The 228,420-nt window shown below is 64.4% G+C and carries 210 protein-coding genes, 3 tRNA genes and 4 pseudogenes (2 of these 217 only partly in view); 105 read left to right on the top strand and 112 right to left on the bottom strand.

Features of this window, described 5'->3' with window-relative positions; translation table 11 throughout:
* A protein-coding gene (locus AB3X86_RS14995) for a transglycosylase SLT domain-containing protein (protein ID WP_368596547.1) crosses the window boundary here: on the bottom strand, positions 1-1,016 show its 5' portion. It extends 202 nt beyond the left edge of the window; the window shows 1,016 of its 1,218 coding nt (coding positions 1-1,016); the start codon lies at positions 1,014-1,016; the stop codon falls past the left edge of the window.
* 617 nt (positions 1,017-1,633) lie between these two features.
* On the opposite strand from AB3X86_RS14995, the gene AB3X86_RS14990 reads away from it, so the two are divergent.
* Positions 1,634-3,208, top strand: coding sequence for a UbiD family decarboxylase (locus AB3X86_RS14990; protein ID WP_368596546.1), 1,575 nt, complete (start codon positions 1,634-1,636; stop codon positions 3,206-3,208).
* A 46-nt stretch (positions 3,209-3,254) separates the two neighbouring features.
* Positions 3,255-3,932: a LysE family translocator gene (locus AB3X86_RS14985; RefSeq protein ID WP_176105296.1), complete on the top strand. Its 678-nt coding sequence runs from the start codon at positions 3,255-3,257 to the stop codon at positions 3,930-3,932.
* Between the two features lie 69 nt (positions 3,933-4,001).
* Here the strand turns inward: AB3X86_RS14985 and AB3X86_RS14980 are convergent, their stop codons facing one another.
* From AB3X86_RS14980 to AB3X86_RS14970, 3 genes are all read right to left on the bottom strand, one after another.
* Positions 4,002-4,967, bottom strand: a complete 966-nt coding sequence (locus tag AB3X86_RS14980) for a threo-3-hydroxy-L-aspartate ammonia-lyase (RefSeq protein ID WP_368596545.1) — start codon at positions 4,965-4,967, stop codon at positions 4,002-4,004.
* A 209-nt stretch (positions 4,968-5,176) separates the two neighbouring features.
* Positions 5,177-5,491 carry a hypothetical protein gene (locus tag AB3X86_RS14975; protein ID WP_176105294.1) on the bottom strand — a complete coding sequence of 105 codons (315 nt, stop codon included), beginning with the start codon at positions 5,489-5,491 and terminating at the stop codon, positions 5,177-5,179.
* A 387-nt stretch (positions 5,492-5,878) separates the two neighbouring features.
* Positions 5,879-6,040, bottom strand: coding sequence for a hypothetical protein (locus AB3X86_RS14970; protein ID WP_013090236.1), 162 nt, complete (start codon positions 6,038-6,040; stop codon positions 5,879-5,881).
* Between the two features lie 274 nt (positions 6,041-6,314).
* Between AB3X86_RS14970 and AB3X86_RS14965 the strand changes: the two genes are divergently transcribed.
* From AB3X86_RS14965 to AB3X86_RS14955, 3 genes are all read left to right on the top strand, one after another.
* Entirely contained in the window at positions 6,315-7,250 is a 936-nt protein-coding gene (locus AB3X86_RS14965; RefSeq protein ID WP_368596544.1) for a Rossmann-like and DUF2520 domain-containing protein, read from the top strand.
* A gap of 96 nt (positions 7,251-7,346) precedes the next feature.
* Positions 7,347-7,667, top strand: coding sequence for an EthD family reductase (locus tag AB3X86_RS14960; RefSeq protein ID WP_368596543.1), 321 nt, complete (start codon positions 7,347-7,349; stop codon positions 7,665-7,667).
* 156 nt (positions 7,668-7,823) lie between these two features.
* The gene (locus AB3X86_RS14955) at positions 7,824-8,387 is read left to right on the top strand and encodes a YggT family protein (protein ID WP_176105291.1); all 564 of its coding nucleotides are present in this window, start codon (positions 7,824-7,826) and stop codon (positions 8,385-8,387) included.
* A gap of 134 nt (positions 8,388-8,521) precedes the next feature.
* Here the strand turns inward: AB3X86_RS14955 and AB3X86_RS14950 are convergent, their stop codons facing one another.
* Positions 8,522-10,246 (bottom strand): methyl-accepting chemotaxis protein, encoded by a 1,725-nt coding sequence (locus AB3X86_RS14950; protein ID WP_368596542.1) that lies wholly within the window; start codon positions 10,244-10,246, stop codon positions 8,522-8,524.
* Between the two features lie 224 nt (positions 10,247-10,470).
* Between AB3X86_RS14950 and AB3X86_RS14945 the strand changes: the two genes are divergently transcribed.
* Both AB3X86_RS14945 and trmB read left to right on the top strand, forming a co-directional pair.
* Positions 10,471-10,544: transfer RNA gene (locus tag AB3X86_RS14945), tRNA-Gly, on the top strand.
* Positions 10,545-10,670: 126 nt separating this feature from the next.
* Positions 10,671-11,477, top strand: a complete 807-nt coding sequence (trmB, locus tag AB3X86_RS14940; protein WP_368596541.1) for a tRNA (guanosine(46)-N7)-methyltransferase TrmB — start codon at positions 10,671-10,673, stop codon at positions 11,475-11,477.
* A 68-nt stretch (positions 11,478-11,545) separates the two neighbouring features.
* Here trmB and AB3X86_RS14935 read toward each other — a convergent pair whose 3' ends face one another.
* From AB3X86_RS14935 to AB3X86_RS14925, 3 genes are all read right to left on the bottom strand, one after another.
* Positions 11,546-12,382 (bottom strand): undecaprenyl-diphosphate phosphatase, encoded by an 837-nt coding sequence (locus AB3X86_RS14935; RefSeq protein WP_368596540.1) that lies wholly within the window; start codon positions 12,380-12,382, stop codon positions 11,546-11,548.
* A gap of 90 nt (positions 12,383-12,472) precedes the next feature.
* Positions 12,473-13,066: a DUF1439 domain-containing protein gene (locus tag AB3X86_RS14930; RefSeq protein ID WP_176105287.1), complete on the bottom strand. Its 594-nt coding sequence runs from the start codon at positions 13,064-13,066 to the stop codon at positions 12,473-12,475.
* A gap of 83 nt (positions 13,067-13,149) precedes the next feature.
* A complete protein-coding gene (locus AB3X86_RS14925) occupies positions 13,150-13,452 on the bottom strand; it encodes a YkgJ family cysteine cluster protein (protein WP_176105286.1) in 303 nt (100 codons plus the stop codon).
* Between the two features lie 179 nt (positions 13,453-13,631).
* Here AB3X86_RS14925 and hemN point away from each other — a divergent pair, with 179 nt between their 5' ends.
* The 3 genes and pseudogenes from hemN to AB3X86_RS14910 form a co-directional block, all read left to right on the top strand.
* A complete protein-coding gene (gene hemN, locus AB3X86_RS14920; RefSeq protein WP_368596539.1) occupies positions 13,632-15,017 on the top strand; it encodes an oxygen-independent coproporphyrinogen III oxidase in 1,386 nt (461 codons plus the stop codon).
* Between the two features lie 121 nt (positions 15,018-15,138).
* A tRNA-Leu gene (locus tag AB3X86_RS14915) sits at positions 15,139-15,223 on the top strand.
* A 256-nt stretch (positions 15,224-15,479) separates the two neighbouring features.
* A pseudogene (locus AB3X86_RS14910) lies at positions 15,480-15,635 on the top strand (integrase); the annotation flags it as partial.
* A 17-nt stretch (positions 15,636-15,652) separates the two neighbouring features.
* On the opposite strand, the gene AB3X86_RS14905 reads toward AB3X86_RS14910, so the two are convergent.
* From AB3X86_RS14905 to AB3X86_RS14890, 4 genes are all read right to left on the bottom strand, one after another.
* Positions 15,653-17,308: an ankyrin repeat domain-containing protein gene (locus AB3X86_RS14905; RefSeq protein WP_368596538.1), complete on the bottom strand. Its 1,656-nt coding sequence runs from the start codon at positions 17,306-17,308 to the stop codon at positions 15,653-15,655.
* A gap of 14 nt (positions 17,309-17,322) precedes the next feature.
* On the bottom strand, positions 17,323-18,639 hold the full coding sequence (locus AB3X86_RS14900; RefSeq protein ID WP_368596537.1) for a hypothetical protein: 1,317 nt from the start codon (positions 18,637-18,639) through the stop codon (positions 17,323-17,325).
* A 258-nt stretch (positions 18,640-18,897) separates the two neighbouring features.
* Positions 18,898-20,163 (bottom strand): glycosyltransferase family 87 protein, encoded by a 1,266-nt coding sequence (locus tag AB3X86_RS14895; protein ID WP_368596536.1) that lies wholly within the window; start codon positions 20,161-20,163, stop codon positions 18,898-18,900.
* 121 nt (positions 20,164-20,284) lie between these two features.
* Positions 20,285-21,667, bottom strand: coding sequence for an amino acid permease (locus tag AB3X86_RS14890; protein ID WP_368596535.1), 1,383 nt, complete (start codon positions 21,665-21,667; stop codon positions 20,285-20,287).
* Positions 21,668-21,929: 262 nt separating this feature from the next.
* On the opposite strand from AB3X86_RS14890, the gene AB3X86_RS14885 reads away from it, so the two are divergent.
* Positions 21,930-22,760 carry an alpha/beta fold hydrolase gene (locus tag AB3X86_RS14885; protein ID WP_368596534.1) on the top strand — a complete coding sequence of 277 codons (831 nt, stop codon included), beginning with the start codon at positions 21,930-21,932 and terminating at the stop codon, positions 22,758-22,760.
* A 40-nt stretch (positions 22,761-22,800) separates the two neighbouring features.
* On the opposite strand, the gene AB3X86_RS14880 is transcribed toward AB3X86_RS14885, so the two are convergent.
* From AB3X86_RS14880 to AB3X86_RS14840, 9 genes are all read right to left on the bottom strand, one after another.
* Positions 22,801-23,634 (bottom strand): M55 family metallopeptidase, encoded by an 834-nt coding sequence (locus AB3X86_RS14880; protein WP_368596533.1) that lies wholly within the window; start codon positions 23,632-23,634, stop codon positions 22,801-22,803.
* A complete protein-coding gene (locus tag AB3X86_RS14875; protein ID WP_368596532.1) occupies positions 23,631-24,773 on the bottom strand; it encodes a P1 family peptidase in 1,143 nt (380 codons plus the stop codon). Before AB3X86_RS14875 ends, AB3X86_RS14880 begins: the two co-directional genes overlap by 4 nt.
* Positions 24,770-25,675, bottom strand: coding sequence for a glutathione ABC transporter permease GsiD (gene gsiD, locus AB3X86_RS14870; RefSeq protein ID WP_176381187.1), 906 nt, complete (start codon positions 25,673-25,675; stop codon positions 24,770-24,772). Before gsiD ends, AB3X86_RS14875 begins: the two co-directional genes overlap by 4 nt.
* 7 nt (positions 25,676-25,682) lie before the next feature.
* Positions 25,683-26,603, bottom strand: a complete 921-nt coding sequence (gene gsiC, locus AB3X86_RS14865; RefSeq protein ID WP_368596531.1) for a glutathione ABC transporter permease GsiC — start codon at positions 26,601-26,603, stop codon at positions 25,683-25,685.
* Positions 26,604-26,684: 81 nt separating this feature from the next.
* Complete coding sequence (gene gsiB, locus AB3X86_RS14860; protein ID WP_368596530.1) at positions 26,685-28,247, bottom strand: glutathione ABC transporter substrate-binding protein GsiB; 1,563 nt, start codon at positions 28,245-28,247, stop codon at positions 26,685-26,687.
* 138 nt (positions 28,248-28,385) lie between these two features.
* Positions 28,386-30,308: a dipeptide ABC transporter ATP-binding protein gene (locus AB3X86_RS14855; RefSeq protein WP_368596529.1), complete on the bottom strand. Its 1,923-nt coding sequence runs from the start codon at positions 30,306-30,308 to the stop codon at positions 28,386-28,388.
* A gap of 32 nt (positions 30,309-30,340) precedes the next feature.
* Positions 30,341-31,330, bottom strand: coding sequence for an isoaspartyl peptidase/L-asparaginase family protein (locus AB3X86_RS14850; protein ID WP_368596528.1), 990 nt, complete (start codon positions 31,328-31,330; stop codon positions 30,341-30,343).
* Positions 31,327-32,385, bottom strand: a complete 1,059-nt coding sequence (locus tag AB3X86_RS14845; RefSeq protein ID WP_368596527.1) for a MurR/RpiR family transcriptional regulator — start codon at positions 32,383-32,385, stop codon at positions 31,327-31,329. The genes AB3X86_RS14850 and AB3X86_RS14845 overlap by 4 nt, the downstream gene beginning before the upstream one ends.
* Before the next feature lie 215 nt (positions 32,386-32,600).
* On the bottom strand, positions 32,601-33,866 hold the full coding sequence (locus tag AB3X86_RS14840; protein WP_368596526.1) for an MFS transporter: 1,266 nt from the start codon (positions 33,864-33,866) through the stop codon (positions 32,601-32,603).
* Positions 33,867-33,960: 94 nt separating this feature from the next.
* Here AB3X86_RS14840 and AB3X86_RS14835 point away from each other — a divergent pair, with 94 nt between their 5' ends.
* Positions 33,961-34,671: a pseudouridine synthase gene (locus tag AB3X86_RS14835; RefSeq protein WP_368596525.1), complete on the top strand. Its 711-nt coding sequence runs from the start codon at positions 33,961-33,963 to the stop codon at positions 34,669-34,671.
* Positions 34,672-34,838: 167 nt separating this feature from the next.
* Positions 34,839-35,027: a hypothetical protein gene (locus tag AB3X86_RS14830; protein WP_176381179.1), complete on the top strand. Its 189-nt coding sequence runs from the start codon at positions 34,839-34,841 to the stop codon at positions 35,025-35,027.
* A 113-nt stretch (positions 35,028-35,140) separates the two neighbouring features.
* Here the strand turns inward: AB3X86_RS14830 and AB3X86_RS14825 are convergent, their stop codons facing one another.
* Positions 35,141-36,172, bottom strand: coding sequence for an NAD-dependent epimerase/dehydratase family protein (locus AB3X86_RS14825; RefSeq protein WP_368596524.1), 1,032 nt, complete (start codon positions 36,170-36,172; stop codon positions 35,141-35,143).
* A gap of 94 nt (positions 36,173-36,266) precedes the next feature.
* Here AB3X86_RS14825 and AB3X86_RS14820 point away from each other — a divergent pair, with 94 nt between their 5' ends.
* The 4 genes from AB3X86_RS14820 (at position 36,267) to AB3X86_RS14805 (ending at position 39,839) form a co-directional block, all read left to right on the top strand.
* Entirely contained in the window at positions 36,267-37,298 is a 1,032-nt protein-coding gene (locus AB3X86_RS14820; RefSeq protein WP_176124446.1) for a CDP-6-deoxy-delta-3,4-glucoseen reductase, read from the top strand.
* A 313-nt stretch (positions 37,299-37,611) separates the two neighbouring features.
* A complete protein-coding gene (locus AB3X86_RS14815; protein ID WP_368596523.1) occupies positions 37,612-38,796 on the top strand; it encodes an acetylornithine transaminase in 1,185 nt (394 codons plus the stop codon).
* A gap of 19 nt (positions 38,797-38,815) precedes the next feature.
* The gene (locus AB3X86_RS14810; RefSeq protein WP_368596522.1) at positions 38,816-39,289 is read left to right on the top strand and encodes a GNAT family acetyltransferase; all 474 of its coding nucleotides are present in this window, start codon (positions 38,816-38,818) and stop codon (positions 39,287-39,289) included.
* Between the two features lie 256 nt (positions 39,290-39,545).
* The gene (locus tag AB3X86_RS14805; RefSeq protein ID WP_176105256.1) at positions 39,546-39,839 is read left to right on the top strand and encodes a GYD domain-containing protein; all 294 of its coding nucleotides are present in this window, start codon (positions 39,546-39,548) and stop codon (positions 39,837-39,839) included.
* A gap of 133 nt (positions 39,840-39,972) precedes the next feature.
* Here the strand turns inward: AB3X86_RS14805 and AB3X86_RS14800 are convergent, their stop codons facing one another.
* From AB3X86_RS14800 to AB3X86_RS14770, 7 genes are all read right to left on the bottom strand, one after another.
* Entirely contained in the window at positions 39,973-40,695 is a 723-nt protein-coding gene (locus tag AB3X86_RS14800; protein ID WP_176105255.1) for an ABC transporter ATP-binding protein, read from the bottom strand.
* A complete protein-coding gene (locus AB3X86_RS14795; RefSeq protein WP_027198609.1) occupies positions 40,695-41,486 on the bottom strand; it encodes an ABC transporter ATP-binding protein in 792 nt (263 codons plus the stop codon). The genes AB3X86_RS14800 and AB3X86_RS14795 overlap by 1 nt, the downstream gene beginning before the upstream one ends.
* Before the next feature lie 20 nt (positions 41,487-41,506).
* Entirely contained in the window at positions 41,507-42,676 is a 1,170-nt protein-coding gene (locus AB3X86_RS14790; RefSeq protein WP_368596521.1) for an ABC transporter ATP-binding protein, read from the bottom strand.
* Positions 42,677-42,702: 26 nt separating this feature from the next.
* Entirely contained in the window at positions 42,703-43,653 is a 951-nt protein-coding gene (locus AB3X86_RS14785) for a branched-chain amino acid ABC transporter permease (protein ID WP_176105253.1), read from the bottom strand.
* Between the two features lie 228 nt (positions 43,654-43,881).
* Positions 43,882-45,084: a branched-chain amino acid ABC transporter substrate-binding protein gene (locus tag AB3X86_RS14780; RefSeq protein WP_368596520.1), complete on the bottom strand. Its 1,203-nt coding sequence runs from the start codon at positions 45,082-45,084 to the stop codon at positions 43,882-43,884.
* Positions 45,085-45,627: 543 nt separating this feature from the next.
* On the bottom strand, positions 45,628-46,587 hold the full coding sequence (gene ispH, locus AB3X86_RS14775) for a 4-hydroxy-3-methylbut-2-enyl diphosphate reductase (RefSeq protein WP_176385394.1): 960 nt from the start codon (positions 46,585-46,587) through the stop codon (positions 45,628-45,630).
* 2 nt (positions 46,588-46,589) lie between these two features.
* Complete coding sequence (locus tag AB3X86_RS14770) at positions 46,590-47,045, bottom strand: peptidylprolyl isomerase (RefSeq protein ID WP_062128641.1); 456 nt, start codon at positions 47,043-47,045, stop codon at positions 46,590-46,592.
* A gap of 209 nt (positions 47,046-47,254) precedes the next feature.
* On the opposite strand from AB3X86_RS14770, the gene radC reads away from it, so the two are divergent.
* The 4 genes from radC to nadB all read left to right on the top strand — a co-directional run bounded on the left by radC (position 47,255) and on the right by nadB (position 50,604).
* Positions 47,255-48,157 (top strand): DNA repair protein RadC, encoded by a 903-nt coding sequence (gene radC, locus AB3X86_RS14765; RefSeq protein WP_368596519.1) that lies wholly within the window; start codon positions 47,255-47,257, stop codon positions 48,155-48,157.
* Positions 48,158-48,367: 210 nt separating this feature from the next.
* Positions 48,368-48,601 (top strand): 50S ribosomal protein L28, encoded by a 234-nt coding sequence (rpmB, locus tag AB3X86_RS14760; RefSeq protein WP_006050117.1) that lies wholly within the window; start codon positions 48,368-48,370, stop codon positions 48,599-48,601.
* Positions 48,602-48,611: 10 nt separating this feature from the next.
* Positions 48,612-48,779: a 50S ribosomal protein L33 gene (gene rpmG, locus AB3X86_RS14755; RefSeq protein WP_008919555.1), complete on the top strand. Its 168-nt coding sequence runs from the start codon at positions 48,612-48,614 to the stop codon at positions 48,777-48,779.
* A 226-nt stretch (positions 48,780-49,005) separates the two neighbouring features.
* Positions 49,006-50,604 carry an L-aspartate oxidase gene (nadB, locus tag AB3X86_RS14750; protein ID WP_368596518.1) on the top strand — a complete coding sequence of 533 codons (1,599 nt, stop codon included), beginning with the start codon at positions 49,006-49,008 and terminating at the stop codon, positions 50,602-50,604.
* Positions 50,605-50,730: 126 nt separating this feature from the next.
* Here nadB and nadC read toward each other — a convergent pair whose 3' ends face one another.
* The 6 genes from nadC to purN form a co-directional block, all read right to left on the bottom strand.
* The gene (nadC, locus tag AB3X86_RS14745; protein ID WP_368596517.1) at positions 50,731-51,654 is read right to left on the bottom strand and encodes a carboxylating nicotinate-nucleotide diphosphorylase; all 924 of its coding nucleotides are present in this window, start codon (positions 51,652-51,654) and stop codon (positions 50,731-50,733) included.
* Entirely contained in the window at positions 51,654-52,793 is a 1,140-nt protein-coding gene (gene nadA, locus AB3X86_RS14740; RefSeq protein ID WP_368596676.1) for a quinolinate synthase NadA, read from the bottom strand. The genes nadC and nadA overlap by 1 nt, the downstream gene beginning before the upstream one ends.
* Positions 52,794-52,923: 130 nt before the next feature.
* A complete protein-coding gene (locus AB3X86_RS14735) occupies positions 52,924-54,120 on the bottom strand; it encodes a fatty acid desaturase (protein ID WP_368596516.1) in 1,197 nt (398 codons plus the stop codon).
* A gap of 200 nt (positions 54,121-54,320) precedes the next feature.
* On the bottom strand, positions 54,321-55,709 hold the full coding sequence (locus AB3X86_RS14730; protein WP_368596515.1) for a mechanosensitive ion channel family protein: 1,389 nt from the start codon (positions 55,707-55,709) through the stop codon (positions 54,321-54,323).
* Between the two features lie 72 nt (positions 55,710-55,781).
* A complete protein-coding gene (locus tag AB3X86_RS14725; protein ID WP_368596514.1) occupies positions 55,782-57,041 on the bottom strand; it encodes an RsmB/NOP family class I SAM-dependent RNA methyltransferase in 1,260 nt (419 codons plus the stop codon).
* Complete coding sequence (purN, locus tag AB3X86_RS14720) at positions 57,038-57,691, bottom strand: phosphoribosylglycinamide formyltransferase (protein ID WP_176121674.1); 654 nt, start codon at positions 57,689-57,691, stop codon at positions 57,038-57,040. Before purN ends, AB3X86_RS14725 begins: the two co-directional genes overlap by 4 nt.
* Positions 57,692-57,829: 138 nt before the next feature.
* On the opposite strand from purN, the gene AB3X86_RS14715 reads away from it, so the two are divergent.
* The 6 genes from AB3X86_RS14715 to dut all read left to right on the top strand — a co-directional run bounded on the left by AB3X86_RS14715 (position 57,830) and on the right by dut (position 65,289).
* On the top strand, positions 57,830-58,825 hold the full coding sequence (locus tag AB3X86_RS14715; protein WP_368596513.1) for a bifunctional riboflavin kinase/FAD synthetase: 996 nt from the start codon (positions 57,830-57,832) through the stop codon (positions 58,823-58,825).
* 164 nt (positions 58,826-58,989) lie between these two features.
* Positions 58,990-61,827: an isoleucine--tRNA ligase gene (gene ileS / locus AB3X86_RS14710; protein WP_368596512.1), complete on the top strand. Its 2,838-nt coding sequence runs from the start codon at positions 58,990-58,992 to the stop codon at positions 61,825-61,827.
* Positions 61,827-62,333: a signal peptidase II gene (gene lspA / locus AB3X86_RS14705; protein ID WP_013090301.1), complete on the top strand. Its 507-nt coding sequence runs from the start codon at positions 61,827-61,829 to the stop codon at positions 62,331-62,333. Before ileS ends, lspA begins: the two co-directional genes overlap by 1 nt.
* Positions 62,334-62,460: 127 nt before the next feature.
* Entirely contained in the window at positions 62,461-63,678 is a 1,218-nt protein-coding gene (gene coaBC, locus AB3X86_RS14700; RefSeq protein WP_368596511.1) for a bifunctional phosphopantothenoylcysteine decarboxylase/phosphopantothenate--cysteine ligase CoaBC, read from the top strand.
* An 81-nt stretch (positions 63,679-63,759) separates the two neighbouring features.
* Positions 63,760-64,776: an LLM class flavin-dependent oxidoreductase gene (locus tag AB3X86_RS14695; RefSeq protein WP_368596510.1), complete on the top strand. Its 1,017-nt coding sequence runs from the start codon at positions 63,760-63,762 to the stop codon at positions 64,774-64,776.
* 66 nt (positions 64,777-64,842) lie between these two features.
* A complete protein-coding gene (gene dut / locus AB3X86_RS14690) occupies positions 64,843-65,289 on the top strand; it encodes a dUTP diphosphatase (RefSeq protein ID WP_176385376.1) in 447 nt (148 codons plus the stop codon).
* 141 nt (positions 65,290-65,430) lie between these two features.
* Here the strand turns inward: dut and clpA are convergent, their stop codons facing one another.
* Both clpA and clpS read right to left on the bottom strand, forming a co-directional pair.
* Positions 65,431-67,728 (bottom strand): ATP-dependent Clp protease ATP-binding subunit ClpA, encoded by a 2,298-nt coding sequence (gene clpA / locus AB3X86_RS14685; protein WP_176105239.1) that lies wholly within the window; start codon positions 67,726-67,728, stop codon positions 65,431-65,433.
* The gene (gene clpS / locus AB3X86_RS14680; RefSeq protein WP_008919570.1) at positions 67,725-68,039 is read right to left on the bottom strand and encodes an ATP-dependent Clp protease adapter ClpS; all 315 of its coding nucleotides are present in this window, start codon (positions 68,037-68,039) and stop codon (positions 67,725-67,727) included. Before clpS ends, clpA begins: the two co-directional genes overlap by 4 nt.
* Positions 68,040-68,595: 556 nt before the next feature.
* Between clpS and cspD the strand changes: the two genes are divergently transcribed.
* Entirely contained in the window at positions 68,596-68,802 is a 207-nt protein-coding gene (gene cspD / locus AB3X86_RS14675) for a cold shock domain-containing protein CspD (protein ID WP_176105238.1), read from the top strand.
* A 192-nt stretch (positions 68,803-68,994) separates the two neighbouring features.
* On the opposite strand, the gene icd is transcribed toward cspD, so the two are convergent.
* Entirely contained in the window at positions 68,995-70,251 is a 1,257-nt protein-coding gene (gene icd / locus AB3X86_RS14670) for an NADP-dependent isocitrate dehydrogenase (protein ID WP_368596509.1), read from the bottom strand.
* 261 nt (positions 70,252-70,512) lie between these two features.
* On the opposite strand from icd, the gene AB3X86_RS14665 reads away from it, so the two are divergent.
* The 11 genes from AB3X86_RS14665 to AB3X86_RS14615 all read left to right on the top strand — a co-directional run bounded on the left by AB3X86_RS14665 (position 70,513) and on the right by AB3X86_RS14615 (position 84,196).
* Positions 70,513-71,082: a pseudouridine synthase gene (locus AB3X86_RS14665; RefSeq protein ID WP_368596508.1), complete on the top strand. Its 570-nt coding sequence runs from the start codon at positions 70,513-70,515 to the stop codon at positions 71,080-71,082.
* Positions 71,083-71,522: 440 nt separating this feature from the next.
* A complete protein-coding gene (locus AB3X86_RS14660) occupies positions 71,523-71,711 on the top strand; it encodes a hypothetical protein (RefSeq protein ID WP_018421598.1) in 189 nt (62 codons plus the stop codon).
* A 144-nt stretch (positions 71,712-71,855) separates the two neighbouring features.
* Complete coding sequence (locus AB3X86_RS14655) at positions 71,856-72,371, top strand: DUF192 domain-containing protein (protein ID WP_176105234.1); 516 nt, start codon at positions 71,856-71,858, stop codon at positions 72,369-72,371.
* Positions 72,372-72,705: 334 nt separating this feature from the next.
* On the top strand, positions 72,706-74,814 hold the full coding sequence (fusA, locus tag AB3X86_RS14650) for an elongation factor G (RefSeq protein WP_368596507.1): 2,109 nt from the start codon (positions 72,706-72,708) through the stop codon (positions 74,812-74,814).
* A gap of 159 nt (positions 74,815-74,973) precedes the next feature.
* The gene (locus tag AB3X86_RS14645) at positions 74,974-75,501 is read left to right on the top strand and encodes a cupin domain-containing protein (protein ID WP_368584775.1); all 528 of its coding nucleotides are present in this window, start codon (positions 74,974-74,976) and stop codon (positions 75,499-75,501) included.
* Positions 75,502-75,551: 50 nt separating this feature from the next.
* Positions 75,552-76,595 carry a HoxN/HupN/NixA family nickel/cobalt transporter gene (locus AB3X86_RS14640; RefSeq protein ID WP_368596506.1) on the top strand — a complete coding sequence of 348 codons (1,044 nt, stop codon included), beginning with the start codon at positions 75,552-75,554 and terminating at the stop codon, positions 76,593-76,595.
* A gap of 235 nt (positions 76,596-76,830) precedes the next feature.
* Complete coding sequence (locus tag AB3X86_RS14635; protein ID WP_368596505.1) at positions 76,831-78,504, top strand: ABC transporter substrate-binding protein; 1,674 nt, start codon at positions 76,831-76,833, stop codon at positions 78,502-78,504.
* Positions 78,505-78,545: 41 nt separating this feature from the next.
* Positions 78,546-79,574, top strand: coding sequence for an ABC transporter permease (locus AB3X86_RS14630; protein WP_368596504.1), 1,029 nt, complete (start codon positions 78,546-78,548; stop codon positions 79,572-79,574).
* Positions 79,571-80,485 (top strand): ABC transporter permease, encoded by a 915-nt coding sequence (locus AB3X86_RS14625; protein ID WP_368596503.1) that lies wholly within the window; start codon positions 79,571-79,573, stop codon positions 80,483-80,485. Before AB3X86_RS14630 ends, AB3X86_RS14625 begins: the two co-directional genes overlap by 4 nt.
* Positions 80,482-82,671 (top strand): ABC transporter ATP-binding protein, encoded by a 2,190-nt coding sequence (locus tag AB3X86_RS14620; protein ID WP_368596502.1) that lies wholly within the window; start codon positions 80,482-80,484, stop codon positions 82,669-82,671. Before AB3X86_RS14625 ends, AB3X86_RS14620 begins: the two co-directional genes overlap by 4 nt.
* Before the next feature lie 1,063 nt (positions 82,672-83,734).
* A complete protein-coding gene (locus tag AB3X86_RS14615) occupies positions 83,735-84,196 on the top strand; it encodes a Rap1a/Tai family immunity protein (protein WP_368596501.1) in 462 nt (153 codons plus the stop codon).
* Positions 84,197-84,289: 93 nt separating this feature from the next.
* On the opposite strand, the gene AB3X86_RS14610 is transcribed toward AB3X86_RS14615, so the two are convergent.
* Positions 84,290-85,135, bottom strand: a complete 846-nt coding sequence (locus AB3X86_RS14610) for an aldo/keto reductase (protein ID WP_368596500.1) — start codon at positions 85,133-85,135, stop codon at positions 84,290-84,292.
* Between the two features lie 196 nt (positions 85,136-85,331).
* Here AB3X86_RS14610 and AB3X86_RS14605 point away from each other — a divergent pair, with 196 nt between their 5' ends.
* The gene (locus tag AB3X86_RS14605; protein ID WP_013090333.1) at positions 85,332-86,078 is read left to right on the top strand and encodes a GntR family transcriptional regulator; all 747 of its coding nucleotides are present in this window, start codon (positions 85,332-85,334) and stop codon (positions 86,076-86,078) included.
* Between the two features lie 73 nt (positions 86,079-86,151).
* Here AB3X86_RS14605 and AB3X86_RS14600 read toward each other — a convergent pair whose 3' ends face one another.
* Positions 86,152-87,561 (bottom strand): CoA transferase, encoded by a 1,410-nt coding sequence (locus AB3X86_RS14600; RefSeq protein WP_368596499.1) that lies wholly within the window; start codon positions 87,559-87,561, stop codon positions 86,152-86,154.
* Positions 87,562-87,687: 126 nt separating this feature from the next.
* On the opposite strand from AB3X86_RS14600, the gene AB3X86_RS14595 reads away from it, so the two are divergent.
* Entirely contained in the window at positions 87,688-88,929 is a 1,242-nt protein-coding gene (locus tag AB3X86_RS14595) for a citrate/2-methylcitrate synthase (protein WP_368596498.1), read from the top strand.
* A 69-nt stretch (positions 88,930-88,998) separates the two neighbouring features.
* On the opposite strand, the gene AB3X86_RS14590 is transcribed toward AB3X86_RS14595, so the two are convergent.
* Positions 88,999-89,304 carry a DUF2917 domain-containing protein gene (locus tag AB3X86_RS14590; RefSeq protein WP_368596497.1) on the bottom strand — a complete coding sequence of 102 codons (306 nt, stop codon included), beginning with the start codon at positions 89,302-89,304 and terminating at the stop codon, positions 88,999-89,001.
* A gap of 183 nt (positions 89,305-89,487) precedes the next feature.
* Here AB3X86_RS14590 and AB3X86_RS14585 point away from each other — a divergent pair, with 183 nt between their 5' ends.
* The 3 genes from AB3X86_RS14585 to AB3X86_RS14575 all read left to right on the top strand — a co-directional run bounded on the left by AB3X86_RS14585 (position 89,488) and on the right by AB3X86_RS14575 (position 94,091).
* Positions 89,488-90,906, top strand: a complete 1,419-nt coding sequence (locus AB3X86_RS14585) for a PLP-dependent aminotransferase family protein (RefSeq protein ID WP_018437836.1) — start codon at positions 89,488-89,490, stop codon at positions 90,904-90,906.
* Positions 90,907-91,110: 204 nt separating this feature from the next.
* Positions 91,111-92,496 carry a multidrug transporter subunit MdtD gene (gene mdtD / locus AB3X86_RS14580; protein WP_176121934.1) on the top strand — a complete coding sequence of 462 codons (1,386 nt, stop codon included), beginning with the start codon at positions 91,111-91,113 and terminating at the stop codon, positions 92,494-92,496.
* A gap of 320 nt (positions 92,497-92,816) precedes the next feature.
* A complete protein-coding gene (locus tag AB3X86_RS14575; RefSeq protein ID WP_176121692.1) occupies positions 92,817-94,091 on the top strand; it encodes an EAL domain-containing protein in 1,275 nt (424 codons plus the stop codon).
* On the opposite strand, the gene AB3X86_RS14570 is transcribed toward AB3X86_RS14575, so the two are convergent.
* Positions 94,047-95,102 carry a sigma-70 family RNA polymerase sigma factor gene (locus tag AB3X86_RS14570; protein WP_368596496.1) on the bottom strand — a complete coding sequence of 352 codons (1,056 nt, stop codon included), beginning with the start codon at positions 95,100-95,102 and terminating at the stop codon, positions 94,047-94,049. The genes AB3X86_RS14575 and AB3X86_RS14570 overlap by 45 nt on opposite strands.
* 260 nt (positions 95,103-95,362) lie before the next feature.
* Here AB3X86_RS14570 and clpP point away from each other — a divergent pair, with 260 nt between their 5' ends.
* Both clpP and AB3X86_RS14560 read left to right on the top strand, forming a co-directional pair.
* Entirely contained in the window at positions 95,363-96,019 is a 657-nt protein-coding gene (clpP, locus tag AB3X86_RS14565) for an ATP-dependent Clp endopeptidase proteolytic subunit ClpP (protein WP_368596675.1), read from the top strand.
* A 155-nt stretch (positions 96,020-96,174) separates the two neighbouring features.
* A complete protein-coding gene (locus AB3X86_RS14560; RefSeq protein ID WP_368596495.1) occupies positions 96,175-97,722 on the top strand; it encodes an NYN domain-containing protein in 1,548 nt (515 codons plus the stop codon).
* Positions 97,723-97,840: 118 nt separating this feature from the next.
* Here AB3X86_RS14560 and AB3X86_RS14555 read toward each other — a convergent pair whose 3' ends face one another.
* The 3 genes from AB3X86_RS14555 to xseA form a co-directional block, all read right to left on the bottom strand.
* Complete coding sequence (locus AB3X86_RS14555) at positions 97,841-98,395, bottom strand: glycine zipper family protein (protein ID WP_176365682.1); 555 nt, start codon at positions 98,393-98,395, stop codon at positions 97,841-97,843.
* A gap of 536 nt (positions 98,396-98,931) precedes the next feature.
* Positions 98,932-99,510, bottom strand: coding sequence for a superoxide dismutase [Fe] (gene sodB, locus AB3X86_RS14550; RefSeq protein ID WP_013090345.1), 579 nt, complete (start codon positions 99,508-99,510; stop codon positions 98,932-98,934).
* A 225-nt stretch (positions 99,511-99,735) separates the two neighbouring features.
* Positions 99,736-101,115, bottom strand: coding sequence for an exodeoxyribonuclease VII large subunit (gene xseA, locus AB3X86_RS14545; RefSeq protein WP_368596494.1), 1,380 nt, complete (start codon positions 101,113-101,115; stop codon positions 99,736-99,738).
* Between the two features lie 547 nt (positions 101,116-101,662).
* Here xseA and lpxK point away from each other — a divergent pair.
* The 5 genes from lpxK to AB3X86_RS14520 all read left to right on the top strand — a co-directional run bounded on the left by lpxK (position 101,663) and on the right by AB3X86_RS14520 (position 105,762).
* Positions 101,663-102,679: a tetraacyldisaccharide 4'-kinase gene (gene lpxK / locus AB3X86_RS14540; protein ID WP_176121697.1), complete on the top strand. Its 1,017-nt coding sequence runs from the start codon at positions 101,663-101,665 to the stop codon at positions 102,677-102,679.
* Positions 102,660-102,863 (top strand): Trm112 family protein, encoded by a 204-nt coding sequence (locus tag AB3X86_RS14535; protein WP_007180583.1) that lies wholly within the window; start codon positions 102,660-102,662, stop codon positions 102,861-102,863. The genes lpxK and AB3X86_RS14535 overlap by 20 nt, the downstream gene beginning before the upstream one ends.
* A 208-nt stretch (positions 102,864-103,071) precedes the next feature.
* The gene (gene kdsB / locus AB3X86_RS14530) at positions 103,072-103,866 is read left to right on the top strand and encodes a 3-deoxy-manno-octulosonate cytidylyltransferase (protein WP_368596493.1); all 795 of its coding nucleotides are present in this window, start codon (positions 103,072-103,074) and stop codon (positions 103,864-103,866) included.
* 210 nt (positions 103,867-104,076) lie between these two features.
* Entirely contained in the window at positions 104,077-104,742 is a 666-nt protein-coding gene (adk, locus tag AB3X86_RS14525; RefSeq protein ID WP_176121699.1) for an adenylate kinase, read from the top strand.
* Positions 104,743-105,003: 261 nt separating this feature from the next.
* Positions 105,004-105,762: a 3-hydroxyacyl-CoA dehydrogenase gene (locus AB3X86_RS14520; protein ID WP_176121700.1), complete on the top strand. Its 759-nt coding sequence runs from the start codon at positions 105,004-105,006 to the stop codon at positions 105,760-105,762.
* Between the two features lie 84 nt (positions 105,763-105,846).
* Here AB3X86_RS14520 and AB3X86_RS14515 read toward each other — a convergent pair whose 3' ends face one another.
* Both AB3X86_RS14515 and murJ read right to left on the bottom strand, forming a co-directional pair.
* Entirely contained in the window at positions 105,847-106,689 is an 843-nt protein-coding gene (locus AB3X86_RS14515) for a SirB1 family protein (RefSeq protein ID WP_176110260.1), read from the bottom strand.
* Between the two features lie 5 nt (positions 106,690-106,694).
* Positions 106,695-108,245 carry a murein biosynthesis integral membrane protein MurJ gene (gene murJ / locus AB3X86_RS14510; RefSeq protein WP_176121701.1) on the bottom strand — a complete coding sequence of 517 codons (1,551 nt, stop codon included), beginning with the start codon at positions 108,243-108,245 and terminating at the stop codon, positions 106,695-106,697.
* Between the two features lie 473 nt (positions 108,246-108,718).
* On the opposite strand from murJ, the gene rpsT reads away from it, so the two are divergent.
* A complete protein-coding gene (rpsT, locus tag AB3X86_RS14505) occupies positions 108,719-108,997 on the top strand; it encodes a 30S ribosomal protein S20 (RefSeq protein ID WP_013090353.1) in 279 nt (92 codons plus the stop codon).
* A 156-nt stretch (positions 108,998-109,153) separates the two neighbouring features.
* On the opposite strand, the gene AB3X86_RS14500 is transcribed toward rpsT, so the two are convergent.
* On the bottom strand, positions 109,154-109,501 hold the full coding sequence (locus AB3X86_RS14500) for a DUF3579 domain-containing protein (RefSeq protein ID WP_368596492.1): 348 nt from the start codon (positions 109,499-109,501) through the stop codon (positions 109,154-109,156).
* A gap of 523 nt (positions 109,502-110,024) precedes the next feature.
* Here AB3X86_RS14500 and argF point away from each other — a divergent pair.
* Positions 110,025-110,954 (top strand): ornithine carbamoyltransferase, encoded by a 930-nt coding sequence (gene argF, locus AB3X86_RS14495; protein WP_176105207.1) that lies wholly within the window; start codon positions 110,025-110,027, stop codon positions 110,952-110,954.
* A 133-nt stretch (positions 110,955-111,087) separates the two neighbouring features.
* Here argF and murB read toward each other — a convergent pair whose 3' ends face one another.
* Positions 111,088-112,170 (bottom strand): UDP-N-acetylmuramate dehydrogenase, encoded by a 1,083-nt coding sequence (murB, locus tag AB3X86_RS14490; protein ID WP_368596491.1) that lies wholly within the window; start codon positions 112,168-112,170, stop codon positions 111,088-111,090.
* Between the two features lie 209 nt (positions 112,171-112,379).
* Here murB and AB3X86_RS14485 point away from each other — a divergent pair, with 209 nt between their 5' ends.
* On the top strand, positions 112,380-112,865 hold the full coding sequence (locus AB3X86_RS14485; protein ID WP_018421633.1) for a YajQ family cyclic di-GMP-binding protein: 486 nt from the start codon (positions 112,380-112,382) through the stop codon (positions 112,863-112,865).
* A 68-nt stretch (positions 112,866-112,933) separates the two neighbouring features.
* Here the strand turns inward: AB3X86_RS14485 and plsY are convergent, their stop codons facing one another.
* The gene (gene plsY, locus AB3X86_RS14480) at positions 112,934-113,569 is read right to left on the bottom strand and encodes a glycerol-3-phosphate 1-O-acyltransferase PlsY (RefSeq protein ID WP_368596490.1); all 636 of its coding nucleotides are present in this window, start codon (positions 113,567-113,569) and stop codon (positions 112,934-112,936) included.
* Positions 113,570-113,711: 142 nt separating this feature from the next.
* Positions 113,712-114,203: a Cys-tRNA(Pro) deacylase gene (gene ybaK, locus AB3X86_RS14475; RefSeq protein WP_184226397.1), complete on the bottom strand. Its 492-nt coding sequence runs from the start codon at positions 114,201-114,203 to the stop codon at positions 113,712-113,714.
* 137 nt (positions 114,204-114,340) lie between these two features.
* Here ybaK and AB3X86_RS14470 point away from each other — a divergent pair, with 137 nt between their 5' ends.
* Positions 114,341-115,903, top strand: coding sequence for a class I adenylate-forming enzyme family protein (locus AB3X86_RS14470; protein WP_368596489.1), 1,563 nt, complete (start codon positions 114,341-114,343; stop codon positions 115,901-115,903).
* A 33-nt stretch (positions 115,904-115,936) separates the two neighbouring features.
* Here the strand turns inward: AB3X86_RS14470 and xerD are convergent, their stop codons facing one another.
* Genes xerD through queG form a run of 3 tightly spaced genes read right to left on the bottom strand, consistent with a single transcriptional unit; the run spans position 115,937 to position 118,681 of the window.
* On the bottom strand, positions 115,937-116,887 hold the full coding sequence (xerD, locus tag AB3X86_RS14465; RefSeq protein ID WP_368596488.1) for a site-specific tyrosine recombinase XerD: 951 nt from the start codon (positions 116,885-116,887) through the stop codon (positions 115,937-115,939).
* Positions 116,884-117,354 carry a methylated-DNA--[protein]-cysteine S-methyltransferase gene (locus AB3X86_RS14460; protein ID WP_176105201.1) on the bottom strand — a complete coding sequence of 157 codons (471 nt, stop codon included), beginning with the start codon at positions 117,352-117,354 and terminating at the stop codon, positions 116,884-116,886. The genes xerD and AB3X86_RS14460 overlap by 4 nt, the downstream gene beginning before the upstream one ends.
* A 52-nt stretch (positions 117,355-117,406) precedes the next feature.
* Complete coding sequence (gene queG / locus AB3X86_RS14455; protein ID WP_368596487.1) at positions 117,407-118,681, bottom strand: tRNA epoxyqueuosine(34) reductase QueG; 1,275 nt, start codon at positions 118,679-118,681, stop codon at positions 117,407-117,409.
* A gap of 17 nt (positions 118,682-118,698) precedes the next feature.
* Here queG and tsaE point away from each other — a divergent pair, with 17 nt between their 5' ends.
* On the top strand, positions 118,699-119,295 hold the full coding sequence (gene tsaE / locus AB3X86_RS14450) for a tRNA (adenosine(37)-N6)-threonylcarbamoyltransferase complex ATPase subunit type 1 TsaE (protein WP_368596486.1): 597 nt from the start codon (positions 118,699-118,701) through the stop codon (positions 119,293-119,295).
* Positions 119,277-120,896, top strand: a complete 1,620-nt coding sequence (locus AB3X86_RS14445; protein WP_368596485.1) for an N-acetylmuramoyl-L-alanine amidase — start codon at positions 119,277-119,279, stop codon at positions 120,894-120,896. Before tsaE ends, AB3X86_RS14445 begins: the two co-directional genes overlap by 19 nt.
* 173 nt (positions 120,897-121,069) lie before the next feature.
* On the opposite strand, the gene AB3X86_RS14440 is transcribed toward AB3X86_RS14445, so the two are convergent.
* The 4 genes and pseudogenes from AB3X86_RS14440 to AB3X86_RS14425 all read right to left on the bottom strand — a co-directional run bounded on the left by AB3X86_RS14440 (position 121,070) and on the right by AB3X86_RS14425 (position 124,005).
* Positions 121,070-121,804: an immunity 52 family protein gene (locus AB3X86_RS14440; RefSeq protein WP_176105197.1), complete on the bottom strand. Its 735-nt coding sequence runs from the start codon at positions 121,802-121,804 to the stop codon at positions 121,070-121,072.
* A 7-nt stretch (positions 121,805-121,811) separates the two neighbouring features.
* Complete coding sequence (locus tag AB3X86_RS14435) at positions 121,812-122,435, bottom strand: restriction endonuclease fold toxin 5 domain-containing protein (RefSeq protein WP_176105196.1); 624 nt, start codon at positions 122,433-122,435, stop codon at positions 121,812-121,814.
* A 313-nt stretch (positions 122,436-122,748) separates the two neighbouring features.
* Positions 122,749-122,982 (bottom strand): annotated as a pseudogene (locus tag AB3X86_RS14430) (DDE transposase); the annotation flags it as partial.
* A gap of 141 nt (positions 122,983-123,123) precedes the next feature.
* Entirely contained in the window at positions 123,124-124,005 is an 882-nt protein-coding gene (locus AB3X86_RS14425) for an EamA family transporter (RefSeq protein ID WP_176365668.1), read from the bottom strand.
* A gap of 169 nt (positions 124,006-124,174) precedes the next feature.
* Here AB3X86_RS14425 and AB3X86_RS14420 point away from each other — a divergent pair, with 169 nt between their 5' ends.
* Positions 124,175-125,050, top strand: coding sequence for a pirin family protein (locus AB3X86_RS14420; RefSeq protein ID WP_368592307.1), 876 nt, complete (start codon positions 124,175-124,177; stop codon positions 125,048-125,050).
* A gap of 89 nt (positions 125,051-125,139) precedes the next feature.
* On the top strand, positions 125,140-125,988 hold the full coding sequence (gene trxA, locus AB3X86_RS14415; protein ID WP_368596484.1) for a thioredoxin: 849 nt from the start codon (positions 125,140-125,142) through the stop codon (positions 125,986-125,988).
* 74 nt (positions 125,989-126,062) lie between these two features.
* Here the strand turns inward: trxA and tcdA are convergent, their stop codons facing one another.
* Positions 126,063-126,920, bottom strand: coding sequence for a tRNA cyclic N6-threonylcarbamoyladenosine(37) synthase TcdA (gene tcdA / locus AB3X86_RS14410; protein ID WP_368596483.1), 858 nt, complete (start codon positions 126,918-126,920; stop codon positions 126,063-126,065).
* A 249-nt stretch (positions 126,921-127,169) separates the two neighbouring features.
* Between tcdA and pdxH the strand changes: the two genes are divergently transcribed.
* The 3 genes from pdxH (at position 127,170) to AB3X86_RS14395 (ending at position 130,617) form a co-directional block, all read left to right on the top strand.
* Positions 127,170-127,811, top strand: coding sequence for a pyridoxamine 5'-phosphate oxidase (gene pdxH, locus AB3X86_RS14405; protein ID WP_368596482.1), 642 nt, complete (start codon positions 127,170-127,172; stop codon positions 127,809-127,811).
* A gap of 149 nt (positions 127,812-127,960) precedes the next feature.
* A complete protein-coding gene (locus AB3X86_RS14400) occupies positions 127,961-129,175 on the top strand; it encodes a cyclopropane-fatty-acyl-phospholipid synthase family protein (RefSeq protein ID WP_184226406.1) in 1,215 nt (404 codons plus the stop codon).
* A 95-nt stretch (positions 129,176-129,270) separates the two neighbouring features.
* Positions 129,271-130,617: a DUF72 domain-containing protein gene (locus AB3X86_RS14395; RefSeq protein ID WP_368596481.1), complete on the top strand. Its 1,347-nt coding sequence runs from the start codon at positions 129,271-129,273 to the stop codon at positions 130,615-130,617.
* Between the two features lie 63 nt (positions 130,618-130,680).
* On the opposite strand, the gene msrA is transcribed toward AB3X86_RS14395, so the two are convergent.
* Positions 130,681-131,220, bottom strand: a complete 540-nt coding sequence (msrA, locus tag AB3X86_RS14390) for a peptide-methionine (S)-S-oxide reductase MsrA (RefSeq protein ID WP_368596480.1) — start codon at positions 131,218-131,220, stop codon at positions 130,681-130,683.
* Positions 131,221-131,444: 224 nt separating this feature from the next.
* Here msrA and AB3X86_RS14385 point away from each other — a divergent pair, with 224 nt between their 5' ends.
* A complete protein-coding gene (locus AB3X86_RS14385; protein ID WP_368596479.1) occupies positions 131,445-131,729 on the top strand; it encodes a hypothetical protein in 285 nt (94 codons plus the stop codon).
* 51 nt (positions 131,730-131,780) lie between these two features.
* Entirely contained in the window at positions 131,781-132,290 is a 510-nt protein-coding gene (locus tag AB3X86_RS14380) for a flavin reductase family protein (protein ID WP_176105187.1), read from the top strand.
* Positions 132,291-132,366: 76 nt separating this feature from the next.
* Here AB3X86_RS14380 and AB3X86_RS14375 read toward each other — a convergent pair whose 3' ends face one another.
* Entirely contained in the window at positions 132,367-132,882 is a 516-nt protein-coding gene (locus AB3X86_RS14375) for an Lrp/AsnC family transcriptional regulator (RefSeq protein WP_176105186.1), read from the bottom strand.
* A gap of 130 nt (positions 132,883-133,012) precedes the next feature.
* Between AB3X86_RS14375 and kynB the strand changes: the two genes are divergently transcribed.
* From kynB to AB3X86_RS14345, 6 genes are all read left to right on the top strand, one after another.
* Positions 133,013-133,651, top strand: a complete 639-nt coding sequence (kynB, locus tag AB3X86_RS14370) for an arylformamidase (protein ID WP_368596478.1) — start codon at positions 133,013-133,015, stop codon at positions 133,649-133,651.
* 51 nt (positions 133,652-133,702) lie between these two features.
* A complete protein-coding gene (kynU, locus tag AB3X86_RS14365) occupies positions 133,703-134,953 on the top strand; it encodes a kynureninase (protein ID WP_368596477.1) in 1,251 nt (416 codons plus the stop codon).
* Between the two features lie 10 nt (positions 134,954-134,963).
* Entirely contained in the window at positions 134,964-135,890 is a 927-nt protein-coding gene (gene kynA / locus AB3X86_RS14360) for a tryptophan 2,3-dioxygenase (RefSeq protein WP_368596476.1), read from the top strand.
* Between the two features lie 186 nt (positions 135,891-136,076).
* Positions 136,077-136,907, top strand: coding sequence for an RNase A-like domain-containing protein (locus AB3X86_RS14355; protein WP_368596475.1), 831 nt, complete (start codon positions 136,077-136,079; stop codon positions 136,905-136,907).
* A gap of 17 nt (positions 136,908-136,924) precedes the next feature.
* Positions 136,925-137,209, top strand: a complete 285-nt coding sequence (locus AB3X86_RS14350; protein WP_176121724.1) for a contact-dependent growth inhibition system immunity protein — start codon at positions 136,925-136,927, stop codon at positions 137,207-137,209.
* A gap of 94 nt (positions 137,210-137,303) precedes the next feature.
* On the top strand, positions 137,304-137,537 hold the full coding sequence (locus AB3X86_RS14345) for a contact-dependent growth inhibition system immunity protein (protein WP_368596474.1): 234 nt from the start codon (positions 137,304-137,306) through the stop codon (positions 137,535-137,537).
* Between the two features lie 118 nt (positions 137,538-137,655).
* On the opposite strand, the gene AB3X86_RS14340 is transcribed toward AB3X86_RS14345, so the two are convergent.
* The 7 genes from AB3X86_RS14340 to AB3X86_RS14310 all read right to left on the bottom strand — a co-directional run bounded on the left by AB3X86_RS14340 (position 137,656) and on the right by AB3X86_RS14310 (position 145,711).
* Positions 137,656-138,393 carry an SDR family oxidoreductase gene (locus AB3X86_RS14340; RefSeq protein WP_368596473.1) on the bottom strand — a complete coding sequence of 246 codons (738 nt, stop codon included), beginning with the start codon at positions 138,391-138,393 and terminating at the stop codon, positions 137,656-137,658.
* A complete protein-coding gene (locus tag AB3X86_RS14335) occupies positions 138,390-139,934 on the bottom strand; it encodes an FGGY-family carbohydrate kinase (RefSeq protein WP_368596472.1) in 1,545 nt (514 codons plus the stop codon). The genes AB3X86_RS14340 and AB3X86_RS14335 overlap by 4 nt, the downstream gene beginning before the upstream one ends.
* 31 nt (positions 139,935-139,965) lie before the next feature.
* Positions 139,966-141,054 carry an alcohol dehydrogenase catalytic domain-containing protein gene (locus tag AB3X86_RS14330; RefSeq protein ID WP_368596471.1) on the bottom strand — a complete coding sequence of 363 codons (1,089 nt, stop codon included), beginning with the start codon at positions 141,052-141,054 and terminating at the stop codon, positions 139,966-139,968.
* Between the two features lie 37 nt (positions 141,055-141,091).
* Entirely contained in the window at positions 141,092-142,099 is a 1,008-nt protein-coding gene (locus AB3X86_RS14325; RefSeq protein ID WP_368596470.1) for an ABC transporter permease, read from the bottom strand.
* Entirely contained in the window at positions 142,086-143,606 is a 1,521-nt protein-coding gene (locus tag AB3X86_RS14320; protein WP_368596469.1) for a sugar ABC transporter ATP-binding protein, read from the bottom strand. Before AB3X86_RS14320 ends, AB3X86_RS14325 begins: the two co-directional genes overlap by 14 nt.
* A 62-nt stretch (positions 143,607-143,668) precedes the next feature.
* Complete coding sequence (locus AB3X86_RS14315) at positions 143,669-144,622, bottom strand: substrate-binding domain-containing protein (protein ID WP_368596468.1); 954 nt, start codon at positions 144,620-144,622, stop codon at positions 143,669-143,671.
* A 111-nt stretch (positions 144,623-144,733) separates the two neighbouring features.
* Positions 144,734-145,711, bottom strand: coding sequence for an AraC family transcriptional regulator (locus AB3X86_RS14310; RefSeq protein ID WP_176121731.1), 978 nt, complete (start codon positions 145,709-145,711; stop codon positions 144,734-144,736).
* Positions 145,712-146,083: 372 nt separating this feature from the next.
* On the opposite strand from AB3X86_RS14310, the gene dalD reads away from it, so the two are divergent.
* From dalD to AB3X86_RS14295, 3 genes are all read left to right on the top strand, one after another.
* On the top strand, positions 146,084-147,496 hold the full coding sequence (gene dalD, locus AB3X86_RS14305; protein ID WP_368596467.1) for a D-arabinitol 4-dehydrogenase: 1,413 nt from the start codon (positions 146,084-146,086) through the stop codon (positions 147,494-147,496).
* Positions 147,497-147,577: 81 nt separating this feature from the next.
* Positions 147,578-149,059, top strand: a complete 1,482-nt coding sequence (gene xylB / locus AB3X86_RS14300) for a xylulokinase (RefSeq protein WP_368596466.1) — start codon at positions 147,578-147,580, stop codon at positions 149,057-149,059.
* A gap of 77 nt (positions 149,060-149,136) precedes the next feature.
* Positions 149,137-150,084 carry a sugar-binding transcriptional regulator gene (locus AB3X86_RS14295; RefSeq protein WP_176105172.1) on the top strand — a complete coding sequence of 316 codons (948 nt, stop codon included), beginning with the start codon at positions 149,137-149,139 and terminating at the stop codon, positions 150,082-150,084.
* A gap of 94 nt (positions 150,085-150,178) precedes the next feature.
* Here AB3X86_RS14295 and AB3X86_RS14290 read toward each other — a convergent pair whose 3' ends face one another.
* Together AB3X86_RS14290 and AB3X86_RS14285 are read right to left on the bottom strand one after the other, a co-directional pair.
* Positions 150,179-150,505, bottom strand: coding sequence for a contact-dependent growth inhibition system immunity protein (locus AB3X86_RS14290; protein WP_368596465.1), 327 nt, complete (start codon positions 150,503-150,505; stop codon positions 150,179-150,181).
* A 156-nt stretch (positions 150,506-150,661) separates the two neighbouring features.
* Complete coding sequence (locus AB3X86_RS14285; RefSeq protein WP_368596464.1) at positions 150,662-150,877, bottom strand: hypothetical protein; 216 nt, start codon at positions 150,875-150,877, stop codon at positions 150,662-150,664.
* Between the two features lie 264 nt (positions 150,878-151,141).
* On the opposite strand from AB3X86_RS14285, the pseudogene AB3X86_RS14280 reads away from it, so the two are divergent.
* A pseudogene (locus AB3X86_RS14280) lies at positions 151,142-151,688 on the top strand (RNase A-like domain-containing protein).
* Between the two features lie 11 nt (positions 151,689-151,699).
* Positions 151,700-151,987: a contact-dependent growth inhibition system immunity protein gene (locus tag AB3X86_RS14275; RefSeq protein WP_368596463.1), complete on the top strand. Its 288-nt coding sequence runs from the start codon at positions 151,700-151,702 to the stop codon at positions 151,985-151,987.
* Between the two features lie 144 nt (positions 151,988-152,131).
* Here the strand turns inward: AB3X86_RS14275 and AB3X86_RS14270 are convergent, their stop codons facing one another.
* From AB3X86_RS14270 to AB3X86_RS14245, 6 genes are all read right to left on the bottom strand, one after another.
* Complete coding sequence (locus tag AB3X86_RS14270) at positions 152,132-153,241, bottom strand: ABC transporter ATP-binding protein (protein WP_368596462.1); 1,110 nt, start codon at positions 153,239-153,241, stop codon at positions 152,132-152,134.
* 87 nt (positions 153,242-153,328) lie between these two features.
* Entirely contained in the window at positions 153,329-154,039 is a 711-nt protein-coding gene (locus AB3X86_RS14265) for an HAD family hydrolase (protein WP_368596461.1), read from the bottom strand.
* On the bottom strand, positions 154,039-154,914 hold the full coding sequence (locus tag AB3X86_RS14260; protein ID WP_368596460.1) for a carbohydrate ABC transporter permease: 876 nt from the start codon (positions 154,912-154,914) through the stop codon (positions 154,039-154,041). The genes AB3X86_RS14265 and AB3X86_RS14260 overlap by 1 nt, the downstream gene beginning before the upstream one ends.
* Positions 154,911-155,846 (bottom strand): carbohydrate ABC transporter permease, encoded by a 936-nt coding sequence (locus tag AB3X86_RS14255; RefSeq protein WP_026229139.1) that lies wholly within the window; start codon positions 155,844-155,846, stop codon positions 154,911-154,913. Before AB3X86_RS14255 ends, AB3X86_RS14260 begins: the two co-directional genes overlap by 4 nt.
* Positions 155,847-156,055: 209 nt before the next feature.
* Positions 156,056-157,378 carry a sugar ABC transporter substrate-binding protein gene (locus tag AB3X86_RS14250; protein WP_368596459.1) on the bottom strand — a complete coding sequence of 441 codons (1,323 nt, stop codon included), beginning with the start codon at positions 157,376-157,378 and terminating at the stop codon, positions 156,056-156,058.
* A gap of 98 nt (positions 157,379-157,476) precedes the next feature.
* Positions 157,477-158,256 (bottom strand): L-iditol 2-dehydrogenase, encoded by a 780-nt coding sequence (locus AB3X86_RS14245; protein ID WP_176105164.1) that lies wholly within the window; start codon positions 158,254-158,256, stop codon positions 157,477-157,479.
* Between the two features lie 254 nt (positions 158,257-158,510).
* Here AB3X86_RS14245 and AB3X86_RS14240 point away from each other — a divergent pair, with 254 nt between their 5' ends.
* The 4 genes from AB3X86_RS14240 (at position 158,511) to AB3X86_RS14225 (ending at position 161,824) form a co-directional block, all read left to right on the top strand.
* Positions 158,511-159,002: a Fur family transcriptional regulator gene (locus AB3X86_RS14240; RefSeq protein ID WP_176384408.1), complete on the top strand. Its 492-nt coding sequence runs from the start codon at positions 158,511-158,513 to the stop codon at positions 159,000-159,002.
* Between the two features lie 80 nt (positions 159,003-159,082).
* Positions 159,083-160,066: a metal ABC transporter solute-binding protein gene (locus AB3X86_RS14235; protein WP_368596458.1), complete on the top strand. Its 984-nt coding sequence runs from the start codon at positions 159,083-159,085 to the stop codon at positions 160,064-160,066.
* Positions 160,063-161,049, top strand: coding sequence for an ABC transporter ATP-binding protein (locus tag AB3X86_RS14230; RefSeq protein ID WP_368596457.1), 987 nt, complete (start codon positions 160,063-160,065; stop codon positions 161,047-161,049). Before AB3X86_RS14235 ends, AB3X86_RS14230 begins: the two co-directional genes overlap by 4 nt.
* On the top strand, positions 161,042-161,824 hold the full coding sequence (locus AB3X86_RS14225; RefSeq protein ID WP_368596456.1) for a metal ABC transporter permease: 783 nt from the start codon (positions 161,042-161,044) through the stop codon (positions 161,822-161,824). The genes AB3X86_RS14230 and AB3X86_RS14225 overlap by 8 nt, the downstream gene beginning before the upstream one ends.
* 84 nt (positions 161,825-161,908) lie before the next feature.
* On the opposite strand, the gene fghA is transcribed toward AB3X86_RS14225, so the two are convergent.
* The 3 genes and pseudogenes from fghA to AB3X86_RS14210 form a co-directional block, all read right to left on the bottom strand.
* Complete coding sequence (fghA, locus tag AB3X86_RS14220) at positions 161,909-162,763, bottom strand: S-formylglutathione hydrolase (RefSeq protein WP_368596455.1); 855 nt, start codon at positions 162,761-162,763, stop codon at positions 161,909-161,911.
* Positions 162,764-162,871: 108 nt separating this feature from the next.
* Positions 162,872-163,003: pseudogene (locus AB3X86_RS14215) on the bottom strand (S-(hydroxymethyl)glutathione dehydrogenase); the annotation flags it as partial.
* A 131-nt stretch (positions 163,004-163,134) separates the two neighbouring features.
* A complete protein-coding gene (locus tag AB3X86_RS14210) occupies positions 163,135-164,601 on the bottom strand; it encodes a xylulokinase (RefSeq protein ID WP_368596454.1) in 1,467 nt (488 codons plus the stop codon).
* A gap of 469 nt (positions 164,602-165,070) precedes the next feature.
* Between AB3X86_RS14210 and AB3X86_RS14205 the strand changes: the two genes are divergently transcribed.
* Positions 165,071-166,480: a nucleobase:cation symporter-2 family protein gene (locus AB3X86_RS14205; RefSeq protein ID WP_368596453.1), complete on the top strand. Its 1,410-nt coding sequence runs from the start codon at positions 165,071-165,073 to the stop codon at positions 166,478-166,480.
* Positions 166,481-166,595: 115 nt separating this feature from the next.
* Here AB3X86_RS14205 and AB3X86_RS14200 read toward each other — a convergent pair whose 3' ends face one another.
* From AB3X86_RS14200 to AB3X86_RS14190, 3 genes are read right to left on the bottom strand one after another with little or no spacing between them, the layout of a single operon-like run.
* Positions 166,596-168,110 carry an efflux transporter outer membrane subunit gene (locus AB3X86_RS14200; protein ID WP_368596452.1) on the bottom strand — a complete coding sequence of 505 codons (1,515 nt, stop codon included), beginning with the start codon at positions 168,108-168,110 and terminating at the stop codon, positions 166,596-166,598.
* A 1-nt stretch (position 168,111) separates the two neighbouring features.
* Positions 168,112-171,342, bottom strand: a complete 3,231-nt coding sequence (locus tag AB3X86_RS14195; protein WP_176105155.1) for an efflux RND transporter permease subunit — start codon at positions 171,340-171,342, stop codon at positions 168,112-168,114.
* Positions 171,343-171,360: 18 nt separating this feature from the next.
* Entirely contained in the window at positions 171,361-172,584 is a 1,224-nt protein-coding gene (locus AB3X86_RS14190; protein ID WP_176384388.1) for an efflux RND transporter periplasmic adaptor subunit, read from the bottom strand.
* Between the two features lie 426 nt (positions 172,585-173,010).
* Here AB3X86_RS14190 and AB3X86_RS14185 point away from each other — a divergent pair, with 426 nt between their 5' ends.
* Entirely contained in the window at positions 173,011-173,652 is a 642-nt protein-coding gene (locus AB3X86_RS14185) for a TetR family transcriptional regulator (RefSeq protein WP_368596451.1), read from the top strand.
* A gap of 95 nt (positions 173,653-173,747) precedes the next feature.
* Here the strand turns inward: AB3X86_RS14185 and AB3X86_RS14180 are convergent, their stop codons facing one another.
* On the bottom strand, positions 173,748-174,386 hold the full coding sequence (locus AB3X86_RS14180) for an isochorismatase family protein (RefSeq protein ID WP_176365644.1): 639 nt from the start codon (positions 174,384-174,386) through the stop codon (positions 173,748-173,750).
* A 173-nt stretch (positions 174,387-174,559) separates the two neighbouring features.
* On the opposite strand from AB3X86_RS14180, the gene AB3X86_RS14175 reads away from it, so the two are divergent.
* A complete protein-coding gene (locus tag AB3X86_RS14175) occupies positions 174,560-175,555 on the top strand; it encodes a helix-turn-helix domain-containing protein (protein ID WP_368596450.1) in 996 nt (331 codons plus the stop codon).
* Positions 175,556-175,663: 108 nt separating this feature from the next.
* Here AB3X86_RS14175 and AB3X86_RS14170 read toward each other — a convergent pair whose 3' ends face one another.
* From AB3X86_RS14170 to AB3X86_RS14145, 6 genes are all read right to left on the bottom strand, one after another.
* Complete coding sequence (locus AB3X86_RS14170) at positions 175,664-176,398, bottom strand: CoxG family protein (RefSeq protein ID WP_368596449.1); 735 nt, start codon at positions 176,396-176,398, stop codon at positions 175,664-175,666.
* Positions 176,399-176,433: 35 nt separating this feature from the next.
* The gene (locus AB3X86_RS14165; RefSeq protein ID WP_013090413.1) at positions 176,434-176,814 is read right to left on the bottom strand and encodes a DUF427 domain-containing protein; all 381 of its coding nucleotides are present in this window, start codon (positions 176,812-176,814) and stop codon (positions 176,434-176,436) included.
* Positions 176,815-176,960: 146 nt separating this feature from the next.
* On the bottom strand, positions 176,961-177,455 hold the full coding sequence (locus AB3X86_RS14160; protein ID WP_368596448.1) for a carboxypeptidase regulatory-like domain-containing protein: 495 nt from the start codon (positions 177,453-177,455) through the stop codon (positions 176,961-176,963).
* Positions 177,456-177,723: 268 nt separating this feature from the next.
* On the bottom strand, positions 177,724-179,250 hold the full coding sequence (locus AB3X86_RS14155; RefSeq protein WP_368596674.1) for a DegQ family serine endoprotease: 1,527 nt from the start codon (positions 179,248-179,250) through the stop codon (positions 177,724-177,726).
* 168 nt (positions 179,251-179,418) lie between these two features.
* Positions 179,419-180,717 (bottom strand): ATP-binding protein, encoded by a 1,299-nt coding sequence (locus AB3X86_RS14150; RefSeq protein WP_368596447.1) that lies wholly within the window; start codon positions 180,715-180,717, stop codon positions 179,419-179,421.
* Positions 180,718-180,721: 4 nt separating this feature from the next.
* The gene (locus AB3X86_RS14145; RefSeq protein ID WP_013090417.1) at positions 180,722-181,384 is read right to left on the bottom strand and encodes a response regulator; all 663 of its coding nucleotides are present in this window, start codon (positions 181,382-181,384) and stop codon (positions 180,722-180,724) included.
* A 258-nt stretch (positions 181,385-181,642) separates the two neighbouring features.
* On the opposite strand from AB3X86_RS14145, the gene dacB reads away from it, so the two are divergent.
* The 3 genes from dacB (at position 181,643) to AB3X86_RS14130 (ending at position 185,795) form a co-directional block, all read left to right on the top strand.
* Positions 181,643-183,283: a D-alanyl-D-alanine carboxypeptidase/D-alanyl-D-alanine-endopeptidase gene (dacB, locus tag AB3X86_RS14140; protein WP_368596446.1), complete on the top strand. Its 1,641-nt coding sequence runs from the start codon at positions 181,643-181,645 to the stop codon at positions 183,281-183,283.
* Positions 183,284-183,471: 188 nt separating this feature from the next.
* Positions 183,472-184,479 carry a sterol desaturase family protein gene (locus AB3X86_RS14135; protein ID WP_368596445.1) on the top strand — a complete coding sequence of 336 codons (1,008 nt, stop codon included), beginning with the start codon at positions 183,472-183,474 and terminating at the stop codon, positions 184,477-184,479.
* Between the two features lie 95 nt (positions 184,480-184,574).
* Positions 184,575-185,795: an SGNH/GDSL hydrolase family protein gene (locus AB3X86_RS14130; RefSeq protein ID WP_368596444.1), complete on the top strand. Its 1,221-nt coding sequence runs from the start codon at positions 184,575-184,577 to the stop codon at positions 185,793-185,795.
* 105 nt (positions 185,796-185,900) lie between these two features.
* Here AB3X86_RS14130 and AB3X86_RS14125 read toward each other — a convergent pair whose 3' ends face one another.
* From AB3X86_RS14125 to AB3X86_RS14085, 9 genes are all read right to left on the bottom strand, one after another.
* Complete coding sequence (locus AB3X86_RS14125; protein WP_368596443.1) at positions 185,901-186,950, bottom strand: L-threonylcarbamoyladenylate synthase; 1,050 nt, start codon at positions 186,948-186,950, stop codon at positions 185,901-185,903.
* Positions 186,951-186,960: 10 nt separating this feature from the next.
* Positions 186,961-188,157, bottom strand: a complete 1,197-nt coding sequence (locus AB3X86_RS14120; RefSeq protein ID WP_176105145.1) for a 5-(carboxyamino)imidazole ribonucleotide synthase — start codon at positions 188,155-188,157, stop codon at positions 186,961-186,963.
* 104 nt (positions 188,158-188,261) lie between these two features.
* Positions 188,262-188,780 (bottom strand): 5-(carboxyamino)imidazole ribonucleotide mutase, encoded by a 519-nt coding sequence (gene purE / locus AB3X86_RS14115; RefSeq protein ID WP_013090423.1) that lies wholly within the window; start codon positions 188,778-188,780, stop codon positions 188,262-188,264.
* Between the two features lie 57 nt (positions 188,781-188,837).
* Positions 188,838-189,728 carry a phosphoribosylaminoimidazolesuccinocarboxamide synthase gene (locus AB3X86_RS14110; RefSeq protein ID WP_368596442.1) on the bottom strand — a complete coding sequence of 297 codons (891 nt, stop codon included), beginning with the start codon at positions 189,726-189,728 and terminating at the stop codon, positions 188,838-188,840.
* Between the two features lie 145 nt (positions 189,729-189,873).
* The gene (gene fba, locus AB3X86_RS14105) at positions 189,874-190,938 is read right to left on the bottom strand and encodes a class II fructose-bisphosphate aldolase (RefSeq protein ID WP_184226434.1); all 1,065 of its coding nucleotides are present in this window, start codon (positions 190,936-190,938) and stop codon (positions 189,874-189,876) included.
* 187 nt (positions 190,939-191,125) lie between these two features.
* Positions 191,126-192,562, bottom strand: coding sequence for a pyruvate kinase (gene pyk, locus AB3X86_RS14100; protein WP_013090425.1), 1,437 nt, complete (start codon positions 192,560-192,562; stop codon positions 191,126-191,128).
* A gap of 445 nt (positions 192,563-193,007) precedes the next feature.
* Positions 193,008-194,201 (bottom strand): phosphoglycerate kinase, encoded by a 1,194-nt coding sequence (locus tag AB3X86_RS14095; RefSeq protein WP_368596441.1) that lies wholly within the window; start codon positions 194,199-194,201, stop codon positions 193,008-193,010.
* Between the two features lie 279 nt (positions 194,202-194,480).
* Entirely contained in the window at positions 194,481-194,804 is a 324-nt protein-coding gene (locus AB3X86_RS14090) for an AzlD domain-containing protein (RefSeq protein ID WP_176105140.1), read from the bottom strand.
* The gene (locus AB3X86_RS14085) at positions 194,801-195,556 is read right to left on the bottom strand and encodes an AzlC family ABC transporter permease (RefSeq protein WP_176121766.1); all 756 of its coding nucleotides are present in this window, start codon (positions 195,554-195,556) and stop codon (positions 194,801-194,803) included. The genes AB3X86_RS14090 and AB3X86_RS14085 overlap by 4 nt, the downstream gene beginning before the upstream one ends.
* Before the next feature lie 226 nt (positions 195,557-195,782).
* Between AB3X86_RS14085 and AB3X86_RS14080 the strand changes: the two genes are divergently transcribed.
* From AB3X86_RS14080 to AB3X86_RS14055, 6 genes are all read left to right on the top strand, one after another.
* Positions 195,783-196,706 carry a branched-chain amino acid transaminase gene (locus AB3X86_RS14080; RefSeq protein ID WP_176105138.1) on the top strand — a complete coding sequence of 308 codons (924 nt, stop codon included), beginning with the start codon at positions 195,783-195,785 and terminating at the stop codon, positions 196,704-196,706.
* Between the two features lie 74 nt (positions 196,707-196,780).
* Positions 196,781-196,975: a zinc-finger domain-containing protein gene (locus AB3X86_RS14075; RefSeq protein ID WP_368596440.1), complete on the top strand. Its 195-nt coding sequence runs from the start codon at positions 196,781-196,783 to the stop codon at positions 196,973-196,975.
* A gap of 200 nt (positions 196,976-197,175) precedes the next feature.
* Complete coding sequence (gene waaF, locus AB3X86_RS14070; RefSeq protein ID WP_368596439.1) at positions 197,176-198,201, top strand: lipopolysaccharide heptosyltransferase II; 1,026 nt, start codon at positions 197,176-197,178, stop codon at positions 198,199-198,201.
* Between the two features lie 166 nt (positions 198,202-198,367).
* A complete protein-coding gene (locus tag AB3X86_RS14065; RefSeq protein ID WP_368596438.1) occupies positions 198,368-198,814 on the top strand; it encodes a nuclear transport factor 2 family protein in 447 nt (148 codons plus the stop codon).
* 52 nt (positions 198,815-198,866) lie between these two features.
* Entirely contained in the window at positions 198,867-199,919 is a 1,053-nt protein-coding gene (locus tag AB3X86_RS14060) for a hydrolase (RefSeq protein WP_368596437.1), read from the top strand.
* Complete coding sequence (locus AB3X86_RS14055; protein ID WP_368596436.1) at positions 199,912-200,490, top strand: DUF2946 family protein; 579 nt, start codon at positions 199,912-199,914, stop codon at positions 200,488-200,490. Before AB3X86_RS14060 ends, AB3X86_RS14055 begins: the two co-directional genes overlap by 8 nt.
* Before the next feature lie 30 nt (positions 200,491-200,520).
* Here the strand turns inward: AB3X86_RS14055 and AB3X86_RS14050 are convergent, their stop codons facing one another.
* Positions 200,521-202,254 carry a M48 family metalloprotease gene (locus AB3X86_RS14050; protein WP_368596435.1) on the bottom strand — a complete coding sequence of 578 codons (1,734 nt, stop codon included), beginning with the start codon at positions 202,252-202,254 and terminating at the stop codon, positions 200,521-200,523.
* A 187-nt stretch (positions 202,255-202,441) separates the two neighbouring features.
* On the opposite strand from AB3X86_RS14050, the gene moaC reads away from it, so the two are divergent.
* Complete coding sequence (gene moaC / locus AB3X86_RS14045) at positions 202,442-202,921, top strand: cyclic pyranopterin monophosphate synthase MoaC (protein WP_176121772.1); 480 nt, start codon at positions 202,442-202,444, stop codon at positions 202,919-202,921.
* A complete protein-coding gene (locus AB3X86_RS14040; RefSeq protein WP_368596434.1) occupies positions 202,884-203,303 on the top strand; it encodes a nucleotide pyrophosphohydrolase in 420 nt (139 codons plus the stop codon). The genes moaC and AB3X86_RS14040 overlap by 38 nt, the downstream gene beginning before the upstream one ends.
* A 57-nt stretch (positions 203,304-203,360) precedes the next feature.
* Here AB3X86_RS14040 and AB3X86_RS14035 read toward each other — a convergent pair whose 3' ends face one another.
* From AB3X86_RS14035 to recA, 8 genes are all read right to left on the bottom strand, one after another.
* Complete coding sequence (locus tag AB3X86_RS14035; protein ID WP_368596433.1) at positions 203,361-205,145, bottom strand: PglL family O-oligosaccharyltransferase; 1,785 nt, start codon at positions 205,143-205,145, stop codon at positions 203,361-203,363.
* A 162-nt stretch (positions 205,146-205,307) separates the two neighbouring features.
* Positions 205,308-205,931, bottom strand: coding sequence for a pilin (locus tag AB3X86_RS14030; RefSeq protein ID WP_368596432.1), 624 nt, complete (start codon positions 205,929-205,931; stop codon positions 205,308-205,310).
* A gap of 157 nt (positions 205,932-206,088) precedes the next feature.
* Entirely contained in the window at positions 206,089-206,793 is a 705-nt protein-coding gene (locus tag AB3X86_RS14025) for a TerC family protein (protein ID WP_368596431.1), read from the bottom strand.
* 164 nt (positions 206,794-206,957) lie between these two features.
* Entirely contained in the window at positions 206,958-207,839 is an 882-nt protein-coding gene (gene sucD / locus AB3X86_RS14020) for a succinate--CoA ligase subunit alpha (protein WP_008920420.1), read from the bottom strand.
* 130 nt (positions 207,840-207,969) lie between these two features.
* The gene (sucC, locus tag AB3X86_RS14015) at positions 207,970-209,139 is read right to left on the bottom strand and encodes an ADP-forming succinate--CoA ligase subunit beta (RefSeq protein WP_013090442.1); all 1,170 of its coding nucleotides are present in this window, start codon (positions 209,137-209,139) and stop codon (positions 207,970-207,972) included.
* A 57-nt stretch (positions 209,140-209,196) separates the two neighbouring features.
* Positions 209,197-209,871: a DUF2889 domain-containing protein gene (locus tag AB3X86_RS14010; RefSeq protein ID WP_368596430.1), complete on the bottom strand. Its 675-nt coding sequence runs from the start codon at positions 209,869-209,871 to the stop codon at positions 209,197-209,199.
* A gap of 128 nt (positions 209,872-209,999) precedes the next feature.
* A complete protein-coding gene (gene recX / locus AB3X86_RS14005) occupies positions 210,000-210,767 on the bottom strand; it encodes a recombination regulator RecX (protein ID WP_368596429.1) in 768 nt (255 codons plus the stop codon).
* 7 nt (positions 210,768-210,774) lie between these two features.
* Positions 210,775-211,851 (bottom strand): recombinase RecA, encoded by a 1,077-nt coding sequence (gene recA / locus AB3X86_RS14000; protein WP_013090445.1) that lies wholly within the window; start codon positions 211,849-211,851, stop codon positions 210,775-210,777.
* A 254-nt stretch (positions 211,852-212,105) separates the two neighbouring features.
* Here recA and AB3X86_RS13995 point away from each other — a divergent pair, with 254 nt between their 5' ends.
* From AB3X86_RS13995 to AB3X86_RS13980, 4 genes are all read left to right on the top strand, one after another.
* Complete coding sequence (locus AB3X86_RS13995; RefSeq protein ID WP_368596428.1) at positions 212,106-212,912, top strand: response regulator; 807 nt, start codon at positions 212,106-212,108, stop codon at positions 212,910-212,912.
* A 9-nt stretch (positions 212,913-212,921) separates the two neighbouring features.
* Complete coding sequence (locus AB3X86_RS13990) at positions 212,922-214,460, top strand: sensor histidine kinase (protein WP_176105123.1); 1,539 nt, start codon at positions 212,922-212,924, stop codon at positions 214,458-214,460.
* A gap of 229 nt (positions 214,461-214,689) precedes the next feature.
* The gene (locus tag AB3X86_RS13985) at positions 214,690-216,348 is read left to right on the top strand and encodes an MFS transporter (protein WP_368596427.1); all 1,659 of its coding nucleotides are present in this window, start codon (positions 214,690-214,692) and stop codon (positions 216,346-216,348) included.
* An 86-nt stretch (positions 216,349-216,434) separates the two neighbouring features.
* A tRNA-Met gene (locus AB3X86_RS13980) sits at positions 216,435-216,511 on the top strand.
* Positions 216,512-216,574: 63 nt separating this feature from the next.
* Here the strand turns inward: AB3X86_RS13980 and AB3X86_RS13975 are convergent.
* Positions 216,575-217,786 carry an MFS transporter gene (locus AB3X86_RS13975; protein WP_368596426.1) on the bottom strand — a complete coding sequence of 404 codons (1,212 nt, stop codon included), beginning with the start codon at positions 217,784-217,786 and terminating at the stop codon, positions 216,575-216,577.
* 400 nt (positions 217,787-218,186) lie between these two features.
* Here AB3X86_RS13975 and AB3X86_RS13970 point away from each other — a divergent pair, with 400 nt between their 5' ends.
* Complete coding sequence (locus AB3X86_RS13970) at positions 218,187-218,522, top strand: hypothetical protein (protein WP_176121782.1); 336 nt, start codon at positions 218,187-218,189, stop codon at positions 218,520-218,522.
* A 76-nt stretch (positions 218,523-218,598) separates the two neighbouring features.
* On the opposite strand, the gene AB3X86_RS13965 is transcribed toward AB3X86_RS13970, so the two are convergent.
* The gene (locus AB3X86_RS13965) at positions 218,599-219,042 is read right to left on the bottom strand and encodes a MarR family winged helix-turn-helix transcriptional regulator (RefSeq protein ID WP_026229127.1); all 444 of its coding nucleotides are present in this window, start codon (positions 219,040-219,042) and stop codon (positions 218,599-218,601) included.
* A 142-nt stretch (positions 219,043-219,184) separates the two neighbouring features.
* Between AB3X86_RS13965 and AB3X86_RS13960 the strand changes: the two genes are divergently transcribed.
* Positions 219,185-220,723 (top strand): DHA2 family efflux MFS transporter permease subunit, encoded by a 1,539-nt coding sequence (locus tag AB3X86_RS13960; RefSeq protein WP_176121783.1) that lies wholly within the window; start codon positions 219,185-219,187, stop codon positions 220,721-220,723.
* A 23-nt stretch (positions 220,724-220,746) separates the two neighbouring features.
* Here the strand turns inward: AB3X86_RS13960 and AB3X86_RS13955 are convergent, their stop codons facing one another.
* The gene (locus AB3X86_RS13955) at positions 220,747-221,460 is read right to left on the bottom strand and encodes a FadR/GntR family transcriptional regulator (protein WP_368596673.1); all 714 of its coding nucleotides are present in this window, start codon (positions 221,458-221,460) and stop codon (positions 220,747-220,749) included.
* Positions 221,461-221,595: 135 nt separating this feature from the next.
* Between AB3X86_RS13955 and dgoD the strand changes: the two genes are divergently transcribed.
* Together dgoD and AB3X86_RS13945 are read left to right on the top strand one after the other, a co-directional pair.
* Positions 221,596-222,744 (top strand): galactonate dehydratase, encoded by a 1,149-nt coding sequence (gene dgoD, locus AB3X86_RS13950; protein ID WP_368596425.1) that lies wholly within the window; start codon positions 221,596-221,598, stop codon positions 222,742-222,744.
* Between the two features lie 176 nt (positions 222,745-222,920).
* Positions 222,921-223,223, top strand: coding sequence for a hypothetical protein (locus tag AB3X86_RS13945; protein ID WP_013090463.1), 303 nt, complete (start codon positions 222,921-222,923; stop codon positions 223,221-223,223).
* Positions 223,224-223,403: 180 nt separating this feature from the next.
* Here the strand turns inward: AB3X86_RS13945 and AB3X86_RS13940 are convergent, their stop codons facing one another.
* Together AB3X86_RS13940 and copC are read right to left on the bottom strand one after the other, a co-directional pair.
* Positions 223,404-224,333 carry a CopD family protein gene (locus AB3X86_RS13940; RefSeq protein ID WP_368596424.1) on the bottom strand — a complete coding sequence of 310 codons (930 nt, stop codon included), beginning with the start codon at positions 224,331-224,333 and terminating at the stop codon, positions 223,404-223,406.
* Positions 224,330-224,707 carry a copper homeostasis periplasmic binding protein CopC gene (gene copC / locus AB3X86_RS13935; protein WP_176105114.1) on the bottom strand — a complete coding sequence of 126 codons (378 nt, stop codon included), beginning with the start codon at positions 224,705-224,707 and terminating at the stop codon, positions 224,330-224,332. The genes AB3X86_RS13940 and copC overlap by 4 nt, the downstream gene beginning before the upstream one ends.
* Before the next feature lie 341 nt (positions 224,708-225,048).
* Between copC and AB3X86_RS13930 the strand changes: the two genes are divergently transcribed.
* The 4 genes from AB3X86_RS13930 to AB3X86_RS13915 form a co-directional block, all read left to right on the top strand.
* Entirely contained in the window at positions 225,049-225,780 is a 732-nt protein-coding gene (locus AB3X86_RS13930; RefSeq protein WP_176380868.1) for a c-type cytochrome, read from the top strand.
* 21 nt (positions 225,781-225,801) lie between these two features.
* The gene (locus AB3X86_RS13925) at positions 225,802-227,103 is read left to right on the top strand and encodes a cytochrome c (protein ID WP_176380869.1); all 1,302 of its coding nucleotides are present in this window, start codon (positions 225,802-225,804) and stop codon (positions 227,101-227,103) included.
* Positions 227,104-227,235: 132 nt separating this feature from the next.
* Positions 227,236-227,856, top strand: coding sequence for a hemolysin III family protein (locus tag AB3X86_RS13920; RefSeq protein ID WP_368596423.1), 621 nt, complete (start codon positions 227,236-227,238; stop codon positions 227,854-227,856).
* 225 nt (positions 227,857-228,081) lie between these two features.
* Positions 228,082-228,420: the 5' end (the start) of a DEAD/DEAH box helicase gene (locus AB3X86_RS13915; protein WP_368596422.1), read on the top strand. It continues 1,218 nt past the right edge of the window; only the first 339 of its 1,557 coding nucleotides appear in the window; it begins with the start codon at positions 228,082-228,084; its stop codon lies off the right edge, out of view.

The raw sequence follows: 228,420 nt of genomic DNA, 5'->3' as shown, positions 1-228,420 counted from the left end.
ACCGGAGCTTGCGGCGCATTGATCGGCACCTTGCGGCCGCGTGCGACATCGCGCAGACGACCGCGCTCGGCCATCACCTTCGCGCCGTAGCCACCGTCGTCCGACGTGCTCGAGCCGACGTACAGACGCAAGCCACCCGGCAGCGAGCCGCCGCGCGCGATGCAATCCTTCAGCACCAGCGCACCGACCTTGATGTTCGCGAGCGGTTCGAGCGCAGCGCTCTGGCCGCCGAAATACTGAAATTTGTCCGAATGCACCTTCGACATAACCTGCATCAGGCCCTGTGCGCCGACGCCGCTCTCGGCGTACGGATTGAAGCCCGATTCGATCGCCATCACTGAGAGCAGCAGCAGCGGATCGAGGCCGACTTCGCGGCCGGTGTCGAACGCGGCCCTCACGAGCTCGCTGACGGGTTCCTGCGCGACGCGATAGCGCCGCGCAAGGTACGACGCGACCAGGTCCTGCTCGTGGCTCGACACGAGCACGCGGTCGTCGCGCGCATCGGCGGACACGCGTTGCTGTGGAATCAGACGCGCGAGCGCGCTGACGCCCTGCATCGTGCGTGGATCGAGGCCGTTGAGCGCGACAGTGCTGGTGCCCGGCGTGGCAGCGTTGTCGAAGGCGCCGTCGAAGCTGGTGGTCGCCGAGGTCAGGGTCATGCTGCCGTCGCTCGACCCATCGGCGGGGCTCGGCGTGTTCGGTGCGGTCGGTGAATTGGCCGACAGCGATTCGTCGGAGGATGCACCGGCGTTTCTGATCGGTCCGATGGCCGGCAGCGGGTTGCCTTGCAGCAGGCGGGCGGGACCCGCTTGCACGGCGGCGGAAATGACCGGCATCAGACGCGCAGCCAGCGCGCCGCGCCAGGTCGGCATCAGCCACAGTGCGAGAGCCAGCACCACAGCGACCCCGCCGACAATGCTGAACAGGTGATGACTCAGTCGCGTCCCGCGGCGCAGCGCACCGCGCACAGCCTGCGCAATACGCTCATCAGGACGCCACGATAACCAGGCGTTCATTCAGATCTCCCATCTTGCATGATCCGCGAACTCCGCCGGGTCAAGTCAGGCGGTACAGCGCGCTCGCAGAGTCAAGACATCGCGTGCTCTCTGGTTGGGCAGCAGCGACGTCGGGAAAACGGCAACAAATACCGTTTCGGGGAGCCATCTCAAAAACAGCCCACACATACTCAATGTGTACGGGCATGGCTCCCACGCGAAAAACCAGCGTTGGTGGACGCTGGTGAGGGACTTCAATAATGCCGTTCTACCCTGCAGGGAAGTAAAACGGTGACGCGTTGCGTCTGAGGACCGGGGGCGACGGTAAAAAGGTTAACGCCCTGCAACCAATGTGGACGGATTCTATGCACGGTTTTATAGATCGTCAACACTATAGAATGCAATATCTATAACTATTTGTAATTATAAACAGTGTTCAGTCCGCCGGAAGCCCTGTTCTATGTGCCTTTTAGGCGATCCGACCCTGGCTGTTCGGGATAGACCATTTGGTTGATCTACGTGCGCTGGCTAACGCAGGTAAAATCGACAATCGTTTTTTGCGCCACGCAGATACCACCGTCGGTCCTGCTGCGCCCTCAGTCCTATGCGCCGTGCATGCGGCCTTGAACCCGTCACAGATGAAATACAAAGACTTGCGCGATTTCATCGGCCGCCTCGAGGCGATCGGTGAAATGCGCCGAATTTCGCAAAAGGTGTCGCCGAACCTCGAAATGACCGAACTGTGCGACCGTGTACTGCGCGCGGGCGGTCCGGCTCTGCTGTTCGAGAACACCGAGCGCCATGCGTTGCCGGTGCTCGGCAATCTGTTCGGCACGCCGCGCCGCGTCGCGCTCGGCATGGGCATCGATGCCGAAGCGGGCGCGGGCGACCAGGCGGCGCTCGAATCGCTTCGCGACGTCGGCCGGCTACTCTCCGCGCTGAAGGAACCGGAACCGCCCAAAGGTTTCAAGGACGCCGGCAAGCTGCTGTCGCTAGCGAAGGCCGTGTGGGACATGGCGCCGAAGACGGTCAGCGCGCCGCCCTGCCAGGAAATCGTCTGGGAAGGCAACGACGTCGACCTCGGCAAATTGCCCATCCAGACATGCTGGCCCGGTGACGCCGGGCCGCTGATCACCTGGGGTCTGACGGTCACGAAAGGGCCGAACAAGAGCCGACAAAACCTGGGTATCTATCGCCAGCAACTGATTGGGCGCAACAAACTGATCATGCGCTGGCTCGCCCATCGCGGCGGCGCGCTCGATTTCCGCGAGTTCGCGCTGAAAAATCCCGGCAAGCCGTATCCGGTGGCCGTCGTGCTCGGCGCGGACCCGGCGACGACCCTCGGCGCGGTCACGCCGGTGCCCGACACGCTGTCCGAATACCAGTTCGCCGGCCTGCTGCGCGGCGGGCGCACCGAGCTCGCGAGATGCATCACGCCGGGCGTCGACGGTCTGCAAGTGCCCGCGCGCGCCGAGATCGTGCTCGAAGGCTTCATCTATCCGCAGGAAGGCGCGCCCTCGTCCGCTCCGGCCGGCGCGCCGCCGCGTCCGTCGAAGGGTGCGTCGGCCATGTACGAACACGCGCTCGAAGGCCCGTATGGCGATCACACCGGCTACTACAACGAACAGGAGTGGTTCCCGGTCTTCACGGTCGAGCGGATCACGATGCGCCGCGACGCGATCTATCACTCCACCTACACCGGCAAACCGCCCGACGAGCCCGCGGTGCTCGGCGTCGCGCTGAACGAAGTGTTCGTGCCGCTGCTGCAGAAGCAGTTCACCGAGATCACCGACTTTTATTTGCCGCCCGAAGGCTGCAGCTACCGCATGGCGATCGTGCAGATGAAGAAGAGCTACCCCGGCCATGCGAAGCGCGTGATGTTCGGGGTGTGGAGCTTCCTGCGGCAGTTCATGTATACGAAGTTCATCGTCGTCGTCGATGAGGACGTCAATATCCGCGACTGGAACGAAGTGATCTGGGCGATCACCACGCGAGTGGACCCGACGCGCGACACGGTGCTCGTCGACCGCACGCCAATCGACTATCTCGATTTCGCGTCACCGGTAGCCGGCCTCGGCTCGAAGATGGGGCTCGACGCGACCAACAAGTGGCCGGGCGAAACCGACCGCGAATGGGGCCGCCCGATCGTGATGGACGAGGCGGTCAAGCAGCGGATCGACAGCTTGTGGAACGAGTTGGGCCTCGGTCTGTAAACGCGCGCCAAACAACACAACCAATACGGATGGAGCGCTCGCGCGGATGCACGCTTTTTCAATGATGTCGGACGGCTTTTTTCTGTCCTTGTCGCTATGCCTCGATATCGGTCTCGTCAACGTCGCGATCATTTCGCTGACGCTGTCGCACGGCTTCCGGCCGGGCTTCTGGCTCGGCCTCGGCTCGTGCGTCGGCGATCTCATCTACGCGGCGCTCGCGCTCGCGGGCATGGCTGCGCTGCTGCAGTTCGAATCGGTGCGCTGGGTCGTGTGGATCGGCGGCGCGGCGATCCTGCTGTTTCTCACCTGGAAGATGGCGCGTGAAGCGATGTTCCCGGCCACGGCACCCGCTGTTGCCGGCGAAGGCGACGCTACTGCGCATCAGTCGCCATGGCGCGGCTTCCTGCGCGGCGTGCTGCTGGCGGTGTCGTCGCCTTCGGCGATCCTGTGGTTCGCGGCGGTCGGCGGCGCGCTGATCGCGAAAGCCGGCGCAACGAGCCCGACGACCGCACTGATCTTCCTCGGCGGCTTCTTTCTCGGCGGCCTGTGCTGGACGCTTTTTATCTGCGGGCTCGGCAGCCACGGACGCAAGCGCGCGGGCGCCGGTCTGCTGCGGGCGTGTCACGTTCTGTCGGCGCTGCTGTTCGCCTATTTCTCGTACAGCGTGATCGTCAACGGGTATCGCGACCTGATCGTACAAAGCACTGCACAAGTAGCAAGCTGAAGCGGTTCACGCATAAGAAAGCGGCTCGCATCGGCGAGCCGTTTCTTCATGCGGCTCGACGTGAGTCGCTCATGCGAGGTACTGCGCGAGCTTCGGCAAATCGACGTTGCCGCCGCTCACCACCACGCCGACGCGCTTGCCCTTCACCGGCACGATGTCATTCAGCACCGCCGCCGCCGCGAGGCAACCGGTCGGTTCGACGACGATCTTCATGCGCTGCGCGAAAAAGCGCATCGTCTCGATCAGTTGCGCATCGCTGACCGTTTCAATTCGCGCGACCAGCCGACGGATGACCGCGAACGTGTAATGGCCCAGATGCGTCGAGGCCGCGCCATCGGCGATCGTGCGCGGAGTATCGATATGCACGATCTCGCCGCGCGCGAGCGACTGCTGGCCGTCGTTGCCCGCTTCGGGCTCGATGCCGATCACCGTGCAAGCAGGGCTCAGCGCGGCCGCCGACAACGCGCTGCCGCTGATCAACCCACCGCCTCCAAGGCACACGAACAAGATGTCGAGGGGGCCGGTGTCGTCGATCAGCTCCTTGACCGCGGTACCCTGCCCGGCAATCACGTGCGGATGATCGTACGGCGGAATCAGCGTCATGCCACGCTCCTCGGCCAGGCGCCGGCCGATCTCCTCGCGATTTTCCTTGTAGCGATCGTACGTGATCACTTCGCCGCCGTAGCCTTTGGTCGCGGCGACCTTGGCCTCGGGTGCGTCGTGCGGCATCACGATCGTCGCGTGAATGCCGGCGAGACGCGCCGACAACGCGATGGCCTGCGCGTGATTGCCCGACGAATAGGTCAGCACTCCGGCCTTGCGCTGCTCCGCGTCGAAATGCGAAATCGCGTTGTACGCGCCGCGGAACTTGAACGCGCCCATGCGCTGGAAGTTTTCGCACTTGAAGAACACCGACGCGCCGGTGCGCTCGTCGAACGTGCTCGACGTCAGAACGGGGGTACGGTGCGCGACGCCTTCGAGACGCGTGGCGGCGTCGAGGACGTCATCGAAGGTGGGAGCGGGAAGCGCTTGCATCGGCGGAACTCTCCTGGAGCGATGGCGAAGCAGCCATTCTCCCAGCTTCATCCATGCTTTGGAACGGTGCTCGCGCGAGCGCGCGACACCTGCGAGGAAACACGGCGGAAAGCAAAACCAGCGATACAAATAGAAGCGGCGTAACCCGGCACAAGCCGGTGTTACGCCGTCGAGGTTCCCGCGCGCGTCATGCGCGCCCGCGCTTCTTCTTAATGACGATAGTACGGGTGCCCGTACCAGCCGCGATAGTAGCCACGGTAGCCGTGGTAGTAGCCACGATAATAAGGATGGCCATAGCCGTAATAGCCTCCGACCACCACTGGAGCCGGGGCGACGACAACCGGCGGCGCATACACCGGCGGAGGCGGCGGCGCGTAATAGACGGGCGGCGGCGCCGCGTACACCGGATAGGCCGGCGCGATCGGCACCCCAAGGCCGATACCAACGGAAACACCTGCCTCAGCAGCCCCGGCAAGTCCCAAGCCGAGTGCGGCTGCAACGACGAATGGAACGATCTTTTTCACTTCTATTCTCCTAGGGCGGCCTGCCAAGGTCGCCGACTGCGCATGCCTCGCATGCTGTGAAACCAATGTATCTAAAAAGCCCCGCCCGGACTGTTCGCATTTGTTGCAAATTGCAAGGGCAAGCCGAAGCGTTTTGCCGGGCGCCGCACGTGCGCGCCCACGCGCCGCCGCGGCGACAGCCAAAGGAGCCGTGAATCAAGGGCTTGCACGCGAGCGACGGGCCGCGGGTCATAGGTCTGATCGAACGCGAGGGGCTAGAGTTCGCGCATCGGTAAACTTTAATTACAAATTCGCTTCAATCCTGACAGGCGGGAGAAATTTCCCAATAAAAAATGCCCGGCTCAATGGCTCGAGCCGGGCACTTTCTCACCTGCGAAGACCGCGCGACTAGCCGACCTTCACGTACACGAATTCGCGGGACACATTGGGCGGCACGTATGCGCCGCTGATCCGCACGCGCGGCGTCAGGCGCTTTTTCTGATCCCACCAGCGACGGCGCTGGGCGTGCGTCAGGAACCGCAAGTGTTTTCGGTAAGAAAAAATACTCATCGCTACCCTCCCGATTTTCTGCCTACGAACGAAGTACGAAAATACGACCGTCAAAACCGGCTCATCGACCACTGTTCCTGTCACTACGATTGTGAGCAGTTTTCACACCCGTGGGCGTCGCGCCGCCCGATGACCGACCGGTGGCGCCATATCGCCCGCAAACTCATCCGACGACAGCTGTCGAGCCGCGCAAGGGGCCGGCTCGCGCCCGCGCATTGCGGATGCGAGATACTGCTGCTTTCCCGTTCACACGATCCGTCTGGAGCAGGTGACCATGTCCCAGTCTTCCTTGCCGCGCGTCGGCTTCATCGGCGCGGGGCGGCTTGCGCGCTGTCTCGCTCTCGCGTTCGCGCGCGCCGGCTACCCGGTCACCGCGGTGGCGAGCCGCTCCGCCGATTCCGCGCGCCGGCTCGCCGCCCAGTTCGCGCACTGCATGGCCTCTGACGACCCGCAACAAGTCGTCGACGCCGCCGATATCGTTTTTTTAGCCGTTCCCGACGACAGCATCGGTACGACAGCGCACACACTCCGCTTTGGCGGCGATGCGGCAAGCCACCCCGGCAAGGCGCTCGTGCACTGCAGCGGCGCGTCGCCGGTCGAATTGCTGGCGCCGGCGCGCGATCAGGGCGCGGCGATCGGCGGCTTTCATCCGCTGTATCTATTTAGCGGCGAGCTTGCCGATCTCGAACGGATCGCCGGCTGTTCGGTGACGATCGAAGCCGACGGCGAACTGAAGCAGACACTGACCGCGCTCGCGCTCGCGCTGCGCTGCCATCCGCTGTCGATTCCGCCGGGCGGCCGCGTGCTGTATCACGCCGCCGCGCACTACGCGGCGAGCTTTGCGCTTTGCAGCCTCGCCGAATGCGTCGCGTTGTGGCGCACGCTCGGCTTCGCCGAGGACGATGCGCTGCGCGCGCTTCTGCCGATGCTCGCCGGCACGATCGAAACGGCGCGCGACAAGGGCCTGCCGAACGCGCTCGCGGGGCCGGTATCGCGCGGCGACACGGGTGTCGTCGAGAAGCAGCTGGCGCTGCTCGAAAGCTTCGACGGCGACCATGCCGCGCTCTACGGTCTGCTGACGCGCCGCGCGGTCAACCTCGCCCGACGGCGTACCGCGCCGCCCGCGACGATTGAAGCGATCTCCGAAGCTGTGGAAGAATCGCTGGGCCGCTCGCTGAATCAGGCGGCAGCAGGTGCAAGCGTCAAGTAAGCCGTGATAATGTGACGTCCGGCGCGCCGGGCGAAGCAGATGCGAACCACGCGACGACCCGCGCCGCGCCTCGGGATCAACAGACGAGAACGCACAATGATCAAGGTCAGCATCCTCTACCCGTACCGGGAAAATGGCCGCTTCGACATGGACTACTACTGCGCGACCCATATGCCGCTCGCGGCGAAGCTGTTCGGGCCGGCGCTGAAAGGCTGGTCGGTCGACGCGGGCCTGAACGCCGGGCCGCCCGGCACGCCGCCTCCTTACGTGGCGGCGGGTCACTTCCTGTTCGACAGCGCGGACGATTCCTATGAAGTGTTCAAGCCCGCGTCCGAGCAACTATTGGCGGATATCCCGAACTACACGGACGGCGGCAATGGCACGATCCTGATCAGCGAGGTCCGGACTTCCGTGTGATGCCGGACAGACAACCACCGGCAGGCGGTGCGCAATGGCGCGAACCTCCGGTTGGCTAACCAGGTAAATCCAGAAAACCGCCGGCGCGCACCGATCTTGCGACGCCGGCAGCCCGCGGCCCGCCGGTGGCCGTTATCAGAAGCATAAGGACCCGAGATGTTTGGCGATATCGCCCGTTTTCTGCTCAATACCATTTTCACGCTGTTCGGCGCCGCGCTGCTGTTACGCGCGTGGCTGCAGGTCGTGCGCCTGCCGCCGTACAACCCGGTCTCCAACGCCGTGCTGCAGGCGACCAACTGGATCGTGCTGCCGCTGCGGCACATTCTGCCGAGCACGCGCAGGATCGACTGGGCGAGCGTGGCCGCGACGCTGATCGCCGCGATTATCTACGTCGTCCTGATGATCGTGATGACCGGCGCCGATCCGCTGACGCTCGTGCCGACGCTGCTGATCGTCGCGGTGCTGACCGCGATCAAGTGGGCGCTCAATCTGGTCATCTGGATGACGATCCTGATGGCGCTGCTGTCATGGCTCAATCCGCGCTCGCCGGCGATGCCGATTCTGTATCAGCTGACGGCGCCGTTTCTGAATCCGCTGCGCCGCGTGCTGCCGAAATTCGGCGGTATCGACCTGTCGCCGATCCTGCTGTTCGTGATCGTGCAGGTGCTGCAGATGGTCGTCACGCGCGCGGCGGTTCAGCTGACTTATTTTGTGATCTGAGCTGATCGCGCTCGAGACGCCGCCGCTTGCGACTGCATGCGGCGGCGTTTTCGTGTCTGCTGATCGTAGTGGCGGCTTCGACCGCCCTCAGGCGGTCAATTTCCGGATCGCCAGGCTCGGTCGCGAGCCGTGGATCAGAACGTATTCCAGTCACTCTGTGCTGCCGCGGCCGCTGCCACGCGCTCGCGCGCAGGCACGGCCGCCGCGGCCTGAGGCAACGCCGGCTGGTCGACACGCACGCGCGCCGACGCTTGAGTGGGCGCCGGCGCCGGCTTTGGCAAGGCCGCCGCAAAGGCACGGCTCTCCGCCGTCCGGAACACCGACACCGTCTGCTTCATCTTGCGCGCCTGCGCTTCGAGCGATTGCGCAGCCGCCGCGGCCTGTTCGACGAGGGCCGCGTTCTGCTGCGTGGTCTCGTCCATCTGCGTGACGGCTTGGCCGACCTGGTGAATGCTGCGGTTCTGCTCTTCGGAGGCCGTCGCGATCTCGTCGACGATATTCGACACGCGATGAATCGCGTCCTTGATATCGGCCATCGTCGTGCTGACTTCGGCCGCCTGCTGCGTGCCGCCCTCGATGATCGCAACCGACGTCGTGATCATCTCCTTGATCTCCTTCGCCGCGCTGGCCGAGCGCTGCGCGAGGTTACGCACCTCGCTCGCAACCACCGCGAAACCGCGCCCCTGCTCGCCCGCGCGCGCCGCCTCGACCGCCGCGTTCAACGCAAGAATATTGGTCTGGAACGCGATGCCTTCGATCACGCCGGTAATCTCCGAGATCTTCGTCGAGCTGCCGCTGATCTCGCCGATCGTGCGCACCATGCCCTCGACCGCCGTGTTGCCGGTGTTGACGACCTGTGCGGCCTGAGTCGCGAGCGCGCTCGCGTTTCGTGCGTTGTCGCTATTGCGGCCGACGGTCTGCGTCAACTCCGACATGCTCGCCGCGGTCTGTTCGAGCGAAGCGGCCTGCTCTTCGGTGCGAGCGGACAGATCGATGTTGCCGCTCGCGATCTGCTGCGAAGCGATGCTGACCGACTCGGCGCTTTCGCGGATCGAGCCGATCGTCGACGCGAGACGCTCCTGCATGTGCGCGACCGCGCGCAGGATGCTGCGCTCGTAGGCCGCGCCGGTGTGCAGGCGCTCGCTCAAGTCGCCGCCCGCGATCTGCTCGACGACTTTCGCGACTTCGGCCGGTTCGCCGCCGATCTGCCGCACGACCGCCCGCGTCACCAGCAACCCCAGGCCGATCGCAATCGCGACGCCGACGAGCGCGCAGCTCGCGATCCACCAAGTCACCGAGCGAACCATGTCGACGCCGTTCGCGACGCGCTGTCTGGCCAACTCATCCCGCACGTCCGACAGCTTGATCATCAATGTGCGCAGCTTGACGTGCAGCGGGTCGGTGGTCGATTTGAGCTCGGCGAGCGCGCCGGTCTGATCGCCCTGGTCGGCCAGCGCCATCACCTTCGCGACCGAGCTCATATAGGCCGGATAGGCGGCGTCGAAGTCGCTCAGCAATTGCTTTTGCGCGTCGGTGGTCGCGTGCTTGCGCTCGTAGTCGAACGCCGCCAGGATCGCCGCTTCACCGCCGTGATTCAGGCGCACCGTATCGGCGCGACCCGCCGGCTCCGGATTCAGGATGTATGAATAGAGGCGGCGGAAGTGCGAGGCCGCCTGCCACGCGGCGGTGCCGTCGTCGCGCACCGGCACGAATTCGCGGTCGTACATTTGGGTTTGCATCGTCGCGACTTCGCGCACCTTCAGCACACCGACCGTGCCGACGATGGCCGTCACGAACGCGCACAGCATCAACGAGCCGACAAGCTTGTGGCTCAGTTTCAGATTGGAAAACCACTGCATCTTGGGAAAGTCTCTTGAACAGGATGGGGAGCGCCGGGGGCGTGCCGGCTTGCGGGTGCGCAAGCGCACGGTGTTGGGCAGCACTCGGGTTAACGGCAGGCGCAGACGCCATCTGAAGACGCGCGCTGTTCTGGCCGTCAACGCGAACAGGCGCGGTGGCTGTTCGTGCGCGCGAACCATACCCCTGCCCAAACCGCCCAAAAGCCTGTAAAATTGCGAGTTCCGCGGGCGTCGTATAATGGTAATACCCTAGCTTCCCAAGCTAGAGCCGTGGGTTCGATTCCCATCGCCCGCTCCACTTTCCTGCTGAGCATTCAGCGGAAGCTAGCAAGAGCCGCCTCCCTGAAGGCGGCTTTTTTGTAGTGGCAACGGCCCGGCACAGCGCGCAAGCCGCGCAGCCCTCACCCTTGCAGCAGCATCGACGATGATCCACGATCCAAACGACTCCGGTCTCCCGGACGACTCCCCGACTCCCACGAGCGCAGCAGACCGGTCCACCCGCGACGGGACGCACGACTTCGACGGCACGCCCGGTGCGACGACGGCAGGCACGCTTCATCACCGCCGCATCCGCAGCTTCGTCACGCGCGCGGGTCGCGTGTCGACCGGCCAGCGCCGCGCGCTCGATGAGTTCGGCCCGCGCTTCGTCGTGCCCTACGCGCCCCAGCAGCCCGACTGGACCGGCGTGTTCGGCCGCGAGGCGCCGCGCGTGCTGGAGATCGGCTTCGGCATGGGCGCCACCACCGCGGAGATCGCCGCGCAGCGTCCCGGCGACGACTTCCTCGGCGTCGAAGTCCACGAGCCCGGCGTCGGCGCGCTGCTGAAGCTGATCGGCGAGCAGTCGCTGACGAACATCCGCATCATCCAGCACGACGCGGTCGAAGTGCTCGAACACATGATCGCGCCCGACAGCCTGGACGGCGTGCACATCTTCTTCCCCGATCCGTGGCACAAGGCGCGCCACCACAAGCGCCGGCTGATCCAGCCGAAGTTCGTCGCGCTGCTCGTGTCGCGTCTGAAGCCGGGTGCGTATCTGCATTGCGCGACCGACTGGCAGAACTACGCCGAACAGATGCTCGAAGTGCTCGGCGCCGATCCGCTGCTCGAAAACACCGCCGACACCTACGCACCGCGGCCCGACTATCGTCCGGTGACGAAGTTCGAGCGGCGCGGCCTGCGGCTCGGCCACGGCGTGTGGGACCTGGTATTCCGCAAGCGCGCCGCAGCATAACGCGACGAAACGGCAAGCCAACGAAAAAAGGTCCGCATTCGCGGACCTTTTTCATCGCACGGCCAGCCTCAATCGGCCCAGCTCAACCCGCCGCTATAACCGATCAGCAGGATCAGCAGACCGAAGCCGATCCGATACCACGCGAACACCGTGAAGTCGTGCGACGCGACGTAGCGCAGCAGCCAGCGAATGCAAATGAACGCACTGACGAACGCAGCCGCGAAGCCGAGCGCGAAACTGCCGAGCGCGTCGGTGGTAAGCAGATGCCAGTCCTTGTACAACTCGTAGGCGGTCGCGCCGAAGATGATCGGGATCGCGAGAAAGAACGAAAACTCGGTCGCGGCGCGGCGCTCGATGCCGAACAGCATGCCGCCGATGATCGTCGAGCCCGAGCGCGAGGTCCCCGGAATCAGCGCGAAGCACTGCGCGAGGCCGACTTTCAGTGCATCGAGCGGGCTCAGATCGTCGATGCTGCGCACTCGCACCGCCGCGTCGCCGCGCGCACGTTGACGCGCCTCCGCCCACAGGATCACGACGCCGCCCGCAACCAGCGCGAACGCCACCGGCACCGGCGCGAACAGCGCCTCCTTGATCGACTTTTCGAACAGCAGGCCCAGCACGACCGCCGGAATCGTCGCGATGATGACGTTCAGCGCGAAGCGGCGCGCTTCCGGCCGGTTCGGCAGACCCACGATCACGTTGCCGATGCGACGGCGAAACTCCCAGCACACCGCGAGAATCGCGCCGAGCTGGATCACGACATCGAAGGTCTTCGCGTGCTCGTCGGAGAAATCGATGAGACTGCCGACGACGATCAGATGCCCGGTGCTCGACACCGGCAGGAACTCCGTCAAACCCTCGATCACGCCGAGAATCAGCGCTTTGCAAGCCAGTAGCCAGTCCATCCGTGCCCTTTATCGCAGTTGGTTGTCGCAACGAAATGGGCCGGCACGGTCATGACTGGCACGCGCGGCCCTCGTGGCCGCGCGTGCGCGTCATCTTTCGACGATCTGCACGCGTATGCCGTTTGTAAGGATGGTGATTGTACCGGGTTCGTAATGGACGCCGGCAAATTGCAGTTGCTCGGGCTTGAACGTGTAGATCGGATAGTTGGTCAGCAATTGGGTCGCGAGCAGCGCCGCGGCCGCGTTGATCTGCTGCGTGTACATCTGCGCCTGGCCGTTCACGCTGACGTTATCGACACTCGGCGACTTGAGGATCACTGAACGGCTCGCCGCGTCGTAGGCAAGTTCGCTCGACAGCGTGAACACGCCATCGACCGGCTCTTGCAGGAACGGGCTGGCGAAACGCGCGTCGAGCTTCACCTGCACGCGGTTCGCATCGGGCAGCATGCCCACCACCGGATTGCTCAGCGCGACGTCGAACACCTGCGACACCGTGCGCTGATACGGGAATTTGCGCTGCACGGCCTCCTGCACCTGCTTCTGCGAGAACGTGTATTGCGACGGCATGAACGGAAACGTCGGGCTCGCGCAAGCCGCGAGCGACACGGTGATGCCAAGCACGCTGCAGCCGGTCAGCGCGGCGCGCAGAAAGCGGCGCCGGGCCGGCGCTGCGGGTCGAGTCATGCGAAATCTCCTGTGGAAGCCCTGGCGGACATCGGCTTGCGTTGGCTTTGAGGTGGGTGATGGCGCTTATCGCGTGCCGCGCATCATGGATGCGATGCCGGTTGCGTTTGCACTTCGAGTTGCGTGAGCCATGCGAGCGCTTCACCGCGATTCGCGCCGCACATCTCCTGTTGCGGCTGCAGACCCGAGCAGCATGCGGGCCGCTCCGGCCGCCCGAAGATCGCGCAGCGCAGATCGTCGCCGAGTTGCACGCAGCGAACGCCCGCCGGCTTGCCGTTGGGCATGCCCGGAATCGGACTCGAAATCGACGGCGCGATACAGCACGCGCCGCAATCGGGACGGCACGCGTGATCGTCCACTCGTGCGCTCTTCAACCTTTGATCCACGTCATCTTTCCTGACCTCAAACCTTGGCAACGCGTTGCCAGACCCGCATTGTGCCACTGCCTGTCTGCGCGACCTTTTTACACAAACGGGGCCCGCAGGCGCGCATTTAAACTGAAAACTCCCGAATGGCCATGCACACGCGATACGCCGCGAGAGCCTCCCACCGTCTGATACCGCTCATGTCCCTAGCCGACACCCTGTTCCGCCCCGACCTGCTCGCGCGCTACAGCGCGAATGGTCCCCGGTATACGTCCTATCCGACCGCGCCGCAGTTCCGCGAATCGTTCGACACCGCCGACTATCGCCGCGCCGCCGCCGATCCGGGTGCCGCGTCGACCGATCTGTCGCTGTACTTCCATATTCCGTTTTGCGACACCGTGTGCTTCTACTGCGGCTGCAACAAGGTCGTGACGAAAAACCGCCCGCACGCGCGGCCGTACCTCGAGCGGCTCAAACGCGAAATCGGCTTGCAGGCTGCGTGTTTCGATACTCAGCGGCCCGTGTCGCAACTGCATTGGGGCGGCGGCACGCCGACGTTTTTGTCGCATGACGAGATGACGGAATTGATGGCCGCAACGCGCGAGCACTTCAATCTGCTGCCCGACGATCAAGCCGAATGTTCCATCGAGGTCGATCCGCGCGAGGCGTCGCCCGACACGATCGCGCTGCTGCGCCATCTCGGCTTCAACCGGCTGAGCCTCGGCGTGCAGGACTTCGATCCACGCGTGCAGCGGGCGATCAATCGCATCCAGCCGTTCGAGATGACCGCGTCGGTGATGCAAGCGGCGCGCGCGCACGGTTTTCATTCGATCGGCGTCGACCTGATTTACGGCCTGCCGCATCAAACGGTCGCGAGCTTCAGCCGCACGCTCGACACGATGCTCGAACTCGCGCCGGACCGGCTGTCGGTGTTCGCGTACGCGCATATGCCGCAGCTCTTCAAGATGCAGCGGCAGATGGATGCCGCGACGCTGCCGTCGAGCGAGGTGCGGCTCGCGCTGCTGCAACGGGTGGTCGAACGGCTGACACAGGCGGGTTATGTGTATATCGGCATGGATCACTTCGCGCTGCCCACTGACGAGCTCGCGCGCGCGCAGGCACAGCGCACGCTGCATCGCAATTTCCAGGGCTATAGCACGCGGGCCGAGTGCGATCTGATCGGCTTCGGCGCCTCGTCGATCGGAAAGGTCGGCGACGTGTACGCGCAGAACGCGCGAGAGCTGCCCGCCTATACCGACGCGATCGACGCAAGCCGGCTCGCGATCGCGCGCGGCATCCGCCTGTCCGCCGACGACCGTCTGCGGCGCGACGTGATCACGCAACTGATGTGCAACCTCGAACTGCGTTTCGACGAATTCGAGGCGGCGTACGGCATCCACTTCGCCGACACGTTCGCGCCGGAGCTCGCGCGTCTGCGGTCATTCGAGGACGACGGGCTGGTCTCGCTCGGCACGCGCAAGCTCGAAGTTCGGATGGCCGGTCGCATGCTCGTACGCAATCTCGCGATGGTATTCGACCGCTATCTCGGCGAGCAGACGCTCAGACCGTTCTCGCGCACGGTCTGAGGACCGCTCGTTGCGAACGCGCTGTGGCGGGTGAAGGCAATCGGCTTGCCCGTCGAGCGATTTTCGGCCATAATCTGCGTCTTCCTCGCGCGCTGAACTTCTGATGCGCGCTGCAGTATCTGCCCAGGTGGTGAAATTGGTAGACGCAGGGGACTCAAAATCCCCCGCCGCAAGGCGTGCCGGTTCGATTCCGGCCCTGGGCACCAAACAAACACTCTTCAACCGGTTTCAACGGTTCCCCACAAAGCCCCGACAGCCAGCGCTGAGCGGGGTTTTTGTTTGCTATGGCCTCCAACGTTTCACCAGCGATTACAGCCCAAACAGGGGGTCGTTTGGCGTGTTGCCACGATCCGTACACGAAGCCGGGTGAAAAACTTCGGAAGCTGTACGGCGGCGTCCTGCTTCTCGTCACGCCAACGAGCAACAAGCGATGCATTTTCAAGTACCGTTTTGCCGGAAAGCTACGGGTTCCCAAGCGCACGCGATATCAAGCACCCGATGAGTGAAGCGGCTATCAATGCCGCGCTTCGGCGGCTTGGCTCCTATGCGCGCATGGAGATAACCGGCCACCGCTTCCGGGCGATGGCGCGCTCGATCCTACATGAAGAACTGGAAGAGCCCTTTCCGTTTCTGCCTCACGGCAGCGGAAGCTTGCTGTCATCGAGCCGGTGCGGAGAATTGGCTCCCCAACGTGCTCTTATCTGTTCCGGAGTCTCGGGAGGCCATTTCACGCCCATCCTGATGATGCGGTCCCGGATTTGGACCAGCTTCCTGTAGGCCGGTGAATCAGGCGCGAAGGTATTAATGTCGTCCCATATCCCTAGTGGGAATGACTCGCCGTTAATGTTGTAGGTGTTGGGGTTTGCCCCATGGTCCAGCAGGTAGTCAATCTGATCTAGTGCGCGATTTGCCAGCGCTTCATACAGCACTGAATTGCGCAACGAATCGCGTCGGTTCACATCCGCGCCACGCTCCACCAGCAGCTTGAGTGAGCCAGATGTCGACTCTTTTGCAACAAAGAAAATTAATGGATCTCCCTTGTAGACCAAATTAGGATCAACGCCCCCGTCCAGCATCGCGCGCAGGAATTCCGGGTGGGATCTGTTGAGCAGGACCCCGAGGGGGCTGCCAAAATCCGGTACGGCCTGCAAGGGATCAGCCCCGGACCTCACCACCTGCGACGCAACCGCGAGCCGATGCGGGTCGCGCTGCAACGCCTCCTGAAACGCAAAAAACAGCATCGTCATGTTCTTGCGTCCGGGCGTGTTCAGATCCGTCTTCGGTGCCAGTCGCCGGACCTGCTCCATGTCGCCGCGTTCGATGGCCTGCGCCAGTTCGAGTTGCGGGCCGCTAAAGAAATCAGTGGCGGGAAATTTTTTCATTGCATGAACCACGGGGGATAGCGCTAGTAACAGCACCGGCACGATAAGGATTCGGCTGAGTGTTTTCATCGCTCTCAGCCTCGTTATTTCAAGGCAGAGGAAGTTTGCTGTCATCGAGCCACCGCGGTGCGTTTGCCCCCAGCGCGCTCGAATCTGTGCCGGTGTCTCCGGGGGCCATTTCACACCCATCCTGATGATGCGATCCCGAATCTCGATTAGCTTTATGTAGGTCGGGGAATTGGGCGCGGAAGCGTTATCGGCAATGCGTGTTGATAGCGCCTGAGGAAACGACAGGCCTTTGATATCGTAGGTGTTGGGATTCGCACCATGATCCAGCAAGTAGTCAATCTGATCTAGTGCACGATTTGCCAGCGCCTCATATAGCACTGAATTACGCAACGAATCGCGCCGGTTCAGATCGGCGCCACGCTCCACCAGCAGCTTGAGCGAGCCAGATGTCGACTCTCCTGCAACAAAGAAAATTAATGGATCTTCCTTGTAGACCAGATTAGGATCAACGCCCCCGTCCAGCATCGCGCGCAGGAATTCCGGGTGCGAGCTGTTGAGCACGACCCCGAGGGGACTACCAAAATTCGGTACGGCCTGCAAAGGATCGGCCCCGGCCCTCACCACCTCCGACGCAACCGCAAGCCGATGCGGGTCGCGCTGCAACGCCTCCTGAAACGCAAAAAACAGCATCGTCATGTTCTTGCGCCCGGGCGTGTTCAGATCCGTCTTCGGTGCCAGTCGCCGGACCTGCTCCATGTCGCCGCGTTCGATGGCCTGCGCCAGTTCGAGTTGCGGGCCGCTAAAGAAATCAGTGGCGGGAAATTTTTTCATTGCATGAACCACAGAAGATAGCGCCAGTAACAGCACCGGCACGATAAGGATTCGGCTGAGTGTTTTCATCGCTTTCAGCCTCGCTATGACAGTGTTTCAAGTACGGCGATGTCCTCCGCCTTCTGCTGCTCGATGCCATCAATTGCCTGCGTGATGAAGTGCCGCGACACGGGCGAGCCGCTGCCATGCAGGGGATAGGGAGTACCGGCTGCACGTGGCAGGGGCGTCCACGTCTGTACCACGGTCAGAATGTCGCCATTCACATGGTAGGCATTGATGTTCGATGGAGTGACCTGGCCGCCGTAGTGTTCGACCGTCTTCGGGTGCAGGCCGGCGGCGTTGAAGCTCCAGCAGTCCTTGCCGCTGGCCAAAGAAGCGGCAGAACACAGACCGCCACCTAGCGAGTGTCCGGCAATCTCAATTGGCGACGGATTATCGCGCAGCTTTTCCCCAATATTTACGGCCCGCCTATAGTAAGGCGATGTCATATCCACGCTCTGGTCGAAGTTGTTCGACCAGTCGCTCAGGCTCGTCATTTCGGTTCCCTTGAAGGCGAGTGTCGGATTCATATCGGCACCGAAGACCGCCGCATCCGGTTCGAATAGCTGCGCCCTGAAGTTCGCGCCTTCGATTTCCAGGTCTATTGGCTTCAAGCCGTACTGCCGTAGAAATCCCCTATCCCCGCTGCGGTTCGCCCACCCTTCGGGCACCGGCCCGGACGGCTCGTAGACATGATCGGAGAGTCTGGCCTTCTCCACCGCGACATTATTGCGCGCGAGCCGTTCAGCCGCCGCCCGCACGCGCCCGGACATGGCCGCATTGCCCGTCGCAATCAGCGCCTTGCGGGTCTGCCACCGCTGCGCCTTGGTCAGTGCCTGTGGTATCTCGATGTGTGGCGGTGTCGCCCTGGCTGCGCGCGCAGCGGCTAACTGGGCTTGCCAGATGGCCGGATCATACTGGACGGACCGAATGGGTTCGCCGTCAGGATGACTGCCGGTCCTCGCTACGGGATTTCTTAACGGCGTGCTGCGGTAAGGTGACGGAAACAGGCCATTACGCGGACCTCGAATGGCAAGCAGGTTACCCCGGCGAACCTCTTCGAGAAGAGCAACGATGACCCACCAGCCATCGGTGTCAGGGTTACGGTGCCGCGCGCTATGGAAAAACAGCCAGCCACTCTTCTGGATGCGCCTGACCAGTTTCCGGTCCTCCTCCCACGCCCTGTGATTCAATTCGGCAATAGCAAGAAACTCCCAGGTCTCCGCCTTGGCCTTCTGAGGGTCTGCGGCCTTGCCAAGGCACGCTTTATAGTGCCACTCGTCACAGATGACATAGCAGGCCCCCGATGGCTGCTGGCAGAACAGCTCCACGGAGTGCATCTCAAATACGGACAGGGACATAGGTGTGTCGTTGGTCTATCTGAAGTCGCTGCCGGGGTTGGCAGCATTCAGATAATTACCGTGCGACAGGCAGTCCGTACATGGGCGACCGCCCAAAATGTCCGACTTCCGAAGAAACAGAAAAGCCCCCGCAAGAACATGGAGGCTCTCCGCGCCCGCAGGCTCACGAACTTTGCATCCTGCTCCGCGAGCAGTTCTCTGATACCCATTGCACCTTCATGCAAAGACCTTAGAGGAGCCGCGCCACACCAGGATCGTTCATCCAGGCTGGTAAGCCCGCTCTCGCCATCCCACCTCTGACGGTGGAAAGTACCTTGCAACACAGAGCAGGTAAATGATCAGCGCCGCGACCGTATAAGACACAAACCGCGCCGCAAAGAACAGCAAGACCACGACGACCGCGACCAGCAGCATCTCCAGTCTCGGACCGAGCGCCGACAACTGCACGTCGCGCGCTTCGAATGCGGTGCCTAGCAGAATCAGCAACGGGATCAACGCGAGCACCATGTGGATCGGCTCGAGGATCGGATAAGCCACGAGCATCGTCATCGAGGCGAGCGCGTAGTCGATGCGGCTGTCCCGATGGCGGCGAAACACCAGATACGCGGACAGCAGGCAAGCACTCAGCACCAACGCATGCGAGACAATCGACAGCAACGTACCGGACATCGGCATGCCGAGCGTCGCCGATAGCGTCTGCAACGCGCCCCGCACGGCGTTGTTCATCGGCGCGCCGCCACCGCTCATCGCCAGTGCCATGCCGTTCAGCCGCGGCATGTCCGACACGAAGTAGTGCCACAGAACGTCGAAGCCGAGCCGCGCTCCGGTAATCAGCGTCAAGGCAATCGCAACCACGCTCGCCATCACGAACGTCCGCCATTCGCGGCGCAGCAACAGCAGACCGGCGACGGCGAGAGGCGTGAGCTTGATCGCGATCGCGAAGCCGAGAAAGAGCCCAGCGGCGTAGCCTTTGCCACGCTCGATGAGCGCGAAGGTCGCAACCAGCAGGAAGAACAGCAGTTCGTTCGACTGGCCGTCGTAGATATCTTCGACGAGAGGAAAGCTCAGCAGCGCGACCCCCACCAGCAGCAGGCTAACGCTGCGCTCCGCGCCGCGGTACGCCATCGTGACGACGAGATACAAAGCCAGCGCGAACAACACGATCGACGCACTCACCCAGACCATTTTCGCGGCGAGCGGCGTCAGCAGCGCGAGCGGCGCAAACACCAGCGCGAACTGCGGCGGGTAGGCGTAGAAGATGTCGTCGCCCGTCGAGCGCGCGCCGATGCCCTGCAAGAACGCAATCAGCGCGTCGTGATCGTACAGGCGCGCCGGGTCGTGCAGCACGATGTTGAAGGCGTACAGGTAGAAATTGAAATCGCCGAAGGCGTCGGGGACGTCGCCACGAAACTTCGCGACGACGTGCAGGATGCGCAGCGCGAGGCAGGCTACCGCAATCAGCAGAAGGAGAGCGGCACCCGCGCCGAAGTTCGACCTGGTCCGTACCGCGCCTGCGTTGAACATGGTGTCTCTCCGCGCCGGCTTCGTGCCGGACGACCGGACAGAGATTACCGGTTCGCAAAAATCGATCTGTGCGCTCGCCCACACGGGAGCGACCTATGTGGGGAACTTCGCCGCGTGAAGATCAGCTCGCAATCCCCACGCTAGCGCGAGTCGCCTCGCGGCGCCGCTTGATCACGTAGCCGCCCCACATCAGCACGAGCCATGCCGGCACCAGCCAAACCGAGACCGACAAGCCCGGCGTCAGCGCCAGAATCACGAGGATCAGCGCCATGAACGCGAGGCAGATCCAGTTGCTGAGCGGAAACCAGAACGAGCGGAACACCAGCGTCTCGCCCGCGGCCACCATCGCCTTGCGCGACTTCAGATGCGTGAGGCTGATCAGCGCCCAGTTCAGCACCAGCGCCGCGACCACCAGCGACATCAGCAGACCGAGCGCTTCGGCCGGGATCACGTAGTTGATGATCACGCATGCGAACGTCGCGAGCGCGGACAGACCGATCGCCAGATACGGCACGCCGCGCCGGTCGACCTTCAGCAGCGCGCGCGGCGCGTTGCCCTGCTCGGCGAGACCGTACAGCATGCGGCTATTCGCGTAGACGCCGCTGTTGTACACCGACAGCGCCGCGGTCAGCACGACCACGTTCAGCACGTTGGCGGTCAGTGACGAGCCCATCTGCGAGAAGATCATTACGAACGGACTGCCGCCCGCCGCCACCTCGTTCCACGGATACAGCGACAGCAGCACCGCGAGCGAGCAGATATAGAAAATCAGGATCCGCAGGATCACCTGATTCACGGCCTTCGGGATGCTTTTCTGCGGCTCGGCGGCCTCGGCCGCCGTAATGCCGATCAGCTCCAGCCCGCCGAACGAGAACATGATCACAGCGAGCATCATGAACAGGCCGTGGAAGCCGTGCGGGAAAAAGCCGCCGTGACTCCACAGGTTCGCGACCGTCGCCTGCGGGCCGCCGTGACCGCTGATCAGCAGATAGCCGCCGAACACGATCATGCCGATCACCGCCGCGACCTTGACGATCGCGAACCAGAACTCGGTTTCGCCGTAGGCCTTCACGTTGGCGAGATTGATCGCGTTGATGATCGCGAAGCACACCAGCGCCGACAGCCATGTCGGCACGCCCGGCCACCAGAAATGCACGTAGGTGCCGACCGCGGTCAGCTCGGCCATGCTGACGAGCACATAGAGCACCCAGTAGTTCCAGCCCGACAGGAAGCCCGGGAAATCGCCCCAGTACTTGTATGCGAAGTGGCTGAACGAGCCGGCGACCGGCTCCTGCGCGACCATCTCGCCGAGCTGGCGCATGATCATGAACGCGATGACGCCGCCGATCGCGTAGCCTAGGATCATCGACGGACCGGCGGCCTGCAGCACGCTGGCGGAGCCGAGAAAGAGGCCGGTGCCGATCGCGCCACCCAGCGCGATCAACTGGATGTGACGATTCTTGAGCCCGCGCTTCAGGCCCTCCTGCTGCTTTGCACTATTCATTACGCCCTGCTGTGTGGAGATCGCTGCGTGTGGCCGCTGCGTGTAGAACGCTGTCGAAGGCAGCGCTGTGGCCGATTGCACGGCCGGACAGCACGCGTCCGGTCCGGCAAAACCGATAATTTTACCCGACCGATATTCCTCTGACGTCCGTAGCCGCCCGCCTTCGTTGTGCGCCGCACTTAAGCGCGCGGATTGTGATTGTCACGGGGATGGCACGCGAGTATGTTGCCGGAGTCCACTTTTCAAGCTGCGGAGCTTCAACATGTTGCCCAAACGTCTGCTTTGCGCCGCTGTGTTGTGCCTCTGTTTCGCGGGCGTCGGTACGCCCGCGCTTGCGCAAACGGCGGCGGCCCCCGCTACCGCCAGCACGCCGCCTGCCGCCGCGCTCGGCGGCCCGGTACGCAACATCGTGCTCGTGCATGGCGCGTTCGTCGACGGCTCGAGCTGGAACGGCGTGGTCGCGAAGCTGCAGCAAAAGGGCTATCACGTGAGCTCGGTGCAGAACCCGCTGACGTCGCTCGCCGACGACGTTGCCGCGACCCGCCGTGTGCTCGATCGCGAGAACGGCCCGGTGCTGCTGGTCGGGCATTCGTGGGGCGGCGTCGTGATCACCGAGGTCGCTGCGAATGCGCCAAACGTCGCCGGGCTCGTGTATGTCGCCGCGCTTGCGCCGCAACTGCACGAATCGGCGATGGACGTGATGAAGGCCGGCGGCCCGATGCCGGCCGGCCAGAGCATCAGCAAGGACGCGAACGGGTTTTTGTGGCTCGACCGCGCGCGCTATCACGCCGACCTCGCCGCCGACGTGCCCGAGACCGTCACCCGCGTGCTCGCCGCCGCGCAGGTACCGATCGCCGCGAGCGCATTCGACGAACCGGTCGATCAGGTCGGCTGGAAAGACAAACCATCGTGGTACGTGCTGACGACGAAAGACCGCGCGGTGTCGCCCGATTTGCAGAAAATGATCGCCGGGCGCATCGGCGCGAACGTGGTGCCGGTCGCGTCGAGCCACCTCGCGCCGGTGTCGCACGCCGGAGCGGTGGCCGAGGCGATCGATCATGCGGCGCGCGAGTTGAGCCGGCAGCAGCAGTAGGCCACCGCAATAAGCTGTCAGCGGCTCGGCGTGCCGCGGCTCAGCGCAACATGAACGACATCGCCGATAGACAGTTCAGCATCCGCACCGCATGCTCGGCCGACGCCGCGCTGAAACGCAACGTCACGCCATCGACACGCGTGAGCGTCGGCCATTGGCAGAACAGATCGGCAAGCCCGCTCGTTTGCACGCGCAGTTCGCAGTCGACTGCTCGCGGCTCCCCACGCGTCGCGGCAGGCGCGCGGCCCGCTTCGATATGCTGACGGACCACGTCGCGCGCGGCAGCCCGCAGCGCCTCGCGCACGCTCGCGGACGACTGCGTGACGCCGCTCGCCTGACCGGTCGCGGTCTTCGTGACGACGAAACGCGCGCCGGGAAAACGCGGCGCGGTTTCCTCGGCGAACACGTCGTCACCCGACAAAAGCGCGACACGTGCGCCATATTCTTCAGCGAGCGCGCCGTACAGCCCCGCTTCGCCTAGCTCCACGCCATTGAACGCGACGCGCGCGAACGCGAAGCTGTTGATCGTGTGCGCGAGAATGCCGCGCGTTTGCGCCTTCGCGTGATAGCCGATCATGAAGACGAGTGCCGCGCCGTATTCGAGCCCGGCCATCATGCCGAGCGTGCGCGGCTTGCCGAGCACGACCTGCGCGCGCGGATCGAGCAGGTCGGGCAGCAGGTTGCGAAAGCCGCCGTGCGAATCGTTGACCCACACGTCGGTCGCGCCGCCCGCGAAGGCGCCTTCGATGGCGGCGTTGGCTTCGAGCGTCATCCAGCGTCGCGCGGCTTCGTATTCGCCGTTGCCCGCGCGCGTCTGCTCGGCATGAAACACGCCGGCGATGCCTTCGATGTCGGTGGAGATCAGGACTTTCATCGCGCGGGATTCCTCAGCAGTTGCGCAAGATCGGACACGCTGTCGCGCAGCGACAGCCGCCGATGGCCGTCGCGACCGGTGACGGATTCTGCGCTCCACAATGCATCGACGATCGCCTGTTCGACGCTGTCGGCGCACGCGCGAAACAGCGGGTCCATACAATGATCGGCGACGAGCGGCGGCAGCGCGACGAAGTCCGCGCCTTGCGGCACCGTGTATGCGGTCGAAAACGCCAGCGCGATATCGCCGCTGCCGTGGCCGTACACCGAGCCGGTACGCGCGAGACCCGCCGCCGCGCGCAACGACAGGCGTTTCAATTGGCGCGCGTCGAGCGGTGCATCGGTCGCGACGATCATGATGATCGAGCCTTGCTCGGGTTTGTCGGAGGTTGCGCTTGCAGCAGCATTAGCAGCATTAGCAGCATTAGCAGCATTAGCAGCATTTGCCGCCTCAGCCGCAGCCGCGCGTTCGGCCAGCACGCGGCCGAGCGGCGTGCCGTCGATCGTCAGCATCGGCAGACGGCCGAAGTTGGCCAGCACGAGCGCACCGACGGTGTAGTCACGGCCCGCCGCACTGACCACCCGCGACGCAGTGCCGATGCCGCCCTTCAGATCGAAGCACGACATGCCGCGCCCCGCGCCGACCGCACCGCTCGCGACATCGGTACTCGCGGCATCGAACGCTTCGTTGAAATGCTGTTCGGTCACGGCGAGCGCCTGAATATCGTTCAAGTAGCCGTCGTTGCATTCGAACACGAGCGGATTGACGGTCGACCATTCGCGGCCGATGCGCGGATTCGCACGAATCGCCGCGCGGATCTGCGCCTGCGCGACCGTGCCGACGCCGAACGTGTTGGTCAGCGCGATCGGCGTCTCCAGCGTGCCGAGCTCGTCAAGCTGCACGAGCCCGACGCTCTTGCCGAAGCCATTGATCACCGACGCGGCGGCCGGCACCTTGTCGACGAACGGATCGCCGCGATGCGGCCGGATCACGGTGACGCCAGTTTGCAACGCGCCTTCGGCAAGCGTGCAATGACCGACGCTGACCCCGTCCACGTCGGCGATCGTGCCGAGCGCTCCGGCCTGCAACGTGCCCATATGCGGCGCACGCTCAGCCGCGCGATGGTTACTCGCGCTCATGGCCGATCCAGCTTCGGATCGAGCGCATCGCGCAGACCGTCGCCGAGCAGATTGAACGCGAGCACGGTCAGAAAAATAGCGAGGCTCGGAAACAGCGCGATATGCGGCGCGGTCACCATATCGGCGCGCGCTTCGTTGAGCATCGCGCCCCACTCGGGCGTCGGCGGCTGCGCGCCCAAGCCGAGGAACGACAGGCTCGCCGCCGTGATGATCGACGTGCCGATGCGCATCGTCAGATACACGACGACCGATGAAATCGTGCCCGGCAGAATATGCCGCACGATGATGGTCCAGTCCGACGCGCCGATGCTGCGCGCCGCTTCGATATAGGTGAGCTGTTTGAGCATCAGCGTATTGCCGCGCACGAGCCGCGCGAACGCCGGGATGCTGAAGATCGCCACCGCGCTGATCACGTTGATCATGCCGTTGCCGAGAATCGCGACCACGCCGATCGCGAGCAGAATGCCGGGAAACGCGAACAGCACATCGGCCACGCGCATCGTGATGCGATCCCACCAGCCCTCGTAGTACCCGGCAAGCAGACCGAAGAACGTGCCGATCACCGCGCCGATCGCAACGGACAGAAAGCCCGCTTCGAGCGAAATGCGCGAACCGACGAGGATGCGGCTGAAAATATCGCGGCCCAGCGAATCGACGCCGAACCAGTGCGCGGCCGACGGCCCCGCGTTCAGCGCGTCGTAGTCGAAGAAATTCTCGGGGTCGTACGGCACGATATGCGGCGCGATGATCGCGATCACGATCAAGAGCAGCACGAACACGCCGGCGGCCAGCGCGACATGCTGCTTGCGGAACTTGCGCCAGAACTCGCTCCACGGCGTGCGGATCGCGCGTTCGGCGAGCGCGGGATTGGCCGCGTTCGGCCCGGTGGCAGTGGTGCTCATGCGGGCCTCACTTGAAACGGATGGTCGGGTTGATCACCGCGTACATCACGTCGACGATCAGGTTGATGATGATGAATTCGAGCGAGAACAACAGCACCTCGGCCTGAATGATCGGATAGTCGCGCATCGACACCGCATCGATCAGCAGGCGCCCGAGGCCCGGCCAATTGAACACCACTTCGACGACGATCGAGCCGCCCAGCAGAAAGCCGAACTGCAGGCCCATCATCGTGACGACGGGAATCAGCGCGTTGCGCAGGCAGTGCTTGATGATCACGAGCCGCTCGGGTACGCCCTTCGCGCGCGCGGTGCGCACGAAGTCCTCGTGCAGCACCTCGACGAACGAGGCCCGCGTGAAGCGCGCCATCACGGCCGCGACCGCCGCGCCGAGCGTCAGCGACGGCAGCACGTAGCTGCGCCACGAACCGTCGCCCACGATCGGCAGCCAGCCGAGTTGCACCGAGAAAATTTCCATCAGCAGCATGCCGAGCGCGAACGCCGGAAACGAAATGCCCGATACCGCGAGCGTCATGCCCAGCCGATCCGGCCAGCGGTTGCGCCACACCGCCGAGGCGATGCCGATCGCCATGCCGATCACGACCGCCCACACCATGCTCGCGATCGTCAGCCACAGCGTCGGGAAGAAGCGTTCCGCGATCTCCTGGCTCACCGGCCGCTTACTGCGCGTCGAAGTACCGAAGTCGCCGTGCGCCATCCGCCAGAAGAAGCGGACGAACTGCTGCGGCATCGGCTTGTCGAGGCCGAGGTCGGCGCGCACCAGCGCGACGGTCGCTTCGTCCGCTTCGGGACCGGCGGCGAGCCGCGCCGGATCGCCCGGCAGCAGATGCACGAACAGGAACACCAGCACGGCGACGATGAAGAGCGTCGGCAGCAGGCCTAGCAGACGTTTGACGAGGAAGTTCAGCATGAAACCAGTCCGGCAAATGAGCGGCGAATGAGCGGCAAACGAGGCGGGCCACGACGAAACGTGTGCCGCCTCGTCAGCTCATCACTTGATCGCGATCTCGTCGAAGTTGAACGAGCCGTCCGGCGCGACGTAAGCGCCCGACAGACGCTTGCTGCGCGCATACACGACCTTCTCCTTGACGAGGAAGATCCACGGCGCGTCGGCCCAGATGCGCTTCTGCGCGTCGGCGTACAGCGCGGCCTTCTGCGTGCGGTCGGTGGTTTCGAGCGCCTGCTTCAGATCGTTGTCCACCGCGTCGCTCTTGTAGTACGACGTGTTGACCATCTTCGGCGGCATCGAGTAGCCCGCGAGCAGCGGGCTGATCGCCCAGTCCGCCTCTCCGGTCGACGACGACCAGCCCGCGTAGTACATGCGCACCGGCGCGGTCGCCGGATCCTGCGCGCTTTCGACCTTGGCGACGCGCTGACCCGCTTCGAGCGCCTCGACGCTCGCCTTGATGCCGACCTGCGCGAGTTGCTGCTGCACGAACTGGATCACCTTCTGCGCGGTCGAGTAGTTATACGCGGACCACAGCGTCGTTTCGAAGCCGTTCGGATAGCCCGCTTCCTTCAGCAGTGCGCGCGCCTTCGCCGGATCGTACGGCCACGGCCCGAGCTTGACCGCATAGTCGACGCCTTCCGGCACCACGCCGTCGGCCGGCGTCGCGTAACCGGCGAACGCGACCTTCGTCAGCGCTTCCTTGTTGACCGCGTAGTTCAGCGCTTGGCGCACCTTCGGGTTATCGAACGGCTTCTGGTTCATGTTCATGCTGATGTAGCGCTCGATGATCGACGGCGCCGCGATCAGGTCGACCTTCGGGCTCGACTGCAGTTGCGCGGCCTGCTCGAACGGCACCTGGAACGCGAAGTCCGCTTCGCCGGTGCGCATCAGCGCGGCGCGCGTGTTGTTGTCGACGACCGGCTTCCAGTCGATCGCGTCGATCTTCGGATAGCCCTTCTTCCAGTAGCCGCCGAACTTTTTCACGGTCAGGTCGCCGGCCGGGTCCCACTTCACGAGTTCGAACGGACCCGTGCCGACCGGATGAAACGCGACGTCCTTGCCGTACTTCTTGAGTGCATCCGGCGAGATCATCACCGCCGACGGATGCGCGAGCACGTTGATGAACGCCGAGAACGGCGCCTTCAGCGTGACGCGCACCGTGTACGGATCGACCACTTCCGTCTTCTCGATGCGGCTGAACATGTTGTAGCGCTTCAGTTTGTTGGCCGGATCGGTCACGCGATCGAAGTTCGCTTTCACGGCGGCCGCATTGAAGTCGGTGCCGTCCTGGAACTTCACGCCATGGCGCAGCTTGATCGTATAGACACTCGCGTCGGGGCTTGCCTCATAGCTGTCGGCCAGCACGTTGACGAGCTTCATGTCCTTATCGAAGCCGAACAGCCCCTGGTAGAACGATTTCGCGACCGCCTGCGACAGCGTGTCGTTCGCGTCGTACGGATCGAGCGTCGTGAAGGTCGACGCGACGGCCATTACGGCCGTGGTTTCGGCGTGCGCCAGATTGCCCGCGAGCATCGCGAACACCACCGCGCCGCCGCTGACGAGCGCGCGCAAACGAAACGGAGAGGACGGGAACAGCAGGTTCATGAGATTGCTCCAGGCTGCGAGTTAACGGTGTGACAGGGTCTTTATGGTTGGCTCGTGCTTCAGTTGGTTTGTGCCGCGGTTGCTGGTGCTGCAGTTTTGCTTCAGGTCTTTCCGCTTCGACGCGATGCGGCGCTTCGCTCAATACGCGCCGCCGATGCGATGCTGAGCGACGAAGTGATCCGGTCCCACCGCGACGAGCGGCGCGACCACCGGCTCGTCGTGCAGCGCGCGGATCGGGCTCGGAATATCGTCGGCGGCAAGCAGGCGTTTCGCGTGACGGCGCGCGGGATCGGCGACCGGCACCGCGCTCATCAGCTTTTTCGTGTACGGATGCTGCGGCGCCTCGAACACCGCGCGACGCGGACCGATCTCGACGATCTGGCCGAGATACATCACCGCGACGCGATGACTGACGCGCTCGACCACGGCCATGTCGTGCGAAATGAACAGATATGCGACGCCGAGTTCGCGCTGCAGATCGAGCATCAGATTGACGATCTGCGCCTGCACCGAGACGTCGAGCGCGGACACCGATTCGTCGGCGATCACGACTTTCGGATTCAACGCGAGCGCGCGCGCAATCGCGATACGCTGACGCTGCCCGCCGGAAAACTCATGCGGATAGCGACGTGCGGCCTCGGCCGGCAAGCCGACTTTCTCGAGCAGCCACGCGACGCGCGCCTGCGCTTCGGCACCCTGCGCGACGCCGTGCACGAGCAGCGGCTCCATGATCGAGAAGCCGACGGTCAAGCGCGGATTCAACGACGCGAACGGGTCTTGGAAAATAAACTGGATATCGCGGCGCAGCGCCTGCAACGCGGGCCCGCTCAGCGAGCTGATTTCCTTGCCAGCGAATTCGATCGAGCCGCTCTGACTTTCGACGAGCCGCAGCAGCGAGCGGCCCGTGGTCGACTTGCCGCAGCCCGACTCGCCGACCAGTGCGAGCGTCTCGCCGGGCCGCAAATCGAAGCTGACTTTTTCGACCGCATGCACGCGGCCCGTCATGCGGCCGAACAGGCCGCTGCGAACCGGAAAGCGCGTGACCAGATCGCGCACGCGCAGAATCGGCGGCGTGTCGTCGCGCACCGGCGGCTGCGCTTCTTCGGCGACGGCGGCGGCTGGCTGCACCGCGGCATCGGCGCCGTTCGCGCCGGCCTGCTCGACGGTCAGGATCGGGAAGCGCGCGGGCCGATCGGTGCCGTGCATCGAGCCGAGCCGGGGCACGGCCGCGAGCAGCGCCTTCGTGTACGGATGCGACGGCGCGGCGAACAGCGCGTCCGATGCGCCTTCCTCCACCTTCTCGCCGCGATACATCACGAGGACCCGGTCGGCCACTTCGGCGACCACGCCCATGTCGTGCGTGATGAAGATCACGCCCATGTTCATCTCATCCTGCAAGCCGCGGATCAGTTGCAGGATCTGCGCCTGGATCGTCACGTCGAGCGCGGTGGTCGGCTCGTCGGCGATCAAGAGCGCGGGCTTGCACGACAATGCCATGGCGATCATCACGCGCTGGCGCATGCCGCCCGACAGCTGATGCGGGTAGCGCGCGGCGACGCGCCTCGCCTCCGGAATCCGCACGAGTTCGAGCAGACGCAAGGTTTCGGCGCGCGCGGCCTCGCGGCTCTTGCCCTGGTGCAGCGCGATCGCCTCGCTGATCTGGTCGCCGACCGTGAAGACCGGATTGAGCGAGGTCATCGGCTCCTGGAAGATCATCGCGATGTCGGCGCCGCGCACCGTGCGCATCGTGCCGGAAGACGTCTTCGCGAGATCGAGCACGCTGCCGTCGCGCCGCCGGAACGCGATGCTGCCGCCGGCAAGCCGCCCGCCGCCGTGCTCGATCAGCCGCATCAGCGCCAGCGACGTGACCGACTTGCCGGAACCCGATTCGCCGACGATCGCGAGCGTCTCGCCGCGCTCGACCGTAAAGGACAGATTGCGGACCGCGTTGAAGGTCGAGTCGCCGCGGCGGAACCCGACCGTCAGATCCTCGACCGCGAGCACGCGCTGCGGCGGCAGGGTTTCGATGAGCGGACTGGCGGTGTGCGAGGAAGTCGGCACGGTGATTCCTTTGCTTTGAATTCGACAGACGCCTAGCGATAGATCGCCGTCACCGGCGCTTCGCCCAACCGCGCGAAACCGCGGTACATGCCTTCGGTATTGAACGGCAGCGTGACGTTGCCGTGCACGTCGACGGCGACGAGTCCGCCGCGTCCGTCGATCTTCGGCAAGCGGTTCATCACGACGTCGTGCGCGGCTTGTTCGAGCGACACCTGGCGATAGGCCATCTGCGCGGCGACGTCGTAGGCGGCGACCATGCGCATGAACATTTCGCCGGAGCCGGTGGTCGATACCGCGCAGGTCGCGTCGTCGGCGTAGCAGCCGGCGCCGATCAGCGGCGTGTCGCCGACACGGCCCACCTGCTTGTTGGTCACGCCGCCCGTCGAGGTCGCGGCGGCGAGATGCCCGTGACGGTCGAGCGCGACCGCGCCGACGGTGCCGAACTTGCGGTTCGGATCGATCGGCTCGTGCCGCATAGGGTCGCCGTTGCCTGAAGCCGCGGACGCGAGCGTCGCGGCGTCGTGATCGAGCATCGGACGCTGCTGCTCGCGCGCGAGCTGCCATTGGCGATAGCGCGCGTCGGTACCGAAGTAGCTGTTATCGACGAACTCGAGCCCCTGCGCGGCCGCGAACGCTTCCGCGCCTTCGCCGGTGAACAGCACGTGGTCGCTGCGCTCGAGCACGCGGCGCGCGGCGAGAACCGGATTGCGCACGCGCTTCACGCAGCAGATCGCGCCCGCGTCGAGCGTGCGGCCGTCCATGATCGCGGCGTCGAGCTCGTGCGTGCCGGCCGCCGTGTAGACCGCGCCGTGACCCGCGTTGAAGAGCGCGCAGTCTTCAAGCAGCCGCACCGCTTCACTGACCGCGTCGAGCGCGCTGCCGCCGTCGGCGAGCACGCGCTGGCCGGCGCTCAGTACCGCGTTGAGCGCCGCGTGATATTCGGCTTCGGCGCTGGCCGACATCGACGTGCGCAGGATCGTCCCTGCCCCGCCGTGAATGGCAATGACTGCGTTGGAGTTCATCGTTTGGATCGTGGAGTGCGGTTGGTTCGGAGAGTGCGGACTGCCGGGATGGCTTTTGCTTCGGTATCCGTTGCTTCGATGCCCTTGGCCTGGCTGTCGTTGGGCTTTGCGCGCGCGGCTTTACTCGCGGCGCGCGCCGGTTCCTGCGCGGCGCCGGCTGCGCCGGACTGCGGATCGAGCAGCCACGGCAGTACGAACTCGCTGACCTCGGCGGCCGCCTTGACCGAGCGTTGCGCGCGATACGCGACCGCGTCGCACAACGCCTCGATGACCGCGAGCACGGCTGAATCGGCATTCGACGCGAGACGCCGGTCGGTGCGGACATACAGCGCCAGGTCCGCGAACCGCACGAGCGGCGAGCGCGGACCGTCGGTGAGCGCAAGCACGCGCGCACCGCGTTCGGACGCGCGGCGCGCAAGCTCGATCGTGTCTTCGACATAGCGCGGAAAGGCGATGCCGATCACGAGATCGCCCGCACCGGAACGCACGAGGTGCCGCGCCGCATGCGACGGCCCGCCGCTCAGCGCAAGCGAATGCACGTTGTCGTGATACGGCAGCAGGCCGTGCTCCATCAGGCCCGCGAGAAACGCGCTGGCGCCGAAGCCGATCACGAATACGCGGCGCGCGGCGATGATCGCATCGACGGCGGCATCGGCGGTCGCGCGATCGATCGAGGTACGCGTTGCGTGCAGATTGTCGGCGGCCTGCTCGAGCGACGCGTCGATCAGGTCGTCACCGGCCGCGAGCGTTTCCTGCGCGCTGCGCAACCGCTCGACCGGCGCGAGCGTCGCCTCGAAGCCGCGCACGAGCGCCTCGCGAAACTGCGGATAACCGTCGAAGCCGAGCGCGCGCGCAAAACGATTCGCGCTCGCCACCGATGCGCCGACCACGCTCGCGAGTTCGTCGATACGCATCGTCGCCGCGCGGAACAGATTGGCGAGCACGTACTCGCCCATGCGCTGGTGGATCGGCGTGAGCGTCGGCATCGCGGCGCTGATGCGCGCGGCAATCGCCTGCTCGGCAGGGTTCGACACAGCGGACGAGTGATGGATCATGCGTGCGGACAGGCGCGGTTGGGCTAGGTAGATTCGATGAAAACATATTTACATGAAACTCGCGCCGAAAAAAATTCATTTTCATACTTTGAGGGTTTTCACCGACGAAACCCCTTCGGACAAGGGCATCCAGCATCCCCGATATGCTGCGCCCCGATGAAAATGAATTTTCATCGGGGCGCCTGGAAGGCTTCAGCGCGCGCTTGGCGCCGCGCTCAGCACGCCGCCGCGCTCTGCTCGGGAATGTCGGTCAGCCGCGCCACCGGCGACATCACGATGATCAACGCCTGCACGAGAAACGCAAACGCCGCCGCAACCAGACACACGTCGATGCTCCAGCGCGCGCTGAGCGCAGCGCCCAGCAGCGCGCCCACCGGCCGCGCGCCAAAGGTCGCCGTGCTGATCAGCGCGGACACGCGGCCGATCATTCGTTCGGGCGTGATCGCCTGTCGCAGCGTGGTCGAGGCGACGACCCACAGAATCGGTCCCACGCCGAGCAGGAAGAAACTCGCGAGAGCGAGCCAAAAGGATGGCGCGACGAGCGTCGCGACCATCGCGAGCGACGCGAGCAGCCCGCACGACGGCCCGATGATCAGCAGACGGCCGAACGCCACACGCCGCGCGACTGCGGGCGCCGCGAGCGCACCGCACACCATGCCGACGCCGTACGCGCCGAGCGTCACGCCGACCGCCGACGCGTCGAGCCCGAGCCGATGCACCGCGTACGGCACATAGACCGCCTGCAGGATGAAGAAGCCGAGGTTGAAGAACACGGCGGTCAGCAGGATCGGCAGCAGCAGCGGATCTCGCAGCACGAAGCGGGTGCCGTCGCGCAACTCCAGCATGAAGTGCCGCCGCGGCGCAGCCGCGCGCGGCGGCTCGCACAATCCCGCCAGCAACGCGACCGCGAGCGCCGACAATCCCGCCGCGGCGCCATACGCCCAGCCCGCGCCGATCCAGCCGACCAGCACGCCGCCCAGCGCCGGCCCCGCCGAATACGCGACGCTGCGCGCGAGTTCGAGCCGGCCGTTCGCGCTCGCATAGGCTTCGCGCGGCACGATCGACGGCACCAGCGAAGGCGCCGCGACGTTGTAGGCAACCGTGCCCGTCGCCGCGACGAAGCCGAGCGCGGCGAGCAGCGGCAGGTTCAGCGCATGCGTGAGCACCAGCAGCAGCACGCACAGCATCGCGCAGACCCGCACGCTCTCGGCGAGCGTCATCAGCACGCGGCGCGAGCGGCGGTCGGCCCAGACGCCGAGCGGCATCGACAGCAACAGGAAGGGCAGCGTCTGCGCGGTTTGCAGCAGACCGGTATCGCGCGCGTTCGCGCCTAGCGCGAACACCGCGACGAGCGGCGCGGCGGCGAGGCTGATCTGTTCGGCCGATTGCGCGCACAGGTTCGACCAGGCGAGGCGCTGGAAGGCGCGGGGCAGCCGTTGCGCGTTGGACGGCGAAGACGACGAAGACGTGGTGGCGGACATCGATGCACTCCCGAGATGTGACGTGAGGCATTCATCGTCGGCGCTTGGGGCCTGCGGGGCGCTCCGGTTCTTGCGGTGTTATTCTTCGCTCGCCATGAATCTCGAAAGCATCCTCTTTACTCAAGGTTTCGGTTCGCGCCGCCAGTGCCGCGCGCTGATCGGCGACGGCCGCGTCGGCATCGACGGCGCCATCTGCACCGATGCCGACGCCGATTTCGCCGTTGATAGCGGCGCGTTGCGCTTTAGCGTCGACGGCGTCGAGTGGCCGTATCGCGAGCACGCGTATCTGCTGCTGAACAAGCCGGTCGGCTACGAATGCTCGCGCGATCCGCAGCATCATCTGAGCGTGTTCAGCCTGCTGCCGCCGCAGTTCGCGGAGCGCGGCGTGCAGTGCGTCGGCCGTCTCGACCAGGACACCACGGGCCTCCTGCTGCTCTCCGACGACGGCAAGTTCGTGCATCAGTTCACGTCGCCGAAACGCAAGGTGCCAAAGCTCTACGTCGCGACCACGCGCCATCCGCTTGACGACGCGCAGCTCGCCGCGCTGCGCGACGGCGTACTGCTGCACGGCGAGACCAAACCGAGCGCCGCGCTCGACGCGCAGGCGCGCGACACTCACACGCTCGCGCTCACCGTGCTCGAAGGCAAATACCACCAGGTCAAGCGGATGATCGCGGCCTCGGGCAACCGCTGCGAGGCGCTGCATCGCGAGCGGATCGGCGGCCTCGCGCTGCCCGCGACGCTCGCGCCAGGCGCATGGCAATGGCTCGACGAAGCGGGCCTCGCCGCGCTGCGGGCCGGGTAAACGACTAGCGCGCGGTGAGCGCCACCTAAGCCCTTGATGCGCCGAAGAAAGCCCGCGCGCATTGCGGTGCACCGCACATAGGCCGCTGCATTGCAGCATGCCGTTGCTTACATGTCGCCCTATACTCGTCTAAACAAACGACTACAAAGGTTTCAAGGAGGGGCGCCATGCATATCGACGGCACGATGGCGTTTTCGCGCGCGATGATCGCGTTTATCTGCTTCGCGCTGCTGCTGGTCGGCGGATTGCTGGTCATCATGCGGCGGCGGCACCAGTACCATCCGAACCTGATCGGCGCGTTGATCGGCGGCATGCTGTGCTTCCTGTTGCTGGAAGTGCTGCCGACGCTGACCTGATGCCGGTTGGACCGCGGCTCGTTTTGCGCGGTGCATTGATGCGGTGCGGCGCAGGTGCTATTTCTGCGGGGCCAAGTGGCCTCGCGAGGCGGCATTTTGTTTCTGTTGTTTATCTAGCCGCCCTTCCCCTTCGCTTCGCGCAAGAAGTCGTCGACGCTCGGATAGCGCAGACGTACCCGTAATTCCTCCTTCAGACGCCGGTTCACAAGGCGGCGCGACTCGCGCATGAACGACAGCAGCATCGGATCGATCTGCCGCTCCGCCTGCTCGCGCGTGATGCGCGGCGCTCGCGCGAGCCCGAACGCATCGGCGACCGCGTCGAAATACTCGCCCATCTTCAGCGACGAATCGTCGGACGCGTGCAGCGCACGCGCGGGGCGGCCATGCGTGGCGAGACGCACGAGAATGGCGGCGAGGTCGTCGGCGTGGATGTGATTCGTGTAGACGTCGTCGGCATCGACGAGCGCCGGCGTGCCTTTTTCGAGCCGCGCGAGCGGCAGGCGGTTGGCCGCATAGATGCCCGGAATCCGCGCAATGCTCGCGGCGACGCTGCCGCGCGCGGTCGCGCGCCGCAACTGCCGCTCGGCCGACACGCGACGTTTGGCGCGCGCATTCGCGGGCCGCATCGCGCGTGTTTCGTCGATCCACGCGCCGCCACAATCTCCGTAGACGCCCGTCGTGCTTGCGTAAACGACCCGCACCGGTGCCCGCGAAGCGCCGGCCTGGCACACCCCGTCGGGTACAATAGCGGGTGTTTCAGCGTCCAGACTTGAAGCGCGCGCGCGGCGCAGCCGCGCGATCGGCGCGACCGACGGCCTCGCCGCGCTAGCGTTCATGCGGCCCGCTGCACCTAGCGTCGCAAGCAGCGCGCGAGTGCGCCGGTCGTCGTCGCCGGACTTCTGCGGTGGCGCGAGATGCAGCACCGTCGGCGCGAGGCGCGCGAGCCGTTTGAGGCTGCGGCGCACGTCGAGATCGCCGACGAGCGGCGTCAGGCCCGCGGCACGCAACTCGTCGCAGCGCGCGGCGTGGCTGGTCAATGCGAAGACATGCGCGCGCGGCCGCAACAGAGGCACGCAGCGCATGCCGACGTCGCCGCATCCTACGATCAGCACGCGCGGCCGGCGGAAATTTCGTGTCGCTTTCATGGTGGGCGCATTGTAGCGGTCACACGCAACAGGTACCGCGCGGTTGATCCGGCGGGTCCGATTTCGATTCCGTTTTTTCGATTCCGAACACTTTATGGCATTTAACGTCACGCTCCGGCAAACCGGCCGGCAGTTTCAGGTAGAACAGGACGAACCGGTGCTCTCCGCAGCCCTGCGGCAAGGCATCGGCCTGCCGTACGGCTGCAAGAACGGCGCGTGCGGTTCGTGCAAGGGCACGGTCGTAAGCGGCGAGGTCGAACAGCGCGCGCACTCGTCGTCGGCGCTGTCGAACGACGAAAAGACCCGCGGCATGGCGCTCCTGTGCTGCGCGACCGCGTGCTCAGATCTCGAAGTCGACATCCGCGAAGTGGCCGGCGTCGGCGACGTGCAGGTCAAGAAGCTGCCGTGTCGCGTGAACGCGATCGAGCGCAAGGCCGACGACGTGATCGTCGTGAAGCTGCAACTGCCCGCGAACGAGCGCCTGCAATATCTGGCCGGCCAGTACCTCGAATTCATCCTGAAGGACGGCAAGCGCCGCAGCTATTCGATGGCGAATGCGCCGCACGTCGAAGGCCCGATCGAGCTGCACATCCGCCATATGCCCGGCGGTGCGTTCACCGATCACGTGTTCAGCACGATGAAGGAGCGCGACATCCTGCGCTTCGAAGCGCCGCTCGGCACGTTCTTCCTACGCGAAGATTCGGACAAGCCGATCGTGCTGCTCGCATCGGGCACCGGCTTCGCGCCTCTGAAGGCGATCGTCGAGCATGCGGTGTTCAAGAACATCACGCGCCCCATGACGCTCTACTGGGGCGCGCGCCGCAAGAAAGACCTCTATCTGCTCGAACTCGCCGAACAATGGGCGCGCGAGATTCCGAACTTCAAGTTCGTGCCGGTGCTCTCCGAGCCCGATGCGGGCGACGCATGGACGGGCCGCACGGGCTTCGTGCATCGCGCGGTGATCGAGGATCTGCCCGATCTGTCGGCCTACCAGGTGTACGCATGCGGCGCGCCGGTGATGGTCGAATCGGCGCTGCGCGACTTCACGCAGCATCACCAGCTGCCGGAAGACGAGTTCTACGCGGACTCGTTCACGAGCGCGGCCGATCTCGCGAACGCGGTCTGATTGCACGCCGGCAATTTCGCCCCGATGCAGCACCAGTGCAAATTCATGGTTTACACCGGTGCTTTTCTTATCGTATTCTTTCGCGCATGAACCGCCTCCAGTCCGAACTCCGACGTCGCCGCTCGCCGCTCCCCTAGGGACGCCGCTGGCTTCGTCACGGACTCGCGCCACACACCAACCTGGGCGCAAGCTGTTCGAATCATGAAAGCCACGGCATGCCGTGGCTTTTCTGTTTTTCCGGCCGCCGTTTTTATTGGCCAAACCGTCACCGTTTCTTCACCCTGCTCTTACCCTTTGCCTGGAGCCTGCCGACATGAATTTCAATGAGTATCCAATCGATTCGCTGATGTACATCACGAACCGGCCCGAAATCGTTTTCACGCACGGCAAAGGCTCGTGGATTTACGACAACAACGGCAAGCGCTACCTGGATTTCATTCAGGGCTGGGCAGTCAACAGCCTCGGCCACTGCAACGACGGCATGATCGAAGCGCTGAACAGCCAGGCCAAGCTGCTGATCAACCCGTCGCCGGCGTTCTACAACGAGCCGATGGCGAAGCTCGCGGGTCTGCTCACGCAGCACAGCTGCTTCGACAAGGTGTTCTTCGCGAACAGCGGCGCCGAGGCGAACGAAGGCGCGATCAAGCTCGCGCGCAAGTGGGGCCGGAAGTTCAAGGACGGCGCGTTCGAGATCATCACATTCGACCACAGCTTCCACGGCCGCACGCTCGCGACGATGTCGGCCAGCGGCAAGCCGGGCTGGGACACGATCTACGCACCGCAGGTGCCGGGCTTCCCGAAGGCGGACCTGAACGACATCGCGTCGGTGGAAAAGCTGATCAACGCGAAAACCGTCGCGGTGATGCTGGAGCCGATCCAGGGCGAAGGCGGCGTAATTCCCGCAACCCGCGAATTCATGCAGCAACTGCGCGAGCTGACGAAAAAGCACAACATTCTGCTGATCGTCGATGAAGTGCAAAGCGGCTGCGGTCGCGCCGGCACGCTGTTCGCGTATCAGCTGTCGGGCATCGAGCCGGACATCATGACGCTCGGCAAGGGCATCGGCGGCGGCGTGCCGCTCGCGGCGCTGCTGTCGAAGGCGGAAATCGCCGTGTTCGAAGCGGGCGACCAGGGTGGCACCTACAACGGCAATCCGCTGATGACGGCGGTCGGCTACTCGGTGATCTCGCAGCTGACGGCGCCGGGCTTCCTCGAAGGCGTGCGCTCGCGCGGCGAATATCTGCGCACGAAGCTGCTCGAGCTGTCCGAGGAACGCGGCTTCCAGGGCGAGCGCGGCGAGGGTCTGCTGCGCGCGCTGCTGCTCGGCAAGGACATCGGCAACCAGATTGTCGAGAAGGCGCGCGAAATGCAGCCCGACGGCGTGCTGCTGAACGCCGCACGTCCGAACCTGCTGCGCTTCATGCCGGCGCTGAACGTGACGACCGAAGAGATCGACCAGATGCTGGCGATGCTGCGCTCGGTTCTCGACTCGCTGTAATCAGCCACGGAGCGCACCGATGACGACGAACACGACGCTGTCGATCCGCCGCTTCGACGCGAGCGATACCGAAGCGGTGATCGCGCTATGGCAGCAGGTGTTTCCCGAATATCGCGACGTGACGCGACCGCAGCGCAATCCGCGTCTGTCGATCGCGAACAAGCTCGCGACGCAACCGGAGCTGTTCCTCGTCGCGGTGCTCGATGGCCGCATCGTCGGCACCGTGATGGGCGGCTATGACGGACACCGCGGCTGGCTGTATTCGCTTGCGGTCGACGCATCGCTGCGACGTCATGGCATCGGCACGCGGCTCGTCGCGCACGTCGAGAGCGAGCTGACGAAGCTTGGTTGTCCGAAGCTGAACTTGCAGGTATTGTCGTCGGCGTCGGCTGAAGTGCGCGCGTTCTACGATGCGCTCGGCTATCGCGCCGATGCGGTGATCAGCCTCGGCAAGCGGCTCGGCCAATACGCGGACGCAGCCCCGGCGAGTTGATTCGCGTCGTACACCTGATTAAAGAAGGCCGCATGCGCTGGTTGGCGCATGCGGCCTTTTTCATGGTTCTCTCACGTGCGGCGCACATATCGGCGAATTCGGACAAATAGCAGATGGCGGGCAGACGGATTGCCTAGAATCGTTTACGCAAGAGACGACGCCGGGCTGGATGAGACGTTCGCGGCGGTTCGCGACGCTCCCCGCGGCGGCTCATGCATCCGAGTCCCAACGCGTTTGAATCCTAAGGGGAATCTTCATGGCGACTTATGTGGTGCTCCTGCAATTCACGGATCAGGGGATCCGCGCGATCAAGAACACAGCGCAGCGAGCCGGGCAGACGGCGGAGATGGCGAAAACTTTTGGCTGCGAGATGAAGCAGATCTACTGGACCTTGGGGGAATACGACATTGTCTCGGTCGTCGAAGCGGCAGACGAGCAGAGCTTCCTTGCCTTCGGCTTCGCGCTCGGCTCGGCCGGCAATGTCCGCTCGCAAACACTGCGTGCGTTCACCAAAGACGAAATCAGTGCGGTTATCGGGAAACTCCCATAATTCACGCACGGGCCAGCAAGAAAAAACGCGCCGCACGATGTTGCATCGTGAGGCGCGTTGCAAGAAGGAGGTGTGCGAGAAAACGGCACACGTCCAACTCATCAGCTACTTATTCACCGACTCGTTCACCCACTCATTCACCCAAGTAAGCGGCCCGAACCTTCGGATCGTCGAGCATCTGTTTCGCGTCGCCCGACATCGTGATCAGACCGGAGTCCATCACGTAGCCGCGATTGGCCGCCTGCAGCGCGAGACGCGCGTTCTGCTCGACGAGCAGCACCGTCATACCTTCAGCGGAAATCGAGCGCACCACTTCGAAGATCTTCTCGACCATGATCGGCGACAGACCCATCGACGGTTCGTCGAGCAGCAGCAGTTTCGGACGCGAGATGATCGCGCGCGCCATCGCGAGCATCTGCTGCTCACCGCCCGACAGCGTGCCCGCGTATTGCGAGGCGCGCTCCTTCAGACGCGGGAAGAAGCCGAACATGCGCTCGACGTCCGACTTGATACCGTCGGCATCGTTGCGCAGATACGCGCCCATCTGCATGTTCTCGACGATCGACATACGCGCGAAGATGCCGCGACCTTCCGGCACCATCGCGAGACCGCGCTTGAGCAGCTCGTGCGCGGGCAGGCCTTTGATCGACTGGCCCATGTACTCGATGTCGCCGGCCGCGTACGCCTTCAGGCCGGTGATCGCCTTCATCGTCGTGGTCTTGCCCGCGCCGTTCGCGCCGATCAGCGTGACGAGTTCGCCCTGCCCGACTTCGAGGTCGACGCCCTTGACCGCCTGGATGCCGCCGTAGTTGACCTGCAGGCCCTTGATTTTCAACATTGCTTGCGTCGTGGACATCAGTGGACCCCCGCACCCAGATAAGCTTCGATCACCTTCGCATCCTTCTGCACGTCCTGCGGCAGACCCTGTGCGATCACCTTGCCATAGTCGAGCACCGTCATCTGGTTGCACAGGCCCATCACGAGCTTCACGTCGTGTTCGATCAGCAGAATCGTCTTGCCGTCCGCGCGGATCTTGTCGAGCAGCTTGGTCAGCTCGACCTTTTCGGTGGCGTTCATGCCGGCCGCCGGTTCGTCGAGCGCGAGTAGCTTCGGATCGGTCGCCAGCGCACGCGCGATCTCCAGACGACGCTGGTGGCCATACGACAGGTTGCGCGACGTGTAGTCCGCGTACTGCGTGATGCCGACGTAGTCGAGCAGTTCGAGCGCGCGCTCCTTGATCTCGCGCTCTTCCTGGCGTTCGGCCGGGGTCTGGAATACCGCGCCGAGCAGACCGTGTTTGGTGCGCACATGACGGCCGACCATCACGTTTTCGAGCGCGGTCATGCCGCCGAACAGGCGAATGTTCTGGAACGTGCGCGCAATGCCCGCCTTCGCGACCTGATAGACCGCGGTCGGCGTGTAGTTCTCGCCGTCGAGCTTGAACTCGCCCGAATCCGGCGTGTACAGACCCGTGATCACGTTGAAGAAGGTCGTCTTGCCGGCGCCGTTCGGGCCGATCAGACCGTAGATTTCACCCGCGCGGATCTGCAGGCCGACCTCGGAAAGCGCCTGCAAACCGCCGAAGCGCTTGTTGACGCCCTTCACCGACAGACGGATCGCCGCGTTGTTGCTTACGTTATCGCTCATGTCTTTTTCTCCACCGGACCTTATGCGCGCACCGGCTTCTTGCCGCTACGCTTCGCCAGCTTCGCAATCTTGTCTTCGTGCTTCGGCGCGGGCCACAGGCCTTCCGAGCGATACAGCATGATCACGACCATCGCCAGACCGTACAGCAGCTGACGGATCACTTCGGTATCGACGACTTCATGGCCGAAGATCATGTTCTGCAGCGGACCCATCGTGGAACGCAGGAACTCGGGGAACACAGCGAGCAGCACCGCGCCGAGAATCACGCCGGGAATGTGGCCCATGCCGCCGAGCACCACACAGGCGAGCACCACGACCGATTCCCAGAACGTGAACGATTCCGGCGACACGAAGCCCTGGAACGCACCGAACATTGCGCCCGACAAGCCTCCGAACGACGCGCCCATCGCGAACGCGAGCAGCTTCACGTTGCGGGTGTTGATGCCCATCGCCTTGGCGGCAATTTCATCTTCGCGGATCGCGGCCCACGCGCGGCCGATACGCGAATGCTGCAGACGCGTACACGTCCAGATTACGAACAGCGCGCACAGCACGAACAGGTAGTAGTACAGGTACACCGCCGGGAACTGCATGCCGAACAGCGAGTGCGACTGCGCGAAGCTGAAGCCGCCGATCTGCACCGGAGCGATCCCGGTGATCCCCTTCGGCCCATTGGTGATATTCACCGGACGGTCGAGGTTGTTCATGAAGATCCGCACGATTTCCCCGAAGCCGAGGGTCACGATCGCCAGGTAGTCGCCACGCAGCCGCAGCGTCGGCGCGCCGAGCAGAATCCCGAACATCGCGGCCAGCGACATCGCGATCGGCACGATGATCCAGATCGGCACGTTCAAACCGTGCGGCGCGAGCGCCGCGATCCATTCGAATTGCGTCGACAGGTGCGGCGAGCTCAGCAGCGCGGCCGTGTAGGCACCGATCGCGTAGAACGCGATGTAGCCCAAGTCGAGCAGGCCGGCAAAGCCCACCACCACGTTCAGGCCCAGCGCGAGCATCACGTACAGCATCGCGAAGTCGAGCACGCGGACCCAGTAGTTGCCGCCCGCCGCGCCGATGATCATCGGCGCGGCGATCACGAAGATCGCCGTAAGGATGCCGATGGTCAGCGTCTTCGTGCGGTTCTTTTCGGGGATGAGCGTTGTGGACGGCTCGATCGGTTGAATTGAGGTCATGATTGTTGACTCCTTGTGGCCCGGGATCAGGCGCGATCCGCGACACGTTCGCCGAGCAGACCCGACGGACGGAACACGAGCACGACGATCAGCACGATGAACGCGAACACGTCCTGGTAGTTACTACCGAACACGCCGCCCGTGAGGTTGCCGATATAGCCGGCGCCCAACTGCTCGATCAGGCCGAGCAGCACGCCGCCGACCATCGCGCCGCCGAGATTGCCGATACCGCCGAGCACCGCCGCGGTAAAGGCCTTCAGGCCAGGGATGAAGCCCATGTAGAAGTGCGCGTTGCCGTATTCGGACGCGATCATCACGCCGGCGAGCGCCGCGAGCGCCGAGCCGATCATGAAGGTCGCCGAAATCACGAAGTTCGGGCTCACACCCATCAGGCTCGCGACGTTCGGATTCTCGGCGATCGCGCGCATCGCGCGGCCGAGCCTGGTCTTATGCACGAGCAGCAGCAGGCCGCCCATCACGATGAACGCCACCACGATGATCACGATTTCGGTCATCGAGATCACGGCGCCGGGCGTCGTGTCGGTGGCCTTGATCACGTTGATCGGGTCAGTGGGCAACAGCTGCGGGAACGGCAGCGGATTGCGCGACCAGATCATCATCGCGAGCGTCTGCAGCAGAATCGACACACCGATCGCGGTGATCAGCGGCGCGAGACGCGGTGCGCGGCGCAACGGCCGGTAGGCCACGCGTTCGATCGTGTAGCCGACCACCGCGCAGACCGCCGCCGCGATGAGCAGCGCGATGACCAGCGTCAGCACGTTGCCGAGGCCGGGGAAGTGGTTCTGCAGCACACCTATGGCGGAGAGCGCAACCATCGCGCCCACCATCAACACATCGCCGTGAGCGAAGTTGATGATGCCCAGAATGCCGTAAACCATCGTGTAGCCCAGTGCGATGATGGCGTAGACACTGCCAAGCACCAGTCCATTCAGGATCTGCTGGATGAAGATATCCATTTATTGCTCCTTAGCCCGTGCGACTGGATTCGCGTTTTTCATCTGCCGGTGGGCGGTGATGCACTACGAATCTCAACGGCACTGCGGGTACTGATGTAAAAGACCGGTAAGGGTTATCCGCTGCCGGCTTGCCTTGACGACCGTGATGCGGTCGCGAGCTCCCCTTGGGCGGATGCAAAAACGGCACCGTTGGATGGTGTCGGTGCCGTCAGGCCGAACTTCCCGTCATCACATCTTTACGACGTCGAGCACTGCTTTCTTGCCGTCCTTGAAGTCGTAAAGTGTAATGGCGCCCTCTTTCAAATCACCCTTGTCGTCGAACGCGATGTGGCCGATTACCCCGTTGTAATCGGTCGAAGGCATCGCAGCCAGCACCTTGGGCGCCTCGATCGAATTAGCGCGCTTCATTGCATCGACGATCACGTACACAGCGTCATACGTGAACGGCGCGTAAATCTGCACCGGCGTGTGGAAGCGGTCCTCGTACTTCTTTTCGAAGTCCGCTCCATTGGTCATTTTCGAAAGCGCGAGTCCTGCTTCCGAACAGACCAGGTTTTGCACGGCGGTACCCGCCAGCTCACCTACCTTGTCGGTACACACACCGTCGCCGCCAAGGATTTTTGCCCTGATACCGAGCGCCGCCGCCTGCTTCGTAAACGGCCCGCCCGTCGCGTCCATGCCGCCGAACATAATCGCGTCCGGCTGAACACTCTTGATCTTCGTGAGAATGGCCCGGAAATCCGTGGCCTTGTCGTTCGTCGCCTCCCGCGCGACGATCTTCGCGCCGCTCGCCTCGGCGGTCTTCGCGAATTCGTCCGCGAGACCTTTGCCGTAGGCGGTCGCATCGTCCACGATCGCGATGCGTTTGGCGCCCAGCGCCTTCGTCGCGTAATTGGCGAGCGCCGGACCCTGCTGCGCGTCGGTCGCGACCACTCGATAAGTCGTCTTGAACCCCTGCTGCGTGTAGGCCGGATTTGTCGACGACGGCGAGATTTGCACGATGCTCGCGTCGCTATAGATCTTCGAAGCCGGAATCGAGACCCCGGAGTTCAGGTGCCCGATCACCGCGACCACGTGATCGTCCACCAGCTTCTGCGCGACGGCGGTGCCCGCTTTCGGGTCCGCCGCATCGTCCTGCGCGTCGAGTTGCAGCTGGATCTTGCGACCGTCGATCGTCAGACCCTGCGCATTGATTTCCTCGACCGCGAGGCGCGCCCCATTTTCGTTGTCCTTGCCCAGGTGCGCGATGCCGCCCGTCAACGGGGCCGCGTGACCAATCTTTACGATAGTCGCTTCGCTCCCGGCGGCGAGCGTAGCGGACGAAGCCGCCGATGCGCCCGCTCCCGCTTCGCCGTCCTGTTTCCTGCCGCACGCGGTCAGCATCGCAACCGCGGCCGCGATGGACACGGCGTAAGCAAATTTGACTCGCATCAAGTAAGGTCTCCTGCGCCTTGCAAAATCCACTGTCCAGGACCTCAAGGCCTTGAGAACGCGCGCATTGTAACTCCAATTATGCGGGTGGCAATATTGTTGAACCGGTGGGGTTTTCCTGCATTGCAACCTGATATTGAAAGCAAAATCCGCGAAAAAGAGCAACCCGGTTGCGATCCGTTTGCGTGCATCAGTTGCACCGTCGCCGAGCCCGATGGCATCAAGTGTTGCGGTCCCTCGGCGTGAATGCCGGCTAGGCCGGGGCTTGCGTCGGATATGTCCTTTTATCCCACGCGCGGCAAGAGCACCAATTCAGTGCATGATTAATTCGTCTTAAGCGCTTTGCCTAGCTTAAAACGGGGGCGCATCGCTCGAAAATCAATAAAACACCCGATCACAATTCAAAATAGTTTGTGCGCGAGAGCACTGAAACGTGGGAATTCGTTCGATCCGGCACCTAATTTTCTCAGTGACCGCATGGACTCGCGCCATAAAAAAGCGCGCCCGAGGGCGCGCTTTCCTTTCAGCGATGCTAACGGATTGTCAGGCTGGCAGACCGAGCCCGCGCGGCAGCGGAAACGCGATGTTTTCCTCGATGCCTTCGAGCGCGCGCACGTTGCGCACACCCAGTTCACGCAGACGCGCGATCACTGCCTGGGCGAGCACCTCGGGCGCCGACGCACCGGCGGTCACACCGATGCGGCGCTTGCCCTCCACCCAGACCGGATCGATCTGATCGGGCGAATCGACCATGTAGGCCGGTACGCCCAGCTTCTCGGCGAGCTCGCGCAAGCGGTTCGAATTCGAGCTATTCGGACTGCCGACGACGATCACGACGTCGCACTTCGGCGCCATGAACTTCACGGCGTCCTGGCGATTCTGCGTGGCGTAGCAGATGTCCTGCTTCTTCGGCTCACGGATGGACGGATACTTGGCCTTCAGCGCGCCGATGATTTCGGCGGCGTCGTCGACCGACAGCGTGGTTTGGGTGACGAACGCGATCCGCTCTGGATCGGCGAGCTGCAGCGCCTGCACGTCTTCGATGTCCTCGACCAGATGCATGCCCTCGGCCGCTTGACCCATCGTGCCTTCCACTTCCGGGTGGCCCTTGTGGCCGATCATCACGATGTCGAAACCGTCCTGGCGCATTTTGGCGACTTCGATATGCACCTTGGTCACGAGCGGACAGGTCGCGTCGTATACCCGCAGCCCGCGTGACTCCGCCTCCGAACGCACGGCCTTCGACACGCCATGCGCGCTGAAGATCACCGTGTTGCCAGCCGGCACTTCCTCCAGGTTCTCGATGAAGATCGCACCCTTCTTGCGCAGGTCTTCGACCACATAGGCGTTATGGACGATTTCGTGACGCACGTAGATCGGTGAGCCATACAGCTTGATGGCTCGCTCGACGATCTCGATCGCCCGGTCGACGCCGGCGCAGAAACCGCGTGGCTGGGCCAGCAGGATCTCCGCTTCGGCAAGAGTCGTATCCGTGATGCTCATGTTTACAAAATCCCGATGATTTTCACTTCAAACGCCAGCGCCTGGCCAGCAAGGGGGTGATTGAAATCGAACAGGGCGGACGTTTCGCCGACTTCCTTCAGCACGCCGGCGTAGCGCCCGCCGCCCGGCGCGTTGAATTCGACCAGGTCACCCGGGGAAAAATCCTCGCCGATCATGCTGTTCTCCCGCAGCGTGGCGAGGGACACGCGCTGGATCAGATCCGGATTGCGTGGGCCGAACGCCTGACCCGGCGCTAGCTGAAAGGTCGAATGGTGGCCCACCTTCAAACCCAGCAAAATATCTTCCAGCGGCGGCGCCAGTTGACCTGCACCGAGCAGCAACGTGGCCGGCTTGTCGTTGAACGTGTTGATCACTTCGGCGCCATCGGCAAGGGAAAGCCGGTAATGCAGCGTGACGTGTGAACCGGGTTTCACCTCGGAAATATCGATGATGCTCATGCAATGCTCGCTCAGTCGAAGCGCGCTGCACGCGTGCGCCGCGGGCGCAGTCGACGCGTGTGGCAAACCGTCGGGGTGCCGTGCGCAAAGCGTCTATTGTAAGCCACCTAGCGGGCGCCGGCTTGAGTCCGTCGCGCGTGCGGGTGGCCCGGCACTCCGGCGCGTTGCGCCGCGTGTGCGCCGTCAATCTTACGCGGAGGACTCTATATATGGCTGATTTCGCCAGCACAATCGACGAAACACCTGCGGCAAAGAAGGCGCGACCACGCGCCACGGGCGGCGCGAAAGCCGCCTCCAATCGCTCGGCCAGGACTCCCTCAGATACCGCCGACTCGGCGGTCCGCAGCCGGCGGCAACTGTTCCGGGGCAAATGGCTCCGGCGCGACATGCCGCGCGAGCGACTGATCGACCAGGGCCCCGACGTGCTGTCGGACACCGAAATGATCGCGCTCGTGCTCGGCTCCGGCCTGCCCGGTCACGACGTGTTCAGCGTCGCGCGGACGCTGCTCGATCGCTTCGGCTCACTGCGCGCGATGCTCGACGCGACTTATCAGGATTTCGATGGCATTCGCGGCATTGGCCCTGCAAAAAAGGCGCAATTGCTCGCGATCATGGAAATGGCGCGCCGCTCCCTCGTGGACAAGATGCGCAAGCGCCAGCTGATGAATTCGCCCGAAGCGGTCGAAAGTTATCTGCGCCTTCTGATCGGCGGACAGCCGCAGGAGGTGTTCGTGTCGCTATTTCTGGACGCGCGGCATCGGCTGATCCGCTGCGAGGAAAGCGCGCGCGGCTCGCTCACGCGGATGGCGGTGTATCCACGCGAGATCGTGCGGCGGGCGCTCGCCGCGAACGCGGCCAGCCTGATCGTTGCGCACAATCATCCGTCCGGCGCCGTCGAGCCGAGCGCGAGCGACTGCCGCCTCACGCAGACACTGCGCGACGCGCTCGCGCTCGTCGATGTGCAGCTGATCGATCATCTGGTGATCGGCGCGGACAGCGTATACTCGTTCGCCCGCGCCGGCTGGCCGGAGCTCGCACGCAAGCCTGCTGGAGCGCGGGAAGCGGAAGAGCCACCGCAGGGCGCCGTGCCCCGCGTCGCAAATAAGGTTTGATTTTGCGGCTTTTTTTCTGCTAGAATTCCGGTTTGCCTATTTCCAACCCCCTGTTCCGAAGCCATCAAGGCGTTCCGCAAAGGTCAGGCGGCTGTGGTAGCGAAGTGCCTCGATGCAAATTCGGCGCAAGTTCGCACACTCTCAGCGCGGCTCTTTTCGGGAAACTTTCACGGCGTTCGAACTCAGAATTAGCGTATTAGGAGTGCTCTCATGGCACGCGTATGCCAAGTAACTGGGAAAGCGCCGATGAGCGGCAACAACGTTTCCCACGCGAACAACAAGACCAAGCGCCGGTTCCTGCCGAACCTGCAAAGCCGCCGTATCTGGGTGGAAAGCGAAAACCGTTGGGTGCGTCTGCGTATTTCGAACGCCGGTCTGCGCCTGATCGACAAGAACGGTATCGACGCTGTGCTCGCAGACCTGCGCGCACGCGGTGAAGCCTAAGGAGTAAATCATGGCGAAAGGCGCACGCGACAAGATCAAGCTGGAATCGACCGCAGGCACGGGTCACTTCTACACGACCACGAAGAACAAACGCAACATGCCGGAAAAGATGCTGATCAAGAAATTTGATCCGGTCATCCGCAAGCACGTTGACTACAAGGAAACCAAGATCAAGTAATCTTGGCTCTCCAGCCTGACAAAGGCAAAAACATGAAAAGCCTCGCATCCGTGCGAGGCTTTTTTGTTTTTGGGCGGGCATCGCGATAGCGCAGCAATGCCCGCGCAAATCGCCCTATTCCGTTCGGCCTGCTTTCGCTAGTGCGTCGTGGCGCGTATCCTTTGTCGTTTTCGCGGCGTGCGGTTCGCACGCCGTCATCGCAAAATGAAAGACGGAGATGTGGGTAATGGAATTCGATGTGGCGATTGTCGGTAGCGGTCTGGCTGGTTTGAGCGTCGCGCTCAACCTGGCGCAGACACGGCGCGTTGCTGTGATCGCCAAGCGATCGCTCACCGAGGGCGCGAGCGACTGGGCGCAAGGCGGTATCGCCGCGGTGCTGGATTCCGCGGACAGCGTCGAAAATCACGTGCGCGACACGCTGATCGCGGGTGGCGGTCTGTGCGACGAGGCTGCGACGCGCTTTATCGTCGAGCATGGGCGCGATGCGATCGAATGGCTGATCGAACAGGGCGTGCCATTCACGAAAGACGACGCCGCCGAGCTGGGCTTTCATCTGACGCGCGAAGGCGGCCATAGCCATCGCCGAATCATTCACGCGGCCGACGCGACCGGCCATGCGGTCGTCGCCACGCTCAGCGAGCAGGTGCAGCATCATCCGAACATCACGCTGTTCGAAGATCATCACGCGATCGACCTGATTACGTCCGAACGCCTCGGCCTACCCGGCCGCCGCTGCCATGGTCTGTATGCACTCGATCTGCAAAGCGGCCGCACCGTTACGATCGAAGCGCCGCATACGGTGCTCGCGACCGGCGGCGCGGGCAAGGTGTACCTGTACACGACCAACCCCGACACCGCGACCGGCGACGGCATCGCGATGGCATGGCGCGCCGGCTGTCGCGTGGCGAACATGGAATTCATCCAGTTCCACCCGACGTGCCTGTTTCACCCGTACGCGAAGTCGTTCCTGATTTCGGAAGCAGTGCGCGGCGAAGGCGGCATTCTGAAGCTGCCCGACGGCACACGCTTCATGCCCAATCACGACGAGCGCGCGGAGCTTGCGCCGCGCGATATCGTCGCGCGGGCGATCGACTTTGAGATCAAGAAACGCGGTATCGACTGCGTGTACCTCGACATCAGCCACCAGCCGGCCGCGTTCCTGCACGGGCATTTCCCGACGATCCTCGCCCGTTGCCTCGAGTTCGGCATCGACATCACGAAAGAGCCGATTCCGGTGGTGCCGGCCGCGCATTACACGTGCGGCGGCGTCGTCACCGATCTGGCGGGGCGCACCGACCTCGCGGGTCTCTACGCGGTCGGCGAAACGTCCTGCACCGGCCTGCACGGCGCGAACCGGCTGGCCAGCAATTCGCTGCTCGAATGCCTCGTGATCGGCCGCGCCGCTGCCGAGGCGATCGAAGCGGAAGGCTTCGCCGCCGCCGTGCACGCGCCGCTGCCGGCTTGGGACGAAAGCCGCGTGTCCGATCCGGACGAGGAAGTGGTGGTCGCGCACAACTGGGACGAACTGCGCCGGCTGATGTGGAACTACGTCGGCATCGTGCGCACCGACAAACGGCTCGAGCGCGCGAAGCACCGGCTCGCGCTGTTGCGCGACGAAATCCACGAGTACTACGCGAACTTCAAGGTAAGCCGCGATCTGCTGGAGCTGCGCAATCTGGTCGACGTGGCGTCCCTGATCGTGGACGGCGCGCGCTCGCGGCGCGAAAGCCGCGGCCTGCATTTCAGTCGCGACTGGCCGGCCACATTGCCCAAGGCGCTGCCGACGGTGCTCACGCCAAAGTATGTCCGCAGGCCGAATGCCTGATGGCATCGCGCCGAAGCGCATACGCTGAAACGACGCCGCAAATAACAAGGCCATTGCCGGCAAACTCCGGCAATGACCTTGTTCAGTCGTCATGGGCGTCGATCGATGCGCTAAGACGCGCGACGCTCAAACGATTCGCATCGAGTAGTCGGTCGCGCGCACGTCCTTGGTAAGCGCACCAATCGACACGCGATCCACGCCCGTCTCCGCGATCGTGCGCACGGTCTCGAAATTGACGCCGCCGGACACCTCGAGCACCGCGCGCCCGGCCGTGACGCGAACCGCCTCGCGCATCACGGCGAACGAGAAGTTGTCGAGCAGAATCGACTCCGCCCGATGCGCGAGCGCGGTTTCCAGTTGTTCGAGCGTTTCGACTTCGATCTGGATGGGCACGCCCGCATTCAACGCGAGAGCCGCGTCCATCGCCGCACCCACTCCGCCGGCCGCCGCAATGTGGTTCTCCTTGATCAGAATGCCGTCGTACAACGCGAGTCGCTGATTGGCACCGCCACCGACGCGCACCGCGTACTTCTGCGCGAGCCGCAAACCCGGCAGTGTCTTGCGCGTATCGAGAACGCGGGTGCTCGTGTGGGCAATCGCGTCGACATAGCGGCGGGTTGCGCTTGCCACGCCCGACAGCAGCTGCAGGAAATTCATCGCGTTACGCTCGGCGGTCAGCAGCGCGCGTACCGGCCCGCGCAGATCGCAGACCGTCGTATCGGCGCTCATGCGGTCGCCCTCGCGGTAACGCCATTGAACTTCGATGCGCGGATCGACCGCACGCATCACCGCGTCGAACCAAGGCACGCCGCATAGCACCGCTTCCTCGCGCACGATGATGCGCGCGTTGCGAACGTCATCGGCAGGCACGAGGCGGCCGGTCTGATCGCCGCTACCGATATCTTCGGCGAGCGCATCGGCGACGTTGCGCGCGAGCGCAGCGTCGAACGCCTCGCCGTACTGCGCGTGAATCTCGGCGAAAAGCGGCGATGTTGCGTTGGCCCCATCGCGCGCCACTGCCGGCTCAGGCGCCTTCTGCACCACCGTCATTACGCTGCTCCCACGCTCGAATAGAGTTGCGCGTCGCGCGCGAGATCGCCGCTCGCCTGCACGCGCTTCTTGTGACGCGCCGCGAAATCGAGCATACGGTCGATCGGCAGACGCGCCCGCTCGCCGATCGCCCGATCGACGAAGATCTCGTTATGGCCGCGCTCGAGCACATCGGCCAGATTCGCGAGGCCGTTCATCGCCATCCACGGGCAATGCGCGCAGCTCTTGCAGGTCGCGCTGTTGCCGGCCGTCGGCGCGGCAATCAGCGTCTTGCCGGGCGCGGCGAGTTGCATCTTGTGCAGGATGCCGAGGTCGGTCGCGACGATGAAGTGCGTCGCGTCGAGCTTCCGCGCAGCGTCGATCAACTGCGTGGTCGAGCCGACGACGTCCGCCAGCGCGACCACGTTGGCCGGCGACTCCGGATGCACGAGCACCTTCGCGTGCGGATATTCGGCGCGCAGCAGATCGAGCTCGATGCCCTTGAATTCGTCGTGCACGAGGCATGAGCCCTGCCACATCAGCATGTCCGCGCCGGTCTTGCCCTGGATGTAGCTACCGAGATGACGGTCCGGTGCCCAGATGATCTTCTCGCCGCGCGCATGCAGATCGGCAACGATCTCCAACCCGATCGACGACGTTACCATCCAGTCCGCGCGCGCCTTCACGGCTGCGCTCGTGTTCGCGTACACGACCACCGTGCGGTCCGGGTGTGCGTCGCAGAACGCCGAGAACTCGTCGGCCGGACAGCCGAGGTCGAGCGAACAGGTCGCGTCCAGATCCGGCATGAGAATGCGCTTGTCCGGACTGAGAATTTTTGCGGTCTCACCCATGAAGCGCACGCCCGCGACCACCAGCGTCTGCGCTTCGTGATCGCGCCCGAAGCGCGCCATTTCCAGCGAATCGGCCACGCAACCGCCGGTTTCGTCTGCGAGCTCCTGCAATTCGGCGTCGACATAATAATGCGCGACCAGCACCGCTTTCTCGCGCTTGAGCAATTCGCGGATGCGCGCCTTCAGCACCCGCTTCTCTTCCGCGGACGGCGTCTCGGGCACCTTCGCCCACGCCTGCCCGATCCCGCAGGTCGTGCCCTGCGCCTGAGGCCGATCGAATTCGACGGTCCTGATCGCCTGCTGCTCCATCATCTCCTCTGCCCTCACTTGGCCGCCGCGGCTTGCCACTCGCGCAACACGCGCGATGCATTTCCACGGCCCAAAAACGCAAAACCCCGCCAACGCGGGGTTTTGTGACGTCCTGAAATTTTAATAGATTTCAGGCATATCGACGCAGTCGCATCGCGAAGTCTTGCAGCGCCTTGATGCCGCTCTGCTCGGCGCGATGGCACCAGTCCTGCAATTGCGCCAGCAATTGCTCGCGCGACGCGTTGGAGCGCTCCCACATCGCCGCCAGTTCGTTGCGCATATCGATGTAGGTCTTCAGCTTCTGGCTGCTCGCAAAAATCTGCGGCAGCTGGAGCTTCTGCGGCTCATTAAGGCCCGCCTCTTCCTTGTGGAACCAGCTACGCGCACCGCGCATCACCTGATACTTCTCGCGCGCGCCGACTTCCTTCAGATGCGCGAGCTCCTGACGGTACGCGCGCTTGATCGCCTTCGCGTAACGCTCCATCACTTCGTAGCGGTTCGCGAGCACAGCCTGCAGCGTGTCCTGATCAAGCACGAGCTTGCCGGTGGTCAGGCGCGGCGTCGGCGCGATCTTCTTCACCTTGGCCAGACGAAACGCCTGCATGATGCGGATGTACATCCAGCCGATGTCGAACTCGTACCACTTGTTCGACAGCTTCGCGGACGTCGCATACGTGTGGTGATTGTTATGCAGTTCCTCGCCACCGATGATGATGCCCCACGGGAAAATGTTGGTGCTCGCATCCGACGAATTGAAGTTGCGATAGCCCCAGAAGTGCGCAAGACCGTTGACCACGCCCGCGGCCCAGAAAGGAATCCACACCATCTGCACGGCCCAGATGGTCAGACCGACGACGCCGAACAGCGCGACGTTGATCACCATCATCAGGCTCACGCCGAGAATCGGGTATTTCGTGTAGACGTTGCGCTCGAGCCAGTCATTCGGCGTACCGTGACTGAACTTGCGCATCGTTTCTTCGTTTTTCGCTTCGGTGCGATAGAGTTCGGCGCCTTCGAGCAGCACTTTCCAGATGCCGCGTGTCTGCGGGCTGTGCGGATCTTCTTCGGTTTCGCACTTCGCGTGATGCTTACGGTGAATCGCCGCCCACTGGCCGGTCAGCATGCCGGTGGTCATCCACAGCCAGAAACGGAAAAAATGGCTCGCGATCGGGTGCAGATCCAGCGCGCGATGCGCCTGGCAGCGATGCAGATAGACGGTCACGCCGATAATCGTGATGTGCGTCACGATCAGCGTGTACACGACGAGTTGCCACCACGAGAAATGCAGCAGTCCGTGGGCAAGGAAATCAAGCAAAGAATTCAACAAGGTAAGTTACCTGCAGAACGAGAGATACGAAGCACACGCGGCGCGTGTGTCATGAAAGTGAAAGCATACAGCGGGATAGGACGTTATTCTACTGGAAGCGTTCCAAGTGTTTGTAACAAATAGGGATTTTTTGTGCGCTATCAAGCCGATAGCGATTGCCTCGGCACTGGCGCATCACTTGCGACGGCCAAAAGCTGGGTCTAACGATCGCCGTTGGCGGCCCCGTCGGCGGGCCCGAGCGCTGAACCGGTCGCGGTGTCGGGCACCGCATCGGTCATTGCTGCCGGCTGCGGCATTGCGCCGCCTGCCCGACCGACGATGCGCACCTCGCGTTGCGCAAGCGGAATCCTGATGCCGTGCTCGGAAAAGAGACGCCAGATGTTGCGGTTGACCGCCGAGAGCACGCCACGTGTGCCGCTCGCCGCGTCTTCGATCCAGAAGCCCAACTCGAGATTGACGCCGTCCGGGCCGAAACCGACCAGAAACGGCGTCGGCGCCGGCTCGCTCAGCACCCGCGGCACGTCGGCCGCGGCCAGGGCGAGCAGCGTCATCGCGTGCTCGACGTCGGATGTGTAGGCGATCTGCACGGGCACCCTCGCGTGGCCACGAGTCAGAAACGACGACTGGTTTTGTACGACGTCGGTGATCAATTTCTCGTTCGGAATCAGCGTTTCGATACCGTCGAGTCCGCGCACGACGGTATAGCGCGTGCGGATCTGCGTGACGCGGCCCTGCAGGCCGCCCACGTTGATCGCGTCGCCGATCCGCAACGAGCGGTCGAGCAGGATGATGAAGCCCGACACGTAGTTGCTCGCGATCTTCTGCATGCCGAAGCCGAGCCCGACGCCGAGCGCGCCCCCGAACACACCGAGCACCGTGATGTCGATGCCGACGATCGACAGGCTGATCAAGATCGCCGCGAGCACGAAGGCCGCGCGGCCGACGCGCGCGACCACCACCTTCAGATTCGCGTCGAGCGTCTTCGAGCGCATCAGGCGGTCTTCGAACGAGGAGCCGAGCCACATCGCGACGATCATCGTGACCGCGACCCACAGCAGCCCAGTGATCAGCGACAGCAACGTCATATGCGCATTGCCGACGCGGAAGCTCACGCTGTCCATCCATGCGATGACGGCGTTCTGAATGCCCAACAGCGTGAGCACCATGCCGACCCAAACGACCACCGACACGATTTTCTCGACCAGAAACAGCCACGGATGCTCGCCCCCTTCGCGGTTGAACACCCGCCGCGCGAAGAAGAACACGATGTAGATCAGCCCGATGCCGACGAGCGGCACCAGCGCCAGATCGAGCAGCGCGGTGTCCATGAACTGGCCGGCGATCGCCCGCGCGAGCCACACGAGCGCCGCGCCGATCAGCGGAAAAGCCGCTCGATCCAGACTTTCCATGCCGAAGCGCAGGCTCTCGTAGCGCGGCGCTTGCGACCGCTTGATCCGGCGGCGCAGCGTCCGCGCGAGCAGCCACGCGACGAGCAGTGTCCCGAGCAGGATCGCGACCTGCCACAGCATCACGGGCTGACCGAAGTCGCGCGCGATATCGCTGAACATGTGGGGAAAAGTCGTGTGCATGGATGTCGCCGAAATCGCCGGCACGTGCGGATTCATCGGCCAATCCGCGCGCGCCGGCCTGCAGCCGGTTGCCTAGCTCTGGCGCTCGAGCACGGCGGCGAAGAAGCCGTCGGTCGCGTGGCGGTGCGGCCACAGCGACAGGTAGTCGCCCATCTCCAGCTCGATGCGCTGCTCGGCGAGCACGTCGCGCACGGGCACCAGCGCGAAATCAGTGTGGTCGGCGAGGAACTGCTGCACGACCGCCTCGTTTTCCGCGTCGAGAATCGAGCACGTGGCATAGACGAGCCGCCCGCCCTTCTTCACGAGACGCGCCGCGCTCGCGAGAATCGACGCCTGCTTCGGCGCCAGCTCGGCGATCGACTCCGGCGACTGGCGCCACTTCAGATCCGGATTGCGGCGCAGCGTGCCGAGGCCGCTGCACGGCGCATCGACGAGCACGCGGTCGATCTTGCCAGCCAGACGCTTGATCTTCGCGTCGTGTTCGCTGTCGATCAGTACCGGATTCACGTTCGACAGGCCGCTCCTCGCGAGCCGTGGCTTCAGCTTCGCGAGACGACGCTCGGAGATGTCGAACGCGTAGAGTCGGCCGGTCGAGCGCATCGCCGCGCCGAGCGCAAGCGTCTTGCCGCCCGCGCCCGCGCAGAAATCGACGATCATCTCGCCGCGCCGCGGCGCGACCAGCGAGCACAGCAGCTGGCTGCCCTCGTCCTGCACTTCGAGCCAGCCCTGCTGGAACGCGTCGAGCTTCGTCAATGCCGGCTTGCCGACCACGCGCACGCCGAGCGGCGCGAACGGCGTCGCGCCCGCCTCGATGCCGGCCTTCGACAGCGCGCCCAGCACGTCGTCGCGGCTCGCCTTGATCGGATTCGCGCGCACATCCAGCGGCGCCGGGTAGTTCAGCGCGGCGGCCAGCTGCGCGAGTTCGGGACCCTCGAAACGCGTGCTCAAAGCCTGGCAGATCCAGTCGGGCAGATTCAGGCGAATCCGCAGCGGCAGGCTTTCCGGGTCGATCTTCGACACGTGTTCGAGCCACGTCGCCTCGGCCTCGCTGACGAACGGCTTCAACGCCGAACGTCCGGCCGTTTGCATCAGGCCCAGCAGGGCCATGCGGCGCGCTGGGCTGCCGGTGCCGCTTTCGGCCAGATGCGCGAACTCCATCCGGCGGCGCAGCACGGCGAACACCGCCTCGGCGATCACACCGCGCTCGGCGTGGCCGAGCTTCGGATGCGCGCGGAAGAAGCGGCTCGTGGTGGCGTCCGCGGGGCCGTTCAGCCGCAGTACTTCGGCCAGCAGCGTTTCAGTTTGTCCAATCAGGAAACCATGCAATCTCATGCGCCCTCTCCGGCGGTGTAACCGGCAAAGAGCCATTGCGGCTCCGACGGCGTAAGCGTGACGCGCGAGCCGTCCAGAGCGAGACGCCCTTCGACGAACCAGCGCACCGCGCGTGGATAAATGATGTGCTCGGTGGCGAGCACGCGTGCGGCGAGCGTCTGTGCGGTATCGCCCGCCTCGACGGGCACGGCCGACTGCACGACGATCGGTCCGTGATCCAGCTTTGATGTGACAAAATGCACCGACGCGCCGTGGAACCGCACGCCGGCGTCGAGCGCCTGCTGGTGAGTCTTCAGGCCCGGAAAACTCGGCAGCAGCGACGGGTGCACGTTCAGCATGCGCCCGGCGTAATGGTCGACGAAGCGCTCGGTCAGCACCCGCATGAAGCCCGCGAGCACGACGAGGTCCGGCGCGATAGCGTCGATCTGCTCGGCGAGCGCCGCGTCGAAGCTGTCGCGATCCGGAAACTGGCGGTGGTCGACCACCGCCGTGGCGATACCATGCGACGCCGCGAACGCGAGCCCCGCGGCATCGGGACGGTTGGCAATCACGGCGGCGACCCGCGCCGGCCAGCCTTCGCTCGCGCAAGCGCGCACGATGGCTTCCATGTTGCTACCCCGCCCGGAAATCAGGATGACGAGTTTTTTCATGCGCGGATTTTATCATTCGGCAATCGCCCGACCGCGACCGCGCAGCCGTCTATTGCGCCAAGCGTTTATAATCGATTGTTTTGCGGCACCCTGCCCGCGTCCCTATTGCAATCGCAGCAACCGCTGCAACCCGCTATCGTGAGAGTCTTCCGCGGTCTTCCCAATGCCGAGAGCCGCGCGCCGTGCGCGCTGACCATCGGCAACTTCGACGGTGTCCACCGCGGCCACCAGGCTCTGCTCGCGCACGTGCGCGCGGCCGCCAACGCGCGCGGCCTGCCCGTCTGCGTGATGACCTTCGAGCCGCACCCGCGCGAGTTCTTCAACCCGGCCGGCGCGCCGCCGCGCATCGCGATGCTGCGCGACAAGCTCGAGGCGCTGCGCACCAACGGAGTCGACCGGATCGTCGTCGAGCACTTCAATCACACGTTCGCGAGCCAGTCGCCAGATGCGTTCGTCGAGCGGATCATCGTCAACGGCTTGCACGCGCGCTGGATCATGATCGGCGACGACTTTCGCTACGGCGCGAAGCGGGCCGGCGATTTCGCGTCGCTGCGCGAGGCCGGCAAGCATTACGGCTTCGAGGTCGAACAGATGGCAACGGTCGCCGATCCGTCGGGCGCGCGCATCTCGAGCTCGGGCGTGCGCGCGGCGCTGGTCGCGGGCGACCTCGACTCGGCGCGCGCCGCGCTCGGCCGCGACTATCTGATCAGCGGCCACGTTACCCATGGCATGAAGCTCGGCCGCGATCTCGGCTTTCCGACGCTTAATCTGCCGATCGCGCACAAGCGTCCGGCTCTAGCCGGCATCTTCGTCGTACAGGTGCACGGCATCGCCGAGCACCCGCTGCCGGGCGTCGCGAGCCTCGGCCTGCGCCCCACCGTCGACGATTCCGGCCGCGTGCTGCTGGAAGTGCACCTGCTCGATTGGCACGGCGACGCGTATGGCAAGCTCGTGCGCGTCGAATTTCTGAAGAAGCTGCGCGACGAGGAGAAGTTCGTCGACCTCGAAACGCTGACCGCCGCGATCGCGCGCGACGTCGCCAATGCGCGCGCATGGTTCGCCGCGGTCGGCGCCGGCACGCCGGGCAGCCGTTCCACCGGTTTCGCCACCTCGGCCACCGACCGAATTAGATAACCGCCGCGGTTCGGGCCGGCGCGCCGCGCCGCACGAACCGTCGCCGCGCATCGAAGGGCATCCGGGTTTCACGCGGAGCCGCCTGCCGGGCGCGCCCCGCTCCTCGCGCAGCGCGCAATCCGCGCGCCGCTACGCATAGAAACGAATTCACCGCCACCCACATCATGAGCAACAAGAAAGCCGATTCGAAACCGCAGTCCCGCTACACGGTCAACCTGCTCGACACGCCGTTTCCGATGCGCGGCGACCTGCCCAAGCGCGAGCCGCAATGGGTCAAGGACTGGCAGGAACGCAAGGTGTACGACAAGATCCGCGCCGCCTCCCAGGGCCGCACCAAGTTCATCCTGCACGACGGGCCGCCGTATGCGAACGGCGACATCCACCTCGGCCACGCGGTGAACAAGATCCTGAAGGACATGATCGTCAAGGCGCGCAATCTGGCGGGCTTCGACGCGGTCTACGTGCCGGGCTGGGACTGCCACGGCATGCCGATCGAAATCCAGATCGAAAAGCAGTTCGGCAAGTCGCTGCCGGCGGCCGAAGTGATGCAGAAGGCGCGCGCCTACGCGACCGAGCAGATCGAGAAGCAGAAGGCCGGCTTCCGCCGCCTGGGCGTGCTCGGCGACTGGGACAATCCGTACAAGACGATGAACTTCGCGAACGAAGCCGGCGAAATCCGCGCGCTCGCGAAAATCATGGAAAAGGGCTACGTGTTCCGCGGCCTTAAGCCGGTCAACTGGTGTTTCGACTGCGGCTCGGCGCTCGCTGAAGCGGAAGTCGAGTACAAGGACAAGACCGATCCGACCATCGACGTGCTATTCAGCTTCGCCGAACCGGAGAAGACCGCGCAGGCGTTCGGCCTTGCCGCGCTGCCGCGCAACGAAGGCGGCATCGTAATCTGGACCACCACGCCGTGGACCATTCCCGCCAACCAGGCGCTGAACCTGCACCCGGAAATCGTCTACGCGCTCGTCGATACGCCGCGCGGCCTGCTGATCCTCGCCGAGGAACGCGTCGAGGCGTGCCTGAAGCTGTACGGCCTCGAAGGCACGGTCGTCGCGACGACGCCGGGCGAAAAGCTCGTGAACCTGCGCTTCAACCACCCGCTCGCGTCCGCGCACCCGGGCTACAAGCGCACTGCGCCGGTCTATCTCGGCGACTACGTGACGACCGAAACCGGCACCGGCATCGTGCACTCGTCGCCCGCGTACGGCGTGGAAGACTTCGTGTCGTGCAAGTCGCACGGCATGGCCGACTCGGACATCATCAACCCGGTGATGGGCGACGGCCGCTACATCGAATCGCTCGCACTGTTCGGCGGCCTGTCGATCTGGGCGGCGAATCCGCAGATCGTCGAGGCGCTGCAAGGCGCCGGCGCGCTGCTGCGCACCGAAAAGTACACGCACAGCTACATGCACTGCTGGCGCCACAAGACGCCGATCATCTACCGCGCCACTTCGCAGTGGTTCGCCGGCATGGACGTGAAGCCGAACGACGGCGACAAGACGCTGCGCGAGACCGCGCTCGAAGGCATCGAGAATACGGCGTTCTATCCGTCGTGGGGCAAGCAGCGCCTCTTCAGCATGATCGCGAACCGCCCGGACTGGACGCTGTCGCGCCAGCGCCAGTGGGGCGTGCCGATGGCGTTCTTCGTGCACAAGGAAACCGGCGAGCTGCATCCGCGCACGCTGGAGTTGCTCGAACAAGTCGCGCAGCGCGTCGAGAGAGAAGGCATCGAGGCATGGCAGACGCTCGATCCGCGTGAGCTGATCGGCGACGACGCCAACCTGTACGAAAAGAACCGCGACACGCTCGACGTGTGGTTCGACTCGGGCACCACGCACTGGCACGTGCTGCGCGGCTCGCACAAAGACGAGCTGCAGTTCCCGGCCGACCTGTACCTCGAAGGCTCGGACCAGCACCGCGGCTGGTTCCATTCGTCGCTGCTGACCGCGTCGATGCTCGATGGCCGCCCGCCCTACAACGCGCTGCTCACCCACGGCTTCACCGTCGACGGCGAAGGCCGCAAGATGAGCAAGTCGCTCGGCAACGGCATCGATCCGCATGAAGTGGCGAACCGCCTCGGCGCGGAAATCATCCGCCTGTGGATCGCGTCGACCGACTACTCGGGCGAGCTCGCGATCTCCGAGGAAATCCTGAAGCGCGTGACGGAAGGCTATCGCCGTATCCGCAATACGCTGCGCTTCCTGCTCGCGAACCTGTCGGACTTCGACTTCGCGCAGCATGCGCGTCCGGTCGAAGACTGGCTCGAGATCGACCGTTACGCGGTGGCGCTGTCTGCGAACCTGCAGAACGACATCCTCGCGCACTACGAGAAGTACGAGTTCCACCCGGTCGTCGCCAAGCTGCAGACGTTCTGCTCGGAAGACCTGGGCGGCTTCTACCTCGACGTGCTGAAGGACCGCCTGTACACGACCGCGGCGGATTCGGTCGCGCGCCGCTCGGCGCAGACCGCGCTCTATCACATCGCACACGGCCTGCTGCGCGTGATGGCGCCGTTCCTGTCGTTTACCGCGGAAGAAGCGTGGAAGGTGTTCCAGCCGGACAGCGAAACGATCTTCACCGAGACTTACCACGCGTACCCGGCCGTGCCGGACGCGGGCGCGCTGCTCGACAAGTGGACCTTGCTGCGCGCGGTCCGCGGCGACGTGACCAAGGCGCTCGAAGAGGCGCGGGTCGCGAACCTGATCGGCTCGTCGCTGCAGGCGGAAGTCGAAATCCGCGCGAGCGGCGCGCGTTACGACGCGCTCGCGAGCCTCGGCGACGACCTGAAGTTCGTACTGATCACGTCGGCGGCAACCGTCGTCAAGGTCGATAGCGAAGCGGACGAAGGTGTCGAAGTGATCGCCTCGAAGTACCTGAAGTGCGAACGCTGCTGGCACTATCGCGCGGACGTCGGCTCGAATGCCGAGCATCCGTCGCTGTGCGGCCGCTGCTTCAGCAATCTGTACGGCAGTGGCGAAACGAGGAGCGCGGCATAATGGCGAGAACCATGTCGAAAACGTCCACCGCAAGCGGCTCGCTCGCACCTTGGCTCGGCATCGCGCTGATCGTCATCCTGTTCGACCAGCTGACGAAAATCGCGGTGCGCAAAGTGTTCGCCTACGGTGTGCCGCACGAGGTTACGCCGTTCTTCAACCTGATTCTCGTGTTCAACCGCGGCGCCGCGTTCAGCTTCCTGGCGATGGCGGGCGGCTGGCAGCGCTGGGCGTTCACCGCGCTCGGCGTGGTCGCGGCGCTCGTGATCTGCTACCTGCTCAAGCGGCATAGCGGGCAGAAAATGTTCTGCACGGCGCTCGCGCTGATTCTCGGCGGCGCGCTCGGCAATGTGATCGACCGGCTCGCGTACGGCCACGTGATCGACTTCCTCGACTTCCACGTGGGCGGCTGGCACTGGCCGGCGTTCAATCTCGCCGACAGCGCGATCACGATCGGTGCGATCCTGCTCGTGATCGACGAGCTGCGGCGGGTACGCGGCACACGCTAACGTCGCCGACGCGAGGCACGGCCGCGGTTGCGAGAGCCGCGCCTCACGTCCGGTTTGAAACGCGCGGCGACGGCGACGGGCAACGCCCTCGCGCCGCCTCGCGATCACGCTTTGTCGGAGGCTTTCGTTGGCAACCGCTGAACTCGCAGGCAAACATCTCGTCCTCGGCATGACGGGCGGCATAGCCTGCTACAAGATCGCCGAACTCACGCGTCTGCTGACCAAGGCAGGCGCGACCGTGCAGGTCGTCATGACCGATGCGGCCACGCAGTTCATCACCCCCATCACGATGCAGGCGCTGTCGGGCCGGCCGGTCTACACGAGCCAGTGGGACGTTCGCGTGCCGAACAACATGGCGCACATCGATCTGTCGCGCGAAGCCGATGCGATCGTGATCGCGCCGGCGTCGACCGACTTCCTCGCCAAGCTCGCGCACGGCATGGCCGACGATCTGCTGTCGACTCTGTGCATCGCGCGCGACTGCCCGCTGCTCGTGGTGCCGGCGATGAACCGGCAAATGTGGCAAAACCCGGCCACGCAACGCAACGTCGCGCAATTGCGCGCGGACGGCGTCGAAGTGCTCGGCCCCGATTCGGGCCCGCAGGCCTGCGGCGAGATCGGCGATGGCCGCATGCTCGAAGCGGCCGCGACCTACGAGGCGATCGCGTCGTTCTTCGCGCCGAAGATCTTGTCCGGCCGCCGTGTGCTCTTGACCGCCGGCCCGACCTTCGAACCGCTCGACCCGGTGCGCGGCATCACCAATCGCTCGAGCGGCAAGATGGGCTTCGCGCTCGCGCGCGCCGCGCAGCAGGCCGGCGCCGACGTGCATCTGGTGGCTGGTCCGGTCGCGCTGGAAACGCCGTGGGGCGTATTGCGCGAGGACGTGCAGACCGCGCAGCAGATGCACGACGCGGTGATGCGCGCGGTCGCCCAAGCGGACATCTTTATCGGCGTCGCGGCGGTGGCCGACTGGCGCGTCGACCACGTCAGCGATCAGAAGATCAAGAAGACCGCCGAGCGCACGCTGCCGAGCTTTTCATTCGTCGAAAATCCGGACATCCTCGCGGCGGTCGCCCGGCTGCCGAAGCCGCCGTTCGCGGTCGGCTTCGCCGCCGAAAGCGACAATCTCGAAGTCCACGGCGAGGAAAAGCGCGCGCGCAAGAACGTGCCGCTGCTGATCGGCAATCTGGGGCCGCAAACGTTCGGGCTCGACGACAATGAAGTGATTCTGTTCGAAGCAGGCCGCGCGACGAAGCTGCCACGCGCCGACAAGCAGACGCTGGCGCGCGCGCTGATCGCGGAAATCGCGAAGCGTGTGCCGGCCGGCATCAGTCCGGTTGGCTGAACGAGCGAGCGGCATTGGGCCCGTGTGGCCCTACCGCCTTTGCCCGGCCAGCCGACCGGAACCATCTGGAGCACTACTGCCATGACGCTACTCTCCGTGCTCGATCAAACACCGGTGATCGCCGGCCATTCGGTTGCGGACGCGATCGCCGCGACCATCGAACTCGCGCAGCTCGCCGACGACCTCGGCTACACGCGCTATTGGTGCGCCGAGCACCACGGCCTGCGGGGCGTGTCGAACCCATGCCCTGAAGTGATGCTGGCGCGCCTCGGCAGCGTGACCAAACGCATTCGCATCGGCTCGGGCGGCATCATGCTGCCGTACTACAGCGCGTTCAAAGTCGCCGAGCAGTTCATGATGCTCGAGGCGCTATTTCCGAACCGCATCGATCTCGGCGTCGGACGCGCGCCGGGCGGCGACATGCGCACCGCGCAGGCGGTCGCGGCCGGCGCTTACAATCGCGGCGAGATTTTTCCGCAGCAGGTCGCCGAGCTGCTCGGCCTCATGCACGGCGCGCTGCCCGACGATCATCTCGCGCAGGGTGTGCTGCTGCAGCCGCAGATCGATACGCGCCCGCAACTGTGGATGCTCGGCTCGAGCGAATTCGGCGGTCTGCTCGCGGCGCAGCTCGGCATCCGCTTCTCGTTCGCGCATTTCATCAACGCGCATTTCGGCAAGCAAGTCGCTCTGGCGTATCGCGAGCGCTTCCAGCCTGGCAAAGAGGCGTCGCAGCCGTATCTGGCGGCCGCGGTCTTCGTGATCTGCGCGGATACCGAGCAAGAAGCCGCGGACCTCGAAAAAGCCGTCGATCTACGTCGCGTGCAGATGGCGTATGGCCTGAACGAACCGATTCCGTCGATCGAGCAAGGCATCGCGCAGGAATATGGCGAGCGCGAACAGCTCGTGATCGACCGCGAAAAACCGCGCAGCATCATCGGCACGCCTGAGCGCGTGACCGAGCGGCTCACGGATTTGCAGCAGCAGTTCCAGGCCGACGAGCTGATGGTGCTGACCGTCGCGGGCAGCTATCGCGCGCGCTTGCGCTCCTACGAACTGCTCGCCGACGCATTTCAGCTCGGCTCGAACCAAGCGGCTTGATCGCAGAGGTTTTGCCGGTCAGCCGTGCGCCCCTCCACCAAACCCACCCCCAACTATCGAACCTGAATGAAACTCGACCTGAAGATTCTCGATCAGCGCATGCGCGAACAGCTCCCCGCTTACGCGACGACCGGTAGCGCCGGCCTCGATCTGCGCGCCTGCCTCGACGAACCGCTGACGCTGAAACCCGGCGAAACCGCGCTGGTGCCGACCGGACTCGCGATCCACGTCGGCGACCCCGGCTATGCGGCGCTGATTCTGCCGCGCTCGGGTCTGGGCCACAAGCATGGGATCGTGCTCGGCAATCTGGTCGGCTTGATCGATTCCGACTACCAGGGCCAACTGATGATTTCGACGTGGAATCGCGGCGAAACGACGTTCGTGCTGAATCCGATGGAACGCCTCGCGCAACTGGTGATCGTCCCGGTCGTGCAGGCTAGGTTCAACATCGTCGATGACTTCGAGGAAAGCGCGCGCGGCGCGGGCGGGTTTGGCAGCACCGGCAAGCATTGATCGATTGCTGCAACGCGGCGGCGGCGTTCAGCGCGTGCCGCGAGCAGAAGATCAGAGCATAAAAAAACGGCGCGGGATAAAACCCGCGCCGTTCTGTTTTTGGCGTCTGGCCAGCTTGACTCAATGCCGGCCTGACTGACATCACTCGACTTCCACCGCCTCAGGATTCGGATTACGCGGCGCCGGATGCTCGTCGAAGGTCAACTGCACCTTGTCGTCCGCATCGACGTCGACCGTCACGCGGCCGCCGTTCATCAGCTTGCCGAACAGCAGCTCGTCGGCGAGCGCGCGACGGATTGTGTCCTGGATCAGGCGCTGCATTGGCCGCGCGCCCATCAACGGATCGAAACCGTGCTTCGCCAGATGCTTGCGCAGCGCATCGGTGAACAGCGCATCGACCTTCTTCTCGTGCAGCTGATCTTCCAGCTGCATCAGGAACTTGTCGACCACGCGCATGATGATTTCCTCATCGAGCGCACGGAAGCTGATCGTCGCGTCCAGACGGTTGCGGAACTCCGGCGTGAACATGCGCTTGATGTCGACCATCTCGTCGCCCGCCTCGCGGCGATTCGTGAAGCCGATCACTGCCTTGCCCATCGCCTCGGCGCCCGCGTTCGTCGTCATGATGATGATGACGTTGCGGAAGTCCGCCTTGCGGCCGTTGTTGTCCGTCAGCGTGCCGTGGTCCATCACCTGCAGCAGCACGTTGAAGATGTCCGGATGCGCCTTCTCGATTTCGTCGAGCAGCAGCACGCAGTGCGGCTTCTTCGTGATCGCCTCGGTCAGCAGGCCGCCCTGGTCGAAACCGACGTAGCCCGGCGGCGCGCCGATCAGCCGGCTCACCGCGTGACGCTCCATGTACTCCGACATGTCGAAGCGGATCAGCTCGATGCCGAGCGTGAACGCGAGCTGCTTCGCGACCTCGGTCTTGCCGACACCGGTCGGACCGGAGAACAGGAACGCGCCGATCGGCTTGTCGAGCTTGCCGAGGCCCGCTCGCGCCATCTTGATCGCCGCCGACAGCGCGTCGATGGCCGGGTCCTGGCCGAACACGACGCTCTTCAGGTCGCGGTCGAGCGTCTGCAGCTTGCTGCGATCGTCTTGCGACACGCTTTGCGCCGGCACGCGCGCGATCTTCGAGATGATTTCCTCGATCTCATTCTTGCCGATGGTCTTCTTCTGCTTCGACTTCGGCAGAATGCGCTGCGCCGCGCCCGCTTCGTCGATCACGTCGATCGCCTTGTCCGGCAAATGACGATCGGTGATGAAGCGCGCCGACAGCTCAGCCGCCGCCGACAGCGCACCCGACGAATATTTGACGCCGTGGTGCTCCTCGAAACGCGATTTCAGCCCGCGCAGAATCGCCACCGTCTGCTCGACGGTCGGCTCGGTCACGTCGACCTTCTGGAAACGACGCGACAGCGCCGCGTCCTTTTCGAAGATGCCGCGATATTCGGTGAAGGTGGTCGCGCCGATGCACTTCAGCGTGCCCGACGAGAGCGCCGGCTTCAGCAGGTTCGACGCATCCAGCGTGCCGCCGGACGCGGCGCCCGCGCCGATCAGCGTATGGATTTCGTCGATGAACAGAATGGCGTGCGGACGCTCCTTCAGTTCCTTCAGCACCGTCTTCAGACGCTGCTCGAAGTCGCCGCGATACTTGGTGCCAGCGAGCAACGCGCCCATGTCGAGCGAATACACCTGGGCATCCGCGAGGATATCCGGCACTTCGCCACGCGTGATGCGCCATGCGAGCCCTTCGGCGATCGCGGTCTTGCCGACACCGGCCTCACCGACCAGCAGCGGATTGTTCTTGCGCCGGCGGCACAGCACCTGCACCACACGCTCGACTTCCGACTCGCGCCCGATCAGCGGATCGATGCGGCCGTCCTTCGCCATCTGGTTTAGGTTCTGCGTGAACTGGGCGAGCGGCGTTTCCTTCTGCGCGGCGGCTTCGTCGGACTCGGCATTCGCGTCGCTCGCTTTCGCGGCGTCTGAACTGCTCGTCTTGGCGATGCCGTGCGAGATGAAATTGACCACGTCCAGACGCGTGACGCCCTGCTGCTGCAGGTAGTACACCGCGTGCGAATCCTTCTCGCCGAAGATCGCGACCAGCACGTTCGCACCGGTCACTTCCTTCTTGCCGTTCGAGGTGGACTGCACATGCATGATCGCGCGCTGGATCACACGCTGGAAACCGAGCGTGGGCTGCGTGTCGACGTCGTCCGTGCCCGGCACGGTCGGCGTGTTGTCATGAATGAAGTTGCGCAGGTTCTGACGCAGATCCTCGATATTGGCCGCGCATGCGCGCAGTACCTCTGCCGCCGTCGGGTTATCCAACAGCGCGAGCAAAAGATGTTCGACCGTTATGAACTCGTGCCGTGCCTGGCGCGCTTCCATGAACGCCATATGCAGGCTGACTTCCAGTTCCTGGGCAATCATGCTTCCTCCATCACACACTGCAGCGGATGCCCGGCCTGCCGTGCGTGGGTAACGACTTGCTCGACTTTGGTCGACGCGATGTCCCGCGTATAGACCCCACAAACTCCCCTGCCCTCGCGATGCACCTTCAACATGACCTGCGTTGCGGTTTCACGATCTTTATTGAAATATTCCTGCACGATCATCACGACAAATTCCATCGGCGTGAAGTCGTCATTCAGCAGCACCACCTTGTACATGGACGGCGGCTTGAGTTTCTGCTCCTGCCGTTCCAGTACGGTGCCGTCCTGCTTGTCCGGGATAATCGCCATACACCCATTCTAAACAACTAGGACAGGCCCGCAATCCTGTCGAAACCCGGCCGTCCGGCCGATGAGCCCGTTCGCTGCCGCCCGGCGGTCACGACGCTGTCATGATCGGCCGGCTTCTCGCGTTATCGACGGGCCGATTGCGGTGCCGGCCCCCATCCTGTCATGCACGGTGCGTGCTGCACCGCGGTCGGATCGAGTATCGCACAACCTGCCGGTACTGGCTGCGAGCGCTCGCCGCGCTGGGCGTCGGCGCCGCGGGCACAGTCAGCATGTGAGTCGATTATGCGACTTTTCAAGCCACGCCGCTTGCGCCACCGCACATACGGAAGCGGTAAAAACCCTGGAAAGCGGCCTGTTTGCAACGCGACAACGACGTCTCAAAATTTTCTTGACACTCGAATAAAGAGCCCCAACAATCAAGCTGGCACTTTTTTCACTAAGCCATAATTTCGAAAAAATGCCGATGGTGAGCTTGTGAGGAGGGGACGACTGCCTCGCGCAGTCGTGGCTTTTCGAGGGCTCGTGGTAGTGACATGAGTTACAGGGGAAGTTGGAAATGGCAACTGGTACGGTCAAATGGTTCAACGACGCCAAAGGTTTCGGATTCATCACGCCTGATGAGGGTGGTGAGGATCTGTTTGCACACTTCTCGGCCATCCAGATGAATGGGTTCAAAACCCTGAAGGAAGGTCAGAAGGTCACCTTCGAGGTTGTGCAAGGCCCGAAAGGCAAACAGGCATCGAACATTCAGACTCCTGCCTGAGGCGGCTCTGCGGCGGTTCGTTACCCGTCCTTTTTGAAACCCGGCTTCGTGCTGGGTTTCTTTTTTGCGGTGGCTTTCTGTTGCAGCGGATTTCCCGCCGGAAAATCGCGCGAAAATCCCGGGTATAAAAATACCCCGGCCGTTTGCTGGCGCCGGGGCATTTATGCAAAACGGATAATCCCGGCGCATCAATTACATATTTTCGATCATCACTTGCCCAAATGCGGAACACGACACCTGGGTCGCGCCTTCCATCAGACGGGCAAAATCGTAAGTCACGCGCTTTTGCAGGATCGATTTTTCCATCGAGCTGATTATCAGATCCGCCGCCTCGAACCAGCCCAAGTGGCGCAGCATCATTTCCGCCGACAGAATTTCCGAGCCGGGATTCACGTAGTCCTTGCCCGCGTATTTCGGCGCGGTGCCGTGAGTCGCCTCGAACATCGCAACCGAATCCGACATATTCGCGCCCGGCGCGATACCGATGCCGCCAACCTGCGCGGCGAGCGCGTCGGAGATATAGTCGCCGTTCAGGTTCAGCGTGGCGATCACGTCGTATTCGGCCGGGCGCAGCAGGATCTGCTGCAGGAACGCGTCGGCGATCACGTCCTTCACGACGACGTCGCCGCCCGTCTTCGGATTCCTGACTTTCATCCACGGACCGTCGTCGATCAGTTCCGCGTTGAACTCTTTCTGCGCGAGCGCGTAGCCGTAGTCGCGAAACGCGCCTTCGGTGTACTTCATGATGTTGCCCTTGTGCACCAGCGTCACCGAGCGGCGTTCATTGTCGATCGCATACTGGATCGCCTTGCGCACCAGACGTTCGGTCCCTTCGCGCGACACCGGCTTGATGCCGATGCCCGACGAATCCGGGAAGCGGATCTTCTTCACGCCCATTTCTTCGCGCAGGAACCTGATGATCTTCTTCGCCTGTTCGGATTCGGCCGGCCATTCGATGCCCGCGTAAATGTCTTCCGAATTCTCGCGGAAGATCACCATGTTGGTCTTCTCGGGCTCACGCACCGGCGACGGCACGCCCTTGAAATACTGCACCGGACGCAGGCACACGTAGAGGTCCAGTTCCTGGCGCAACGCGACGTTCAGCGAGCGGATGCCGCCGCCGACCGGCGTGGTGAGCGGCCCCTTGATCGATACGATGTATTCCTTGACCGCCTGCAACGTTTCGTCCGGCAGCCATACGTCCGGGCCGTACACCCGGGTCGCCTTCTCGCCCGCGTAGATTTCCATCCAGTGGATTTTCTTCTTGCCGCCGTACGCCTTTTCGACCGCCGCATCCACGACCTTGAGCATGACCGGCGTGATGTCCAGACCGGTGCCGTCGCCTTCGATGTACGGGATGATCGGCTCGTCGGAAACGTTGAGCGAGAAGTCGGCGTTGACGGTGATCTTATCGCCACCTGCCGGAACCTTGATGTGCTGATACGGCATGATCGGACTCCAGTGAAAGCCGTGCAAAAGCTGATGGGAGACTGCGAAAGAGATACGCTCGCCACGCAATGCCGAACCGCCGCGAGCGGCCTGGCCGCTATTCTAGCCCACGCCCCAGGCACGACGCGGCCGCCGCGCTCTCCGTGTTTTCCAAGATCGACGCCCCCTCGACCGCGCCACGCTCCTCTGTAAGATAGAAGAATCTGCCTGCCGATTTATGCATTATCATCGCGCCGTACCGCTCTGCCGTCTCGCTCTCCTATGCGCCTTCTCGCCCTCAACAAGCCGTTCGGCACCATCTGTCAATTTTCGCCACATGAGACGCGCGCGTCGCTTGCAGACTGGGTCAAGGTACCGGGTGTCTATCCGGCCGGCCGCCTCGACTCGGATAGCGAAGGCCTGCTGCTGCTCACCGACGACGGCGCGCTGCAGGCGCGCATTGCGGAGCCGCGTCACAAACTTGTCAAACGCTATTGGGCGCAAGTCGAAGGCGCGGTCGACGACGCCGCGTTGAAACAGCTCGCACGCGGCGTCGATCTCGGCGATTACGTGACACGCCCATGTCAGGCGAGCTATGTCGAACCGTCTGGCTCGCTATGGACGCGCACGCCGCCGATCCGCTATCGCGCGGCGATCCCGACCACGTGGATCGAACTGTCGATCACAGAAGGCAAGAACCGTCAGGTGCGTCGCATGACGGCCGCGGTCGGTTTTCCGACGCTGCGTCTCGTGCGCGTCGGCATCGGTGCGCTTGACATTTTTTCACTCGGACTACAACCCGGTGAGAGCATCGCGTTGCGAGCGAACGCGCCGTGGGATGGCGTCGCCTGAACGCGAATCAGCCTGCACGTGATCACTGGAAACACGTTTCACGGCCGTGACAATCAACGCTACCTCGTTGTAGCAGCACACAAAACAATGCGTGAAACGCAAGCCCGAAATGCGTGAAACAAATGAGCTCGCGCGAGCCTGCGTGATGCAGTTCAATCGCGTGTGATCACGACAAAAATTTCCGCGCAATTCACGTCAACCGCCGTACAAGTCCACGCGTTATTCGACGCAGATGCCGCCGACGCTATCCGGCATTCAGCCTTAAAGACCTTTGCATAAGCCGTTTTTGCGCGGCGAGTACGAAAGTCCGAACGCTAGCAGACGCGTCGAAAAATTTGTTCGATGCGGCTGTCAACCGAAAGGTGGATGGCACGTTTACCGTCATGACTCTACATTTGCCGGGTCATTTGGTTAATTAACTCAAGCTGAGGATTCACAAAATGAACAAACTGATCGCCGCTCTGGTCGCTGGCCTTTTCGCAACGGCAGCATTCGCACAAGCATCGGCACCGGAAGCAGCTTCGGCAGCTCCGGCAGCAGCAGCCTCGTCGGCAAAGAAGACCACCAAGCACGCTCACAAGAAGTCGCACAAGAAGGCAGCAGCTGCAGCTTCGGCAGCTTCGGAGTAAGTTGCTTGTAAAAACGCAGTAAAGAACTAGCTTCATTGCCGTTCTTACGGCGTTGTAAGGCAGATCACCGCAAGGCGATCTGCCTTTTTGTTTTTGACACGCTCGCGTAACATGCGCGAGTCGATTTCAGCAAGGAGTCTTGTCGTGCGATTTTCCATCCGCTCGTCGGTGGCGCGTTTCGCCGTTGCCGTTGCACTGCCGCTCGCGGCGCTGTCGTTCGCCGCTACCACGGCTCCCGCCCTGGCGCAGCAGATGCCGCCGGGCGCCAAGCAGCCGGGCGAGTTTCCGCGGGTCAAGCTGACCGCTGGTATGTTCGTGATCGACGCGGCCGTCGCCGCCAACGACGCGGATCGCGAACAGGGCTTGATGTATCGCACGAAGCTCGGACCGAACGAAGGCATGCTGTTCGTGTTCAACGAGAACGCGGGCCATTGCTTCTGGATGAAGAACACGCTGATTCCGCTGTCGATCGCGTTCATACGCGCCGACGGCACGATCACCGACATCGACGAGATGCAGGCCGAGACCACCAACAACCACTGCCCGACGCACAACGGCGTGTTCGCGCTGGAAATGCCCAAGGGCTGGTTCACGGCGAAGGGCATCAAGCCGGGCATGCAGATCCAGGGCTTGCCGCCGGTGCCGGGTATCACGCAGTAAAGCCTCTCACCGCCGGGCTGCACCCCTGCGCGGCGCCCCCCAGATGGCCACCCGGGCGTCTCCGTAAGCTGCCACTGGCCAGCCCGGCCGTCCCGCCCTGCTTTCCCGCAAAAACCCGGCGCCTCAACCCGAGGCGCCGGGTTTTTTTCCGCCCGCATAGCCCCGCGCGGCCAGCCTTCGCGCCGGCTGGCAGGATTCATGCAAAAGACCAATCGAAGCGCTATCCTTGTAATCTCGATTTGGTAACGCCACATAAAGCACCACCCAGACTCCCCGGGCGGCTGACGCGGTCGCCCGGCATGCGTTTCAGGCGCGTCATTACAAGGAGATTCACGTGCCCCGCAAGACTCCAATCGAGCGCTACCGGAATATCGGCATCAGCGCTCACATCGATGCCGGCAAAACCACCACCACCGAACGGATCCTGTTCTACACCGGCGTGACCCACAAGATCGGCGAGGTTCACGACGGTGCGGCGACGATGGACTGGATGGAACAGGAGCAGGAGCGCGGCATCACGATCACGTCGGCGGCCACGACCGCGTTCTGGAAAGGCATGGCCGGCAACTACCCCGAGCATCGGATCAACATCATCGACACCCCTGGGCACGTCGACTTCACGATCGAAGTCGAGCGCTCGATGCGCGTGCTCGACGGCGCGTGCATGGTGTACGACTCGGTCGGCGGCGTGCAGCCGCAATCGGAAACCGTGTGGCGCCAGGCGAACAAGTACAAGGTGCCGCGCATTGCGTTCGTCAACAAGATGGATCGCGTCGGCGCGGACTTCTTCCGCGTGCAGCGGCAGATCGGCGAACGCCTGAAGGGCGTCGCCGTGCCGATCCAGATTCCGATCGGCGCGGAAGAGCACTTCCAGGGCGTGGTCGACCTCGTCAAGATGAAGGCGATCTACTGGGACGACGCGAGCCAGGGCATCAAGTTCGAGTATCGCGACATTCCGGCTGAACTCGCCGCAACGGCGAAGGAATGGCACGACAAGATGGTCGAGGCCGCGGCCGAGGCGAACGAGACGCTGCTCGAAAAGTACCTGGGCGGCGAGCATTACCTGAGCGAAGAAGAAATCAAGCAGGGCATTCGCGCACGCACGATCGCCAATGAGATCGTGCCGATGCTGTGCGGCAGCGCGTTCAAGAACAAGGGCGTGCAGGCGATGCTCGACGCGGTGATCGACTATCTGCCGTCGCCGGTCGACGTGCCCGCGATCACCGGCCACGACGAGCACGACAAGGAGATCGAGCGTCATCCGAACGACGACGATCCGTTCTCGGCGCTCGCCTTCAAGATCATGACCGACCCTTTCGTCGGCCAGTTGATCTTCTTCCGCGTGTACTCGGGCGTCGTCAATTCGGGCGACACGGTCTACAACGCGGCCAAGGAAAAGAAGGAGCGCCTCGGCCGCATCCTGCAGATGCATGCGAACGAGCGCAAGGAAATCAAGGAGGTCTACGCGGGCGACATCGCCGCGGCCGTCGGCCTGAAGGAAGCGACTACCGGCGACACGCTGTGCGATCCTAATCATGTGATCATCCTCGAAAAGATGATCTTCCCGGAGCCGGTGATCTCGCAGGCCGTCGAGCCGAAGACCAAGGCCGATCAGGAGAAGATGGGCATCGCGCTGAATCGTCTCGCGCAGGAAGATCCATCGTTCCGCGTGCAGACCGATGAGGAATCCGGACAGACGATCATCTCCGGCATGGGCGAACTGCACCTGGAAATTCTGGTCGACCGGATGAAGCGCGAGTTCGGCGTCGAAGCAACTGTGGGCAAGCCGCAGGTCGCCTATCGCGAAACGGTGCGCAACAAGGTCGAGGACGTCGAAGGCAAGTTCGTCAAGCAGTCGGGCGGCCGCGGCCAGTACGGCCACGCGGTGATCGCGCTCGAACCTTCCGAACAGGGCAAGGGCTACGAGTTCGTCGATGCGATCAAGGGCGGCGTGATCCCGCGCGAATTCATCCCGGCGGTCGACAAGGGCATCCAGGAAACGCTGAAAGCGGGCGTGCTGGCGGGCTATCCGGTCGTCGACGTGAAGGTCACGCTGACCTTCGGTTCGTACCACGACGTCGACTCGAACGAAAACGCGTTCCGCATGGCTGGCTCGATGGCGTTCAAGGAAGCGATGCGCAAGGCGAAGCCCATACTGCTCGAACCGATGATGGCCGTCGAGGTGGAAACACCCGAGGACTTCATGGGCAACGTGATGGGCGACCTGTCGAGCCGGCGCGGCATGGTGCAAGGCATGGAAGACATCGCGGGCGGCGGCGGCAAGCTGGTGCGTGCGGAGGTGCCGCTCGCCGAGATGTTCGGCTACTCGACGTCGCTGCGCTCGGCCACTCAGGGCCGCGCGACTTATACGATGGAGTTCAAGCACTACGCCGAAACGCCGAGCAACGTCGCCGAGGCCGTGATCAACGCGAAGAAGCAATGACGCTGACGCGGCGCCGCTGAGTGTCTTGAGTTGAAGCCCGCTCCTTGTGAGCGGGCTTTTTTTCGTGGCGCCCTTGCCATCATCGCGCCACGCAGCCGCTTTTTGAACGTGCCAGAATGTCGAACAGGTACGCGGCACGCAAGCCAAGGAGGAGACGCGATGAGCCAGGATCACGAACATCCGCATTACCGGGCCGAGCACGAAGCCGCCGAAACCGGCGGACAGATCGACTGGCGCGAGCACGGCGTGAAGGTCATCCGCGGCGATCAGCTCGATACCAACACCGCGCAAACGCCGGGCATGAACCGCGCGGCTGCGATCAACGCGGCGCGCGTCGGCGCGCAGAAGATCTGGGCCGGCACCGTGACGATCCATCCGAACGCGAAGACCGGCGCGCATCATCACGGGGCGCTCGAAAGCGTGATCTACGTGGTGCGCGGCCAGGCGCGCATGCGCTGGGGCGAGCATCTGGAATTCACCGCCGAGGCCGGTCCCGGCGACTTCATCTTCGTGCCGCCCTACGTGCCGCATCAGGAGATCAATGCGAGCACCGACGAGCCGCTCGAATGCGTGCTCGTACGCAGCGACAACGAAGCGGTCGTCGTCAATCTGAACATCGATGCTGTCGAGCAGCCGGAAACGGTCTACTGGGTCGATCCGATCCACAAGCATCCGCACGATCACTGAGTCGCTCATTTGCCTGCTCATTCACCTGCTGACTGATCCGCCCGCGCCACATGACGCCTACCGCTTCGCTGCGCCGTCGCCTCGTCACGCTCTACGCGGCGCTGATCGCCGCCAACCTCGGCACCTGGCTGTGGGCGCTGATCGCGTTTCGCCGCTACCCGCTGCTGCTCGGCACCGCGCTGCTCGCGTATGGCTTCGGTCTGCGTCATGCGGTCGACGCCGACCACATCGCGGCGATCGACGCGGTCACGCGCAAGCTGATGCAAATGGGCAAGCGGCCGCTCGGCATCGGGCTCGCGTTTTCGCTCGGACACTCGACCATCGTGGTCGCGGCGACGATCGGCATCGCGTGGACCACGCATTCGCTGCACGGGCGCTTCGAGAGCCTCAAGGAACTCGGCGGCACGCTCGGCACGCTGGTTTCGGCGACGTTCCTGCTGGTGCTCGCGGCGGTCAATCTCCTGATCCTGCGCGATGTGTGGCGTCGCTACCGGCACGCGCAACACGATGGCGCCGTGGCGACCGCGTCAACCGATTCGCTCGCCCCAGCCGGGCTGCTGTCGCGTGCGTTACGCCCGCTGTTCCGGCTGGTGACCGAAAGCTGGCACATGTACCCGGTCGGCGTGCTGTTCGGGCTCGGCTTCGATACCGCGACCGAGATCGGCCTGCTCGCGATCGCCGCGTCGCAGGCGAGCACCGGTCTGCCGCTCTACTCGATCCTCGTGTTCCCCGCGCTCTTCACGGCCGGCATGACGCTCGTCGATTCGACCGATAACGTGCTGATGGTGCAGGCATACGGCTGGGCGATGGATGACCCGAAGCGCAAGCTGTACTACAACGCGAGCATCACGTTCGTGTCGGCGGTGGTCGCGATCGTGATCGGCGGCATCGAGGCGTTGGGACTACTGTCGGACCGGTTCGGCTGGAGCGGCGGCGTGTTGGATGCGATCGCCCGCATCAACGATCACTTTGGCGCGCTCGGCTATGCGATCGTCGCGGCCTTCATGGCGTGCTGGATCGGCTCGGTGCTGTTTCATCGCTGGAGACGGCCAACCGCGGCGACAGGCGCGGCAACAAGCGCGGCGCCCAAATGACTCGTTCCGGTATAACTCACTCGACCCATGCGAGGCGATCGGTAGGGATTCCAGCCGCAAGCGTTGCGACGACGACACACCGCGCGCCGTTTATCACCCGATCGGCTGGCGCGGTGCGCCGCCGGCGCGCCAGAGCCGCGAGCAATCGCTTACACTGAGACGGCTTTTCTCGCGCTGTCGCGCCGCTCGCGCGACGCTTCGGAACCGGCAACAGAACGGACTGGACACGCCATCGATGAAAACGCCAGCGGACCGACTTCTCGCATCTGACGCACTAAACACAGCCCGTCTCACCGCCGACACCTACGGCAACCACGCCCTCGACGAATTCCTCGCCGGCCGCATCACGCGCCGCGAACTGCTGCGCTACGCGAGCGTGATCGGTCTTTCAGTCGCGGGCGGCGGCTTGCTCGGCGCGCCGCGAGCGAGGGCGCAAGGTGCGCCGGCCCCGTCGAACCAGACGATCCGCGTCGCGCATCTGACGCCGGCGGGCGCCGTCGATCCGCTGACGGTCACCGACGCCGCGAGCCTCGCGCTGCTGAACCAGACCGGCGAATTCCTGATCGACGACGACGGCGAGAAGCTGATGCTCAAACCCGCGCTCGCGCTGTCGTGGAAGCCGAACGACAAGGGCGACGTGTGGACGTTCAAGCTGCGCCCCAACGTGAAATTCCACGACGGCCAGAGCTTCGGCGCGAAAGACGTGGTCGCCACCTTCGACCGTCTCGCCGATCCCGCGAGCGGCTCGGCCGCGTTGTCGGTATTGAAGGGCGTGCTGTCGAAAGGCGGTGCGAAGGTCGTCGACGAACACACGGTCGAGTTTCATCTCGACGCGCCGATCGGCAATTTCCCCTACTACGTTTCCTCGGATAATTACAACGCGGTGATCCTGCCCGCGAACTTCGCGGGCAACTACGAAAAGAGCTTCATCGGCACCGGCCCGTTCAAACTCGAAAAATATCAGCCGAAGGTGGGCGCGTCGTTCGTGCGCAATCCCGACTACTGGGGCGACAAAGCGTTACCGCAACGGGTACAGTTTTCGTTCTATGCGGACGAACAGGCGCAACTGCTCGCGCTGCAAGGCCACCAGGCCGACGTGATGGGCACCTTCACCGTGCAGGGCGGCGCGGCCATTCTGAACAATCCGGACTACAACGCAGTGGGCGTGAAGTCGAGCGCGCATCGGCAGATCCATCTGCGCAACGACAGCCCGCTCTTCAAGGACAAACGCGTGCGCCAGGCGCTCGCGCTGTCGCTCGATCGCGACGTGCTCGTGCGCGGTCTCTTCAAGGGTCGCGCACAACTCGGCAACGACAGCCCGTTCGCGCCGGTGTTTCCGTCATCGGACGCGGGCGTGCCGCAACGCAAGATCGATGTCGCGAAGGCGAAGCAGCTGCTCGCGCAAGCCGGCGTGCCGAACGGTTTCGACGTCACGCTGACCACCGAAAAATACATGGAGATCCCCGACCTCGCGGTCGTCGTGCAGAACGCCGCGAAGGCGATCGGCGTGCGCATCAACCTGAAGGTCGAGAGCCAGTCGCTGTACTACGGCGCGGGCACGCCGGGCAAATCCGACTGGCTCGACTCGCCGCTCGGCATCACCGACTACGGTCATCGCGGCGTGCCGAACGTGTTCCTCAACGCGACGCTCACGAGCAACGGCACGTGGAATGCTGCGCACTTCAAGAATCCGCAATACGATCAACTGGTCGCGCAGTTCGTCGCGGCGATCGACCTCGCCACGCAGAAGAAACTCTCCGGACAGATCCAGACGCTGCTGCTCGACGAAACGCCGCTGATCATCCCGTTCTTCTACGATCAGCTGATCGCGATGCGCAAGGGGGTGAACGGCGTGCGCTTCACCGCGCTCGCGCAGCTGTATTTCGATCGCGCGACGCTGAGCGCGTAAGTACCGCGCTGCTCAACGCACCTTTCGCAGGAGAACTCACGATGTCGGCTCCGGCGCCCTCTCCCGCCTCGAACGCATCGCGTTTCCCGCGTGCGACGAACGGCAACGCAGGCCGCGTCGCGCGTTTTCTGGCGACGCGCGTGGGTCTGTCGCTGATCACGCTGTGGCTGCTGTCGCTGATCGTGTTCGCAGGCGGCCAGTTGCTGCCCGGCGATATCGGCCGCGCGGTGCTCGGGCCGCTCGCCGATGCGCGCGCGGTCGCCGCGCTCAATCATCAGCTCGGCGCCGACCGGCCGCTGCTCACGCAATACATCGACTGGATCACGCATTTAGTGCGCGGCAACATGGGGCTGTCGTACGCGTATCGCGAACCGGTCGGGCCGTTCATCGCCGATGCGCTAGCGCATTCGGCGAAGCTCGGCCTCTTCGCGTTCATCGTCGTCGTGCCGCTCGGCATTGCGGGCGGCGTGTGGTCTGCGATGCATGCGGGACGCTGGCTCGATCGCACGATCAGCATTGCCGGTTTGTCGGCGACCGTGGTGCCGGAGTTCGTGTCGTCGATCGTGCTGATCCTCGTGTTCGGCGTGTGGCTGCGCTGGCTGCCGATCGAGGCCTCGTTTCCGGCCGATGCAAGCGTGCTCGAACAGCTGCGGCATCTGGTGCTGCCGGTGCTGCCGCTCGTCTTCGTATTCTTCGGCTATATCGCGCGGATGGCGCGCGCGGGCACCGTCGAAGCGCTCGACGCCGACTACACGCGCACCGCGATCCTCAAGGGCCTGCCGCGCCACGTCGTGATCTGGCGGCACGTGCTGCGCAATGCGCTGCTGCCGACGATCACCGTCGCCGCCACCCAGCTCGGCTACATGATCGGCGGACTCGTGGTGGTCGAAACGCTGTTCCGCTACCAGGGGATCGGCTCGCTGATCTACAACGCCGCCAAGGCGAAGGACTTTCCGATGCTCGAAGCGGGCGTGCTGACGATCGGCGTCGTCTATACGCTCGCGAATCTGGTCGCCGATGCGCTGCACGTGCTGCTCAATCCGCGGCTGCGGGTGAGGACCGCGGAATGAATCCGAGCGTGCCGCCGGCTCCTTCGACGCCACCAGCGCCGCCCACGCCGGGCGCACCGGGCTCCACGCCACGCGCGCCCGCCGAGCCACGCTTCCCGCGCCTCCTGCTGCTTCTGAGTTCGCCGACCTTCATCGTGGGCGCGCTGATCGTCGCGTGGTGGATCGTCTGCGCGATCGCCGGTCCGTGGTTCGTGCATCTCGACCCGTACGCGTCCGATCCGCTCAATTCGCTCACGCCGCCCGATCGCACGCACTGGTTCGGCACCGATCAGCTCGGCCGCGACGTATTCTCACGCGTGATCGTCGGCGCGCGCGACATCCTGACCATCGCGCCGCTCGCGACGCTGCTCGGCACCGCGGCGGGCACCGCGCTCGGCCTGCTGGTCGGCTACTTCGACGGGTGGGTCGACGACGTGATCGGCCGTGTGATCGACGCGGTGCTCGCGCTGCCGCTCGTGATCGTCGCGCTGCTCGCGCTCGCCGCGGTCGGCGCATCGAATCTCACGGTGATTCTCGTGATCGGCCTCACCTTCACGCCGATCACCGCGCGCACCGTGCGCGCCGCCGTATTCGCCGAGCGCCATCTCGACTACGTGGCCGCCGCGCAGCTGCGCGGCGAGCGCGCCCCGTACATCATGTTCGTGGAGATCCTGCCCAACGTGCTGCCACCGATCGTCGTCGAAGCAACGGTGCGGCTCGGCTATGCGATCTTCGCGGTCGCGACGCTGTCGTTTCTCGGCTTCGGCATCCAGCCGCCGTCGGCCGACTGGGGGCTCGCGCTGTCCGAGTCGTACACGCTGATGGCGGGCGGCGCGTGGTGGACCGTCGTGTTCGCGGCGGGCGCGATCGCGTCGCTGGTGGTCGGCGTCAATCTGATCGCCGACAGCGTGCAGGGAGTGCTCGACCGATGAACGGCGCGCCGCCCTCCTCGTTCGCCGCGTTCGACGTGTCGAAGAGCGATCGCACCGATGCACTGACCGTGGTCGGCCTGACGGTCACCTACCGGATTCGCGGGCGTGATCGCGAAGTGCTGCAGGACGTGTCGTTTCGCGTGCGGCGCGGCGAGGCGTATGGGCTCGTCGGCGAATCGGGCTGCGGCAAGTCGACCGTCGCGATGGCGACGCTGCGCTACCTGCCACGCCACGGCAAGATGAAGGCCGGCAAGATTGTGATCGCCGGCGCGGACGTGCAGAAGCTCGGCGCCAATGCACTGCGCAGCATGCGGGCGACGACCGTCTCGATGGTCTATCAGGACCCTGGGCGCGCGCTGAACCCGTCGCTGACGATTGCCCGCCAGATATCCGAAGCATTCGAGGCGGCCGGCGTCGCACGCGACGAAGCGTTGCATCGCACGCTCGAGATGTTGCAGCGCGTGCGCATCGCGGCGCCCGAGCGCGTGATGGACAGCTATCCTCATCAACTGTCGGGGGGCATGCAGCAGCGCGTCGTGATCGCGATGGCGCTCGCGTCGAACCCCGCGCTGCTGATTCTCGACGAACCGACCACCGGCCTCGACGCGACCGTCGAAGCGGAAGTGCTCGACCTCGTCGCGCAGTTGCGCGAGGAGTTCGGCACCGCGGTGCTGTTCATCAGTCACAACCTCGCGGTGATCGGCCGCATGTGCGAACGCATCGGCGTGCTGTACGCGGGCAAGCTGGTCGAGGAAGGCGCGACCCAGGACGTGTTCGCGCGGCCGCGTCATCCATACACGGTCGGATTGCTGCGCTGCCTGCCGAGCGCCGGACGCAGCAAGGACCGCGAACGGCTCGATACGATCGCGGGCGGCCTGCCGCTGCCGGGCTCGGTCACGCAGGGCTGCATCTATGCGCAACGCTGCCGTCTCGCCGACGAACGCTGCCGCCGCGACGCGCCGCCGCCCTATCGGCTCGGCGCTCCGCATGGCGATCAGATGGCGCGCTGCCACTATCACGAGCGCGCGATCGAGTTGCCGCGGGCGGCATCGAGCGAGGAGCCGGTGGCGGCCGCATCATCCAACGCGGCGGCGCGCGCGTCCTCTGCGCCGGTCTTGCGCGCTCGCAACCTGTCCAAAACATTCCACGTATCCGGTGCGCCGCTGCGCGCGGTCGACGACGTGTCGCTCGAACTCGCGAGCGGCGAGACGCTCGGCCTCGTCGGCGAGTCGGGCAGCGGCAAGACGACGCTCGCGCGGCTGATGCTCGGCCTGCTCGCACCCGATGCCGGCGGCGTGCTCGAACTCGACGGCGCACCGCTCGCCGCGCGCGTCACGCGACGCAGCGACGAGCAGCTGAAGTCGCTGCAGATCGTGTTCCAGAATCCGGACTCGGCGCTCAATCGCGCGCATTCGGTCAAGCGACTGATCGGTCGTGCGCTCGCGCGCTTCACCGCGCTGCGCGGACCCCAGATCGACGAAAGGCTCGGCACGCTGACGGACGCCGTGCGGCTGCCCGAGCGCTATCTCGACGCACGTTCGCGCCAGCTATCGGGTGGGCTCAAGCAGCGCGTCGCGATTGCGCGCGCGTTTGCCGGCGAACCACGCGTCGTCGTGTGCGATGAGCCGACTTCGTCGCTCGACGTGTCGGTGCAGGCCGCGATCCTGAACCTGCTCGCCGATCTGCAGCGCGAGCGCGGCGTCAGCTACGTGTTCATCTCGCACGATCTGCACGTGGTGCGCTATGTGTCGGATCGCATCGCGGTGCTCTATCTCGGCCGGCTCCTCGAAATCGGCCCGGCGGCGGCCGTGTTCAACGGACCGCAGCATCCCTATACCGAGGCGCTGTTGTCCGCCGTGCCGACGCTGCCGGGCGAAGGCGCGTCCGGCGAGGAACATCGACATGCGCGCATCCACCTGACGGGCGAGTTGCCCGGGCCCGGCGCGATGCCGTCGGGCTGCGTGTTTCACACGCGCTGTCCGCGCAAGCTCGGCGCGATCTGCGAGCAGCAGGACCCGCCGTTCCTCGACGCCGGCGGCGCCGCCGACTCGCCTTCCGCGCACCGGATTCGCTGCCATATTCCGGTCGCCACGCTGCGGGAGCTGCAATGCGAGCGGCGCGGCGACAACCCGGGCGACCCGACGAACGGCGCCTCTTCCGACGACGCGTCGGAAAACGCCAGCTAGCGTCGACTCGAACTTCATCGACGTCGCTGACGCGGCGTCACCAGGCACAGCGGCCCCTTGACGAATCCCGCGTCGGAACACGCTCTTGTGTCCGCGCGTTTCATCGTCGCAACGTTTTCAGGCGTTTTTCCGGCGTGCGCATCGTACATCCCGGGATCGCCCGCGTCGCTTCAAGGCTCTGCGACGCGTGGCATGGATATCGCTAAATTTGCGGCCATAGATTCGAAGCAAACCGGGCGCGCTACGCCGCGCACATCCGCACGACGAGCGTCACCACGCGATGACGCGATATCAAGCGATCAGCACGGCAGCGACGCACGGCCAACTTCGACACGACGGACTCGGGGTTCGACAAGACCCGCGTGCAGACAGGTCGGCCGCCGCTGTGGCAGCTGGAGACGCGCGATGAAAACCAGAAATAGCGGCGGTGGAGGCGGTGGAGGCGGCAGTAGCGGCGGTGGCGGTGCTGGTGGCGGAAGCAGCGGCGGCAGCGGGAGCGGCGGCTGCGGTTGCGGAGGCTCCAGCGGTGGACCGGGTGGTGGCTTTGGCGGTGGCTTTGGCGGTGGCTTTGGCGGTGGCTTTGGCGGTGGCTTTGGCGGTGGCTTTGGCGGTGGCTTTGGCGGTGGCTTCGGTGGCGGGTTCGGCGGAGGCTTTGGCGGAGGCTTCGGCGGCGGTCACGGAGGCAAGGGTGGCGGCAGCGCCGGCAGTGGCAACGGCGGCGGGAACGGGCACCAGGCGTCGCCCGTTGCCCCGGGTAGGGGGCCCCCGCGCCCTACCCGCCGGCGACATGTCCCGGCATACTGTCCGCTATCCGCTGGCAACGGCGGTGGCGTCCCGATCCCCCGGTCGGGCGTCACCGCCGCAGGCCGGTCGGAGCGGCCCGCCCGCCTGCGGCGCGCGCTGACGGAATGGCCCGGAGAGTGCGCGAGCCGCGCCTCGCATCGTCGCGCGAACCGCACCGCGAGCGGCGGGAACACCACCTCCCCTGCGCGTGAGTGTCATGGAACCAATCCGAGACGACCGCCTCATATCAAATTCATCGTTCGATATGAGGGCCCACAACATGCATAGTAGTGTTCCCCCCTCCGCGACCCGCACGGCAGCCGCCGTGCTGATGGCTACCGCCCTGGGCCTCGCATCGCTCGCCAATGCGCAGACCCCCGCGCAGCCAATGGCGCAAACCCTGTCGCAAGCGGCGCCACCGGTCGATCCGAGCTTCTCCGCCTACTCGCTCGTACAGAACTGCAAACAGCGCCACGACAACGTCGCGCAAGGGCAATGCGTCAGCGCGATCCGCGGCATCATCCACGGTTATCAATACGGCGTGCTGTTCCTCGCTCAACGCGCCACCTTCCCCGCCAACGAAACCCAGCGCGTGTCGCTATGTCTGGCCGACGTGCCGGTGTCGTCGATCGTCGACGACTTCCTCGCCGATGCCGCTCAGGTACCGGACGACGCACTGCAGCACACCCCCGCCGAAGTCGCCGTGCTCGGCTCCGTGCATCAGCACCACCCCTGCACCTGAGCGCCGCGTCAGCGCGCGCGGCGTCATCCGCGCCCACCTCGCTCAGAGCCTCGCGCGCCGCCGCTCCGCAACGGACGGCGGCCGCGCCGGCGCCTACAACATCTCCAGCGCACGCTTGCCGCGCGGCGGCTTGAAGTACGCGTCGAGCGCGGCGAGTTCGCCGGCTTCCAGCACCAGTTGCGACGCGCGGTAGTTGTCGCGCACATGCTCGACCCGCGCCGCCTTCGGAATCGCGCACACATTGGGCTTGCCCAGCACCCACGCGAGCGCCACCTGAAACACGGAGACGCCGCGCGCGTCGGCAATGTCGTCGAGCGGCGAGCGTTTCGGCAGCCGCGCATGATCGACCGGGCTGTATGCCATCGCCGGCATGCCGCGCGCGGCGAGCCATGGCAGCAGATCGAACTCCGGCCCGCGCCGCGCCACGTTGTACAGAATCTGGTTGGTCGCGCATGCGTCGCCGCCTGGCGTCGCGACGAGTTCTTCCATGTCGTCGATATCGAAGTTGCTCACGCCCCAGTGACCGATCTTGCCCGCGTGCCGCAGCGCCTCGAAGCCATCGACGGTGTCGGCGAGCGGCACCGAGCCACGCCAGTGCAGCAGATACAAATCCAGCCGGTCCGTCTTCAGACGCTTCAGGCTCTGCTCGCACGCGGCGATCACGCCGCGCCGGCTGGCGTTGTGCGGATACACCTTGCTGACCAGAAACACCTTGTCGCGCAAACCGGCGAGCGCTTCGCCGAGCAGCGACTCCGTCGCGCCGTCGCCGTACATTTCGGCGGTGTCGATCAGCGTCATGCCGAGTTCGATGCCGCAGCGCAGCGCATCGATTTCCGCCGCGCGTCGTGCTTGCCGCTCGCCCATCTCCCACGTGCCCTGCCCCAGCGCCGGAATGCGCTCGCCGCCCGGCAAGCTCACGCTTACGATTTCGCTCGTCATGCTGACTCCTTCGAAAGTGGCTCGATCCGGATGCGATGCAATTGCGCGCGGCCCCACCGCGCAACGCACGCTGCGAAAAACCCGGAGATGAGTTTAGCGGCTCCGCGGCCTCACGACGGCGCGCCAGGCAAAAGCCCGCTATAACGGGGCGCGCCGATGTTTTAAAATTGCCGCTTGCCCATCTTGCGTGAGCCCCATGACCTCTGCCTCGGAAGACCGCTGGCGCGACCTGCGCCCGGACCCGGAAAACGACACGCCGCTCTATCTGCAACTTGCCCGCAAGCTCGGCAGCGCGATCCACGAAAACCGCTGGAACGCCGGTGAGGCGCTCCCCTCCGAGCGGGTGCTGTCGGAGGCGCTCGGCGTATCGCGCATCACTTCGCGTAAGGCGATCGCACTGCTCGTCGAGCAGGGTTTGATTCGCCGCACCCAGGGCGCGGGCAGCTTCATCACGCCGCGCTATGAAGATCCGTTGTCGCGCCTGTCGAGCTTCAGCGAAATGCTGCGGCGGCGCGGCTTCACACCGAGTTCGAAGTGGCTGTCGCGGGAAATCTCGCCGGCCAATCGCGACGAGGTGATCCAGTTGGGGCTGTCGCCGGCCGCCGCGGTCACGCGGCTGCGGCGGCTGAGGCTCGCCGACGGCATCGTGATGGCGGTCGAGAATTCGACGTTCCCCGCCGCGGTGATTCCCGATCCGCAGGCAATCGGCGACTCGCTGTACACGTACCTGGAGAACCGCGGATTGACGATCGTGCGCGCGCTGCAGCACTTTCGCGCGGTGAACGCGAGCGACGAGATCGCGCAGCAGATGAGCATCGCGCCGAACGAGGCGTTGCTGTTGATCACGCGCGTGGGCTATACGGCGGATCAGCGCGCGATCGAGTTGACGGACACGTACTGCCGCAACGATTACTACGACTTCGTGGCGGAGTTGAGGAAGTAGGCTGCGGCTCGGTGAATGGTCCCGCAGCCGGGCGCGCCGCGCTTCAAACTCCAACGCGGCGCACGCTACCCTGTTACGTCCACCGGGCTTCGTGCGCGCCGATGCGCGCCGGCGGCAGCGCATAAAACGCCGGCGTCTGTTCCAGTTCTTCGGCGGGCTGAACGCCCAGCACGCACCCAAACTCCGATTGCACGCTCGCGACGCAATCGCGCACGTCGTCGAGCGACATCTCGGGTGCCTGCTGTCCATCGGCCAGCAGCCCGAACGACTGCAGCCAGCGCCCGGTCTGCGCAAGCGACACCTTCACATGCCAGCTGCCACCCTCGCGTGCCCGCCGCGCGAGCGCGACCATCGCGCCGAACGCGGCCAGATAGCCGGTCGCGTGATCGAGCGCCTGACACGGCAGATGCCGCGGCTCGGCCGAACCCGCCGCCGCGCGCTCCGTCCACGCGATGCCGCTCGCCGACTGCACCAGACTATCGAAGCCGCGTCGCTGCGCCCACGGCCCCGTGTACCCGTATGCGCAAACCGACACATAGACGATGCCAGGCCGCAGGCGCGCCAGCTCGTCCGGCCCGAAGCCGCGCGCCGCGAGCGCGCCCGGACGATAGGCCTGCAGGAACACGTCGGCATCGCGCGCGAGTCCGCGCAACGTGTCGCAGCCAGCGGCGTCGCGCAGATCGACGAGCGCCGAACGCTTGCCGCGGCCGTTGTCGATCACGAGCGGCGCGATGTTCGGCAGATGCGGCCCGTTGATCGTCATCACGTCCGCGCCATGATGCGCGAGCGCGCGGCCGGCCACCGGTCCGGCGATGATCCGCGACAGATCCAGCACCCGCACGCACGCGAGCGGACGATCGACGCCCGGTTCGGCGTCGGCGTCGGCGTGGCGCGGCGGCTCGGCCGGCGCGTCGCCGATGCGCTCGATCTCGAACAGCGGCAAGCGCGCGATTGCTTTGGCCTGCTCGAGCGCGGCCCATTCGTCGGGCGTGCGAATCAAGGCGGCGCATAGGCCCGCGTCGGCGAGCGTTTGATCGAGCGTCGCGCCCTCCCAGCCGCGAATCGCGGCCGCCACCGACTCCCGGCCGTTGTCGCAGCCGAGCACGTCGAGCACGCCCTTCAAGTGATGCGCAAAATTCGTGTGCAGCTGGATCCAGCGGCCGTCGCCCGTTTCGTAGAAGCCAGTGACCGGATCGCGCAGCGCGGGGGGCGGCCCATCGTCGATCCGCAGATAGCGTTCGCTGCGAAACGCCGCCAGCGCGCGACGCATCTGCACCGACACCCGTTGCCTGTGTCCGCTGCGCAGGTGCCAGTATTCGGCAGCCGCGAGGCCCGTCGCCGCGATGGTCGACGACGCGAGGCTGCCGACGCGATAGACCGAAGGCAAGCCGGGGTCCGCGCCGGCAAGCGACACGGCGTGCAGCGCGACCGGATCGCAGCCGGCGAGGGTCCAGATGTGCTTTAGGGCGAGTTCGGGTGTCATGGCATCGGGCGCGTTGACCGCGCGCACAGGAAGCAGGTGCACCGAGTCTAAATTTGCGCCTTGCTGGAATCAATCTTGATTATGATAATCAACATATATTGATTTCTTCGGTTTCCACTCGCTTTCATGTCAGCCCCGATTTATCTGACCGCCGCCGAAGCGGCCGCGACGCTCGGCGTCAGCTTGCCGACGCTGTACGCGTACGTGAGCCGCGGCATGCTCGGCTCGTCGCCGGATGCGCAAGGCAGGCATCGCCTCTACGATGCCGCCGAGGTGCGGCGCCTTGCGCGTCGCAAGGCGGACGGCAAGCGAGCGGGCAAGGTCGCGCAGAAGGTGCTCGACTGGGGCGTGCCGGTGCTCGAATCGTCGATCACGCTGGTCGCGGACGGTCGGCTGCTGTATCGCGGGCACGATGCGATCGAGCTTGCACGCAGTGCGTCACTCGAAGACGTCGCGGCGCTGCTGTGGCAATGCAGCGCGCGGCGCATCGCCGATGCGCCCGCCGTGCCGCTCGCCCCCGCGCAATGGGCCGCGTGGCTCAAGCTGTGGAGTGACAGCACGCCGCTCGATCGCGCGCTCGTGCTGCTGCCGGCCGCCGCCGCACAGATGCCGCGCGTGTGGGCGCTCGGCCGCGACGCCCAACTGGACACCGCGTGCGCCGTGATGCGGCTGCTGGCCGCCGCGATGCTGCCGGCGGCGCCGTCGAACGAACCGCTGCATCGGCAGATCGCGACGGCCTGGCGGGTGCGCAGCCGGCCGCAAAGCGGGCTGCTGCGCGCGGCGCTGGTCGCGTGCGCGGATCACGAGCTGAACGCGTCGACGTTCACGGTCCGCTGCATCACGTCGACGGGCACGCACTTGTTCGGCGCGGTCGCGGGCGGGCTCGCGGCGCTCTCCGGGCCGCGTCACGGCGGCGAAACCGTGCGCATTGCGGCCCTGCTCGATGAAGCGTCGCGCTCGCCCGATCTGGACCGCTATCTGGCGAACCGCCTCGCGCGGCACGAGCACGGCGCGCAAGGTCCGGTGCTGTCGGGCTTCGGTCATCCGCTCTATCCGGACGGCGATCCGCGCGCGCGGTTGTTGCTGACGATGCTCGCCGACTGCGCGCCGGCCCGCTCGCCGCTCAACGAGGTGCTGCAGCTTGCACGTGCGGTGCGCGACACGACCGGCGCCGAGCCGACCGTGGATTTCGCGCTTGCGGCGCTCGAGCGCGTGCTCGGCTTGCCGACCGGCGCCGCGTTCACGCTCTTTGCGCTCGGGCGGGTGGTCGGCTGGATCGCGCACGCGATGGAGCAGACGCGCGATGGCCGGTTGATCCGGCCGCGAGCGCGGTATATCGGGGAGTATCAGGCGGGAGAGGCTGCTTAGAGGCTGCTTAGGGGCTGCTTAGAGGCTAGGTCGGGGCCTGCAAAGCGGCGGCTCGCCGTTCGCCACGCATCAGACCACGCCCGGCCGACGCGCCAGCCAGGCCGGGATCGGCCAGCCGAGTAGCAGCGTCGGCAGCTTGCGTTGCGAGCCGCTCGCCAGCGCGAAACGCGCCCCCTCCCGCCCTGCGCTGATCCATGCCACCGATCCGCGCGCCAACTCGATCGACTGCCCTGCCCCGAGCCAGTGATCTTCATGCTCGCCCTCGACGGTCAGCCAGACCTTGCCGCTGATCATCTTGAAAATCGACGGGCGCCCAACGCGCCAGGCCGTGACGGGCTCGCCCTGTTCCAGTTCGAAAACTCGCACTTCTCGCATCGCCGTTCTCCTCGAAGAACTTTCTGTTGTACCGATTATTGGCGTGCAATGATCGGAAACCCATGCACAGTTCCGAACACTTTCATCGGAACTGTTCAGTTAAAAAACCGAACAGTTGGCATGGCTCGCCCGACGCAGGTTAAAAGCTTGCGCGCTCGCGGGCCGGCGACCGAAGGCAAGCGTATGAAACTCGAAATCCAGCTCGACCGGGACAACGGCGTACCGCTTACCGAGCAGATCGTCACGGGCGTTTCGGCGTGGATCCGTTCGCGCAATGCGCATCCTGGCTCGAAGCTGCCGTCGATCCGCCAGTTCGCCGCCGACTTCGGCGTGAGCCGCTTCCCGGTGATCGAGGCATACGACCGGCTGGTGTCGCTCGGCTATGTCGACTCGCGTCACGGCTCCGGCTTTTACGTCGCCGATCGCCAGCCGACGGACATGCGCTGCCAGGGCACGTCGGACCCGCGCCGCGCCGATGTCGAGTCGGACCATTTGCTCGAGCAATTCAACTTTCCGGGCGAGACGCTGAAGCTCAGCACCGGCTTCATTCCCGAAAGCTGGCGCGACATCGATGGCATTGCGCAGGCGATTCGCCACGTGTCGCGAACCGATCCGGCGAGCATGGTCGAATACGCGACGCCGCTCGGCAATCCCGTCTTGCGCGAACAGTTGCGCGGCCGTATTGGCCAGTTGGGCATCCAGGCGGACGCGTCGCAGATTCTGATCACCAATGGCGCGAGCCAGGCGTTCGATCTGCTCGTGCGCTACATGCTGAAGCCTGGCGACACGATCTTTGTCGAGGACCCCGGTTACTACAACCTGTACGGCCTGTTGCGACTGCACGGCATGAAGCTGATCGGCATTCCGCGCACCGGCAGCGGTCCCGACCTCGATGCGATGCAGGCGCAACTGAAGCTGCACCGGCCCAGATTGCTGCTCATCAACACCGTGTTCCACAATCCGACCGGCACCACGGTCGCACCGCAGGTCGCGTTCCGTTTGCTGCAACTGGCGCGTGAGCATGGCTTCCAGATCATCGAGGACGATATCTACGCGGATTTTCAGACCGAGCTCACCGATCGCCTCGCGACCCTCGACCAACTCGAACAGGTGATCTACATCGGCGGACTGTCGAAGACGCTGTCGTCGTCGCTACGGATCGGCTGCGTGGTTGCGAGTCACGCGATCATCAAGGATCTGGTCGATATCAAGATGCTGACGAGCATTGGCGGCTCGCGGTTTGCCGAAGCGGTGGCGGTGTCGATGCTGGAGCGCGGCGCATATCGCAAATATCTGGAGCGACTGCGCCGCCAGATGCGCGGCGCGCTCGGCTCGACCGTCCAGACACTCGAAGATGCCGGCTGGGAGATTTTCGAAGAACCAGCGGGCGGCAAGTTCGTGTGGGCGCGCGTGCCCCATGTGGCGGACGCCGAGCGGCTCGTTGAATGCGGTGTGCCGCTCGGTGTGACGGTGCTGCCTGGACAACACTTCAGGCCGAATCGGGAGGCGAGCCCGTGGATCAGGATTCATGTGGCGTTTGGCAACGAGCCACGGGCGCAGGCGTTTTTTCAGGCGGCGGCGCAGTTGCCGGCTGATGTGTGAAGACGGCGCAGAGCGCCGCCGAGACGCAGCGCCGACACCTGCGCAAGACTGCGCTGCTCGCTGCGCCGGGACTCGCTTTTCCCTAGAATAGCGAGTCCCAGCCCGACCGAGCGCGCCCAGCCGCTTCATATGTCTACGACGCCGACTCCGCCCGCCCTCGCTCCCAACCTCCCCTCTGGCCCGTCGCCCCGCGCACTGACGGTGATGCTGTGGCTGGTCGCCACCGGCTTCTTCATGCAGACGCTCGATTCGACGATCGTCAACACCGCACTCCCCGCGATGGCGACAAGCCTCGGCGAGCTGCCGCTGCGCATGCAATCGGTGGTGATCGCCTACTCGCTGACAATGGCGGTGATGATCCCCGTGTCCGGCTGGCTCGCCGACAGACTCGGCACGCGGCGCGTGTTCTTCAGTGCGATTCTCGTGTTCGCGGTGGGCTCGCTGCTGTGCGCGAACGCGCGCACGCTGAACCAACTGGTGCTCTTCCGCATCCTGCAAGGCGTGGGCGGCGCGATGCTGCTGCCGGTTGGGCGGCTCGCGGTGCTGCGTACCTTTCCGGCGGAGCGCTATCTGCCAGCGTTGGCCTTCGTGGCGATCCCGGGCCTGATCGGACCGTTGATCGGACCGACGCTCGGCGGCTGGCTCGTCAAAATCGCGTCGTGGCACTGGATCTTTCTGATCAACGTGCCGGTAGGCATCGTGGGCTGCATTGCCACGTTTATTTTCATGCCGGATAGCCGCAACGAACACACTGGCAAATTCGACCTCGGCGGCTACCTCCTGCTGGTGGTGGGCATGGTGGCACTTTCGTTCGCGCTCGATGGCCGCACCGAGTTCGGCATTCAACATGCGACGGTGCTGGTGCTGCTGATTCTGAGCATGGCGTGCTTCGTTGCCTATGGTCTGCACGCGGTGCGCGAGCCCGTGCCGATCTTTCCGCTCGATCTGTTCAAGATTCACACGTTTAGCGTCGGGCTGCTCGGCAATCTGTTCGCGCGGATCGGCAGCGGCTCGATGCCCTACCTGATTCCTCTGCTGTTGCAGGTGAGCCTCGGCTATAGCGCATTCGAAGCCGGGCTGATGATGCTGCCCGTGGCGGCCGCGGGCATGGCAACGAAGCGTCTCGTGACGACGCTGATTCAGAAGTACAGCTACCGGCGCGTGCTGATGGCGAACACGATTCTGGTGGGTCTGATGATGGCGAGTTTCGCGCTCACGAGCACGAATCAGCCGCTGTGGCTGCGGCTCGTGCAACTGGCGATCTTTGGTGGCGTGAACTCGATGCAGTTCACCGCGATGAACACGTTGACGCTGAAGGACCTGGGCACTGGCGGCGCGAGCAGCGGCAATAGCCTGTTTTCGCTCGTGCAGATGCTTTCGATGAGTCTCGGCGTGACCGTGGCCGGTGCGTTGCTGACGACCTTTACCGGCATCATGCAGCGTGTGACCGCCGCGAATTCGCTGCCGGCGTTTCATGCAACGTTCCTGTGTGTCGGCGTCATTACCGCATGTTCGTCATGGATCTTTGCGCAGTTGTCGCCGGAGATCCGCACGCCAGCGACGAAGACCGATCCTTCAGAGCGAACCTGAAAGCCGCGCGCGCCAGGACGACGCATCCTCGCGCGCTCACAAACGCATTTCCTGGCATCGCTCCGCGCGGCCCGCACGCAGCATCCTTGAACAGCGTCACCGACCCGCAACAGGGCGCGTGCCGCACCAGCGAAGTGCGTGTCGTCGCCTTCGTAGCGGCGCGGGCGCAGCACGTTTTCCTCGGAGCATTGCTGGTGGGCGCTCGAGCATTGTTGGTACACGCGCATAGTTCTTGCTCGACTATCCTGTAAACTCTTAGTCTGCGCGTGCGAACTCCTGCCGAGCCCTGCAAGCGCCGCCGTTTCCACACGACCGACATGATGAGCATGATCGAACTCGAACATCCCGGCTTCCAGCCACCACGCCCGATGGCCGGCGACGAAGGCTCCCGCCGTACCGTTCTGTATGGCGGCTACACCGTTTTCAGCGTGTTTCAACCGGTCTTCTCGGTCTCGCACCGGCGCGCGATCGGGTATCACGCGTCGCTGCGCGTGCACGACGAGCATGAGCAGCAAGTACCCTCGCACGAAGTCTTTACGCAGGCCGCGCGACGCGGCGACCTGCTCGAACTCGGACGGCTGGCCGAATCGCTGCACCTGGGCAACTTCAACGCGTTCGACAGCCACGACGAATGGCTCTTCCTCAGCCTGCATCCGGCCGCGCTGATGGACACCAGCTACGGCGACGCGCTGCTTGCCAGCCTGAAGACGCTCGGCCTGCCGCCGCAACGCGTGGTGCTCGAAGTTTCCGAACAGGCCGGCGGCGAAACCACGCGTTTCGCCGAAATCGTCGATTCGCTGCGCAAGTCCGGTTTTCTGATCGCGCTCGACGGCTTTGGCGCCAAGCATTCGAACATCGACCGCGTGTGGAATCTGCGGCCGGACATCGTGACGCTCGACCGCTGCATCCTCGCGCAAGCGAGTGAACACTCGCACATCGAACGCGTATTGCCGGGCCTCGTCTCCCTGTTGCACGAGTCCGGGCAACTGGTGCTGATGGGCGGTCTGAGCACCGAGCGCGACGCGCTGATCGCGCTCGAATGCAATGTGGACTTCGTCCAGGGCGCATTTTTCGCGGGCCCGAGCGTCGAACCCGTCAAGCCGCAGGTTGCCGCTAGCCTGATGGATTCGCTTTCCGCTTCGCTGCGCGAACGCGTTGCCGCTCGAGAGAAAGCGCAATCCGCTCGGCTCGCGCCGTATGTCACTGCGCTCGAGGCTGCCGCAGCTCAGTTGATTGCTGGGGAATCGATCACGCAGGCGACCGCACCTCTGCTCGCGCTGGGAGAAACGGCGCGCTGCTTTGTCCTGGACGGATCGGGCCGGCAGATCGGCGACAACGTGCTGCCGCCGGGTCGCACATCGCAACGCGCAAAGCGCTTCAGCCCGCTGCTGCATTCCGAAGGCGCCAGTTGGGAGCGCCGCCCGTACTTCATTCAGGCGATGCGTCAACCGGGGCGGGTTCATCTAACACCGCCGTATCTGTCGATCAACGAAGCGCATCTGTGCGTCACGGCCTCGATTGCCGCGCATAACTCGCATGGTACGCAGGTGCTATGCGTCGACATCAACTGGGAAGTCGCGGCTCACCGCAGCTGACACCTCCGGATGGCCCTTGATGCGGGCAAGCAGTTCCTTGACCGCCTCACGGCCCAGCATTCGGTTGGCCGCCCGCAAATGCGCGGCGCTGGCCACGATGCGCAGCGAGACGATTCTCGCCGAAAGGTCCGTTGCGCCGTCCGTCACCACGTCGATTAGCCCGACGATATCGCCGTCGCAGAACAGTGCGATACACACGGCACCCGCCATCGACACTACCTCGGTATAGCTCGCCTGTTGCGCGAGCGATGTAACCACAGCGATCCACTTCGGACCTGAGCCCGGTTCGCGGGCGCGCTGCGCTTCGGCTCCAGGTGTTGGCCCTTGTGCCCGAAGGGCCAGGTTGGCCGTAGGGAATGGAGTGGGCGTAGCGTACAGAGGTACGTCGCTGATCAGTTGCGGCGCGTCGTTGAAAAGCTGCAGCAAGCCCGCCCGGTCTTGCGCTTCGAGCGCCGCGCGCAATCGCTCGACGATTCGCCCATGCACCGCTGGATCGGGCCGCTCCAACGGCGCGCCCGCCCGTTTCAGACGCTCCTTGGCGCGATGAACCATTTGCCGGCAAGAGGCCGGTGTGCGCTCGAGAATCGACGCGATTTCGGCATAACCGCACTCGAACGCTTCATGCAGGACGAACGCCGCGCGTTCGTCTGGCTTCAGATGTTCGAGCAGCAACATCACGCCATATGAGATATCGGCCGCGCGCAATGCCAACTCCTCCGCCGATGGTGCGACCTCGTCGAGCCACGGCTCCGGCAACCAGCCGCTAGCCTGCGACGCGCGCTCGCGCTGCGCGTGCCGCAGACGGTCGATCGCCGTGCGGGTGGTGAGCGTGGTGAGCCACGCGACCGGCGTTTGCACCGCCTGCGTATCGGCCAGATGCCATTTGAGCCAGACGTCCTGCACCACGTCTTCGGCCTCCGCACGACTGCCAAGCATCCGATATGCGAGCGCCAGCAGACGGGCGCGCGCGGCCTCGAAACTGGATGCCTTGTCGATTCCCTGTTCCGTCATGCGTAGACCTCCCGATGTTGCGTCGTGAAAAAGCGGCTGTACACCAGTGGCATGGGTCAGGCGCGCGTCATGTTCGGTATTCCTGAGCTTGACGCATGGGCAACGGGTGATGTGACAGCCCGGCGCAAAAAAATTTCTGTCACAACTCGGGCCGCTGCTTCGTCAAATGAGCAAGAACCGGCGCATGTCACGCGGCGGCTGCCCCGAGGCCGCCTGCGCATCCCCGCCTGCCCGTGCCATCCATCCTGAACGAGGAACCCATGCCTTCCAGTTACCCTTCTGTCTCCGCCCTGGGCCTCGTGCCCACGGTGATCGAACAATCCGGCCGGGGCGAGCGCGCCTATGACATTTATTCCCGCCTGCTGCGCGAGCGCATCGTGTTTCTTGTCGGGCCCGTGAACGAGCAGTCAGCCAGTCTGATCGTCGCACAATTACTGTTTCTCGAATCGGAGAACCCCGACAAGGATATTTCTTTTTACATCAACTCGCCCGGCGGCTCGGTGTATGACGGCCTCGCGATTTACGACACCATGCAGTTCATCAAGCCGGAGGTCTCGACCTTGTGCACGGGCTTTGCCGCGAGCATGGGCACCTTTCTGCTCACCGCGGGTCAACGCGGCAAACGGTATGCGCTACCCAATGCCCGCATCATGATTCATCAGCCTTCCGGCGGTGGTCAGGGCACCGCGGCGGACATCGAAATCCAGGCGAAGGAGGTGCTGTATGTGCGAGCACGTCTCAATGCGATGATGGCCGAGCGCACCGGACGCAGCATCGAAGATATCGCGCGCGATACCGACCGCGACAACTTCATGTCGGCGCTCGAAGCGAGGGAATACGGATTGATCGATGACGTGCTGGAAGCTCGCGCGACGTGGAACAACGCAGGTCGTCGCGACACCCTGCAGCGGAACTGACATGGAGCCGCTCGCTGGGCCGCCGGACAAACCGCTTGCTGCAAATTCCCATCCACCTATCGGTGCGAGCGCACCACAAAAGCTGCTCACCTTCGCTGGAATCGCTATCATGTCGCGATTCGTCGACTTCGACGACCGCTTCAATGGAGATACACATGGCGTCATCCAACGAAAACGTCAGCATGGCGCTGTTCTGCGACTTCGAGAATGTCGCGCTTGGCGTGCGCGACGCGAAATACGACAAGTTCGATATCAAGCTTGTACTCGAGCGCTTGCTGCTGAAGGGCAGCATCGTCGTCAAGAAGGCGTATTGCGACTGGGATCGCTACAAGAGTTTCAAAGGGGCCATGCACGAAGCCAATTTCGAGTTGATCGAAATTCCGCATGTGCGCCAATCGGGCAAGAATTCCGCCGACATTCGGCTCGTCGTCGATGCGCTCGATCTCTGTTATACGAAATCGCACGTCAATACGTTCGTCATCATCAGCGGTGATTCGGATTTTTCGCCGCTCGTGTCGAAGCTGCGCGAGAACGCCAAACAGGTCATCGGCGTCGGTGTGCAGCAGTCCACCTCGGATTTGCTGATTGCGAACTGCGACGAGTTCTTCTTTTACGACGATCTCGTACGCGAAAGTCAGCGCGCAGTCGCGAGGCGCGAATCGTCGCGCCAGCAGCAGAGCGCGCAGCAGGCAGCCAAACGTGCGGCTGATGAAGAGAAAGCCCCGCCGAAGGAAGATCTGGAGAAGCGTCGCAGCAAGGCCGTTGAAATTGCGGTGCAGACGTTCGACGCACTCGCTTCCGAACGTGGTGACAGCGGCAAGATCTGGGCGTCCGTGCTGAAGAACGCGATCAAACGGCGCAAACCGGATTTCAACGAAACGTATTACGGGTTTCGCGCTTTCGGCAATCTGCTGGAGGAGGCGCAGGCGCGCGGGCTGCTCGAATTCGGCCGCGATGAAAAATCAGGCGCGTACGTTTATCGAAGCACGGCTGTGAACGTCGCGAGCGAAGCGGCCAGTGAAACTATCGGCGAAACCGCGGCAGAGTCTGCCGAAACGGGGTCGGCCGAGTCGGCGTTGCCTGAACAGGCAGCCGAACATTCGTATCAAGCGCAGGCGGCGCAAGCGGCCGCGTCCGAGTCCGGCGGCAAGCACAAGTCGCGTCGTAAGGAGCGCGGCAACCGCAAGGCGGGGCGAGGTCAGGAGGCCGCGCACGGCAAGCGCGGTCACCACGAAACGACTGATGAAGAACCTGCGGCTGGCGCTCCGGCTCTCACCGAACACGCGCAGCCCGCCGAGCAGTTCCAGCGGCAGGAGCCGCGTGAACACGCGCCGCTCCCGGATGAGTTCGTCGTTAAACCGATAGCTGAAGAGACCGAAGCTCGCGCTGTAAAAGCGGCAGCGGATACTGCCGCTGAACAGGTCGTCTTCGGTCAAGAAATCGAGCCGACCGCCGACAGCGACCAACTCGCACAGCGTGAAAGCGTCAAAAAGCGCGCATCCCGCAAAACCGCCGCGAAGAAAGCGAAGAAAAGTACGCCGCGCACCATCGAGGAAGTCCCTGAGATCGCGGCGCCGGCCGAGGCCCCTGCTCCAGCAGTCGATTCGGAAGAAGGATCTGAGGCCGCCAGGAAGGCCGCCCGTAAAACGGCGTCTCGCAGCCGTCGTCCGCGCAAAGCGGCGTCGACGGACAGCACGGAGTAAGTAGCGGCGCGGATTTGACGATCGTCGCTACAAGTTACCGCCCAACCGGGCTACGCGTTGAAACCCGGTACCGGCCGACAATGCAAGACGAGCAAGCCGGCCGGCCCACTGTCACCGCTCAGTAAGCCGGATAAGGCGCATACATGACGGGCGGAGGCGGCGCGTAGTAGTAAGGACGGGGCGCGACATACACCGGCTGCGTCGAATAGTAAGGCTGCGGCTGAGCGATCGTCTCGCCCTTCGATGTCATGCACTGGGCGTAGGCGGTGTCATAGCGTGCCTGCATGCCGGCCGCCGAGTACTGGGCGCCATTCGCACCGTTCGCGCCGCCGATCAGCAGGCCGCTGCCCGCCCCGATCGCCGCGCCCGCGCCGGCGTTGCCCGCCGCGGCGCCGAGCAGCGCGCCGACCGCCGCGCCGCCGAGCGTGCCGAACGCCGCGCTGTTCACGCTGTTCGTGGTGGCAGCCTGCGCCGCGCCGGACGGATTCGTCGTTTGATTCGCGTAGTCGCGGCACGCGTAGTCGTTCTGCTGGAACTGGCTGAGCGGCTCGCCGGCGCGCGGCATCGCGGCTATGCTCGGGCCGCTCGGTGGCGCCACTGCGCAACCGCCTAACGCGAGCGCGATGACTGCGGCGGGAATCGCCAGGCCGATCGTTTTATTGCTGGAAATCATGGTGGTGCACTTCGGAGGATTGGAGTTCAAACGTTAGGCTAATCGCAAAATTCCGTGGTTACGGCTCAGTTACAGAAAGTTTTTGCACGGCCGGCTGGCCTCGACCCGGCTGCGCGTCGTCGCGGCATTGGGTACGTTATATCAAGTGATGCTTGTAAATGCGCGGGCATTCAATTCACAACGAACGCCGCCCACACTCGCGTCAAACGATCCCCGCCGCCCCAAGCCAATCGACCGGGCGGAGGCCGCCTCAATCAACCGGCTCATTGTCGCCGCCGCAGCGGCTTGCATTGCCTGCGGCGCGCCCGCCCCCGCCAGCTCGGAGAAGTCGACGGGCGGCGGCCGAGGTCCACTTAGCGTCCCGCGAAACAGCAGTTACCAACTGTGACAAACTTCTTTCAGAAGCGACCCCTGCCGTTCCGATCGCCTCAGAAAAGGAAAAAGCCCTCGCGAGGGAGGGCTTTCGTCTCTAGCTACGATCTTCAATCGCGACCGCAAGGATCACGACATCAGACGATGAGCTGCAACCGGTAATCTCAAGCGAAGTTCTTCGCCGCGAAGTCCCAGTTGACGATGTTCCAGTACGCTTCGACGAACTTCGGACGCGCATTGCGATAGTCGATGTAGTAAGCGTGCTCCCAGACGTCGATCGTCAGCAGAGCCTTGGCGTCGGTGGTGAGCGGCGTGGCGGCGTTGCTCGTCGACACGAGGTCGAGCGAACCATCAGCCTTCTTCACGAGCCATGCCCAGCCCGAGCCGAACGTGCCGACCGCGGTCTTCGCAAACTCTTCCTTGAACTTGTCGAACGAACCCCACTTCGCGTTGATCGCGTCAGCGAGCGCGCCGGTCGGTGCGCCGCCACCTTGCGGCGACAGGCTGTTCCAGAAGAACGTGTGATTCCACACCTGAGCCGAATTGTTGAAGATACCGCCCGACGACTTCTTGACGATCTCTTCCAGCGACAGGTTCTCGAACTCCGTGCCCTTGATCAGATTGTTCAGGTTGGTCACATAGGTCTGGTGATGCTTGCCATAGTGAAACTCGAGCGTCTCTTCCGACATGTGCGGAGCGAGCGCGTTTTTCGCAAACGGCAGCGGCGGGAGCGTATGTTCCATGGTGCTTTCCTTCTCTGTATCTGTTGTGGGGAGTCTGCGGATGACGCTATCGAGCACTCGATTGTAGGCGAGTTGGAATAACCCCGCAAACGACCGGCCTTTATGTCCGGCATGTCGAACACGCCGTGCGCAAGGCCCTTCGGAAGGGTGCGCATGGCGCGTGCCCGGCTCGTCGGCAGGCAGGACATGACAGCAGATGGGCGCCACGCGCCCACCGGCAAAACGTCAGAAGCCCTCGGTCAGACGCGCCTGCACGTCGGCGAGCGCGACGTCGGCCGAGCCTTCGGCGAGATGCATCGTCAAACGACGTCCGGGTTTCAGCGACGACGGCGTGCGAATCGCCCGACCGCTTTGCGCGTCGAGCACGGCCGCATAACCGCGCTCGAGCGTGCGCTGTGGACTCAGCACTTCGAGTCGCGCGAGGAGCATATCGATACGCGCGACCTGACGTTCATGCTGGCGCGACAGCGCTGCATTCAGGCGCTGCGCCAGCGTGTCGACGCGCGTGCGCTCGGCCGCGAGATCCGGACGCCAGCGTTGCCAGCGCATCTGCAGCAGCGAGAAGCGCGCTCGAGCGTCGCGCACCGGCCGCGCGCCCGCCGACGCGAGCCGCACGCGCAATTGCTGCAAATGCGTACGCTGCCGCGCGAGCCGCTCGGCCGGCGACACGAGCCGGCGCGCCAGCCAGTCGAGCTGCTGCGCGCGCCGCTCCATCATGCGGCCGAACGCGCGCGCAAGCGTCGCGTGCCGATGATCGAGTTCGCGCAGCAGCATGACGCGCTGCGGACTCACGAGTTCGGCGGCACCGGTTGGCGTCGGCGCACGTACGTCGGCGGCGAAATCGGCAATCGTGAAATCGGTCTCGTGGCCGACGCCGCTCACCACCGGTATCACGCTTTCGGCAATCGCGCGGGCGAGCACTTCTTCGTTGAAGGCCCACAGATCTTCGATCGAGCCGCCGCCGCGACACACGATCAGCACGTCGACCTCGCGGCGGGCGCCAGCCGTCTCGACCATCGCCGCCAGTTTCGCGCTGACACCCAAACCCTGCACCGGCGCCGGATAAACGATCACCGGAATATGCGGCGCGCGGCGCGACAGCGTCGTCAGCACGTCGCGCAATGCGGCCGCCTGCAACGAGGTGACGATACCGATCGCGCGAGGATGCGTCGGCAGTGCGCGTTTGCGCTCGGCGGCGAACAACCCTTCGGCTTCGAGTTGCGCCTTCAACCGCAGGAACGCTTCGTACAGACGTCCCTGACCGGTGCGGCGCACCGCTTCGACATTCAGTTGCAATTCACCGCGCGGTTCGTACATCGTCACGAGGGCGCGCACTTCGATGCGATCGCCTTCGCGCGGCATGAATTCGGCGTACTGCGCGCGACCGCGGAACATCACACAGCGCATCTGCGCCTGCGCGTCCTTGATCGAGAAATACCAGTGACCACTCGCAGCGCGCGTGAAGTTCGACACTTCGCCCGCGACCCATACGAGTGGAAACGAGCGTTCGAGCATCGTGCCGATCGCGCGATTGAGCGCGGAGACGGGAACGACGACCTCACCGCCTGGTGTGGCCGCCGAAGCAAAAGGATTTTCGGGGTTCATGCGAGGAATAAATAGCGCTGGCCGGACAGACGATAGACCGAGCGACGAGCGGCGTCCAGCCGGAATCGCAGGATTGTTAAAAGTGTCCACATGGCGGGAACCGCCTGACGAATTCCGCCAGAACGCCCGCCAACGCCAATAGATTCCTGGCAGACCCTTGATTTATATGGCGTTTGCATCTCAATAGAGAGCGAGCACTTCGATCCAAAGCGCACGGAATGGCCCTCCCGGACGATCGGATGGCAGGTTCTCCACAAAGTTATCCACAGACTGTGGGCGACCGCACATAGCATAGACCAGCGTCCATCAAACCCTGCGCGACTTGCCGGCCGTGACGCCCGCGCGCTAGAGTTGCGGGCTCGACGGCATGCCGATCGCGCAGCGAGCCAGGGAGCTTGCCGGCCTGAGGCCAATCAGCACGAGCCCTTTCGCCGCGCGGTTTGCACCTCATTTTTCGACCGTATTCGCATTCGATTGCCCGGAGAACCGCGTTGAAGTTGACCCCGCGTAGTGCGCACGGCACGCAGTCCTTGCCCGCAACCCGCCCATGAGCGAACTCAGCGACCGTCTCGCAGCGCGCCTCGCGCGCGAATGGCAGCAACGCGGCCCGCTCGCGTGGGCGTTGACGCCGCTCGCCTGCGTGTTCGGCGCGGTCGCGGCCGCGCGCCGCGCCGCGTTTTCGCAAGGCTGGCTGAAGTCGGTGCGCGTCGGCGTGCCGGTGGTGGTGGTCGGCAACGTGACGGTTGGGGGCACCGGCAAGACGCCGACCGTCATCGCGCTCGTCGAAGCGTTGCGCACCGCGGGCTTCACACCTGGCATCGTGTCGCGCGGCTACGGCGCGCGCGTGAGCACGCCGACCCAGGTCACGCCCGGTTCTTCGGCGCGCGTCGGCGGGGACGAACCGTTGCTGATCGCGCGCCGCACCGGCGCACCCGTATGGGTCTGTCCCGATCGCGTCGCCGCCGCGCAGGCGCTGTGCGCTGCCCATCGCGACGTCGACGTGATCGTCAGCGACGACGGCTTGCAGCACTATCGCCTCGCGCGCGACGTCGAACTCGTCGTGTTCGATCACCGGCTCGGCGGCAACGGCTTCCTGCTGCCGGCCGGGCCACTGCGCGAGCCGTTGTCGCGCCGCCGCGACGCGACGCTGATCAATGATCCGTACGCGCGCACGCTGCCCGCGTGGCCGAACACGTTCGCACTGCAGCTCGCGCCCGCCGACGCGTGGCATCTCGACAATCCCGCGCTGCGCCGCCCGCTCGCGCAATTCGCCGGTCAACGTGTGCTGGCCGCGGCCGGCATCGGCGCGCCGGAACGCTTCTTCGCGACAGTGCGCGCGGCCGGCATCGCGCCCACGACGCGCGCACTGCCCGATCACTACGCGTTCGAGCGCAATCCGTTCACCGACGTCGACGCCGACGCGATCCTGATTACCGAAAAGGATGCGGTAAAATTGGGGGCCTGGCACGACGCGCGCATCTGGGTAGTCCCGGTCGAAGCCGCGCTTGATCACCGCCTCACTGCATTAGTTGTGGAGAAAGTCCGTGGACGCTCGCCTGCTTGAAATCCTCGTTTGCCCGATCTGCAAGGGCCCGCTCAGCTACGACCGCGCCGCGCAGGAACTGATCTGCAACGCGGACAAGCTCGCCTATCCGATCCGCGACGGCATTCCCGTGATGCTCGTCGATGAAGCGCGGCAGACCGTTGAAGGCACGCCGGTCGATCTGAATCCCGGCTCGGTTGCCTGACCCGGCGCGGCGCCGCACTGCGGCGCCGCGTCGTTTCGCTCGCGCGCGGGTCAAGGGGCAAAGGTTCATCAACGCCAACGCCCGCCCCCTATGTGCTCCAAGATCGATCCGTAGCCGTTTTTTGCCGCTCCGGCTTACGTCCGACTCTGCGCGCGCGTCGCGCGCGCAGCCTCTTCCTTCGGCCTGATTGCCGCCCGTTCCCGATTCGATGATCCACACCACCCCTCATCCGTTTATCGCCGTCGTGCCGGCCCGTCTGGCGTCGACGCGTCTGCCCAACAAGCCGCTCGCGGACATCGGCGGCAAACCGATGGTCGTGCGCGTCGCCGAGCGCGCGCGCGAATCGGGCGCGCAGCAGGTGCTGGTCGCGTCGGACGCGCAGGAAGTGCTCGACGCGGCGCACGACCACGGCTTCGACGCGGTCCTCACGCGCGCCGACCATCCGTCGGGCACCGACCGTCTCGCGGAAGTGGCGACGCGCTTCGGGTGGAGCGACGACACGATCATCGTCAACGTGCAGGGCGACGAGCCGCTGATCGACCCGGCGCTGGTGCGCGGCGTCGCCGCGCATCTGGCCACGACGAGCGACTGTGCGATCGCGACGGCCGCCCATCCGATCACCGATCCCGCCGAAATTTTCAATCCGAACGTCGTCAAGGTCGTGCCCGATGCGCGCGGCGTCGCGCTGTATTTCTCGCGCGCGCCGATCCCGTGGGCGCGCGACGCATGGCAGCCGCACTGGCCCAATGTCGCGTCGATGCCGGCGCCGCCCGCGCCCGCCGCCGTGTACCGGCACATCGGCCTGTATGCGTATCGCGCGAAATTCCTGCGCACGTACCCGAGTCTCGCGATCTCGCCGATCGAGCAGGTCGAAGCGCTCGAACAGCTGCGCGCGATGTGGCATGGCGAGCGCATCGCGGTCCTCGTCACGCATGACGTGCCGTTGCCGGGCGTCGATACCCCCGCCGATCTCGCGCGCGTACGGGCTTTATTCGGGTCTTGAGCGCGGGAAGCCGTGGCATAATCGAACGGTTATGCGCGCCTCCCAGCGCAGGCGACACTCGGGTTATCCCGGTCGCGCCGTGCGGATCTTGCAGCGCCGTCATTTCGACGTGCAGCGCGAGCTAGCCAACGGTAGCCGATGCGGAGCCTGCGAGAATCGCCGGGAAGCCTGCTGCGTAAACAAAGAATTCACATAGATCTGGAGATATCCATGCGTTTGATCCTGTTGGGTGCACCGGGTGCTGGCAAAGGCACTCAGGCCAACTTCATCAAGGAAAAGTTCGGCATCCCGCAAATTTCGACCGGCGACATGCTGCGCGCGGCCGTTAAGGCTGGCACGCCGCTCGGCCTCGAAGCAAAGCGCTTCATGGACGCCGGCGAGCTGGTCACGGATGAGTTGATCATCAACCTGGTGAAGGAACGTCTGCAGCAGCCGGACTGCGCGAACGGCTATCTGTTCGACGGCTTCCCGCGCACGATTCCGCAAGCCGAAGCAATGAAGCAGGCCGGTGTCGCTATCGACTACGTGCTCGAGATCGACGTGCCGTTCGACGAGATCATCGTGCGCATGAGCGGCCGCCGCTCGCACCCCGCGTCGGGCCGCACGTATCACGTGACGTTCAACCCGCCGAAGGTCGAGGGCATCGACGACGTGACTGGCGAGCCGCTGATCCAGCGCGACGACGACAAGGAAGAAACGGTCAAGAAGCGTCTGGAAGTGTACGAATCGCAAACCAAGCCGCTGATCGAGTACTACAACAGCTGGGCGAAGAACGGCGATGCGTCGAGCTCGGTGAAAGCGCCCCAATATCGCCGCATTTCGGGCCTCGGCAGCGTCGATGAAATTCGCGCCCGTGCGTTCGATGCGCTGAAGTAAGCTGGATTGATGTAAACATTTCCGCTGTTTGCGTTCGGCCAAAACCCGCCCACATTGGGCGGGTTTTTTATTGGCTCAGCGCGCCAACCGCAACGGCAAGCGCTGTGTGCGGAGCGTCCAGCAGAACCAGATTGTCTTCCCTTCCGCTCGCATGTCCGCGATCCACGTCGCTTTCCGCAGCGCAGCACAGCCGCTACAATCGATCGTCGAAAAAATGCTTCGATCCAGACTGCACTGAACAACCGTAGCGAAGGAGAAGACATGGAAATTCGTGACAACGTGTTCCTGATCACCGGCGGTGCATCAGGGCTCGGCGCTGCCACCGCGCGCCTGCTGGTCGAGAACGGCGGCAAGGTCGTGCTCGCCGACCTGAATCTGGACGCGGGCGAGGCGCTCGCCAAGGAGCTCGGCGGCGTATTCGTCAAATGCGACGTGAGCCGGGAAGAGGACGCGCAACAAGCCGTCGAAGCCGCGACGAAGCTCGGCGTGCTGCGCGGACTCGTCAACTGCGCGGGCGTCGCGCCGGCCGCGAAGACCGTCGGCAAGGATGGCCCCCATTCGCTCGATCTGTTCACCCGCACGATCTCGATCAACCTGATCGGCACGTTCAACATGATCCGGCTCGCCGCCGCGCAGATGTCGAAGAACGAGCCGAACGCCAACGGCGAGCGCGGCGTGATCATCAACACCGCATCGGTCGCCGCGTTCGACGGCCAGATCGGCCAGGCGGCCTACTCCGCGTCGAAGAGTGGCGTGGTCGGCATGACGTTGCCGATCGCGCGCGACCTGTCGCGCAACGCGATCCGCGTGATGACGATCGCCCCCGGCATCTTCGAAACGCCGATGCTGCTCGGCATGCCGCAGGAAGTGCAGGACGCGCTCGGCGCGATGGTGCCGTTCCCCCCGCGCCTCGGCAAACCGGCCGAATACGCGATGCTCGCCAAGCAGATCTTCGACAATCCGATGCTGAACGGCGAGGTGATTCGGCTGGACGGCGCGATCCGTATGCAGCCGAAGTGACAAGCGCCTGGCGATAAAAAAACGCCTGTACATGTACGACATGTGCAGGCGTTTGCCTTCTATGCAGCGTGAAAGCTCGCGGCGCTATTCGCCGCCATCGTGCCGCGTGCGCTGCCGCAATTCATGCAGCTGCGACTCGACCACGGTGGCGTCTTCCGCATCGGGGCGATCCCCGAGGTAGCTTTCGAGGTCCTCGAGCGCGGGCCGCAGATAGTCGAGCCGCGCATATGCGAAACCGCGATCGCGCACTTCCTCGATATTGTCCGGCAGCAGAATGACGAGCCGCTGTTGCACCGCGAGCAGTCGTTGCCAACGCTCGGTTTGCAGATAGATCGCCTTCAGGTTGCGCAGCATCCGCGCGACGATCTCGCGACGCGTGGCCGGTTGCAGCAGCATGCGCAGCGCCCGGCCGACCGAATCCCCAGCCGACGCGACGTACGGTTCGAGCATCTCGACCATCTGCGCTTCGGACAGCGAATGACCGGTGGTCGGATCGAGCATCACGTCGCCGTCGGGCGTCGTCACGCGCAGCAGGAAGTGGCCCGGAAACGACACCCCGCGCACCGGAACGCCGAATTGCTCGGCCATCTCCAGATAGAGCACCGCGAGTGAAATCGGGATGCCGCGGCGACGTTTGAGTACGACGTTCAGATGACTGTTGTCGGGGTCGTAGTAATCGTTCAGATTGCTGGCGAAACCGAGTTCACGGAAAAAGAACCGATTGAGGATGCCAACTTTCTGACGGATGTCGGCGTCGTCCGGCATGCGGCGGCGCAGCCGCAGCACCAGCTCGTCGATCTCGGCGAGCACCGACTGCAGATCGAGGTCAGGATAGGCGTCCTGCGCCAGCGAGAGCGCCGTCTCGGTCAGCGGCAGGCTCTCGTCTTCGGCGACGAGCGTACTGAAATAATCGAGAACCCGCGACATGGTGATCACTTCACTCGCCTTTTGAAATACGCGTACTTGAAGCCCATCAGCCAAAGCATACCGAAATATAGCGCGGCGAACAGCACGAGGCACGCACCGAGCAACACCATCCGGCTGACCGGCTGGGTATGCATGCCGACCCAGTCGAAGCTGATCGCAAGCCAGCGCATCACGCCGGCGAGCACGAGGCACGCGCCGAGCAGCTGCACGAAAAACTTGAGCCAGCCGCTCGACGGCGTATAGATGCCGCGTTTTCGCAGACCGATGAACAGCAGCAACGCATTCACGCAAGCGCCGAGCCCGACGCTCAGCGTGAGACCCGCATGCGCGAACAGCGGCACGAACGCGTAGTTGCACAGCTGCGTGACGACCAGCACGCCGATGCCGATCTTCACCGGCGTCTTGATGTCCTGCTTCGCGTAGAAGCCCGGCGCGAGGATCTTGATCAGGATCAGGCCGATCAGGCCGACGCCATAAGCGGCGAGCGCGCGGCTCACCATCACGACCGCGGTGCCGTCGAACTTGCCGTAGTTGAACAGCACCGCTGTCAGCGGCTGGGCGAAAAAAAACAGCGCGATCGCGCTTGGTGCGGCGAGCAGGAACGTCACGCGCAGCCCCCAGTCGAGCAGCGACGAATACTCGTGCGAATCGGCATCGACATGCGCCTTCGACAGGCTCGGCAGCAGGATCGTGCCCAGCGCGACGCCGAGCAGCGCGGTCGGAAACTCCATCAGCCGGTCGGCGTAGTTGATCCACGACACCGCGCCGGGGCCGATGTGCGACGCGATGTTGGTGTTGATGATCAGGCTGATCTGCGCGACCGACACCGCGAACATCGCCGGCACCATCTTCGCGAGCACCCGTTTTACGCCGCGATGCGCGAGCGCGTGCAGCGGGTTCAGGCCGATGCGCGGCACCATGTCGATCTTCTTGAGGCCCGGCAGTTGCACCGCGAATTGCAGCACGCCGCCGATGATCACCGCCCACGCGAGCGCATAGACCGGCGTTTGCAGGCGCGGCGCGAGAAAGAGCGCAGAGACGATGAACGAAACGTTCAACAGTACCGGCGCGAATGCGGGCAACGAAAAGTTCCGGTACGTATTCAGCACGCCCGACGCCAGCGACGTCAGCGAAATGAAAATGATGTACGGGAACATGATGCGCGTCATCGTGACCGCGAGCTGGTATGCGTGGCCCTCGCGCGCAAGGCCCGAAGCGACGACGAACACGACGCCCGACGCGCCGACCACGCCGATCACCGATAGCACGGCGAGCGCCCACGCGAGCACGGTCGAGGTCGCGTCGACGAGCGCCTTGGTGGCGTCGTGGCCTTGCTGGTTCTTGAACTCGGCGAGGATCGGCACGAAGGCCTGCGAGAACGCGCCTTCGGCGGAAATGCGGCGCAGCAGGTTCGGAATGCGAAAGGCGACGTAGAAAGCGTCGGTGTATTGACTGGCGCCGAACGCACGGGCGATCAACGTTTCACGGGCCAGTCCGGTCACGCGCGACAGCAGCGTGAAGCCGCTGACCGTCAGCAGGGCTCGGAATAGATTCATGGGGCGCTTATTATACGGGTCCCGCTAATGCGGGCGACGAGCCGGAACGCGATTCGGACCGATTTGCAGCGCGGACGTTCGCCGCAATCGGCTGGAAAGTGCGATTTTTGTATTTTCAGCGGGTTTCCGTGCTGCGCCAGCACTTCAGCGTCGCAATGACGCCACTCCCGTCATTGCGACGCCGTCGCGCGTTTCCCGTTGTCACGTGCCTGATTTTGTTGCTATAATCGTCGGTTTCGAAGCTTGCTCAGTTTTCGCACGGTCTTCGGACGGGATTCTCAGGTTGGCGCAGCGCCGCCTGTCAATGCGTCCGGAAGCTTGGAAACACGGGCCCGCCTTCGCGTAGTTCGATCGATTTTTCGACACTTTTGCGCCCTTGGGCAATCGCTTCCAAGGGTTCGGATCGAGAAGCAGCACCTCGCCTCATCGTTGAAGGCCAGGTACTGGAAACAGGAACAGGATAAGGAACCGTCATGGCTAACTCCGCACAAGCACGCAAGCGCGCCCGCCAGGCCGCGAAGGCAAACTCGCACAACTCGGCACTGCGCTCGAAGTTCCGCACGGCTATCAAGGCTGTCCGCAAGGCAATCGACGCAGGCGACCAGGCTAAGGCCGCCGAAATCTTCAAGGCATCGTCGAAGACCATCGACATCATCGCCGACAAGAACATCATTCACAAGAACAAGGCAGCTCGCCACAAGAGCCGCCTCGCTGCAGCCATCAAGGGTCTGCAAGCGCCCGCAGCGCAGTAATTCCAGTCGGCCCGCTTCGGCGGGCTAGCTCCTGTTTCCGCTGCACAAGAAGCCCGCTTTGGCGGGCTTTTTTGTTTTGGCCGGATGACCAGCCACAAAAAAACCCGCTGCTTGCGGGTTTTCGTTTTTTGCTTTTGCCCATCCGGCCAGCTTGCGTCAGATCGAATGCCGTTTGGCTTGCGGCGCAGGCGCATGCTCGAGTTCCAGTTCGCATGCCTCAGTGACGAGGAGGTCGTTGTCTTTCGCGAAGTTCAGAACGAAATCGAAGGCCATTGGCTCGATGTCGCGCAGCCGCGAATCGAGAATCACGCATTTGAGATCGCCGATCATGGTCGGCCGCACGTACAGCGAGTACTGCATATAGGCGTTCGGCCCCTTCCTCACGCCGGGCCCGAACGACGACATGACGCCCGCGAGCCGCTCCGACCAGTCGCTCGGCCGAAATCTTTTTCCGGTCGACGTAATGCCCTGAATGAAATATTCGATTGGAGCTGCTTCGGCCATGTAGAAATACCTGTGTGACTGCCCAGCGGAATGACGATCAACCGACGACACCGGTTGCACGCTCGAATTCACCGCAAGCGGCATGCGCGGCAAGCGCTTGCAGCCACTTGCGACGTGCGTGGGACCTTGGCGCTAACGCAACAATGACGAGCCGCACCACGAGAACCGCTGCGCTGCGGCGAACCGGCTGAACCGCTCTGGCGCCTGTCATGACGGCCACGCCGTGACAGACTTTCCGCGCCGCGCCAGCCGCGTTTCTTGATGCGAAACGCCGGCCTGCTGGGCTATGGGATAACCCTTAAATTATAGCGCAGCGGGCCCTTTTCCGCAGCGCACACAAGCACCGTCCGGATAACCCCGCGCAGACCAACACGACGCCTCCTACCAGCTTTCTAATCGCTTTCACAGCCTTCCAGCCGACTCGTCAAACAGGGCGAAATCCTTTATGCTGGATTGAGTTACCACCAAACCCACGGCGGCACAGTCCGGCAACCCTGCCGGGTGAGACCGCCGTATTTGTTTCATGACCGCCAAGAAAATTCGCCACTACCTGCAGTTCAAGGACTTCTCGCTGGAAGACTACGAGTACGTGCTGGAACGCGCGCGCATCCTGAAACGCAAATTCAAGAACTACGAGACCTATCACCCGCTGCACGACCGCACGCTGGCGATGATCTTCGAAAAGAATTCGACGCGCACGCGCCTGTCGTTCGAGGCCGGCATCTTCCAGCTGGGCGGCCACGCGGTGTTCATGAGCACGCGCGACACGCAGCTCGGCCGCGGCGAGCCGATCGAAGACGCCGCCCAGGTCATCTCGCGCATGGTGGACATCATCATGATCCGCACGTTCGGCCAGGACATCATCCAGCGCTTCGCCGAAAATTCGCGCGTGCCGGTGATCAACGGGCTCACGAACGAGTATCACCCGTGCCAGGTGCTCGCGGACATCTTCACGTACTTCGAGCATCGCGGTCCGATCCGCGACAAAACGGTCGCGTGGGTTGGCGACGCGAACAACATGCTGTACACATGGATCGAAGCCGCACAGATCCTCGGCTTCAAACTGCGCCTATCCACGCCGCCCGGCTACAAGCTCGACCGTGCGCTCGTCTCGGCGGAAAGCGCGCCGTTTTACGAGGAGTTCGACGACCCGAACGAAGCCTGCGCGGGCGCCGATCTCGTCACCACCGACGTGTGGACCAGCATGGGCTTCGAGGCCGAAAACGAAGCGCGCAAGAAGGCCTTCGCCGACTGGTGCGTGGACGCCGACATGATGGCGCGCGCGAATCCCGATGCGCTCTTCATGCACTGCCTGCCCGCGCATCGCGGCGAGGAAGTCAGCGCGGAAGTGATCGACGGACCGCAGAGCGTCGTGTGGGATGAAGCGGAAAACCGTCTGCACGTGCAGAAAGCGTTGATGGAATACCTGCTGCTCGGCAAGCTCAATCATTGAGCGAGGCGTTCGCCCAGGCACCAGCCGGGACCGCGTTACAAAAAAGGCGCCGGGAGGAAACTCCCGGCGCCTTTGTGCATTCGTCGACGGTGAAGCTCAGCGCGGCAACTCAGCGAAAAGAGCGCGCTTCCGCTCATAGGCAAACCGGCTCCGCCTCCAGCTCCACGCCAAATTGCTCGAACACTTCGTGCTGGATCGCCCGCGCCAGCGCCAGCACTTCCGTGCCGCTCGCGCCACCGCGATTGACCAGCACCAGCGCCTGGCGTTCATGCACGGCCGCCGCGCCCATCGCGCGGCCCTTCCAGCCGCATCGGTCGATCAGCCAGCCGGCCGCCAGCTTGACCCGCCCGTCCGCCTGCGGATATGACACGATTTCCGGTTCGCGGCGCTTCAGCGCCTCGAACTGCGCGGCATCGATCACCGGATTCTTGAAGAAGCTCCCCGCGTTGCCCAGTTCGAGCGGATCGGGCAGCTTCGCCCGCCGCACGGCGACGACCGCATCGAAAATCGCCTGCGCGGTCGGCTGCGGGGCCGCACCATCGGCTTTCCCTTGGCTCGCCGCAGGACCCCGCGCCGCCAGCTCGCGCGCGAGATCCGCGTAGCCCGCGCGCGGCTGCCATGCCTTCGGCAAACGGAACGTGACCGACGTGATCACGAAGCGCTCGCGCCCTTCCCGCTTGAAGAAGCTGTCACGATAGCCGAACCGGCACGCATTGGCGTCGAGTTCGACGGCGTTGCCGGTCGCGAGCTCGATCGCCCGCAGCGACGCGAAGCGTTCGCACATTTCGAGCCCGTACGCACCGATGTTCTGGACCGGCGCCGCGCCGACCGTGCCCGGTATCAGCGCGAGATTCTCGAGGCCGGGCATGCCCTGCGCCAACGTCCACGCGACGAACTCGTGCCACGGCTCGCCGCCGGCCGCCTCGACATACCACGCATGCTGATCCTCGCGCACCACCCGGCGGCCGCGCAGCGCCACCAGCAGCACGAGCCCGGCGAAGTCGCCGCTCAGCACGACGTTGCTGCCGCCACCGAGCACGAGGCGCGGCAGGCCCGCGACGCGCGGATCGCGCACCGCGGTGGGCAACTGCTCCTCGCGCTCGATCAGGCACGCGAACTGCGCGCGCACGTCGAAGCCGAACGTGTTGTGGGCCTTCAGCGAATAGCCGGCCAGGAGAGACGCGACGACGGGAGCGGCAAGAGAGGATTGGGGCATCGGAATGGCAGCAGGGCAACAACGGGAAGCGACAGGAAACAACGAAAAACGACCAATGACGAGCCTGACGACACGAGCGGCGCCGCGCGGCGGCCTTGGGCAAAAGAGAGCGGCGTCGGTAAAATGACGTCCGGTCCGTGATTATAGCGAGTGCCTCGCGCGCAGCCGACCGGCCGCGTCGCGCACCGCCGCACTATTGGGAGAAAGCAATGCCATCGTTTGACGTCGTCTGCGAAGCGAACATGATCGAAGTCAAGAACGCGATCGAGCAGTCGAACAAGGAAATTTCGACGCGTTTCGACTTCAAGGGGTCCGACGCGCGCGTCGAGCACAAGGAAAACGAAATCACCGCGTACGCCGACGACGACTTCAAGCTCGGCCAGGTGAAGGACGTGCTGCTATCGAAAATGGCCAAGCGCAACGTCGACGTGCGCTTCCTCGACTACGGCAAGATCGAGAAGATCGGCGGCGACAAGGTCAAGCAGGTCATCAAGATCAAGAAGGGCGTGTCGGGCGATCTGTCGAAGAAAATCGTGCGCCTGGTGAAGGACAGCAAGATCAAGGTGCAGGCGAGCATTCAGGGCGATGCGGTGCGCATCACCGGTGCGAAGCGCGACGATCTGCAAAGCGTGATCGCGATGCTGCGCAAGGACGTGACCGACACGCCGCTCGACTTCAACAACTTCCGCGACTAAGGCAACGCGCCGCGCGCAAAGTCTTCGAGCCGCTTCACCTCAGGCCGGGCGATGCGGCTCAGCCCACTTCAAAGATCGTTGCCCGCCGCCGGGCTGGCGGCCTTCTTCTTGTCGCCGATACGGCTCTCCTGCCCCTTCATCAGCTTCGCGATATTGCCGCGATGGCGCCATACGAGCAGCAGGCTCATCGCCAGAACCGCGAGCGCAACGATGCGCGGCCCGAACAGAAACGCGTAGAAAAGCGGCGCGAACAGCGCCGAGCACAGCGCCGCCAGCGACGAATAGCGCGTGAAGAACGCGACGATGATCCAGGTCAGCAAGGTCGCGACGCCGAGCGTCGGGTTGATCGCGAGCAGTACGCCCGCGGCGGTCGCGACACCCTTGCCGCCCTTGAAGCGGAAGAAGATCGGATACAGATGGCCGAGAAACACCGCGAGCGACGCAATCGCGATCGAGCGCTCGTCGAGCCCGTAGCGCGCGCCGAAATTCACGACCAGCCAAACCGGCAGCCAGCCCTTGAAGGCGTCGCCGATCAGCGTCAGAATCGCGGCCTTCTTGCTGCCGCTGCGCAGCACGTTGGTGGCACCCGGGTTGCCCGAGCCGTACGAGCGCGGGTCGTCGAGACCCATCGCGGCGCTCACGATCACGGCAAACGACAACGAACCGATCAGATAGGCAACGACAGCGACGATCAGGTTTTGCATCTAGGACTCTTATAAGGATCGCGGTCTGACATTCGATACCCCAACCGCAACAGGGTACGCCCGTCGAAACAAGGCGGCGCACATTTTACCGAAGGCGTCCGCGCGAAAAACATTCAGGCAAACGTCAACTGGCGCGTCGGCGTCAGTCCACGCTCGCGCACTGCACCGGCTTCGCCGCAAGCAGATCCGTGAGCACCTTCGGCTCGATGCTGACGAGAAAGCCGCGCCGCCCTCCGTTCAGCCAGATTTTGTCCATCTCGAGAATGGTCGACTCGACATACACCGGCATCTGCTTGCGCGTGCCGAACGGCGAGGTGCCGCCGATCAGATACCCCGAATGCCGGTTCGCGACTTCGGGCTTGCACGGCTCGACGCGTTTGGCGCCGATCTGCCGCGCGAGGTTCTTGGTGCTGACGGTGCGATCGCCATGCATCAGCACGATCAACGGCTTCGCGTGCTCGTCTTCCATCACCAGCGTCTTCACGACGTGATGCTCGTCGACGCCGAGCTGGCGCGCCGATTCCGCGGTGCCGCCATGCTCCACGTAGTCGTAAGGATGCTCGCCGAACGTGACGCCGTGACGGCGCAGCAGCTGCGTGGCGGGGGTTTCGGACACGTGTCTGGATTTGCTCATCGGCGCATTGTAATGGCGAGATTGCACAACGGCTATTTGCCGAACCGGCAATTGTGCGGGCTCGACGCTTGTGGCACGATCGTTCGAAATTATGCCGGCATGGTGCGAGATAGTGCGCGCACAGCTAGGAGACAGCGTTGAACCAGGCTTCATCCATCCGTTCCACGATCGACATCCCCGCGCTGCTCGCCGCGCTGCCCGCCCGCATCAGCGACATTCCGGCGCTCGCCGCCGCACGCGATCCGCGGCATGTCGCGCTGATCGAAGATGCGCGCCGCCTGACCAATGCGCAACTGCTAGAGGCCGTCGATGCCGCCGCCGCGCTGCTGCGCGAATGGGGTGTGCGCGGCGGCGATCGCGTGATGATCGTCGCGGAGAACAGCATCGCGCAGGTCGTGCTGCTGTTCGCGACCGCCAGGCTCGATGCGTGGGCGCTGGTGTCGAACGCGCGCCTCTCGGCGGCCGAACTCGATTCGATCCGCGCGCACGCGCAACCGCGCGTCGTCGCGTATGCGGTCGAAAGCTCGCCCGACGCGTGCCAGCATGCTGAGCGTCATAGAGCGACACCGGCACCCACGCTGTCACCGGACATCGGCGCATGGTCGTATGCGTTGGACGGCAGCGTGCAGGCCGAAGCCGTCGAAGCCGCCAACGACAGCCAATGCGCGGCACTGATCTACACGACCGGCACCACCGGCGCACCGAAGGGCGTGATGCTGTCGCATCGCAATCTGCTGTACATCGCGGCCGTGTCGAGCCGGCTGCGCCAGGTCGGGCCCGACGACGTCGTCTATGCGGTGCTGCCGATCTCGCATGTGTACGGCTTCGCGTCGGTATGCCTCGGCAGCCTGCATGCGGGCGCGACATTGCGGCTCGCGCCGCGCTTCGTGCCGGAAGCGGTGCGCCGCGCCCTCGCCGACGAGCAGGTGTCGATCTTCCAGGGCGTGCCGGCGATGCACGCGAAGCTGCTCGAACATCTGCACACGCACGGCCACGCATGGTCCGCGCCGCGGCTGCGCTTCGCGTACTCGGGCGGCTCTCCGCTCGACGCCGCGTTGAAGGCGCAAGCCGAAGCCGTGTACGGTCTGCCGCTGCACAACGGCTACGGCATGACCGAAAGCAGCCCGACCGTATCTCAGACGATGGTCGACGCACCGCGCGCCGATTGCTCGGTCGGCGAAGTCATTCCGGGCGTCGAAGTGAAGTTCGTCGGACTCGACGGCGCGCAAGCCTCGCCGGGCGAGATTGGCGAACTGTGGGTGCGCGGCCCGAACGTGATGCTCGGCTACTACCGCAACCCCGAGCAGACCCGCGCGACCGTCACCGAGGATGGCTGGCTGAAGACCGGCGACCTCGCGCGCCGGGACGCGGACGGTGCGTTGCATATCGTCGGGCGCAGCAAGGAGCTGATCATCCGTTCGGGCTTCAACGTGTATCCGGCCGAGGTCGAGCACGTGCTGAACGCGCATCCGCAGGTCGTGCAGTCGGCGGTGATCGGACGCGCGGTCGAGGGCAACGAGGAGGTGATCGCGTTCGTCGAACTGATTGCCGGCGCGACGGTCGCGCCCGCGGAGTTGATCGCGTGGTGCGGCGAGCGGCTCGCGCCGTACAAGCGGCCGGCCGAAGTGAAGGTGCTCGCGGCGCTGCCGGCCGCATCGACCGGCAAGATTCTTAAGCACCGGTTGCGCGAGTTGGTGTGAAGCGAGCGCCGGCCCGCGCGCTTCACGTCGCGTTCAGCCGCGCGGATGATGCTGCGCATGCAGCGATTTCAGACGCTCTCGCGCGACGTGCGTATAAATCTGCGTCGTCGAAATATCGGTGTGGCCGAGCAGCAATTGCACGACGCGCAGATCGGCACCGTGATTGAGCAGGTGCGTCGCGAACGCATGCCGCAACGTATGCGGCGACAACGGCGCATGCACACCCGCCGCCTGCGCGTGTCGCTTGATGATGTTCCAGAACTGCTGGCGCGTCATGCCTTCGGCGCGTGCCGTCACGAATAGCGCGTCGGCCGCGCGCGGGCCGAGCAGCGCCGGGCGCGCCTCGCGAAGATAGCGCTCGATCCACGCGTGCGCCTCTTCGCCGAACGGCACCAGCCGCTCCTTCGAGCCCTTGCCGGTTACACGCACGACGCCTTCGTTGAGTCCCACCTCGACGGTCTTCAGCGTGACCAGTTCGGTCACGCGCAATCCGCTCGCGTACATCAGCTCGAGCATCGTGCGATCGCGCAAGCCGAGCGGCGTATCGAGGTCGGGCGCGCCGAGCAGCGCTTCGACCTGCGCTTCGCTCAACGTCGACGGAAAACGCGGCGGCTGCTTCGCAGAGCGGAGGCGCACCGTAGGATCGGCGGCTGCGCGATGCTCGCGCACCGCCCAAGCGTAATAGCGGCGAAACACCGACAGACGGCGGTTCGCCGAGGTCGCCTTGTCCTTTTGCCGCGCCGCGCTGTAGGCGCGCAGGTCGGCTTCGCTCGCGGTGTCGAGCGACGCATTGCGCGTTTGCGCGAGCCATTCGCAGAACAGGCGCAAGTCGCGGCGATACGCGTCGAGCGTGTTGCGCGACAGGCCGTGTTCGAGCCACAGCGCGTCGCAAAAGGCGTCGATCGATGCGGAGCTGGTCAGCAACAGCGGCGATACGGCGGCTGTGTCTTCGACGTTTTCAGCGGTATCGGGGCTCGTGCTCATGCGTACGGCACGCCTTCATGCGCGAGCAGCCAGCGCTTCACGTCGCGAAAGAAGCCGTCGCCGCCGTCGTGCGCGAAGCCGCCGATGCCGCTCGCACTCACCACGCGGTGACAAGGAATCACGATCGGAAAGAAATTCGCGCCGCACGCCTGGCCGACCGCGCGTGGCACGCTGCCGAGCTGCTTCGCGAGTTGTCCGTAAGTCAGCACGACACCCGGCGGGATGTCGCAGATCGCCTGCCACACGCGCCGCTGGAACGCGGTGCCGCACTCGGCGAGCGGCAGCTCGAACTTCGCCGACGCGCTCTCGAAGTAACGCTCGATCTGTTCGGCCGCCTCGCGTGCGAGCGGTGTCTCGGGCGCGACGTTGCGCGTCGAGTCGGGCAGATAGACGATCTCGCGCACCGCCTCGCCTTCGAGCCGGATGCCGACCTTGCCGAACGGCGCATCGATCACTGCGTTGAACATGATTGCCTGCTCCTCTAGCGTGCCGGATTGCCGGCACCGAATTGCCACGACTTTACGCCGCTTCCAGCGCCCACTCCACATGCTCGCGCACGAGCGCCGACGGATCGTCGGCTCGCTGCTTCAACGCCCGCACGATCGCATCGCGCGCGTCGGCGTCGAGAGCTCCGGGCGCGGCGCGCAACGCGTTGCCCATGCCGACCGCGAGATTGCGCAGCCAGCACTCGTAGCCGATGCGGCGAATCGCGCTGCCCTGCATGCGCGTATCGAACTCCTGCGCGCTCCACGCGAACAGTTCGACCAGCGACGCGCGATCGAGCCCGTGCCGCACGTCGAAATCGGCGACCGGCGCGGCCTGCGCGAACTTGTTCCACGGACACACGAGCTGGCAATCATCACAGCCATACACCCGATTGCCGATCAGCGGCCGCAGCTCGCGCGGAATACTGCCCTTCAGCTCGATCGTCAGATACGAGATGCAGCGCCGCGCGTCGACCTTGTACGGCGCGACGATCGCGCCGGTCGGACAGGCGCCGATGCAGCGCGCGCAGCTGCCGCAATGCGAGCCGGGCGTTTCGGGCGCGGTCTCGGGCGAGGTTTCGGCGTCGGTCGGCAGCGGGATGTCGACGTAGATCTCGCCGAGGAAGAACAGCGAGCCGGCGTCGCGCTGCAGAAGCAAGGTGTGCTTGCCGCGCCAGCCGATGCCGGCCTTCTGCGCGAGCTCGACTTCGAGCACCGGAGCCGAATCGGTGAATACGCGATAGCCGAACGGCCCGGTCGCCGCTTCGATCCGGTCGGCCAGTTGTTGCAGGCGCTGACGCATCACCTTGTGATAGTCGCGGCCGCGCGCATAGATCGACACGACCGCCGTCGATGGGTCCGCGAGCCGCGCGTGCTCGGCCGCGCGCCAGTCGCGCGCGCGGGGTGTCGCGCGTGAGGGGGATGGCGTTGCGTCTTGCTGCATGCTTTCAGGCGCCTCTCCGTCCAGCGTCCGCGCAGGCAAATAGGCGATGCGCACGGTGATCACGCGTCGCGTGCCGGCCACAAGCTCGGCGGGCCTCGCGCGTTTCATGCCGTGTTTGGCCATATAATCCATCTCGCCGTGGCAACCCGCTTCGAGCCACGCTGCAAGCGGCGCTTCGGCGGCCGACAGATCGGTATCGCTAATGCCGATCGCCCCGAAACCGAGTTCACGGCCCCACGTGTTGATGTCGAGCGCGAGCGCACGCAGCGCCGCCTCATCGAAACGGGACGTTGCATCAGAAGCTCGCACGGCATCATCGGCCGATGCGGGCGTGCAGGAAACAGGGGACTTCGGACTTCGGTTCATCACGCCATTTTACGAGAATGCCCGTCAATCCCGATCACGCGACCCTACCGTCCGCTCCGGTGCTGCTCGAACGCTCTTTCGCGCTCGCGGACGAGGCCGCCACGCAGACGTTCGGCGCGCGCTTCGCACAGGCGATCGAAAGCGTACGCGCGGCCTCGCAGCAGGCACAGTCAGCACAGCCCGGCGCCGTAAGCGACCTCGCATTCCACGGCCTGCAAGTCCAACTCGTCGGCGATCTCGGCGCCGGCAAAACCACGCTCGTGCGCGCGACCTTGCGCGGCCTCGGCCACACCGGCCGCGTGCGCAGTCCGACCTACACCCTCGTCGAACCATATGTGCTCGCGCGGCCCGCTGGGGAACTCGCGCTCTATCACTTCGATCTGTACAGATTCTCCGATCCGGCCGAATGGGCCGACGCGGGCTTTCGCGAATATTTCGATAGCGGCGCGGTCTGCCTCGTCGAATGGCCGCAACGCGCGGGACCGCTGCTCGGTGTGCCGGATCTCGTCTTCTCGCTCGGGCTCGTCGGCAACATCGGCGCAAGCGCGGACGCACGCACACTCGTCGCACGCGCTTATAGCGAATCAGGAAAGGCATGTCTCGAAAGATGTTAATCAAACCGTTCCATTCGATCGAATCGGCAGCGGGCGCAACGCATAACTGGCGGCGCCGGCAGATCCTGCGCGCGGGTGCGTCGACGCTGGTGCTCGGCCTCGTCGCGCCGCGCCTCGCGTTTGCGAGCTCGGTGCTCGGCGTGCGTGTGTGGCCCGCGCGCGACTACACGCGCGTGACGATCGAATCCGATCAGCCGCTGCAGAACACGCAGCAACTGCTGCAGGGACCGGACCGGCTCGTCGTCGATCTGAACGGCCTCGAGCTCGACCAGGCGCTCAAGGAGCTGGTGTCGAAGATCACGCCGAACGATCCGCAGATATCGTCGGTGCGGGTCGGGCAGTATCAGCCGCACGTGGTGCGAATGGTGTTCGACCTGAAGGGCTCGGTGAAGCCGCAGGTGTTCGCGCTGCCGCCAGTCGGCGCGTACAAGTACCGGCTCGTGTTCGACCTGTATCCGGCAGTGGCGCCCGATCCGCTGATGGACCTGCTCGCGCAGTCCGAGCGCAAGCAGCAGGCGCTCAACGAAGAAAACGGCGCGCCGCCCGCGACGCTTTCCGGCCCCGGCACGCCGCCGCCCGTCGACAACAGCGAGGCGTTCTTCGAGCATTACGCGCAGAACGGTGGCGCGGGTAGTGGTGCTGGCAATGGCGCCGCGGGCGTACCGCGTCCGCCCGCGCGCGGCACGCCGGCGCCGTCCGCACCCGCCATTGCCGGCAGGCAGCCCACACCCTCTGCGCCGTCCGCGCCGCCCAGCGTGATCGCCCGCAACAAGGGTGGCAGCGCCAACGGCAACGACACCGCACGCGGCCTCGACAGCAACAACGACAACCTCGGCGACAACGGCGACACCTACGCATTCACCTCGCCGAAGCCGGGCCGCAGCAACACCGTGCGACTGCTCACCGTCGCGATTGATCCGGGTCATGGCGGCGAGGACCCGGGCGCGATCGGCGGCTCAGGCACCTACGAGAAGCACGTCGCGCTCGACATCGCGAAGAAGCTGCGCGCGAAGATCGACGCGCAGCCGAACATGCGCGCGATGATGACGCGCGACGCCGACTTCTTCGTGCCGTTGAACGTGCGCGTGCAGAAGGCGCGGCGCGTCGGCGCGGACCTGTTCGTGTCGATCCACGCGGACGCTTTCACGACGCCCGAGGCGAAGGGCTCGTCGGTTTTCGCGCTGTCGGAGCACGGCGCGTCGAGCGCGGCCGCGCGCTGGATGGCGAACAAGGAAAACTCGTCGGACCTGATCGGCGGCATCAACATCAAATCCGACGACGCGACCGTAAACCGAGCGCTATTCGACATGTCGACCACCGCGCAGATTCGCGACTCGATGCGCTACGGCAACTTCGTGCTCAAGGAGATCGGCGACATCAACAAGCTGCACAAGGGCTCGGTCGAGCAGGCCGGCTTCGCGGTGCTGAAGGCGCCGGACATTCCGTCGATTCTCGTCGAAACCGCGTTCATCAGCAATCCGGATGAAGAGCGGCGCCTGAACGACGACGCGTATCGCGACAAGATGGCCAACGCGATTCTGACCGGCATCAAGCGCTATTTCGCGGCGAATCCGCCGCTCGCCAAGAGCCGCATGACGTGATGTCGGCAGCCACTCGCCGCCTGCCAGCACGTATTGGCGTTGGCTGGACGGTTCTCGCCGGCCGAAGCCTGAGATGGCGTCGAGCCGACGCCTGACGAAGATCGGGAGGCCCGATACGGCGCGGGCCTTTTTCGCATGAAGAAGCCCCGCTGAAGCGGGGCAACGATCAAAACTCAAAGGTCAACGAATCGTGGCAGCAAATCCTGGTCTGCCAGACGGATTTCGATATCGTTAGCCGCCTTGACGTGTTTGCGGTTGTTCACGTCGAAGACGTCATCCGTCACGCTGACGATGATCGTGCCTTGCTGCTTATGTTCCCGCATGACAGGGATCAGGGCGCGCGCTTCTGGCACTTGAGCGGCTGTCAGAGTATGTGGCAAGTAGAGCATCCAGCTAACGCCAGGACGATCTTCAAACACTTTTTCCTTGAAATAGAAGTACGGACCGAATGTGATGTAGAACGACCCATAGATTTCCACAATTTTAGAAAGAACCTCTGCTACGGAGTTATAGTCGCCCAGGCGGGAATTCCGATTTCCCATCTTCTCGTTAAGGGATATGTCAAGCGATTTTGAAAAAATCTCTCCGCCATCAATCTCGACTGTTATTGATGCGCCAACCTGATCCGATCTAACCCCATTCCATATTCCGATTGATTTTGGATCGTCTTTGCTTTTCCCCGGGTACTCTCTCGAAAGAGCATCGATTGCAGTCGTTGATGGAACTTTGTCGTCATAGGCGCGATGCTGAAGTGCCTCTTGCTCGCTCTCGCCCTGTAGATACCATTCGCTCAACTCCCTATCTTTGCGTTTCAGTAGGTCGATGACAGGCCACAGGCGACTCAAGTGAGTTTGCCAATCTGCATTGGGTAAATCAGTCCGATCACGATGTTGTTCTGACAGGTTCATTATTTTCTCACGGCTGGAAAACGGAAGAAACGCCAAATCTCTGCAGTGGCGGCAACATAAACTCTCTCGTTTTAGATGTCTGAAAATACCACATCAGTTTAGCGGGTGGATTGCTGCGTGCAATCGTGCCTTGCTTTTTGATTTGTTCAGCCATGTTTGTAAAGCCTTTAAAAAACTCAAGCGGTCTTCCATTTCCACCGATAAATTGGTCGTAATTCCCCTTGGCTTCCTGCAAGAGACATTGGGAAGGCTGGAAACCATCAAAGTCTGTGCCCAGCCACGCCCATTCCATATTCCAGCCCTGGCTGGTTTCCCTGCCTTTCCCGTCCGACACAATTCCGTACTCAAACCCTGTGATGCGGGCCTGGTAGCGTCGCGGCTCAGGATTCATTCCGTGATTCCTTTGTACCCTTTCGCCGCCCTTCTCAGGCGGGCACTTGCACGGCCTCTCACGCTCGCGGGAGCGATCGCGCGGTAGTTCGCCCCATCCGCCGTCTGCACCCGCACCAGTGCCGCCGCTGCCTGCAGGACCAGCAGACGGCGCGGCGGTGGGGCCTGGAATAGGCAGTGGCATTGCCTGCGCCATTGCGTTTGCTGCGCGCGCGAGCGTCGCCGGGAATGGAATAGCCATCAACGTTTCTCCTTCATTTCCTGGTGTCTTTTTCGCGTTGCCTGCATTGATATTTCGAATCGCTGTTCACCGGAACGCCTGGTTCGCACAGCCAATCTATGACTGCCGGAATCTAGAAAAACTCCGGCGAACGCTATTTTTCCAGAACACATCCGACGAATTAATCATCTAAAACGCGACATAGTCAACGACTTTAAATTGAGATAAAACCGCGTTGACAGATATTCGCAGTTGCTCTGCCATCTTATTTTCAGGTGCATTTCTCCAACATCACCGTCCAACAAAAAAGCGGCATTGAGCCGTATGCCGTCCAATTAAGGTCTCTTTTGAGAACGCGAACGGTATAGCGAAACGGTCTGGATTTGACGATCCGAGCGCAGGTGCGCCCGGGCCGTTTCTCATTCGGAAGTTGCTTGAGCCGCGCTCGCAAGCGCCTGAGCAACGCGGGCAGTTTGCCGTACGAGCGCGTCACGTCCGCCTAGCCCATTTCGTACTGAATGGTATGCAACGCGCGGATGAAGCTCAGTGCTTCGGGTGCGTGCCTGGCGTGCGGGTAGCCGACGCCGCCGTCCCGTTTACAACTGCTTTGCGCCAAAAAACGAAATGCCGTTCAGTCGCTTGACCGAACGGCATCAGGCCTCACGGCCGTTTTTCTATTCACGCGCGCAACGCGTGGCGCAACGGTTGCTCAGCGCGCCGGCATCAAGCGTTGCACGACCCAGTCACCGAACACGTTGACCGCGAGCCCCGCCATCACGAGCAATGCGCCCGCCACCTGCATCGCCGACAGTTCCTCGCCGAGCAGCAACGACGCCGACGCAAGCCCGACGATCGGCACCAGCAACGAGAACGGCGCGACCTGGCTCGCCGGATAGCGCGACAGCAGACGGCTCCACAAGCCATAGCCGACCAACGTCGCGATAAACGCCAGATAGACGATCGCGAAGATCGACAGCGCGCTGATACCGGTCAGCGCGGCGGCGATCTCGCGCGGTCCCTCGAACACGAACGACGCGGCGAAAAACGGCAGCGGCGGAATCAGGCTGCCCCACACGACGAGTCCGACCAGATCGACCTTGCCGACCTTCTTCGTGACGATATTGCCGAGCGCCCACATGCACGCGGCGCATAGCGTCAGCACGAACCCGACGAGCGACATCGTGTGGCCGCCTTGCAGGCCTATCACCGCGAGCCCCGCCGCGGCGATCAGCAGACCCGCGACGTTCGGCAAACGGAAGCGTTCGTGCAGAAACAGCGCCGCGAAAATCAGCGTGAAAAACGCCTGCGCCTGCAGCACCAGCGACGCGAGCCCCGCCGGCATGCCGACGTACATCGCCGAGAACAGGAACGCGAATTGCCCGAACGAGATCGTCGCGCCGTAGGCGAACAGCCACCGCCACGGCATCTGCGGCCGCTTGACGAAGAACACCGCCGGCACCGCGGCGAGCGCAAAGCGCAGCGCGCCGAGCAGCATCGGCGGCACGCCATGCAGGCCGACCTTGATCACGACGAAATTGACGCCCCACGCGATCACGACGATCAGCGCGAGCAGCAAGTCCCTGGGCGACATCCAGGTCTCCAATGAAATGGTTCGATCCGTCAGTGTAGCCGAGGCTGCGATCCCGGTTCATTGCGCCCGCTGATGGCGAGCGTGCACCGTTGCCGGCGGCCGCGCGCGAACGCGCAGTAGAATCGTCCATTCGAGCTTTCTTCTTTCCACTTTCCCGTCGAGCCTGCCCATGACTTCCTCGATTAAAGCCGTCCTCACACCGCACCTACGCGACATCGGCAATCTGGCCGTGCGACGCGTGCTGCCGGCGATGGCGGCGCGCCTCGTCGGCCCGTTCATCTTCTTCGACCACATGGGCCCGGCGACCCTCGAACCCGGCACCGGCCTCGACGTGCGCCCGCATCCGCATATCGGCCTCGCGACCGTCACCTATCTGTTCGACGGCGCGATCATGCATCGCGACAGCCTCGGCTCCGAGCAGAAGATCGTCCCCGGCGACGTCAACTGGATGACGGCCGGGCGCGGCATCGTCCACTCGGAGCGCACGCCGGCCGAAGACCGCGCGCGCGGCCAGAGAATTCACGGCATCCAGACCTGGGTCGCACTGCCGCTCGCCGATGAAGACGCCGAGCCGTCGTTCGCGCATCATGCGGCGGCGACCTTGCCGGTCGTCGAGCGCAATGGCGTGACGCTGCGCGTGATCGCGGGCACCGCGTTCGGCGCAGTGTCGCCGGTCGCGACGTTCTCGGGCACGCTGTACGTCGCCGCCGACTTCACGCCGGGCAGCGCGTTCGCGCTCGAACCGGAGCACGAGGAGCGCGGCGTATATCTGGTGGAAGGCGATCTGGAGATCGACGGCGCCACGCTCGAAGCCGGCCAGATGGCCGTGCTCGCGCTGGACGAAACCGTCACGCTCGCGAGCACCCACGGGGCGCGCGTGATGCTGCTCGGCGGCGAGAAGCTCGACGGCGAGCGCTTCATCGAATGGAATTTCGTCGCGAGCTCGCGCGAGAAGATCGAAGCCGCGAAGCTCGCATGGACGAATCAGGAAATGGGCCACGTGCCCGGCGAAACCGAATGGATTCCGCTGCCGCAGCGCAAGTAACGGCGCCGGGGCCGCATGCGCCGGACCGCATTGAAATCGCGCGATTCGGCCCCAGCTAGCCACAAACCGTTTCTATCGACGAGGACGCAATGGACACCACTCTGGCCACTTTCGAACAGGACGTCATCAAGGCGTCGATGCTGGCCCCGGTGCTGGTCGATTTCTGGGCGCCGTGGTGCGGCCCCTGCAAGAGTCTCGGCCCGATGCTCGAAAAGCTCGAAGCCGAAGCCGCCGGCAAATGGAAGCTCGTGAAGGTCAACGTGGACGAGAACCACGAGCTGGCCGCGCACTTCCAGGTGCGCAGCATTCCGCACGTGATCGCGTTCACCGACGGCCAGGCCGTCGATCAGTTCATCGGCGTGCTGACGGAAGGACAGTTGCGCGAGTTCCTCGACCGGCTCGTGCCGCAGGGCGCGCCGGGAGCGCGCATCGAAGCGCAGACCGCGCTCGCCGAAGGCCGCCGCGACGACGCCTACGACCTGCTTCAAGCGGCGCTCGCGTACGACCCGGGGTTCGACGACGCGCGCATGGACCGCATCGAGTTGCTGCTCGAAGACAACCGCATCGACGAGGCGCGCAACGAAGTCGATTTGCTGTCGCCGAAAACCACGCAAGGCATCGACGCGCGTTTCAACGCGATCAAAACCAGGCTCGACGCGGTGGACGCCGCCGCGGACCTGCCGCCCACCGATGCGCTCGAAGCGCGCGTCGCGGGCAATCCCGACGATCTCGAAGCGCGCTTCGATCTCGCGAATGCGTTTATCGCGCGGCACAAATATGCGCAGGCGCTCGAACATCTGCTCGCGATCGTGCAGCGCGACCGCGCATTCCGCGACGATGTCGGCCGCAAGACGATGTTGTCGGTGTTCGATCTGGCCGCGCATCAGCCGGAGCTGGTGGCGCAGTGGCGACGCAAGCTGAGCGCGTCGTTGAATTGATCGTGCGTGATGTTTCGCCCGATGGCGGCTTGGGTCGGAGCGGTTGGAACCGCCGCCCAGGCTGCGACCTAAACCTAAACCGTCGCCTTCTTCGCCAGCTCCCGCAACACATACGCCGCAGCCGCAAAACCAAAGCTCGCGGTCACACACACGCTGGACCCAAACCCCGCGCAATTCAAGCCGACCGGCCCCGTATGTCCGGGCGACGTGCTCACGTGCTCGGCTTCTTCATCGATGTCGCAGACGGCCGCTTCCGGATAGATCAGCGGCTCGTCGGAATACACGGCGCTCACCTTGAACTTCGCTTTCGGCCCGCGCGGAAAGCCATGCTGCTTGCGCAACTGCCCGCGCACTTTCGACAGCAGCGGGTCCTGAATCGTCAGCGCCAGATCGTCGATGCGGATACGCGTCGGGTCGAGCTGACCGCCCGCGCCGCCGACCGTGATCAGCGCCTGCTTGCGCTCGACGCACCACGCGATCAGCGCGGTCTTCGTGCGCACGCTGTCGATCGCGTCGATCACATAGTCGAAGCGGCCGTCGAGCGTCGCCGCGAAATTGTCCGGCTCGACGAAGTCTTCGATCAGACGCACGTCGCAGTACGGATTGATCGCCTTGATGCGCTCGGCCATCGCTTCGACTTTCGGTTTCCCGTAGTTGCCGTCGAGCGCGTGAATCTGCCGGTTAGTGTTGCTTTCCGCGACGTTGTCGAGATCGATCAGCGTCAGCGTGCCGAGCGCACTGCGGGCAAGCGCCTCCGCGACCCACGACCCCACCCCGCCGATGCCGATCACCGCGACGTGCGCCCCCTCGAACGCGGCGAGCGCGGGCGCGCCATACAGACGGGCGATGCCGCCGAATCGGCGGGCGCGGTCGGCGGTTTCGTTCGCGTCGAGGCTGGTAGTAAGATCGGATTGCGCGGTGGTGCTGGACATGATGGCAGGGCTCGAAAACACAGGCGGAACGTAACAGGCGGCGGCGCATTGGCAATTCGCTTTGGCCAATCGGGCGCGCAGCCCGTATTTTGCCTGAACACGTGAAAGCAGCCGCGCAGGACCCCGAGCAGCGACCCAACGTTGCAGGCTTGGCGCTCGCAGCATGCGGCCGCCATACGTTGATCCGCTCGCGCGCAAAAACCTGGCGCCTTAGCTATACTTGGCCCACTGTAGCGTTCGCATAAGAACATGATCTCACTCGCCGAGCTTCGAAAAAACTACTCGCTGGGCTCACTGGACGTTGCCGACGTCAACCACGATCCGTTCCGTCAATTCGACACGTGGTTCCAGCAGGCGATCGACGCCAAGCTGCCCGAGCCGAATGCGATGGCGCTTGCCACGGTTGACGCGCGCGGCCGGCCTTCGGCACGCATCGTGCTCATCAAGGGGGTCGACGAGCGTGGTTTTGTGTTCTTCACCAACTACGAGAGCCGCAAAGGCCGTGAACTGAGCGCGAATCCCTACGCGAGCCTGCTGTTTCACTGGATCGAACTCGAACGCCAGGTGCGCATCGAGGGCCGTGTCGTCAAAACGAGCGAGGCAGAAAGTGACGCGTATTTCGCATCGCGTCCGCTCGGCTCGCGGATCGGCGCATGGGCATCGAATCAGAGTCAGGTAATTGAAAGCCGCTCGCAGCTCGAAGTACGCGAACGTGAAATCAGCCTGCAGTATGGCGAAAATCCTCCGCGTCCGCCGCACTGGGGTGGCTACCGTCTGGTGCCCGACGCGATCGAATTCTGGCAGGGGCGGCCATCGCGGCTGCACGATCGGCTGCTTTTCACGCGCGCGGATGAAGGCGCCAACTGGCTGATCGCACGCCTGCAACCCTGACCGGACGATGATGGGACGAATGACGCCGGCCGTGCCGCCATCGTAGCGGCGCGCGTCGGCGGGATTGCGTTGCGCGGCCCGCGGAATGCGCCGCGCCCTATCGCGATCCACATAGCTTTGCTTTAAATCAACGGACACGGAGAGATCACATGTTCTGGGAGAAAAAGCTGGCGCAGTGGGTTGAAGATGTCAAAACCACAGCTAACCTGCCCGCACGCCTCGTGCTGTGGGACGGTCAGCAACACGACTTCGGGCAGTTCGCCGCGCCCCAGGTCACGCTACACGTGAAGAGCGCAACCGCGCTGCCCTATCTGCTCGAACCGAGCCTCGACAATCTTGGCGAAGCCTATGTCAAAGGCAAGATCGACATCGAGGGCAAGCTGTCGGACATCATCAATATCGGCTATCAGCTCGCGCGCAGTACCGTGACGAGCGCCGGCAAGCTCGCGCGCGTGCGGCGCTACTTCAATCATTCGAAGACGTCGGATAAGAAAGCCATCCAGTACCACTACGACGTGTCGAACGAGTTCTACAAGCTGTGGCTCGACGAAAACATGGTCTACTCGTGCGCGTACTTCGAGACCGGCACCGAAGACCTCGCAACGGCGCAGCTGAAGAAAATCGATCACATTCTGACCAAAATCCAGTTGCAGCCCGGCCAGCGTCTGCTCGACATCGGCTGCGGCTGGGGTGCGCTCGTGCTGCGCGCCGCGCAGAAGTTCGGCGCCAAGTGCGTCGGCGTCACGCTGTCGCAGAACCAGTTCGATCTCGCCACCGCGCGCGTCAAGGCGGCGGGGCTCGAGAACCAGATCGAAATCCGCCTGCAGGACTATCGCGACATCCCGGGGCAGTTCGACCGCATCACGAGCGTCGGCATGTTCGAGCACGTCGGCCGCAAGAACCTGCCCGGCTATTTCCAGAAGATGCACGATCTGCTCACCGACGACGGCATCGCGATGAACCACGGCATCACGTCGAGCGACGCCGATAGCGGCGAAACCGCGCTCGGCGGCGGCGAGTTCATCGACCGCTACGTGTTCCCGGACGGCGAGCTGCCGCATATCAGCCTCGCGCTGGAATCGATGCAGCGCGGCGGACTCGAACCGATTGACGTCGAAAGCCTGCGCCGTCACTATGCGCACACGCTCGATATCTGGGCGGAAAATTTCGAAGCCCACGCGGATCAGGCGCGGAAGCTCGTCGACGACGAAAAATTCCGCATCTGGCGCGTGTATCTGGCTGGCTGCGCGTATGCGTTCGAAAACGACGACGTGTCGATCTTCCAGGTGGTGTGCCGCAAAGCCGGCCGCAGCGCGAAAACCCTGCCGTGGTCGCGCCGCTACATGTACGAAAAACCGCTGTGACCGTGCTGTGACCGTGCTGTGACCGGTTACGCCGCGGCGGCGTGCATGAAGCGCGCGCCGCTGCGCATTTCTGATCAACAGCAGGCCGGACATTGATGGACCAGAGCAGGACGAGTGACGTTGAAGAGCCGTTGAACGGCAAGGACGGCAGCGCGGACGATGCGGCGCACGACGCCGCGCAGCAGTTCGATCTGTTCGGGATGCCGGTGGAGGCTGCTGTAGAAGCGCCGGCCGTGTCCACGAGCGAGGCCGACTCCATCGCAAGCGCTGCCGCGCAGCCAGAGCGCAAGCGTGCGCCGAAGCCCGCAAAGGCCAACGCTGCCGCGTCGCTGTTCGAAGACGACGCCCCGCCCGACAGCCCCGCTGCTGAACCAGACTCCGCACCCGCCCCCACCGACGCCCCGAAGAAACGCCGCGGCCGCGACGTGCTCGCCGCGCCGCCCTCGCCCGAACTGCTCGCGCTCGCGGCGCAATTGCCGCCACAGATCCACCTCGGCACGTCGACATGGTCGTTCCCGGGCTGGAGCGGCATCGTCTATGGCGACGACTACAGCAACAGCAAACTGTCGCGCGAGGGCTTGAGCGCGTACGGCGCGCATCCGCTGCTGAAGACGGTCAGCATCGACCGCTCGTTCTACCAGGCGCTGACGGTCACCGAATACCTGCGCTACGCGCAGCAGGTGCCCGAGCACTTCCGCTTCATCGTCAAGGCGCCGATGACGATCACCGACGCCACCGTGCGCGCCGAGCGCGGCGAGCCCGTGTCGCTGAACCCGTGCTTTCTGAACGCGCAGATGGCGATCGACGACTTCGTCGCGCCCTGTGTCGAAGGCCTCGGTGCAAAGGCAGGCGCGCTGGTGTTCCAGTTCTCGCCGCTGCCGGATCAGATGCTCGCGCAGCCGGCGGTGTTCATCGAGCGTCTGGGAGAGTTTTTCAGCGCGCTGCCGAGGCTGCCCGACGGCAGTTGCTACGCGGTCGAGATTCGCGACGCGAGCCTGCTCACGCCACGCTTCATCCGAATGCTGAAGACGGCGGGCGTGCGCTACTGCGTCGGCATTCATGCGCGGATGCCCGATCCGCTGCGTCAGGCCGCGGCGCTCGCGCTGCTCGACGGCGAGCCGGCCGGTCCGTTGATCGTGCGCTGGAGCCTGCACGGCGGCTTCAAATACGAACAGGCGAAGGCGAAGTACGAGCCGTTCAACCGGCTCGTCGACGAAGATCCGGCGACGCGCGCGTCGCTCGCCGAGCTGGCCGCGCGCTACGCGCTCGCCGGTCAGCCGGTCGTGATCGCGGTCAACAACAAGGCGGAGGGATCGGCGCCGCTCAGCTGCGTGAAGCTGGCCGAAGAGATCGTCGAAGCCTGCGTGCGTGTCACCCAGGGACGCGGGAATGATGGCGCTGGCGCTGATGATGCGCGATCGCAGGCACAGGAACCGCAGTGACGAGCAGCAGCGGGCGGCCTTGAGTATCCGCCCGCTGCCGACTCCGATCCTCGCGCTGCGCCGTCAGCGCGCCTTGATCCGATGCGCGAACTTCTGGCGGAACTTCGCGACCTTCGGCGCGACCACGAACGAGCAGTAGCCCTGATTCGGGTGCTGCGCGAAATAGTTCTGGTGGTAAGCCTCGGCGGGCCAGTAGTTGTCGCCGAGCGGCAGCACCTCGGTCACGATCTTGCCGTCGTAGATGCCCTGTTCGCCGAGCTCGCGAATCGCCTGCAGCGCGGTTTCGCGCTGCGCATCGGAATGCGTGAAGATCACCGAACGGTATTGCGTGCCGACGTCGTTACCCTGCCGGTTCACCTGGGTCGGATCGTGGATTGCGAAGAAGATGTCGAGGATCTCGCGATAGCTGATCTTCGCCGGATCGAAGTCGACCCTGACCACTTCCGCGTGACCGGTGTCGCCGTCGCAGACCTGCTCGTAGCTCGGACGGCGCGTGTGACCGCCCGCGTAACCCGACTCCACCGCGTTGACGCCCTCGACGTCCAGATACACCGCTTCGAGGCACCAGAAACATCCACCGCCGAGCGTTGCCGTCTCGTTCATAAGCTTCACCCCAGGATCAGATCCACACAATGATCGGCAGTCGGCCTGCGCAGCGCCGCCGGGTCTGCCACCGCATCCGAATATATGGCCGAAAACGCGGACTAAAAGGCACAACTGATGCACCCGTCGCGCGGCGCCGTTTGCAACGCGTCGCGCCATTCCACGCGAATCCCGCAGTGCAGATATCGAGTATAGAAAGGGCGTCGCGCGACGGGTGAATAACCATGCAGCACAACAGCAAGCGCCGCGCCCAGGCGAACGCGTGTTCAGCGAAGCGAAGCGAAAAATGCGGCGAGACGAAGCATGACGATCGGCGTGTCCGCACGGAACACGGCGGCCGGTTCGTGCTCGACTGTGAACGAGCGAACGCCGGATTGCGCACCGTACGCAACGTCGTGCGGCGCGCGCGGCGATTACAGTTAAAATTGGCGGAAATCGATGATTTTCACCATGACTTTCGAAACATCCGCTGCCAGCCGCACATATCCGCGTTGTTATCCGCGCCTTGATTCGCGCTTAAGTCCGTCTTCCACACGGCGCGCGCCGGGGACCCTGCCCCGATGAAGAGCGCGAGCCCACCCAACTTCGACCAGTCCGCGTTTAGACAGGCGCTCAGCCAGTTCGCGACCGGCGTCACCGTGATCACGACGCGCGCCGCGTCCGGCCAGCTGATCGGCATCACGGCCAGCTCTTTCAACTCGGTGTCGCTCTCCCCGCCGCTCGTGCTATGGAGTCTCGCGACGCGCTCGGCGTCGATGCCGGTGTTCCGCGCCAACAGTCACTACGTGATCAATGTGCTGTCTTCGACGCAGCTCGATCTGTGCAAGCGCTTCGCGACCGTGAAGGGCGACCGCTTCGAGGGCGTATCGCACGCGGCGGGCGACACCGGCATGCCGGTGCTCGACGGCGCGCTCGCGTGGTTCGAATGTCATAACCGCAGCCGCTACGACGAAGGCGACCACGTGATTTTCGTCGGCGAAGTGGAGCGCTGCGGCGTTCACGAAAATGCCGCGGACATGCTGCCGCTCGTGTTCCAGAGCGGACAGTTCCACGGCCTGAAGCCGCTTTGAGCGGCGCGGCGCGCCCCTCGCGCCGGTAGTGCTTGTCGGTCGGACGCGCCAAAAACGGCGCGCCCCCTCGTCATCGTCAACGGTCGCTATGCGTGGCCCCGTGCCCGCTGCTCTTCTTCACGAGCGACACCGGCACGCCCGAATCTTCCTTCAGCGTTTCGAGCACGATGTTCGAGCGGATGTCCATCACGCCCGGCGCCTTGTACAGGCGGTTGAGCACGAAATCCGAATAGTGTTTGAGGTTGTGCGCGAGCACGCGCAGCAGGTAGTGAGTTTCGCCGGTCACGACGAACGCGCCGACCACTTCGGGCCAGTCGCGCAACGCCTCGGCAAAGCGCTCGTGCCAGTTCTGCTGGTCGTTGCGCATGGACACCTGCACGAACGCTTCCAGCTCGAACCCCAAAACTTCGCGGTTCAGACACGCGCGGTAGTGTTCGATGACGCCTTGCTCCTCCAGCAGACGCAGGCGTCGCAGACAGGCTGATGGCGACAGCGAGATGCGCTCCGCCAGGTCGAGATTGCTGATCCGTCCTTCCTGCTGAAGCACCGTCAAGATACGGCAATCGGTGGCGTCGAGCGAGATCGCGTTCATATTCGGTCTCCCTTTCCGGTTTGGCTCAAATTATGTTCCAAGACACGGCTGGTTAGGAGATTTTTTCGCAATCACATTTCACGGCTTGACCTCTATCATTTAGAGATAGTCACCTTCCGTCGAAACCGTCATGCGAGCACTCTGGGACATCACCCCCGCCGTCGATCCCGCCACGCCCGTTTGGCCGGGCGACACGCCGGTCGGCATCGAACGCGTCTGGCGCATGGAGGCTGGCTCGCCGGTCAATGTCGCGCGTCTGACGATGTCGCCGCACACTGGCGCGCATACCGATGCGCCGCTGCACTACGACGCCGACGGCGCCGCGATCGGCGACGTGCCGCTCGACGCGTATCTCGGTTTATGCAGAGTGATTGACTGTATCGGCGCGTCGCCTGTTGTGACGCCACAACACCTGGCCGGCTCGCTCGACGATCTACCGCCGCGGGTCTTACTGCGGAGTTACAGGAATGCGCCGACGCGCGAGTGGGATAGCGCGTTCTGCGCGGTCGCGCCCGAGACCGTCGATCTGCTCGCCGCGCGTGGCGTGAAGCTGATCGGCATCGATACGCCATCGCTCGATCCGCAGGAATCGAAGACGATGGACGCGCATCACCGCATTCGCGCGCACCGGATGGCGATTCTCGAAGGCATCGTGCTCGACGCTGTCGAACCCGGCGACTACGAGCTGATCGCGCTGCCGCTGAAGCTGACCACGCTCGACGCAAGCCCGGTACGCGCGGTGCTACGCGCATTGCACGGCTCTCGCTAAGCCACGCGACTCGGCGAGCCAACAACCCGACAACCCAACCATCGAACCACCATGAACCATCGTGACGAAGCCGTGGCGCTCGACAGCGCCGATCCGCTCGCAGCGCTGCGCGACCAGTTCGCGCTATCGCCGACGACCATCTATCTCGACGGCAACTCGCTCGGCGTACCGCCGGCCGCCGCCGCGCAGCGCGCGCAAACCGTGATCGCCGCCGAATGGGGCGAAGGGCTGATCCGCAGCTGGAACAAATCCGGTTGGTTCGTGCTGCCGCGCCGGCTCGGCAACAAGCTCGCGCCGTTGATCGGCGCAGCCGAAGACGAAGTCGTGATCACCGACACGATCTCGATCAACCTGTTCAAGCTGCTGTCGGCCGCGCTGCGGCTCGCGAATGCGCGCGATCCGCAGCGTCGCGTGATCGTGTCCGAGCGCTCGAACTTCCCGAGCGATCTGTATATCGCACAGGGTTTGATCGAACAGCTCGATCGCGGCTACGAGCTGCGCCTCGTCGACGATCCGTCCGAGCTGCCCGACGCGATCGGCGTGGACACCGCGATCGCGATGATCACGCACGTGAACTACCGGACCGGCTATATGCACGACATGGCCGCGCTGACGAAGCTGATCCACGACAGGGGCGCGCTCGCGCTATGGGATCTCGCGCATTCGGCGGGCGCGGTGCCGGTCGATCTGAACGGCGTCGGCGCCGACTACGCGGTCGGCTGCACCTACAAGTATCTGAACGGCGGCCCCGGTTCGCCCGCGTTCGTGTGGGTGCCCAAGCGCCATCAGAACGAGTTCGCGCAGCCGCTGTCGGGCTGGTGGGGGCATCGCGCGCCGTTCGAAATGAATCCGACGTATCAACCCGACGACGGCGTAGGCCGCTTCCTGTGCGGCACACAGCCGATGGTGTCGATGGCGCTCGTCGAATGCGGGCTCGACGTGTTCCTGAAGACCAACATGCAGGCGGTTCGCGAGAAGTCGCTCGCGCTGACCGATTTGTTCATCGAACTCGTCGAGACGCGTTGCCGCGAATTTCCACTGAAGCTCGTGACGCCGCGCGAGCATGCGCAGCGCGGCTCGCATGCGAGCTTCGAGCATCCGCACGGCTACGAGGTGATGCAGGCGCTGATTGCGCATGGCGTGATCGGCGACTATCGCGAGCCGCACGTGCTGCGCTTCGGCTTCACGCCGCTTTACACGCGTTTCGTCGACGTCTGGGACGCCGTCGAAACCTTGCGCGACGTGCTCACCCGCGAGGCCTGGAAAGCTCCTGAATTCGCCCAGCGCGGCGCCGTTACCTGAGGACGACAGAATGACCGATCACATGCACACGCCGGGCTTGCCAGAAGAAACGGCGGCACAAGGCTGTCCGTTCGGGCACGGACAGACGGCTTCGGCGCCGGCATCGAGCACGACCGATAGCGGCTGGCACGACGCGCAGCTCGACTTCTCGGAGTCGATGAGCTACGGCGATTATCTGTCGCTCGGCACGGTGCTGGACGCGCAGCATCCGTTGTCCCCGGATCACAACGAGATGCTGTTCATCATCCAGCATCAGACGAGCGAGCTGTGGATGAAGCTCGCGCTGTACGAGTTGCGGGCGGCGCTCGCGGCCGTGCATCGCGACGAGCTGCCGCCCGCGTTCAAGATGCTCGCGCGCGTGTCGCGGATCATGGAGCAATTGGTGCAGGCGTGGAGCGTGCTCGCGACGATGACGCCGTCCGAATACACGGCGATGCGGCCGTACCTCGGCACTTCGTCGGGCTTCCAGTCGTATCAGTACCGGCAGATCGAGTTCCTGCTCGGCAACAAGAACGAGCAGATGCTGAAGCCGCATGCGCATCGCGCCGACGTGTACGCGCAAGTGAAGGCATCGCTCGAAGCGCCGTCGTTCTACGACGAAGTGGTGCGGCTGCTGGCGCGTCGCGGCTTCAAGATTTCGCCCACGCGGCTCGAACGTGACTGGACCAGGCCTACCGAACATGATGCGTCGGTGGAGGCCGCGTGGCTCGAGGTGTATCGCAATCCGTCCGAGCATTGGGAGCTGTACGAGATGGCGGAAGAACTGGTCGATCTCGAGGATGCGTTCCGCCAATGGCGCTTCCGCCACGTGACGACCGTCGAGCGCATCATCGGCTTCAAGCAGGGCACCGGCGGCACTAGCGGCGCGCCGTATTTGCGCAAGATGCTCGATGTCGTGCTGTTCCCCGAGCTTTGGCATGTGCGGACGATGCTGTAACGGTTGGCGCGTGTCAGACAGGGAATGACCGGTAAATCACGGCAAGCGTAATGCCGCGGTTATTCCCGCTTGTTGCATAACAGGCACCGTTCATCGGGCTGAGGAAAGTTCGGAGTTCTCCGAATCTAGAGAGATGGTCAGCATGGCAGCATCGGAACCCCATAAAAAACATCAGAGGGTTTCGATATGCCCGGTGCCGATAACGCCGAAGGAGTGAAGGTTGTACTGAGTGCTCCGCAACTCGCGGCCGTGCTATCTCGTCAGTCGATCAGCCAGTCGGAAATGCTTTCCAACCGGCTTTGGGGCGGTTTACAGGTCGTCGGCGGCGTGCTGGAAATGGTCGGTGCGGGTGCGCTTTGCGCTCTGCCAGATCCGACGATGGCGAGCAAAGCCGGGTGTGTCGTGTTCGGGGTACATGGCTCGGACTCGGCGGCGGCTGGCCTGCGGCAGGTCTGGACTGGTCGGGACACCGCCACGCTGACCCAGCGGGGCGCGACGAAACTCGCTGAAGCGATGCGGGCGAGCCCTGACATGGCGAGCAATATCGGCCTGTCCCTCGATATCGCCGTGCCATTCGGATTTGCTGGCTCGATCAAGGCGGCGCGCGCCGCGCGTGTCACGATGGGCCGGATCAGGCTGAACATGCATGAGGCGAAGGCGGGAAGCCGGATTGGTGGACATACGCTTTTGAAACATGTCGGGAGGACTGAAGCGCAGTTGCGGGAGAGGCTCAGGCTGGAGCCGGAAAGGAAAGTAGTTTCGTCTTTCGTAAATCTTGAAGATGCGGAGTGGGCGATATCGGAAACGATACGCGCAAACGCCTCGCAGATTCACGCATGGACAAAAGCACCAAACCGAGTTTTGACGCTGAGAACGGACGTTGGAAGAAAAGTAGGTTACGCACTGGTCAGAAAGACCGACAGGTTGGTAGATAGCAGTAAAGTGGAGGTTGTCTTGAAGTACGGGACGTATAACGGGATGCCGTACTACATCCTCACGGCTGTGCTCGATAAGTGATCGGTGGGTATTGATGCATGAAATATTATGATCTGGGCCAATTGATCCTTGGCTACTTCAATGAAGATTTCGACTACTGGGGAAACACAATCGAAGAGTTGGTACGGGCATGTGCAAGCGGATGCACGCCAGACATGATTAACGCGACGGTGGCCGACATAGACCGGTTCAAGAGCGATCATGCTGGAAATCTTGACGCGGCCTTCGAGGAGGAATTTGGCTACCAGTGCGATCCGACGGCGTGGGAGCAGACTACTGAGGCCTTTCTTGACAAGATTAAGCGTCTTCTTCTGAGCGAGTAGCATGCGTTTGCTCGCATCGGACCGCCACACACCGTCTGGTTCACTCAATGATTTTGAGTGAACATCGATACTTTAGATACGACGATCTGGATCATTGATCGGTGTCTACTTCAATGAGGATTCCGACTACTGGGGAAACACAATTGAAGAGCTGGTGCGGACTTGTGCAAGCGGATGCACGCCAGAAATGATTAACGCAAAGGTGGCCGACATAGATCGGTTCAAGAGAGATCACGCTGGAAATCTTGGCGCTGCCTTCGAGGAGGAATTCGGCAGGCAGTTCGATCCGACGCTGTGGGGTCACACCGTCGAATCTTTTCTCGACTAACTTAAACGTCGTCTTCCGAGTGAGTAGCCTGCACTTCCGCCCGCCGGAGGGCCCCGCCGTCTGGCGGGGCTTCCGTCTACTTTCATTTCACCAGGCAACCGACGGCGCTTGACACCCCCTAGCGCGCGGTATAACCACCATCAATCGGCAAACACACCCCGCTAACCATCGCCGCTGCATCGCTCAACAGAAACAGAATCGGCGCCGCGACCTCGGCGGATTCAGCAAAGCGCCTGAGCGGAATCGCCTGCAACGCAGGATCGCGTTTGACGGGATCGCTCCAGGCCAGCACCGCCATCGGCGTCAGCGTGATTGTCGGGTTCACGCTATTCACGCGAATCCCGTGCGGCCCCAGCTCGATGCACAACGCGCGCGTGACCGCATCGAGCGCCGCCTTCGACGCCGAATAGCTCAGATGATCGTCGAGCGCGACGAGCGCCGCCTGACTCGAAACGTTGACGATGCTGCCCGCGCGCCCCGCGTCGAGCATGCCACGCGCGACGTGCTTCGCGACCAGCACCGCGCCGCGCGTATTCACCGCCATCACGCGATCGAAGCTCGCGGCCGTGGTATCCACCGCGCGTTCGAGCAACGCGATGCCCGCGCAATTGACGAGCCCGTCGAACGGTTCGAGCGACGCGAATGCTTCGTCGATTGCGGCTTCGTCGCTGACGTCGAGCTTCAACGGCTCGCAGCCGGTTTCCTCGGCGAGCCGCGCGAGCTCGTTCACGTTGCGCGCGGCCGCGACGACCGATGCGCCGCTCGCGCACAGCGCCTCGACCGTCGCGCGGCCGATGCCGCTGGAGGCGCCCGTCACCAGGATCGAGCGTCCGGAAAAATCGAAATTAGCGTTCATGATGATTGCAAGCGATGCATGACCGGCTTCAACGCCGGATAGAGATCCACGTACACGCCAAAAAGCTGCTCGTATAACGCCATGCGCCGTGCGTCGGGCTGCGCGCGCTCGATCAGCGTGACCCAGCCGCCTTGCGCCGCTTCGCGCGACACGAGGCCGACGCCGAGCGCGGCGAGCAACGCCGCGCCCATCGCGGCTTCTACATCTTGCTCGATCGTGTAGACCGGATAGCCGGTGACATCGGCGATGATCTGCATCCACAGGTCCGAATGCGCGGCGCCGCCCACCACGATCAGCTTGTCGTCGAGCGATTGCGCGCCTTTGCGCCCCGCCTCGATGTTGTGTTTCAGCGCGAACGACACCCCTTCGAGCACCGCGCGATACAGATGCGCACGCGTATGAAACAGCGACAATCCGACGAACGCGCCGCTCGCCCTCGCATCCCACACCGGACTTCGCTCGCCCATCAGATACGGCAGGAACAGCACGCCGTCGGCGCCGGCCGGCACTTGCGCGGCCGCTTCTTCGAGCAGCCGATGCGGATCGCCATGCGGTGTCGCGCGCGCGGCCTCGATCTCCGCGTGACAGAACTGCTCGCGATACCAGCTGACCGACGCGCCCGCCGTAATCGCGCCGCCGAATACGTAGATATCGTGCTGCCCGTTGAAAACGTGCGGCATGCTGACCAAACCGTGGCGTGCGTCGACACGCTGGTTGATATAGCCCCAGCACATGCTGGTGCCGATCATCGCGACGTGCTGCCCGGCGCGCGTGACACCGGCCGCGAACGTCGCCATCGCCGCATCGACGCCGCCCGCGACGATCGCCGTGCCTGCATCGAGCCCAAGCTGCGCGGTCCATTGCGACAACAAGCCGCCCACCACCTCCGACGATTCGACGAGCCGCTCCGGCATCATCGTCGCGGGAATGCCGAGCATGTCGAGCGCTTCGTCCGACCAGTCGCGCCGCGCAATATCGTAGACGCCGCCGATATTGCCGGCCGAACTGTGATCGACGGCGACCTCGCCGGTCAGCATGTAGATCACGTACGCGTTCGGCGGCAGGAAGTAGCGCGTATGCGCCCATACGTCCGGCTCGTTCTCGCGCAGCCACAGCATCTTCGTGTAGCCGTAGTAGCTGTCTACCCCATTACCGGTGATCGTATGGAGCCGTTCGAGATCGACGTTCTCGCGCACCCAGTCCACCTGCGCGGTCGCGCGCCGGTCCATCCAGATCAGGCACGGCGCGAGCGGCCGCATGTCGTTGTCGACCGGGATGCCCGAGCCGCCGTACAGGCTGCTCACGCACAGCGCCTTGATCGCACCCGGCGCGATACCGGCCGCCTTCGCCTCGCCGACGCACGCGGCCACGCATTCGACCACGGCCTTCAGCCATACCGCGGGCCACTGCTCGGCCCACAACGGCTTCGGCGTATCGGGTTGATAGCTCGACGCATGCTGCGCGACGATCGCCCCGTACTCGTCGACCAGCAACGCCTTCGTGCTCTGCGTGCCGATATCGACGCCGATGACGTAGTTCATAGTGTCTCCGTTGAAACGCCGCACACGAGATTCATGCGCGCGGCTTCATCAGTACCTTGATCGAGTCGAGCGAATTCGCGATCCCGATCGCTTCGTCCCATTCTTCCAACGAAAAGCCGTGCGTGACGATGCCCTTCGACGTGACAAGTCCACGCGCGAGCAGATCGATCGCGATCGGATAGCAATAAGGTCCAAGGTGCGCGCCGCGCACGTCGAGTTCCTTGCGATCGCCGATCACCGACCAGTCGAGCGTCGTATCCGCGCCGAACACCGAGAACTCGACGAAGCGCCCGAGCTTGCGGATCAGGTCCATCCCCTGGTTCACGCCGATCGGCGCGCCCGTCGTTTCAATATAGACGTCGCAACCGTAGCCGTCAGTCAGCGAACGAATGATCGCGAGCGCATCGTCCTTCTGAGGATTGATCGTCACGTCCGCGCCGTATTCGCTCGCGAGTGCGAGCCGTTCTTCGACGAGATCGATCACGACGAGCTTCTTCGGCGTCTTCAGATGCGCGACCTGCGTCATCATCAGACCGAGCGGCCCCGCGCCCGCGATCACGACGACGTCGTCGAGTTGCAGATCGCCGCGATTGACCGTGTGAATCGCGCACGCGAGCGGCTCGATGATCGCGGCGTCTTCGAGCGAGATGCCGTCGGGAATCTTGTGGACGATCGCGGTCGGCGGAATCCGCATGTACTCCGCCAAGCCGCCGTCCGCGACCTCGCGCTGAAAGCCGAAGATGTTGTGCACTTCGCACATCCAGTACTGGCCTGATTTGCAGTAGCGGCACTTGCCGCACGGCACGATCTGCTCGGCGATCACGCGCTCGCCTTTTTGCACGCCGAAATGCTCGGCCGCGCCCTCGCCCAGTTCCTCGACATAGCCAAAGAACTCGTGGCCCGGAATCACCGGCGCCTTGACCCACGGGCTCGGGCCGCCCCAGAACATCTTCGCGCCCGAATGGCATTTGCAGTCGCTCGCGCAGATGCCGCACGCGGCGATGCGGATCACCAGTTCGTGCGCGCGGGCGCGTGGCTTCTGCACCTGCTCGACGCGATAGTCTTTCGGTGCATGACAGACGATGGCGGTCATGTTCTGCTGGTCGGATGGAGTCGTCATTGCATGGTCCTGCAAAAAAGATGTGGGGAAGTGAGCGTTACTTTCTGCGGTCGCGACTGATATAGATCGCGAGCAGAATAATTCCGCCCTTGATCACGTTCTGCACGTATGGATTGACGCCGACCATGTTCAGGCCGTTATTCAGCACACCGAGTAACAGCGCGCCGATCAGCGTGCCGATGATCGAGCCGCGTCCACCGGAGATCGACGTGCCGCCCATCACGACGGCGGCGATTGCGTCGAGTTCGAAGCCAACGCCCGCGTTCGGCTGGCCGCTCATCAGACGCGCGGTCAGCACGATCGCGGCGAACGCGGACGTCAAGCCGGCGATCGTGTAGACGATCAGCTTCACGCGCGCGACACGCACGCCGGACAAGCGCGTCGCCTGCTCGTTGCCGCCGATCGCGTACACGTAGCGGCCGAACGGCATCCGTTCGAGCAGCACCCATGCGATCACATAGATCACCGCCATGATTACGACCGGCGCCTGGATGCCGAGAATCTTGCCGCTGCCGAAGAAGCTGACCCAGTCGGGCAGACCGTCGATCGGGTAGCCGCCGGTGTAGATCAGCGCGAGGCCGCGCGCGATACCCATCGTCGCGAGCGTGACGATGATCGGCGGCATGCCGGCGAACGCGACGAAAAAGCCGTTGGCCGCGCCGAAGCCGAGACCGACCGCGAGGCCGATCGCGAGCGCCCCCACCCCGTTCATGCCCGCGACCATCAGCCCGGCCGACAGCGTGCCCGCGAGCGCCATCACCGAGCCGACCGACAGATCGATGCCGCCCGTCAGGATCACGCAGGTCATGCCGACCGCGATGATCGCGTTGATCGACACCTGGCGCAGCACGTTCTCGATGTTTGCGGCCGACAGAAAGCTATCGCTCGCGAACACCATCACGATGCAGACGACCAAGAGGCCGATGAACGGATAGAACAGCGTCGAGCGTTTCAGCGCGGCCCAGGTGAAGCGCACCGGCGCGCCCGGCGTGTCGCTGCTGACGCTCGATGTTTTCGGCGAAGAGGAAGGATTAGGCATGTTCATGAGAAGCTCCAAGCGAACCGGCGGTCGCATAGGTCATCACGGCGTTCGATTCGATCGCGTCGCCTTCGAGCAGCGCTTCGATGCGGCCCTGCCGGAACACGGCGACACGGTCGCACATGCCGACGATCTCCTGCAGCTCGGACGAGATCATGATGATCGAGTAGCCGCGCGCGGTCAGTTCGCGCATCAGCAGGTAGATTTCGGCCTTCGCGCCGACGTCGATGCCGCGAGTTGGTTCGTCGAAGATCAGGATGTTGGTGTGGTGATTGAGCCAGCGCGCGATCACGACCTTCTGCTGATTGCCGCCCGACAGCGTCGCGACTTCGGTGTGCATCGTCGGCGCCTTCACGCCCACGCGCTTCATGATGTCGGCGGTCGCGCGCGCCTCGCTGCGCTGGTCGATGAAGAAACGCAGCGACCGGTACTTGCCGAGGTTGTTGATCGAGATGTTCTGCTTGATCGAGAAGTCGGTAATGAGCCCTTCGGTCTTGCGGCTCTCGGGCAGAATGCCGACGCCCGCGCGCAGCGCATCGGCTGGATCGGCGAGCTTCGCGGCGGTGCCGTTCACGCGAATCTCCTTCACATACGCGCGCTCCGCGCCGATCACCGCGAGCGCGGTCTCGGTGCGACCCGAACCGACGAGTCCCGCGAAACCGAGAATCTCTCCTTCGCGCAGCGTGAAGCTCAACTCGGGGCTGTCTTTGAACAACTGCAAGCGCACGACGTCGAGCACGATCTTCGCATCGGCGCGCGGCGCCGGCTTCGGCGGAAAGCTGCTTTCGATGCGGCGTCCCACCATCATCTGCACGAGCCGGCTCACGTCGGATTGCGCGACCTCGGTCTTGCCGACGTACTGGCCGTCGCGCAGCACCGTGATGCGGTCGCACACCTCGAAGATCTCTTCGAGGTGGTGCGAGATAAAGATCATCGCGACGCCCTGCTGCTTCAGCTCGCGCATGATAGTGAACAGATGCGCGGCTTCCGCCGGCGTCAGCGTCGCGGTCGGTTCGTCGAGAATCAGCACGCGAGCATCGAGCGACAACGCCTTGCCGATTTCGACGAACTGCTGCTGCGCAACGGAGAGTTCCCTGATCGGCACCGACAGATCGATCGCAACGCCAAGCCGCTGAAAAATCGCGGCCGCCGCGCGGCGCATTCTGGCGCGTTCGAGCAGGCCGAAGCGGTTGCGCATTTCACGGCCGAGAAACATGTTCTCCACCGCGTTCAGATACGGAATCAGGCTGAACTCCTGAAACACGATACCGACGCCAGCGGCCACCGCGTCGTGATAGTTCGCGAAGTGGCGTGGCTCGCCTTCGAGCGTGATCGTGCCTTCGTCCGGCTGATAGATGCCGCACAGAATTTTCATTAGCGTCGATTTGCCCGCGCCGTTCTCGCCGAGCAGCGCGTGAATCTCGCCACGCGCGATCTCCAGGTGAATGCCTTGCAGCGCCTTCACACCGGGAAAGCTCTTGCTGATGTTGTCGAGCTTCAGAAGCGTATCCATCGCGTGTTCCTTTGCCGCGCACCGCCGCGCATGATCGCCACGCGCGGCGGCCTGCGCTTGCGTTACCAGCTGAAGCCCTTCGCGTTGCTCTTGTCGATCATTCTCACGTCGACCGGAATCGCTTTCGGCACATTGGCGCCCCACTTCTTCGCAAGCGCGATGCCGAGCGCGATGCGCACCTGGTCGGCCGGGAACTGCGCCGACGTCTCGACGAATTTCGAATCCGGCTTCTGAATCGCGGCGATCGCCTCAGGCGCACCATCGACGCTCGTCAGCTTGATGTCCTTGCCCGACGATTCGATCGCCGACAGCGCACCCATCGAACCGCCGTCGTTCACGCTGAACACGCCCTTCAGATTCGGATGCGCCTGGATCATGTTCTCGGTGACGGACAGCGCGGTCGCGCGTTCCTGCTTGCCGTTCTGCGTATCGACGAGCTTCACCCCCGGCGACTTCGCGAGCGCCGCCTTGCAGCCGCGCACGCGTTCGAGAATCGGCACGACCGGAATGCCGTCGAGAATCGCCACTTCGCCGCTGCCGCCGATCGACTTCGCGAGGTAGTCGCAAGCCATCACGCCCGCGTCGTAGTTCTTCGAGCCGACGAACGAATCGACCGGGCCGTTCGCGTTCGCATCGACCGCGACCACGACGACGCCCGCCTTCTTCGCCGACGTGACCGCCGACTGGATGCCGGTCGAGTCGGTCGGATTGACGAGCAGGATGTCGATCTTCTTTTGCAGCATGTCCTCGACGTCGCTGACCTGCTTGCTGACGTCGTGATGCGCGTCGGTGACGACGACGGTCGCGCCGGTCGACGCGGCCGCGTCGTTCAGCGCTTTTTGCATCGTCACGAAGTACGGGTTGTTCAGCTCCTGAAACGTCATGCCGATTTTCAGCGGCGCGGCCTGCGCGGTCTGCGCAGCCGACACGGCGACGAGCGACAAAGCGAACGCGAGCGCGCAGATGCGGCGCGCGAACATCGTCGAAGAATTGAGCGAAAGAGTAGACGGCTTCATGGTTGTCTCCATTTTTTGAAGTGAGCACGCCCCCTCGCGCTGTGGGCGCACAGCGCGATCGATGCGTGTTGAAACGCGAGTTGACTAAAACAGCGGACTACCGGGCGGGCACTATGTGACCGGATACGCGACGCCGCTACGCGGCAAGCCCGGCGCGAGCACGATCGCCGGCGCGTTGTCGATGCCCCTGCCATGCGCGGCCGCTTGCTCGGAAGCATCGCGGCTCGCATCGTTCAGCTGCTGATAACGGCGGAACGTCGATGGCGCCATGCCCTTCATGGCCAGAAACTGCCGGTTGAAATTCGACAGGTTGTTGAAGCCCGCCTTGAAGCAGATGTCGGTCACGCTCAGTTCGCCGTCGGTCAGCAACTGGCACGCGAGATTGATGCGCATGCGATTCACGTACTGCACGAAAGGCAGCCCGGTATGGCGGCGGAAATAACGCGAAAACGCGCTGACGCTCTGGCCGGCGAGTTGAGCAAGCTCCGACTCGCGCAATTCGTTCGAGAGGTTTTTGCCGATATACGCGAGCACATGATTGATGCGGGTCGCCGCGAAACTGGTCGGATCGGCCTGATATGCGGGACTCGCGAGCGTGTCGCGATCCGGCGCGTTCATCAGGATCTCGAGCATCGACATGAACAGCACGAGCCGGCGCAGTCCGCGCGCCCCGAGCAGTTCGAGAAAGAGTGGCTTGATTTGCGCCGAGGTCTCGTGACCGAACGACAGGCCGCGACGCGCATCGGCAAGCATCGCCTCGACCTGACGCCACTCCGGAAAACTCTCAAGACAGTTCGACACGAACTCCTGGCCGAACTGCACGACCAGATTGCGCTGCGCGACGCTCTCGCCTTCGGGCACGTCGCTGACCCAGTTGTGCGGCAGGTTCGGCCCCATCAGCACGAGATTGCCGGGCGCGAAGCTGCCGATGTGATCGCCGACGAACATCTTGCCAGTCGTCGCGACGATCAGATGGATCTCGTACTCCGGATGAAAGTGCCAGCGCACCGTGCGATACGGATAGCCATGCGACCACACTTTGAACGACTCGTCGTGGCGTACGGCCACGATTTCGAGATCAGGTTGCACTGTCTGCCTCCATGGAGCGGCACGGTGAGGCGCCGCCGATCTTGATCTTGTAAAGCGAAAAGTAACCGCCAAACGCGTTGGCGACCACTTAAAAAGAAACCGCGCACCGATACTTTTTTGCACTGGGGTTAATGCGGACGCGCGCGAGGTCAAATTTGACGCAATGCAATATGAGGGGCGCAGCGCGTGTTCCGGCCTCGGACCCTGCTCGCTGCCGCCCGCGCATCCAGCATGCCGCGCTGCGCCATCAAAACCCCGCCCGGTTGCCTTGACTTTCGTTTCGCCGGGTACGATCATTCGCTCACATCCAGAGCAAATGCTCTGCACGCACAAAACGCGCGCCACGAGCGCCGTAGTTTCCGGAGACACGACATGAACAGCGGGCAAGGCAGCGGCGCGGCCGCACACGTGATCCTGCACATCGGCGCGGGTTCGTTTCATCGCGCGCATCAGGCGTGGTATCTGCATCGGCTGAACGAAGCGAGCGCGGCCAGCGAGCCGCACTGGTCGCTGACCGTCGGCAATATTCGCGGCGACATGAACCCGGTGCTCGAAGCGCTCGCTGCACAGAACGGCGTCTACACGCTCGAAACGGTCACGCCGCAAGGCCAGCGCGCCTACGAGACGATCCGCTCGATCGAGCGCGTGCTGCCGTGGAGCGAAAGCCTCGATGGGTTGATCGAAGCGGGTGCCGATCCGGCCTGCAAGATCATCGCGTTCACCGTGACCGAAGGCGGTTATTACCTCGACGAACACGACCGGCTCGACATCGCGAATCCCGATCTCGCCGCCGACCTCGCAGGCGACCACAAGACGATCTATGGCGCACTCGCGGCGATTCTCGGCGCGCGCGTGAAACGCGGCGCTGGACCGGTCACGCTCCAGACCTGCGACAACCTACGCAGCAACGGCGAGCGCTTTCATGCGGGCATGAGCGAGTTTCTCGAACGACGCGGCGCGAACGAACTGGCGCAATGGTTCGACGACAACACCTCGTGCCCGTGCTCGATGGTCGATCGCATCACGCCGCGTCCGACGCCCGACGTGCGCGAGCGCGTGAAGGCCGCGACCGGCGTCGACGACGCGAGCCCGGTGATGGGCGAAGCGTTCATCCAGTGGGTGATCGAAGACCGCTTCATCGCGGGACGGCCGGCCTGGGAGAAGGTCGGCGCGGAACTCGTCGATTCGGTGCTGCCGTACGAAGAAGCGAAGATCCGCATCCTCAACGCGACGCATAGCTGCATCGCGTGGGCGGGCACGCTGGTCGGCCTGAACTACATCCACGAAGGCACGCTCGACGCCGACATCCGCCAGTTCGCATACGACTACGTGACCGAGGACGTGATCCCGTGTCTGACACCGAGCCCGCTCGATCTCGAACGCTATCGCGACGTCGTGCTCGAGCGCTTCAGCAATCCGCATATTCTCGATACGAATCAGCGCGTCGCCGCCGATGGCTTCTCGAAGCTGCCCGGCTTCATCGCGCCGACACTCGCCGAATGCTTCGAGCGTGGCGTCACGCCGGCGGCGACCGCGGTGCTGCCCGCGTTGTTATTCCGCTTTCTGGAGCGCTGGCACACGGGCAAGCTGCCCTACGCGTATCAGGACGGCGTGATGGACGAGCGCGTCGCGCACGGCTTTTTCTCGGCGCCCGATCCGCTGCGCGCATACGCGGCCGACCGGCTGCTGTGGGGCGGCATGGCGCAGACGCCCGAGCTCGAAGCGGCGCTCGCGGGCGCGCTTGCGCGTGTCGACGCTTGGCTCGCGAAACGCGGCGCGGCTTGACGAGCCAGGCTTAATGCGCATGACAGCGCGCGCGATGTGCGGATAAAGTAGCGCATCTCCAACGACGAAGGTTTCGCTCCCATGTACCTAGGCATCGACCTCGGCACGTCCGAAGTGAAAGTTCTGCTGCTCGCCTCCGATGGCCGCGTGATCGGCACCGCAGGCTCGCCGTTCACCGTTTCGCGTCCACACCAGCGCTGGGCCGAGCAGAATCCGGAAGACTGGTGGGCGGGCACGCGCAGCGCGCTGGCCGCGTTGCGCGCGCGTCATCCCGACGAGTTCGCGCAGATTCGCGGCATCGGCCTGTCGGGGCAGATGCACGGCGCGGTGCTGCTCGACGCGGAGAATCGTGTGCTGCGGCCCGCGATCCTGTGGAACGACATGCGCAGCGACAAGGAATGCGCGGAGCTGACCGAACGCGCGCCGGATCTGCACAGCGTCGCCGGCAATCTGGCGATGCCCGGTTTCACCGCGCCGAAGCTGCTGTGGGTCGCGCGTCACGAACCGGAGATTTTCGCCAGGACTGCCTGCGTGCTGCTGCCGAAAGACTATCTGCGCCTGCAACTGACGGGCGGCAAGGTGTCCGATCCGTCGGACGCGGCCGGCACATTGTGGCTCGACGTCGCGAAACGCGACTGGTCCGATTCGCTGCTCGCTGCCTGCAACATGACGCGCGCGCAGATGCCTGCGCTTCGTGAAGGCAGCGCGCCGGCCGGCACGCTGCTGCCGGAACTCGCGCGCGAATTCGGCCTGCGCGACGACGTGATCGTCGCGGCCGGCGGCGGCGACAATGCGACCAGCGCGATCGGCATCGGCGCGACGCAGCCGGGCGACGGCTTCGTGTCGTTGGGTACGTCGGGCGTGCTGTGCGTGGTCGGCGACAGCTTCCGGCCGAACCCGGCTTCCGCCGTGCACGCGTTCTGTCATGCGATCCCGGACCGCTGGCATCAGATGAGCGTGGTGCTGTCGGCGGCGAGTTGTTTGCGCTGGGTCTGCAAGCTCACGTCGACGGACGAGCCGACGCTGCTCGCCGAAATCGAGGCGCTGCCCGCCGAGGCGTTGACCACAGCGCCGCTCTTCTTGCCGTATCTGTCGGGCGAGCGCACGCCGCACAACGACCCCTACGCGCAAGGCGTATTCTTCGGCATGACTCACGCCACCGACCGCGCGCTGCTCGGCTATGCGGTGCTCGAAGGCGTGACGCTCGCGCTGACCGACGGCCTCGACGCGCTGCGCGCGGCCGGCACCGAAGCGAAAGTGCTGTCGCTGCTCGGCGGCGGCGCACGCAGCGATTACTGGGCCCAGTTGCTCGCCGATGCGCTCGATACCGTCACCGTCAAACATGGCGGCGGCGAAACCGGCGCGGCGCTCGGCGCGGCGCGTCTCGGCTGGCTCGCCGCAGGTGGCGAGCCAGCCACCGTGCTGACCAAGCCGCCCGTCGAAAAGGAGTTCACGCCGAATCCGCGCCGCCACGCGGAATTGCGCACGCGCCTCGAAGCGTATCGCGCGCTGTATCGCCACGTACGGCCGCTGTTCGATCCTGCCCGCGCCCCGCTCGCCTGAGCGTCATCCGCGGCCGGCCTGCGCGACAGACGCGCCGCCGGCCGCTATCATCGGCACACTTCAAGCGAAATCTCATCGTGCCCAGGTCCACAGAAAAACTCGATCTCGCCACGCGCGCCGCGTGGCTTTACTACGTCGCGGGCAACACCCAGAACGAAATCGCCGAGAAGCTGCAGGTGTCGCGGCCGGTCGCGCAGCGGCTCGTCGCATTCGCGGTCGAAAAGAACCTGATCCGCGTGCGGGTCGATCACAAGCTCGCCGATTGTCTGTCGCTCGCCGATCAGCTGTCGAAACGCTACGGCCTCAGCATGTGCGAGGTCGTGCCGATCGACGGCGATACACCCGAGGAACTCGACCGCAAGCTCGCGGTGGCCGGCGCACAGGTGATGGAGCGTTATCTGACCGCGGAAAAGCCGATGGTCGTCGCGGTCAGCAGTGGCCGCACGCTGAAGGCCGCGGTCGATCAGATCGCGCAGCTGGACCGTCCGCAGCACCGGTTGGTATCGATGGTCGGCGCGATCGCGCAGGACGGCTCCTCGAACCGCTACGACGTCGCGCTGCACATTTCTGAAAAGACTGGTGGCAAGCATTTTCTGCTGCCCGCGCCGCTGCTCGCCGACAGCGAGGCCGAGCGCGCGCAGTGGTGCAATCACCGTCTTTATCGGATCGTCGAGTCGCTGTCCGCGCAGGCCGACGTCGCGTTCGTCGGCATCGGCAACATCGGCATGACCTGTCCGTTGCACGAGGACGGCTTCATCACGGAAGGCGAGGTGAAGGAGCTGATGCACAACGGCGCGGTCGCCGAAATGCTGGGCCTGCCGATCGATGCGGCCGGCGCGCACGTCGAGTCGCCGACCGGCCGGCGCGTGACGAGCATCGCTCTCGACGCGCCGCCGCGCCGGCCGACCATCGGGTTTGCGGGCGGGCAGCGCAAGCGTGAGGCGTTGATCGCGGTGCTCAAGGGTGGGTGGTTGTCGGGGCTCGTGACGGATGAGTTGTGTGCGCGGGCGGCGTTGGAGGCGTGAAAAAACGCCCGCAGAAGAAGGCGGGCGATCGTTGTAGACGCGCCGCAAGATGGCGCGGTCGGAAGCTTACTCGCTCAGGAGCCTCGTCAACTCGTCAAAAAAATGAGGCGGCCGTGCACCCCCACAGGTCTGGCGAAAAGTCCTGCCCGTAAGTCTCCTCAAATGCCCTGTCCGGGTCAGGGTGCTCGCGCTTGAATCGCCCTATCTCAGACAACATCCTTTCATGCGCGTCCACAGGCGTTCCCTGTTTGTAGCATTCAACGACCTCAGCGATTTTGTCTCCTGAAAGTTCGTAATCTTGATTGGGGTAGGCTCCGAAGAAAATGACTGAGCTCTGGATAAGTTGAGTGGTTTTCCATGATTTATCTGAAGGCGTCAAATCAATCTTCATCTTCAAACCAGATACAGAAATATTGACCATCTCCACTACTTATAATAATACCCGAGTCAAATGTCGAGTCCGTAAGATCATTCCATGAATTCGACAATGGCGATTCCTTGTTTGAAAAATACCTACTGTGTTTTGATTCATTTTCAGAAATTATTCTTTCAGCAAGCTCTTCCGCTTTACCCCTGTTCATGCGCTGACAATCATAAGCCTCTGTTCTTTCCATAGCAGATTCGTAAGAATAGCAATGGCCCCGGCTCTATCCTGGGGCATAAGCATCTTCTCGTCAGGCGTCAGGCCAAATTTGGACAGCACCAAGGACAGGTCATCTGAATAGTCCAGTACATCGGAAATTCTGACCATCGTTGGGCCTCTCGCCGCGAGGATATCGGTGATTAAACTCATTTTCACTTCCCTCAATTAAACATTCCAAATAAGCGGTGAGAAAGATAACCCGTGGATTCACGGTCCGTCTATGGGCGAGGGATGATTCGGAGAGAAGGCGCTGTTCGGCGGCCAATACCGGGCCGCCAAAGCTGCTATCGCTGACCGCTTCACGCAAAACAGGCACCGCGCATCCGACTACGGAAAATTCGGAGTTGTCCCAATCTTGGGAGGCGGTCAGCAAGTCAGCATTGGAGCCCCACAAAAACATCAGAGGGTTTCGATATGCCCGGTGCCGATAACGCCGAAGGAGTGAAGGTTGTACTGAGTGCTCCGCAACTCGCGGCCGTGCTATCTCGCCAGTCGATCAGTCAATCGGAGATGCTTTCCAACCGGCTTTGGGGCGGGTTACAGGTCGTCGGCGGCGTGCTGGAAATGGTCGGCGCGGGTGTGCTGTGCGCTTTGCCAGATCCGACGATGGCGAGCAAAGCCGACGCTTTTGAAACATGTCGGAAGGACTGAAGCGCAGTTGCGGGAAAGACCGATAAATGAACCGCAGCGGAAAGTCGTGTCATCGTTCATAAACCGCGGAACTGCGGAATTGGCTATATCGGAAGTTATGTCTTCAAACGCAATTAGACTCCGCGCGTGGGCGCAGAATCCGACGCGAGATATTACTCTTACGCTGATTAAGCACGTCGCGGGTGACGTTGGATACGGGATATCGAGGGCAACAGGAAAGCTGACGAAAATGAACAGAGTGACAGTCTTTTTAAAGTACGAACCCTATAATGGCATGCCATATTACGTGCTTACCGCTTATATTGACTGAAGGGAAAAACGATGTCGCCCGAACGCTACCCCGCGATGCACCGCATATTTCACGTATATTTTGGTCAGGACTTTGACCTTTTTGGCGAAACCATTGCCGAAATCGTGGCTTGTTACAAAAAGGACAGCCCCCACACTTATTCGAATTTGATTCATGAAATCAATTCGTTCATGGATGAGCACTCGGCCGATCTGGATTGTGCGTTTGAAAGAAGCTATGGAGCGGGCTTTGATCCGACGCTGTGGGGACATACCACCGAGTCTTTTCTTAATGAGCTTAAGCGTCTCATGAGCGAATAGCGTCGCTTTCCCCGAACCGGACGGCTCCCGCCGTCCGGAGGTTTTCCCTGCTTTTATTTCACATCGGCAATCCAAAGCGCCCAACACCCTCGATAGACAGCGCCTTGAGTGCACCGTCTGTTTCCGCAATGCGTCATCGCCCGATCACGCCGCCAACACCTCAACAATCTTGCGCTGGAACGCCTTCCCGTCGCTATCGAACAGATGGCAATGCTCCGGAGTCGCGCCGAGCTTCTGCGTGTTGCCCTTCGCATGACGTTCGAGCGGCGGAATCCGCGCGATCAAACCGTCCGGCGCGACGCTCGACTCCGCGTACAGGTACGCGGCATCGCCGAGCGATTCGACCGTCATCGTGCGTGCCTCGATACCGTCCTCGGTCGTGCTGACGTGCAGGTGCTCGGGGCGAATGCCGACCGTCACCTTGTCGCCCTGCTTGGCCGCGCCGGGCTCGACCGACACCCGCTGCGTCTCGCCGGTCGCGTAACGCACCGCGACACCGTCGCGCGACACCGACTGCACAATGCCTTCCATGAAGTTCATCTTCGGCGAACCGATGAAACCTGCGACGAAACGGTTCGCGGGCGCGTGATACAGCATCGTTGGGCTGCCGACCTGCTCCAGATTGCCCGCCGACAACACCACGATCTTGTCGGCCAAAGTCATCGCCTCGACCTGGTCGTGCGTCACGTAGATCATCGTCGTCTTCAGCTCGTCGTGCAGGCGCGCGAACTCGAGGCGCATCTTCACGCGCAACGCGGCGTCGAGATTCGATAGCGGCTCGTCGAACAGGAACACCTTCGGCTTGCGCGTGATCGCGCGGCCGATCGCGACGCGCTGCCGCTGTCCGCCCGACAACTGCTTGGGCTTGCGATCGAGCAGATGGTCGATATGCAGAATCTTCGCCGCGTTGCGTACGGCCGCGTCGATCTCCGGCTTCTTCGCGCCGGCGAGCTTCAGGCCGAACGCCATGTTGTCGTACAGCGTCATGTGCGGATACAGCGCGTACGACTGGAACACCATCGCGATGCCGCGCTTGGCCGGCGGCACGTCGTTCATGCGCACGGCGTCGATGTTCAGATCGCCGCCCGTGATGTCCTCGAGGCCCGCGATCATCCGCATCAGGGTCGATTTGCCGCAACCGCTCGGCCCGACGAACACGACGAACTCGCCATCGGCGATGTCGAGATTGATGTCGCGCATCACTTCGTTGTCGTCGTAGGCCTTTCTGATGTTGCGCAAGGTTACGCTTGCCATGATGTGTCTCCGTGTAATGCTGTTCGATGCTGCTCGTTACTTCCTGCTGCTACCTGGTGCCGTGTCGTGTCGCATACATCCGCGCGCTCATGGTGCCGCGGTCGTCGCGGACAGTGTCCATTGCGCGACGAGGTCGGGCAACTGCCGCATATCGTCGAACACATGACGCGCGCCCGCCGCGTGCAGACGCTCGATCTGCGCATTGCTCGCATGACCGCCGCCGATAAACCCCAGCACCGCCATGCCCGCCGTGGCCGCCGCCGTGACACCCGTCACGCTGTCCTCGACGACGAGGCACGAGGCAGGCGCGAGCCCGAAGCCTTGCGCCGCCGCCAGATACACGTCCGGCGCGGGCTTCGGATTCGGCACCGCGTCGGCGCAGAACAGCCGCTCGCCGAAGAACCGCTTCAGGCCCGTGCGCGCCAGCACCGTCTCGACGTACGGCCGGAAGCTATTGCTCGCGCAGCCCTTGACGAGCGGCACCTGGGTCAGCGCCATCTCGATGCCGTCGACCGCGGGCGCATCGATCGCCGCCGCTTCGACCGCGCGGCGGATTGCGTCTATATCGTCGGCGCCGAGCTGCTGGCCGAGCTGCGTCGCGGTGTCCTGCAGCACGCGCTCGATGCGCAGCCCCAGCAGCGGCAGCACGACCGGCTCGACGTCGACACCGGGCCAGCGCGCCTCGAGTTCCCGCACCAGCATGCGCGCGGCCACCGCTTCGCTGTCGATCAGCACGCCGTCGCAATCGCAGATCAACGCATATCGCGCGACGCCCGGACCCGCCGTCGGGTCCGCCATCACTTGACCGCCCCGAACGTGAGGCCGCGCACCAATTGCTTCTGCGACAGCCAGCCGACGATCAGGATCGGTGCGACCGCCAGCAACGAAGCGGCCGACAACTTCGCCCAGAACAATCCTTCAGGACTCGAATACGATGCGATGAACACGGTCAGCGGCGCGGCGTTCGAGCTCGACAGGTTGATGCTCCAGAACGCCTCGTTCCACGCGAGAATCACGAGCAGCAGCGCGGTCGACGCGAGTCCGGGCAGCGCCATCGGCATCAGCAGATAGACGATCTCCTGCCATGTCGCCGCGCCGTCGATGCGCCCGGCTTCAAGAATGTCGCGCGGTATTTCGGCGAAGTACGTGAACGCCATCCAGACCGCGATTGGCAGATTGATCAGCGTGTAGACGATGATCAGACCCGACACCGTATCGAGCAGGCCGCTGTTTTTCCACAGCAGATAGATCGGCACCAGCACGCCGACCGACGGCATCATCTTCGTCGACAGCATCCACAGCAGCACCTTCTGCGTGCGGTGCGTCGGGAAGAACGCCATCGCGTACGCGCACGGCACCGCGAGGATCAGGCACAGCAGCGTGACGCCGACCGAGATCAGCACCGAGTTCCACGCGAACGCGAAGTAGTTGCTGCGCGCGAACACTTCGCGAAAGCTGTCGAGCGTCGGCATGAAAAACAGCGACGACGCGTAGGCCTGCTGCTCGGTCTTGAACGCGGTGATCGTCATCCAGAAGATCGGGAAGAACAGCAGCAGCGCGACGAGCCATGCGATCACGCCGGGAATGCCGCGGCGAATCGTGTCGAATGGCGATTTGGTCGGCAACGCGACGGGTTGGGTCGTCGATGCAGCAGTAGAGGCAACGTGGCTCATTTTTCGTACTCCCCTTTCAGGTTCTTCGCGAGCATCCGCACGAGGAAGAACGACACGATGTTGGCCAGCACGACCGCGAGAATACCGCCCGCCGATGCGAGACCGACGTCGAACTGTTGCAGGCCGAGCGAGAAGATCAGGTACGACAGCGTGGTGGTCGCGTTGCCTGGGCCGCCGCCGGTGGTCGTGTAGATCTCGGCGAAGATCGACAGCAGGAAAATCGTCTCCATCATCACGACGACCGCGATCGCGCGTCTCAGATGCGGCAGTGTGATGTAGAAGAACATCGAGAACGGACCCGCACCGTCGATCTTCGCGGCTTCCTTCTGCTCCTGGTCGAGCGACTGGATCGCCGTGAACAGGATCAGGAACGCGAACGGCAGCCACTGCCACGCGACGATCATGATCACCGCGGTCAGCGGATAGTCGGCGAACCAGTCGATCGGCTGCATGCCGAGCGCGCGCATGCCCTGCGCGACGAGGCCATACACCGGGTGCAGGATCATGTTCTTCCAGATCAGCGCGCTGACCGTCGGCATCACGAAGAACGGCCCGATCGCGAGCAGGCGCGCGATGCCCTGCCCGTAGAACTTGCGATCGAACAGGATCGCCATCAGCACCCCGCCGACCACGGTGATCACGAGCACCCACACGATCAGCTCGATCGTGTGCGCGATCGACGGGCCGAACGACGGATCGGTCGCGAGATAGCGGTAGTTGTCGAAACCGGCGAAACCGCGCAGATCGGGATTCAGCAGGTTGTAGTGCGAGAACGAGAACCAGATCGTCATCGCGAGCGGAATGACCATCCACAGCACGAGAACGCTGACCGACGGCGCCACGAGCCAGCGGGCCGAATTGGCCTTACGCTCCTCGCGTTCTTTTTCTGTCTGGGGATGGGCGTGCATCAAAGGTAGGCGCAAAGGACGCATGATGGACCACCTGTTCGGTAATGCGCGGAGCGTTCGCCCGAGCCGCGTGTGTGCGACGCGGCGTGCCGTGCTGTATGACGCACGGCACGCGCCGCATCGCTTACGGCGCAGACCAACGGCCGCCCTGCTTCATGAGCCGCATCGGTCGATGCGGCGGGCCTGCCGGGTTACAGCAGCGCAGTTACATCTGCGCAGTTATTTCTGCGCAGTTATTTCTGATAACCCGCCTGCTTGACCGCGCGGTCCGCGGCCGCGTTGCCGGCCGCGAGCGCCTGATCGACCGTCATCTGACCAGCGATCGCGCCGGAAACGCTCTGCCCGACCACCGTGCCGAACGACTGGAACTCGGGAATCCCGACAAACTGCACACCGGTGTAGGGGACCGGCTTCAAGGTCGGATGATCCGGGTCGGCGGTCTGGATCGCCTTCAGCACGAAGTCGCCGAACGGCGCAGCCTGCTTGTACTCGGGGCGCGCATAGGTGGACTGGCGCGTGCCCGGGGGCACCGAGGCCCAGCCTTCGTCCTTCGCGACCATTTCGATGTAATCCTTCGAGGTCGCCCACTCGATGAACTTCTTCGCCGCATCTTGCTGCTTCGACGACTTCGGAATCGCCAGCGCCCACGCCCACAGCCAGTGCGAGCCCTTCGGCGTGACCGCGACCGGCGCCGCGGCGAAGCCGACCTTGTCGGCGATCTGCGACTGCTGCTTGTTGTATAGCATGCCGGCCGCGACCGTCGCGTCGATCCACATCGCGCACTTGCCGGACGACATCAGCGTCAGGTTTTCGTTGAAGCCGTTCGAGCTCGCTCCCGGAGGGCCGTCCTTCTTCAGCAGATCGACATAGAACGTCATCGCCTTCTTCCATTCCGGCGAGGTCAGCTGCGCGTTCCACTTGTCGTCGAACCAGCGGCCGCCGAACGTGTTCACGACCGTCGTGCCGTACGCCATGTTCTCGCCCCAGCCCGCCTTGCCGCGCAGGCAGATGCCGTATTGCTCCTTGGACTTGTCGGTGAGCTTGTCGGCGAATTGCGCGATCTGGTCATAGGTCGGCTGGTCGGGCATCTTCAGGCCGGCTTTGTCGAACAGATCCTTGCGGTAATAGGTCATCGAGCTTTCGACGTAGAACGGCAGCGCGTACAGCTGGCCGTTCGCGGACAGGCCGTCGCGGGCCGTCTTGACGACGTCGTTCAGGTCGTAGTTCGCGGGCAGGTTCGTGATCGGCGCGAGCCAGCCGCGCTTGCCCCATTGCGGCGTTTCGTACGCGCCGATCGTCATCACGTCGAACTGGCCGCTGCCGGTCGTGATGTCGGTCGTCGCGCGCTGACGCAGCACGTTTTCTTCGAGGATCACCCAGTTCAGCTTGATGTCCGGATTCGCTTTTTCGAACGCGGGCGACAGCTTCTTCAGCTCGATCATGTCCGGATTGTTCAGTGTCGCGATCGTCACCGTCGCCGCCGATGCGCTCATCGCGAAGCAGGTGGCCGCGCCGGCACCGGCCGCCTTCAGCGCGAATTTGAAAGCTGGTTTCATGGTTGTCTCCTTTCTCATACGTTATGTGATGCTGCGTTCGTTTGACGGAATGACGCGCCGCTCCGAGCAGCCAACGTGCCCCGCTCCCTGCTCTTCGTTCAGCTCATCCAGTTGCCGCCGTCGACGTTCAGCGTCTGCGCGGTGATGTAGTCGGCATCGGCAGACGCGAGGAACAGCGCGGCGCCGGTCAGGTCGTCGGGCACGCCCATGCGGCCGAGCGGCACGGCCTCGCCGACGAGGCGCTTCTTCTCGCCGAGCGGCCGGTTCTCGTAGCGTGCGAACAGCGCGTCGACCTCGTTCCACATCGGCGTATCGACGACGCCCGGCGCGATGCCGTTTACATTGATCTTATGCGGCGCGAGCGCGAGCGCCGCGGACTGCGTATAGCTCAACACCGCCGCCTTGGTCGCGCAGTAGTGCGACACGAGCGCCTCGCCGCGCCGGCCGGCCTGCGACGACATGTTGATGATCTTGCCGCCGCGGCCCTGCTCGACCATCTGCCGCGCGACCGCCTGCATCAGGAAGAACATGCCCTTCACGTTGACCGCGAACAGGCGGTCGAACACGTCCCAGGATTCGTCGAGGAGCGGGCGCATGTCGAACAGCGCCGCGTTATTGAAAAGGATGTCGATCTGGCCGAAGCAGCCGAGCGTGCTCGTGACGATGCGCTCGATGTCCTCGCGGCGCCGCACGTCGGCACTGACGCTCAACACGCGCTCGCCGTAGGTGCCGCGCAGCGCGCCGCCGATGCTGTCGGTCGGCTTCACGTCGACCAGCACGCAGCGCGCGCCTTCGTCGAGATAGCGCAGGGCCACCGCTTCACCGATACCGCTGGCCGCGCCCGTCAGAATGGCGACCTTATCCTGCAATCGTGCCACTGCCTGTCTCCGGTTGGTTTTTACATCCTGGCGCGTAGTGAGCGAACGCTCATCGCGCGATCAATTGCTCGGCTAGTGATCGAATGATCGGATACGGGCCGGGCCATGTCAAGGCACGCGGACGAATTTCGATGGTGCAGCGCGGCAGGCTTCCAGTCCGCGAAGATGCGCGCTGCTGACAAAAAATCGCGATACGTTATATCATTTCGACCTCGTCGCCCGCCTCGGGGCGTCACGCCAGGAGATTCACGCCGATGACTACCTCGCTCGCCGAACAGCACGCCATGCGCCTCGCGCATGCGGATGCGCACGCCGCGGCGCAGGGGCTCGCGCTGACGCCGCTGCGTCGCCAGGTGTACGCGGCGATCGTCGCAAGCGAGCGGCCGGTCGGCGCGTACGAGTTGCTCGACGCGCTCGCGCCCGAGCGCGGTCGCATGCCGCCGACCACCGTCTACCGCGCGCTCGACTTCCTCGTCGCGCATGGCTTCGTGCATCGGATCGAATCGAAGAACGCGTTCGTCGCTTGCTGCGAAATCGGCGTGCCCCATCGCAGCCAGTTCCTGATGTGCGACGGCTGCGGCGCGACCGTCGAGATTCCCGGCGACGAACTCGCCGACCGCCTGTCGCACAGCGCGCCCGCGCATGGCTTCGAGGTGCATCGCCAGGTGATCGAGTTGAGCGGCCTGTGCGGGCTATGTGCGCGAGCCGCGAAGCCTGGCGGCGGCGCAGCGGGCGCTTCGTCGTAATCAGACGCGCGGCGCCGCGCTGTATTTGGCCTTGCCACCCCGAGTAACTCATTCAAACTCTCAAGCAGCAGGAAACAACGATGAAAACGATCCGCTTGATGTTCTCCCGAGCGCAGCGCGCGCTGAAGGGTTCGATGTCTGTACGCACCCATCTGCGCACGTGTCTGCTCGCGCTCGCGGCGCTCGGCTTCGGCCATGGCGCGTTCGCCGCCGACGCGAAGATTTCGGTCGTCGCCGCGGAGAATTTTTATGGCGATGTGGTGCGGCAACTCGGCGGCGATCGTGTCGACGTGACCAGCATCCTCAGCAACCCGGACCAGGACCCGCATCTGTTCGAAGCGAGCCCGGCCACCGCGCGCGCGTTGCAGCACGCGAGTCTCATCGTCTACAGCGGCGCCGACTACGATCCGTGGATGGCGAAGCTGCTGGCCGCGTCGAAAGGCGCGCAGCACACCGTGATCGTCGCGGCCGATCTGGTGGGCAAAAAAGGTGGCGACAATCCGCACCTGTGGTACGACCCGGCGACGATGCCCAAAGTCGCGCGCGCGGTCAGCGACGCGCTCAGCGCTACTGACCCGGCGCACAAGTCGGCGTACGATGCGAACCTCGCGAAGTTTCTCGATTCGCTGAAGCCGATCGACGCGAAGGTAGCCGAGCTGCACGGCCGCTATGCGGGCCTGCCGGTCACGGCGACCGAGCCGGTGTTCGGCTATATGTCGGACGCGATCGGCCTGAATATGCGCAACCAGCGCTTCCAGCTCGCCGCGATGAACGACACCGAAGCGAGCGCGGCCGATATCGCCGCGTTCGAACGCGATCTGCGCGAGCGGCGCGTGCGCGTGCTGATCTACAACAGCCAGGCCACCGAGGCGCTGACCCAACGCATGCTGAAGCTCGCGCAACAATCGAAGGTACCGACGGTGAGCGTCACCGAAACCCTGCCGGCCGGCAAGACCTATCAGACGTGGATGCTGACGCAGCTCGACGCGCTGCAGAAGGCGCTCGCGGCGGGTGATACAAACGGCGCGCACGGTGCGACCAACGCAAAAGGACAGACTCCATGACTCCGACTGGCCATCGAACGCCAGCAGGTGCGCCGGCCAGCGCACCGACCGCGCGCGGCGACACGCCCGTGCTCGAACTCGACAACGTGACGCTCGAACTGGGCGGCCGCACGATCCTGCGCGACACCAGCTTCGACGTGAACCAGGGCGAGTTCATCGGTGTGCTCGGGCCGAACGGCGCGGGCAAGACGACGCTGATGCGCGCGGTACTCGGCCTCGTGCCCGCCGCGGCCGGCGCGATTCGCGTGCTCGGGCAGACGGTCGAGCGCGGCAACGCGTCGATCGGCTATATGCCGCAGACGCGCAGCGCGCTCGCCGGCCGCCGTGTGCGCGGCCGCGATTTCGTCGCGATGGCCGCCGATGGTCATCGCTGGGGCTTGCCGCATGCGGATGCGAAAACGCGCGCGGACGTCGAGCGGGTGCTCGAACTCGTCGGTGGGACGAATCTCGCGAAGCGGCCGCTGTCGGAGTTGTCGGGCGGCGAACGGCAGCGGCTCCTGCTCGCGCAATGCCTGCTCGGTAATCCGAAACTGCTGCTGCTCGATGAGCCGTTGATCAGTCTCGATCCGCATCATCAGAAGAGCGTCGTCGAACTCGTGCGGCGCGTGCAGCGGGAGCTCGGCATCTCGGTGCTGTTCTCCGCGCATGAACTCAATCCGCTGCTGAACTCGATCGATCGCGTGCTGTATCTCGGCAGCGGCGTCGCGGCGCTCGGCACCGTCGACGAAGTGATCACGCGGCCGGTGTTGTCGCGTCTGTACGGCTCGGCGATCGACGTGATGCGCGTGAAGGGCCGCATCTTCGTGATGTCGGGCGGCGTCGAAGTCGAGAAGCACGATCACGAGCACGAACACGACGAGGAAGGCGGACATACGCATTCGCACGGCCACCCGCATGACCACGGCCACGGTCATTCACACGGCCACTCACACCTTCACTCGAACCCGCACGACTCACGCGACGGACACAAGCACGATGTTTGAATACGATTTCATGGTGAACGCATTCGCGGCGTCGGGGATCGTCGCGGTGCTGGCCGGCGTGGTCGGCTATTTTCTGGTGATGCGTGGACAGACCTTCGCGGGCCACGCACTGTCGCATGTCGGCTTCACCGGCGCGACCGGCGCGGTGCTGATCGGCATCTCGCCGATCTGGGGGATGATCGGCTTCACGCTCGCGGCCGGTGTCAGCATGGGCGCGCTCGGCGAACGGCTCGCTGGCCGCGACGTCGCGATCGGCGTGATCCTTTCCTTGTCGCTCGGCTTCGGGCTGCTGTTTCTGCACTTCTTCACCGCGTATGCGACACAGGTGACGGCGCTGCTGTTCGGCAACGTGCTCGGCGTCAATGCGTCGACGCTCGGGGTGCTTGCCGCGCTCGGGGTAGTGAGTCTCGTGGCGCTCGCGGCGATCATGCGGCCGCTGCTGTTCGCGTCGCTGCAGCCGGAGCTGGCCGAAGCGAAGGGCGTGTCGCTGCGCCGCGTGTCGGTGCTGTTTCTCGCGATCGCCGCGCTGGCCGTTGCCGCCTGCACGCAGATCGTCGGCGTGCTGCTCGTGTTCACGCTGATGGTGGGCCCGGCCGCCGCCGCGCAGAACCTGAGCACGCGGCTGTCCACCGGTCTCGTGCTCGCGGCCGTCTTCGCACTCGCGCAGGCGTGGCTCGGCTTGACGCTCGCGTTCTATACCGATTGGCCGACGAGCTTCTGGATCACCGTGCTGTCGGCGGCGGTGTATGGCGGGAGTTTGCTGAAGCGGCATTGAGCGGCGCTTTCGTCGATCACATGAAGAACGGCGGCACGTCACGTGTCGCCGTTTTTCATTTAGCGCCGCGTTTTACGACGTTTTTCAGCCTAGCAACACCTTCGCGTGATGCGCGAGATGATCCTCGATGAACGTCGAGATGAAGTAGTAGCCGTGGTCGTAGCCTTCGTGACGATGCAACGTCAACGGCTGCCCCGCGGCCTTGCACGCCACTTCGAACACGTCGGGATTCAGCTGCGTGGGCAGGAACTGATCTGCGAGTCCCTGATCGACGAGAATCCCTGCCGCGAACTTGCGCGTCGCGTGCGCGACCAGCTCGCTCGCGTCGTACTGCTTCCACGCTTCACGGTTCTCGCCCAGATAGCCGCTGAACGCCTTCTCGCCCCACGGACAACGCATCGGCGCCGCGATCGGCGCGAACGCCGACACCGACCGATAAATGTCCGGATTGCGCAGCGCAAGCACCAGCGCACCGTGCCCGCCCATCGAGTGACCGAAGATGCCGAGGCGCTCGCCATCGACCGGTAATTCGTTCACGACCGTCTCGCGCAGTTCATCCCGCACGTATGAGTACATCCGATAGTTCCTGGACCACGGCTCCTCGGTCGCGTCCACATAAAAGCCCGCGCCGACGCCGAAGTCCCACGCATCGCTCTCGCCTGGCACGCCCGCGCCGCGCGGACTCGTGTCCGGCGCGATCAATGCGAACCCATGCTGTGCCGCGAAGCGCTGCGCGCCGGCCTTGATCGGAAACGTTTCTTCCGTGCTGGTCAGTCCGGCCAGATAGAACAACGCCGGCACACGTCCCGCGTTCTCATGCAATGCCTGCGGCGGCAGATAGACCGAGAAGCGCATCGGCAGACCGATCGCGCGCGACTCGTGCCGGTAAAAGCGCTGCTCGCCGCCATGACAGGCGTGCGACGATAGTAGTTCGAGCATCGTGAGATTCCTCGCTTAGTAGAGCACGGCCGAGCGGATCGACTCGCCCTTCTTCATCAGATCAAAGCCCTCGTTGATACGTTCGAGCGGCAGACGGTGCGTGATGGAGTAGTCGGTGTGGCAGATGCCCGTCGCCTTCACCTCGATCAGGACTTCACCGGCGCGCGGACCTTCGAGATCGACTTTCTCGATCGTCAACGGGGCGCCGGCTTTCCATGCGATTGCTGCCTTGCTCTTCATCGTCAATGCTCCTCCCAGTCCGTGAGTGCGTGAGTGCGTGAATGCGAATTGGGCATCGCGTGCCCGGCGACCACGTGGCGCACGAAAAGCGTAATGGTATTGCATAGCGCGCGAAGGCTGCGCCGCCGCTGCTACTGCGCTCCGCGCGGCGCCCCGCCACGGAACCACGGCTCGACCCGGCCGTACAGCTCGACGAAGCCCGCATACCGTTCGGCAAGGGCCGCATCACCTCGCGGACCCGCGACGCGCGTCGCGCCCGGCGCGAGCGCGGCGAGATCGCGCGTTAGCCAGTGGCCGCACGCGAGGCCGCCAAGGATCGCCGCGCCGCGCGGCGCCGCGTTCGGGCAATCGACCGCGTGCAGCTCGACGTCGAGCGCATCGGCGAGCAGTTGCCGCCAGCGTGCATCGACGGAGCCGCCGCCCGCGAGCTTGAGCGCCGTCACCGGTGCGCCGCTCGCGCGAATCGCGTCGAGCCCCGCGCGCAACGAGAACGCCACGCCCTCGAACGCGGCTCGCATCATCGCCCCGCGCGTATGCTCGAGCGATAAACCGAGCCAGCCGCCGCGCGCGTGCGGGTTCAGCCACGGCGTGCGCTCGCCGGTCAGGTACGGCAGGAAAGTCAGCGTCGACGCGGCGTGACCCGTTGCATCGGCGGCTGCATCAGCGACATCGCCGAATGCGTCGCGGTAAGCCTGCGCCCACTCATACGACAGCCACCCGCGCACCCGCTCCAACGCGATGCCGACGTTCTGCATCGCCGCCATCCGATACCAGTGATCGCTCGCCGCCCGATAGCGATGCAAACCCTTCACCGGCGCCGGCTCGTCGTTCGCGAGCACGACGATCTGTCCGCCGCTGCCGGTCGTCAGCAGCGCGTCGCCGTCCTGCGCGAGTCCGCTGCCGAGCGCCGCGCACGGTGTGTCCGCGGCGCCGGTCGCGAGCACGATACCGGCTCGCAAGCCGAGTGCCTGCGCGGCCTGCGGCGACAGCGCGCCCGACGCCGCATACGACGACGCCAGCGGCGCGAACCACTCGCGCGGAATCTCGAGACGCGCCAGCAGTGCCGTGTCCCACGCGCCGGCGGGATCGGCGAGCGCGGTCGCGCACGCGTCGGACGCATCGGTTACGCACGCGCCGCCGAGCGCGACGCGCAGCCAGTCCTTCGGCTGCAACGCCCAGCGCGTGCGGCGCGCGGCCTCCGGTTCATGCAGCACGAGCCAGCGCAGCAGAGGACCGGCCATGCCGGGCGCGACCGGATTCGGTTGCGGCTCCGGCCACGCGTCGAGCACGGCGTGCGCGCGCGAGTCGGGCCACAGCATCGCGCGCCGCACCGCCGCGCCGCTTGCATCGAGCAGCACGACGCCGTGCATCTGACCGGAGAAGCCGATTGCGCGCACGCCATCGCGCAGCTCGCGCGGCAGGCCCGCCATCGCACCGACGAGCGCGTTCCACCACGTCTCGACATCGATTTCGGCCCAACCCGCGTGCGGCGTAACCAGCGCATACGCGACGCTCGATACCGCCTGCTCGCGTCCATGTTCGTCGACGATTGCCGCTTTCAGGGAGCCGGTGCCGAGGTCGATGCCGAGAAAACTCATGGGCGCAGGGACGTTGGAATGACGATGAGGAAGAAGCCAGCGAGGCTGGCGACGAGACATGCAAGCGAAGCAAATAAACCAGGCCGCCGCGACACCGCGAACGTTCGGCGAACGGGTCGAAAAACCCGCGGAAAAAAGCCCATTCGCGGGTTAACCCCCCTCGTGCGGCGAGCGTCGTCAAAACAGGACTATGCGTGAAGCGTGATACACGCCATTGATTCTCACACATATCCCCGCCAGCGACGAAGCCGCGCCGCGCACGCGACGCACCGCCGGCAATCGCCGCCGCATAGGGCTTGCCGCCGCTGCGCTGCCGATCCGTCCCACGCGCGGCTTTGATTTGCCTTTCAAAATAGGCCTGTGCATATCGTCGCCGGGAATGCCGGAATAGCCACGTATGGTCTTGTTGCGACTTTTCGTCCCCGATACCTTGGAGTCATCCCAAAACGAGATGGTGGAGACAGACGATATGCAAGCGAACACGGTTCACCCGTGCGACGAGCGCCTACCGGCCGGCCAGTTGCTTACTCTCGGCATCCAGCACGTGCTGGTCATGTACGCTGGCGCGGTCGCGGTGCCGCTCATCATCGGCGCCGCGCTGAAGCTGCCGAAAGACCAGGTCGCCTTTCTGATCAGCGCCGATCTGTTTTCCTGCGGCATCGCCACGCTGATCCAGACGCTCGGACTGTGGATCTTCGGCATCCGCCTGCCGGTCATCATGGGCTGCACGTTCGCGGCCGTCGGCCCGATGGTCGCGATCGGCAACAATCCTTCGCTCGGCCTGCTCGACATCTTCGGCTCGACGATCGCGGCCGGCGTGATCGGTATCCTGCTCGCGCCCGCGGTCGGCAAGCTATTGCGCTTCTTCCCGCCGGTCGTGATCGGCGTCGTGATTTCGGTGATCGGTTTGTCGCTGATGGAAGTCGGGATCAACTGGGCGGCCGGCGGTGTCGGCAATCCCGAATACGGCAATCCGGTCTACCTCGGCCTGTCGTTGCTCGTGCTGACGCTGATCCTGCTGATCAACAAGTTTGCCAGGGGGTTCGTCGCCAATATCTCGGTGCTGCTTGGTATCGTCGCGGGCTTCGCTATCGCGCTGATGCTCGGCCGCGTCAACCTGGACGGCGTCATGCACGCGCCGTGGGTCGGCTTCGTGATGCCGTTCCACTTCGGTCTGCCGCGCTTCGATCCGCTATCGATCGCGACGATGGTCACCGTGATGTTCGTCACGTTCATCGAATCGACCGGCATGTTCCTCGCGGTCGGCGACATGGTCGATCGTCCGGTCGATCAGAAAACGCTGGTGCGCGGCTTGCGCGTCGATGGTCTCGGCACGCTGATCGGCGGCATCTTCAACTCGTTCCCGCATACGTCGTTCTCGCAGAACGTCGGGCTGATCGGCGTGACCGGCGTGAAGAGCCGCTTCGTCTGCGCGATGGGCGGCGTGATCCTCGTGCTGCTCGGACTGTTTCCGAAGATGGCGCAGGTGGTCGCGTCGGTGCCGGCGTTCGTGCTCGGCGGCGCGGGCATCGTGATGTTCGGCATGGTCGCGGCGAACGGCATCAAGGTGCTGTCGCGAGTCGACTTCGTCAGGAATCAGCACAACCTGTTCATCGTCGCGGTCAGCATCGGGCTCGGCCTCGTGCCGGTCGTGTCGCCGCACTTCTTCTCGCAACTGCCGCCGGCGCTTTCCCCGCTGCTGCACAGCGGGATTCTGCTTGCGTCGGTGTCGGCGGTCGTGCTGAACCTGATCTTCAACGGCGTGAAGAGCGAGAAGAAGGCGAAGAGCGAGCTTCGCCGCGCCGGGCACGATCTCGACAATAGCGCGGGCAGCGAGCCGCAGGGCAACGAGATGCTGCGGGCGGCGGATCTGCACTGAGCGTTTAATGCGTCGCTGACGCGCCGAGCGGCAACGAACGCCGCGCATCAACAAAAACGCCACGGCATGCCGTGGCGTTTTTGCTTTGCTTGAGCGGCTCATCGAGCCGAAGCGATTACCCTGCAGTCGCCGCCGAAGCCGCGACCGGTGCGCTCGCCGCACCATAGTCGACCGGCGCGTCGGCTGGACGCGGCTGATCGCCGTTGTGCTCGATCCAGCCGCCGCCGAGCGCCTGGTACAGCGTGACCAGGTTCTGCAGACGTTCCATGCGCGCGGTCACCAGTTGCTGCTGAGCCACGTACAGCGCGGTCTGCGCGGTCAGCACCGACAGATAGCTGTCGACACCGTTCTTGTAACGCAGGGTCGACAGATCCAGCCGGCGCTGCTCGGCCGCGACATCCCGCTCGAGCGCCGCGATTTGCTCGTCGTAGGTGCCGCGCGCGGCCAGTCCGTCCGCCACTTCACGGAAGGCCGTCTGGATCGCCTTTTCATACGTGGCGATCTGCACGTTCTTCTCGATGTTGGCGAGATCGAGGTTGGCCATGTTCTGACCGCCCTCGAAGATCGGCAGTGTGATCGACGGCGCGAAGCTCCATGCCGCCGAACCCGGCTTGAACAGCCCGCCGAGCGTCGGGCTCAGCGTGCCGGCGCTGCCGGTCAGCGTGACCCGCGGGAAGAACGCGGCGCGCGCCGCGCCGATGTTCGCGTTGGCCGCGAGCAGATTCTCCTCGGCTTCCATGATGTCCGGACGACGCGTCAGCAGATCGGACGGCAGGCCCGCCGGAATATCCGTGAGCAGATTCTGGTCGCTCAGCGGCAGGCCTGGCGACAGATCCGCCGGCAACGGCTCGCCGATCAGCAGCACCAGCGCGTTATCGGCCTGGGCCCGCAAACGCATCTGCGACTGCAGGTTCGCGCTCGCGGTCTCGACGACCGTTTGCGACTGGCGCAGATCGAGTTCCGATCCCGTGCCGTTGTCGAACTGCAGTTTGGTGATGCGATACGACTCCTGCGCCGTAACCAGCGTGTTCTGCGTGACCTTCAGCAGATCGTCCAGTTCGAGCACCGTCATGTACTGGTTCGCCACCTGCGAGACCAGCGAAATTTCCGCGGCCTTGCGCGCCTGCGCGGTGCCGAGATACTTGGCCAACGCCTGATCCTTCAGACTCTGCACGCGCCCGAAAAAGTCGATTTCCCACGACGCGTTCAAGCCCACCGAATACGTGTTGGAGATCGTCACGCCGGTGAAAGTCAGGTCCTTCGGCGTGCGCGATCTGCTTTGCGAAGCCGCGGCGTTGAGCGTCGGGAACAGACCCGCGCGCACGATGCGGTACTGCGCCGCCGACGCCTGCATGTTCAGCACCGACACACGCAGATCGCGGTTGTTCTTCAGCGCGATTTCGATCAGCTGCTGCAGACGCGGATCGACGAAGAAGTTGCGCCAGCCGATGTCGGCGGCGGCCTGGCCGTTCGCGCTGCGCGCGCCCTGCGCGCCCGGCTGCTGGTCGTACACGCCGCCGGTCGGGAAGGTCGCCGTTACGGGCGCCGCGGGCCGCTGGTAATGCGGCGCCAGCGTGCAACCCGTGGCGAGCAGCGCGACTGCCACTGCAATCAAAGAGTGTTTTTGCATCTCAATGCCCATCCTTGCCCGAGCCATTGCCATTCGACCCGTCGGTCGTGCCACCCGTCGCGCCGCCTTGCGGATCGTGCGGATGGTGCTGTTCGTAGTGGCGCAGCGCCTCGTCCGGGTCTTCCTTCTCACCGCCGAACTTCGCGCGAATCACGACGAAGAACATCGGGATCATGAAGATCGCGAGGAAGGTCGCCGTCAACATGCCGCCGATCACGCCGGTACCGATCGCGTGCTGGCTGGCCGAACCCGCGCCGTTACTGATCGCGAGCGGAAGCACGCCGAGAATGAACGCGAGCGAGGTCATCAGAATTGGTCGCAACCGCAGACGCGCCGCTTCGAGCGCGGCCTCGATCGGCCCCATGCCTTCGCTCTGCTGCAGTTCTCGCGCGAATTCCACGATCAGAATCGCGTTCTTCGCCGACAGACCCACGGTGGTCAGCAGACCCACCTGGAAGAACACGTCGTTCTCGAGCCCGCGCAGCGTCGCGGCCAGCAGCGCACCGATCACGCCGAGCGGCACCACCATGATCACCGAGAACGGGATCGACCAGCTTTCATACAGCGCCGCGAGACACAGGAACACGACGAGAATCGAGATGCCGTACAGGATCGGCGCCTGCGAGCCTGACTGACGCTCCTGCAGCGACAGACCCGTCCACTCGTAGCCGACACCCGCCGGCAGCTTGGTGACGATCTGCTCCATCGCCACCATCGCCTGACCGGTCGACTTGCCCGGCGCGGCCGCACCCTGGATTTCCACCGACGGGATACCGTTATAGCGCTCGAGCTTCGGCGAACCGAAGGTCCACGCGGTGTTCGTGAAGGCCGAGAACGGCACCATCGCGCCCGCGCCATTGCGCACGAACCAGGCATTCACGTCTTCCGGTTTCATCCGGAACGGCGCGTCGCCCTGCAGGTACACCTTCTTGATCCGGCCGTCGGTGTCGAGGAAGTTTTGCACGTACGCCGAGGCCCAGGCGATCGAGAACGTCTGGTCGATCGAGGAGAGCGACACGCCGAGCGCCGAAGCCTTCTCGTGGTCGATGCTCACCTTGAACTGCGGTGTATCGTTCAGGCCGTTCGGACGCACCTGCGCGAGCGTCGGATCTTTTGCAGCCAGACCGAGCAGCATGTTGCGCGCTTCCATCAGCTTCGCGTGACCGATGCCCCCGCGGTCCTGCAACTGGAAGTCGAAGCCCGCCGCGGTGCCGAGTTCAGGAATCGACGGGGGATTGACCGGATACACGACCGCGTTTTTGTAGCCGCTGAAGTGCATGAACAGCCGCCGCACCAGTGCCTGCACCTTCTGGTCCGCATGCTGACGCTGCGCGTAGTCCTTCATCCGTACGAACACCAGACCCGCGTTCTGGCCACGACCCGCGAAGCTGAAGCCGTTCACCGTGAAGGTCGATTCGACGATCGCCTTCTCGTCGGTCAGCAGGTAGTCCGACACGTCCTTTAGCGCGCGCGCGGTGGTTTCCTGCGTGGAACCCGACGGCGTTTGCACCAGCACGAACATCGTGCCCTGGTCTTCGTCAGGCAGGAACGACTTCGGCAGGCGCACGAACAGCAGGCCCACCGCGAAGATCACCACCATATAGATGATGAGCCAGCGGCCCGAGCGCTTGATCACGTGGTGCACGCCCGAGTGATACTTGTCGCGGCTCCTGTTGAAGGTACGGTTGAACCAGCCGAAGAAGCCGGTGGCTTTTTCGTGATGACCCTTCGGAATCGGCTTCAGGATCGTCGCGCACAGCGCCGGCGTCAGAACCAACGCGACGAGCACGGACAGCACCATCGCCGCGACGATCGTCAGCGAGAACTGCCGGTAAATCGCCCCGACCGAACCGCCCGAGAACGCCACCGGCACGAACACCGCCGACAGCACGAGCGCCACGCCGACGAGCGCGCCGGTAATCTGGTCCATCGCCTTGCGGGTTGCCTCGCGAGGCGATAAGCCCTCCTCCTGCATCACCCGCTCGACGTTTTCCACCACCACGATCGCGTCGTCCACCAGCAAGCCGATCGCGAGCACGAGACCGAACATCGACAGCACGTTGATCGAGAAGCCGACCACGCTCATGATCGCGAACGTACCGAGCAGCACCACCGGCACCGCGATCGTCGGGATCAGCGTGGCGCGCAGGTTCTGCAGGAACAGGTACATGACGAGGAACACCAGCACGATACCTTCGAGCAGCGTCTTGACCACTTCCTCGATCGACAGGCGCACGAACGGCGTCGTGTCATACGGGTACTGCACCACCAGACCGTGCGGGAAGTACTTCGATAGTTCGGCGATCTTCGTGCGCACCGCCTTCGCGGTGGCGAGCGCGTTCGCGCCCGTGGCGAGCTGGATACCGAATCCTGCCGTCGGCTGACCGTTGTACTTGGTGTCGAAGTTGTAGTTTTCGCCGCCGAGCTCGATGTGCGACACGTCGCGCAGACGCACCTGCGAGCCGTCCTGATTCACCTTCAGCAGAATGTTGCCGAACTGCTCGGGCGTATTGAGCAGCGTGGCCTGCGTAATCGTGGCCTGAAGCACCTGGCCCGGCACCGACGGCGTGCCGCCGAGCGCGCCACCCGCGACCTGCACGTTCTGCGCCTGCAGCGCGGCTTGGACATCGAGCGGCGTCAAGCTGAAGTTATTCAGCTTGTTGGCATCGAGCCAGACCCGCATCGCGTACTGCGAGCCGAACAGCGTCACCGTGCCCACACCGTCGATACGGCTGATCGGATCCTGGATGTTCGACGCGACGTAGTTCGCGAGGTCGTACTTGCTCATGCTGCCGTCGGTCGACACGAACGCCATCACCAGCAGGAAGCTGCTGCTCGACTTCGTGACCCGGGTGCCGAGCTGCTGCACCGCCTGCGGCAGCAGCGGCGTGGCGAGCTGCAGCTTGTTCTGCACCTGCACCTGCGCGATGTCAGGGTTGGTGCCGGCAGCGAACGTCAGCGTGATGGTGGCCGTGCCCGAGTCGTCCGAAGTCGACGCGAGGTACAGCAGGTGGTCCAGACCGCTCATCTGCTGCTCGATCACCTGCGTGACGGTGTTTTGCACCGTCTCCGCCGAAGCACCCGGATAGGTTGCGCTGATCTGGATGGCCGGCGGCGCGATGGTCGGGTATTGCGCGATCGGCAATGTGAACACCGACGCGAGACCCGCGAGCATCAGGATGATGGCGATCACCCATGCAAAAATCGGGCGATCAATAAAGAACTTTGCCATGAGGCGGGCTCCCTGTTATTACGCGCCCGAAGCGGCGGAGGCAGGCTGAGCCGCGGGTTGACCTGTCTGGGCGCCGCCAGCGGCCGCGTCGGAAGCCGGTGTGCCGGGCAGTTGCGCCGGCACGGGCTTGACCTGCTGGCCGGGACGCGCCTTGTCGGTGCCCTGGACGATCACGCGGTCACCCGGCTTCAGGCCGTTCGACACCACCCAGTACGAGCCGAAAGTGCCCGTGGTGACGAGCTGACGCAGCTCGACCTTGTTGTCGTTGTCGACGACGAGCGCGGTGGGCTGACCCTTCTGGTCGTGCGTGACGCCGACTTGCGGCACGATCAGCGCGTTCTGGTTCACGCCTTCTTCGATCTTCGCGCGCACGAACATGCCCGGCAGCAGCACGTGGTTCGGGTTCTTGAAGATCGCGCGCACCGTGACCGAGCCGGTGCCCGGGTCGACGGTCACGTCGGTGAACTGCAGCTTGCCCTTCTCGGAATAGATGCGGCCGTCCTCCAGCACCAGCGTGACCTGCGCGGCGCCCGGGCCGGTCGTCTTCAGACGTCCCTCCTGCATGTCGCGGCGCAGCTTCAGACCATCGAGGCTCGATTGCGTGAGGTCGACATACATAGGATCGAGCTGCTGGACCGTGGCCATGAGGGTGGCCGCGCTCTGCTGCACGAAGGCGCCCGGCGTGACCTGCGACACGCCGATCTGGCCGGTTACGGGCGAGGTCACGTCGGTATAGCCGAGGTTGATCTGCGCGGTATCGACCGCGGCCTTGCCGGCGGCGACGTCGGCGGCGGCCTGGCCTTCGGCGGCGACCGCGTTGTCGTAGTCCTGCTTGCTGACCGCGTTCGCCGCGACCAGCACCTTGTAGCGACTGGCCTGCGCGGTGGTTGTCACGAGGTTCGCCTGCGCCTTGGCAAGCGATGCCTTGGCGTTGTTCAACGACGCGATGAAGGGCGCCGGATCGATCTTGTACAGACGCTGACCGGCCTTGACCTCGCTACCCTCGGTGAACTCGCGGCGCAGCACGATGCCGTCGACCCGCGCGCGCACTTGCGCGACGAGGAAAGCACTGGTACGACCGGGGAGTTCGGTGACGACGGGCACGGTCGTCGGCTGGAGGGTGACGACGCCGACTTCGGGCGTCTGGGGCGGCGGGGCAGATTGTTTTGGTCCGCACGCCGCCAGCAAGATGGCAGCCGTCGCGGCACTGATTAAGCGGAATGAAACCCGTTCGACGCGCATGGAGCGACCTCTGTCAAAGACTGAGAATGAAAAAGTGCGCGCATCCCTACCCCGGGGACGACAGCGCACACAGGCGTCTCTCGACGCTCAACCGGAAGCCCACGGGTGCAAACCTGCGCCTGCAGGGCACCCTGCTATGAATGCGCCATACCGGGGAATGCCGCACAGCACCGCCGTTTGGCGGCTGCGATAGCGTTTTGGAAGACAACAGTGACGGATATTAACCGGTCGTCACGGCTTGGGCTATCCGATCGTGGGCTGCTATTATATATACATTCACGAATGCATGTAAAAGTGCGTTTATATCTTCCAAGGATCGGGGGCCGCAAATTCGCGTCGCAATTCGGTTCAGAAATAGTCAAATTGTCATCAGGCCGACTTAATAACACCCGCATAAACCCCAGGATCAGCGCAGGTCATACCAATATGGTCAGAAAAACCAAAGAAGAGGCGCTGGAGACGCGCAACCGCATTCTCGACGCGGCCGAACGGATCTTCTTCCAGAAGGGCGTATCGCGCACGTCGCTGGCCGATATCGCCCAGGCCGCAGGCGTGACGCGCGGCGCCATTTATTGGCACTTCGCACACAAGAGCGAGCTCTTCACCGAAATGTTCGACCGCGTGCTGCTGCCGCTCGACGAGTTGAAGGCGGCATCGCTCGATCCCAACGAAACCGATCCGCTCGGGCGCATCATGGAAATCTGCGTGGTCTGCCTGCGCGACACCGCCAACGATCCCCGCCGTCGCCGCGTGTTCGACATCCTGTTCCTGAAGTGCGAGCTGGTCGAAGAGATGGGGCCGGTGATGGAACGCTATCAGACCAATATGCGCGAGGGGCTCGCGAAGCTCGAGGGCGGTCTGCGCAACGCGATCTCGAAAGGCCAGATGCCCGCCGACCTCGACACGAAACTTGCCGCGGCGATGGTGCACGCGTTCGTCGGTGGCTCGTTGCGCGACATGCTGTTTTTGCCCGACGCGACCGACTTCGGCGCGCACGCGCAGCAGATGGTAGAAGTGATGTTCGACGGCTTGCGCGTCAGTCCGGCGTTGCGCAGAAAGGCGGCGTAGAAGGCGCGCAAGGGTTGAGGATTGGCACAGCGGGCGGTTCGGTGAACCGCCCGCTTTCTATTTGTGGAACGGGCCGGCCGCCCCCCGCGCCGGGTTCAGGCAACCGCACGGCGCGCTCGCGCCGCCTGATTCGACGCATAGATGTTGCCGCGCTCGAGCGGCGCGCCGCTGTTTAGCGCCGCGATCCACTGGTCGGTGCTCGCAACCGCCGCGAAGCGCGACTGCAACACTACGCTGAACACGCGATGAATCTCTTCAGCGCTCGCGAAGCCTGCACTGTTTTCATACGGCACCGAGCCGGTCGCGTCGTGCAGGAATTCGACGGCGAGGCCGGCATGCACCGCGTGGTTGATCGTCGATGCATCGCAGTTGTGAGTCATGTAGCCGGTGACCGTCAGTGTATCGATCTGCCGGGCGGCGAGCCAGTCGGCCAGATCGGTGCCGGCGAATGCGCTCGGCAGCGACTTCTCGACGAAATGGTCATGAGCGCGCGAGCTCACGACCGTGTGCAGTTCCGCGCCCGCGCTGCCGCGCGCGAACAGCGGCGAGGTGGCGGGCGCGACGTTCTGCACGACGACGACCGGCACGCTGGCGGCGCGCGCCGCATCGATCGCGCGAGCAATGTTGGCGAGCGACGTGCGCACGTCCGGAAATTCGATCGGCAGGTCGCCGCTCACGTATTCGTTCTGCACGTCGATGACGATCAGCGCACGGCGCGGCGCAGGTGTGTTCATGGCAGGGCTCCTTGTCAGAAAAACGCTCGATGGCGCGCGCCCGGCGAGATGGCCGCGGCGCGACGGCAACGACGGCATTGTTGCTCCGCTGCCTGTCCGCCGACAGCGGCCCAAATGACAAGCTTCGCTAGAATCGGGCCATACTTCTGGCATTCATGAATGAGGCGTGCGGCATGACCACCTTCGCATCTTCCGACGATATCTCCGATCAGGTGCCGCGCCACGTCGTCGCCGTCGTCGCGTTCGATCGCATCAGCCCGTTCCATCTGTCGGTGCCGTGCGTCGTGTTCGGCGACGACCGCCGCGGCGGCGGTGTCCCCGCCTTCGACTTCCGCGTCTGCGCCGTGGAGACGGGCGCGCTCGCGACGACCGCGGGCTTCTCGATCGCGGTCACGCACGGACTCGAAGCGCTTGCCGACGCGCAGACGATCATCGTGCCGAGCTGGCGCGATCCCGACGAAACGCCGTCCGCCGCGCTTCTCGACGCGCTGAGGGCCGCGCATGCGCGCGGCGCGCTGCTTGTCGGCCTGTGCCTCGGCGCTTTCGTGCTGGCCGCGGCGGGCATCCTCGATGGACGGCCCGCTTCGACGCACTGGGCCTGGGCCGACGACTTCGCGCGCCGCTACCCGCGCGTGCGGCTGGATCCCGACGTGCTGTACGTCGACGACGGCAACGTGCTGACCTCGGCCGGCACCGCCGCCGGCCTCGACTGCTGCCTGCATGTGCTGCGCAAGATTTGCGGCGCGCGGGTGGCTAACCACGTCGCGCGCCGGCTGGTCGTCTCGCCGCATCGCCAGGGAGGTCAGGCGCAATACGTGCAGCAGCCGATGCCGCCGAACCCGCGTGGCGACCGTCTGTCTGGCCTGCTCGACTGGGTGAGCGGCAACCTGGCCGCGCCGCATACGCTCGACACACTCGCCGCGCGCGCGTTGATGAGCCGCCGCACCTTCACGCGACGCTTCCGGCTCGCGACCGGCACCACCGTCGGCGCGTGGCTGCTCGCGCAGCGGCTCGCGCGGGCGCAACAACTGCTGGAAAGCACCGACGAGTCGGTCGAAGCGATCGCGACGGGCGCCGGATTCGGCTCGGCCGCATCGCTGCGGCAGCATTTCGCGGACGCGTTTCGAACGTCTCCCAGCGCGTGGCGGCGGGAGTTTCGCGGGGATTAGTTGAAGGTGGCGGGAGCACCGATATTTCGTAGTGCGCCGCCGGGATTTCGTAGTCGCGCGGGGATGTTTATCGCGCGTTGGATCAGACGCTGCGCGCGCCGCGCGGCGTCAATGCTCGCTGAGCCAGCGCGCGACGTACAACAACAGCGCGACCAGAAAGATCATCCCGGCCCACGCCCAGTACGGCACGACATGCTGACCAGGCTCTTGATGCGGCACGCCATGCGACCAGCTGTGCGACGCGCTTGCCGCGCGTCCGGGCAGAGCCTGGCCGTGCTCGATGCGCGTGCGCCGCGCGATGCCGCCAAGTGCGATCGGCCGCAAAAACACGTACTGGCGACGCGGCGCCGTGCCACGCGCGCGGTTCGGCCCCTTGCCGTGCTTGGCGCGCACGACGGCGTCGAACTCGGCGAAAAAGTCGTCGGCGATCTGCCGCAAGGCGTTCTCGAGCTGGCGCGTCGGCAGCTCGGCGAGCGGACCCGACGACGTCGCCCACAACGTGTAATCGATGCGCGTGCCGCGCTCGCGCCCGTCGTCCGCGCGCAAACGTACTTCGATTTGACCACGCAACGCGCCGATGCCCTCGGCTCGTGCCTTGAAGTTGATGGTGCGGCGCTGCGCGTCCGCCGGGCCGGAATCCTGGCCGGCAACGTGCGCGCGCGCCTGATAATGCGCGCGCAACGGGCCGAGCGGCACGGTCATCGTCAGCGCGTATTCGCCGTGGGCGAGACGCACGAATGACTCGCAGTTGTCGAGGCTGGCACGCAACAGCGCGAGGTCCTGCAACGCGTCCCAGACCTCGGACGGCGGCAGCGGAATCCGTAACGCGTCGTTCAGTTCCATGACAACCTCCCCCGATGAACGCGCCGACTGCGGGATCAGGACGTCTGATCGATGCGGTCGACACGCGATGCGTAAAAAGCGAGATAGCCCTTGATGCGACTGACCTGCTCGAACGGCGCTTCGTAACACCACACCGCGTTCTCGATCACGCCGTCTTCGGTGCGCAGATGGAAGTACGACGCGTCGCCCTTGAACGGGCAATGCGACGTGTGCGTCGAGCGTTCGAGCCGGGCCATATTCACGTGCTCGCGCGGGAAATAGAACACGTCGGCGAGGCCGGTCTCCGATAGCGTCAGCGCAGCCTGGGTGTCGGCCATCGTCACGCCGCCGTGAATCACGCGCACGCGATGGCCGTTGTCGCGAATCACAATGGTATGGCCGTCCGGCCGTTCCGCAGATGTCGACGCATCGCTCATGTCCAGGCTCCATGATGGGGTGTGCGCTGCAATACGGCTATTGCCGCAACAACGGCAAAGCCACGGGACACGCCCGTGGCTTCATTATCGGCCAAACTCCGGCCGATTGCGCGCGCTTCCTGCGCGGCAGCGGACGGATCGAGCCGTTACTTCACGTTCCAGGTGAACGCGGATTTTATGTTGCCGTGCGCGGGCACACTAACTGAGCGCGTCTGTTCGCTGTCGTTGTAATTCGCGTGCACCGTATAGCGGCCGGGGCTCAGGCGCACCAGCATGAATGGTCCGCGCGACGTCGTGTTCAGCACTTCGCTGTTATGTGCATCCACGATGCGCACGTGCACATCCGCAAGAAACTCTGCGTTGGGTCCCGTGAAACGCAAGGTCAGTGGCCACTGGGTTTGCGCTTGTCGCAGCGCCCGCGATTCGTCGAGGCCGACACCGCCCGATACGTACGATACGTCGCCGTGCTGCTGGACTTGCGGCAGACCGCCGCCGTTGGTGTTGCCCGCGCTGGTGTCGTCGGTCGTCGAGCCACCGGTCACGCCCGCCTGCTGCGCGTACGCGCCGCCCGCCAGTCCGAGCGTGAGCGCCGCGCACAGCGCAGCGGCTACGATCCTTTGCTGCTTGCGTTGGGTTTTCATCGGTTCGCTCTCCTTGTTCGAGGCCTTATCCAGACCCTGAACGATCGAAGCAACCTATGTGCCAAGCTTTCCGCAGCGTCGACCAACATGCACGACCATCGTGGCACCAAGCCGCCTGCCCCCCTCGGTCTGTCCCATGCCGCTCGCTGCAGCGCGGTTCCGACGGGCGAAAAAAAGCCGGTCCTTGCAGTAAATGCACAGGACCGGCAATCGCTACTACAGCTCAAACTGGGGTGGGAGATCCCTTCGAACCGCCCAGACAACTGGATCAGCCGAGATCAACAGGCACGAAAATCTGCGCGTTGTCCCGCTGGATCAGCAGCGCAATGCTGTTGCCTGCGCCCGAAATCATCTGCTTCAACTGATCAATGTTCGTGACCGGACGGCCGTTGACGGCGAGAATCACGTCGCCCGCCTGGATGCCGGCGCTCGCCGCCGCACCGCCCGCCTGCTGCACGAGCAGACCGTGCGACACCGACGCGCTGCTCTTCTCTTCCGGCGTCAGCGGCCGCACCGCGACACCGAGACGGCCTTGCAACTGGGTCTGCTGATCGGTCTTGCTCGCCGACGCGACCTTCACGTCCGAGAACGAGCCAATCGTCACCTTCAGGTCCTTGCTGGCCTTATCGCGCCACACTTTCAGCGTTGCCGAACTGCCCGGCGCGAGGCCTGCGATCTTCGACGGCAGATCCGTCGAATCGCTGACTTCGTCGCCATTCACCGACAAGATCACGTCGCCCGGCTGCAAGCCAGCCTTGGCCGCCGGACCGTTGGCGTCGACCGAGCTGACCAGCGCGCCTTGCGGCTTCTGCATGCCGAACGACTCGGCGAGCGTCTGGTTCAAGCCCTGCACCGCGACGCCGAGACGGCCGCGGCTCACGTGACCGGTCTTGACGAGATCGTCCTTGACCTTGATCGCCTCGCTGATGGGGATCGCGAACGACAGGCCCTGGAAGCCGCCCGTTTGCGAGTAGATCATCGAGTTGATGCCGATGACTTCGCCTTGCAGATTAAAGAGCGGACCGCCCGAGTTGCCTGGATTCACCGGCACATCGGTCTGGATGAACGGCGTGTAGTTTTCGTTGGGCAGCGTGCGCGACTTCGCGCTGATGATGCCCGAGGTCACGGTGTTATCGAAGCCATACGGCGAGCCGATCGCGACGACCCACTGACCAACCTTGCTCTGGCGCGGATCGCCGATCTTCACAGTCGGCAGATCGCTCGCGTTGATCTTCAGCACGGCGACGTCGGACTGCTGGTCGGCGCCAACCACCTTCGCCTTGAACTCGCGCTTGTCGGTGAGCTTCACGGTGACGACGTTCGCGCCATCGACCACGTGCGCGTTCGTCAGAATGTAGCCGTCATTGCTGATGATGAAGCCCGAGCCGAGGCTCGCGCTCGGCTGGTCGGGCGCGTCGCCGCCATCGCCGCCATCGCCGCCTTGCATGCCGGGCACGCCGCCGAAGAATCGCTTGTAGAACTGATAGAAAGGATCGTTCGGATCGATCGGCAACTGGTTGCCATGGCGGTTGCCGCCATTACCGCGCATCGCCGTTTGCTTGACCACGTGCTTCGCGCTGATGTTGACGACGGCCGGACCGTAGGTCTCGACGAGACCGGAGAAATCGGGGATACCGGTTTTGGCGGCAGCTTCGGCCGGCATCATCGCGGCGGCTTCCGCCGGCGAGATGATCTGCGGTGCAGGCACATCGCGATGGCCCGCCACATAGCCGGCTGAAAGCGCAGCGGCCACAGCTACCGCAACGGCGCCGCGGGACAAGGTTTTCGCGTTCATCATGAGCTCCTGACTGGAGAAAGTGACTTTGGATGTCGAGGAGCGTAAGGGGCGTCACTTAAACGAGTCTTAAGCAGCGACAGATCGCGGGAACCTTATCGGACCGGCCGAAACAGCCCGTCGCGACGGCATCAACGCCGGTTTTGGCCGAACAGTAAACCACCCTGCTCAAAAGCGGACGATGACCTGCAAACCACCGGTCGGTGATTCACCGAGCGAGACTTGAGCATGATGTTGCGTGGCTATCCGGCGCACGATCGCGAGACCGAGGCCACTGCCCGTCACGTCGGTGCGCGCGCGATTCGCGCCCGCTCCCGCGCGATAGAAGCGGTCGAACACGCGCTCGCGATCGGCCGGATCGATACCGGGGCCGCTGTCGGCGATCCGCACCACCGGACGGCCGTCCTCGACGCGCAGGCTGACGTCGACACTGCCGCCGCGCGGCGTGTACTTGGTCGCGTTGTCGAGGAGGTTGTTGAACATCACGCGCAGCGCTTCGGCGTCGCCGGTCACGCTGGCGGGCTCGCTCGCCTCGATGCCGAGGTCGACGCCGCGATTCACCGCGAGCGGCGCGTAGGTCGCGACGCACTCCTGAAGCAGCTCGCGCAGATCGAGCATCCCGGCGACGGCGGCGCCGTCCGGCTCGGCGCGCGCGAGCGCGAGCAGTTGCTCGGCGAGGCGCGTCGCGCGCGTGACGCCCGCCTGCAAATCGGCGAGCGCCTCGCCGCGCGCGGTGTCGTCCTTGGCGCGCGCGACCAGTTGCGCCTGAATCTGTACCGCGGCAAGCGGCGTGCGCAATTCGTGCGCGGCATCGGCAACGAACGCCTTCTGGATATCCAGGGCGGTCGCGAGCCGTTGCAGCAGCCCGTTCAGCGCTCGCACGAGCGGCCGCACTTCGAGCGGCAAGCGTTGATCGGGCAACGGATCGAGCGCTTCGGGATGACGCGTGTCGAGCGCGCTCGTCACGCGCCGCAGCGGCTGTAGTCCACGGCCGACGATCACCCATACCGCGAGCCCTAGCAGCGGCAGCAGCACGATCAGCGGCCACAGCGTGCGCAGCGCGACATCGGCGGCGAGCCGGTTGCGCACCGACAGCGGCTGCGCGAGCTGCACGACGTTGTCACCGACGATCGCGCCATACACGCGCCATTCGCCGCGGTCGGTGCGCTCGGTCGAAAAACCGAGTTCGGCGCGCGGCGCGAGCGGCGCGCGCGGCCGCGAGTAATACATCAGCATGCCGTTGCGGTTCCAGATCTGCAGCACGATGCCCTCGTCGCCGGTATCGCGGCCGAGCACCTGCGAGAACGGCTCCGCAGGCAGCGCCGCGGCGATCTGCTCGAGCTGGTAGTCGAACAGTTCGTTCGCTTCGGCGAGCGCCTGCCGGTAGATCAGCCAACCCGCGATGCCGACGCCGAGCAGCACGAGCGCGAGCAGCCAGAACAACAGTTGTCGGCGAATCGAGCGCATCGGCTCAGGCGTCCTTTGCGATCATGTAGCCCAGCCCGCGCACGTTGCGGATCAGATCGGCGCCGAGCTTCTTGCGCAGCGCGTGGATATACACCTCGACGGTATTGCTGCCGATCTCCTCGCCCCAGCCGTACATCTTTTCCTCGAGCTGGCTCTTGGACAGCACCGCGCCGGGCCGCGCGAGCAGCGCTTCGAGCAACGCGAATTCGCGCGCGGACAGCGCGACCGGCGCGCCATCGAGCGTGACCTGGTGCGACGCGGGATCGAGGGTCAAGTTGCCGTGGCGAATCGTCGAATCGCTGCGGCCGGACTGGCGCCGGATCAGCGCTCGCATGCGCGCGCCGAGTTCGTCGAGATCGAAAGGTTTGACAAGATAATCGTCAGCGCCGGCGTCGAGGCCTTTGACTCGATCGGCGACCGCGTCGCGCGCGGTGACGATCAGCACCGGCAGCGCATTGCCGCGCGCGCGCAGTGCGCGCAGCACCTCGAGACCGTCGCGCTTGGGCAGACCGAGATCGAGCAACGCGAGATCGTAAGGCTGGGCTGCCGCCGCGTGCAGCGCCGCTTCGCCGTCCTCGACCCAATCGACGGCGAAGCCTTCGCCGCGCAGCGCCTTGCGCACGCCTTCGGCGATCATCCGGTCATCTTCGACTAGCAGGATGCGCATGGTTGTCCGTTCCAAATGATTGGATGATGCCGCATTCTAGCGCCCGCTTCCGGCCTGCGCGGTGTGTGGCGCTTTTTTCACCGCAGCGTCGCGGCATGTCACTACAATGGGCGCTTTGCGTCGCGCGACGGCCGTTGGGTAGCGCGACGGCGCGCTACCGCGCCGTCGAACCGACCAGCTTGCCGTTTCATTGTCCCGCGCACGCTGCACGCCGCACACCTTGAAATCCCGCTCGTCCGTTTGCCCGTTCACCCGTTCATGACGCACGCTTTTCTGTCTTCCATCGCACGCCGTATGGCGTTGCGCTCGCGCCGTATGCTCCATCGCGCAGCCTTCATGCCTAACCGCTTCGCGACGCGCGCCGCCGTCTGGCTCTGCGCCGCCACGCTCGGCGCGGGCGCGCTGCTGCCGCTGGCCGCGCAGGCACGCATCAAGGCCACCCATCCGAGCATCAACGTCACGACGGTACTGCCGCAACCGGTGATGGTCGGCCTGCACCGCGCGCACGTGCCGTTGTCGTCGATCAGCGTGGTCGTCGAAAAGGTCGGCGATCGCACGCCGATCCTCGCGCTGAACGCCGGCAAGCCGATGATGCCCGCCTCGACGATGAAGCTCGTCACCACCTATGCAGGCCTGTCGATCCTCGGCACCGGCTACCGCTGGCGCACCAGCGCGTACGCGGACGGCCCGCTCGACGCAAACGGCGTGCTGCACGGCAATCTGTACATCCAGGGCACCGGCGACCCGAAGCTCGTGCCCGAAGAACTGATCGACCTCGTGCAGAAGATTCACAAGGCGGGCATCAACGGCATCGACGGCGCGCTAGTGCTCGACAAGCGCTACTTCGATCCGTCGACCCGCGACCTGCCCGCGTTCGACGATGACGTGAACGCACCGTACAACGTCGGCCCCGATCCGCTGCTGTACGCGTTCAAATCGCTGTCGTTCACGCTGACGCCATCGCCGGACGGCACGGTAGCGATCGACGTGCTGCCCGCGCTCGCTCAGTTGCGCATCGACAACCAGTTGCGCGCGACGAACGGCCCATGCCGCGGCGAGCTGCCGACGCCGACCGTCACGCCACAACCTGACGGCACGCTCGTTGCGTCGTTCATTGGCGACCTGCCGGTGCGTTGCGATTCGCGCACGATCAACGTCGCCGTGCTCGATCACTCGACGTTCTTCGCGCGCGGCTTCCTCGCGCTGTGGCAGCAAACTGGCGGCACTTTCACGGGCACAACCCGCGAAGGCGCGGTGCCCGCTGGCGTGAAGCTCGTCGCGACGCACGAGGGGCCGATGCTGTCGGACATCGTTCGCGACATCAACAAGTTCAGCAACAACACGATGGCGCGCAACCTGTTCCTGACCATCGGCGCCGCCGAGGAAAGAGCGCCCGCCACGCCCGCGAAAGCCGCGCACGCGGTCGAAGCTTTCCTGACCCGCGACAGCCTGAACACCGAATACCTGTCGCTCGACAACGGCTCGGGCCTGTCGCGCGACGAGCACATCACCGCGCTCGCGCTCGCCGATGTGCTGCAGCGCGCGAACGCGAGCCCGGTCGCGCAGGTCTTCGTCGATTCGCTGCCGATCGCCGGTGTCGACGGCACGATGCGCAACCGCCTGACCAGCCAGGGCGCGGGCGGCAACGCTCACATCAAGACCGGCACGCTGCGCGACGTGCGCGCGATCGCGGGCTACGTCGCATCGGCCGACGGCAACAGCTACATCGTCGTCAGCCTGATCAACGATCCGCATTCCGAAGCGGCGCGCGCCGCGCACGACGCGCTGCTCGAATGGGTGTACGAAGGCCCGTCGCAGGGCTTCACGAAGGTCGCCGCGCCCATCGAGGCAGTGCGCGAGAAGCCCAGGAAAAACCCGCGCAAGCGCGGCGGCCACTGAGTATTCCTTCTAGCGATGCCGCGCGCGGCAAGCTTCTAACCGTGTACGCTGTCGGGCATCATGCGGTGCGCGGCATCACGCGCTTGCCGCGCAGGGCGCCGGTCGTCGGACCGCGCGACCTTCACCAACGATAACGACACCACCCGCCGCGTACCGCGCGGCGGTCAGGGACCAGGAAGGGAGACACGATGCAATTCGATGCCGAATTGCTGCTGCTCGCCATGGCGCCCGTCTTTCTTGCCTGCATCGGCTGGGAGGCGTGGCACGTGAGCCGCACGCGCCCGGCCGAGCGGCTCTACAGCTGGCGCGACACGCTGTGCAACGCCGCGCTCGCGCTGCTGCAGCAGGCCGCCGACAAACTCGCGTGGCTCGCGATCATCCCTGTCTACGCGTTCTTCTACGAGCACTACCGCATTCATACATGGCCAACGACGTGGCTGTCGTTCGTCGTGCTGTTCGTCGCGCAGGACCTGCTCTATTACGTGTTTCATCGCTGCAGTCATCGGGTGCGCTGGCTATGGGCCGCACACGTCGTGCATCACTCGTCGGAGCGGATGAATTTTTCGACCGCGTTCCGCCAGAGCCTGATGTACCCGATCGCCGGCATGTGGGTGTTCTGGATTCCGCTCGCGTTCCTCGGCTTTGCCGCTGAGCAGATCGTCGCGATCGTGCTGATCAATCTCGGCTTCCAGTTCTTCGTGCATACGCAGGTGATCGGCAAGCTCGGCTGGCTCGAGTACGTGTTCAACACGCCGTCGATCCATCGTGTGCATCATGCGCGCAACGATCGCTACATCGATCGCAATTACGCAGGCGTGCTGGTGATCTGGGATCGCCTGTTCGGCAGCTACGTCGACGAAGATCCGCACGAGACGCCGCAATACGGCATCGTCGAGCCGCTTTACACGTACAACCCGCTGAAGGCGACGTTCCACGAATGGGCGTCGATGGCCGCGGACTTCGCAAGCGTGCGCGGCTGGCGCAACAAGTGGCGCGCGCTGTTCGCGCCGCCCGCTTGGGCCGCCGCTTATCATGCGCAGCGCGCGGTGATGCCTGGCGGCGCCAGCGGCCTCCGCGCCGGATCGAACGCGCATCCGCATGCGGGTACGAACGACACCATGAGCAAAGCCACCGCCGAACTACCCGGCTTGAACCCAAACCATATGGCCGCGCTGCGGACATCGCGCACGCCGTAGAAGATTCTGTAAGCTGTCGTCACGCCGCCAACGCGGTGGACGCCGCCTGCAACACATGGCATCAAGGGCCACACATACGAGGAGATGTAGTCAACATGAATCAAACCGCTTGGAAGAAACAGCAATGGTTGCGCGTCACGCAGATCGCCGTGGCGAGCGCAGCGTTCGCAGCGCTCGCAGCGTGCGGCGGTGGCGGCGACAACAATAGTTCGAGCAGCAACACGCCGCCGGGGGGCGTCTCGCTGCAGGTCGTGTCGTTCGGCGACAGCCTGTCGGATGTCGGCACCTACCAGGCGGCGGTTCAGGCGAACGTCGGCACGGGCGGCGGCCGCTTCACCACGAATCCGGGCGAAATCTGGACGCAGAAGGTCGCCGAGTACTATGGCGGCACGCTCACCCCCGCGTACGTCGGCGGCTTCGGCAACCCGCTCACCGCGGCGGGCGGTCTCGGTTATGCGCAAGGCGGCTCGCGTGTCGATCTGCAGCCGGGCGTCGGCTTCGCGCCGAACAACATGGCCGCGACTACGGTGCCGGTCACGACACAGGTCAGCGAGTATCTGTCTGCGCACAACAACAGCTTCAATTCGAACCAGCTCGTGCTGATCAACGGCGGCGCGAACGACATCTTCGTCGCGGTGCAAACGGTCTCGGCTGCCGGCACGGCAGCGGCCACGGCGGTGCTCCAGGCCGGCGGCAGCGCGGCCGCCGCACAGGCGGCGGCCGCCACCGCGTCGGCTACGGCCACGCAGACCGAGTTGCTGGCGATCCAGACCGCGGCGACCACGTTCGTCGCCACGGTGCAAAAGATCGTCGCCGCGGGCGCGACGCATGTGGTGGTGTCAAACGTGCCGGACATCGCGCAGACCCCGCAAGGTCTCGCCGCGGGCACATCAGGCCAGGCACTCATCAACGCACTGGTTCAGACCTACAACGGCGTGCTGAAACAAGGGCTCGCGTCGACCTCGCAGGTGATCTACCTGGACTCGTTCGCGTTGCTGGACCAGACGTTGGCCAACTACCAGGCGCTCGGCTTCACCGTGTCGAATACGGGCACCGCGTGTAACCTGACGTCGATGGCTGCGGCCGCGACCGCGTACGCGACGAAGAACCCGAGCGTGCTCGCATCCGGCCAGACGGCGGCGGCTTTCGGCAACTCGCTAGCGTCGTCGCTGTTCTGTTCGCCGGAAACCTACACGGTGGCCGGCGCGGACCAGACCTACATCTTCGCCGACCTCGTGCATCCGACCACGCATACGGGAGCGCTGATCGCGCAGCAGGTCGAGAAGCAGATCGCTGCTAGCGGGCTTGGGAAGTAACGCGGCGTCAAGCTTGCCTGGATAGCAAAAGGCCCGGCCCGTTGAACGAGCCGGGCCTTCGTTTTTTTCGCTAGCCACGCTATGCAGCGCAGCGAGCCGAGCGCGTCAGCGCTGCGCTTCGAATGCCGCCGCCGCGCGCCCGAGCCGATCGTTGACCGCGATCCATTCGATCGTGTCGGGCAGCTTCTCGATCAGAATCCGCGTGACGTTCGCGCGATCGAGCGCGCGCAGCAAGCCGTAGAGTTCGCGCGCATAGACGTGCGGGTCTTCCGGCGCCGCGACGAAATGCACGCCGTCGGCATCGGCCCACTGTCCCGCACGCGACGCGCGCGCGACCAGCGCGACGCGCTCGCCCGGCGCGCGCACCGCGAGGAGCGGCTCGAGTTCGCTAAACGGCAGCAGCGCGAGCGGCGTGCGCGGCGCGTAATGCGCTTTCAACGTGCCCGATGCGCGCGGCGCGGTCGCATCCGACCCGTCGGGCAGACGCGGCGCCTCGCCAAGCACGTCGGCGATATCCTGCGGCGTCACGCGACCGGGCCTCAGCAGCGCCGGAAAGCCGCGCGACAGATCCAGAATCGTCGACTCGATGCCGACATCCGACGCGCCGCCGTCGAGCACATGAATCGCGCTGCCGAATTCGTCGCGCACATGCTGCGCGGTGGTCGGGCTCACATGCCCGAAGCGGTTCGCCGATGGCGCGGCGACGCCGCCATGCCCTCCGCGCAACGCGCTGAACGCTTCGAGCAAGGCCTGCGCTACCGGATGCGACGGGCAGCGCAGTCCCACCGAATCCTGCCCGCCGCTGACCGCCGCGGGAATCCGCGCGGCGCGCTTGAGGATCAGCGTGAGCGGCCCCGGCCAGAACGTGTCGATCAGGCGTTGTGCATCGGCCGGCAAATGCTCGACCCAGTAGTTCGGATCGCCATGCGGCGCGAGATGCACGATCACCGGATGATTGGCCGGCCGCCCCTTCGCCGCGTAAATGCGCGCGACCGCGTCCGGGTTCTCGGCATCGCCGCCGAGGCCGTACACGGTCTCGGTCGGAAACGCGACCAGCCCACCCGCGTCGAGCAAGGCCGCCGCGTGCTCGATCTGCGCGGCGCTGACCGGCAACGCGTTGGTAGCGTCCTCGGCGGGTTTCTGTTGATCCGGCATGGCGCGCGCTTCAGCTGGTAGCGATGTGCAGCAGCCGCGCGCAATCGCGCGCCGCCGTGCGGGCTTCTTCGAGCGTCGACGCGGTGAAGTTCACGTGACCCATCTTGCGGCCGCAACGCGCCTCTTCCTTACCGTACAGATGCAGGCGCGCGGCCGGCATCGCCGCGACTTCCTGCCACGGCGGCGTGACCGCCGCGCGCTTCGGACCGTCCGGGAACCACACGTCGCCGAGGATGTTCAGCATCACCGCCGGCGAATGCTGGCGCGTGTCGCCGAGCGGCATGCTGGTCATCGCGCGCACCTGCTGCTCGAACTGGCTCGTCGCGCAGGCGTCGACCGTGTAGTGGCCGGAGTTGTGCGGACGCGGCGCCATTTCGTTGGCGACCAGCGAGCCGTCCTCGAGAATGAAAAACTCGACGCACAGCACGCCGACATAGCCGAGTGTCTCGGCGATCCGCAGCGCGGCCTGTTGAGCCTGCTGCACCAGCGCGGGCGATGCATCCGGCGCGGGAACGATGGTGTGCGACAGCACGCCATCGCGATGGGTGTTCTGCGCGAGCGGATAGACGACCGACGCCCCGCTCGCCGTGCGCGCGATCAGCGCCGACACTTCGAACTTCAGCGGCAGGCGTTTCTCGAGCACGCACGGCACGCCGCCGAGCGACGCATGCGCCTCGCGCACTTCCTCGGCGTTACGCACGCGAATCTGACCCTTGCCGTCGTAGCCCATGCGCGCCGTTTTCAGAATACCGGGCAGCACCGCTTCGAGCTCGGCATCGCCCAGCCCCGCGAGCGCATCCGACGACTCGATCACGACGTGCGGCGCGACCGTCACGCCCGACGACGCGATAAAGCGCTTCTCGGCGATCCGGTCTTGCGCGACGGCGACGCAACGCCCCGCCGGGCTCACGAAGGTGGTCTTGCCGAGAAAGTCGAGGCTCGCGGCCGGCACGTTCTCGAATTCGGTCGACACCGCCGCGCACAGCCGCGCGAGTTCGGTCAGCGCCGCTTCGTCGTCGTAGGCCGCGCGCAGGTGGCGGTCGGCGACCGCGCCCGCCGGGCTGGTTTCGTCCGGATCGAGGACGGCAACGCGATAGCCCATCGCCTGGGCGGCAAAACAGAACATGCGGCCGAGCTGGCCGCCACCGACCATGCCAAGCCATGCGCCGGGCAGAATCGGTGAAACCGGTGTGTTGTCAGGGTTCATCTTGGTGGTCGGTCGCGGCCGGATACGCGTCGCGCTCGCATACCGAGCGGCGGGCATCCGGCCGGGGGTCGGACAGGGGACGTCTTATCAAACAACCGGCGCACTTACAGCGCCGGCAATACCATCGCGTGAGCCGCTTCATTCTGGCGCACGCGGAATGCAGCGAGCTTGTCCGCGTATTCGGCGCTGGTGCCGGACAGCAGCGACACCGCGAACAGCGCCGCGTTCGCGGCGCCCGCTTCGCCGATCGCAAACGTCGCGACCGGCACGCCCTTGGGCATCTGCACGATCGAATGCAGCGAATCGACGCCCTTCAGATACTTGCTCGCGACCGGTACGCCGAGCACCGGCACCGTGGTTTTGGCGGCCAGCATGCCGGGTAGGTGCGCCGCGCCGCCCGCGCCCGCGATGATTGCGCGAATGCCGCGCTCGCGCGCGCTTTCAGCATAGGCGAACATTTCGTCCGGCATGCGGTGCGCGGACACTACCTTCGCTTCGTACGGCACGCCGAATTCCTGCAGAATCGCGACGGCGTTTTTCATCACTTCCCAGTCGGAACTGGAGCCCATCAATACGCCGACGACCGGCGCATCATGCTTATGGGCGGTTTGTGCTTCACTCATCTTTACGGCTTCCTTGTTTCCGGGCGATGCGCGCCTGACACGGCGCGCGCAATCAGATTAGTCGAGCTTGTGCCCGGTCAGGCGCTCGAGCGCTTCCTGGTACTTCTCGCCCGTCTTGGCGACCACATCGTCCGGCAGCTTCGGCGCCGGCGGCTCTTTCTTCCACGGCTGGGTTTCGAGCCAATCGCGCACGAACTGCTTGTCGAACGACGGCGGGTTGGTGCCGACCCGGTACTGGTCGGCCGGCCAGAAGCGCGACGAATCGGCCGTGAGCGCCTCATCCATCAGGTACAGCTTGCCGTGGTTGTCGAGACCGAATTCGAACTTCGTGTCCGCGATGATGATGCCGCGCGTCGCCGCGTAATCAGCGGCTTCCTTGTACAGGCGGATCGAGATGTCGCGAATCGTGGCCGACAGCTCGGTGCCGATGCGGCGCTCCATCTCGTCGTAGGTGATGTTTTCGTCGTGGTGGCCCATCTCGGCCTTGGCAGCCGGCGTGAAGATCGGCTCGGGCAGCTTCTGCGCGTTTTGCAGGCCCGCCGGCAGTTGCACGCCGCAGACCGACCCGGTGGCCTGGTAATCTTTCCAGCCGCTGCCGGCCAGATAGCCGCGCACTACCGCTTCGACGAGGATCGGCTCGAGACGCTTGACGACCACCGCGCGCCCCTTGACCTGCTCGACTTCGTCCGGCGCGACCACCGACTCGGGCGCGACGCCCGTCAGGTGGTTCGGCACCACGTGCTGCAGCTTCTCGAACCAGAAGTTCGCCATCGCGTTGAGCACGCGGCCCTTGTTCGGAATCGGCTCGCCCATGATCACGTCGAACGCCGACAGTCGGTCGGTCGTGACGATCAGCAACTGGTCGTTGCCCACCGCATAGTTGTCGCGGACTTTGCCGCGGCCGAGCAGCGGCAGAGAGCGGAGCGTGGATTCGTAAAGGGTAGACATCGTCGTGGTTCGCTAAAAGTGGGGCAAAAAATGTGACCGGAACAAAAGGGAAACGCCGTTCCCCCGATGATGCGGGAACGGCGATCGGACGACAACCTGGCCAAACGGCTAAGCGCGCGGCCAGGCGCGGAGCCAAAACTACAGCTTAGCGGACGACTTGCGCGAGCTCGCCCGACTTGTACTTCTCTGCAATTTTATCAAGCGAAACCGGCTTGATCTTGCCAGCCTGGCCTTCGCAGCCGAATTGCGTGTAACGGTCGATACAGATCTTCATCGCCGCTTCGCGCGCCGGCTTCAGGTAATCGCGCGGATCGAACTTGCCCGGGTTGGTCGCCATGTAGCGGCGGATCGCACCCGTGATTGCCAGACGCAGGTCGGTGTCGATGTTGACCTTGCGCACGCCGTGACGGATACCTTCCTGGATTTCCTCGACCGGCACGCCGTAGGTTTCCTTCATGTCGCCGCCGAATTCGCGGATTTCCGCGAGCAGCTCCTGCGGCACCGACGACGAGCCGTGCATCACGAGGTGCGTGTTCGGAATGCGCTGATGGATTTCCTTGATGCGCTGAATCGACAAGATGTCTCCCGTCGGCTTCTTGCTGAACTTGTAGGCGCCGTGCGAGGTGCCGATCGCGATGGCCAGCGCGTCGCACTGGGTCAGCTTGACGAAGTCGGCGGCCTGCTCCGGATCGGTCAGCAGCTGCTCGCGCGTCATCGTGCCCTCGGCGCCGTGACCGTCTTCCTTGTCGCCCTTCATCGTTTCGAGCGAACCGAGCACGCCCAGCTCCGCCTCGACGGTGACGCCGATCGAGTGCGCCGCTTCGACGACCTTGCGCGACACTTCGACGTTGTACTCGTACGATGCGACCGTCTTGCCGTCGGCTTCGAGCGAACCGTCCATCATCACGCTGGTGAAACCGCTGCGGATCGCCGCCATACACACTGCCGGCGACTGACCGTGATCCTGGTGCATCACGACCGGAATGTGCGGATACGACTCGACCGCCGCTTCGATCAGATGACGCAGGAACGGCTCGCCCGCGTACTTACGCGCGCCAGCCGACGCCTGCATGATGACCGGGGCGTTGACCTTGTCGGCCGCGGCCATGATCGCCTGCACCTGCTCCAGGTTGTTCACGTTGAATGCCGGAAGGCCATAGCCGTTTTCCGCGGCATGGTCCAGCAGTTGACGCATTGATACGAGAGGCATGCTTAAACTCCTTGGATTGAAACGAATTCTTTTGCCGTCGGCATCTTTTGCGGCGATTTTATCGCGAAGCAGGCGGCGTTCCCGCGGCGACACCGGCGCTTTGGTGCGCCGTCGCACATGGACCGTGCGGGTTTCGCCGGCCTGCTTCGCTCAATCGAGCCCGTGCCGATCGAGCAGTCCTGCCTGATCAGTACGGTTCACCGACCCGCACGATCTTCAGCGTATTTGTGCCGCCCGCCTGCCCCATCGGCTCACCGACCGTCAGCACGACCATATCGCCGTGCGACGCGTAGCCCTTGCCGACCACCGTTTCGAGCGCCTGCTGCAGCGCCGTGTCGCGGTCGGTGTTGGTGTCCAGATGCAGCGAGGTCACGTTGCGGTATAGCGCCATCGCGCGTTCGCTGCCGACGCGCGGCGTCAGCGCGAAGATCGGCACGTGGGTCCAGTGGCGCGACATCCACAGCGCGGTCGAGCCCGATTCGGTTAGCGCAACGATCGCCTTGGCGCCGAGGTGGTAGGCGGTGAAGAGGGCACCCATCGCGATCGACTGGTCGATCCGCGTGAACGTGCGGTCGAGGAAATCCTTGTCGAGCTCCGACTGCTCGGACTTTTCCGCTTCCACGCAGATCGCGGCCATGGTCTCGATGGTCTGTACCGGGTACTTGCCCGCCGCCGATTCCGCCGACAGCATCACCGCGTCGGTGCCGTCGAGCACCGCATTGGCGACGTCCGACACTTCCGCGCGGGTCGGCACGGGCGCGTGGATCATCGACTCCATCATCTGCGTCGCGGTGATCACGAACTTGTTCGACTCGCGCGCCATGCGGATCATGCGCTTTTGCAGCGCCGGCACGGCGGCATTGCCGACTTCCACGGCCAGGTCGCCACGCGCGACCATGATGCCGTCCGAAGCGTCGAGAATGCCTTGCAGCGCCGGAATCGCTTCCGCGCGCTCGATCTTCGCGATCATCTTCGGCTTGATGCCGTACGGCGCGCCGGCGATGTTCGCCAGCTGGCGGGCCATTTCCATGTCGGTCGCGTTCTTCGGGAACGACACCGCGATGAAATCGACACCGAGCGACATCGCCGTGCGGATGTCCTCCATGTCCTTCGCGGTCAGCGCGGGCGCCGACAGGCCGCCGCCCTGGCGGTTGATCCCCTTGTTGTTCGACAGCTCACCGCCGATCTTCACGATCGTGTGGATCTCCTGGCCGATCACGCGCTGCACGTTGAGCACGATCAGGCCGTCGTTGAGCAGCAGCACGTCGCCCGGCTTCAGGTCGCGCGGCAGGTCCTTGTAGTCGAGGCCGACGCGCTCGTCGTTGCCGAGTTCGCATTCCGCATCGAGGATGAAAGGATTGCCGGTGACGAGCGTCGTGCGGCCGTTCTCGAATTTGCCGACGCGAATCTTCGGGCCTTGCAGGTCGGCCATGATGGCGACTTCGCGGCCGGCTTGGCGGGCCGCCTCGCGAACGTATTCGGCGCGCTGGCGATGGTCGTCGGCGGTGCCGTGTGAGAAATTGAGCCGCACCACGTCCAATCCTGCCTGAATCATTTGCAGCAGGATTTCCGGCGTGCTGGAAGCCGGACCGACAGTAGCGACAATCTTGGTGGCGCGATGCATGAGTCTCCTCGTCTGGATGGAATCGCTGGAAAGAGCGCTGCGGGGCTGCTGCGGAGTTCGCGCATCGAAAGATGCTACGTGGGGTCGCGCGCCGGCTGTGGCCGGTGTCGCTTTGTGGAGTGAGGCGGGTGCGGGCGATGCGGGTGATGCAGTATTCGGGACCGGCGCCTCGCGCGCCGGAGATTTGCTGTGCTGCTTGCCGGAAGGCTGTTCCGGCTGGGCCAAATCGTGTTGACCAGATTCGGCTTGTGAAGAAGTTGGCAGTTGCTGCACGTCGGCGGCCGCGGGCGCTATCAGCGCCTCGGCGGCCACGTCCTGTCCGGGCGTCGCCGACGCAGCGGCCGCGCGTGTCGCGCGCTCCCGTGCCGGTGTTGTCGCGTTACCGCGCGGCGCTTTCGCGCGACGCGCCTTGGTCGACTTCGCCGCCGGGGAGCGCGTCGCCACGTTAAGCCCGCGATTCCAGAACTTCGACCGCCGGCAGCTTCTTGCCCTCGAGGAACTCGAGGAACGCGCCGCCGCCCGTCGAAATGTAGCTGACCCGATCGTGGATGCCGTACTTGGCGATCGCCGCGAGCGTGTCGCCGCCGCCTGCGATCGAGAACGCCGCCGAGCGCGCGATCGCGTCCGCGAGCGTCTTCGTGCCGTTGCCGAACTGGTCGAACTCGAACACGCCGACCGGGCCGTTCCACACGATCGTGCCGGCCTTCTCGAGCTGTGCGGCGAGCACCTTGGCCGTTTCCGGGCCGATGTCGAGAATCATGTCGTCGTCCTGCACATCGGCGACGGCCTTCACTTCGGCCTTCGCGGTCGGCGAGAACTCCTTGGCCGTGACCACGTCGGTCGGAATCGGCACCGAGGCGCCGCGGGCCTTGGCCGCGTCGATGATCGCCTTCGCTTCGGCGACGAGATCGGCTTCGGCGAGCGACTTGCCGATCTTCAGGCCGGCCGCGAGCATGAACGTATTGGCGATGCCGCCGCCGACGATCAGCTGGTCGACCTTCTCAGCAAGCGACTTCAGGATGGTCAGCTTGGTCGACACCTTCGAACCCGCGACGATCGCCACGAGCGGACGCTTCGGTGCGCCGAGCGCCTTGCCGAGCGCTTCGAGCTCAGCGGCGAGCAGCGGACCCGCGCAGGCGATCGGCGCATATTTCGCGATGCCGTGCGTGGTCGCTTCGGCGCGGTGCGCGGTGCCGAACGCGTCGTTCACGTAGATATCGCAGAGCTTGGCCATTTTCTGCGCGAGCTCGTCGGAATCTTTCTTTTCGCCCTTGTTCACGCGGCAGTTTTCGAGCAGCACGACCGAGCCCGGCGCGACGTTCACGCCGTTTTCGACCCAGTTCGCGACGAGCGGCACGTCGCGGCCTAGCAGCTCGGCGAGACGCTTCGCCACCGGCGCGAGCGAGTCTTCCGGCTTGAAGTCGCCTTCGGTCGGGCGACCCAGGTGCGAGGTGACCATCACGGCGGCGCCGGCGTCGAGCGCGGCCTTGATGGCCGGCACGGAAGCGCGGATGCGGGTGTCTTCGGTGACGTTGCCTTGATCGTCCTGCGGCACGTTCAGATCGGCGCGGATGAACACGCGTTTGCCGGACAGCTTGCCTTCGGCGATCAGGTCGGAGAGACGCAATACCTTGTTCATGGGCTTGAGTATGCGAGTTGATGAGAAGGCGGTGGCGGACAGCGCGCGGGGACGAGACGCGGCGAACTCCGGCGCTTCGGCCCAACGGCTCCGCGGGATCGGGCGCCGGCGGCCGGCCGCGGCACCAGGCGCCTTGCGGGGGCGCGCTCAACCCGGAAGAGGGCATTTTAACTGATCCCAACGGCCATCTGACCGCGACACGGCGAATCTCGCGTATTTGACCGCGAGGCCGTCGCTGCCGCGCGGCGCGGCATCATCTCCACACTTGGAGCCGGACCATCACAGGAAGACGCGCATCAGCGTGAACACGACCATTCCGGTCACGATCGTGCCGAGCATGGTGCGGCGCCACAAAAACCAGCCGAGGCCGGCGAGGGTCGCGTAAAGCTCATGATTGGAAGCCGCCAACGACAGTCCGTCGGGTGTCGTCAACACGTCGGGCACCACCACGGCGGCGAGCGCGGCGGCCGGCGCGTAGCGCAGCATCTTCTGCACGCGCGCCGGCAGTACCGTGCGCTCGCCGCCGATCAGGAACATCGCGCGCGTGAGCGCGGTGACGAAGGTCATGCCGAAGATGGCGAGCCAGATTTGCGTTGAGGTCATCGGGAATCTCCGGCGCGATCGTTCACGCCGCGGATGCGGCGCAGGTCCGCGCGCTCGATCATCAGGTCGGCTGCGCTGCCGGCGACGATCGCCGCGATCACCGCGAACGGCAGCGCGAGCCGATACGGCAGATCGAGCGCGAGCAGCGCCACGATGGCGGCCACGCTGACCGCGGCCAGCGTGGAGCGCGTCGCGACCGCCGACACCATGATGGGCAACAGCGCGAGCGTACCGGCGAGCGCGAGCCCCCAGTTGTCCGGAATCAGGCTCGCGAGCAGGATGCCGACGATCGACGACACCTGCCAGGACAGCCAGCTCGATACCGCCATGCCCCAGAAGTACGCCTCCTTGCCCGGCACGTAGCCGGTCGGAAAGCTCTTCTTGACGAACAGCAGATAGATCACGTCGCCGTTGAAATAGCCGAGCACGATGCGCCGCCACATCGGCAGATACGAGAAGTGCGGCGCGAGGCCGACGCTGAAGATCACGAAGCGGGTGTTGACCATCGCCGCGGTAAGCAGCACGGTCCACACCGGCAGCTTCGCCGCGAGGAGCGGCAGCACCGCCAGCTGCGACGAACCGGCGTAGCACAGCAGGGACATCGTGAGCGCCTGCGGCAGCGTCAGCACGGACTTGCTCATCGCGATGCCCGTCACGAGGCCCCAGGAAAAAATTGCCATCAGCGTGGGGGCATAGGCGCGCGCGCCTTCACGAAAAGCGCGGCGATCGGTGTCGGACAGTCGAGCGAGCATCGGGCGAAGATTGCGGGCGCAGGGAACGCCGTCAAGAAGGCCGGGCCGGCGCCAGCTTGCGAGACCACCCGCTGGCGCATCCGGAGTTGATTTATGCGTGCGCTGGATTATAGCGCCCGGGGTGCGCCCAAATGCCCGTTGTGTGTGCAAAAGACGCTAAAATAGCGGTCCCGGCTATGTCCTGCGCTCATGGCCGCACCTCATAACGCACCTGCTGGAGAACCGTATGTCAATGGCCGACCGCGACGGCAAGATCTGGATGGATGGCAAGCTCATCGACTGGCGCGATGCCAAAATCCACGTGCTCACCCACACGCTGCACTACGGCATGGGCGTGTTCGAGGGTGTGCGCGCTTACAAGACGGCCGACGGCGCCACCGCGATTTTCCGCCTGCAGGAGCACACCAAGCGCCTGCTGAACTCGGCGAAGATCTTCCAGATGGACGTGCCGTTCGACCATGAAACGCTCGCCGCCGCGCAGCGCGAAGTGGTCCGCGAGAACAAGCTCGAGACGTGCTATCTGCGCCCGATCATCTGGGTCGGCTCGGAAAAGCTCGGCGTGTCGGCCAAGGGCAACACGATTCACGTCGCGATCGCCGCGTGGCCGTGGGGCGCCTACCTCGGCGAAGACGGCATCACCAAGGGTATTCGCGTGAAGACGTCGTCGTTCACGCGCCATCACGTGAACGTGTCGATGGTGCGCGCGAAGGCATCGGGCTGGTACGTGAACTCGATCCTCGCGAACCAGGAAGCGATCGCCGACGGCTACGACGAAGCGCTGCTGCTCGACGTCGACGGCTACGTGTCGGAAGGCTCGGGGGAGAACTTCTTCCTCGTCAACAACGGCAAGCTGTATACGCCTGACCTGTCGTCGTGCCTCGACGGCATCACGCGCGACACCGTGATCACGCTCGCGCGCGACATGGGCATCCAGGTGATCGAAAAACGCATCACGCGCGACGAAGTCTATACCTGCGACGAAGCGTTCTTCACCGGCACGGCAGCCGAAGTCACGCCGATCCGCGAACTCGACAATCGCAAGATCGGCGCCGGCGTGCGCGGCCCGATCACCGAAAAGCTGCAGTCCGCCTTCTTCGACGTCGTGAACGGCAAGAGCGAGAAGTACGCGCACTGGCTCACGAAAATCTGAGCGACGTTTCGAGATGCGCCGCGCCGCCCATCGGCGGCGCGCTGCAAGCACCCCGCATACAACGAGAAAATGTCATGAGCGAAACCAAGGAAATGCCGCTGGTCGAACTGACGGCAAAAGATCTGCCGGCATATTGTCCGAACCCGGCCATGCCACGCTGGAGCGCGCATCCGCGCGTGTTCATCGACGTGTCGCACGGCGAAGCGCGTTGCCCGTATTGCAGCACGCGCTACAAGCTGCGCGACGGCGAAGTGATCAAGGGTCATTGATCCCACGCATCGAGCGGTCCTAAGCCGGCTTCAGCGGCACGAGGCGCGACTTTTCGATCGCGCGCTCGCCGCGCCGCAGGCTCGATCGCACGACCCGCGAGGCCCTCGCGCCGCGCGGCTTTCCGCTTTCCCCTTTTACCCATCCGAGTGCCACGCGCATCGCGCGCGGCGCTTGTTATCGACACCGGACACCCACTCTGATGCGTCGCGCGTTGGTTATCGCACCGAACTGGATCGGTGACGCATTGATGGCGCAGCCGCTGTTTGCGCGCCTCGTGAAATTGCATCCGCGCATCGTCATCGACGCGGTCGCGCCCAGCTGGGTCGCCCCCGTGCTCGAACGCATGCCGGAAATCCGCGACGTCTACGCGACCGATCTCGCCCACGGCAAGCTGCAGATGCTGCGCCGCTGGCAGCTGTCGAGCGATCTGCGCGACGTCGGCTACGACGCGGCCTACGTGCTGCCGAACTCGTTCAAGTCGGCGCTGATTCCGTGGCTGGCGGGCATTCCGCTGCGCATCGGCTACACCGGCGAGAGTCGCTACGGCATGCTGAACGTGCGTCACGCGAATCCGCGCAAGGACGCGCGGCCGCCGATGGTCGGCCACTACGCCGCCCTCGCCTACGCGCCCGGCGCCAAGGTCCCCGAAGATCTGCCGATGCCGCGTCTCGACACGGATCTGAACGAGGCGTCGCGCGTATCCGCGCGCTTCAACCTCGATACCCGCGTGCCGCTGCTGGTGTTCTGCCCGGGCGCCGAGTACGGTCCCGCCAAGCGCTGGCCGCCCGAGCATTTCGCGGCGCTCGCGCAGATGGTCGGCCAGTCGTTCCCGTACACGCAGATCGTCGCGCTCGGTTCGCCGAAAGACGCGCCGCTCGCGCAGGCGATCGCCGAAAAAGCGCCGAACGTGCGCAACCTGTGCGGCCAGACCGCGCTCGGCGAGGCCTGCGCGCTGATCGCGCGGGCCAACGCGGTGGTCACCAACGACTCCGGCCTGATGCACATCGCCGCCGCGCTGCGCCGCCCGCTCGTGGCCGTTTTCGGTTCGACCGATCCGCGCCACACCCCGCCCTTGTCCGAGCTCGCGAAGGTACAATGGCTTCATCTCGAATGCAGCCCCTGTTTTGAGCGCGAGTGCCCGCTCGGTCATCTGAACTGCCTGAAGCAGTTGAGCGCCGAGCAGGTTTTCGGCGATTTGCGCGGCATGCTGCTCGCGCAGCGCTGAGCCGACTGGTACTTGCACGCAACACCGCACGCCCCCGAGCGCGTCGCGTCATGTTCGCGCCTTGCGGCACGGGCAAGCTGACGCCGGGGGCGATGGTCCTGCGCTCTGGACCGTCCCGCTACCGCTGACCCGCAACCGCGCGCCGCGCACTAGAGACTGACAAGCCATGCCACGTTTTGCCCATATCTTCGAAGCCGCCGCCGATACCCTGAACGCCTACTATCAGGCCGTCGCCGAGGTCAATATCGACAGCTTGATGGGTTTGTGGATCGACGAGGAGTTCGTCAGCTGCATCTGCGCGGACGGCTCGCATCTGCACGGTCTCGAGAACATCCGCAATGGCCTGCAGGCTCAGCTCGAAGCGCTGCCGGTGTCGATCGAGCCGCTCGACATCCGCGTCTACGACAGCCTCGGCACCGTCGTCTATGCGATTGCCGAAGCGCATCGTCCGACCGATCCGACCGCCACGCCCGCGATGGTCTTCACCACCTACGTAATGGTCCACGAACGCGGCGAATGGCGCATTGCGCATATTCACGCGAGCCCGATGCCGAACGAGGCCGCCAGCCAGTTCGCGACCAAGATGCGGCATGGCCAGGGCCCGCTGCACTGACGCGCGGCACCACGAAAGATTCAGACTCACGTTTTTTCGCTTTTCCGCCGGTATGAGTTCGACGCCACATAAACCCGCTTCCTCCGGTACGGCCCCCGCCAAGGTGGCGGCCGCCGTCGAGGCGACCGTCGAGCTGCTGTACCGCGCGCCGCTCTGGCTGCCCAACCGGCATGCGCAGACGATCGTCCCGTCGCTGTTCGCGCGCCGCCCCGCCGTATCGTTTCGGCGCGAGCGCTGGGACACGCCGGACGGCGATTTCATCGATCTCGACTGGGTCGCGCACGATACTCCGCTCACCGATACCGCCCCGCTCTTCGTGCTGTTCCACGGCCTCGAAGGCAGTTCGTCGTCGCATTACGCGGTTGCGCTGATGGCCGCCGCGCGCGAATACGGCTGGCACGGCGTGGTGCCGCACTTTCGCAGCTGCAGCGGCCCGCTGAACCGGCTGCCGCGCTTCTATCATCTGGCCGACAGCAACGAGGTCGACTGGATCCTGCGCCGCCTGCGCGCCGCGCATCGAGGGCCGGTGGTCGCGGCGGGCGTGTCGCTCGGCGGCAACGTGCTGCTGCGCTGGCTCGGCGAGCGGCAAGACGATGCGGCGCACGTGGTAGCCGCCGCCGCCGCGATTTCGACACCGATCGACGTCCATGCGGGCGGCCGCGCGCTGTCGCAAGGCTTCGGCCTCGTCTACACGCGCAGCTTCCTGAAGACGCTGAAACACAAGGCCAACCAGAAGCTCGCGCAGTTCCCGGGCCTGTTCGATCGCGACGCGATGCTCGCGAGCCGCACGATGTACGAGTTCGACAACGTCGTGACCGCGCCGCTGCATGGCTTTCGCAATACCGACGACTACTGGAGCACCGCAACCACCCGCCCGCTGCTGCCGCTCATTCAAGTGCCGACGCTGGTGCTCAACGCGCGCAATGACCCGTTCCTGCCGGCCGAAGCGCTGCCGTCGCGACACGAGGTGTCGGCGGCGGTCGAGCTTTATCAGCCTGAGCACGGCGGCCATGCGGGTTTCATGACCGGGCCGTTCCCGGGCCGCATCGACTGGCTGTCGCGGCGCGTGTTCGGCTATCTGGAGCGACACGTCGATCATGGATGACATCGTCAAACAGTCGCTCGTCAAATGGCCGAACGTGCCGAGTTGCACCGGCTGGTTGATGCTCGACCGGCGCGGCAACTGGCGCATGCGCGACGAAGCGGCCCAGGCGAGCGGCGCGCACGGCGTGCCGATCCGGCACGAGGCGCTGCTGGGCTTCATCAACCGGAACTATGAGGCCGATGAGCGCGGGCAGTGGTACTTCCAGAACGGGCCGCAGCGGGTTTATGTCGAGCTCGCTTACACGCCGTGGGTGGTCAGATTGTCCGCACGCGCGGATGGCACGCTCGCGCTGCACGACCAGGGCGGCGGCGCGTTCGAGCCGGCGGCGGTGTTCGTCGATGAAGACGGCGGCATTCTGTTCGCCGATCGCTCGCAGCCGGCACGCATTGCGGCGCTGCACGATCACGACCTGGAGATCTTCTCCGATCACGCGACGCTCGCCGACGATGGCTCATTGAGCGGCGCATTCCACTGGAGCGCTCAACTCTCACTGCCGCTGGAAAGCGTGCGACGCGATCAGGTGGCCGCGCGCTTCGGCTTCGTCGCGAGCCCGGCGGCGGCGCAGGTCTGACGCACGCGCCGGCGTGCGCCGGCGTCCACCCTACCCCTTCTCGTCGAGCCGCTCCTCCTTGTAGCGGTTCTCCATCTCGTGCAGACGCGCGTCGACGGTCGCGAGGTCGTAATAGCCGATCGTCTTCAGGTCGCGCGCGTCCTTCAACTGCCGGATCGCCGATGGCCACGCGCCCTCCAGCGCGAACTTCTCCGCCATCGCGCGATGCTGCGTCAACGCATCGCCACTGCCCGCACTCGCCTGCGCGAGATACAGCCACCACGCGGGTTGATCGGGGTGCGCCCGGGTTTCGTTTTTCGCGAGCGCCTGGGCGTCGGTGAAACGGTGCAGCGTCAGCAGCGTGCTGATATGCATGTCGATCGCCGCGTTCGACTGCGGCCAGCGCTTCTGCGCGAACTCGGCGAGACGCGCGGCTTCGTCGGCGTGACCGGCACTGCGCGCGATGTCGGTCGCGAGCACGTCGAGACTCGGCGAATCGCGCTCGGGCTCGCCTTCCGCACGCGCGTCCGAGACGAAGGTCGCGCGCGCGTTCGCGAGCGAGGCGGCCGCATCGTCGTAGCGCTCGAGCAGCATCTGCCCGTACGCGATGCCGTACCAGTTCGCCGCGACGTTCAGCGCGGTCCGGTCCTCGATTTCCGAACGCAAACGCGAAATCTCATCCGCATATTCGCTGCGCGAATGGCCCTGCAACAGACCCGCGCGCGCCCGCACGAAGCCGTACTCGGAGTCTTGATGCGGCTGCCGGTATGGCGCGCGGCGCGCGCGGTCCTCCATGTCGGCGATCCGCTCGCCGGTCAGCGGATGCGTGCGCGCGTAGGCCGGAATGCCGTTTTCGTTCATCGCCGCGCGGTCGAGCCGGTGGAAGAACGTCGGCATCGCGTAGGGATCGTAGCCGGCGCCGGCGAGCAGCAGAAAGCCGACGCGGTCCGCCTCCTGCTCGGCCGATCGCGAGAAGCGCAACTGGCTGTCGACCGCATACGCCTCGCTGCCGAGCGCGATCGCGCTGCCGAGGTCGCCGCTATGCGCGAGTACGCCTGCCAGCACGCCGAACAGCACGCCGACGAGCGCCGCGTAGCCGCCGCGCTCGCCGTTCGAGATCATCCGCGAGATGTGCCGCTGCAGCACGTGCCCCATCTCGTGACCCAGCACCGCCGCGAGTTCGGACTCGGTCTGCGTCGCCACGATCAACCCCGTGTTCACGCCGATGAAACCGCCCGGCAGCGAAAACGCGTTGATCTGTGCGTCGCGCACCGCGAAAAGTTCGAAATCCGGACGATAACCGCCGATGTACAGCGCGCTGGCCGCGGCCGCGAGCTTGGCGGCAACCGAATTCAGGTAGTCGCGCACGAGCCAGTCGTCGAGATAGTCGGGGTCGCGGCGTATGTCGCGCATCACGCGCTCGCCGAGCTTGCGTTCGGCCTGTGGAGTCAGCGAACCGGCGCCGCCGCTGCCGAGATCGGGCAATTGCTGCGCGACGATCGGCGCGCGCCAGTCGTTGCTGCCGGTTTTGCCGCCATTGCTGCCGCTAGCGCCGCCATTGGAAAAACGGCTCTGCGCGCCGCCGTAGGTGCCAAACACGCCGCGCGCGATGTCGGGCGGCAGGATCGACTCGGCATGCTCATCGCTCGGGCCGCTGACGAGCGGCGCCTCGGACGATGAGGTTCCCGGCGTGATGGCCGCCCCGCCGGTCGATTGCGCAAACGCGCCGGGCGGCATTGCGAGGGCGACGGATAGCAACGCAGCGAGGAATCGTTTTGAATGCATCGCGAAGCCGGTCTGACGAAGTCGAGAAACGTCGCCCGTGGCCCGGACTAAGATAGCGGGCAAGGGCGTCGAAGGACGCGTACGAGGCAAAACGCAGGGTACGGCATAGCGCAAGTGTAACCAGTCGCCACGACGATTCGGGGCCACGCCGCACTGCTATGATAGGCGCCCTCTGAAGGAGTCAACCATGCCTGAACTCACTCATTTCGATGCGTCTGGTGACGCGCATATGGTGGATGTCGGCGGCAAGCAGGAGACGAGGCGCATCGCGATTGCGCGTGGCTCGATCCGCATGCTGCCCGACACGCTCGCGCTAATCCGCGACGGCAACGCCAAAAAGGGCGACGTGATCGGCGTCGCGCGGATAGCGGCGATCCAGGCCTCGAAGCGCACCGCCGATCTGATTCCGCTGTGCCATCCGCTCGCGCTGACACGCGTGAAGGCCGACTTCGAACTCGACGAGCAGATGCCCGGCGTGCACTGCACGGTCCAGGTCGAGACGTTTGGACGCACGGGCGTCGAAATGGAAGCGCTCACCGCCGTGCAGGTCGGGTTGCTGACCGTGTACGACATGTGCAAGGCGGTGGATCGCGGCATGACCATCACCGATGTGAAGGTGATGGAGAAGCATGGCGGGAAATCGGGGGATTGGGTCGCGCAAGCTTGAAGCGCGGATCGACAACTATCCGGGTAGCAATATGACCATCGACGAACTGCTCACGCAGCTACTGGCGTTTCGCGACGCGCGCGACTGGCGGCAGTTTCATACGCTGCGCAACCTGATCGTCTCCACCGGCATCGAAGCCGGCGAGCTTCTGGAGACGATTCAATGGAAGTCCGACGCGCAGATCGACACGCTGCTCAGCGATCCCGAGCAATCGACGAACCTCCGGCACGAGTGCGCCGACGTCTTCATGTACCTGCTGCTGGTGGCCCATACCGCGGGCTTCGATCTCGTTGACGCGGCAGCGGAAAAACTGCAGCTGAACGAAGCGCGCTACCCCGTCGACAAGGCGAAAGGCACCGCCGCCAAATATTCAGAGCTTTGAACTTCGAGGCGCGGAGACCTGCCTTGGCGCGAGCATGCATGAGCCTCCGCGGTTCGATCAATCTTCGTCGCTGTCGTCGTCCGGTACCGCATCGGCTGCCGGCGTGCCGTAGCGCTTCACCAACTGCTCCTTGAAGCCCGCGAGCGACTTCTGCTCGTCGACGAGCTGGTACAGATAGCCGAGCTGCGCGGGCCAGTCCTTCAGCTCCTCGGCGAAAATCCGCAAGCGTTCGACCGTATCGAGCGCCGCCGCGGTATCGCCAGTCAGCGCCTGCAGCACCGCGTAGCGACGCAGCACGGTTTCGCCCGGCAACAGCGCGATCGCCTGCTTGTGCATCGCGAGCTTGCGTTGCAGGTTCAGCGGATTCATCGGCTGCAGCGTCGCGAGACCGTATTCGCCCCACGCGCCGAACATGAACGACGGGGCGGCGCTGTACTGTTCGGCTGGACGCTGGCCGTAGTACAGCACCTCGGCACGCGCATAGTCGCGATAGATCGGATACAGCGCGGCGAGTCCGCCGAATACCACGACCGCGAACGCGCCGAGCGACAGATTCGCGGGCACCGCGCGCAACGGCCGCGTTTCGAGCAGGCCGAACACGAACATCGCGGGCAACAGGAAGAACATGTACTGCTGCGGATACTCGACGAGCGCATGCATCGTCAGCACGCCGATCAGCGCGATGCCGAACACGCGCGTGGCACTTTGCGGCGCACGCACGACACGCACGAGCCACGCGACGAGACCCACGAGCACGATTCCTAGACCGATCAGACCGGTTTTGGCGAGCAGATCGACGAAGATGTCATGCGAGTTGTTGGCGATTTCGACACCGCCCAGTTGCCTGACGAGCTCAAACTGATAGCTCGGGAATTCGCCCCAGCCGACGCCGAGCAGCGGATGCTGCTTGAACATCGTCCAGCCGTATTTCAATAGCGCGATGCGCGGCGCGATCTGGCCGGCATCCTGGAAGCGCTCGGCCGCCGACTGCCCGAGTTCGAGGTGAAAGCGCGCATTGGCCCAGCGAATCACCGCATTGACCACGAAAAACAGCACCGCGAGCGCGATCGGCACCAGCCAGTCACGGTTGCTACGGCGCGATTGCGGTTCGTTGCGGGTCTGCGCGAACGCCATCCAGAAGCCGGCCACGACGATCACACCCATCTGGAGCCACGGACCGCGCGACACGGTCAGCGCGAGGCCGACCGAGAAAATCGTCGACACGAGCAGCCAGATAGGCAGCGCGATGCGGCGCGTCTGCACGAGGTACAGCGCGCCCGCCATCGCGAACGCGATATAGGTCGCAAGGTGGTTCGCCTGCGCCATGTTGCCGAACGGCCGGCGATCGACGGTGAGGTTGTACGCAACGACGAGCGGCGCCACACGCGTTTCGAGGTGAAACAGCTGGATCACCTGGCTGAACACCGCGAACAGACCGCCGACGATCAACGCCCCCGCCGCCCAGCGCAACGCGGTCTCGTCGAGTTTCACGCGCGCGAAGCCATAGCCCACGTGCACGGCCATCCACGCAGCGAGCAGGAAGCCCGCGCCGAGCCAGTTCATCGACGGCTTCGCGACCGGCAGCACGAAGGTCTGCACTACCAGCACGAGGCCGAACAGCAAGGGCACGAGCGCGACCGTGGGCGACGCGAAGCTCACGCGCGGCCGCGTGGTCACGACCATCAGCACGACGGCCACCCCGGTCAGCAGATACAGCCCGAGCGAGGTGAATTCGGCATAGAAAGTTGGGATCGGATACGTATGGTTGGCAACCGCATAGGGGAGGATCAACGCAAGAGCCAGCAGTACGAGAGACAGGTAGCGCGCGAAAGGGGTGGGCATCGAATCAACGGTGGGCGTCAGCAACCGGCGCACTATACAAAAATTTCGTTGCACTGTGCGCCGGTTCGGCCGAAATAGGCTGCAAATCAGCCCTTCACGTTGTGGCTACGAGTCGTCCGGTCAGCGCTCGACCGTCGCCTCGTTCGCTCGTTCATCTGGCCCTTACGAACGGCACTCGGGCGGCGCCAGATTCGCGGCGAGCGTCGGCGCTTCACCCGGCATCGGCCCCGACCCCGGCGCCGGCAACGACGACGCGCTCTTGCCGCTCGCAAAGCATTCCCACGTCAGCGCACCGGTCTGCACCGTGCCCTTGCTCAACGCGACGCGTGCGCTCGGCGCATCGGCGTTGTCCGGCACCGAGGGCACCAGCGTCATCGTGTTCGCGCCGGCCTGCGCGACGCGCGTCGAGTACGTGATCGTGATCTGGCCGGTGTCGTCGTCGATCTGGATGGACTCGACGTTGCGTGTGGCAGGCGGCGACGCATAACCGCCGCTGAACGCGTTGCCGCTCGCGGCGTTTTCGGCCACCGCGAGCCGCGCCGACGCCGCGAGCGACAAGCCCTCGCCGACCCGGCTGCGCGCCAGATAGTCCTGATACGCGGGAATCGCGTAGGCCGCGATCACGCCGACGATCGCCAGCACGATCATCAACTCGATCAACGTGAAGCCGACGCCGCAGCGCCGGCAAAGGCGCGCGAACCAATTCTCGCGCCACCGTGCGCGGCGTGACCTGCGCGAGAATTGGGTCGATTGGGAGTAAGGGGAATATGGCAAGGTAACGATCATCGGCAGACTCCTGATACGAGAAACGCCTGGCCCGTGGATCGGGAACAGGCGTTTCAATCGTAGCGAGCGACGCTCGCGCGTCACAGTCAGCCGGATGGCCAGGGTTGCATTCGGACGGCATCACGGCTTAGGCAGCGGCGCACCGTCAATGCCGTGCTCACACCGCCGCGCGTTTCGCGTTGCGGCGCTTCAACAGATAACCGACGATCACGACGAACAGCGCGCCCGCGATGCTCATCCCGTATTCGGCGACGGGCGTATCGAGGATCGGCCAGCGGTCGCCGGCCGGGTCGTTGACCATCAGGCCACCCGCGATCCAGCCGAGCAGACCCGCACCGAACAGCAAGATGCCCGGAAAGCGATCGAGCAGCTTCAGAATCAGCTGGCTGCCCCACACGATCAGCGGAATGCTCACGACGAGGCCAAAGATAACCAGAGCCAATCGGTGCTCGTGCTCCGCGGCTTCGGCAGCGCCGGCGATCGCGATCACGTTGTCTACGCTCATCACCGCGTCCGCGATGATGATCGTCTTCACCGCCGGGATCAGCTTGTCGGCCGGCTTCACCTTGTCGTGAACGTCGTGCGCGGGCGCGAGCAGGCGCACACCGATCCACAGCAGCAGCAACCCGCCCGCGAACTTCAGGAACGGCACGTCGAGCAGCGCGACCGCGAACGCGATCAGCACGACGCGCAGCAGGATCGCGCCGGCGGTTCCCCACACGATGCCGCGCATGCGCTCCGACTGCGGCAGTTTGCGGCAGGCGAGCGCAATGACGACCGCGTTATCGCCGCCGAGCAGAACGTCGATGACGATGATCTGAAAGACCGCGCCCCAATTGAGCGTCGTGAAGAATTCCAGCATGGAAAAAGAATAAGAAAAAATCGACCGGGCGGACAGAAACACGGCGCGAGCACGGACGAAAAAAAGCGGGGGAGTCTGCACTCCCCCGCTTTTCGGGACCGCTCGCTCACGAAAGGACTTCGAAAGCGTATCAAAATCGCGCGCCCACGGCACGCGAATTCGATTTACAGCATCGCCTTCAGAAGACGCGCCATTTCCGACGGGTTCTTCGTGACCTTGATACCGCATGCGTCCATGATTTCCAGCTTCGCTTCGGCGGTGTCCGCACCGCCCGAGATCAGCGCGCCGGCGTGGCCCATGCGCTTGCCCGGAGGCGCCGTGACGCCAGCGATGAAGCCAACCACCGGCTTCTTCATGTTGCCCTTGATCCACTCGGCAGCGTTCGCTTCGTCCGGACCGCCGATTTCGCCGATCATGATGACGGCGTCCGTATCCGGATCGTCGTTGAACATCTTCATCACGTCGATGTGCTTCAGACCGTTGATCGGGTCGCCGCCGATACCGACTGCCGACGACTGGCCGAGGCCGATCGCGGTCAGCTGGCCGACTGCTTCATACGTCAGCGTGCCCGAACGCGACACGACGCCGATGCGGCCCTTGCGGTGGATGTGACCCGGCATGATGCCGATCTTCAGCTCGTCCGGCGTGATCGTGCCCGGGCAGTTCGGTCCGAGCAGCAGCGTCTTGCGGTTTTCGCGACGCATACGGTCCTTGATCTCGATCATGTCGCGGACGGGGATGCCTTCCGTGATGCAGATTGCGAGATCCAGGTCGGCTTCGACGGCTTCCCAGATTGCAGCAGCAGCGCCTGCCGGCGGAACGTAAATCACCGACACGGTCGCACCCGTTTCAGCCTTGGCTTCAGCGACGCTCGCGTAGATGGGGATGCCTTCGAAATCTTCGCCGGCGCGCTTCGGGTTCACGCCCGCGACGTACGCTTCGCGGCCGTTTGCGTATTCACGGCAAGCACGCGTGTGGAACTGACCGGTCTTGCCGGTGATGCCCTGCGTGATGACCTTGGTGTCTTTGTTGATCAGAATCGACATGTATTGACCTCTGTTCGTTTGGCGTCGCGCGGTAGCGCCACGCGGCGCGATGCTTCACGCCTGTGTCGCTCGCGCGCCGCCACTCGTCATTTTGGCAAATGAGCTGGTAAATGCGCCGTAGACAGGTGGCTTACGCCTTGCCCGAAGCAGCCGCGACGACCTTCTGAGCCGCTTCTTCCATGCTGTCCGCCGAGATGATCGGCAGGCCGGATTCAGCGAGCATCTTCTTGCCCAGGTCTTCGTTCGTGCCCTTCATGCGGACCACGAGCGGCACCTTCAGCGACACGGCCTTCGACGCCGCGATCACGCCTTCCGCGATCACGTCGCAGCGCATGATGCCACCGAAGATGTTGACCAGAATCGCGGTCAGGTTCGGGTTCTTCAGCATGATCTTGAACGCTTCGGTGACCTTCTCGGTCGTCGCGCCACCGCCGACGTCGAGGAAGTTCGCCGGTTCGCCGCCGAACAGCTTGATGGTGTCCATCGTTGCCATGGCGAGGCCAGCGCCGTTCACGAGGCAGCCGATATTGCCGTCAAGCGAGATGTACGCGAGGTCGAACTTCGACGCTTCGATTTCAGCCGGATCTTCTTCGTCCAGATCGCGGTAAGCGACGATTTCCGGGTGACGGAACAGCGCGTTCGAGTCGAAGTTGAACTTCGCGTCGAGTGCGATGACCTTGCCGTCGCCGGTCAGGATCAGCGGGTTGATTTCGGCGAGCGATGCGTCGGTTTCCCAGAATGCCTTGTACAGGCCTTGCAGGATTGCGCGGGCTTGCGGGATCGAAGCGTCGGGCACGCCGATCTTCTTCGCGAGGTCGTCTGCTTCCGAGTCCTTCAGGCCGGTCGACGGATCGACTGCAACCTTGTGGATCAGCTCAGGCGTCTTTTCCGCGACTTCTTCGACGTCCATGCCGCCTTCGCTCGACGCCATCACGACGATCTTCTGCGAAACGCGATCGATCACGAGACCGACATACAGTTCCTTCTTGATGTCAGCGCCTTCTTCGATCAGCAGACGGTTGACCTTCTGGCCTTCCGGACCGGTCTGGTGCGTGACGAGCTGCATGCCGAGGATCTGGTTCGAGTACTCGCGAACCTGTTCCAGCGACTTGGCGACCTTGACGCCGCCACCCTTGCCACGGCCACCTGCGTGGATCTGAGCCTTGACGACCCACACCGGGCCGCCGAGCTCTTCAGCGGCCTTGACCGCATCGTCCACCGAGAAGACCGGCTTGCCGCGCGGTACCGCGACGCCGAATTTCCGCAGGATTTCCTTACCCTGGTACTCGTGAATCTTCATGCGTGATTCCCTTCAGTCTGAGAGTTGGATAGAACTTCGATTCCGTTTTGCCGCCGTTCAGGCCGATGCCTCGCCGCTTCGTGCGCGGGTCGCCGCGTCGTCCGACGAGGCCGCGCGTTCCGCCGGACGCGGTGCGTGGCCATACCAGCGCGGATAAAACTGTTTCACCGCCTCGCCGTCGAAACGCAGCGCATGGCAGCGTCCCAGCTGGAATGGCGGCTTGTCGTTGGAATGCTCGCCTGTGCCGTTAGACGATTCGTCTCCCGAACCCGCGTTCGCACCCGGCGTGCCTTCATCGGTGTTCCACACTTCGCCGGCGAACGCCTGGATCGCGGCGGTCGGCAGCATCGCGCACAGCTCGGTGAGATGCGTGCAACCGGCCGTGCCGGCCAGCAAACGGGCAGCATCGCGACGGAAGTTGTGGAACAGATTGAGCCCGATGAGGGCACGGTAGGCGGGATTGCTGGCCTGGCATAACCCTGGATAGGGCACCCAGTCGGACGACGCCTCGGCGTCGACGACGTTGAGCTTGCGATCGATGGTGATGCGAAGCCAGAGTTCATGGATCGGCTGACCATTGGGCCGGATTCCCGACGGAAGCGCCACATCGCGAGGCTTTTCGTCGGTCAGGCACGCTTCCACATCCCACAGGCCATCGGCTCGCTCGTAAGCTTCCGCTCTGATTGCGCGACGATGGCGCAACTGACGGGACACTGGCGGGGAGAGCGACATGCGGGAAGGAAAGGCCGGATTGGAAAACCTCCGGATTTTAGCATAAGGGGTGTTTGGGACAGCCCCGATTGCGCATGGCCTCGAGCCGGGTTACGGCGTGGCAATCGGCGGCCGTCAGGGCTGACTTGCTAGTCGCCGTCCCAGATGTCGTCGATACCCTTCAGGATCTTGCCGATCGTCGCGCCGGAGAAGCCGCGCGACGCGAGGAAGCGCGCCTGCTTCGCGCGCTCGGCCGGGGTTTGCGGCAGCTGGCCGAACTTCTTGCGCCAGACCGCCTGGGCGCGCGCGAGTTCGGTTTCACGCAATTGCGCACTCGCCTCTTCGACGAGCGCCGGGTTCAGCGCGTGCTGCTTCAGTTCACCGAGAATGCGGCTCGTGCCGAGCCGCGATGCGCGCCGGTGAACCAGACTTTCCGCGAAGCGCGAGTCCGATAGCCAGTTTTCGGCTTCCAGCGAGTCAAGCACCGTGTCGAGCGAATCGGTTTCCTCGACGTAGGGCTTCAGCTTGCGCGCGAGTTCGGCGCGGCTATATTCGCGACGCGACAGATAGCCGAGCGCCCGTGCTTTCAGCGAACGGGCTGGGCGTTGGGATTTTCTGCTGTCGTCCTGGTCGGCCTGCCCCGGCTTCGCTTCGCCGGCCTGGCGACGCGAGCGGCTGTAGGTGACTTCGGAGGGGGGTTGGGAATCGCGCCCGGAGGAATCCGGGCTGGACGATGCTGCAGGGGATACAGACCGTGTACGCTGCGGCCCGCGGCCTGAGGCGCGGTCGTGTGCGTCGAACGATTCGAATGGATCGAATGGATCGCCGGAATCAGGCGATCCATCCGCGGTGTCGCGCGGGCCGTCCGGACAGGGTCCAGAGTTGGAACCGGACAGCGGCCGGCCTTTGCGTATCACGTGATGCTTACTCTTCTTCGTCCGCGACTTCAGCGTCCGCGCCAGTCACGGCGTCCGCCATCGCGGTGACGCCCAGCGATTCGCGGATACGGTTTTCGATTTCGCGAGCGATGTCTGGATTTTCGCGCAGGAATTCACGCGCGTTGTCCTTGCCCTGACCGATCCGCTCGCCGTTGTAGCTGTACCATGCGCCAGCCTTGTCGACGATCTTCGCCTGCACGCCGAGGTCGATGATTTCGCCCTGACGCGAGATCCCCTCGCCGTACAGGATGTCGAAGATCGCTTCGCGGAACGGCGGCGACACCTTGTTCTTGACGACCTTCACGCGCGTTTCGTTGCCGATCACTTCGTCGTTCTTCTTGATCGAACCGATGCGGCGAATGTCCAGACGCACCGACGCGTAGAACTTCAGCGCATTACCGCCCGTGGTGGTTTCCGGGTTGCCGAACATCACGCCGATCTTCATGCGGATCTGGTTGATGAAGATCACGAGGCAGTTCGTGCGCTTGATCGTGCCGGTCAGCTTGCGCAGTGCCTGCGACATCAGACGCGCCTGCAGACCCGGCAGCGAGTCGCCCATTTCGCCTTCGATTTCCGCCTTCGGCACCAACGCCGCGACCGAGTCGATCACGATCATGTCGATCGAGCCCGAGCGCACCAGCGCGTCGGCGATTTCGAGCGCCTGTTCGCCGGTGTCCGGCTGCGAGACCAGCAGGTCGGCGACGTTCACGCCGAGCTTGCCCGCGTATTGAATGTCCAGCGCGTGTTCCGCGTCGATGAACGCCGCGGTGCCGCCGAGCTTCTGCATTTCGGCGATGACCTGCAGCGTCAGCGTGGTTTTACCGGACGATTCCGGACCGTAGATTTCGACCACGCGGCCGCGCGGCAATCCGCCGACGCCCAGTGCGATGTCGAGGCCGAGCGATCCGGTGGAGACCACCTGGATGTCTTCGACTGCCTCACCTGCGCCGAGCCGCATGACCGACCCTTTGCCGAACTGCTTTTCGATCTGCGCGAGCGCGGCGGCGAGAGCCTTGCTCTTTTCAGCAGTCAGTCCAGCCGAGCCTTTCTTGCTTTCTTCCATGAATCGTCCTTTGCTATGATGAACGGCGTCTGAGGCAGGTGTGCACCCGTGGTTTCACTCGAATTGAGCGGAGCCTGCAGGACATCACACGAAACGCAGACACTGTATAAAAAAACAGTGGTTTTGGCAAGCGCGATTATGATGCGAACGCGCATTTTTACTGTCGCGTCACCCCCACTACCCACAATAATGTTCGGAGACCGCTGCGCGCCGGGGCAAGCCCCACGGTGCCGGCAAAGCCAGGCTGGCGCACCATGCGAATTCTGATTGCCGAAGACGACAGCATACTCGCGGACGGTCTGGTTCGATCACTCCGCCAATCGGCCTATGCGGTCGATCACGTCAAAAGCGGCGTAGAAGCCGATACCGCGTTGTCAATGCAGACGTTCGACCTATTGATCCTCGATCTGGGCCTGCCGCGCATGTCCGGGCTCGAGGTGCTGCGCCGCCTGCGCGCGCGCAATTCGAACCTGCCCGTGCTGATCCTGACCGCCGCAGACAGTGTCGACGAACGCGTCAAAGGCCTCGACCTCGGCGCCGACGATTACATGGCCAAGCCCTTCGCGCTGAACGAACTCGAAGCCCGCGTGCGCGCGCTGACGCGGCGCGGTGCCGGCGGTGGCCCGACCGTCGTGCGGCATGGCTCACTGTCGTTCGATCAGGTGGGCCGCATCGCCTATGTCAATGACCAGGTGATCGATCTGTCCGCGCGCGAGCTCGGTCTGCTCGAAGTGCTGCTGCAACGGATCGGCCGGCTGGTCTCGAAAGAGCAACTGGTCGACCATCTGTGCGAATGGGGCGAGGAAGTCAGCAACAACGCGATCGAAGTCTACGTGCACCGGCTGCGCAAGAAGATCGAGCCGAGCGGCGTGCGCATCATCACCGTGCGCGGGCTCGGCTACTGCCTCGAAAAAGCGGCGCCGCCGGCAAATGCGAACACGCCCGCCGCCGCTGCCGGCTCCGAGCCGCAAACGGCACAAGCAGCACAAACGGCACAAGCAGCACCACCATCCACCGCGCCGTCGTCTGCCGCGATGCCGGCGAGCCATCACTACAAATAGAGGCCAGCGATGTCCGCACGCGCTGATCGCGCCACGGCGCACGCGGCGGACCTCGACGAGGCGCGCGACGCGCGCTACGCCAACCCGTTCGCCCCGCCCGACGAAACCGAAGCCGCCGCCGAAGCGCGTCCGCGCTCCCTGTTCGGCGAGATTCTCGACTGGATGCTCGCGCCGCTGCTGCTGCTGTGGCCGATGAGCCTCGCGGTCACCTATCTGGTCGCGAAGTCGATCGCGAACGGCCCGTTCGACCGCGCGCTCGAAACCGACGCCTATGTGCTCGCGCGCCAGATCCATCCGGTCAATGGCGTCGCGGAGCTGTCGCTGCCCGAGTCGACGCGCGATTTCCTGCGCGCCGACAACGTCGACAGCGTGTTCTTTCAGGTGCTCGGCACGCGCGGCGAGCTGGTGGCCGGCGAGCGCGACATGCCGCTGCCGCACGAGGAGGACCGCCCGCCACCGGGCCTCGTCGAATTCCGCGACGACGTGCTGCGCGGCAATGACATCCGCGTCGCGTATACGACCGTCGAGTTTCCGCAGACGCCGGGCGCGCAGCCCGTGCTGGTGCAGGTCGCCGAAACGCTCGACAAGCGCAGCCAGCTCGCCAACGACATCATCAAGGGCGTGATCCTGCCGCAGTTCGTGATCCTGCCGCTTGCGATCCTGCTCGTGTGGTTCGGGCTGTCGCGCGGGCTGGAACCGCTGCATGCGCTGCAGGCGCATATCCGCGCGCGCCGGCCGGACGATCTGTCGCCGCTCGAAGCGCGCCGCGCGCCGCCGGAAATCGAGCCGCTCGTCACGTCGTTCAACGATCTGCTCACGCGCCTCGAACAGAACATGGAGCTGCAAAAGCGCTTCATCGCCGACGCCGCGCATCAGATGAAAACGCCGCTCGCCGGCCTGCGCACGCAGGCCGAGCTTGCGCTGCGCCAGAACGCGTCGGCCGAGGTGCATCGCTCGCTCGAACAGATCGCGACCAGTTCCGAGCACGCCGCGCGGCTCGTCACACAGCTGCTCGCGCTCGCGCGCGCGGAGAACCGTCGGTCGGGGCAGATCTTCACGCCGGTCGAACTCGGCGAGCTCGCCCGCAGCGCGGTGCGCGAATGGGTGCAGGCCGCGCTCGCAAAGCAGATGGACCTCGGCTACGAAGCACCCGACGAGCCGGTCGAAGTCGCTGGCAATCCGGTGATGCTGCGCGAAATGCTGTCGAATCTGATCGACAACGCGATCCGCTATACGCCGGCGGGCGGCCGCATCACCGTGCGCGTGCGCCACGACGCCCCGGCGCGGCTCGTGCATCTGGAAGTCGAGGACACCGGGCTCGGCATTCCGGCCAGCGAGCGCTCGCGCGTGGTCGAGCGCTTCTACCGGATTCTGGGCCGCGAGGGCGACGGCAGCGGCCTCGGTCTCGCGATCGTGCGCGAGATCGCGGCGATGCACGGCGGCGAGCTCGCCATCGACGACAACGTCTACCAGGAGTCGCCGCGGCTCGCCGGCACCCTGGTGCGTGTCAGCTTGCAGGTGCTCGAACGGGGGCGGGACTTACCCTAACACGACCGGATCATCAGCTTGACCGTCAGCGTGTTTTTGAGATATTTCAGCGCGGATCGCGCAAATTTCGCCGCACATTGACCGAAATTGATCGCCTGTTCGCCGGTTTACCGGACTACCCCAGGTTTTGGCGTCGAGTCAGAACGCCGTAAGTTTCCACTCCAATAATCGGTTGCACGGGGACGCCTGCGCTGGCGATCCGTGTTTATATCAATATTGGAGACGACATATGGCTACCGTTGGCGGGCAACTCTCGCACGCGCCGATGACGCGCGATGAGAAGCGGGTGATCTTCGCATCGTCGCTGGGTACGGTTTTCGAGTGGTACGACTTTTATCTGGCCGGCTCGCTTGCGGCCTTCATCAGCAAGAGCTTCTTTTCCGGCGTCAATCCGACCGCGGCGTTCATTTTCACGCTGCTCAGCTTCGCCGCGGGCTTCGCGGTGCGGCCATTCGGCGCGATCGTATTCGGGCGGCTCGGCGACATGGTCGGGCGCAAGTACACGTTCCTGATCACGATCATCATCATGGGCCTGTCGACGTTCCTCGTCGGCTTCCTGCCGGGCTATGCGGCGATCGGCATCGCTTCGCCGGTGATCTTCATCGCGATGCGTCTGCTGCAGGGTCTCGCGCTCGGCGGCGAGTACGGCGGCGCCGCGACCTACGTGGCCGAACACGCGCCGGCGAACCGCCGCGGCTTCTACACCGCGTGGATCCAGACCACCGCAACGCTCGGCCTGTTCCTGTCGCTGCTCGTGATCCTCGGCGTGCGCACTTTCATGGGCGAAGACTCGTTCGGCGCCTGGGGCTGGCGCATTCCGTTCGTCGTGTCGATCCTGCTGCTCGCGGTGTCCGTGTGGATTCGTCTGCAACTGCACGAGTCGCCGGTGTTCGAGCGCATCAAGGCCGAAGGCAAGACCTCGAAGGCGCCGCTCTCCGAAGCGTTCGGCCAGTGGAAGAACCTGAAGGTCGTGATTCTCGCGCTGCTCGGCCTGACGGCCGGCCAGGCTGTCGTGTGGTACACGGGCCAGTTCTACACGTTGTTCTTCCTCACGCAGACCCTGAAGGTCGACGGTTCGAGCGCCAACATCATGATCGCGCTCGCGCTGCTGATCGGCACGCCGTTCTTCCTGTTCTTCGGCTCGCTGTCGGATCGCATCGGCCGCAAGCCGATCATCATGGCCGGGCTGCTGATCGCCGGGCTGACGTACTTCCCGCTGTTCAAGGCGCTCACGCACTACACGAACCCGGCGCTCGAAGCCGCGACCGCGAAGTCGCCGATCGTCGTGATCGCTGATCCGGCCGAGTGCTCGTTCCAATTCAACCCGGTGGGCACGGCTAAGTTCGTGACCTCGTGCGATATCGCCAAGGGCGCGCTGTCGCGAGCCGGCCTGAACTACGACAACGTCGCGGCGCCGGCCGGCACGATCGCGCAGATCCGCGTGGGTGATACGGTCGTCAACACGTTCGACGGCCGCGCCCCGGATGCGAAGGAGCAAGCCAAGGCCTTCGAGAAGACGCTCGCCGCAACGCTGAAGGCTGCCGGCTACCCGCCGAAGGCCGATCCGGCTCAGATCAACTGGCCGATGAGCATCGTGGTCCTGACGATCCTCGTGATCTACGTAACGATGGTCTACGGTCCGATCGCGGCGATGCTGGTCGAGATGTTCCCAACGCGCATCCGTTATACGTCGATGTCTCTGCCGTATCACATCGGCAATGGCTGGTTCGGCGGCTTCCTGCCGGCGACCGCGTTCGCGATCGTCGCGGCGCGGGGCAACATCTACTCGGGGCTCTGGTATCCGATCATCATCGCGGTGATCACCTTCGTGATCGGCATGCTGTTCGTGCGCGAAACCAAGGACTCGGATATCTACGCAAAAGATTGAGCGGACCGCCAGTCTGGGCTATCTGAAAAAGTTGTGCGCCGGGGGTTGACAGCCTCCGGTTGCCCCAGCATAATCTCGCTTCTTTCGGCGAATTAGCTCAGTCGGTTAGAGCGACGGAATCATAATCCGCAGGTCCGGGGTTCGAGTCCCTGATTCGCCACCAGCTTCAAGAAAAAGCCGCTGTCCCACAAGGACAGCGGCTTTTTTGTTTTTCACCGCTGCCACGTCAACTCAGGTCGTTACCCGATCCGGCCGGTGTCGGGTGAAAGAGAAGCGCCACGACGGTCATCAGCCCGAAGGCCGCACCCGCATAAAACGTCATGGCTGCACCCACACGTTCCCACAACTGGCCTGCGATAACGCTCGAAACCAGCGTCACGACGCCGCTCAGCAGATTGAAGAAACCAAACGCAGTCCCACGCAAATGCGCTGGCGCCGTGTGCGCGACCATCGTGGCGAGCAGGCCTTGCGTCATCCCCATGTGCAGCCCCCAAAGCGCTACCCCGACGACGACCATGCTCCAGTGGCTGCCGTGTGCCAGCACGAGGTCGGCGCCGATCAACACGATCAGACCACCGATTAGCAGCCGCGTATGACGCATCGTGTCCGCGAGCTTCCCGAACGGATAAGCGGACAGCGCGTAGACCACATTCATTGCCACCATGACCAGCGGAACGAGCGCAATCGGTACACCGCTGCCCATCGCACGAAGAACCAGAAAAGCCTCGCTGAATCGCGCCAACGCGAACACAGCCCCTATCCCTACGACCCACCAGTAGTCCAAACCAAGGTCCTTGAGACTCTGCCACCGCACTGGGTTGTTTCTTTTGGCAACAGACTCGTGCTCAGGCTCCGTGATACCGAACGCCAACAGCGCGACCGCGAGCACGCCGGGAATGACGGCAAGCCAGAACGCAAGCCGAAAATTGTCTGCCCAGATCAGCATGATGAGAACCGCCAGCAGCGGTCCGAGAAACGCACCGACCGTATCGAGGGATTGGCGCAGACCGAAGGCCGCCCCACGCAGGTGCTGCGGCGTGACATCGGCAATGAGCGCATCGCGAGGCGCACCACGAATGCCTTTACCAACGCGATCGATGACGCGCGCCGTCACCACGACTCCCACCGACGACGCAATGGCAAAAAGCGGCTTGCTCATCGCGCCGAGCGCATACCCGGTTACGGCAAGCCACTTTCGGTTGCCGAGGTAGTCGCTTAGCGTCCCCGAAAACACCTTGACGATTTGGGCCGTGGCCTCCGCGATGCCCTCGATGACCCCAATCGCGCCGGCGCCTGCGCCTAGGCCTGCCATCAAAAACATCGGCAGCAGGCTGTGGATGATTTCGGATGAGATGTCCATGAAAAGACTCACACATCCTAGGACCCACACGCTGCGTGGAATCTGCCGCACGGCATTGACTTGCGATTCGTTTCGCATTCGATAGGGATGGCATCAAATAACGCGGTCGAAACGGCACGGTCGCATGCGAGCGCTAGCGCAACTTGCTACGACCGCTCCATCTTATCTGGCATCGCTGAATCTAATACCCCTGTGGCACGTCACCGATGGCGGCGCAAGAATTGCTGACGAAGTGTGGGAAATGCCCAGCGCTGGGTTCGGTCCGTTCATCGCGACCGATGGAACGAACGACGAGCAGCAGCGTCGCAGAGTATGGGTAGTGAAGCGCCGCCGGTTTCGTTGGCAGCTCCGTCTCTTGAGAGAATAGCGCCCGAAGCAAGTCTGGCAAGTTCTCTCCGGAGGTTCAACGCGCGTCCACGATGCGGGACCTGACAGGCTTCCTTCCGCAATTCCGTCGCAACTTCGAGGAGGTTCCTTAATGACGTTCCGCACCGTCGCGCTTGCTGCAACCACCGCTGCGCTCACGCTCGCCGGCACGACCGCCGCCCTCACCGCACAGGCCCAAACGCCGAGCACGTCCGACAGTCAATGGCGCGCCAGTTCGACCATGCTCGCGACGCTGCTGCAGGACGGCTACAAGATCGTCGCCGTGGTCAACAACGGGCCGGCCGACACGATCTTCGTGCAGCGCGATCAGAGCGCGTTCAAATGCATCGATGCGCAGCAACCGGAAGCAAAAGCGAAAACGGCGGCGGCGGGCTGTTACGAGCTGGTACCGCCGAGCGGCGGCGCGCCAGCGTCGGAATCCAAATAACGTGATTTGAAGCGCGTGCCCAACGTCGCTCGGGCTCGCGCGAAAGGCCTCAGCGTCTCGCCAACACCGCGACGCTTCAGCGATCCACCAGCCGGCTCAGGTTGCCGCGCACCCGCTGCAGCAGCGCGATCAACTGCGCCGCTTCTTCATCGCTGAAACCATTGAGCGCTTCGAGCGCGACCTCGTCGCCGACCTTGCGCGCCTTGCCGAGCGTGCGCTCGGCCTTCGGCGTCATGCGCACCTGGCGCTCGCGGCGATCCTGTGGATTCGCGGTCCGCTCGATCCAGCCGCCCTCCTCCATCCGGTCGAGCAGCCGGCCCGCCGAGATCGGCGCGACCTCCAGCAGATCCGCGAGCCGGGCCTGATTGATCTCGCCGTAATGGCCGAGATAGGCGAGCACGCGGCACTGCGCGCGAGTCAGGTCGACCGACGACTTCGCATGATCGTCGAAACGCTTGCCCGCCAGCCGGCCGACGTCGTAGATCAGAAAGCCGAAGCGCTCTTCGAATTGGGTTTTCATGCGCGGATTATACGGAAGCACTTCGGCTTACAGCGCGCCTGCGCCTGCGCATGCGTTCCAGCTTCAGCACAACTCCCGATCGCGCAAACCCGCATTGACGATATACTAAGCATGCTTACGATATCGACCCTCCCCATCTTTCATGTCTTCCGCCTCCACGCCGGCGAGCGCCACTGAGCTGCTCAACCGGCCGATGATCACGATCTCGATCATGCTCGCGACGCTGATGCAGACGCTCGACAGCACGATTGCCAACGTGGCGCTGCCGCATATGCAAGGCACGCTGTCCGCGTCGCAGGACGAGATCACATGGGTGCTGACTTCCTATATCGTCGCTGCCGCGATCGCCACGCCGCTCACCGGCTGGCTGGCGGACCGCCTCAGCGTCAGGCGGCTGCTGCTGATCGCGATCGGCGGCTTCACGGTGGCGTCGGCGTTGTGTGGACTCTCCGAGACGCTGCCGCAGATCGTCGTGTCGCGTTTGCTGCAAGGGATCTTCGGCGCGTCGCTGGTGCCGCTGTCGCAATCGATCCTGCTCGACATCAACCCGCGTGAAAAGCAGGGCCAGGCGATGGCCGTGTGGGGCATGGGCGTGATGGTCGGGCCGATTCTCGGGCCGACGCTCGGCGGCTGGCTCACCGATAGCTACAACTGGCGCTGGGTGTTCTTCATCAACGTGCCGATCGGCGCGTTCGCGCTGTTCGGCGTCGCGACCTTCCTGCCGAAGCGCGAGCCCAAGCACGACGTGAAGTTCGATGCGTTCGGCTTCATCACGCTCGGCCTCGCGATCGGCGCATTGCAGGCGATGCTCGATCGCGGCGAGCAGCTCGACTGGTTTTCATCGACCGAGATCGTGATCGAGGCGCTGGTCGCGGCGATCAGCTTCGCGTTTTTCCTCGTCCACACCGCGACCGTCGGCGAGCGCTCGTTTTTCAAATACAAGTTGCTGAAGGACCCGAACTTTGCGACCGGCACGTTCTTCATCTTCGTGATCGGCGCGGTGATGTACGCGACCCGCGCGCTGCTGCCGCCGATGCTGCAAAACCTGATGGGTTATCCGGTCGCGACCACCGGCCTCGTCACCGCGCCGAGCGGCGCCGGCACGATGGTCGCGATGCTGATCGCCGGCCGGCTGCTCAAGCGCGTCGATGCGCGGCTGCTATTGCTCTGCGGCTTCCTGATCTCGGCGTTCGCGCTGTGGCAGATGATGCATTACACGATCGTGCTGTCGGAGTCGAACATCGTGTGGCCCGGCGTAATCCAGGGCTTCGGGCTCGGTCTCGTGTTCGTGCCGCTGTCCGCGCTGACGTTCTCGACGCTGTCGCCGGAGCTGCGCGCGGACGGCACCGCGACTTACAGCTTGATGCGCAATATCGGCAGCAGTATCGGCATTTCGATCGTGCAGACGCTGATGACGCGCAACACGCAAATCTCGCACGCGGACCTCGCCGCGAACGTTACCGCGTTCAATCCGGCGCTGCAGTCGATGCTCGACGGCGGCTCGCGCTACGACATCGCGGCACTGAACGCGTCGATCACGCAGCAGGCGGCGATGGTCGCGTATCTGAACGACTTCAAGCTGATGTTCGTGGCAACGCTGCTGGTCATCCCGCTATTGCTGCTGATCCGGCCGTCGCATAAGGCGCTGGATGCGTCGGCCGCGCATGCGGCGATGGATTGAGATCGAGCGCGGCGCCGTCCGTCTCAGCCTTCGATTCGCCCGCGCGTCACGCCAAGCAATGACGACATCGCCGCGTACGCCGCGGCGGCATCGCGCGCGCGGATGGCGTCGTACACCGCCGTGTGCTCGGCGAGCGACGCGTTGAACACATCGGCGCGTTTCGCATTGAGCCGCAACTGTGCCTCGAGCGTGCGCTCGATCAGCGCGCCAAGCGGAATCAGCAATTCATTGCTGCACGCGGTCAGCACGCACAGATGGAACTGCAGATCCGCACGCACCCACTCATCGACGTTACGCGCCACCACCATCGCGGCATGGGCGGCCGCAAGCGCGCCCAACGTGTCATCGGTGCACGCGGTGGCCGCAAGGCCGGCCGCGTAAGGCTCGATCATCTCGCGCATTTCCTGCAGTTTGAGCGCAAACGCCATCGGCTCGGCGACGCGCGAATACCAGTCGAGCAGATCGGCATCGAGCAAATTCCACGCGGACTTGACCCGCACCCGCGTACCCACGCGTGGCCGCGATTCGATCAGCCCTTTCGACGTCAGCGTGCGCAGCGCCTCGCGCAACACCGTGCGGCTCACGCCGAACGTCTCCATTAACTCGGCTTCGCGAGGCAGGATCGACTCCGGCGCATAGTCGCCACGCAGAATCGCGGTCGCGAGCAGTTGGGTGACTCGCCCATGCAGATCGTGCGGAATGGTTTTCTCCTCGCGGGTGGTGGTCTCGTCGCGCAACGCGGCAACAAGTATTCCAAATCTCACCACTATGTGGCAAATAGTACTATTAATAGTATTTAAATGCACTTTTGTTGTAGCATGGAATTCCCAAAATTCTTTTGCGTGCCGGCAGATCGTCAGGAGACACACACCATGAAAATCACCAAGCTCGAAACCTTCGTCGTCCCGCCGCGCTGGTGCTTCCTCAAGATCGAGACCGATGAGGGCATCGTCGGTTGGGGCGAGCCGGTGGTGGAAGGCCGCGCGCACACGGTCGCCGCGGCCGTCGAGGAACTCTCCGATTATCTGATCGGCAAGGACCCGCTGCTGATCGAGGATCACTGGCAGGTAATGTACCGCGCGGGCTTCTATCGCGGCGGCCCGATCACGATGAGCGCGATCGCCGGCGTCGATCAGGCGCTGTGGGACATCAAGGGCAAGCATCATGGCGTGCCGGTGCATGCGCTGCTCGGCGGCCAGGTGCGCGACAAGATCAAGGTGTACTCGTGGATCGGCGGCGACCGCCCCAGCGATGTCGCGAACAATGCTCGCGCGGTGGTCGAGCGCGGCTTCAAGGCCGTCAAGATGAACGGCTCGGAAGAACTGCAGATCATCGACACCTTCGACAAGGTGCAAGGCGTGATCAACAACGTCGCGGCGGTGCGCGAGGCGGTCGGGCCAAACATCGGCATCGGCGTGGACTTCCACGGCCGCGTGCACAAGCCGATGGCGAAGGTGCTCGCCAAGGAACTCGATGCGTACAAGCTGCTGTTCATCGAGGAGCCGGTGCTGTCGGAGAACGCGGAGGCGCTGCGCGACATCGTCAATCAGACCAATACCCCGATCGCGCTCGGCGAGCGTCTGTATTCGCGCTGGGACTTCAAGCACATCCTGTCAGGCGGCTACGTCGACATCATCCAGCCGGACGCTTCGCACGCAGGTGGCATCACCGAGTGCCGCAAGATCGCCGCGATGGCCGAAGCCTACGACGTCGCGCTCGCGCTGCATTGTCCGCTCGGCCCGATCGCGCTCGCGACCTGCCTGCAGATCGACGCGGTCAGCTACAACGCGTTCATCCAGGAACAGAGCCTCGGCATCCATTACAACCAGGGCAACGACCTGCTTGATTACATCAAGAACCCGGAAGTCTTCAAGTATGAAGATGGCTTCGTGTCGATCCCGCAAGGCCCGGGCCTCGGCATCGAGGTCAACGAAGAGAAGGTGCGCGAGATGGCGAAGGTCGGTCATCGCTGGCGCAATCCGGTGTGGCGTCACGCGGACGGCAGCGTCGCCGAATGGTGATTCGTGGGCCATTGCGCCCGCGCGTTCCGGCCACGTGACGCGCGGGCCCCTCCCTGCCTCGATTCCCGCACAGCCTTCTCCCGCCCAGCTCTCGCGACGTTTGTTCGGTATCGGACAGACGCATGGTCTGCTCCTTGCTGAAATGCATGCCGACAACGCGTGCAGCGGGGAGCACCATGGGCGAATTCCTTCCTGACTATCTGATCCGCGAACAGGCGGCGGTCGGTGCGCTGGTCGTCTTCGGCGTGCTGCGCATCATCGGCGCGATGGTCGCCTACGAGCGCGGATGGAGCATCGCGGTGGTCGGGAAATGCTTTATCGCCGCGGCAGTGCTGTACTGCCTGCCGCAGGTTTTCGATCTGCTCACGCAGATGGTCGGCACGCACGCGGCTGGCGCCGAACTCGAAGGGAAGGCCGCGGGCTGCGCGATCGCGTTGTTCTGCGCGCCGATTCTCGGTCATCGCCTCGGCCTCGAGTAAGCGGGCAGCGAGCCGGACGGCGTGATGCGACTGACGCCTGCATTGCTGGAACGCGCGCGCGACGACGCGCTGCTTGCCTGAAGAGTAGTAGCGGGTGCGCTGGCCACAGCCAGGCGACCGTGTGTATTGCGCCGCACGTGCTTCGCAGTGCGGCGCTTTTTTATGCGGCGCGCCGCGCGTTCAGCCGAGCGCAGCGAACGCCGGCACGGTGTGCGACAACGCGGCCGCGACGACGAACACGCCGATCATCACGAGCGCTTCCAGATAGATCACGTTGACGAAGGTATGCGCATCCATCGTCGACGCGGTGCGACGCAGGCGCGGCAGCGCCGACGTGCGGTTCAGCGCGCCGAGCACCAGCGCGAGCGCGACCAGCACGAGCTTCAATGTCAGCACATGGCCCCACGTGCTCCCCTGAATCGCTTCGAACGACCCACCCGAGCCGCGCACCGCATTAAAGACGCCCGACAGCAATACCAACGCGACTGCGACGAGCGACACGTTCGACACCTGGGTCGCCGTGCGAATCAGCATGCCGCGCGCGGTCGATGCGCCGAGCGCCGGCAGCACCGCGAAGCCCGCGGCCATCACGACACCGCCCCAGACGCTCGTCGCGAGCACGTGCAGCGTCTGCATGCCGATCGCGGCCGATACGACGCCGGCATCGGCAGCATGACCAAGCGACGCCTTGCCCGCCGAGATCGCGAGCACCGCGAGCCACAGCAGCGTGTTACGCAGCATGCCCGTGCCGTGGCTCAGCGCGGTGCCGAGCAGCACCAGTGCGCCGCCGAACGCGACGCTCCAACCATAGCCGACATGCGTTTGCGTCAGCACCGTCGGCACCACGCCGAACGCCGCGGGCAACGCGACGCCGCTCATCGACGCCGCCTGATACAGCAGCCAGCCGAGATCCGCGAGCACCAGCACGATGGTGGCCGCGAGCATCGAGCGATATGCGCGCATCCAGCCGGGCCGCGCCGGTGAAGTGCCTTGCTGCGCGTCCTTCGCGAGCCATGCGCCGAGTAGCGCCGAGCCAACGGCGAAGCCGAACGCGACGTTCATGAGCGCGGCCATTGCGACCTGCCCGATCCACAGTGCGTCGAAGTTCATTTGACGTTGAACGCGAAGTCGCCTTGCGTACGATGGCCATCGGTGGCCACCGCGACCCAGTGCACCGAATAGCGGCCGCTCGTCAACTGAGGCAGCGCGAGGTGCATCTCGCGGGCGTCCGCGCTATCGACCGTCGACGCGGTCGAAGTCGCAGGCTTGCCGCTCGTATCGGCGAGTGTGATCTTGCTGAACGCGGGCTCGAGCGGCTCGGTGAAATGGATGGTCACGTCGGCGGGCGCGACGGCCTCGGCGTTCGCGGCCGGCACGCTCGAGATCAGGTGCGCATGCGCGAACGCGGTGGATGACATGGCCAGCGCCACCGCGCCGGACATCAACGCTCGCAGCGTCGATGAGGAGAAATCGAATAGCTTCATGTGGGGCCGATAGCGGATGAGAACGAACGGAACAGAGCCGGGCCGACGACGCGCATCGTCTGCACGACGGCCTGCGAGCCCGGAAGTGTACGCTTCGATGGCGCGCACGGGGATCGGTTCAACCTTGCTTGATGAAACAACGATATTGATCACGACGCGCGACGCAACCGAAGTCCGAAACTGGCAAACGCGACACACTGTCGCATGGTGGTCACACCTGGAACCGCATCTAATGCGGCAAATAGGCACCATCACCCTTCGATGATAGAATGCTGCGTCGCCGCAGCGACGGCTGTCCTTCACACCGAGCCGCCCGAAGTTCGGTCAGGTCCCCGATTCTGATGGAGTTACGCGTGTCTTCAAGACGCCTCTTCCGCCCGTTGCTTGCCCTTCTGCTGATCGGCTCCGCGGGTGTCTATAGCGCTGCGAAAGCGCAGACGCAACCGAAGGCCCCCGACACGATGGAAGCGCGCGTGCAAGGCTGCACGGCCTGCCACGGCTCGCATGGGCAAGGCACCGACAATGACTACTTCCCGCGTCTTGCGGGCAAGCCGGCGGGATATCTGTTCAATCAGTTGCAGAACTTCCGTGAAGGGCGCCGCAAGTACCCGCCGATGAACTACCTCGTCACGTATCTCTCCGACGACTACCTGCATCAGATCGCCACCTTCTTCTCGCAGCAGCGCCCACCGTATCCCACGCCGGCCAAGCCGACGGCCTCCGCCTCCACGCTCGCGCGCGGTGAGCAGATCGTGCTGCATGGTGATGCGAACAAGCAGGTGCCCGCTTGCGCGGCCTGCCACGGCAAGGCGCTGACCGGTATGGAACCGGCGATCCCGGGTCTCGTCGGCCTGCACGCCGACTACATCAGCGCGCAGCTCGGCTCATGGCGTTCGGGCACGCGTCGTGCGATCGCACCGGACTGCATGCACACCATCGCCACGCGCCTTAGCGACGAAGACGTGAACGCCGTCGCGGCCTGGCTTGCCACGCAGCAGGCTCCGCAAAACCCCGTGCCGGCTCCGGCCCGCTCCTTGAAGACTCCGCTTGCCTGCGGCAGCGAACCGCAATAAGGCGCCGGGAGAGACATTCAAATGAAACGCAAGTCTTTGTTCGCCCTCTCGGCAGTCGTCGTGGTCGCGGCCGCCGCACTCGTTCCCGTCCTGTGGTCGGGCGGCGACCATCTGCATAGCAGCGGCGCAGCCGTCGCGGCAACGCCCGCGGACCAGGCCGACCTAATCAAGAAGGGCGAGTACCTCGCCCGCGCGGGCGACTGTATCGCCTGCCACACCGTGCGCGGCGGACAGCCGTTCGCGGGCGGCCTGCCGATGGCCACGCCGTTCGGCACGATGTTCACGCCGAACATCACGCCTGACGACCAGTACGGCATCGGCAAGTGGACCCAGGACGACTTCTATCGGGCGATGCACACCGGCCGCTCGAAAGATGGCAGCCTGCTCTATCCGGGCTTCCCGTTCACGAGCTACACGAAGGTCACGCGCGCCGACTCCGACGCGATCTACGCGTACCTGCGCTCGGTCGCGCCGGTCAACGTACCGAGCCGTCCGCACGAACTGAAATTCCCGTTCAACCAGCGCAACATGCTGATCGGCTGGCGCACGCTGTTCTTCCGTGAAGGCGAGTTCAAGCCGGACCCGACCAAGTCGGTAGAATGGAACCGCGGTGCGTATCTGGTCGAAGGCCTCGGCCACTGCGGCATGTGCCATACGTCGATCAACGCGATGGGCGGCCCCGTCAGCTCGGCGGCGTTCGCGGGCGGTCTGATTCCGCTGCAGAACTGGTATGCGCCGTCGCTGACGTCGAACAAGGAAGCCGGCCTCGGCGACTGGGACCTGAGGGACATCGCCGATCTGCTGAAGACCGGCGTGTCGAGCCGCGGCGCGGTGTTCGGTCCGATGGCCGAAGTGGTTCACAACAGCCTGCAGTATCTGTCGGCCGAAGACATCAACGCGATGGCGACGTACCTGAAGACGATTCCGCAGAAGAGCGAAGCACCGGAACCGCTGCAGCTCGAAACCTCGGAAAAGTTCGGCGGCGAACTGCTGAAGCAAGGTCAGAAGATCTACGCTGACAACTGTGCGAAGTGCCACGAAGACAATGGTCTCGGCCGCCCGCCGGCATTCCCGCCTCTCGCGAATAACCAGTCGATCCAGATGCCGTCGGCGGTCAACCCGATCCGCATGGTGCTGAACGGTGGTTATCCGCCGAGCACGGACGCGAACCCGCATCCGTACGGCATGCCGCCGTTCGCACAGTCTCTGTCGAATCAGGAAGTCGCAGCGGTCGTGACGTACATCCGTATGTCTTGGGGCAACCACGGTACGGCCGTGTCGCCGCAGCAAGTGGCCGAGCTGCGTTCGGCGCCGCTCGACTAAGCAGGGTTTCACGTACCCTGGGCGCGGCCTGCGAGTTTCGCGGCCGCGCCCTTCGTTTTTTCAGGACCGGTATCATGTGGGCCTGTTTGTGTTGGTGGTCGCCTTCGCGGGACCGTGCAGGAGGAAAGAGTCGTGCCCGTTGGTGAGCGTTTGAACAGCATTACCCATCTCGTCGGCGCCGTGCTGTCGGTGGTGGGGCTGGCGGCGCTCGTCACGATGGGCGCGCTCGCCGGCGACGCGTACAAGGTCGTCAGCTTCAGCGTGTATGGTGCGATGCTGTTCGTGCTGTATGCGATCTCGACGCTGTATCACAGCGTCAGCCATGCGCGACTGAAGGCGATTCTGCAGAAATGCGATCATTCGGCGATCTACCTGCTGATCGCCGGCAGTTACACGCCGTTCACGCTCGTCACGTTGCGTGGACCGTGGGGCTGGTCGCTATTCGGCGTGAGCTGGGGGCTCGCTGCCCTCGGCATCGTGCAGGAACTCACGCTCGGGCGACGCACCCGCAGCGTGTCGATGGTGCTGTATGTGTTGATGGGATGGCTCGCGCTCGTAGCTGTCCGCCCGCTGGTGCAGGCATTGCCGGCCGCGGGTACCGCGTGGCTCGTGGCCGGCGGCGTCATCTACAGCGCCGGCATCTATTTCTTCATCAACGACGAGCGCATCCGCCACGGACATGGTATCTGGCACCTGTTCGTACTGGCGGGCAGTCTGTGTCAATTCGTCAGTGTCGCGCGCTATGTCGCGTGACGTTCCGCGGCGACGAATTGCAACTTAAGGCCAGTCGACGTGTCTGCATAGCGCGTTGAAACATTCGGCACATCTGTGAGCGTGCCGCCGATTTCTCCGTGAACGGAACCGGGCTGCGGCCTCGCACACGCCATGCGGGCGTGTCGATGCCGCGCTGGTTTTTCCGCGTTGGGGTCCTATGGGCTCAGCGGGGCCGTTCGCGAAACTGCATTGCAAAGAGCTTCTATGTCTTTTCATTCCCTCGGCTTGTCCGAACCGCTGGTCCGCGCTGTCAATGAACTCGGCTATACCAGCCCGACTCCGATCCAGACTCAGGCGATCCCGGCCGTGCTCAACGGCGGCGATCTGCTCGCCGGCGCGCAAACCGGCACCGGCAAGACCGCCGGCTTCACGCTGCCGATCCTGCAGCGCCTGAATTCGATGTCGCCGGCCGCCGGCGGCAAGCGCGTGGTGCGCGCGCTGATCCTCACGCCGACGCGCGAACTCGCCGCGCAGGTCGAAGAAAGCGTGCGTGCGTACGGCAAGTATCTGAAGCTGAAGTCGACCGTGATGTTCGGCGGTGTC

It is taken from the genome of Paraburkholderia sp. BR14374, from assembly GCF_040948685.1.
GTDB lineage: Bacteria > Pseudomonadota > Gammaproteobacteria > Burkholderiales > Burkholderiaceae > Paraburkholderia > Paraburkholderia youngii.
This window is presented reverse-complemented; position numbering and strand designations above follow the sequence as displayed.

Coding starts and splice junctions, on each gene's coding strand:
- AB3X86_RS14990 (WP_368596546.1), top strand. CDS start 1,634: ATGAAATACAAAGACTTGCGCGATTTCATCGGCCGCCTCGAGGCGATC.
- AB3X86_RS14985 (WP_176105296.1), top strand. CDS start 3,255: ATGCACGCTTTTTCAATGATGTCGGACGGCTTTTTTCTGTCCTTGTCG.
- AB3X86_RS14980 (WP_368596545.1), bottom strand. CDS start 4,967: ATGCAAGCGCTTCCCGCTCCCACCTTCGATGACGTCCTCGACGCCGCC.
- AB3X86_RS14970 (WP_013090236.1), bottom strand. CDS start 6,040: ATGAGTATTTTTTCTTACCGAAAACACTTGCGGTTCCTGACGCACGCC.
- AB3X86_RS14965 (WP_368596544.1), top strand. CDS start 6,315: ATGTCCCAGTCTTCCTTGCCGCGCGTCGGCTTCATCGGCGCGGGGCGG.
- AB3X86_RS14960 (WP_368596543.1), top strand. CDS start 7,347: ATGATCAAGGTCAGCATCCTCTACCCGTACCGGGAAAATGGCCGCTTC.
- AB3X86_RS14955 (WP_176105291.1), top strand. CDS start 7,824: ATGTTTGGCGATATCGCCCGTTTTCTGCTCAATACCATTTTCACGCTG.
- AB3X86_RS14950 (WP_368596542.1), bottom strand. CDS start 10,246: ATGCAGTGGTTTTCCAATCTGAAACTGAGCCACAAGCTTGTCGGCTCG.
- trmB (WP_368596541.1), top strand. CDS start 10,671: ATGATCCACGATCCAAACGACTCCGGTCTCCCGGACGACTCCCCGACT.
- AB3X86_RS14935 (WP_368596540.1), bottom strand. CDS start 12,382: ATGGACTGGCTACTGGCTTGCAAAGCGCTGATTCTCGGCGTGATCGAG.
- AB3X86_RS14930 (WP_176105287.1), bottom strand. CDS start 13,066: ATGACTCGACCCGCAGCGCCGGCCCGGCGCCGCTTTCTGCGCGCCGCG.
- hemN (WP_368596539.1), top strand. CDS start 13,632: ATGTCCCTAGCCGACACCCTGTTCCGCCCCGACCTGCTCGCGCGCTAC.
- AB3X86_RS14905 (WP_368596538.1), bottom strand. CDS start 17,308: ATGAAAACACTCAGCCGAATCCTTATCGTGCCGGTGCTGTTACTGGCG.
- AB3X86_RS14900 (WP_368596537.1), bottom strand. CDS start 18,639: ATGTCCCTGTCCGTATTTGAGATGCACTCCGTGGAGCTGTTCTGCCAG.
- AB3X86_RS14895 (WP_368596536.1), bottom strand. CDS start 20,163: ATGTTCAACGCAGGCGCGGTACGGACCAGGTCGAACTTCGGCGCGGGT.
- AB3X86_RS14890 (WP_368596535.1), bottom strand. CDS start 21,667: ATGAATAGTGCAAAGCAGCAGGAGGGCCTGAAGCGCGGGCTCAAGAAT.
- AB3X86_RS14885 (WP_368596534.1), top strand. CDS start 21,930: ATGTTGCCCAAACGTCTGCTTTGCGCCGCTGTGTTGTGCCTCTGTTTC.
- AB3X86_RS14880 (WP_368596533.1), bottom strand. CDS start 23,634: ATGAAAGTCCTGATCTCCACCGACATCGAAGGCATCGCCGGCGTGTTT.
- AB3X86_RS14875 (WP_368596532.1), bottom strand. CDS start 24,773: ATGAGCGCGAGTAACCATCGCGCGGCTGAGCGTGCGCCGCATATGGGC.
- gsiD (WP_176381187.1), bottom strand. CDS start 25,675: ATGAGCACCACTGCCACCGGGCCGAACGCGGCCAATCCCGCGCTCGCC.
- gsiC (WP_368596531.1), bottom strand. CDS start 26,603: ATGCTGAACTTCCTCGTCAAACGTCTGCTAGGCCTGCTGCCGACGCTC.
- gsiB (WP_368596530.1), bottom strand. CDS start 28,247: ATGAACCTGCTGTTCCCGTCCTCTCCGTTTCGTTTGCGCGCGCTCGTC.
- AB3X86_RS14850 (WP_368596528.1), bottom strand. CDS start 31,330: ATGAACTCCAACGCAGTCATTGCCATTCACGGCGGGGCAGGGACGATC.
- AB3X86_RS14845 (WP_368596527.1), bottom strand. CDS start 32,385: ATGATCCATCACTCGTCCGCTGTGTCGAACCCTGCCGAGCAGGCGATT.
- AB3X86_RS14840 (WP_368596526.1), bottom strand. CDS start 33,866: ATGTCCGCCACCACGTCTTCGTCGTCTTCGCCGTCCAACGCGCAACGG.
- AB3X86_RS14835 (WP_368596525.1), top strand. CDS start 33,961: ATGAATCTCGAAAGCATCCTCTTTACTCAAGGTTTCGGTTCGCGCCGC.
- AB3X86_RS14830 (WP_176381179.1), top strand. CDS start 34,839: ATGCATATCGACGGCACGATGGCGTTTTCGCGCGCGATGATCGCGTTT.
- AB3X86_RS14825 (WP_368596524.1), bottom strand. CDS start 36,172: ATGAAAGCGACACGAAATTTCCGCCGGCCGCGCGTGCTGATCGTAGGA.
- AB3X86_RS14820 (WP_176124446.1), top strand. CDS start 36,267: ATGGCATTTAACGTCACGCTCCGGCAAACCGGCCGGCAGTTTCAGGTA.
- AB3X86_RS14815 (WP_368596523.1), top strand. CDS start 37,612: ATGAATTTCAATGAGTATCCAATCGATTCGCTGATGTACATCACGAAC.
- AB3X86_RS14810 (WP_368596522.1), top strand. CDS start 38,816: ATGACGACGAACACGACGCTGTCGATCCGCCGCTTCGACGCGAGCGAT.
- AB3X86_RS14805 (WP_176105256.1), top strand. CDS start 39,546: ATGGCGACTTATGTGGTGCTCCTGCAATTCACGGATCAGGGGATCCGC.
- AB3X86_RS14800 (WP_176105255.1), bottom strand. CDS start 40,695: ATGTCCACGACGCAAGCAATGTTGAAAATCAAGGGCCTGCAGGTCAAC.
- AB3X86_RS14795 (WP_027198609.1), bottom strand. CDS start 41,486: ATGAGCGATAACGTAAGCAACAACGCGGCGATCCGTCTGTCGGTGAAG.
- AB3X86_RS14790 (WP_368596521.1), bottom strand. CDS start 42,676: ATGACCTCAATTCAACCGATCGAGCCGTCCACAACGCTCATCCCCGAA.
- AB3X86_RS14785 (WP_176105253.1), bottom strand. CDS start 43,653: ATGGATATCTTCATCCAGCAGATCCTGAATGGACTGGTGCTTGGCAGT.
- AB3X86_RS14780 (WP_368596520.1), bottom strand. CDS start 45,084: ATGCGAGTCAAATTTGCTTACGCCGTGTCCATCGCGGCCGCGGTTGCG.
- ispH (WP_176385394.1), bottom strand. CDS start 46,587: ATGAGCATCACGGATACGACTCTTGCCGAAGCGGAGATCCTGCTGGCC.
- AB3X86_RS14770 (WP_062128641.1), bottom strand. CDS start 47,045: ATGAGCATCATCGATATTTCCGAGGTGAAACCCGGTTCACACGTCACG.
- radC (WP_368596519.1), top strand. CDS start 47,255: ATGGCTGATTTCGCCAGCACAATCGACGAAACACCTGCGGCAAAGAAG.
- rpmB (WP_006050117.1), top strand. CDS start 48,368: ATGGCACGCGTATGCCAAGTAACTGGGAAAGCGCCGATGAGCGGCAAC.
- rpmG (WP_008919555.1), top strand. CDS start 48,612: ATGGCGAAAGGCGCACGCGACAAGATCAAGCTGGAATCGACCGCAGGC.
- nadB (WP_368596518.1), top strand. CDS start 49,006: ATGGAATTCGATGTGGCGATTGTCGGTAGCGGTCTGGCTGGTTTGAGC.
- nadC (WP_368596517.1), bottom strand. CDS start 51,654: ATGACGGTGGTGCAGAAGGCGCCTGAGCCGGCAGTGGCGCGCGATGGG.
- nadA (WP_368596676.1), bottom strand. CDS start 52,793: ATGGAGCAGCAGGCGATCAGGACCGTCGAATTCGATCGGCCTCAGGCG.
- AB3X86_RS14730 (WP_368596515.1), bottom strand. CDS start 55,709: ATGCACACGACTTTTCCCCACATGTTCAGCGATATCGCGCGCGACTTC.
- AB3X86_RS14725 (WP_368596514.1), bottom strand. CDS start 57,041: ATGAGATTGCATGGTTTCCTGATTGGACAAACTGAAACGCTGCTGGCC.
- purN (WP_176121674.1), bottom strand. CDS start 57,691: ATGAAAAAACTCGTCATCCTGATTTCCGGGCGGGGTAGCAACATGGAA.
- ileS (WP_368596512.1), top strand. CDS start 58,990: ATGAGCAACAAGAAAGCCGATTCGAAACCGCAGTCCCGCTACACGGTC.
- lspA (WP_013090301.1), top strand. CDS start 61,827: ATGGCGAGAACCATGTCGAAAACGTCCACCGCAAGCGGCTCGCTCGCA.
- AB3X86_RS14695 (WP_368596510.1), top strand. CDS start 63,760: ATGACGCTACTCTCCGTGCTCGATCAAACACCGGTGATCGCCGGCCAT.
- dut (WP_176385376.1), top strand. CDS start 64,843: ATGAAACTCGACCTGAAGATTCTCGATCAGCGCATGCGCGAACAGCTC.
- clpA (WP_176105239.1), bottom strand. CDS start 67,728: ATGATTGCCCAGGAACTGGAAGTCAGCCTGCATATGGCGTTCATGGAA.
- clpS (WP_008919570.1), bottom strand. CDS start 68,039: ATGGCGATTATCCCGGACAAGCAGGACGGCACCGTACTGGAACGGCAG.
- cspD (WP_176105238.1), top strand. CDS start 68,596: ATGGCAACTGGTACGGTCAAATGGTTCAACGACGCCAAAGGTTTCGGA.
- icd (WP_368596509.1), bottom strand. CDS start 70,251: ATGCCGTATCAGCACATCAAGGTTCCGGCAGGTGGCGATAAGATCACC.
- AB3X86_RS14665 (WP_368596508.1), top strand. CDS start 70,513: ATGCGCCTTCTCGCCCTCAACAAGCCGTTCGGCACCATCTGTCAATTT.
- AB3X86_RS14660 (WP_018421598.1), top strand. CDS start 71,523: ATGAACAAACTGATCGCCGCTCTGGTCGCTGGCCTTTTCGCAACGGCA.
- AB3X86_RS14645 (WP_368584775.1), top strand. CDS start 74,974: ATGAGCCAGGATCACGAACATCCGCATTACCGGGCCGAGCACGAAGCC.
- AB3X86_RS14640 (WP_368596506.1), top strand. CDS start 75,552: ATGACGCCTACCGCTTCGCTGCGCCGTCGCCTCGTCACGCTCTACGCG.
- AB3X86_RS14635 (WP_368596505.1), top strand. CDS start 76,831: ATGAAAACGCCAGCGGACCGACTTCTCGCATCTGACGCACTAAACACA.
- AB3X86_RS14630 (WP_368596504.1), top strand. CDS start 78,546: ATGTCGGCTCCGGCGCCCTCTCCCGCCTCGAACGCATCGCGTTTCCCG.
- AB3X86_RS14625 (WP_368596503.1), top strand. CDS start 79,571: ATGAATCCGAGCGTGCCGCCGGCTCCTTCGACGCCACCAGCGCCGCCC.
- AB3X86_RS14620 (WP_368596502.1), top strand. CDS start 80,482: ATGAACGGCGCGCCGCCCTCCTCGTTCGCCGCGTTCGACGTGTCGAAG.
- AB3X86_RS14615 (WP_368596501.1), top strand. CDS start 83,735: ATGCATAGTAGTGTTCCCCCCTCCGCGACCCGCACGGCAGCCGCCGTG.
- AB3X86_RS14610 (WP_368596500.1), bottom strand. CDS start 85,135: ATGACGAGCGAAATCGTAAGCGTGAGCTTGCCGGGCGGCGAGCGCATT.
- AB3X86_RS14605 (WP_013090333.1), top strand. CDS start 85,332: ATGACCTCTGCCTCGGAAGACCGCTGGCGCGACCTGCGCCCGGACCCG.
- AB3X86_RS14600 (WP_368596499.1), bottom strand. CDS start 87,561: ATGACACCCGAACTCGCCCTAAAGCACATCTGGACCCTCGCCGGCTGC.
- AB3X86_RS14595 (WP_368596498.1), top strand. CDS start 87,688: ATGTCAGCCCCGATTTATCTGACCGCCGCCGAAGCGGCCGCGACGCTC.
- AB3X86_RS14590 (WP_368596497.1), bottom strand. CDS start 89,304: ATGCGAGAAGTGCGAGTTTTCGAACTGGAACAGGGCGAGCCCGTCACG.
- AB3X86_RS14585 (WP_018437836.1), top strand. CDS start 89,488: ATGAAACTCGAAATCCAGCTCGACCGGGACAACGGCGTACCGCTTACC.
- mdtD (WP_176121934.1), top strand. CDS start 91,111: ATGCTGTGGCTGGTCGCCACCGGCTTCTTCATGCAGACGCTCGATTCG.
- AB3X86_RS14575 (WP_176121692.1), top strand. CDS start 92,817: ATGAGCATGATCGAACTCGAACATCCCGGCTTCCAGCCACCACGCCCG.
- AB3X86_RS14570 (WP_368596496.1), bottom strand. CDS start 95,102: ATGACGGAACAGGGAATCGACAAGGCATCCAGTTTCGAGGCCGCGCGC.
- clpP (WP_368596675.1), top strand. CDS start 95,363: ATGCCTTCCAGTTACCCTTCTGTCTCCGCCCTGGGCCTCGTGCCCACG.
- AB3X86_RS14560 (WP_368596495.1), top strand. CDS start 96,175: ATGGCGTCATCCAACGAAAACGTCAGCATGGCGCTGTTCTGCGACTTC.
- AB3X86_RS14555 (WP_176365682.1), bottom strand. CDS start 98,395: ATGATTTCCAGCAATAAAACGATCGGCCTGGCGATTCCCGCCGCAGTC.
- sodB (WP_013090345.1), bottom strand. CDS start 99,510: ATGGAACATACGCTCCCGCCGCTGCCGTTTGCGAAAAACGCGCTCGCT.
- xseA (WP_368596494.1), bottom strand. CDS start 101,115: ATGAACCCCGAAAATCCTTTTGCTTCGGCGGCCACACCAGGCGGTGAG.
- lpxK (WP_176121697.1), top strand. CDS start 101,663: ATGAGCGAACTCAGCGACCGTCTCGCAGCGCGCCTCGCGCGCGAATGG.
- kdsB (WP_368596493.1), top strand. CDS start 103,072: ATGATCCACACCACCCCTCATCCGTTTATCGCCGTCGTGCCGGCCCGT.
- adk (WP_176121699.1), top strand. CDS start 104,077: ATGCGTTTGATCCTGTTGGGTGCACCGGGTGCTGGCAAAGGCACTCAG.
- AB3X86_RS14520 (WP_176121700.1), top strand. CDS start 105,004: ATGGAAATTCGTGACAACGTGTTCCTGATCACCGGCGGTGCATCAGGG.
- AB3X86_RS14515 (WP_176110260.1), bottom strand. CDS start 106,689: ATGTCGCGGGTTCTCGATTATTTCAGTACGCTCGTCGCCGAAGACGAG.
- murJ (WP_176121701.1), bottom strand. CDS start 108,245: ATGAATCTATTCCGAGCCCTGCTGACGGTCAGCGGCTTCACGCTGCTG.
- rpsT (WP_013090353.1), top strand. CDS start 108,719: ATGGCTAACTCCGCACAAGCACGCAAGCGCGCCCGCCAGGCCGCGAAG.
- AB3X86_RS14500 (WP_368596492.1), bottom strand. CDS start 109,501: ATGGCCGAAGCAGCTCCAATCGAATATTTCATTCAGGGCATTACGTCG.
- argF (WP_176105207.1), top strand. CDS start 110,025: ATGACCGCCAAGAAAATTCGCCACTACCTGCAGTTCAAGGACTTCTCG.
- murB (WP_368596491.1), bottom strand. CDS start 112,170: ATGCCCCAATCCTCTCTTGCCGCTCCCGTCGTCGCGTCTCTCCTGGCC.
- AB3X86_RS14485 (WP_018421633.1), top strand. CDS start 112,380: ATGCCATCGTTTGACGTCGTCTGCGAAGCGAACATGATCGAAGTCAAG.
- plsY (WP_368596490.1), bottom strand. CDS start 113,569: ATGCAAAACCTGATCGTCGCTGTCGTTGCCTATCTGATCGGTTCGTTG.
- ybaK (WP_184226397.1), bottom strand. CDS start 114,203: ATGAGCAAATCCAGACACGTGTCCGAAACCCCCGCCACGCAGCTGCTG.
- xerD (WP_368596488.1), bottom strand. CDS start 116,887: ATGAGCACGAGCCCCGATACCGCTGAAAACGTCGAAGACACAGCCGCC.
- AB3X86_RS14460 (WP_176105201.1), bottom strand. CDS start 117,354: ATGTTCAACGCAGTGATCGATGCGCCGTTCGGCAAGGTCGGCATCCGG.
- queG (WP_368596487.1), bottom strand. CDS start 118,681: ATGAACCGAAGTCCGAAGTCCCCTGTTTCCTGCACGCCCGCATCGGCC.
- tsaE (WP_368596486.1), top strand. CDS start 118,699: ATGCCCGTCAATCCCGATCACGCGACCCTACCGTCCGCTCCGGTGCTG.
- AB3X86_RS14445 (WP_368596485.1), top strand. CDS start 119,277: ATGTCTCGAAAGATGTTAATCAAACCGTTCCATTCGATCGAATCGGCA.
- AB3X86_RS14440 (WP_176105197.1), bottom strand. CDS start 121,804: ATGAACCTGTCAGAACAACATCGTGATCGGACTGATTTACCCAATGCA.
- AB3X86_RS14435 (WP_176105196.1), bottom strand. CDS start 122,435: ATGGCTATTCCATTCCCGGCGACGCTCGCGCGCGCAGCAAACGCAATG.
- AB3X86_RS14425 (WP_176365668.1), bottom strand. CDS start 124,005: ATGTCGCCCAGGGACTTGCTGCTCGCGCTGATCGTCGTGATCGCGTGG.
- AB3X86_RS14420 (WP_368592307.1), top strand. CDS start 124,175: ATGACTTCCTCGATTAAAGCCGTCCTCACACCGCACCTACGCGACATC.
- trxA (WP_368596484.1), top strand. CDS start 125,140: ATGGACACCACTCTGGCCACTTTCGAACAGGACGTCATCAAGGCGTCG.
- tcdA (WP_368596483.1), bottom strand. CDS start 126,920: ATGTCCAGCACCACCGCGCAATCCGATCTTACTACCAGCCTCGACGCG.
- pdxH (WP_368596482.1), top strand. CDS start 127,170: ATGATCTCACTCGCCGAGCTTCGAAAAAACTACTCGCTGGGCTCACTG.
- AB3X86_RS14400 (WP_184226406.1), top strand. CDS start 127,961: ATGTTCTGGGAGAAAAAGCTGGCGCAGTGGGTTGAAGATGTCAAAACC.
- AB3X86_RS14395 (WP_368596481.1), top strand. CDS start 129,271: ATGGACCAGAGCAGGACGAGTGACGTTGAAGAGCCGTTGAACGGCAAG.
- msrA (WP_368596480.1), bottom strand. CDS start 131,220: ATGAACGAGACGGCAACGCTCGGCGGTGGATGTTTCTGGTGCCTCGAA.
- AB3X86_RS14385 (WP_368596479.1), top strand. CDS start 131,445: ATGCAGCACAACAGCAAGCGCCGCGCCCAGGCGAACGCGTGTTCAGCG.
- AB3X86_RS14380 (WP_176105187.1), top strand. CDS start 131,781: ATGAAGAGCGCGAGCCCACCCAACTTCGACCAGTCCGCGTTTAGACAG.
- AB3X86_RS14375 (WP_176105186.1), bottom strand. CDS start 132,882: ATGAACGCGATCTCGCTCGACGCCACCGATTGCCGTATCTTGACGGTG.
- kynB (WP_368596478.1), top strand. CDS start 133,013: ATGCGAGCACTCTGGGACATCACCCCCGCCGTCGATCCCGCCACGCCC.
- kynU (WP_368596477.1), top strand. CDS start 133,703: ATGAACCATCGTGACGAAGCCGTGGCGCTCGACAGCGCCGATCCGCTC.
- kynA (WP_368596476.1), top strand. CDS start 134,964: ATGACCGATCACATGCACACGCCGGGCTTGCCAGAAGAAACGGCGGCA.
- AB3X86_RS14355 (WP_368596475.1), top strand. CDS start 136,077: ATGCCCGGTGCCGATAACGCCGAAGGAGTGAAGGTTGTACTGAGTGCT.
- AB3X86_RS14350 (WP_176121724.1), top strand. CDS start 136,925: ATGAAATATTATGATCTGGGCCAATTGATCCTTGGCTACTTCAATGAA.
- AB3X86_RS14340 (WP_368596473.1), bottom strand. CDS start 138,393: ATGAACGCTAATTTCGATTTTTCCGGACGCTCGATCCTGGTGACGGGC.
- AB3X86_RS14335 (WP_368596472.1), bottom strand. CDS start 139,934: ATGAACTACGTCATCGGCGTCGATATCGGCACGCAGAGCACGAAGGCG.
- AB3X86_RS14330 (WP_368596471.1), bottom strand. CDS start 141,054: ATGACGACTCCATCCGACCAGCAGAACATGACCGCCATCGTCTGTCAT.
- AB3X86_RS14325 (WP_368596470.1), bottom strand. CDS start 142,099: ATGAACATGCCTAATCCTTCCTCTTCGCCGAAAACATCGAGCGTCAGC.
- AB3X86_RS14320 (WP_368596469.1), bottom strand. CDS start 143,606: ATGGATACGCTTCTGAAGCTCGACAACATCAGCAAGAGCTTTCCCGGT.
- AB3X86_RS14315 (WP_368596468.1), bottom strand. CDS start 144,622: ATGAAGCCGTCTACTCTTTCGCTCAATTCTTCGACGATGTTCGCGCGC.
- dalD (WP_368596467.1), top strand. CDS start 146,084: ATGAACAGCGGGCAAGGCAGCGGCGCGGCCGCACACGTGATCCTGCAC.
- xylB (WP_368596466.1), top strand. CDS start 147,578: ATGTACCTAGGCATCGACCTCGGCACGTCCGAAGTGAAAGTTCTGCTG.
- AB3X86_RS14290 (WP_368596465.1), bottom strand. CDS start 150,505: ATGGTCAATATTTCTGTATCTGGTTTGAAGATGAAGATTGATTTGACG.
- AB3X86_RS14285 (WP_368596464.1), bottom strand. CDS start 150,877: ATGAGTTTAATCACCGATATCCTCGCGGCGAGAGGCCCAACGATGGTC.
- AB3X86_RS14275 (WP_368596463.1), top strand. CDS start 151,700: ATGTCGCCCGAACGCTACCCCGCGATGCACCGCATATTTCACGTATAT.
- AB3X86_RS14270 (WP_368596462.1), bottom strand. CDS start 153,241: ATGGCAAGCGTAACCTTGCGCAACATCAGAAAGGCCTACGACGACAAC.
- AB3X86_RS14265 (WP_368596461.1), bottom strand. CDS start 154,039: ATGGCGGACCCGACGGCGGGTCCGGGCGTCGCGCGATATGCGTTGATC.
- AB3X86_RS14260 (WP_368596460.1), bottom strand. CDS start 154,914: ATGAGCCACGTTGCCTCTACTGCTGCATCGACGACCCAACCCGTCGCG.
- AB3X86_RS14255 (WP_026229139.1), bottom strand. CDS start 155,846: ATGCGTCCTTTGCGCCTACCTTTGATGCACGCCCATCCCCAGACAGAA.
- AB3X86_RS14250 (WP_368596459.1), bottom strand. CDS start 157,378: ATGAAACCAGCTTTCAAATTCGCGCTGAAGGCGGCCGGTGCCGGCGCG.
- AB3X86_RS14240 (WP_176384408.1), top strand. CDS start 158,511: ATGACTACCTCGCTCGCCGAACAGCACGCCATGCGCCTCGCGCATGCG.
- AB3X86_RS14235 (WP_368596458.1), top strand. CDS start 159,083: ATGAAAACGATCCGCTTGATGTTCTCCCGAGCGCAGCGCGCGCTGAAG.
- AB3X86_RS14230 (WP_368596457.1), top strand. CDS start 160,063: ATGACTCCGACTGGCCATCGAACGCCAGCAGGTGCGCCGGCCAGCGCA.
- AB3X86_RS14225 (WP_368596456.1), top strand. CDS start 161,042: ATGTTTGAATACGATTTCATGGTGAACGCATTCGCGGCGTCGGGGATC.
- fghA (WP_368596455.1), bottom strand. CDS start 162,763: ATGCTCGAACTACTATCGTCGCACGCCTGTCATGGCGGCGAGCAGCGC.
- AB3X86_RS14210 (WP_368596454.1), bottom strand. CDS start 164,601: ATGAGTTTTCTCGGCATCGACCTCGGCACCGGCTCCCTGAAAGCGGCA.
- AB3X86_RS14205 (WP_368596453.1), top strand. CDS start 165,071: ATGCAAGCGAACACGGTTCACCCGTGCGACGAGCGCCTACCGGCCGGC.
- AB3X86_RS14200 (WP_368596452.1), bottom strand. CDS start 168,110: ATGCAAAAACACTCTTTGATTGCAGTGGCAGTCGCGCTGCTCGCCACG.
- AB3X86_RS14195 (WP_176105155.1), bottom strand. CDS start 171,342: ATGGCAAAGTTCTTTATTGATCGCCCGATTTTTGCATGGGTGATCGCC.
- AB3X86_RS14190 (WP_176384388.1), bottom strand. CDS start 172,584: ATGCGCGTCGAACGGGTTTCATTCCGCTTAATCAGTGCCGCGACGGCT.
- AB3X86_RS14185 (WP_368596451.1), top strand. CDS start 173,011: ATGGTCAGAAAAACCAAAGAAGAGGCGCTGGAGACGCGCAACCGCATT.
- AB3X86_RS14180 (WP_176365644.1), bottom strand. CDS start 174,386: ATGAACACACCTGCGCCGCGCCGTGCGCTGATCGTCATCGACGTGCAG.
- AB3X86_RS14175 (WP_368596450.1), top strand. CDS start 174,560: ATGACCACCTTCGCATCTTCCGACGATATCTCCGATCAGGTGCCGCGC.
- AB3X86_RS14170 (WP_368596449.1), bottom strand. CDS start 176,398: ATGGAACTGAACGACGCGTTACGGATTCCGCTGCCGCCGTCCGAGGTC.
- AB3X86_RS14165 (WP_013090413.1), bottom strand. CDS start 176,814: ATGAGCGATGCGTCGACATCTGCGGAACGGCCGGACGGCCATACCATT.
- AB3X86_RS14160 (WP_368596448.1), bottom strand. CDS start 177,455: ATGAAAACCCAACGCAAGCAGCAAAGGATCGTAGCCGCTGCGCTGTGC.
- AB3X86_RS14155 (WP_368596674.1), bottom strand. CDS start 179,250: ATGAACGCGAAAACCTTGTCCCGCGGCGCCGTTGCGGTAGCTGTGGCC.
- AB3X86_RS14150 (WP_368596447.1), bottom strand. CDS start 180,717: ATGCGCTCGATTCGCCGACAACTGTTGTTCTGGCTGCTCGCGCTCGTG.
- AB3X86_RS14145 (WP_013090417.1), bottom strand. CDS start 181,384: ATGCGCATCCTGCTAGTCGAAGATGACCGGATGATCGCCGAAGGCGTG.
- dacB (WP_368596446.1), top strand. CDS start 181,643: ATGACGCACGCTTTTCTGTCTTCCATCGCACGCCGTATGGCGTTGCGC.
- AB3X86_RS14135 (WP_368596445.1), top strand. CDS start 183,472: ATGCAATTCGATGCCGAATTGCTGCTGCTCGCCATGGCGCCCGTCTTT.
- AB3X86_RS14130 (WP_368596444.1), top strand. CDS start 184,575: ATGAATCAAACCGCTTGGAAGAAACAGCAATGGTTGCGCGTCACGCAG.
- AB3X86_RS14125 (WP_368596443.1), bottom strand. CDS start 186,950: ATGCCGGATCAACAGAAACCCGCCGAGGACGCTACCAACGCGTTGCCG.
- AB3X86_RS14120 (WP_176105145.1), bottom strand. CDS start 188,157: ATGAACCCTGACAACACACCGGTTTCACCGATTCTGCCCGGCGCATGG.
- purE (WP_013090423.1), bottom strand. CDS start 188,780: ATGAGTGAAGCACAAACCGCCCATAAGCATGATGCGCCGGTCGTCGGC.
- AB3X86_RS14110 (WP_368596442.1), bottom strand. CDS start 189,728: ATGTCTACCCTTTACGAATCCACGCTCCGCTCTCTGCCGCTGCTCGGC.
- fba (WP_184226434.1), bottom strand. CDS start 190,938: ATGCCTCTCGTATCAATGCGTCAACTGCTGGACCATGCCGCGGAAAAC.
- pyk (WP_013090425.1), bottom strand. CDS start 192,562: ATGCATCGCGCCACCAAGATTGTCGCTACTGTCGGTCCGGCTTCCAGC.
- AB3X86_RS14095 (WP_368596441.1), bottom strand. CDS start 194,201: ATGAACAAGGTATTGCGTCTCTCCGACCTGATCGCCGAAGGCAAGCTG.
- AB3X86_RS14090 (WP_176105140.1), bottom strand. CDS start 194,804: ATGACCTCAACGCAAATCTGGCTCGCCATCTTCGGCATGACCTTCGTC.
- AB3X86_RS14085 (WP_176121766.1), bottom strand. CDS start 195,556: ATGCTCGCTCGACTGTCCGACACCGATCGCCGCGCTTTTCGTGAAGGC.
- AB3X86_RS14080 (WP_176105138.1), top strand. CDS start 195,783: ATGTCAATGGCCGACCGCGACGGCAAGATCTGGATGGATGGCAAGCTC.
- AB3X86_RS14075 (WP_368596440.1), top strand. CDS start 196,781: ATGAGCGAAACCAAGGAAATGCCGCTGGTCGAACTGACGGCAAAAGAT.
- waaF (WP_368596439.1), top strand. CDS start 197,176: ATGCGTCGCGCGTTGGTTATCGCACCGAACTGGATCGGTGACGCATTG.
- AB3X86_RS14065 (WP_368596438.1), top strand. CDS start 198,368: ATGCCACGTTTTGCCCATATCTTCGAAGCCGCCGCCGATACCCTGAAC.
- AB3X86_RS14060 (WP_368596437.1), top strand. CDS start 198,867: ATGAGTTCGACGCCACATAAACCCGCTTCCTCCGGTACGGCCCCCGCC.
- AB3X86_RS14055 (WP_368596436.1), top strand. CDS start 199,912: ATGGATGACATCGTCAAACAGTCGCTCGTCAAATGGCCGAACGTGCCG.
- AB3X86_RS14050 (WP_368596435.1), bottom strand. CDS start 202,254: ATGCATTCAAAACGATTCCTCGCTGCGTTGCTATCCGTCGCCCTCGCA.
- moaC (WP_176121772.1), top strand. CDS start 202,442: ATGCCTGAACTCACTCATTTCGATGCGTCTGGTGACGCGCATATGGTG.
- AB3X86_RS14040 (WP_368596434.1), top strand. CDS start 202,884: ATGGCGGGAAATCGGGGGATTGGGTCGCGCAAGCTTGAAGCGCGGATC.
- AB3X86_RS14035 (WP_368596433.1), bottom strand. CDS start 205,145: ATGCCCACCCCTTTCGCGCGCTACCTGTCTCTCGTACTGCTGGCTCTT.
- AB3X86_RS14030 (WP_368596432.1), bottom strand. CDS start 205,931: ATGATCGTTACCTTGCCATATTCCCCTTACTCCCAATCGACCCAATTC.
- AB3X86_RS14025 (WP_368596431.1), bottom strand. CDS start 206,793: ATGCTGGAATTCTTCACGACGCTCAATTGGGGCGCGGTCTTTCAGATC.
- sucD (WP_008920420.1), bottom strand. CDS start 207,839: ATGTCGATTCTGATCAACAAAGACACCAAGGTCATCACGCAGGGCATC.
- sucC (WP_013090442.1), bottom strand. CDS start 209,139: ATGAAGATTCACGAGTACCAGGGTAAGGAAATCCTGCGGAAATTCGGC.
- AB3X86_RS14010 (WP_368596430.1), bottom strand. CDS start 209,871: ATGTCGCTCTCCCCGCCAGTGTCCCGTCAGTTGCGCCATCGTCGCGCA.
- recA (WP_013090445.1), bottom strand. CDS start 211,851: ATGGAAGAAAGCAAGAAAGGCTCGGCTGGACTGACTGCTGAAAAGAGC.
- AB3X86_RS13995 (WP_368596428.1), top strand. CDS start 212,106: ATGCGAATTCTGATTGCCGAAGACGACAGCATACTCGCGGACGGTCTG.
- AB3X86_RS13990 (WP_176105123.1), top strand. CDS start 212,922: ATGTCCGCACGCGCTGATCGCGCCACGGCGCACGCGGCGGACCTCGAC.
- AB3X86_RS13985 (WP_368596427.1), top strand. CDS start 214,690: ATGGCTACCGTTGGCGGGCAACTCTCGCACGCGCCGATGACGCGCGAT.
- AB3X86_RS13975 (WP_368596426.1), bottom strand. CDS start 217,786: ATGCGAAACGAATCGCAAGTCAATGCCGTGCGGCAGATTCCACGCAGC.
- AB3X86_RS13970 (WP_176121782.1), top strand. CDS start 218,187: ATGACGTTCCGCACCGTCGCGCTTGCTGCAACCACCGCTGCGCTCACG.
- AB3X86_RS13965 (WP_026229127.1), bottom strand. CDS start 219,042: ATGAAAACCCAATTCGAAGAGCGCTTCGGCTTTCTGATCTACGACGTC.
- AB3X86_RS13960 (WP_176121783.1), top strand. CDS start 219,185: ATGTCTTCCGCCTCCACGCCGGCGAGCGCCACTGAGCTGCTCAACCGG.
- dgoD (WP_368596425.1), top strand. CDS start 221,596: ATGAAAATCACCAAGCTCGAAACCTTCGTCGTCCCGCCGCGCTGGTGC.
- AB3X86_RS13945 (WP_013090463.1), top strand. CDS start 222,921: ATGGGCGAATTCCTTCCTGACTATCTGATCCGCGAACAGGCGGCGGTC.
- AB3X86_RS13940 (WP_368596424.1), bottom strand. CDS start 224,333: ATGAACTTCGACGCACTGTGGATCGGGCAGGTCGCAATGGCCGCGCTC.
- copC (WP_176105114.1), bottom strand. CDS start 224,707: ATGAAGCTATTCGATTTCTCCTCATCGACGCTGCGAGCGTTGATGTCC.
- AB3X86_RS13930 (WP_176380868.1), top strand. CDS start 225,049: ATGGAGTTACGCGTGTCTTCAAGACGCCTCTTCCGCCCGTTGCTTGCC.
- AB3X86_RS13925 (WP_176380869.1), top strand. CDS start 225,802: ATGAAACGCAAGTCTTTGTTCGCCCTCTCGGCAGTCGTCGTGGTCGCG.